240 protein-coding genes, 66 pseudogenes and 1 other annotated feature (1 of these 307 only partly in view) are annotated in these 220495 nt (G+C 69.3%); of the genes and pseudogenes, 72 read left to right on the plus strand and 234 right to left on the minus strand.

Annotation, left to right across the window (positions count from 1 at the left end; translation table 11 throughout):
- Window positions 1–699, plus strand: partial view of a sirohydrochlorin chelatase gene (locus LP418_RS27540; protein WP_257954441.1) — the 3' portion only. It extends 141 nt beyond the left edge of the window; 699 of the gene's 840 nt are visible here — the last part of the coding sequence; its start codon lies off the left edge, out of view; it ends in the stop codon at window positions 697–699.
- Here the strand turns inward: LP418_RS27540 and LP418_RS27545 are convergent.
- The 18 genes and pseudogenes from LP418_RS27545 to LP418_RS27630 all read right to left on the minus strand — a co-directional run bounded on the left by LP418_RS27545 (window position 663) and on the right by LP418_RS27630 (window position 12049).
- The gene (locus LP418_RS27545; RefSeq protein ID WP_257954442.1) at window positions 663–1043 is read right to left on the minus strand and encodes a DUF3037 domain-containing protein; all 381 of its coding nucleotides are present in this window, start codon (window positions 1041–1043) and stop codon (window positions 663–665) included. The genes LP418_RS27540 and LP418_RS27545 overlap by 37 nt on opposite strands.
- The gene (locus LP418_RS27550) at window positions 1040–1309 is read right to left on the minus strand and encodes a hypothetical protein (protein ID WP_257954443.1); all 270 of its coding nucleotides are present in this window, start codon (window positions 1307–1309) and stop codon (window positions 1040–1042) included. Before LP418_RS27550 ends, LP418_RS27545 begins: the two co-directional genes overlap by 4 nt.
- Window positions 1302–1673 carry a hypothetical protein gene (locus LP418_RS27555; protein ID WP_257954444.1) on the minus strand — a complete coding sequence of 124 codons (372 nt, stop codon included), beginning with the start codon at window positions 1671–1673 and terminating at the stop codon, window positions 1302–1304. The genes LP418_RS27550 and LP418_RS27555 overlap by 8 nt, the downstream gene beginning before the upstream one ends.
- A 156-nt stretch (window positions 1674–1829) precedes the next feature.
- Entirely contained in the window at window positions 1830–2681 is an 852-nt protein-coding gene (locus LP418_RS27560; protein ID WP_257954445.1) for a PPK2 family polyphosphate kinase, read from the minus strand.
- Between the two features lie 7 nt (window positions 2682–2688).
- The gene (locus LP418_RS27565; RefSeq protein WP_257954446.1) at window positions 2689–2961 is read right to left on the minus strand and encodes a hypothetical protein; all 273 of its coding nucleotides are present in this window, start codon (window positions 2959–2961) and stop codon (window positions 2689–2691) included.
- Window positions 2951–3301: an acetyltransferase gene (locus LP418_RS27570; protein WP_257954447.1), complete on the minus strand. Its 351-nt coding sequence runs from the start codon at window positions 3299–3301 to the stop codon at window positions 2951–2953. Before LP418_RS27570 ends, LP418_RS27565 begins: the two co-directional genes overlap by 11 nt.
- 151 nt (window positions 3302–3452) lie before the next feature.
- Window positions 3453–4157: a regulatory protein RecX gene (locus tag LP418_RS27575; protein WP_257954448.1), complete on the minus strand. Its 705-nt coding sequence runs from the start codon at window positions 4155–4157 to the stop codon at window positions 3453–3455.
- Between the two features lie 51 nt (window positions 4158–4208).
- A pseudogene (gene recA, locus LP418_RS27580) lies at window positions 4209–5263 on the minus strand (recombinase RecA).
- Window positions 5264–5443: 180 nt separating this feature from the next.
- Entirely contained in the window at window positions 5444–5875 is a 432-nt protein-coding gene (locus LP418_RS27585; RefSeq protein ID WP_257954449.1) for an MFS transporter, read from the minus strand.
- A complete protein-coding gene (locus LP418_RS27590; RefSeq protein WP_257954450.1) occupies window positions 5872–6180 on the minus strand; it encodes a hypothetical protein in 309 nt (102 codons plus the stop codon). The genes LP418_RS27585 and LP418_RS27590 overlap by 4 nt, the downstream gene beginning before the upstream one ends.
- On the minus strand, window positions 6162–6707 hold the full coding sequence (locus tag LP418_RS27595) for a hypothetical protein (protein WP_257954451.1): 546 nt from the start codon (window positions 6705–6707) through the stop codon (window positions 6162–6164). Before LP418_RS27595 ends, LP418_RS27590 begins: the two co-directional genes overlap by 19 nt.
- A 12-nt stretch (window positions 6708–6719) precedes the next feature.
- Complete coding sequence (locus LP418_RS27600; protein ID WP_257954452.1) at window positions 6720–7856, minus strand: sensor histidine kinase; 1137 nt, start codon at window positions 7854–7856, stop codon at window positions 6720–6722.
- Entirely contained in the window at window positions 7853–8533 is a 681-nt protein-coding gene (locus LP418_RS27605) for a response regulator transcription factor (protein WP_257954453.1), read from the minus strand. The genes LP418_RS27600 and LP418_RS27605 overlap by 4 nt, the downstream gene beginning before the upstream one ends.
- Window positions 8533–8943, minus strand: a complete 411-nt coding sequence (locus LP418_RS27610; protein ID WP_257954454.1) for a hypothetical protein — start codon at window positions 8941–8943, stop codon at window positions 8533–8535. The genes LP418_RS27605 and LP418_RS27610 overlap by 1 nt, the downstream gene beginning before the upstream one ends.
- The gene (locus tag LP418_RS27615) at window positions 8940–9791 is read right to left on the minus strand and encodes a molybdopterin-dependent oxidoreductase (protein ID WP_257954455.1); all 852 of its coding nucleotides are present in this window, start codon (window positions 9789–9791) and stop codon (window positions 8940–8942) included. The genes LP418_RS27610 and LP418_RS27615 overlap by 4 nt, the downstream gene beginning before the upstream one ends.
- A gap of 302 nt (window positions 9792–10093) precedes the next feature.
- Window positions 10094–10744 carry a class I SAM-dependent methyltransferase gene (locus LP418_RS27620; RefSeq protein ID WP_257954456.1) on the minus strand — a complete coding sequence of 217 codons (651 nt, stop codon included), beginning with the start codon at window positions 10742–10744 and terminating at the stop codon, window positions 10094–10096.
- Complete coding sequence (locus LP418_RS27625; RefSeq protein ID WP_257954457.1) at window positions 10741–11379, minus strand: TIGR04282 family arsenosugar biosynthesis glycosyltransferase; 639 nt, start codon at window positions 11377–11379, stop codon at window positions 10741–10743. Before LP418_RS27625 ends, LP418_RS27620 begins: the two co-directional genes overlap by 4 nt.
- A gap of 10 nt (window positions 11380–11389) precedes the next feature.
- Window positions 11390–12049 (minus strand): glycosyltransferase family 2 protein, encoded by a 660-nt coding sequence (locus tag LP418_RS27630; protein WP_257954458.1) that lies wholly within the window; start codon window positions 12047–12049, stop codon window positions 11390–11392.
- Between the two features lie 153 nt (window positions 12050–12202).
- Here LP418_RS27630 and LP418_RS27635 point away from each other — a divergent pair, with 153 nt between their 5' ends.
- Window positions 12203–13393: a hypothetical protein gene (locus LP418_RS27635; protein WP_257954459.1), complete on the plus strand. Its 1191-nt coding sequence runs from the start codon at window positions 12203–12205 to the stop codon at window positions 13391–13393.
- Between the two features lie 292 nt (window positions 13394–13685).
- Here LP418_RS27635 and LP418_RS34860 read toward each other — a convergent pair.
- The 9 genes and pseudogenes from LP418_RS34860 to LP418_RS31825 form a co-directional block, all read right to left on the minus strand.
- Window positions 13686–13775: pseudogene (locus LP418_RS34860) on the minus strand (hypothetical protein); the annotation flags it as partial.
- Between the two features lie 17 nt (window positions 13776–13792).
- Window positions 13793–13969 (minus strand): DUF6841 family protein, encoded by a 177-nt coding sequence (locus tag LP418_RS27640; protein ID WP_257954460.1) that lies wholly within the window; start codon window positions 13967–13969, stop codon window positions 13793–13795.
- 226 nt (window positions 13970–14195) lie between these two features.
- A complete protein-coding gene (locus LP418_RS27645) occupies window positions 14196–14534 on the minus strand; it encodes a hypothetical protein (protein ID WP_257954461.1) in 339 nt (112 codons plus the stop codon).
- A gap of 787 nt (window positions 14535–15321) precedes the next feature.
- Entirely contained in the window at window positions 15322–16116 is a 795-nt protein-coding gene (locus LP418_RS34865) for a hypothetical protein (RefSeq protein ID WP_442940045.1), read from the minus strand.
- Between the two features lie 315 nt (window positions 16117–16431).
- The gene (locus LP418_RS34870; RefSeq protein ID WP_442940046.1) at window positions 16432–16749 is read right to left on the minus strand and encodes a hypothetical protein; all 318 of its coding nucleotides are present in this window, start codon (window positions 16747–16749) and stop codon (window positions 16432–16434) included.
- A complete protein-coding gene (locus tag LP418_RS27655) occupies window positions 16703–17467 on the minus strand; it encodes an LD-carboxypeptidase (RefSeq protein WP_257954463.1) in 765 nt (254 codons plus the stop codon). The genes LP418_RS34870 and LP418_RS27655 overlap by 47 nt, the downstream gene beginning before the upstream one ends.
- Window positions 17468–17476: 9 nt before the next feature.
- Window positions 17477–17755, minus strand: coding sequence for an acyl-CoA dehydrogenase family protein (locus tag LP418_RS27660; RefSeq protein ID WP_257954464.1), 279 nt, complete (start codon window positions 17753–17755; stop codon window positions 17477–17479).
- Between the two features lie 286 nt (window positions 17756–18041).
- A pseudogene (locus LP418_RS27665) lies at window positions 18042–18131 on the minus strand (hypothetical protein); the annotation flags it as partial.
- A gap of 169 nt (window positions 18132–18300) precedes the next feature.
- Window positions 18301–19509, minus strand: a pseudogene (locus LP418_RS31825) (acyl-CoA dehydrogenase family protein); the annotation flags it as partial.
- 25 nt (window positions 19510–19534) lie between these two features.
- On the opposite strand from LP418_RS31825, the gene LP418_RS27675 reads away from it, so the two are divergent.
- A complete protein-coding gene (locus LP418_RS27675) occupies window positions 19535–20179 on the plus strand; it encodes a class I SAM-dependent methyltransferase (protein ID WP_257954465.1) in 645 nt (214 codons plus the stop codon).
- Here the strand turns inward: LP418_RS27675 and LP418_RS27680 are convergent.
- Genes LP418_RS27680 through LP418_RS27695 form a run of 4 tightly spaced genes read right to left on the minus strand, consistent with a single transcriptional unit; the run spans window position 20150 to window position 23288 of the window.
- A complete protein-coding gene (locus tag LP418_RS27680) occupies window positions 20150–21238 on the minus strand; it encodes a prenyltransferase (RefSeq protein ID WP_257954466.1) in 1089 nt (362 codons plus the stop codon). The two genes, LP418_RS27675 and LP418_RS27680, sit on opposite strands and share 30 nt — an antisense overlap.
- Complete coding sequence (locus LP418_RS27685) at window positions 21228–22007, minus strand: class I SAM-dependent methyltransferase (RefSeq protein WP_257954467.1); 780 nt, start codon at window positions 22005–22007, stop codon at window positions 21228–21230. The genes LP418_RS27680 and LP418_RS27685 overlap by 11 nt, the downstream gene beginning before the upstream one ends.
- Window positions 21994–22839 (minus strand): glycosyltransferase family 4 protein, encoded by an 846-nt coding sequence (locus LP418_RS27690; RefSeq protein WP_442940337.1) that lies wholly within the window; start codon window positions 22837–22839, stop codon window positions 21994–21996. Before LP418_RS27690 ends, LP418_RS27685 begins: the two co-directional genes overlap by 14 nt.
- Window positions 22731–23288, minus strand: a complete 558-nt coding sequence (locus tag LP418_RS27695) for a glycosyltransferase (RefSeq protein ID WP_442940047.1) — start codon at window positions 23286–23288, stop codon at window positions 22731–22733. Before LP418_RS27695 ends, LP418_RS27690 begins: the two co-directional genes overlap by 109 nt.
- A 282-nt stretch (window positions 23289–23570) precedes the next feature.
- Between LP418_RS27695 and LP418_RS27700 the strand changes: the two genes are divergently transcribed.
- The gene (locus tag LP418_RS27700) at window positions 23571–24047 is read left to right on the plus strand and encodes a TetR family transcriptional regulator (RefSeq protein ID WP_257954469.1); all 477 of its coding nucleotides are present in this window, start codon (window positions 23571–23573) and stop codon (window positions 24045–24047) included.
- A gap of 535 nt (window positions 24048–24582) precedes the next feature.
- On the opposite strand, the pseudogene LP418_RS34875 reads toward LP418_RS27700, so the two are convergent.
- From LP418_RS34875 to LP418_RS27755, 10 genes and pseudogenes are all read right to left on the minus strand, one after another.
- Window positions 24583–25337, minus strand: a pseudogene (locus tag LP418_RS34875) (glucose 1-dehydrogenase).
- A gap of 12 nt (window positions 25338–25349) precedes the next feature.
- A complete protein-coding gene (locus LP418_RS27715) occupies window positions 25350–26240 on the minus strand; it encodes a 3-oxoacyl-ACP reductase (RefSeq protein ID WP_257954472.1) in 891 nt (296 codons plus the stop codon).
- Window positions 26237–26443 (minus strand): ferredoxin, encoded by a 207-nt coding sequence (locus LP418_RS27720; protein WP_257954473.1) that lies wholly within the window; start codon window positions 26441–26443, stop codon window positions 26237–26239. Before LP418_RS27720 ends, LP418_RS27715 begins: the two co-directional genes overlap by 4 nt.
- Window positions 26444–26453: 10 nt before the next feature.
- On the minus strand, window positions 26454–27419 hold the full coding sequence (locus LP418_RS27725) for an NAD(P)/FAD-dependent oxidoreductase (protein WP_257954474.1): 966 nt from the start codon (window positions 27417–27419) through the stop codon (window positions 26454–26456).
- A gap of 59 nt (window positions 27420–27478) precedes the next feature.
- Complete coding sequence (locus LP418_RS27730; RefSeq protein WP_257954475.1) at window positions 27479–28444, minus strand: hypothetical protein; 966 nt, start codon at window positions 28442–28444, stop codon at window positions 27479–27481.
- Complete coding sequence (locus LP418_RS27735) at window positions 28404–28646, minus strand: hypothetical protein (protein WP_257954476.1); 243 nt, start codon at window positions 28644–28646, stop codon at window positions 28404–28406. Before LP418_RS27735 ends, LP418_RS27730 begins: the two co-directional genes overlap by 41 nt.
- On the minus strand, window positions 28646–30937 hold the full coding sequence (locus LP418_RS27740; RefSeq protein ID WP_257954477.1) for an MCE family protein: 2292 nt from the start codon (window positions 30935–30937) through the stop codon (window positions 28646–28648). The genes LP418_RS27735 and LP418_RS27740 overlap by 1 nt, the downstream gene beginning before the upstream one ends.
- An 11-nt stretch (window positions 30938–30948) precedes the next feature.
- Complete coding sequence (locus LP418_RS27745) at window positions 30949–31797, minus strand: MCE family protein (RefSeq protein ID WP_257954478.1); 849 nt, start codon at window positions 31795–31797, stop codon at window positions 30949–30951.
- 26 nt (window positions 31798–31823) lie between these two features.
- Window positions 31824–32060 (minus strand): MlaD family protein, encoded by a 237-nt coding sequence (locus LP418_RS27750; protein WP_257954479.1) that lies wholly within the window; start codon window positions 32058–32060, stop codon window positions 31824–31826.
- Between the two features lie 62 nt (window positions 32061–32122).
- Window positions 32123–32587 (minus strand): MCE family protein, encoded by a 465-nt coding sequence (locus LP418_RS27755; protein WP_257954480.1) that lies wholly within the window; start codon window positions 32585–32587, stop codon window positions 32123–32125.
- On the opposite strand from LP418_RS27755, the gene LP418_RS27760 reads away from it, so the two are divergent.
- Window positions 32571–32852, plus strand: coding sequence for a hypothetical protein (locus tag LP418_RS27760; protein ID WP_257954481.1), 282 nt, complete (start codon window positions 32571–32573; stop codon window positions 32850–32852). The genes LP418_RS27755 and LP418_RS27760 overlap by 17 nt on opposite strands.
- Here the strand turns inward: LP418_RS27760 and LP418_RS27765 are convergent.
- The 9 genes and pseudogenes from LP418_RS27765 to uvrB form a co-directional block, all read right to left on the minus strand.
- Window positions 32830–33099, minus strand: coding sequence for an MlaD family protein (locus tag LP418_RS27765; RefSeq protein WP_257954482.1), 270 nt, complete (start codon window positions 33097–33099; stop codon window positions 32830–32832). The two genes, LP418_RS27760 and LP418_RS27765, sit on opposite strands and share 23 nt — an antisense overlap.
- Window positions 33099–34031 carry an MCE family protein gene (locus LP418_RS27770; RefSeq protein WP_257957213.1) on the minus strand — a complete coding sequence of 311 codons (933 nt, stop codon included), beginning with the start codon at window positions 34029–34031 and terminating at the stop codon, window positions 33099–33101. The genes LP418_RS27765 and LP418_RS27770 overlap by 1 nt, the downstream gene beginning before the upstream one ends.
- Complete coding sequence (locus LP418_RS27775; RefSeq protein WP_257954483.1) at window positions 34012–34170, minus strand: hypothetical protein; 159 nt, start codon at window positions 34168–34170, stop codon at window positions 34012–34014. Before LP418_RS27775 ends, LP418_RS27770 begins: the two co-directional genes overlap by 20 nt.
- A complete protein-coding gene (locus tag LP418_RS27780) occupies window positions 34167–35108 on the minus strand; it encodes an MCE family protein (protein ID WP_257957214.1) in 942 nt (313 codons plus the stop codon). Before LP418_RS27780 ends, LP418_RS27775 begins: the two co-directional genes overlap by 4 nt.
- Window positions 35109–35312: 204 nt before the next feature.
- Window positions 35313–36110: an MlaE family ABC transporter permease gene (locus LP418_RS27785; RefSeq protein WP_442940048.1), complete on the minus strand. Its 798-nt coding sequence runs from the start codon at window positions 36108–36110 to the stop codon at window positions 35313–35315.
- Between the two features lie 13 nt (window positions 36111–36123).
- On the minus strand, window positions 36124–36282 hold the full coding sequence (locus LP418_RS34880; protein WP_442940338.1) for an ABC transporter permease: 159 nt from the start codon (window positions 36280–36282) through the stop codon (window positions 36124–36126).
- On the minus strand, window positions 36207–36899 hold the full coding sequence (locus LP418_RS27790) for an ABC transporter permease (RefSeq protein WP_442940049.1): 693 nt from the start codon (window positions 36897–36899) through the stop codon (window positions 36207–36209). Before LP418_RS27790 ends, LP418_RS34880 begins: the two co-directional genes overlap by 76 nt.
- Before the next feature lie 112 nt (window positions 36900–37011).
- Window positions 37012–37470 carry a hemerythrin domain-containing protein gene (locus tag LP418_RS27795; RefSeq protein ID WP_257954485.1) on the minus strand — a complete coding sequence of 153 codons (459 nt, stop codon included), beginning with the start codon at window positions 37468–37470 and terminating at the stop codon, window positions 37012–37014.
- 84 nt (window positions 37471–37554) lie between these two features.
- A pseudogene (gene uvrB, locus LP418_RS34885) lies at window positions 37555–39686 on the minus strand (excinuclease ABC subunit UvrB).
- Between the two features lie 59 nt (window positions 39687–39745).
- On the opposite strand from uvrB, the gene LP418_RS27810 reads away from it, so the two are divergent.
- Window positions 39746–41032 carry a phospholipase D-like domain-containing protein gene (locus LP418_RS27810; protein ID WP_257954486.1) on the plus strand — a complete coding sequence of 429 codons (1287 nt, stop codon included), beginning with the start codon at window positions 39746–39748 and terminating at the stop codon, window positions 41030–41032.
- On the opposite strand, the gene LP418_RS27815 is transcribed toward LP418_RS27810, so the two are convergent.
- Window positions 40988–41563 carry a DNA-3-methyladenine glycosylase family protein gene (locus LP418_RS27815; protein WP_257954487.1) on the minus strand — a complete coding sequence of 192 codons (576 nt, stop codon included), beginning with the start codon at window positions 41561–41563 and terminating at the stop codon, window positions 40988–40990. The two genes, LP418_RS27810 and LP418_RS27815, sit on opposite strands and share 45 nt — an antisense overlap.
- Complete coding sequence (locus LP418_RS27820; RefSeq protein WP_257954488.1) at window positions 41551–41919, minus strand: hypothetical protein; 369 nt, start codon at window positions 41917–41919, stop codon at window positions 41551–41553. The genes LP418_RS27815 and LP418_RS27820 overlap by 13 nt, the downstream gene beginning before the upstream one ends.
- A 22-nt stretch (window positions 41920–41941) precedes the next feature.
- Between LP418_RS27820 and LP418_RS27825 the strand changes: the two genes are divergently transcribed.
- The gene (locus LP418_RS27825; protein ID WP_257954489.1) at window positions 41942–42787 is read left to right on the plus strand and encodes a tryptophan 2,3-dioxygenase; all 846 of its coding nucleotides are present in this window, start codon (window positions 41942–41944) and stop codon (window positions 42785–42787) included.
- On the opposite strand, the gene LP418_RS27830 is transcribed toward LP418_RS27825, so the two are convergent.
- Complete coding sequence (locus LP418_RS27830) at window positions 42738–43715, minus strand: hypothetical protein (protein ID WP_257954490.1); 978 nt, start codon at window positions 43713–43715, stop codon at window positions 42738–42740. The genes LP418_RS27825 and LP418_RS27830 overlap by 50 nt on opposite strands.
- Window positions 43716–44021: 306 nt before the next feature.
- On the opposite strand from LP418_RS27830, the gene LP418_RS31835 reads away from it, so the two are divergent.
- The 3 genes from LP418_RS31835 to LP418_RS27840 are packed head-to-tail and all read left to right on the plus strand — an operon-like array spanning window position 44022 to window position 46303.
- Window positions 44022–44540: a hypothetical protein gene (locus tag LP418_RS31835; RefSeq protein WP_336275846.1), complete on the plus strand. Its 519-nt coding sequence runs from the start codon at window positions 44022–44024 to the stop codon at window positions 44538–44540.
- On the plus strand, window positions 44449–45588 hold the full coding sequence (locus tag LP418_RS27835) for an ATP-dependent DNA ligase (RefSeq protein WP_336275847.1): 1140 nt from the start codon (window positions 44449–44451) through the stop codon (window positions 45586–45588). The genes LP418_RS31835 and LP418_RS27835 overlap by 92 nt, the downstream gene beginning before the upstream one ends.
- A 10-nt stretch (window positions 45589–45598) precedes the next feature.
- Complete coding sequence (locus LP418_RS27840) at window positions 45599–46303, plus strand: TetR/AcrR family transcriptional regulator (RefSeq protein ID WP_257954491.1); 705 nt, start codon at window positions 45599–45601, stop codon at window positions 46301–46303.
- On the opposite strand, the gene LP418_RS27845 is transcribed toward LP418_RS27840, so the two are convergent.
- From LP418_RS27845 to LP418_RS27870, 6 genes and pseudogenes are all read right to left on the minus strand, one after another.
- The gene (locus tag LP418_RS27845) at window positions 46300–46641 is read right to left on the minus strand and encodes a hypothetical protein (RefSeq protein WP_257954492.1); all 342 of its coding nucleotides are present in this window, start codon (window positions 46639–46641) and stop codon (window positions 46300–46302) included. The genes LP418_RS27840 and LP418_RS27845 overlap by 4 nt on opposite strands.
- The gene (locus LP418_RS27850; protein ID WP_257954493.1) at window positions 46638–48485 is read right to left on the minus strand and encodes an FAD-dependent oxidoreductase; all 1848 of its coding nucleotides are present in this window, start codon (window positions 48483–48485) and stop codon (window positions 46638–46640) included. The genes LP418_RS27845 and LP418_RS27850 overlap by 4 nt, the downstream gene beginning before the upstream one ends.
- A gap of 25 nt (window positions 48486–48510) precedes the next feature.
- Window positions 48511–48918, minus strand: coding sequence for a transcription antitermination factor NusB (gene nusB / locus LP418_RS27855; protein ID WP_257954494.1), 408 nt, complete (start codon window positions 48916–48918; stop codon window positions 48511–48513).
- Between the two features lies 1 nt (window position 48919).
- Window positions 48920–49484: pseudogene (efp, locus tag LP418_RS27860) on the minus strand (elongation factor P).
- A gap of 38 nt (window positions 49485–49522) precedes the next feature.
- Window positions 49523–49672 (minus strand): hypothetical protein, encoded by a 150-nt coding sequence (locus tag LP418_RS27865; protein WP_257954495.1) that lies wholly within the window; start codon window positions 49670–49672, stop codon window positions 49523–49525.
- Window positions 49642–51822 carry an SCO7613 C-terminal domain-containing membrane protein gene (locus LP418_RS27870; RefSeq protein ID WP_257954496.1) on the minus strand — a complete coding sequence of 727 codons (2181 nt, stop codon included), beginning with the start codon at window positions 51820–51822 and terminating at the stop codon, window positions 49642–49644. The genes LP418_RS27865 and LP418_RS27870 overlap by 31 nt, the downstream gene beginning before the upstream one ends.
- Before the next feature lie 206 nt (window positions 51823–52028).
- Between LP418_RS27870 and LP418_RS27875 the strand changes: the two genes are divergently transcribed.
- Genes LP418_RS27875 through LP418_RS27885 form a run of 3 tightly spaced genes read left to right on the plus strand, consistent with a single transcriptional unit; the run spans window position 52029 to window position 53253 of the window.
- Entirely contained in the window at window positions 52029–52457 is a 429-nt protein-coding gene (locus tag LP418_RS27875) for a hypothetical protein (RefSeq protein ID WP_257954497.1), read from the plus strand.
- Window positions 52445–52747 carry a helix-turn-helix domain-containing protein gene (locus LP418_RS27880; RefSeq protein WP_257954498.1) on the plus strand — a complete coding sequence of 101 codons (303 nt, stop codon included), beginning with the start codon at window positions 52445–52447 and terminating at the stop codon, window positions 52745–52747. Before LP418_RS27875 ends, LP418_RS27880 begins: the two co-directional genes overlap by 13 nt.
- Window positions 52744–53253 carry an MmyB family transcriptional regulator gene (locus tag LP418_RS27885; RefSeq protein ID WP_257954499.1) on the plus strand — a complete coding sequence of 170 codons (510 nt, stop codon included), beginning with the start codon at window positions 52744–52746 and terminating at the stop codon, window positions 53251–53253. The genes LP418_RS27880 and LP418_RS27885 overlap by 4 nt, the downstream gene beginning before the upstream one ends.
- Here LP418_RS27885 and LP418_RS27890 read toward each other — a convergent pair.
- The 32 genes and pseudogenes from LP418_RS27890 to LP418_RS28025 all read right to left on the minus strand — a co-directional run.
- Window positions 53211–53645, minus strand: coding sequence for a type II 3-dehydroquinate dehydratase (locus LP418_RS27890; protein WP_257954500.1), 435 nt, complete (start codon window positions 53643–53645; stop codon window positions 53211–53213). The genes LP418_RS27885 and LP418_RS27890 overlap by 43 nt on opposite strands.
- Entirely contained in the window at window positions 53642–54754 is a 1113-nt protein-coding gene (gene aroB / locus LP418_RS27895) for a 3-dehydroquinate synthase (RefSeq protein ID WP_257954501.1), read from the minus strand. Before aroB ends, LP418_RS27890 begins: the two co-directional genes overlap by 4 nt.
- Window positions 54751–55143, minus strand: coding sequence for a shikimate kinase (locus LP418_RS27900; RefSeq protein ID WP_336276150.1), 393 nt, complete (start codon window positions 55141–55143; stop codon window positions 54751–54753). The genes aroB and LP418_RS27900 overlap by 4 nt, the downstream gene beginning before the upstream one ends.
- A gap of 105 nt (window positions 55144–55248) precedes the next feature.
- Window positions 55249–56427 (minus strand): chorismate synthase, encoded by a 1179-nt coding sequence (gene aroC / locus LP418_RS27905; RefSeq protein WP_257954502.1) that lies wholly within the window; start codon window positions 56425–56427, stop codon window positions 55249–55251.
- 43 nt (window positions 56428–56470) lie between these two features.
- On the minus strand, window positions 56471–56602 hold the full coding sequence (locus LP418_RS27910; protein WP_257954503.1) for a hypothetical protein: 132 nt from the start codon (window positions 56600–56602) through the stop codon (window positions 56471–56473).
- Window positions 56581–57171, minus strand: a complete 591-nt coding sequence (locus tag LP418_RS27915; protein ID WP_257957291.1) for a hypothetical protein — start codon at window positions 57169–57171, stop codon at window positions 56581–56583. The genes LP418_RS27910 and LP418_RS27915 overlap by 22 nt, the downstream gene beginning before the upstream one ends.
- Complete coding sequence (locus tag LP418_RS27920) at window positions 57168–57506, minus strand: hypothetical protein (RefSeq protein ID WP_257957292.1); 339 nt, start codon at window positions 57504–57506, stop codon at window positions 57168–57170. The genes LP418_RS27915 and LP418_RS27920 overlap by 4 nt, the downstream gene beginning before the upstream one ends.
- The gene (locus LP418_RS27925) at window positions 57470–57805 is read right to left on the minus strand and encodes a hypothetical protein (protein ID WP_257954504.1); all 336 of its coding nucleotides are present in this window, start codon (window positions 57803–57805) and stop codon (window positions 57470–57472) included. Before LP418_RS27925 ends, LP418_RS27920 begins: the two co-directional genes overlap by 37 nt.
- 76 nt (window positions 57806–57881) lie before the next feature.
- Window positions 57882–57974, minus strand: a pseudogene (locus tag LP418_RS27930) (shikimate dehydrogenase); the annotation flags it as partial.
- Window positions 57931–59154 (minus strand): endolytic transglycosylase MltG, encoded by a 1224-nt coding sequence (mltG, locus tag LP418_RS27935; protein ID WP_257954505.1) that lies wholly within the window; start codon window positions 59152–59154, stop codon window positions 57931–57933. The pseudogene LP418_RS27930 and the gene mltG, both read right to left, overlap by 44 nt.
- Window positions 59147–59507 (minus strand): annotated as a pseudogene (gene ruvX / locus LP418_RS27940) (Holliday junction resolvase RuvX). Before ruvX ends, mltG begins: the two are co-directional and overlap by 8 nt.
- A 99-nt stretch (window positions 59508–59606) precedes the next feature.
- Window positions 59607–60884, minus strand: coding sequence for a DHHA1 domain-containing protein (locus LP418_RS34890; protein ID WP_442940339.1), 1278 nt, complete (start codon window positions 60882–60884; stop codon window positions 59607–59609).
- The gene (locus LP418_RS34895; RefSeq protein ID WP_442940050.1) at window positions 60790–61563 is read right to left on the minus strand and encodes an alanine--tRNA ligase-related protein; all 774 of its coding nucleotides are present in this window, start codon (window positions 61561–61563) and stop codon (window positions 60790–60792) included. The genes LP418_RS34890 and LP418_RS34895 overlap by 95 nt, the downstream gene beginning before the upstream one ends.
- Window positions 61564–61639: 76 nt before the next feature.
- A pseudogene (locus LP418_RS34900) lies at window positions 61640–62277 on the minus strand (alanine--tRNA ligase-related protein); the annotation flags it as partial.
- Window positions 62264–62542, minus strand: a complete 279-nt coding sequence (locus LP418_RS27950) for a DUF6167 family protein (RefSeq protein WP_257954506.1) — start codon at window positions 62540–62542, stop codon at window positions 62264–62266. The pseudogene LP418_RS34900 and the gene LP418_RS27950, both read right to left, overlap by 14 nt.
- The gene (locus tag LP418_RS27955) at window positions 62542–63015 is read right to left on the minus strand and encodes a hypothetical protein (protein ID WP_257954507.1); all 474 of its coding nucleotides are present in this window, start codon (window positions 63013–63015) and stop codon (window positions 62542–62544) included. Before LP418_RS27955 ends, LP418_RS27950 begins: the two co-directional genes overlap by 1 nt.
- A gap of 31 nt (window positions 63016–63046) precedes the next feature.
- A complete protein-coding gene (locus tag LP418_RS27960) occupies window positions 63047–63619 on the minus strand; it encodes a class I SAM-dependent methyltransferase (RefSeq protein ID WP_257954508.1) in 573 nt (190 codons plus the stop codon).
- Between the two features lie 199 nt (window positions 63620–63818).
- Window positions 63819–64100 carry an HNH endonuclease signature motif containing protein gene (locus LP418_RS27965; protein WP_257954509.1) on the minus strand — a complete coding sequence of 94 codons (282 nt, stop codon included), beginning with the start codon at window positions 64098–64100 and terminating at the stop codon, window positions 63819–63821.
- 5 nt (window positions 64101–64105) lie between these two features.
- Window positions 64106–65092 carry a 13E12 repeat family protein gene (locus LP418_RS27970; RefSeq protein WP_257954510.1) on the minus strand — a complete coding sequence of 329 codons (987 nt, stop codon included), beginning with the start codon at window positions 65090–65092 and terminating at the stop codon, window positions 64106–64108.
- Window positions 65093–65166: 74 nt separating this feature from the next.
- Window positions 65167–65655: a GNAT family N-acetyltransferase gene (locus tag LP418_RS27975; protein ID WP_257954511.1), complete on the minus strand. Its 489-nt coding sequence runs from the start codon at window positions 65653–65655 to the stop codon at window positions 65167–65169.
- Window positions 65656–65783: 128 nt separating this feature from the next.
- Window positions 65784–66047 carry an NUDIX hydrolase gene (locus LP418_RS27980; RefSeq protein WP_257954512.1) on the minus strand — a complete coding sequence of 88 codons (264 nt, stop codon included), beginning with the start codon at window positions 66045–66047 and terminating at the stop codon, window positions 65784–65786.
- A 2-nt stretch (window positions 66048–66049) separates the two neighbouring features.
- Window positions 66050–67410 (minus strand): annotated as a pseudogene (locus LP418_RS27985) (replication-associated recombination protein A).
- Window positions 67411–68511: pseudogene (locus LP418_RS27990) on the minus strand (ABC transporter ATP-binding protein).
- A 152-nt stretch (window positions 68512–68663) separates the two neighbouring features.
- On the minus strand, window positions 68664–69362 hold the full coding sequence (locus LP418_RS27995) for an ABC transporter ATP-binding protein (protein ID WP_336275848.1): 699 nt from the start codon (window positions 69360–69362) through the stop codon (window positions 68664–68666).
- A 22-nt stretch (window positions 69363–69384) separates the two neighbouring features.
- Window positions 69385–69618, minus strand: coding sequence for an ATP-binding cassette domain-containing protein (locus LP418_RS31840; protein ID WP_336276151.1), 234 nt, complete (start codon window positions 69616–69618; stop codon window positions 69385–69387).
- Window positions 69590–69763 carry a hypothetical protein gene (locus LP418_RS31845; RefSeq protein ID WP_336275849.1) on the minus strand — a complete coding sequence of 58 codons (174 nt, stop codon included), beginning with the start codon at window positions 69761–69763 and terminating at the stop codon, window positions 69590–69592. Before LP418_RS31845 ends, LP418_RS31840 begins: the two co-directional genes overlap by 29 nt.
- Entirely contained in the window at window positions 69760–70770 is a 1011-nt protein-coding gene (locus LP418_RS28000) for an ABC transporter permease (protein WP_257954513.1), read from the minus strand. Before LP418_RS28000 ends, LP418_RS31845 begins: the two co-directional genes overlap by 4 nt.
- 168 nt (window positions 70771–70938) lie before the next feature.
- On the minus strand, window positions 70939–72297 hold the full coding sequence (locus LP418_RS28005; RefSeq protein ID WP_336276152.1) for an ABC transporter substrate-binding protein: 1359 nt from the start codon (window positions 72295–72297) through the stop codon (window positions 70939–70941).
- Between the two features lie 522 nt (window positions 72298–72819).
- Entirely contained in the window at window positions 72820–73764 is a 945-nt protein-coding gene (locus LP418_RS28010; protein ID WP_257954514.1) for an ABC transporter permease, read from the minus strand.
- A 200-nt stretch (window positions 73765–73964) separates the two neighbouring features.
- Window positions 73965–75744 (minus strand): annotated as a pseudogene (aspS, locus tag LP418_RS28015) (aspartate--tRNA ligase).
- A gap of 14 nt (window positions 75745–75758) precedes the next feature.
- On the minus strand, window positions 75759–77096 hold the full coding sequence (hisS, locus tag LP418_RS28020) for a histidine--tRNA ligase (RefSeq protein WP_257954515.1): 1338 nt from the start codon (window positions 77094–77096) through the stop codon (window positions 75759–75761).
- A gap of 161 nt (window positions 77097–77257) precedes the next feature.
- Window positions 77258–77809, minus strand: a pseudogene (locus tag LP418_RS28025) (MBL fold metallo-hydrolase); the annotation flags it as partial.
- A gap of 201 nt (window positions 77810–78010) precedes the next feature.
- Between LP418_RS28025 and LP418_RS28030 the strand changes: the two are divergent.
- Window positions 78011–79126, plus strand: coding sequence for a DUF349 domain-containing protein (locus tag LP418_RS28030; protein ID WP_336275850.1), 1116 nt, complete (start codon window positions 78011–78013; stop codon window positions 79124–79126).
- A 101-nt stretch (window positions 79127–79227) separates the two neighbouring features.
- On the opposite strand, the gene LP418_RS34905 is transcribed toward LP418_RS28030, so the two are convergent.
- From LP418_RS34905 to LP418_RS28125, 22 genes and pseudogenes are all read right to left on the minus strand, one after another.
- The gene (locus tag LP418_RS34905) at window positions 79228–79452 is read right to left on the minus strand and encodes an ACT domain-containing protein (RefSeq protein WP_442940340.1); all 225 of its coding nucleotides are present in this window, start codon (window positions 79450–79452) and stop codon (window positions 79228–79230) included.
- 48 nt (window positions 79453–79500) lie between these two features.
- On the minus strand, window positions 79501–80769 hold the full coding sequence (locus tag LP418_RS34910; RefSeq protein ID WP_442940051.1) for a RelA/SpoT family protein: 1269 nt from the start codon (window positions 80767–80769) through the stop codon (window positions 79501–79503).
- Window positions 80766–81380 (minus strand): HD domain-containing protein, encoded by a 615-nt coding sequence (locus tag LP418_RS34915; protein ID WP_442940052.1) that lies wholly within the window; start codon window positions 81378–81380, stop codon window positions 80766–80768. Before LP418_RS34915 ends, LP418_RS34910 begins: the two co-directional genes overlap by 4 nt.
- A gap of 172 nt (window positions 81381–81552) precedes the next feature.
- Entirely contained in the window at window positions 81553–82071 is a 519-nt protein-coding gene (locus LP418_RS28040) for an adenine phosphoribosyltransferase (protein WP_442940341.1), read from the minus strand.
- Between the two features lie 379 nt (window positions 82072–82450).
- A pseudogene (locus LP418_RS28045) lies at window positions 82451–82708 on the minus strand (protein translocase subunit SecF); the annotation flags it as partial.
- A 40-nt stretch (window positions 82709–82748) separates the two neighbouring features.
- A pseudogene (locus LP418_RS28050) lies at window positions 82749–82808 on the minus strand (hypothetical protein); the annotation flags it as partial.
- A 352-nt stretch (window positions 82809–83160) separates the two neighbouring features.
- Window positions 83161–83322, minus strand: a pseudogene (locus LP418_RS34920) (protein translocase subunit SecF); the annotation flags it as partial.
- Complete coding sequence (locus LP418_RS28060) at window positions 83322–83540, minus strand: hypothetical protein (protein ID WP_257954518.1); 219 nt, start codon at window positions 83538–83540, stop codon at window positions 83322–83324. The gene LP418_RS28060 and the pseudogene LP418_RS34920, both read right to left, overlap by 1 nt.
- Window positions 83541–83743: 203 nt before the next feature.
- Entirely contained in the window at window positions 83744–84763 is a 1020-nt protein-coding gene (locus LP418_RS28065) for a preprotein translocase subunit SecD (RefSeq protein WP_257954519.1), read from the minus strand.
- Window positions 84764–84982: 219 nt separating this feature from the next.
- The gene (yajC, locus tag LP418_RS28070; RefSeq protein ID WP_257954520.1) at window positions 84983–85291 is read right to left on the minus strand and encodes a preprotein translocase subunit YajC; all 309 of its coding nucleotides are present in this window, start codon (window positions 85289–85291) and stop codon (window positions 84983–84985) included.
- A gap of 4 nt (window positions 85292–85295) precedes the next feature.
- A complete protein-coding gene (locus LP418_RS28075) occupies window positions 85296–85847 on the minus strand; it encodes a Holliday junction DNA helicase RuvB C-terminal domain-containing protein (protein ID WP_257954521.1) in 552 nt (183 codons plus the stop codon).
- A gap of 166 nt (window positions 85848–86013) precedes the next feature.
- Window positions 86014–86073: pseudogene (locus tag LP418_RS31850) on the minus strand (hypothetical protein); the annotation flags it as partial.
- Window positions 86072–86476, minus strand: a pseudogene (locus tag LP418_RS28080) (AAA family ATPase); the annotation flags it as partial. The pseudogenes LP418_RS31850 and LP418_RS28080, both read right to left, overlap by 2 nt.
- Window positions 86477–86491: 15 nt before the next feature.
- Window positions 86492–87078 (minus strand): annotated as a pseudogene (ruvA, locus tag LP418_RS28085) (Holliday junction branch migration protein RuvA).
- Window positions 87075–87602 (minus strand): annotated as a pseudogene (gene ruvC, locus LP418_RS28090) (crossover junction endodeoxyribonuclease RuvC). Before ruvC ends, ruvA begins: the two co-directional pseudogenes overlap by 4 nt.
- A 275-nt stretch (window positions 87603–87877) precedes the next feature.
- Window positions 87878–88655, minus strand: a pseudogene (locus LP418_RS28095) (YebC/PmpR family DNA-binding transcriptional regulator).
- Window positions 88656–88844: 189 nt separating this feature from the next.
- Window positions 88845–89189 (minus strand): annotated as a pseudogene (gene pdxT / locus LP418_RS34925) (pyridoxal 5'-phosphate synthase glutaminase subunit PdxT); the annotation flags it as partial.
- A 103-nt stretch (window positions 89190–89292) separates the two neighbouring features.
- The gene (gene pdxS / locus LP418_RS28105) at window positions 89293–90198 is read right to left on the minus strand and encodes a pyridoxal 5'-phosphate synthase lyase subunit PdxS (RefSeq protein ID WP_257954522.1); all 906 of its coding nucleotides are present in this window, start codon (window positions 90196–90198) and stop codon (window positions 89293–89295) included.
- Between the two features lie 43 nt (window positions 90199–90241).
- A complete protein-coding gene (locus LP418_RS28110; RefSeq protein WP_257954523.1) occupies window positions 90242–90460 on the minus strand; it encodes a hypothetical protein in 219 nt (72 codons plus the stop codon).
- Window positions 90457–90897: a CDP-alcohol phosphatidyltransferase family protein gene (locus LP418_RS28115; protein WP_257954524.1), complete on the minus strand. Its 441-nt coding sequence runs from the start codon at window positions 90895–90897 to the stop codon at window positions 90457–90459. Before LP418_RS28115 ends, LP418_RS28110 begins: the two co-directional genes overlap by 4 nt.
- A gap of 9 nt (window positions 90898–90906) precedes the next feature.
- Window positions 90907–91443, minus strand: coding sequence for an inositol monophosphatase family protein (locus LP418_RS28120; protein ID WP_257954525.1), 537 nt, complete (start codon window positions 91441–91443; stop codon window positions 90907–90909).
- A gap of 64 nt (window positions 91444–91507) precedes the next feature.
- Window positions 91508–91603, minus strand: a pseudogene (locus LP418_RS28125) (inositol monophosphatase family protein); the annotation flags it as partial.
- A 167-nt stretch (window positions 91604–91770) separates the two neighbouring features.
- Here LP418_RS28125 and LP418_RS28130 point away from each other — a divergent pair.
- The gene (locus tag LP418_RS28130; protein ID WP_257954526.1) at window positions 91771–91902 is read left to right on the plus strand and encodes a hypothetical protein; all 132 of its coding nucleotides are present in this window, start codon (window positions 91771–91773) and stop codon (window positions 91900–91902) included.
- Window positions 91899–92225: pseudogene (locus LP418_RS34930) on the plus strand (alanine dehydrogenase); the annotation flags it as partial. The gene LP418_RS28130 and the pseudogene LP418_RS34930, both read left to right, overlap by 4 nt.
- Before the next feature lie 285 nt (window positions 92226–92510).
- Here the strand turns inward: LP418_RS34930 and LP418_RS28135 are convergent.
- The 5 genes and pseudogenes from LP418_RS28135 to thrS all read right to left on the minus strand — a co-directional run bounded on the left by LP418_RS28135 (window position 92511) and on the right by thrS (window position 98132).
- Window positions 92511–92768 (minus strand): hypothetical protein, encoded by a 258-nt coding sequence (locus tag LP418_RS28135; protein WP_257954527.1) that lies wholly within the window; start codon window positions 92766–92768, stop codon window positions 92511–92513.
- A 176-nt stretch (window positions 92769–92944) separates the two neighbouring features.
- A complete protein-coding gene (locus LP418_RS28140) occupies window positions 92945–93646 on the minus strand; it encodes a hypothetical protein (RefSeq protein ID WP_257954528.1) in 702 nt (233 codons plus the stop codon).
- A 175-nt stretch (window positions 93647–93821) separates the two neighbouring features.
- A complete protein-coding gene (locus LP418_RS30045; protein ID WP_272496298.1) occupies window positions 93822–95030 on the minus strand; it encodes an HIT domain-containing protein in 1209 nt (402 codons plus the stop codon).
- A 19-nt stretch (window positions 95031–95049) separates the two neighbouring features.
- Entirely contained in the window at window positions 95050–96060 is a 1011-nt protein-coding gene (locus tag LP418_RS28155) for an AurF N-oxygenase family protein (protein ID WP_257954529.1), read from the minus strand.
- Window positions 96061–96134: 74 nt separating this feature from the next.
- A pseudogene (gene thrS, locus LP418_RS28160) lies at window positions 96135–98132 on the minus strand (threonine--tRNA ligase).
- Between the two features lie 93 nt (window positions 98133–98225).
- Here thrS and LP418_RS28165 point away from each other — a divergent pair.
- The 3 genes from LP418_RS28165 (at window position 98226) to LP418_RS28175 (ending at window position 100078) form a co-directional block, all read left to right on the plus strand.
- On the plus strand, window positions 98226–98684 hold the full coding sequence (locus tag LP418_RS28165) for a SixA phosphatase family protein (protein ID WP_257954530.1): 459 nt from the start codon (window positions 98226–98228) through the stop codon (window positions 98682–98684).
- Between the two features lie 25 nt (window positions 98685–98709).
- Window positions 98710–99108 carry a ClpX C4-type zinc finger protein gene (locus LP418_RS28170; protein WP_257954531.1) on the plus strand — a complete coding sequence of 133 codons (399 nt, stop codon included), beginning with the start codon at window positions 98710–98712 and terminating at the stop codon, window positions 99106–99108.
- Between the two features lie 214 nt (window positions 99109–99322).
- Window positions 99323–100078: an SGNH/GDSL hydrolase family protein gene (locus LP418_RS28175; RefSeq protein WP_257954532.1), complete on the plus strand. Its 756-nt coding sequence runs from the start codon at window positions 99323–99325 to the stop codon at window positions 100076–100078.
- Window positions 100079–100481: 403 nt separating this feature from the next.
- Here the strand turns inward: LP418_RS28175 and LP418_RS28180 are convergent, their stop codons facing one another.
- The 7 genes and pseudogenes from LP418_RS28180 to LP418_RS28210 all read right to left on the minus strand — a co-directional run.
- Window positions 100482–100823, minus strand: coding sequence for an ATP-binding cassette domain-containing protein (locus LP418_RS28180; RefSeq protein ID WP_257957218.1), 342 nt, complete (start codon window positions 100821–100823; stop codon window positions 100482–100484).
- Window positions 100824–101005: 182 nt separating this feature from the next.
- Window positions 101006–101254, minus strand: a pseudogene (locus LP418_RS31855) (ATP-binding cassette domain-containing protein); the annotation flags it as partial.
- Between the two features lie 166 nt (window positions 101255–101420).
- Window positions 101421–102044 (minus strand): annotated as a pseudogene (locus LP418_RS28190) (ABC transporter transmembrane domain-containing protein); the annotation flags it as partial.
- A gap of 252 nt (window positions 102045–102296) precedes the next feature.
- Window positions 102297–103034: an SDR family oxidoreductase gene (locus LP418_RS28195; protein ID WP_257954533.1), complete on the minus strand. Its 738-nt coding sequence runs from the start codon at window positions 103032–103034 to the stop codon at window positions 102297–102299.
- 92 nt (window positions 103035–103126) lie between these two features.
- Window positions 103127–103192: pseudogene (locus LP418_RS28200) on the minus strand (hypothetical protein); the annotation flags it as partial.
- Between the two features lie 47 nt (window positions 103193–103239).
- Entirely contained in the window at window positions 103240–103746 is a 507-nt protein-coding gene (locus tag LP418_RS28205; protein WP_257954534.1) for an SDR family oxidoreductase, read from the minus strand.
- A pseudogene (locus LP418_RS28210) lies at window positions 103685–103876 on the minus strand (SDR family oxidoreductase); the annotation flags it as partial. The pseudogene LP418_RS28210 and the gene LP418_RS28205, both read right to left, overlap by 62 nt.
- A 225-nt stretch (window positions 103877–104101) precedes the next feature.
- On the opposite strand from LP418_RS28210, the pseudogene LP418_RS28215 reads away from it, so the two are divergent.
- From LP418_RS28215 to LP418_RS28245, 7 genes and pseudogenes are all read left to right on the plus strand, one after another.
- A pseudogene (locus tag LP418_RS28215) lies at window positions 104102–104461 on the plus strand (enoyl-CoA hydratase-related protein); the annotation flags it as partial.
- Between the two features lie 94 nt (window positions 104462–104555).
- Window positions 104556–104849: an enoyl-CoA hydratase-related protein gene (locus tag LP418_RS28220; RefSeq protein ID WP_257957219.1), complete on the plus strand. Its 294-nt coding sequence runs from the start codon at window positions 104556–104558 to the stop codon at window positions 104847–104849.
- A gap of 29 nt (window positions 104850–104878) precedes the next feature.
- A pseudogene (locus LP418_RS28225) lies at window positions 104879–105715 on the plus strand (CoA transferase subunit A); the annotation flags it as partial.
- Between the two features lie 138 nt (window positions 105716–105853).
- Window positions 105854–107542 (plus strand): nitronate monooxygenase, encoded by a 1689-nt coding sequence (locus LP418_RS28230; protein ID WP_257954535.1) that lies wholly within the window; start codon window positions 105854–105856, stop codon window positions 107540–107542.
- Between the two features lie 41 nt (window positions 107543–107583).
- Window positions 107584–109086: a right-handed parallel beta-helix repeat-containing protein gene (locus LP418_RS28235; protein WP_257954536.1), complete on the plus strand. Its 1503-nt coding sequence runs from the start codon at window positions 107584–107586 to the stop codon at window positions 109084–109086.
- A gap of 5 nt (window positions 109087–109091) precedes the next feature.
- Window positions 109092–109322 carry a hypothetical protein gene (locus LP418_RS28240; protein WP_257954537.1) on the plus strand — a complete coding sequence of 77 codons (231 nt, stop codon included), beginning with the start codon at window positions 109092–109094 and terminating at the stop codon, window positions 109320–109322.
- Window positions 109319–109843 (plus strand): hypothetical protein, encoded by a 525-nt coding sequence (locus LP418_RS28245; protein WP_257954538.1) that lies wholly within the window; start codon window positions 109319–109321, stop codon window positions 109841–109843. The genes LP418_RS28240 and LP418_RS28245 overlap by 4 nt, the downstream gene beginning before the upstream one ends.
- A 13-nt stretch (window positions 109844–109856) precedes the next feature.
- On the opposite strand, the gene LP418_RS28250 is transcribed toward LP418_RS28245, so the two are convergent.
- The 3 genes and pseudogenes from LP418_RS28250 to LP418_RS34935 form a co-directional block, all read right to left on the minus strand.
- Window positions 109857–110789, minus strand: a complete 933-nt coding sequence (locus LP418_RS28250; protein WP_336275851.1) for an acetyl-CoA C-acyltransferase — start codon at window positions 110787–110789, stop codon at window positions 109857–109859.
- Window positions 110790–110856: 67 nt separating this feature from the next.
- Window positions 110857–111024: pseudogene (locus LP418_RS31860) on the minus strand (hypothetical protein); the annotation flags it as partial.
- A pseudogene (locus LP418_RS34935) lies at window positions 111021–111909 on the minus strand (SDR family oxidoreductase). The pseudogenes LP418_RS31860 and LP418_RS34935, both read right to left, overlap by 4 nt.
- On the opposite strand from LP418_RS34935, the gene LP418_RS31875 reads away from it, so the two are divergent.
- The 8 genes and pseudogenes from LP418_RS31875 (at window position 111908) to LP418_RS28310 (ending at window position 116439) form a co-directional block, all read left to right on the plus strand.
- Window positions 111908–113293 (plus strand): AMP-binding protein, encoded by a 1386-nt coding sequence (locus LP418_RS31875; protein ID WP_442940054.1) that lies wholly within the window; start codon window positions 111908–111910, stop codon window positions 113291–113293. The pseudogene LP418_RS34935 and the gene LP418_RS31875 sit on opposite strands and share 2 nt — an antisense overlap.
- The gene (locus tag LP418_RS28280) at window positions 113286–113489 is read left to right on the plus strand and encodes an AMP-binding enzyme (protein WP_257957221.1); all 204 of its coding nucleotides are present in this window, start codon (window positions 113286–113288) and stop codon (window positions 113487–113489) included. The genes LP418_RS31875 and LP418_RS28280 overlap by 8 nt, the downstream gene beginning before the upstream one ends.
- Entirely contained in the window at window positions 113486–113905 is a 420-nt protein-coding gene (locus tag LP418_RS28285; RefSeq protein ID WP_257954541.1) for an enoyl-CoA hydratase-related protein, read from the plus strand. The genes LP418_RS28280 and LP418_RS28285 overlap by 4 nt, the downstream gene beginning before the upstream one ends.
- Before the next feature lie 49 nt (window positions 113906–113954).
- Window positions 113955–114158 (plus strand): annotated as a pseudogene (locus LP418_RS28290) (enoyl-CoA hydratase-related protein); the annotation flags it as partial.
- A 412-nt stretch (window positions 114159–114570) separates the two neighbouring features.
- Window positions 114571–114654, plus strand: a pseudogene (locus LP418_RS31880) (hypothetical protein); the annotation flags it as partial.
- A 114-nt stretch (window positions 114655–114768) separates the two neighbouring features.
- Complete coding sequence (locus tag LP418_RS31885) at window positions 114769–115314, plus strand: acyl-CoA dehydrogenase family protein (protein ID WP_336276155.1); 546 nt, start codon at window positions 114769–114771, stop codon at window positions 115312–115314.
- A complete protein-coding gene (locus LP418_RS31890; RefSeq protein ID WP_442940342.1) occupies window positions 115227–115973 on the plus strand; it encodes a hypothetical protein in 747 nt (248 codons plus the stop codon). Before LP418_RS31885 ends, LP418_RS31890 begins: the two co-directional genes overlap by 88 nt.
- The gene (locus tag LP418_RS28310) at window positions 115954–116439 is read left to right on the plus strand and encodes an acyl-CoA dehydrogenase family protein (RefSeq protein ID WP_257954542.1); all 486 of its coding nucleotides are present in this window, start codon (window positions 115954–115956) and stop codon (window positions 116437–116439) included. The genes LP418_RS31890 and LP418_RS28310 overlap by 20 nt, the downstream gene beginning before the upstream one ends.
- Here the strand turns inward: LP418_RS28310 and LP418_RS28315 are convergent.
- Window positions 116429–116914 carry a TSUP family transporter gene (locus LP418_RS28315; protein ID WP_257954543.1) on the minus strand — a complete coding sequence of 162 codons (486 nt, stop codon included), beginning with the start codon at window positions 116912–116914 and terminating at the stop codon, window positions 116429–116431. The genes LP418_RS28310 and LP418_RS28315 overlap by 11 nt on opposite strands.
- Between LP418_RS28315 and LP418_RS28320 the strand changes: the two genes are divergently transcribed.
- Window positions 116913–117188, plus strand: coding sequence for a hypothetical protein (locus LP418_RS28320; protein ID WP_257954544.1), 276 nt, complete (start codon window positions 116913–116915; stop codon window positions 117186–117188). The two genes, LP418_RS28315 and LP418_RS28320, sit on opposite strands and share 2 nt — an antisense overlap.
- Here the strand turns inward: LP418_RS28320 and LP418_RS28325 are convergent.
- The 15 genes and pseudogenes from LP418_RS28325 to LP418_RS28390 all read right to left on the minus strand — a co-directional run bounded on the left by LP418_RS28325 (window position 117157) and on the right by LP418_RS28390 (window position 125522).
- On the minus strand, window positions 117157–117936 hold the full coding sequence (locus tag LP418_RS28325; protein ID WP_257954545.1) for a MaoC/PaaZ C-terminal domain-containing protein: 780 nt from the start codon (window positions 117934–117936) through the stop codon (window positions 117157–117159). The genes LP418_RS28320 and LP418_RS28325 overlap by 32 nt on opposite strands.
- Complete coding sequence (locus tag LP418_RS28330) at window positions 117933–118343, minus strand: thiolase C-terminal domain-containing protein (RefSeq protein WP_257954546.1); 411 nt, start codon at window positions 118341–118343, stop codon at window positions 117933–117935. The genes LP418_RS28325 and LP418_RS28330 overlap by 4 nt, the downstream gene beginning before the upstream one ends.
- Entirely contained in the window at window positions 118340–119104 is a 765-nt protein-coding gene (locus LP418_RS28335) for a hypothetical protein (protein ID WP_257954547.1), read from the minus strand. The genes LP418_RS28330 and LP418_RS28335 overlap by 4 nt, the downstream gene beginning before the upstream one ends.
- Window positions 119101–119478, minus strand: coding sequence for a MaoC family dehydratase (locus LP418_RS28340; RefSeq protein WP_257954548.1), 378 nt, complete (start codon window positions 119476–119478; stop codon window positions 119101–119103). The genes LP418_RS28335 and LP418_RS28340 overlap by 4 nt, the downstream gene beginning before the upstream one ends.
- On the minus strand, window positions 119475–119876 hold the full coding sequence (locus tag LP418_RS28345) for an acyl-CoA dehydrogenase family protein (RefSeq protein WP_257954549.1): 402 nt from the start codon (window positions 119874–119876) through the stop codon (window positions 119475–119477). Before LP418_RS28345 ends, LP418_RS28340 begins: the two co-directional genes overlap by 4 nt.
- 410 nt (window positions 119877–120286) lie before the next feature.
- Window positions 120287–120355 (minus strand): annotated as a pseudogene (locus tag LP418_RS34940) (hypothetical protein); the annotation flags it as partial.
- A gap of 219 nt (window positions 120356–120574) precedes the next feature.
- The gene (locus tag LP418_RS28355) at window positions 120575–121465 is read right to left on the minus strand and encodes a bifunctional MaoC family dehydratase N-terminal/OB-fold nucleic acid binding domain-containing protein (RefSeq protein WP_257954551.1); all 891 of its coding nucleotides are present in this window, start codon (window positions 121463–121465) and stop codon (window positions 120575–120577) included.
- A complete protein-coding gene (locus LP418_RS28360) occupies window positions 121462–122007 on the minus strand; it encodes an acyl-CoA dehydrogenase family protein (RefSeq protein WP_257954552.1) in 546 nt (181 codons plus the stop codon). Before LP418_RS28360 ends, LP418_RS28355 begins: the two co-directional genes overlap by 4 nt.
- A gap of 79 nt (window positions 122008–122086) precedes the next feature.
- A pseudogene (locus LP418_RS31895) lies at window positions 122087–122197 on the minus strand (hypothetical protein); the annotation flags it as partial.
- Complete coding sequence (locus LP418_RS28365; RefSeq protein WP_257957223.1) at window positions 122170–122577, minus strand: acyl-CoA dehydrogenase family protein; 408 nt, start codon at window positions 122575–122577, stop codon at window positions 122170–122172. The gene LP418_RS28365 and the pseudogene LP418_RS31895, both read right to left, overlap by 28 nt.
- Window positions 122484–123392, minus strand: a complete 909-nt coding sequence (locus LP418_RS28370) for an AMP-binding enzyme (protein WP_257954553.1) — start codon at window positions 123390–123392, stop codon at window positions 122484–122486. The genes LP418_RS28365 and LP418_RS28370 overlap by 94 nt, the downstream gene beginning before the upstream one ends.
- Window positions 123389–123844 carry an AMP-binding protein gene (locus LP418_RS28375; protein ID WP_336276156.1) on the minus strand — a complete coding sequence of 152 codons (456 nt, stop codon included), beginning with the start codon at window positions 123842–123844 and terminating at the stop codon, window positions 123389–123391. The genes LP418_RS28370 and LP418_RS28375 overlap by 4 nt, the downstream gene beginning before the upstream one ends.
- Window positions 123726–124307 (minus strand): hypothetical protein, encoded by a 582-nt coding sequence (locus tag LP418_RS28380; RefSeq protein WP_257954554.1) that lies wholly within the window; start codon window positions 124305–124307, stop codon window positions 123726–123728. Before LP418_RS28380 ends, LP418_RS28375 begins: the two co-directional genes overlap by 119 nt.
- Window positions 124304–124918, minus strand: coding sequence for an oxidoreductase (locus tag LP418_RS28385; protein WP_257954555.1), 615 nt, complete (start codon window positions 124916–124918; stop codon window positions 124304–124306). The genes LP418_RS28380 and LP418_RS28385 overlap by 4 nt, the downstream gene beginning before the upstream one ends.
- Entirely contained in the window at window positions 124902–125522 is a 621-nt protein-coding gene (locus LP418_RS28390) for an oxidoreductase (RefSeq protein ID WP_257954556.1), read from the minus strand. The genes LP418_RS28385 and LP418_RS28390 overlap by 17 nt, the downstream gene beginning before the upstream one ends.
- A gap of 276 nt (window positions 125523–125798) precedes the next feature.
- Here LP418_RS28390 and LP418_RS28395 point away from each other — a divergent pair, with 276 nt between their 5' ends.
- Window positions 125799–127004 (plus strand): ABC transporter substrate-binding protein, encoded by a 1206-nt coding sequence (locus LP418_RS28395; RefSeq protein ID WP_257954557.1) that lies wholly within the window; start codon window positions 125799–125801, stop codon window positions 127002–127004.
- A 37-nt stretch (window positions 127005–127041) separates the two neighbouring features.
- Here LP418_RS28395 and LP418_RS28400 read toward each other — a convergent pair whose 3' ends face one another.
- From LP418_RS28400 to LP418_RS28485, 19 genes and pseudogenes are all read right to left on the minus strand, one after another.
- A complete protein-coding gene (locus LP418_RS28400) occupies window positions 127042–128757 on the minus strand; it encodes an amidase (RefSeq protein WP_336276157.1) in 1716 nt (571 codons plus the stop codon).
- Window positions 128758–128775: 18 nt separating this feature from the next.
- Complete coding sequence (locus LP418_RS34945; RefSeq protein WP_442940055.1) at window positions 128776–129012, minus strand: oligopeptide/dipeptide ABC transporter ATP-binding protein; 237 nt, start codon at window positions 129010–129012, stop codon at window positions 128776–128778.
- A gap of 253 nt (window positions 129013–129265) precedes the next feature.
- Window positions 129266–129646: pseudogene (locus LP418_RS34950) on the minus strand (ATP-binding cassette domain-containing protein); the annotation flags it as partial.
- Complete coding sequence (locus LP418_RS28410; protein ID WP_257954558.1) at window positions 129535–130329, minus strand: ABC transporter ATP-binding protein; 795 nt, start codon at window positions 130327–130329, stop codon at window positions 129535–129537. The pseudogene LP418_RS34950 and the gene LP418_RS28410, both read right to left, overlap by 112 nt.
- Window positions 130326–130754 (minus strand): ATP-binding cassette domain-containing protein, encoded by a 429-nt coding sequence (locus LP418_RS28415; RefSeq protein ID WP_257954559.1) that lies wholly within the window; start codon window positions 130752–130754, stop codon window positions 130326–130328. The genes LP418_RS28410 and LP418_RS28415 overlap by 4 nt, the downstream gene beginning before the upstream one ends.
- 11 nt (window positions 130755–130765) lie before the next feature.
- On the minus strand, window positions 130766–130915 hold the full coding sequence (locus LP418_RS28420; RefSeq protein WP_257954560.1) for a hypothetical protein: 150 nt from the start codon (window positions 130913–130915) through the stop codon (window positions 130766–130768).
- The gene (locus tag LP418_RS34955) at window positions 130899–131186 is read right to left on the minus strand and encodes an ABC transporter permease subunit (protein ID WP_442940056.1); all 288 of its coding nucleotides are present in this window, start codon (window positions 131184–131186) and stop codon (window positions 130899–130901) included. Before LP418_RS34955 ends, LP418_RS28420 begins: the two co-directional genes overlap by 17 nt.
- Window positions 131187–131497: 311 nt before the next feature.
- Window positions 131498–131800 (minus strand): hypothetical protein, encoded by a 303-nt coding sequence (locus tag LP418_RS28430; protein ID WP_257954562.1) that lies wholly within the window; start codon window positions 131798–131800, stop codon window positions 131498–131500.
- Window positions 131793–132743 (minus strand): ABC transporter permease, encoded by a 951-nt coding sequence (locus LP418_RS28435; protein ID WP_257954563.1) that lies wholly within the window; start codon window positions 132741–132743, stop codon window positions 131793–131795. Before LP418_RS28435 ends, LP418_RS28430 begins: the two co-directional genes overlap by 8 nt.
- Before the next feature lie 108 nt (window positions 132744–132851).
- Window positions 132852–133585: pseudogene (locus LP418_RS34960) on the minus strand (formylglycine-generating enzyme family protein).
- Window positions 133560–133667 (minus strand): annotated as a pseudogene (locus LP418_RS28450) (SUMF1/EgtB/PvdO family nonheme iron enzyme); the annotation flags it as partial. The pseudogenes LP418_RS34960 and LP418_RS28450, both read right to left, overlap by 26 nt.
- A gap of 156 nt (window positions 133668–133823) precedes the next feature.
- Window positions 133824–134186 carry a hypothetical protein gene (locus LP418_RS28455; RefSeq protein ID WP_257954564.1) on the minus strand — a complete coding sequence of 121 codons (363 nt, stop codon included), beginning with the start codon at window positions 134184–134186 and terminating at the stop codon, window positions 133824–133826.
- Window positions 134147–134827, minus strand: coding sequence for a hypothetical protein (locus tag LP418_RS28460; protein ID WP_257954565.1), 681 nt, complete (start codon window positions 134825–134827; stop codon window positions 134147–134149). Before LP418_RS28460 ends, LP418_RS28455 begins: the two co-directional genes overlap by 40 nt.
- A 243-nt stretch (window positions 134828–135070) precedes the next feature.
- Window positions 135071–135259, minus strand: a complete 189-nt coding sequence (locus tag LP418_RS28465; protein ID WP_257954566.1) for a sulfatase-like hydrolase/transferase — start codon at window positions 135257–135259, stop codon at window positions 135071–135073.
- Between the two features lie 17 nt (window positions 135260–135276).
- Window positions 135277–135717: a sulfatase-like hydrolase/transferase gene (locus tag LP418_RS28470; protein ID WP_442940057.1), complete on the minus strand. Its 441-nt coding sequence runs from the start codon at window positions 135715–135717 to the stop codon at window positions 135277–135279.
- Window positions 135666–136019: pseudogene (locus LP418_RS34965) on the minus strand (sulfatase-like hydrolase/transferase); the annotation flags it as partial. The pseudogene LP418_RS34965 and the gene LP418_RS28470, both read right to left, overlap by 52 nt.
- On the minus strand, window positions 135964–136170 hold the full coding sequence (locus LP418_RS28475; protein WP_257954568.1) for a hypothetical protein: 207 nt from the start codon (window positions 136168–136170) through the stop codon (window positions 135964–135966). The gene LP418_RS28475 and the pseudogene LP418_RS34965, both read right to left, overlap by 56 nt.
- 52 nt (window positions 136171–136222) lie before the next feature.
- Window positions 136223–136414: a hypothetical protein gene (locus tag LP418_RS28480; RefSeq protein WP_257954569.1), complete on the minus strand. Its 192-nt coding sequence runs from the start codon at window positions 136412–136414 to the stop codon at window positions 136223–136225.
- Window positions 136399–138360 (minus strand): arylsulfatase, encoded by a 1962-nt coding sequence (locus LP418_RS28485; RefSeq protein WP_257954570.1) that lies wholly within the window; start codon window positions 138358–138360, stop codon window positions 136399–136401. Before LP418_RS28485 ends, LP418_RS28480 begins: the two co-directional genes overlap by 16 nt.
- A gap of 131 nt (window positions 138361–138491) precedes the next feature.
- On the opposite strand from LP418_RS28485, the gene LP418_RS28490 reads away from it, so the two are divergent.
- Complete coding sequence (locus LP418_RS28490; protein WP_257954571.1) at window positions 138492–139049, plus strand: hypothetical protein; 558 nt, start codon at window positions 138492–138494, stop codon at window positions 139047–139049.
- 45 nt (window positions 139050–139094) lie between these two features.
- Here the strand turns inward: LP418_RS28490 and LP418_RS28495 are convergent, their stop codons facing one another.
- Window positions 139095–140081 (minus strand): SDR family oxidoreductase, encoded by a 987-nt coding sequence (locus tag LP418_RS28495; RefSeq protein ID WP_257954572.1) that lies wholly within the window; start codon window positions 140079–140081, stop codon window positions 139095–139097.
- A gap of 125 nt (window positions 140082–140206) precedes the next feature.
- Here LP418_RS28495 and LP418_RS28500 point away from each other — a divergent pair, with 125 nt between their 5' ends.
- The 5 genes and pseudogenes from LP418_RS28500 to LP418_RS28520 all read left to right on the plus strand — a co-directional run bounded on the left by LP418_RS28500 (window position 140207) and on the right by LP418_RS28520 (window position 143540).
- Window positions 140207–140482 carry a hypothetical protein gene (locus LP418_RS28500; protein ID WP_257954573.1) on the plus strand — a complete coding sequence of 92 codons (276 nt, stop codon included), beginning with the start codon at window positions 140207–140209 and terminating at the stop codon, window positions 140480–140482.
- Window positions 140382–141017: pseudogene (locus tag LP418_RS28505) on the plus strand (AMP-binding protein); the annotation flags it as partial. The gene LP418_RS28500 and the pseudogene LP418_RS28505, both read left to right, overlap by 101 nt.
- A gap of 97 nt (window positions 141018–141114) precedes the next feature.
- Window positions 141115–141834 carry a class I adenylate-forming enzyme family protein gene (locus LP418_RS28510; protein WP_257954574.1) on the plus strand — a complete coding sequence of 240 codons (720 nt, stop codon included), beginning with the start codon at window positions 141115–141117 and terminating at the stop codon, window positions 141832–141834.
- A 181-nt stretch (window positions 141835–142015) separates the two neighbouring features.
- Window positions 142016–142330: pseudogene (locus LP418_RS28515) on the plus strand (transposase); the annotation flags it as partial.
- Between the two features lie 637 nt (window positions 142331–142967).
- Window positions 142968–143540, plus strand: coding sequence for a transposase (locus tag LP418_RS28520; protein ID WP_257954575.1), 573 nt, complete (start codon window positions 142968–142970; stop codon window positions 143538–143540).
- A gap of 130 nt (window positions 143541–143670) precedes the next feature.
- On the opposite strand, the gene LP418_RS28525 is transcribed toward LP418_RS28520, so the two are convergent.
- The 9 genes and pseudogenes from LP418_RS28525 to LP418_RS34980 all read right to left on the minus strand — a co-directional run.
- A complete protein-coding gene (locus LP418_RS28525; RefSeq protein ID WP_257954576.1) occupies window positions 143671–143898 on the minus strand; it encodes a hypothetical protein in 228 nt (75 codons plus the stop codon).
- Window positions 143895–144122 carry a hypothetical protein gene (locus LP418_RS28530; protein WP_257954577.1) on the minus strand — a complete coding sequence of 76 codons (228 nt, stop codon included), beginning with the start codon at window positions 144120–144122 and terminating at the stop codon, window positions 143895–143897. Before LP418_RS28530 ends, LP418_RS28525 begins: the two co-directional genes overlap by 4 nt.
- A gap of 130 nt (window positions 144123–144252) precedes the next feature.
- Window positions 144253–144321, minus strand: a pseudogene (locus tag LP418_RS34970) (hypothetical protein); the annotation flags it as partial.
- A gap of 259 nt (window positions 144322–144580) precedes the next feature.
- Window positions 144581–145258: pseudogene (locus LP418_RS34975) on the minus strand (MaoC/PaaZ C-terminal domain-containing protein); the annotation flags it as partial.
- Window positions 145162–146415 (minus strand): acyl-CoA dehydrogenase family protein, encoded by a 1254-nt coding sequence (locus tag LP418_RS28540; RefSeq protein ID WP_336275853.1) that lies wholly within the window; start codon window positions 146413–146415, stop codon window positions 145162–145164. The gene LP418_RS28540 and the pseudogene LP418_RS34975, both read right to left, overlap by 97 nt.
- Before the next feature lie 40 nt (window positions 146416–146455).
- Window positions 146456–147193 (minus strand): annotated as a pseudogene (locus LP418_RS28545) (acyl-CoA dehydrogenase family protein); the annotation flags it as partial.
- 2 nt (window positions 147194–147195) lie between these two features.
- On the minus strand, window positions 147196–147600 hold the full coding sequence (locus LP418_RS28550) for a hypothetical protein (RefSeq protein WP_257954580.1): 405 nt from the start codon (window positions 147598–147600) through the stop codon (window positions 147196–147198).
- Window positions 147601–147648: 48 nt separating this feature from the next.
- Window positions 147649–147750, minus strand: a pseudogene (locus LP418_RS31900) (hypothetical protein); the annotation flags it as partial.
- 76 nt (window positions 147751–147826) lie between these two features.
- A pseudogene (locus tag LP418_RS34980) lies at window positions 147827–148412 on the minus strand (hypothetical protein); the annotation flags it as partial.
- Between the two features lie 3 nt (window positions 148413–148415).
- Between LP418_RS34980 and LP418_RS28570 the strand changes: the two are divergent.
- Complete coding sequence (locus tag LP418_RS28570) at window positions 148416–149339, plus strand: 3-oxoacyl-ACP reductase (RefSeq protein WP_257954581.1); 924 nt, start codon at window positions 148416–148418, stop codon at window positions 149337–149339.
- A 19-nt stretch (window positions 149340–149358) separates the two neighbouring features.
- On the opposite strand, the gene LP418_RS28575 is transcribed toward LP418_RS28570, so the two are convergent.
- From LP418_RS28575 to LP418_RS28625, 12 genes and pseudogenes are all read right to left on the minus strand, one after another.
- Window positions 149359–149589, minus strand: a complete 231-nt coding sequence (locus LP418_RS28575; RefSeq protein ID WP_257954582.1) for a hypothetical protein — start codon at window positions 149587–149589, stop codon at window positions 149359–149361.
- Window positions 149586–150224 (minus strand): hypothetical protein, encoded by a 639-nt coding sequence (locus LP418_RS28580; RefSeq protein WP_257954583.1) that lies wholly within the window; start codon window positions 150222–150224, stop codon window positions 149586–149588. Before LP418_RS28580 ends, LP418_RS28575 begins: the two co-directional genes overlap by 4 nt.
- Entirely contained in the window at window positions 150169–151416 is a 1248-nt protein-coding gene (locus LP418_RS28585) for a hypothetical protein (RefSeq protein WP_257954584.1), read from the minus strand. Before LP418_RS28585 ends, LP418_RS28580 begins: the two co-directional genes overlap by 56 nt.
- Window positions 151304–152374, minus strand: coding sequence for a hypothetical protein (locus LP418_RS28590; RefSeq protein WP_257954585.1), 1071 nt, complete (start codon window positions 152372–152374; stop codon window positions 151304–151306). Before LP418_RS28590 ends, LP418_RS28585 begins: the two co-directional genes overlap by 113 nt.
- Window positions 152375–152488: 114 nt before the next feature.
- Complete coding sequence (locus LP418_RS28595; protein WP_257954586.1) at window positions 152489–152743, minus strand: DUF3303 domain-containing protein; 255 nt, start codon at window positions 152741–152743, stop codon at window positions 152489–152491.
- A 51-nt stretch (window positions 152744–152794) separates the two neighbouring features.
- Window positions 152795–153109 carry a hypothetical protein gene (locus LP418_RS28600; protein ID WP_257954587.1) on the minus strand — a complete coding sequence of 105 codons (315 nt, stop codon included), beginning with the start codon at window positions 153107–153109 and terminating at the stop codon, window positions 152795–152797.
- A 181-nt stretch (window positions 153110–153290) separates the two neighbouring features.
- The gene (locus tag LP418_RS28605) at window positions 153291–153950 is read right to left on the minus strand and encodes an SDR family oxidoreductase (RefSeq protein WP_257954588.1); all 660 of its coding nucleotides are present in this window, start codon (window positions 153948–153950) and stop codon (window positions 153291–153293) included.
- Between the two features lie 98 nt (window positions 153951–154048).
- On the minus strand, window positions 154049–154774 hold the full coding sequence (locus LP418_RS28610; RefSeq protein ID WP_257954589.1) for an SDR family NAD(P)-dependent oxidoreductase: 726 nt from the start codon (window positions 154772–154774) through the stop codon (window positions 154049–154051).
- A 127-nt stretch (window positions 154775–154901) separates the two neighbouring features.
- Window positions 154902–155054: pseudogene (locus LP418_RS34985) on the minus strand (hypothetical protein); the annotation flags it as partial.
- A 3-nt stretch (window positions 155055–155057) separates the two neighbouring features.
- The gene (locus tag LP418_RS28615; protein ID WP_257954590.1) at window positions 155058–155369 is read right to left on the minus strand and encodes a TetR/AcrR family transcriptional regulator; all 312 of its coding nucleotides are present in this window, start codon (window positions 155367–155369) and stop codon (window positions 155058–155060) included.
- A 111-nt stretch (window positions 155370–155480) separates the two neighbouring features.
- Window positions 155481–155861 carry a hypothetical protein gene (locus tag LP418_RS28620; RefSeq protein WP_257954591.1) on the minus strand — a complete coding sequence of 127 codons (381 nt, stop codon included), beginning with the start codon at window positions 155859–155861 and terminating at the stop codon, window positions 155481–155483.
- A gap of 402 nt (window positions 155862–156263) precedes the next feature.
- Window positions 156264–156647, minus strand: coding sequence for an acyl-CoA dehydrogenase family protein (locus LP418_RS28625; RefSeq protein WP_257954592.1), 384 nt, complete (start codon window positions 156645–156647; stop codon window positions 156264–156266).
- Window positions 156648–156877: 230 nt separating this feature from the next.
- On the opposite strand from LP418_RS28625, the gene LP418_RS28630 reads away from it, so the two are divergent.
- Genes LP418_RS28630 through LP418_RS28640 form a run of 3 tightly spaced genes read left to right on the plus strand, consistent with a single transcriptional unit; the run spans window position 156878 to window position 159035 of the window.
- Complete coding sequence (locus tag LP418_RS28630) at window positions 156878–157912, plus strand: Rieske 2Fe-2S domain-containing protein (RefSeq protein ID WP_272496299.1); 1035 nt, start codon at window positions 156878–156880, stop codon at window positions 157910–157912.
- Complete coding sequence (locus LP418_RS28635; protein ID WP_257954593.1) at window positions 157909–158226, plus strand: hypothetical protein; 318 nt, start codon at window positions 157909–157911, stop codon at window positions 158224–158226. Before LP418_RS28630 ends, LP418_RS28635 begins: the two co-directional genes overlap by 4 nt.
- A complete protein-coding gene (locus LP418_RS28640; RefSeq protein ID WP_257954594.1) occupies window positions 158226–159035 on the plus strand; it encodes an SDR family NAD(P)-dependent oxidoreductase in 810 nt (269 codons plus the stop codon). The genes LP418_RS28635 and LP418_RS28640 overlap by 1 nt, the downstream gene beginning before the upstream one ends.
- On the opposite strand, the gene LP418_RS28645 is transcribed toward LP418_RS28640, so the two are convergent.
- Complete coding sequence (locus tag LP418_RS28645) at window positions 159020–159508, minus strand: Rieske (2Fe-2S) protein (RefSeq protein WP_336275854.1); 489 nt, start codon at window positions 159506–159508, stop codon at window positions 159020–159022. The genes LP418_RS28640 and LP418_RS28645 overlap by 16 nt on opposite strands.
- A gap of 59 nt (window positions 159509–159567) precedes the next feature.
- A pseudogene (locus tag LP418_RS28650) lies at window positions 159568–160856 on the minus strand (integrase core domain-containing protein).
- A 152-nt stretch (window positions 160857–161008) separates the two neighbouring features.
- Here LP418_RS28650 and LP418_RS28655 point away from each other — a divergent pair.
- From LP418_RS28655 to LP418_RS28665, 3 genes are all read left to right on the plus strand, one after another.
- Window positions 161009–162484, plus strand: coding sequence for a DUF222 domain-containing protein (locus LP418_RS28655; protein WP_257954596.1), 1476 nt, complete (start codon window positions 161009–161011; stop codon window positions 162482–162484).
- A 73-nt stretch (window positions 162485–162557) separates the two neighbouring features.
- Entirely contained in the window at window positions 162558–162824 is a 267-nt protein-coding gene (locus LP418_RS28660) for a hypothetical protein (protein ID WP_257954597.1), read from the plus strand.
- Window positions 162825–162837: 13 nt separating this feature from the next.
- Window positions 162838–163158, plus strand: coding sequence for a hypothetical protein (locus tag LP418_RS28665; RefSeq protein ID WP_257954598.1), 321 nt, complete (start codon window positions 162838–162840; stop codon window positions 163156–163158).
- Window positions 163159–163234: 76 nt separating this feature from the next.
- On the opposite strand, the gene LP418_RS28670 is transcribed toward LP418_RS28665, so the two are convergent.
- Both LP418_RS28670 and LP418_RS28675 read right to left on the minus strand, forming a co-directional pair.
- Complete coding sequence (locus LP418_RS28670; RefSeq protein WP_257957293.1) at window positions 163235–163423, minus strand: hypothetical protein; 189 nt, start codon at window positions 163421–163423, stop codon at window positions 163235–163237.
- Between the two features lie 280 nt (window positions 163424–163703).
- Window positions 163704–163826: pseudogene (locus tag LP418_RS28675) on the minus strand (TetR family transcriptional regulator); the annotation flags it as partial.
- A 55-nt stretch (window positions 163827–163881) separates the two neighbouring features.
- On the opposite strand from LP418_RS28675, the gene LP418_RS28680 reads away from it, so the two are divergent.
- The gene (locus tag LP418_RS28680; protein ID WP_257954599.1) at window positions 163882–164616 is read left to right on the plus strand and encodes a DMT family transporter; all 735 of its coding nucleotides are present in this window, start codon (window positions 163882–163884) and stop codon (window positions 164614–164616) included.
- Between the two features lie 173 nt (window positions 164617–164789).
- Here LP418_RS28680 and LP418_RS28685 read toward each other — a convergent pair.
- Window positions 164790–165201: pseudogene (locus LP418_RS28685) on the minus strand (MarR family winged helix-turn-helix transcriptional regulator); the annotation flags it as partial.
- 41 nt (window positions 165202–165242) lie between these two features.
- Between LP418_RS28685 and LP418_RS28690 the strand changes: the two are divergent.
- A pseudogene (locus tag LP418_RS28690) lies at window positions 165243–165666 on the plus strand (organic hydroperoxide resistance protein).
- A 50-nt stretch (window positions 165667–165716) separates the two neighbouring features.
- Here the strand turns inward: LP418_RS28690 and LP418_RS28695 are convergent.
- The 3 genes from LP418_RS28695 to LP418_RS28705 all read right to left on the minus strand — a co-directional run bounded on the left by LP418_RS28695 (window position 165717) and on the right by LP418_RS28705 (window position 167986).
- Window positions 165717–166136 carry a nuclear transport factor 2 family protein gene (locus LP418_RS28695; RefSeq protein WP_257954601.1) on the minus strand — a complete coding sequence of 140 codons (420 nt, stop codon included), beginning with the start codon at window positions 166134–166136 and terminating at the stop codon, window positions 165717–165719.
- Entirely contained in the window at window positions 166133–167431 is a 1299-nt protein-coding gene (locus LP418_RS28700; protein ID WP_257954602.1) for an FAD-binding protein, read from the minus strand. The genes LP418_RS28695 and LP418_RS28700 overlap by 4 nt, the downstream gene beginning before the upstream one ends.
- Window positions 167432–167527: 96 nt before the next feature.
- Window positions 167528–167986, minus strand: a complete 459-nt coding sequence (locus LP418_RS28705) for a VOC family protein (RefSeq protein ID WP_257954603.1) — start codon at window positions 167984–167986, stop codon at window positions 167528–167530.
- A gap of 21 nt (window positions 167987–168007) precedes the next feature.
- Here LP418_RS28705 and LP418_RS28710 point away from each other — a divergent pair, with 21 nt between their 5' ends.
- Window positions 168008–168181, plus strand: coding sequence for a hypothetical protein (locus LP418_RS28710; protein ID WP_257954604.1), 174 nt, complete (start codon window positions 168008–168010; stop codon window positions 168179–168181).
- A gap of 106 nt (window positions 168182–168287) precedes the next feature.
- Here the strand turns inward: LP418_RS28710 and LP418_RS34990 are convergent.
- From LP418_RS34990 to LP418_RS28730, 4 genes and pseudogenes are all read right to left on the minus strand, one after another.
- Window positions 168288–168446: pseudogene (locus tag LP418_RS34990) on the minus strand (2,3-dihydroxybiphenyl 1,2-dioxygenase); the annotation flags it as partial.
- Between the two features lie 9 nt (window positions 168447–168455).
- On the minus strand, window positions 168456–169637 hold the full coding sequence (locus tag LP418_RS28715; RefSeq protein WP_257954605.1) for an acyl-CoA dehydrogenase family protein: 1182 nt from the start codon (window positions 169635–169637) through the stop codon (window positions 168456–168458).
- Between the two features lie 64 nt (window positions 169638–169701).
- A complete protein-coding gene (locus LP418_RS28725) occupies window positions 169702–171753 on the minus strand; it encodes an FAD-binding protein (RefSeq protein WP_272496300.1) in 2052 nt (683 codons plus the stop codon).
- Between the two features lie 175 nt (window positions 171754–171928).
- Window positions 171929–173215 (minus strand): annotated as a pseudogene (locus LP418_RS28730) (alpha/beta fold hydrolase); the annotation flags it as partial.
- Window positions 173216–173385: 170 nt separating this feature from the next.
- On the opposite strand from LP418_RS28730, the gene LP418_RS34995 reads away from it, so the two are divergent.
- A complete protein-coding gene (locus tag LP418_RS34995) occupies window positions 173386–173883 on the plus strand; it encodes a flavin reductase family protein (RefSeq protein ID WP_257957229.1) in 498 nt (165 codons plus the stop codon).
- A gap of 166 nt (window positions 173884–174049) precedes the next feature.
- Here the strand turns inward: LP418_RS34995 and LP418_RS35000 are convergent.
- Window positions 174050–174790 (minus strand): annotated as a pseudogene (locus LP418_RS35000) (IclR family transcriptional regulator); the annotation flags it as partial.
- Between the two features lie 160 nt (window positions 174791–174950).
- On the opposite strand from LP418_RS35000, the pseudogene LP418_RS35005 reads away from it, so the two are divergent.
- From LP418_RS35005 to LP418_RS28755, 3 genes and pseudogenes are all read left to right on the plus strand, one after another.
- Window positions 174951–175238: pseudogene (locus LP418_RS35005) on the plus strand (LLM class flavin-dependent oxidoreductase); the annotation flags it as partial.
- Between the two features lie 67 nt (window positions 175239–175305).
- Entirely contained in the window at window positions 175306–175809 is a 504-nt protein-coding gene (locus LP418_RS28750; protein ID WP_257954607.1) for an LLM class flavin-dependent oxidoreductase, read from the plus strand.
- Window positions 175809–176267, plus strand: a complete 459-nt coding sequence (locus LP418_RS28755) for a nuclear transport factor 2 family protein (RefSeq protein WP_257954608.1) — start codon at window positions 175809–175811, stop codon at window positions 176265–176267. Before LP418_RS28750 ends, LP418_RS28755 begins: the two co-directional genes overlap by 1 nt.
- 3 nt (window positions 176268–176270) lie before the next feature.
- Here the strand turns inward: LP418_RS28755 and LP418_RS28760 are convergent, their stop codons facing one another.
- From LP418_RS28760 to LP418_RS28775, 4 genes are read right to left on the minus strand one after another with little or no spacing between them, the layout of a single operon-like run.
- Complete coding sequence (locus LP418_RS28760; protein WP_257954609.1) at window positions 176271–177260, minus strand: carboxyl transferase domain-containing protein; 990 nt, start codon at window positions 177258–177260, stop codon at window positions 176271–176273.
- On the minus strand, window positions 177260–179095 hold the full coding sequence (locus LP418_RS28765; protein WP_257954610.1) for a hypothetical protein: 1836 nt from the start codon (window positions 179093–179095) through the stop codon (window positions 177260–177262). The genes LP418_RS28760 and LP418_RS28765 overlap by 1 nt, the downstream gene beginning before the upstream one ends.
- A complete protein-coding gene (locus LP418_RS28770) occupies window positions 179073–179867 on the minus strand; it encodes a hypothetical protein (RefSeq protein WP_257954611.1) in 795 nt (264 codons plus the stop codon). The genes LP418_RS28765 and LP418_RS28770 overlap by 23 nt, the downstream gene beginning before the upstream one ends.
- 7 nt (window positions 179868–179874) lie before the next feature.
- On the minus strand, window positions 179875–181812 hold the full coding sequence (locus tag LP418_RS28775) for an acetyl/propionyl/methylcrotonyl-CoA carboxylase subunit alpha (RefSeq protein ID WP_257954612.1): 1938 nt from the start codon (window positions 181810–181812) through the stop codon (window positions 179875–179877).
- 119 nt (window positions 181813–181931) lie between these two features.
- On the opposite strand from LP418_RS28775, the gene LP418_RS28780 reads away from it, so the two are divergent.
- Window positions 181932–182279 (plus strand): DUF1905 domain-containing protein, encoded by a 348-nt coding sequence (locus tag LP418_RS28780; RefSeq protein WP_257954613.1) that lies wholly within the window; start codon window positions 181932–181934, stop codon window positions 182277–182279.
- Window positions 182280–182305: 26 nt separating this feature from the next.
- Window positions 182306–182395, plus strand: coding sequence for a YdeI/OmpD-associated family protein (locus tag LP418_RS28785; protein ID WP_257957230.1), 90 nt, complete (start codon window positions 182306–182308; stop codon window positions 182393–182395).
- Between the two features lie 3 nt (window positions 182396–182398).
- On the opposite strand, the gene LP418_RS28790 is transcribed toward LP418_RS28785, so the two are convergent.
- The 6 genes from LP418_RS28790 to LP418_RS28815 all read right to left on the minus strand — a co-directional run bounded on the left by LP418_RS28790 (window position 182399) and on the right by LP418_RS28815 (window position 185057).
- On the minus strand, window positions 182399–182944 hold the full coding sequence (locus tag LP418_RS28790; RefSeq protein WP_257954614.1) for a hypothetical protein: 546 nt from the start codon (window positions 182942–182944) through the stop codon (window positions 182399–182401).
- 81 nt (window positions 182945–183025) lie between these two features.
- Window positions 183026–183238 carry a DUF2075 domain-containing protein gene (locus LP418_RS28795; protein ID WP_257954615.1) on the minus strand — a complete coding sequence of 71 codons (213 nt, stop codon included), beginning with the start codon at window positions 183236–183238 and terminating at the stop codon, window positions 183026–183028.
- A 16-nt stretch (window positions 183239–183254) separates the two neighbouring features.
- Window positions 183255–184199: a DUF2075 domain-containing protein gene (locus LP418_RS28800; protein ID WP_257954616.1), complete on the minus strand. Its 945-nt coding sequence runs from the start codon at window positions 184197–184199 to the stop codon at window positions 183255–183257.
- Entirely contained in the window at window positions 184189–184392 is a 204-nt protein-coding gene (locus tag LP418_RS28805; protein WP_257954617.1) for a hypothetical protein, read from the minus strand. The genes LP418_RS28800 and LP418_RS28805 overlap by 11 nt, the downstream gene beginning before the upstream one ends.
- Complete coding sequence (locus LP418_RS28810; protein WP_257954618.1) at window positions 184361–184750, minus strand: GIY-YIG nuclease family protein; 390 nt, start codon at window positions 184748–184750, stop codon at window positions 184361–184363. The genes LP418_RS28805 and LP418_RS28810 overlap by 32 nt, the downstream gene beginning before the upstream one ends.
- The gene (locus tag LP418_RS28815) at window positions 184731–185057 is read right to left on the minus strand and encodes a nucleotide pyrophosphohydrolase (RefSeq protein ID WP_257954619.1); all 327 of its coding nucleotides are present in this window, start codon (window positions 185055–185057) and stop codon (window positions 184731–184733) included. The genes LP418_RS28810 and LP418_RS28815 overlap by 20 nt, the downstream gene beginning before the upstream one ends.
- Window positions 185058–185443: 386 nt before the next feature.
- Between LP418_RS28815 and LP418_RS28820 the strand changes: the two genes are divergently transcribed.
- Both LP418_RS28820 and LP418_RS28825 read left to right on the plus strand, forming a co-directional pair.
- Window positions 185444–185833 carry an AAA family ATPase gene (locus LP418_RS28820; protein ID WP_257954620.1) on the plus strand — a complete coding sequence of 130 codons (390 nt, stop codon included), beginning with the start codon at window positions 185444–185446 and terminating at the stop codon, window positions 185831–185833.
- Between the two features lie 140 nt (window positions 185834–185973).
- Entirely contained in the window at window positions 185974–186765 is a 792-nt protein-coding gene (locus tag LP418_RS28825) for an AAA family ATPase (RefSeq protein WP_442940058.1), read from the plus strand.
- Window positions 186766–186888: 123 nt separating this feature from the next.
- Here LP418_RS28825 and LP418_RS28830 read toward each other — a convergent pair.
- Window positions 186889–188293 (minus strand): annotated as a pseudogene (locus tag LP418_RS28830) (IS1380 family transposase).
- A gap of 80 nt (window positions 188294–188373) precedes the next feature.
- A complete protein-coding gene (locus LP418_RS28835) occupies window positions 188374–188556 on the minus strand; it encodes a hypothetical protein (protein WP_257954622.1) in 183 nt (60 codons plus the stop codon).
- Window positions 188557–189164: 608 nt separating this feature from the next.
- Here LP418_RS28835 and LP418_RS28840 point away from each other — a divergent pair.
- The 4 genes and pseudogenes from LP418_RS28840 to LP418_RS28855 all read left to right on the plus strand — a co-directional run bounded on the left by LP418_RS28840 (window position 189165) and on the right by LP418_RS28855 (window position 194433).
- Window positions 189165–190567 (plus strand): annotated as a pseudogene (locus tag LP418_RS28840) (IS1380 family transposase).
- A 284-nt stretch (window positions 190568–190851) separates the two neighbouring features.
- Window positions 190852–191349: a hypothetical protein gene (locus LP418_RS28845; protein ID WP_257954623.1), complete on the plus strand. Its 498-nt coding sequence runs from the start codon at window positions 190852–190854 to the stop codon at window positions 191347–191349.
- Window positions 191350–191865: 516 nt separating this feature from the next.
- Window positions 191866–193332 (plus strand): KAP family P-loop NTPase fold protein, encoded by a 1467-nt coding sequence (locus LP418_RS28850; RefSeq protein WP_257954624.1) that lies wholly within the window; start codon window positions 191866–191868, stop codon window positions 193330–193332.
- Window positions 193333–193560: 228 nt separating this feature from the next.
- Complete coding sequence (locus LP418_RS28855; protein ID WP_257954625.1) at window positions 193561–194433, plus strand: hypothetical protein; 873 nt, start codon at window positions 193561–193563, stop codon at window positions 194431–194433.
- A gap of 335 nt (window positions 194434–194768) precedes the next feature.
- Here LP418_RS28855 and LP418_RS28860 read toward each other — a convergent pair whose 3' ends face one another.
- The 7 genes and pseudogenes from LP418_RS28860 to LP418_RS28890 form a co-directional block, all read right to left on the minus strand.
- Complete coding sequence (locus tag LP418_RS28860; protein WP_257954626.1) at window positions 194769–195647, minus strand: hypothetical protein; 879 nt, start codon at window positions 195645–195647, stop codon at window positions 194769–194771.
- Window positions 195610–196614 carry a vWA domain-containing protein gene (locus tag LP418_RS28865; RefSeq protein ID WP_257954627.1) on the minus strand — a complete coding sequence of 335 codons (1005 nt, stop codon included), beginning with the start codon at window positions 196612–196614 and terminating at the stop codon, window positions 195610–195612. Before LP418_RS28865 ends, LP418_RS28860 begins: the two co-directional genes overlap by 38 nt.
- A gap of 72 nt (window positions 196615–196686) precedes the next feature.
- On the minus strand, window positions 196687–197634 hold the full coding sequence (locus LP418_RS28870) for a tyrosinase family protein (RefSeq protein WP_257954628.1): 948 nt from the start codon (window positions 197632–197634) through the stop codon (window positions 196687–196689).
- Window positions 197635–197790: 156 nt separating this feature from the next.
- Window positions 197791–198003 (minus strand): hypothetical protein, encoded by a 213-nt coding sequence (locus LP418_RS28875; protein WP_257954629.1) that lies wholly within the window; start codon window positions 198001–198003, stop codon window positions 197791–197793.
- 213 nt (window positions 198004–198216) lie between these two features.
- Entirely contained in the window at window positions 198217–198981 is a 765-nt protein-coding gene (locus tag LP418_RS28880; protein ID WP_257957231.1) for a DUF5677 domain-containing protein, read from the minus strand.
- A 434-nt stretch (window positions 198982–199415) separates the two neighbouring features.
- Window positions 199416–200819: pseudogene (locus LP418_RS28885) on the minus strand (IS1380 family transposase).
- Window positions 200820–200910: 91 nt separating this feature from the next.
- On the minus strand, window positions 200911–201066 hold the full coding sequence (locus LP418_RS28890) for a hypothetical protein (RefSeq protein WP_257954630.1): 156 nt from the start codon (window positions 201064–201066) through the stop codon (window positions 200911–200913).
- A gap of 625 nt (window positions 201067–201691) precedes the next feature.
- On the opposite strand from LP418_RS28890, the gene LP418_RS35010 reads away from it, so the two are divergent.
- Entirely contained in the window at window positions 201692–201895 is a 204-nt protein-coding gene (locus LP418_RS35010) for a hypothetical protein (protein WP_442940343.1), read from the plus strand.
- Between the two features lie 10 nt (window positions 201896–201905).
- The gene (locus LP418_RS28895) at window positions 201906–202355 is read left to right on the plus strand and encodes a hypothetical protein (protein WP_442940059.1); all 450 of its coding nucleotides are present in this window, start codon (window positions 201906–201908) and stop codon (window positions 202353–202355) included.
- Window positions 202356–202508: 153 nt separating this feature from the next.
- On the opposite strand, the gene LP418_RS28900 is transcribed toward LP418_RS28895, so the two are convergent.
- Window positions 202509–202667, minus strand: a complete 159-nt coding sequence (locus LP418_RS28900; protein ID WP_257954632.1) for a hypothetical protein — start codon at window positions 202665–202667, stop codon at window positions 202509–202511.
- Between the two features lie 217 nt (window positions 202668–202884).
- On the opposite strand from LP418_RS28900, the gene LP418_RS28905 reads away from it, so the two are divergent.
- Window positions 202885–203523: a hypothetical protein gene (locus tag LP418_RS28905; RefSeq protein ID WP_257954633.1), complete on the plus strand. Its 639-nt coding sequence runs from the start codon at window positions 202885–202887 to the stop codon at window positions 203521–203523.
- A gap of 53 nt (window positions 203524–203576) precedes the next feature.
- Here the strand turns inward: LP418_RS28905 and LP418_RS28910 are convergent.
- Window positions 203577–203783, minus strand: a pseudogene (locus LP418_RS28910) (potassium channel family protein); the annotation flags it as partial.
- A gap of 785 nt (window positions 203784–204568) precedes the next feature.
- Between LP418_RS28910 and LP418_RS28915 the strand changes: the two are divergent.
- From LP418_RS28915 to LP418_RS35020, 4 genes and pseudogenes are all read left to right on the plus strand, one after another.
- A complete protein-coding gene (locus LP418_RS28915) occupies window positions 204569–205168 on the plus strand; it encodes an N-terminal phage integrase SAM-like domain-containing protein (protein WP_257954634.1) in 600 nt (199 codons plus the stop codon).
- Entirely contained in the window at window positions 205104–205958 is an 855-nt protein-coding gene (locus tag LP418_RS35015; RefSeq protein WP_442940060.1) for a site-specific integrase, read from the plus strand. The genes LP418_RS28915 and LP418_RS35015 overlap by 65 nt, the downstream gene beginning before the upstream one ends.
- Window positions 205959–205998: 40 nt before the next feature.
- On the plus strand, window positions 205999–206145 hold the full coding sequence (locus tag LP418_RS28920) for a hypothetical protein (protein WP_257954635.1): 147 nt from the start codon (window positions 205999–206001) through the stop codon (window positions 206143–206145).
- Window positions 206129–207260 (plus strand): annotated as a pseudogene (locus tag LP418_RS35020) (relaxase domain-containing protein). The gene LP418_RS28920 and the pseudogene LP418_RS35020 overlap by 17 nt, the downstream one beginning before the upstream one ends.
- A 542-nt stretch (window positions 207261–207802) precedes the next feature.
- Here LP418_RS35020 and LP418_RS28935 read toward each other — a convergent pair.
- From LP418_RS28935 to LP418_RS28975, 10 genes and pseudogenes are all read right to left on the minus strand, one after another.
- Window positions 207803–209044: pseudogene (locus tag LP418_RS28935) on the minus strand (IS3 family transposase).
- Window positions 208633–208761 (minus strand) — a sequence feature (AL1L pseudoknot). It overlaps the preceding pseudogene by 129 nt.
- 202 nt (window positions 209045–209246) lie before the next feature.
- Window positions 209247–210389, minus strand: coding sequence for an XdhC family protein (locus tag LP418_RS28940; RefSeq protein WP_257954637.1), 1143 nt, complete (start codon window positions 210387–210389; stop codon window positions 209247–209249).
- The gene (locus LP418_RS28945) at window positions 210362–211066 is read right to left on the minus strand and encodes an SRPBCC family protein (RefSeq protein WP_257954638.1); all 705 of its coding nucleotides are present in this window, start codon (window positions 211064–211066) and stop codon (window positions 210362–210364) included. Before LP418_RS28945 ends, LP418_RS28940 begins: the two co-directional genes overlap by 28 nt.
- Before the next feature lie 101 nt (window positions 211067–211167).
- Window positions 211168–213513, minus strand: a complete 2346-nt coding sequence (locus LP418_RS28950; protein ID WP_336275856.1) for a xanthine dehydrogenase family protein molybdopterin-binding subunit — start codon at window positions 213511–213513, stop codon at window positions 211168–211170.
- A complete protein-coding gene (locus LP418_RS28955) occupies window positions 213444–214925 on the minus strand; it encodes an FAD binding domain-containing protein (protein ID WP_257957233.1) in 1482 nt (493 codons plus the stop codon). The genes LP418_RS28950 and LP418_RS28955 overlap by 70 nt, the downstream gene beginning before the upstream one ends.
- A 28-nt stretch (window positions 214926–214953) precedes the next feature.
- Window positions 214954–215619, minus strand: coding sequence for a nitroreductase family protein (locus tag LP418_RS28960; protein ID WP_257954639.1), 666 nt, complete (start codon window positions 215617–215619; stop codon window positions 214954–214956).
- Window positions 215620–215916: 297 nt separating this feature from the next.
- Window positions 215917–216138: pseudogene (locus LP418_RS35025) on the minus strand (SDR family NAD(P)-dependent oxidoreductase); the annotation flags it as partial.
- Window positions 216139–216480, minus strand: coding sequence for an SDR family NAD(P)-dependent oxidoreductase (locus tag LP418_RS28965; protein ID WP_257954640.1), 342 nt, complete (start codon window positions 216478–216480; stop codon window positions 216139–216141).
- Between the two features lie 25 nt (window positions 216481–216505).
- Window positions 216506–216907 (minus strand): hypothetical protein, encoded by a 402-nt coding sequence (locus tag LP418_RS28970; protein WP_257954641.1) that lies wholly within the window; start codon window positions 216905–216907, stop codon window positions 216506–216508.
- 61 nt (window positions 216908–216968) lie between these two features.
- Window positions 216969–217496: a maleate cis-trans isomerase family protein gene (locus LP418_RS28975; RefSeq protein WP_257954642.1), complete on the minus strand. Its 528-nt coding sequence runs from the start codon at window positions 217494–217496 to the stop codon at window positions 216969–216971.
- A gap of 248 nt (window positions 217497–217744) precedes the next feature.
- On the opposite strand from LP418_RS28975, the gene LP418_RS28980 reads away from it, so the two are divergent.
- Complete coding sequence (locus LP418_RS28980; RefSeq protein ID WP_257954643.1) at window positions 217745–217942, plus strand: hypothetical protein; 198 nt, start codon at window positions 217745–217747, stop codon at window positions 217940–217942.
- A 103-nt stretch (window positions 217943–218045) separates the two neighbouring features.
- On the opposite strand, the pseudogene LP418_RS35030 reads toward LP418_RS28980, so the two are convergent.
- The 5 genes and pseudogenes from LP418_RS35030 to LP418_RS29005 form a co-directional block, all read right to left on the minus strand.
- Window positions 218046–218468: pseudogene (locus LP418_RS35030) on the minus strand (GntR family transcriptional regulator); the annotation flags it as partial.
- Between the two features lie 318 nt (window positions 218469–218786).
- Entirely contained in the window at window positions 218787–219296 is a 510-nt protein-coding gene (locus LP418_RS28990; protein ID WP_257954645.1) for a nitrilase-related carbon-nitrogen hydrolase, read from the minus strand.
- Complete coding sequence (locus LP418_RS28995) at window positions 219250–219657, minus strand: carbon-nitrogen hydrolase family protein (protein WP_257954646.1); 408 nt, start codon at window positions 219655–219657, stop codon at window positions 219250–219252. Before LP418_RS28995 ends, LP418_RS28990 begins: the two co-directional genes overlap by 47 nt.
- Before the next feature lie 4 nt (window positions 219658–219661).
- The gene (locus tag LP418_RS29000; protein WP_257954647.1) at window positions 219662–220174 is read right to left on the minus strand and encodes a hypothetical protein; all 513 of its coding nucleotides are present in this window, start codon (window positions 220172–220174) and stop codon (window positions 219662–219664) included.
- Complete coding sequence (locus LP418_RS29005; RefSeq protein WP_257954648.1) at window positions 220096–220473, minus strand: hypothetical protein; 378 nt, start codon at window positions 220471–220473, stop codon at window positions 220096–220098. Before LP418_RS29005 ends, LP418_RS29000 begins: the two co-directional genes overlap by 79 nt.
- Window positions 220474–220495: the final 22 nt, after the last annotated feature.

Raw genomic sequence — 220495 nt, forward strand, 5'->3', positions numbered from 1 at the left:
CCGTCGTTCGACATGGTGGTGGACCGGCTGGTGAAGGCCGGCTTCGACGAGATCGTCGTCGTCCCGCTGCTGCTCACCGAGGCGTTCCACGCCCGGGTCGACGTCCCCAGGGCCATCGCGACCGCGACCGCGCGCCACGACGGTCTCAAGATCCGCGCGACCCGCGTGCTCGGGATGGAGGCCGCCTTCCTCGAGGTGCTCGACGTGCGCCTGCGCGAGGCGCTCAAGGAGGCCCGCGTGCGTGAGCTCGATGCGCTCGTGCTCGCCGCCGCCGGCTCCTCCGACCCGCTGGCCAACCGGGCCGTGGCGCGACTGGCACGCACTCGGGGCACCCGGCACAAGCTGCCGGTCACCGCCGCCTTCGCGTCGGCCGCTCCCCCGGCCGCCGGCGAGGCCGTGCGCGCCTTCCGGGGCGAGGGCCGGCGCCACATCGCGGTCGCGTCGTTCTTCCCGGCGCCCGGGACGCTGCCCGACCGGGCCGCCGAGCTGGCGCTCGAGGCCGGTGCGGTCGCCGTCTCCGAGCCGCTCGGCGCACACCCCGAGGTCGCGCGCGGATCCCGGCGCGATACGCCGTCGGCGCGGTGGAGCTCGTCCCCGTCTGATCCGGTGCAAGAGTCGCCCGGCCCGGTGTCACCGGGCCGGGCGGCTGCTCATTTCCGGGATCACCCCACCGGGCGCTCCAGCAGGTGCTCGAGCTGACGGGCGGGATCGGTGGTCATGCCACCGTGCACCGGGCCGGGCTGCAGCACCGTGCTCTTCGGCGCCTTGAGGAAGCCGAACCGCTGCCCCAGCGACTGCTGCGCCGCCACTCCACCACGCTCGTCCCCGCGGCAGACCCCCTCGACGAAGGCCAGCGCGGCGCACACCGAGTCGACGTCCGGGCGCGGGTCGAGGGCGACGAGGCGGTCGCGGTCGCACTGCCATGCCACGTCGAGGAAGTCGGCGGCCCGGCAGTAGAGCACGACCCCGACGTTGACGAACTCCTCGCGCTCGGGTCGAGGGACGCAGCGGAGAGTGACGTACTGGTAGGCGAGGCGGGTCATGACTCCGCCCCCGGCAGCCACGCGCGCGTCGCCAGTCGCGCGGTCAGGAACTCGACGTACGCCGCACGCAGCGCGTCCGGAGTCTCGGTGCCCGGCACCGGTTCGAGCCAGGCGTCGGGCACCTGCGCCGGGATCTCGGTGAAGACGGTCCGATCCAGCAACGGCGTGATCCGGGCGTCCGCGTCGGGCAGGGCTGCGACGCGCTTCTCCATCACGTGGGCGGTGATGTCCCGGGGCTGGCGGGCGAACCGTGCAGGGTCACTCACTCCCCCGGCCCAGCCGTGGTGGAAGTACAGCGAGGCACCGTGGTCGATCACCCAGAGGTCGCCGTGCCACACGAGCAGGTTGGGGTTCTTCCAGGGACCGGTCCACGTTGGCGGTGAACGCGTCGAGCCAGATCACGCGCGCGGCCTCTGCGTCCGAGGTGTCCATCTCACCGTCGTAGCCGAAGGAGCCGGGCAGGAAGTCGACGCCGAGGTTGAGCCCGACGCTCTTGGTCAGCAGCTCCTGGACCTCCTCGTCGGCCTCGTAGCGCGCGATCTCGGCGTCGAGGTCGAGAGCGACCATGCGCGGCGTGCGCAGTCCGATCCGCTTGGCGAGCTCGCTGACGATCACCTCGGCGACCAGCACCTTGAGGCCACGGCCGGCGCCGCGGAACTTGCAGACGTAGGTGCCCGTGGTCGTCGGCCTCGACGATCCCGGGCAGGCTGCCGCCCTCGCGCAGCGGGGTGACGTGAGCCGTGACAGCGACGACGGGCAGGCCGGTGACCGACTGCGAAGTCGGGTTCACGCGACCGGTGCCTCGTCGGCCAGCCGGCGTTTCTGCTCCTCGACGTCGAAGTCGGCGGTCGGCCACTGCAGGTCGAGGCTGCGCAGTGCGTCGAGCAGCAGCTGCGCCACGGCGAGGTTGCGGAACCACTTCTTGTCGGCCGGGATCACGTGCCGGGGGGCGGCCTCGGTGTGGGTGCGCTCGAGGGCGATCTCGTAGGCCTCGCGGTAGGCGGGCCACAGGGCCCGCTCGTCGAGGTCGCCGGGGTTGAACTTGTAGTGCTTCTCGGGGTTCTCGAGCCGCTCCTGCAGACGCGCCTTCTGCTCGTCGGGGCCGATGTGGAGCATGCACTTGATGATCGTGGTGCCCTCGGCGACCAGCTTCGCCTCGAAGTCGTTGATGGCGCCGTAGCGGCGCTCGATCTCGGCGGGCTCGGCGAACCCGCGCACCCCGGCGATCAGGACGTCCTCGTAGTGCGAGCGGTCGAAGACGCCGACGTAGCCGGCATCGGGAACGCCCTTCTCGATCCGCCAGAGGAAGTCGTGCGCCTTCTCCTCTTCCGTGGGCGCCTTGAAGCTGGTGATGCGCACGCCCTGCGGGTCGATCAGGCCGACCGCGTGGCGCAGCACGCCGCCCTTGCCGGAGGTGTCCATGCCCTGCAGCACCAGCAGCACGCGTCGCGCGGAGCCGGCTGTCCGCTCGGCCCACAGCCGCTCCTGCAGGTCGGCGAGATCGCCGGCCATGGCGGCGAGCGCGGCTTCCCCGTCGGCCTTCTTGCCGGTGAACCCGGGCGCGGCGTCGGTCTCGATGGTGCGCAGGTCAACGGGGCCGGGAGTGAGGCGGACGTGGTCGGCGATCGCGTCGGTCATGGGCACATCATGGCCCACGCCCCGCGCCCGTCAGGCCGGGACGCGGGCGACGTCGAGGGTGCAGCCCACCACCGTGACCACCGAGCCGTCCGCCTGCGGCTCGTCCGAACCAGACGCCCCGGGTGAAGCCGAGCTTGTCGAGGACGCGAAGGCTGGCGGCGTTGCGGTGGTCGGGGGCGGCGAAGTAGGTCTTCGCGTCGGGGAGCCGGTGTCGGGTCTTGAGCATCCGGGCCCACAGGATCGGCACCCCGAGCCCGCGACCGACCCACTCAGGGATCACCGATCGCGTAGTCGAGGCCGATCGCGTCCGGGTCGGGGGCGAGCAGGGCGTAGTCGGGGTAGTCGCCGACGCGGTAGTCCTGCACGAACGCCACCGAGCGGCCGTTGACCTCGGCCACCCAGATGCGGGTAGGACTGGTGCCGTCGATGTCGGCGGCATACTGCTCGGTGACCCGTTGCAGCGTCGGCTCGCCGTCGCCGGCCCACCACTGCAGGACGTGCGGCTGCTGGCGCCACTGGGCCACCTTGGGCAGGTCGCCGCGGGTCATCGAGCGAAGCGTGACCACCCGGTCGTGGTCGATGACGAACTTCTTCACCTCGCCCGACAGGTCCACCGCCACGGGGGTGCCGGTGAGCGAGCCGGCGGTGCGGGACCGCGGCCGCCCGCCGGGACTCCCCGTCGCGCACCACCCCCGACAGCTCGTGGCCCCTGTCGGCGATCGTCAGCCGCATGGTCATTGAAGCCGCCGCAGGTCTGGCATGTGCCAGACCCTAGGGGTCCTCGTCGTCGCCCGCATCCATCTCGGCGTCGCCGGCGAGCTTCAGCTCGTCCTTGACGATGGCGAAGGACATGCCGGCGCCGTAGCCCTTGCGGGCGAGCATGCCCACCAGTCGCCGAGTGGCCTTCTGCTGGTCGAGCCCGCTCACCGAGCGCAGCTTCCTGCGCACCAGCACCCGGGCCGCGGCCGCTTCGTCGTCGGGATCGATCTCGTCGAGCGCGTCACGGGCGATCTCGTCGTCGATGCCCTTGCGCCGCAGCTCGTGGGCCAGCGCGCGACGCGCCAGCCCCTTGCCCGGTTGACGCGACTCGATCCACGCCCGGGCGAAGGCCTCGTCGTCGATCAGGCCGACCTCGGCGAACCGGTCGAGCAGGCGCTCGGCCAGCTCGTCCGGCACGTCCTTCTTCGCGAGCTTGTCGGCCAGCTCCTTGCGAGAGCGAGCCTGCCCGGTCAGTGCATCGAGCAGGATCTTCCGGGCGACCGCCTCCGGGTCGGCGTCAGGCCCCTGCGCCACCTTGTCGGGGGCGGCGGGCCCGAGGAACGGTCGCGGGCCTGCGTCGCGCCACGCTCGCCGGAGCGTTGCCGCGCTCCGGTCTTCTTGCGCCGCGAGCGCCCGGTCGGCACCCGCTCGAACGGCTCGTCGGGCTCGTCGGACTCCGGGGAGCCCGACTTCGAGAGCCTCGCCGAACGGGTCCAAGCCTCGACCCCGTCGTGGACGTCACCCGCCCACGACGGCGCCGGACGGTTCTCAGAAATCAGCCACGCCGATCGGCTCGTCGGAGAGGTCGTCGCTGGGCTTGTCGACCTGCGGACCGACACCGAGCTTCTCCAGGGATCTTCTTCTCCAGCTCGTTGGCCGGGTCGGGGTTGTCCTTGAGGAAGGTGCGGGCGTTCTCCTTGCCCCGGCCGAGCTGGTCGCCCTCGTAGGTGTACCAAGCGCCGGCCTTGCGGACGAGACCCGCCTCGACACCGACGTCGATCAGGCCACCCTCACGGCTGATGCCCTTGCCGTACATGATGTCGAACTCGGCCTGCTTGAACGGCGGCGCGACCTTGTTCTTCACGACCTTGACCCGGGTGCGGTTCCCGACCATGTCGGTGCCGTCCTTGAGCGTCTCGATGCGACGCACGTCGAGGCGCACCGAGGAGTAGAACTTCAGCGCCTTGCCACCGGTGGTGGTCTCGGGCGAGCCGAACATGACGCCGATCTTCTCGCGCAGCTGGTTGATGAAGATCATCGTGGTCTTGGAGTTGTTGAGGGCACCGGTCATCTTGCGCAGCGCCCGGCTCATCAGCCGGGCCTCGGAGGCCGACGTGGCTGTCGCCCATCTCGCCCTCGATCTCGGCACGGGGCACGAGTGCGGCCACGGAGTCGATCACGATCAGCGACAGCGCGCCGGAGCGGATCAGCATGTCGGCGATCTCGAGCGCCTGCTCACCGGAGTCGGGCTGGGAGACCAGCAGCGCATCGGTGTCGACACCGAGCGCCTTGGCGTAGTCGGGGTCGAGGGCGTGCTCGGCGTCGATGAAGGCCACGATGCCGCCGGCACGCTGGGCGTTGGCCACCGCGTGCAGGGCGACCGTCGTCTTTCCGGAGGACTCCGGACCGTAGATCTCCACGACCCGGCCGCGCGGCAGACCGCCGAGGCCGAGCGCCACGTCGAGCGCGATGGAACCGGTCGGGATCACCTCCAGCGGTGCGCGGATCTCGTCGCCCGGGCGCATGACCGAGCCCTTGCCGAACGACTTCTCGATGTTGGCGAGCGCTGCATCCAGCGCCTTGTCACGATCTCCAGCAGCCATGTGCGTGTCCTCTTCTGTGTGTCGGATGTCAGGTACGTCTGCGACGCTAGAGCGAGCCACCGACATCCCCCGGTCAGGGAAGTCGTCGTTGTGGAGAACCTCGCACTGCGTCGTACCTGTGGACAGAATCTAACCCGAACGTCTGTTCGATGTGGAGCAGCGGGCCCGGCGTGTCGGAAGTCAGACCGCGCGCTTGTCCCGGGTCGCGAAGCCTGCCACGACCACGGCCGCGCCGAGCAGCGCGGCGAAGGCGGCCAGCGTCGGATAGCCGAACCCCTGCACGATCACGCCGGCCAGCGCTCCGCCTCCGGCGGCCGTCAGGGACATCGCCATGTCGGAGGTGCCCTGCACGTCGGTGCGCGCCGACAGCGGCGTACGGTCCGCGATGATCGTGGAAGCCGCCACCGTCGCGAAGGACCAGCCGAGTCCGAGCAGGAACAGGCCGGTGAAGATCTGCCACGAGCTGCCCTCGGGTGCCGCACCGCACAGCGCGAGCGACACCAGCAGGACCGCACCGCCCGCCATCAGCACGGGCGAACGACCCCAGCGGTCCGCCGCGGCGCCCACCAGCGGCGAGAACGCGAACATCCCCAGCACGTGCAGCGAGATCACGAATCCGATGATCTCCAGGTGCGCTCCCCGTGCTCCATGTGCAGCGGGGTCATGATCATCACCGTCACCATCGCCGCGTGCGCACACGCCATCCCGACGACGGCCGCACCGACGGCTGGCACGTCACGAACGGTCGCGGTGAAGCGCGACCACGAACGTCGCGGGGTGTCGGCCGGTGCGACGGGCGCGTTCGCCTGCGCGACGAGGAGCGGGTCCGGCCGCAGGCGCACGGCGAGCCAGCCGGCCGCCAGCACGAGGGCCACCGCACCGATCGCGAACCCACCGGTCAGCTCGGGGATGCCCACGGACCGGGCGAACGACGCACCGACTCCGGTGAGGTTGGGGCCGGCGACCGCTCCGATGGTCGTGGCCCAGACGACGACGGACAGGGCGCGGGCCCGGTGCTCCTCCTGCGCGAGGTCGGTGGCCGCGTAGCGGAGCCACTGTTGGCAGCGGTCGTCGCACCCGGGAGCACAGCGCCGAGGAGCAGCACGAGCATCGAGTCGACGACCCCGGCCACCACGGCAAGCAGCGCCCCCGCGGCACCGAGGAGGTAGCCCGTGACGAGGCCGATCCGGCGGCCGCGGGCGCGCATCAGGCGGGCGAGCAGGAACGCCGCGGCGGCCGTGCCGAGCACCCGGAAGGTCTGCGCGAGGCCGGCCATGCTCTCGCTGCCGGAGATGTCGCGAGCAAGGAGAGAGGCGGTCGCGACACCGATCGTGACGCCGACCGCCCCGACGGCCTGCGAGACGACGAGCGTGCGGATCGTCCGCGTCTGGACCGCCGCCGGGTCGATGCCCTCACTGTTGCCTGTCACTCGCGCGGTCGTCACGACGGCATCCTGTCAGGCAGGGCCCGCGGCGTGCGGAAGCAGCACCACGAACCGGCACCCCGGGTGCTGGTTGGCGACGGCGACCTCACCGCGGTGGGCCTCGACGATCCCCTTGACGATGGCCAGTCCGAGGCCCGCGTGGCCGAACTCCGACGGCTTCTCGCGATCGGGGGTGCGGGCCCGGCTGCCCTGCCAGCCCATGTCGAAGACTCGGTCGAGGTCGTCGGGGTCGAGTCCCCCGCAGCCGTCGGTCACGGTCAGCTCGACGCCGCGGGGCGAAGTGCGCCCCGGGATCTCGACAGTGCCGTCGGCAGGGGTATGGCGGATCGCGTTGGTGACCGGGTTGGACACGACCCGCGAGAGACCGGCCGCGTCGGCGCGCAGGACGAGGCCGGGCTCGACGTGCCCGCCCAGTGTGCACTGGCGCGAGCGGGCCACCGGGTCGGCGCTCGCAATGGCCTCGCTGACGACGTCGGCCACCGCCACCTCCTCCGGGGTCAGGCTCAGCACCCCGGCGTTGATCCGGGACAGCTCGAAGAGGTCGTCGACGAGCCGCACCATCCGGTCGACGTCGGCGCGGATGAGGCGCAGGTAGCGCGGCGGGTCGTCCACCATCCCGTCCTCCAGCGCCTCGGTCATCGCGCGCATGCCCGCGAGCGGCGTGCGCAGGTCGTGCGAGACCCACGAGACGAGCTCACGCCGCGACTCCTCGAGCCGCCGCTCGCGCTCGCGCGACTCGGCGAGCTTGCGGCTCGTGAGGGTGAGCTCGGCCGACACGTCGCGGAACTCGGCCGGCCCTGCGCCGTACGACTCGAGACGGCCGTCGTCGCCGAGCTGTCGCGCTTCTGCGGCAAGCGTGCGCGACCAGCGGGTGAGGGCGCTCCCCGGGACGAGCGCGACCGCGGCGGCCACGAGTCCGGCGACGAGGCAGACCATCATCACGACGGTGAAGTCGTGCTCGGAGAGGAACATCGCACGCGCGGTGCCGATGACCCCGGCCGGGACGGCGAGCACCGCCGTGATGGCGACCGCGACGACCTGCCAGCGCAACGACGCGGACCGCAGCAGCCGGGCGCCCACCGGGCCGGTGACCGCGACGCCTCCCGACCAGCCCAGCGCGATCAGCACCACGGCGACCTCGTCGCTCACGACGCCGCCTCCCAGCGGTAGCCGACGCCCCACACGGTGACGAGGCGCGTCGGGCGCGTCGGGTCCTTCTCGACCTTCTCGCGGAGCCGGCGTACGTGCACGGTGACCGTGGACTGGTCGCCGAACGACCAACCCCAGACGCGCTGGAGGAGCTCCTCGCGGGAGAAGGCGACGTCCGGGTTGGCGAGCAGGAATCGCAGCAGGTCGAACTCGCGAGAGGTCAGCGCGAGCACCTCGCCGGCGAGCGTCGCCTCGTGGCGGCCGGTGTGCACGACCGGGTCGCCGTCGACGAGCTCGACGGCAGGCGTGGCGCGCTCGACGGCGCGGCGCAGCAGACCGTCGACCCGGAGCACCAGTTCCCGCGGGCTGAACGGCTTGGTGACGTAGTCGTCGGCCCCACGCTGCAGGCCGACCACCCGGTCGGTCTCCGAACCCGGGGCGCTCAGCATGATCACCGGGACGTCGTCGCGCTCCGTCAGCTGGCGACACACCTCCAGCCCGTCGATGCCCGGGAGCATCAGGTCCAGCACGACGAGGTCGATGGCCCCGGCAGCCGCCTCGACCAACGCGGACTCGCCGTCGCCGACCTCGACGACGTCGTGGCCGGCTGCCCGCAGGTAGCTCACCACGACCTCGCGCACGGTCGTGTCGTCGTCAACGACCGGGATCCGCGCCATCACCCCTCCTCGTCGCCCGGATGCGTTGCACCGGGACGTGACCAGCCACGGCCAGCAACCCTAGTGCGACCAAGGCCGAACCAGCCTGCGACGTAGTTCCGGTCCAGCAGGCTCGGGTTGTCCGGCCGTGCTCCGAACCTGCCCAGCACCGGGATCGCAACCAGCGTGGTGGAGCCGAGCACGAGGCCCGCCACCACGAGCGGCGAACGCCATGACGGGGGCAGCCACCGGCGCAGCGCCAGCGCCCCCAGCAGCACGACGGGCGCCAGCACGAAGTCGTGCAGCACGACTCCCCCGGCCAGCCACAGCCCGGCGTCCGGGAGGTCGCGCGGGGCCTCTCCGAGCAGGCTCCGGGCGCCGTACGCCGAAGCGAGGACGCCACAGGCGACCGGGACGATGCGCAGCCTCATGCCGAGACCTCCAGCCGCGTGACCCACTTCGTCTGCAGCACGCCCGGGCGGTTGGGCGCGATCAGGCGGCACGGGTAGCCGTGGTCGATGTCGAGCGGCTCGCCGTTGAGACGCAGCGCCAGCAGCGTGAGGTCGTCGGCGGCGAAGTTGCCGGGCAGGATGGTCGCCTTGAAGGGGCCGTGCTCCTGCAACGACGTCACCTGCACGGGTACGCCGACGGGTGCGCCGACCGGGTCGAGCAGGGCTCGCACCCTGATCCCCGTCCACGTCGCGCTCGCACTCCACCCCTCCACGCAGGCGATCGGCAGGTCGGCGGTCGTCTGTGGCATCGCCTCGAGATCGGACCTCGTCAAGGACACGGTGGTGCCACCGTGAGCGAGGACGAGCCGGAAGCCCGGGCTGACCGCGGACTCGAGCACCCCGGCCGCGCGGGCGGACTTGTTGACCGGCACGCCCTGCGGCCCCTCGCCCGAGCGGACGCCGAGCACCGACACGCGACGCAGGGCGGGCACGGTGCTGCCGGCGGTGGCCACCACGACCAGCCCGGCGGCGACCGGGGCGCTCCGCACCAGCCCCCGGCGGGACAGTCCGCTGCTCCCCGACATCGTGGGCCGATCGAGCATCTCGTCGTCGATGTCGCTGCCCAGCGCGGCGCGGATCGGTGTCAGCTTGACGGCGACGTGGATGACGAGGGCACCGATGGCGACCCAGCCGATCGCGTAGTGGGTGGCGCGGAAGGAGAACGCCCGGGGGTACCACTGCGCGGAGTTGGCGATGCCGGTGACCAGCTGGAAGACGGCCGCGGCCACGAGCACGCCGACCGAGGCGCGCTCGAGGCCGTGCAGCACCAGCGCGGCGGCGGTCCCGAGGGGGCCGGGTGAACAGGTGCGGGTAGACCGACCAGAGCTTCACCAGCAGCAGCGGGACGGCCGCGACGCCGGCCGTCACGTGCAGGCCCCGGGTGAGGCGGTAGAACCACGACGGGCGCGTCGGCAGCGGGAGCCACGGATCCGGCAGCTGCGCGACATGGCTGTAGACGCCGGTCAGGAAGCAGGCGGCGAAGGCGATCCCCAGCCACGCGCCGACACGGGCCGCGACGGCCGGGCTGCGCAGCCGGGACGTGAAGTGTTCGGGTGCGGGCGGTCGCACGTCAGCTCTCCCGGTGCAGGATCGACCACCAGCGGCCACCGCGCTCGTGCGTGCTGACGACGGTGAGCCCGGCACGAGCAGCCACCGCAGCGACTGCATCCGCCCCCACGAGCGCCCACGGGAACGAGTCGCTCACGCGGTCGCCGACTCTCAGGGCGACCGAGCTGCGGCGGAGGCCTTCGCCGTACGCCGCCAGCTCGACCACCACGATGCCCGTGGGGCACACGAGCTCGCGGACCCGCTCCAGCAACCGCACGGGATCGCCGCCGATGCCGATGTTGCCGTCGGCGAGCAGTGCGGTCTGCCAGCTCCCCACCCCGGGAACGCGTCCGAAGACGTCACGGCGCAGGGCGTTGACGCCGCGCGCGCGGGTCTGGGTGATCGCCTCCGGCGCCACGTCGATGCCGAGCGTGACGTGGCCGTCGAGCATCAGCTGCGCACTCATCCGGCCGGGACCGCAGCCGATGTCGATCGTCGGACCGGCGCAGGAGGCGAGCATGGATCGGTCGGTGCCGTCGGCTACCTGCACCCAGCCCGCGACCGGCAACGTGCCTGTCGTGCCGTCCGCCCAGATCACGTCACAGGGCACTCCGCGGAGGGCCTCCGCGAAGATGCCGGCGACCGGCAGTGATTCCCGCGTCAGGGTGCTCATGCCGACCTCTGCGCGACGGTCCGCCAAGCGGTCGCGAACCCGGTCCACGGCGCCTGCTCTGCGACCAGTGCTGCGTCCTCGACGGTGTCGACGTCGCGTAGCACCGGGCCGGTCGCGACGCTCAGGCCGCCGGCGCGGAGGGCCTCGACGGTGTCGTCCCCGGTGGTCGCCGTCGACATGGGTACGGCGACGAGCCGGCCGGCATCGGCACCGCGGGTCAGCGCCAGCGCCCACCAGCCCCCGTCGGTGGCGGGCGCCGGGACGGCGTCGTGGGTGCCGAGGCCCGCCAGCACGGCCTGCAACAGCGCCGGCGTCACCTGCGGGGTGTCCATCCCGATCTGCACCCGCGGCAGGTCCGGCGCATCGGCATGCGCGAAGGCGAGCCGCTCCCCCAGCTCACCTCCGCGCTGACCGAGGACGTGCCAGCCGCGCAGGGCCTCGGTGATCTCGTCACCGCGCGCGGAACTTGCGAGGGCACCCTCCGGGGCGAGGCTGCAGTGATCAGCACCGACTGCCTCGACGCACGCATCGATGGTGTCGAGCAGCGCTGCCGCGGCCGGGTCTGCGGCGCGCGCCATCCCGATGTCTCGGCCGAGCCCGGTCTTGGCGCGTCCGAGGATCGGTGCCTTCGCCACCACCGGCAGCTCATCGGACCACCGCCCAGAAGTCGCGAGTCGTGCGGATCGAGCCGCGCACGGACCCCGACACCTTCGACTTCGTGCCGGCGGCGCGAGGGTGGTAGCTGACGTCGTGCTCGGTGACCCGTGCGCCGGCGATGGTGGCACGGTGCAGCAGCTCCAGCGGATAGCCGAAGCGGCGGTCGGTGACGCCGAGGTCGAGCAGCCACTCGCGACGGCACACGCGCATCGGCCCGATGTCGCGGACTGCGAGGCCGATCCGTCGGCGCAGCAGCCAGACCACCGCGGCGTTGCCGGCGCGGGCGTGCCACGGCCAGACCCCTCGCGCCACCGGGCGGCGCCGGCCGACGGCGAGGTCGGCGCGCCCCTCGGCGACGTCTGCCGGGAGCAGGTCGAGCTCCGCGGGGTCGAAGGACCCGTCCCCGTCCATCACTGCGATGAGCTCGGCGGTGGCCGCCTCTACTCCGGCGTGCACGGCGGCGCCGTACCCCGCTCGCTCCTCGTGCACGACTGTCGCGCCCAGCTGGCGGGCGACGCGAGCCGTGTCGTCGCTGGATCCGTTGTCCACGACGATCACGCGGAAGTGCTCGGGGACGCGGGGCAACAGGGTGCGCAGCGCGGGTGCCTCGTCGCGGCACGGGAGGATCAGGTCGCAGGTCTTGTCCACGTCCTCGAACGTAGGACGGTGCCGCCGCGGACGGGGGCCGGAACTCTTACGAAGCCCTGACGTCCGCCTCATACCTCTCGGTGGTACCCGTCCTCCGCACCTAGCATGCGAGCGTGGCCACGACCTCCTCCTCCGGCGCGCGTCGGCCTCTTCGTGGCCCTCGCCCTGATGCTGCTCGCACCGGCCGTGCCCCTGATCACCGGCTGGGACGTGCGCGCACGCACGCATCCCGCGGGGACGTTCCCGCCGCTCAACGCGCTGTGGGAGCCGCACATCGGGTTCACGAGCGTGCCGGCCGTGCTGCTCGCGATGCTGGGCTGGCGCTACGCCTTCACCCTCGCCGCCGCGCTCGAGTGGCGACGCCTCCTGCTCGTGTCGTACGGCGCCGCGCTGGCCCGGATGCTGGCGCTGGCTCGGATCGGGCCGATCGGGATCGGCGACGTGCTCGGGCACCGGATCGAGATCCTTCCGGTCGCCCGCGAGGTCTCCGCGGCCGGGGACGTCACCGCGGTGCTGCGCGGGTTCGTCGACCGGATCCCCTACTCCGCGGCACCGGACAACTGGCCGACCCACGTCGCCGGGCACCCGCCGGGCGCGCTGCTGCTCCACGTCGGGCTGGTGCGGCTCGGGCTCGGGGGCGACCCGGCCGCCGGTCTCGTCGTGACCGCGATCGGCGCGACGACCGTCGTCGCCGTGCTCGTGACGCTGCGCGCGCTCGGGGCCGAGGCTGCGGGTCGTGGCGCGGCGCCCTTCCCCGGTCCTCGGTCCGATGGCGCTCTTCATGGGGGTGTCCAACGATGCGATGTTCGCAGCGGTGGCCGCCCGGGGGTTGGCGCTTCTTGCCCTTGCGGCCACACGCGTGGGCCTTTCTCGAGTTCTTCTGGCGGTGCTCGCCGGGCTGCTGCTCGGCTGGCTGGTGATGCTGTCCTACGGGCTGCCGCTCGTGGGGCTGGTCGCCGTCGCCGTGCTCCTCGTCGCACGTTCGTGGTGGCCGCTGCCGATCGCGGCCTCTGCGGCGCTGCTGGTCGTGCTGGCCTTCGTCCCGTTCGGGTTCGTGTGGTGGGAGGCGCTGCCGGTGCTGCGCGAGCGCTACTACGACGGCGTCGCCGGGATCCGGCCGGCGTCCTACTGGGTGTGGGGCAACTTTGGCTGCACTGTGCTTCAGCGCGGGGCCTCTCATCGGCGCCGGTCTCGGTCGGCTGGCCGTGCTGCGGACATCTGCCGATCGCGTGGTTGCCCTGCTCGCGGCCAGCGCCCTCACTGCCGTCGTCGTCGCCGACCTGTCTTTCATGTCCAAGGCAGAGGTCGAGCGGATCTGGCTGCCCTTCGCTCCCCGGTTGCTGATCTCCGTCGGGCTGCTGCCCGAGCGCTGGCGAAAATGGGGGCTGGCCCTGCAGCTGCTCGTGGCGCTGCTCGTGCAGCACCTGCTGAACACGCGGTGGTGAGATCGACGTCGAGATGACCGGCGCCAAATTTGTCTTGCAGTACGTCCGGACATGCTTGATGAGCGCTCACGCGCGCGGGCATCAGGCTGCGTGTAGGACCAATGCACAGATGCGGAAGCCATTAGTCCCGCAGTGACGACATACGTGACTGTCAGTTCGTTGATCTCTTCCCCGTCCGCACTACGTCGGGAGAACGCCACCCGATGAATTGCTGTGTTGTGGTTCAAGATCGTGGTGTCACTGGACAGCGTCTTGCTGTGGTCGTACTGCGCCGCAAGCATGCGCTCTACCCGGGTCTTCAGCCGGAAACAACCTCGTCGGACGTGTGGAGCCAGAGCACCGGGTCGTCAGTCGTCACGAGAAGCGGGGCGGAGTAGAAGCCCACAATGTCGGCGGGCTGACGCTCCCCTCGACCGGACGCCGCGAAGGCGGACAGGTACTCCTCGAACCACCCACTGACTTCATCCTCATCCACGATTCGAACTCTAAGGTGCGCACTGCCAGCTGAACCCCGAACGACCAGATCTGCCGCAATGTGCGCGGATATGCCGATGACAAGGCCCTACAGCCCGGCCTCCTGCAGAATTGCGCCTCTGCATCAGGTCAACGCCGAAGGGACTCTCATGGGCAACGAGGACTGGTACCGCGGACCCGACTGGGACGCCCAGACCCGAGCCGAATTTGGGAGCCGCCTAGCTCGTTCACGCGGCCAGAAGGCTCAGTACATGTTGATTAAGGGCATGGGCCTCGCCGATGCCCTGCAAGCAGATGTCCGAGAGGCTGGGCGCGACCTCATGCGGCGAACGTTCGCCGAAGAGTCCGCTTCCGCCGTGGACATCATTCGGGCACATCAAGCCCTCGGGGCCGCCTACAGCCGCGATGGCTTCTTCGTTCAGGCGGCCGAGCATCTTGTCGAAGTCCAGAGAATGCAGGACGCCGGCCTGACCGTAGATACCGGAGCAGACCTTGAGTTGGCGGAACTGATCGTCACCGCCGGATGGTCGGATCGCTACGTTGAAGCGCTCCGTTGGTTGGACCACTTTTGTGCAGCCGAATCGCCGTTTCCGTCCACGAAGTTTCGAGCGCTCCGGCCGACGCGCAGATCGCCGACCAGACGGGTCAGCGCGACCGCGCGCAGGAACGAGCCGAGCAGGCGCTCGGCATGTGTTGAAGGAGAACAAGGCGCCCTTCTCGCGCCACCCAGGGAAATGGGCTGATCAAGACCGATCGCAAGACGGTCCGCGAACTCGAGCGCTTGGCCCGCTGATCCGCGCGGATCTGCCGCACTCCGCGCTGTCGTGCCGGAATTGGAAACCCGATTGCCGCCCACTGGTGAGGGGTCCGAGTCCTACGTTGTCGGTGGTCGACTCTAGGGTGGGCGCACCGAGGTCGAGTCGGAGCGGGGACCGCTGCGCAAATGCTTCGCAGGCCTCTGACCTGCACAAACAATGCATCCAACTCTTGAATCCGATCACGCGTTCGAGATAGAATCGGGCCATGAACACCGCCCACATCGACGACTCGGACGCCGAGGCCACCCCGGCCCTCGCCGAGTCATCGACGCGCACGGCGGTTCGCCGAGGTCGAGGACCTCCTCGTCGTCGCGCACTGGGCCGACCTCCACACCGACCTCCCCGTGCACGACCCCAACCTGCCCCGGCACGCCCGGGAGAAGATGATCCAGCCCGGCGGCGACGGCACCCCCACCGATGCGCGAATTCGCCGTCGCCGAGCTGGCCTTCGCCCGCCAGACCCACCACGCCACCACCCGCGCCGCGATCGCCGACATCCTCGACCTGCGCCACCGACTCCCCGCCACCTTCGCCGTCATGCTCGCCCTCGCCTGCGAACCCCGGGGTCGCCCGCAAGGTCGCCGTCACCTCCCGCCACCCGGACGCCGACACCGTGGGCATCGTCGACCGCGCGATCGCCACTGCTGTCGCCACAGAGTCCCCCGCCACCGTCCTCGAGCTCGCCCGCGCCAAGACCATCGAGGCCGACCCCGACCACGAGGCCGCCCGCCTCGCATTCGAAGCTCACCGCCGCTACGTCGCCCTGTCCCGCTCCGACGACACCGGCTACCGCACCGTCATCGCCCGCGTCCTCGACGGCGACGCCATCTGGGTCGACGCCCTGACCGACCGCGTCGCCGACATCCTCGCCCCCACCCACGGCCACGACCACAACCGCAACGAGCTCCGCGCCCTCGCCTTCGGCTGGCTCGCCCGACCGGCCGACCTGCTCCAGCTGCTGCTCGAGCACACCGAGGTCGAGGAAGAATCGGAGCCGGCATCCGACGAAAGGTCCGACGGAGAGTCCGAGGACGACCGCCGCCCGGTGTGGGCGCCGAGTCATCTGGCCGACACACTCGCCGGGTTCGCGGCTCTCACCTGCCGCCAGCTCGCATCCTTGCGGCCGAAGGCCGTCGTGCACGTCCACCTCACCGACACCGCGCTCCGCGGCCAAGACGGCGTGGCACGCGTCGAGGACCTCGGCCCGACGCTCGTCCAACGCCTCGCCGACCTCCTCGGCCACGCCGACGTCAGCCTCCAACCCGTGCGCGACCTCAATGGCCGGATCAGGATCAACGAGTACGAGCACCCCGACCGTCTCAAGGACCACAGCTGGCAACTAGCCGGCGGCGACGTGTTCCCCTACGCGCCGTCCGGGACCCGGCTCAGCGTTGACTACGACCACCCCACGCCCTACGACAAGCACGGGCCACCGTGCCAAACCGGCACCCACAACTCCGGGCCCCTCCGCCGCACCCACCACCGTTGGAAGACCTTCGGCGGCTACCAGTGCCGACAATCCGGGCCCGGGCGATACCTCTGGCGAACACCCCGCGGCCGCTACTACCTCCGCGACCACACCGGCACCCATCCCCTCGACCCCGACCGGGCCGAGATGATCATGCGCGCCCAGCGGCGTAGATCTCTACCCCGTGAAGTGAGCCGTGATCTCGCGCCGCTCGCCGTCGACGGTCACGCGCCCGCCGTACGGCAACAACAGCTGCGGGGACGTGTGCCCGAAGTCCACGTCGAGCACGACGACGAGCGAGGGGTTGTAGTCCGCGACGGCTCGCAGCACTGCCTCGCGGCGCTCGGCGCGCTGGTCCGCGACCTCCGCCTCCGACCGCACCACCTCGCGCGAGGTCACGGGCGGGCGGCCCCACAGCAGCGCGGACGCTGCGCCGAGGATGCCTCGCTCACCGAGGTTGCGGAGCATCCGGAGGCAGTGGTCGGGTGACGGCATCTCCTCGGACGCTTCCCGGGGCCACCACGCATCCCTCGTATGCCGACACGGGATGCACCCAGCGACCGACCGCGAGCGTCATCTCCACGCTCTCGAGGCACCCTCCCCACACCGTGCCCGTCACCGCGCGAGACGGCCCGGACCACTGCCACGGCGAGGCCGGCAGGTCGGGCGCCGCCTCCACGAGCACCGAAGGCGATGCCCACTCGACCCCGAAGTCGCGGGTGCGCGCGGGCTCCGTCAGCACGAGGTCCCCGCCGAAGAGCGCGGCCTTGAGGGAGTCCGGGTGGAGCGGATCGACCCGTGGGCCGGGGCCGAGGTGGACGGCCGTCGATCCGCCGTACACTCCGCCGATGCCGTGGAACCACAGCCAGTTCGAGAGGTTCGTGTTGTCGCTGTAGCCCGGGAACCGCTTGGGATGCGCGAGCATCCGCGCCGGGTCGAGGTGCTTGAGCACGGTGATCTGGTCGCTGCCGCCGACGGTCGCCATCACCGCCTTGATCGACTCGTCCTCGAAGGCGCTCATCAGGTCGGACGCCCGCTGTTCCGGCGTGCCCCGGACCCGCGTGAACGGGTACTCGACCGGCTCCAGCCCGAGCTCCCGGATCCGATCGAGCGCCTGCTCGTGGATCGCCGGGAAGTGCTCCGGCGCGCACCACGACGGGGAGACGACGGCGACGCGATCGCCGGGACGGACAGGAGACGGAAGCGTGACCATGCCGGCACGCTAGCGGGGCAACCCCAAGATCCGCTCCGCGGCCACGTTGCGCAGGATCTGCGTCGTCCCGCCCGCGATCGACAGGCAGCGCGTCACCAGCATCTCGTGCACGGCGGCCTCCGCCTCGGGGCCGCCCAGCAGCACCGACGGACCGAGCAGCTCGAGCAGGAGCGACGAGGCCTCCTGCCGATTGCGTACGCCGAGGAGCTTCGCAACGCTCGACTCGGCCCCCGGCGACGTCCCGGCGAGAGCCTTGAGCGTCGAACGGACGCCCAGCAGCGAGCACACCGTGGCCAGCGCGACTCCGGTGACCGACGCGGGCGCGGTCGAGCGGATCGGGACCCACCGCGGCCACGCAGCCTTCGATGCTGACGCCCAACCGGTGGCCCGCCATCGCGACCCGCTCGTTGGAGAGCGTCGTGCGCGCCAGCTTCCAGCCGTCGCCGGGCTCCCCCACCACGAGCGAGTCCGGCACGAACACCTCGTCCGGGAACACCTCGTTGAAGAGCGCGTCGCCGGTCAGCTCACGCAACGGCCGGATGTCGATGCCCGCGCTGGACATGTCGACCGGGAAGTAGCTGATCCCGCGATGCTGCGGCGCGTCCGGATCGGTGCGGGCCGGGCAGATCGCCCACTCGGCGTCCTGCGCCAACGACGTCCACACCTTCTGCCCGGTCAGGCGCCAGCCGTCGCCGTCTCGGACCGCGCGTGCGAAGCGACGCGAGGTCGGAGCCCGCGCCCGGCTCGGAGAACAGCTGGCACCGGGTGATCTCGCCCAGCAGCGACGGCCGCACGAAGCGCTCCTGCTGCTCCGGCGTCCCGTGCGACAGGATCGTCGGCACCGCCCAGCCTGCGATCTTGAGGTCCGGTCGCTCGATCCCCGCGGCCGCCAGCTCCTCGTCGACCACGAGCTGGGTCACCGCGTCCGCGTCCATCCCGTACGGCGAAGGCCAGTGCGGCATCAGCAGGCCGGTCGACACCGGGCCCGCCCGTGGGTCGGCCCGGTCAAGGGAAGCCACCAAGGAGGCGATGCCCGGCCGGACAGGAGCGTCGCGGCCCTCCGGGTCGACCTTCAGCTGCCGGCGCGAGCCCGAGACGGCACGAGCGGCCAGCGACGCGGCCGCGGAGGACGACGTCCCGGCCAGCGATCGCAGGGACAGCGCTCGGCGGAGGTAGAGGTGCGCGTCGTGCTCGAACGTGTAGCCGATCCCGCCCAGCACCCGGATGCAGTCTCGGGCCACGCGGACGGCGCCGTCGAACGCCACCTCGGCCGCCACGTCGCATGAGAACGCCCACTGGTCCGTGAAGGCCGCGGACGCGACGTCCCACGCCACCGCCTCGATGGCCGTGACCGTCTCCAGCATCTCCGCGCAGAGGTGCTTGATCGCCCGGAACGAGCCGATCTTGGCACCGAACTGCTCGCGCACCTTCGCGTGCTCGACCGCAGTGTCGAGGCACCAGCGCGCGACGCCCGCTGCCTCGGCCGCTGCGAAGGTGACGAACATGCGGTGGACGACGTCTGCGGTGAGGTCCAGGGGCGCACCGTCGACAGAAGACACGGTTCCGATGCGGCGGCTCAGGTCGAGGAGCGGTGAAGAACACGTCACCGAGGCCGTGGAAGCCACCACGTAGCCTGACGACGAGGGCAGCAGGAACAGGTCGGCCCCCGGCGCATCGAGCACCACGTCACCGACACCAACTGCCACGCGCGCCCCCGACACCAGCGACGCGGCGTGGGACGGCGGGAGCAGCGCCGACGCGATCGCCGTACTCAGCAAGGGGCCGGGGACGAGTGCGTAGGCACACGCCTCGAGCGCCACCGCGACATCGAGCGCCGATCCCCCGCCGCCGCCCACTGACTCGGGCAGGCCGATCGTCGGCACGGACATCGAGGTCAGTGCCGACCGGGAGGAGGGAAAGGTTGCGCCGGGATCGTCCTCGGCTGCCCGGACCTCGGACAACGGCGAGATGGAGGCCGCCCACGACCGCAGGCTCGCGCCCAGCTCGGCGTGCTCCTCGGAGATCCCCAGCGAGTAGAACATGTTCTACATACTAGTGTCTCGCCCCGTGACCGACTGGCTGGACCATGCCCTGAACGCAAAGGGCTTCATGCCCGAGGACGAGGGGCTGCTGCTGCACCGCTACGCCCGGCAGCAGGCCGAGAAGGGCCCGCTGCTCGAGGTCGGCACCTACTGCGGCAAGTCCGCGGTCTACCTCGGGGCGGCCGCGCGTGAGGCAGGTGGCACGGTCTTCACGGTGGACCACCACCACGGCTCGGAGGAGAACCGGGCCGGGTGGGAGCACCACGACACCAGCGTCGTCGACCCACGCACCGGCCGGATGGACACGCTGCCGCACTTCCGCCGCACCATCGAGGACGCCGGTCTCGAGGAGCAGGTCATTGCCGTCATCGGCACCTCGACAGCGGTCGCGAAGCACTGGCGTACGCCGCTCGCGTTGCTGTTCATCGACGGCGGGCACGGCGCCGAGCCGGCCCGTGCCGACTTCGAGGGCTGGGTGCGGTGGGTGCAACGAGGCGGACTGCTCGTGATCCACGACGTCTTCCCCGACCCTGCGGACGGCGGGCGACCGCCGTACGAGCAGATCTATCTGCCGGCGCTCGCGAGCGGCGCCTTCACCGAGGTGGAGGCGCTGGGCTCGATGCGGGTGCTGGAGCGGACGTCAGGAGAGGCTGGAGACCCGGTCGCCTGACGGGCAGCCGCACTCGAGCGCGATCTCCGCGAAGTCGGCGGCCAGTGTGGTGCCGCGCATGATGTCGGCGCCCGCGCTGGTGTGGGTGAGCGCGTCGACGGCCGGGATCACGGCCGCCGCGGTGTAGGTCGTGTGCTCGGCGGGCCAGTTCACGTCGTCGGGGAAGACGTAGCCGGTCCAGTACTTCCCCTGCTCCGCGCGCAGGTGCTGCATGTCTGCCAGCAGCTGTACGGCGCGCTGCCGGTCACCGATGGCGTCGAGCGCCATCACCAGCTCGCACGTCTCCGCGCCGGTCACCCATGGATTCCTCGAGACGCAACGGATGCCGAGGCCCGCCTCGACGAACGTGTCCCAGCGCGAGTCGATCAGCTCGCGCGCAGCAGGTCGCCACGGACGGCTCCGCCGAGGACCGGGTAGTACCAGTCCATCGAGAACTCGGACTTGTCCGGGAACAGGTCGCGGTGCTCGCGCAGCGCGTGGCCGAGCCGGCCACCGGTGAGCTCCCACTCCGGCTGCAGGGTCGTCCATCAGATCGGCGAGCGCGACGCCCGCGCGCAGGCTCTGGTAGATGCTCGACGAGCCGGCCAGCAGCGCGTCGGCGTTGACCTTCGCGGGCGAACCAGCGGCCCACTCCTGCGACCACGCGATGCCACCGAAGGGCAGCTGCATGCTGACGACCCAGTCGAGGCCGCGGCGCACGGTCGTCCACAGGCGGCGTACGAACTCCTCGTCGCGACGGATCAGCCAGTGGTGCCAGACCCCGACGGCGAGGTAGGCCGACATGTTGGTCTCGCCCGAGTGGTCCTCGATCTCGCCGGCGACGATCTTCATCGGCCACGAGCCGTCGGCACGCTGCATCGAGACGGCCCAGTCGTAGGCGCGCCCGGCGGCCTCGACTCGGCCGCCGACGAGCAGCGCCATGGCCGACTCGACGTGGTTCCAGATGTCGGTGTGCTCGCCGATCGTCCACGGGATCGCCCCGGAGGGCTCCTGCATGGCCGCGATCGACGCCGCCGTCTCCTCGACCCGGGCAGCGGTCAGGATGACGTCAGGCCGCATCGGTCGAGGCAGCAGCTGCGGCAGCGGTCTCCGGCTTGCGGAAGTAGAGCACCATCGACTTGCCGATCATCGGGTCGAGCACCTTGCCGGCCAGCTGCAGCGCCTTGGGGTTCTTCATGATCTCCCACACCAGCAGCTTGTGGTAGGCCTTCGCGAGCGGGTGGTCCTCGTTGTTGACACCCACGGCGCACTTGATCCACCAGTACGGCGCGTGCAGCCCGTGCGCATAGCCCTTGCCCTCGAAGACCATCGCGTCGCCGGGCGTGCCGTCGTTGAACTTGCCGGCCTTGGTGACCTTGTCGACCAGCTCGTGGTCGGTGTAGATCCGGATGTGGCCGCCCTCGGCGTTGTGGTAGTCGTCGGAGAGCTTCCAGTTGATGACCTCGGGCAGCCAGCGCGGCACGGAGATCGCCAGCGTGCCGCCGGGGCGCAGCACCCGGACCAGCTCCTTGATCGCGTCGACGTCGGCGTGGATGTGCTCGAGCACCTCGGCGGCGACGATGCGGTCGAACTCGCCGTCGGCGAAGGGCAGCGCGAGCGCGTCGCCCTCCTTGACGTCGGCCTCGGCACCTGCCGGCACCTCGCCGGCCTCCTTCATCGCGCCGAACCACTCACGAACAGTCGCGAGCTCGTCGGCGTCCCGGTCGAAGGCGACGACGTCGGCGCCCCGCTTGTACATCTCGAAGGCGTGACGACCCGCGCCACAGCCCATGTCGAGCACCCGGTCGCCGGGGCGCAGGCCCGAGCGGTCGAAATCAACGGTCAGCACTGGTGTTCTCCTTGCTCGCGCCTCGGGCGCCATTGATGCCGTCGTGCTCGGCACGATAGTCCCGGATCGTTCGTTCGTACGCCGCGGCGGTGGCCGCGGCCACGGCCCGCCAGCTGAACAGGCGCTGCACCCGCTCGCGGCCTGCCTTGCCCATGCGGGCGCGGCGCTCGGGGTCGTCGATGAGCTCCGGGAGCGCCAGCTCCAGCTCGCCGACGTCGCCGGGCGTCACCATGATGGCGCACTCGCCGTCGGGGCCGACCACCTCGGGGATCGCACCGGCGCGGGAGACGACCAGCGGCGTCTCGCACGCCATCAGCTCTGCCGTGGGCAGCGAGAAGCCCTCGTAGAGCGAGGGCACGCAGGCGAGCTCGGCCGAGCCCATCACCGCAACGAGCTCGTCCCGGGAGACGCCGTTGACGAAGGTGACGTGCTCGCCGATGCCGAGGCTGTCGATCAGCCTCTCCGTGCGACCGCCCGGCTCGGGCTTGGTGACGAGCAGCAGCTCCACGTCGCGCTCGGTGCGAAGCTTGGCGAAGGCCTCGAGCAGGGTGGCGATGCCCTTCATCGGGGCGTCGGCACTGGCCATGGCCAGGATCCGGCCGGGCACGCGCGCCACGGTCGGCGGCACGAACGCGTCGTCGACACCGAGCAGCACGGTCTCCATGCGGGCCGGGTCGACGCCGAAGTCGGTGGCGATGTCGCGCGCCGAGGTGTCCGACGGCGTCAGGATCGTGCGCGCCCGGCGGGCGACCTTGGCCTGCATGCGCAAGAAGCCGTACCACCGGCGCAGCGAGAGCTTCTTGCGCCGTGCCGGCGGGGCCGCGAGGTCGATGCGACGGTCGAAGCTGATCGGGTGGTGGATCGTGGTGAGGAGCGGCAGCCCCATCTTCTCGATCTCGAGCATGCCGTAGCCCAGGGACACCGGTTGTCGTGGGCGATGTCGAAGTCGTCGACCCGGTCCTTGAGCAGCCGCGCGACTCGCGAGCTGAACGTCTTCGGCTCCGGGAAGCCGGCGGTCCACATCGTCAGGACCTCCTCGACGTCGATCAGGTCGCGGAACTCGCTCGGCTTCGGCGTACGGAAGGGGTCGGGCTCGCGGTAGAGGTCGAGGCTGGGCACCTCCGTCAGCACGACGCCCTCGTCGAGCTCGGGATAGGGCTGGCCGGAGAACACCTCGACCTCGTGGCCCAAGTTGACCAGCTCCCGGCTGAGGTGCCGGATGTAGATCCCCCGGCCGCCGCAGTGTGGCTTGCTCCGATAGGACAGCAATGCAATGCGCACGCGCCGCGACCTTTCTAGAAGTGAAACGTGTTCCTATTATGTCTCACCCGTTGGTAACCTCTTCGCGGTGTTCAACTGGGCAGGACCAGGGGACTGTTCCACCGAGCCCTGTGCCCCCTGTCACAGACAGTTACACATGAAGACGAACCGGAGGCAAAGGGTGAGCAGCACCAACGCGGTGGCGAGCGACGAGCTCGGCTCCAACGCGCAGCGGGAGCGCCGCGAGCGCATCCTCGACGCGACGATCGCGCTGGCCTCCCGGGCGGCTTCGACGCCGTCCAGATGCGCGCCGTCGCGGAGCAGGCCGAGGTCGCCCTCGGCACGCTGTACCGCTACTTCCCCTCCAAGATCCACCTGCTCGTCACCGCGCTCGCGCGTGAGTTCGAGCGCGCCGAGAAGGTGCTGGCCACCAAGGCCATCTCCGGCGACACGCCCGCCGACCGGGTGATCACCGTGCTTCGCCGTACGACCCGAGGACTGCAGGGCGACCCGCACCTGACCGACGCGCTGACCCGGGCGTTCATGTTCGCCGACAAGTCGGCCGCGCAGGAGATTCACGCCGTCGGCATGCTGCTGACGCGCATGCTGACCCGGGCCATGCACCCGGACAGCGACGACATCAGCGACGACGACATCGCCATCGCCCGGGTCATCGGCGACGTCTGGCTCTCCGCGCTCGTCGCGTGGGTGACCGGTCGCAGCACCGCCGAGGAGACCGCGGCCCACATGGAGCGCGCGGTCCGGCTCATCCTGCGCTGAGCGGTCAGCGCGTCTCCCGGCCCGGTGGGGTCATGTCTTCGCCCGGGCGGACCCGCCGGGCTTGGAGCACGCCCTGACTGAGCAGGCCGTCGATGAAGTCCTCCGACCCTCCGAAGCAACGCCGGGTGTCGTCCCACAGCCACGACATCAGCCAGGGAGCGATCCTCGGGGAAGACGAGGTCGGGGCCCGGAGCGCGCCACGAGCTCGGGTCCCGGCGCCACTGCTGCGCCTGCTCCGGAGTCGCGTTGACGACCACGTAGTCCCAGCCTGAGTACAGGCGAGTGCGCACGGCCTCGGGAAACACGACGTCGTCCGCTCCTGTGTCCGGGTAGCCGACCCACCACAGACCGTCCTTCGGCGTGTGCTCCCGCAGGACCTCCATGATCGCCGAGACGCTCTCGGCCCGCCCGTCTTGCGGGTCGAGCACAGTGGCGTAGGCCCGGAACACCGGCGGGATCGCGGACGCGATCGTGGTCCCGAGCGGAGTGGCCTCGCGGATCCACGCCACATCCTTTTGCGTGGCGAATCGGTGCGTCATCCGCCGAAGGCGTGGGTCGCGGTGACCCCACCGTCGACGGCGATCTCGGCACCGGTGATGTAGCTGCTCTCGTCACTGGCCGGGAAGACGTAGGTCGGAGCGATGTCGGCAGGCGTCCCGACCCGTCGCATCGGCACCTTGGTGGCGCCGTACTCCATCGCTGCGGCACCGCCGTGCTCCTGCGTCATCGGGGTGTCGATCATGCCCGGGTGCACGGAGTTGACCCGGATCCGGCGCCGCGCGAGCTCGTGGCTGGCGGCCTTGGTCATGCCGCGGATGGCCCACTTGGAGCCGCAGTAGGCCACCAGCGAGCCCATCCCGCCCGGGCCCTCGACGGACGAGGCGTTGATGATCGAGCCGCCGCCGTTCTTCTTCATCGTCGGCGTGACCGCCTGCATGCCCGGGAAGCAACCCTGCTGGTTGACCCCCACACGAGTTGCGCCTCGGCGAGCGGCATCGTGTCGATGTCACCGAAGCGCAGGATGCCGGCGTTGTTGGCGAGCACGTTGACCGGGCCGAAGCGCTCGTTGGTGTCGGCCACCAGCGCCTCCCACGACGCCGGGTCTGACACGTCGTGCCGGGTGAAGTGCGCGCGCTCCCCGAGCTCGTCGGCCAGTGCCTGCCCGCCCACCTCGTTGATGTCCGCGATCGCGACCGACGCGCCCTCGGCGACGAAGGCCCGCACGATGGCCTCGCCCTGTCCCTGTGCTCCGCCGGTGACGATGGCGACCTTGCCGTCCAGACGACTCATCAAACGTGCCTCTCAGATCTTCAGCTGCATGACGGAATCGGCCGCGAAGCCGACAGATGGGTCCCGGTCGGCGAAGTAGCCACCGAGCTGGGTCTCGAGGTCGGCCTGCGTCCACGCGGTGTCCGTCGCGTCGAAGCGCTGCTCGACGACCGGCGCTGCGAGGAGGGCGACCATGCCGCCGTAGACGACGAAGACCCGGCCGGTGATGCGCTCGGCGGCCGGTGAGGCGAGGTAGGCGACGAACGGCGCGACGTGGTCGGGTGAATAGGGGTCGACCGCCGGGCCCGACGTGTCCTCACCGAAGACCGACTCGGTCATGGCCGTGCGGGCGCGCGGGCAGATGGCGTTGGCGGTGACGCCGATCCGACCGAGGCCGCGGGCGGCCGAGAGGGTCAGCGCGGTGATGCCGGCCTTGGCCGCGGCGTAGTTGGCCTGCCCCGGCGACCCGGACAGGAACGCCTCGGACGCGGTGTTGACGATGCGGCCGTAGACCTGACCGTCGGTCTCCTTCGAGAGGGCCCGCCAGTGCGCGGCGGCGTTGCGGGTCAGCAGGAAGTGGCCGCGCAGGTGCACCCTGAGGACGAGGTCCCACTCCTCGTCGCTGAGGTTGAAGAGCATCTTGTCCCGGGTGATCCCCGCGTTGTTGACCACGATGTCGAGCGATCCGAACTCGCCGATCGCGGTGTTCACCATCGCGTCGGCGGTGCTGCGCTCCCCCACGTCGCCGGTGACGATGCGCACCTCGACGCCACGAGACCTGATCTCCTCCGCCGCCCCGTCGGCGGCACCGGGCAGGTCGTTGAGGACGATCCGCGCTCCCCGGTCGGCGAGGGCGAGCGCTTCGGCGCGGCCGAGACCGGCGCCGGCGCCGGTGACGACGGCGACCTTTCCTTCGAGGCTCATCCTTCGCTGACGGCTTCCTCGAGCGAGATCGCCGCGCGGGGGCACGAGGCCACGGCGCGGCGCACGGACTCGAGGTCGTCGGGACCGACGTCCTCCTTCTTCACGACGAGGTAGTCGTCGTCGTCCAGCTCGAACACGTCGGGCGCCAGTGCCTCGCACATGGCGTTTGACTCGCAGAGGTCGAAGTCGACCTTCACCTTCATCAAGAGCTCCTCATCCTTCGCTGGAGTGGCCGGGGAAGACGTGGGCGGACGGATCGATCGCGACCGCCGCGTTGTTGACGGCGGTCGCGGCCTCGCCGAAGCCGACGGCGATCAGCCGGACCTTGCCGGGATATTCGGTGATGTCCCCGGCGGCGAACACCCGATCGAGGTTGGTCCGCATCGACGAGTCGACAACGACGTGCCGCTTCTCGGTGGCGATGCCCCAGCCCTGCAGGGCGCCGAGGTCGGCGATGAAGCCGAGGGCGGCGACGACCGCCTGCGCCGGCCGCACGATCGGCTCCCGGCCGTCGACGAGGATCTCGACCTCCTCGACGGCATTGTCGCCTCGCACGGCGGTCACCCGGGCCTTGGTGATGATCTCGACCGAGGACTCGCGGACGGCCGCGACGGTGCGCTCGTGCGCGCGGAAAGCGTCGCGGCGGTGCACGAGCGTCACCGACTTCGCCATCGGCTCGAGGTGCTGGGCCCAGTCGAAGGCACTGTCGCCGCCGCCGACGATCACGACGTCCTTGCCGTGGTACGGCGCGAAGCTGGGCACGAAGAACTCGAGCCCTCGCCCCACCCAGCCGTCACCGGCGGGCAGTGCACGTGGACTGAACTTGCCGATGCCGGCGGTGATCAGGACCGCGCCGGCGTCGATGAGGGTGCCGTCGTCGAGGCCGACCACGACGCGGTCGCCCCGGTGGGTCAGCGTCTCTGCCGTGCGGTCGAGGAAGTATTCCGGCTTGGCGGTGTCGGCCCGGGCGACCAGCCCGGCCACGAGGTCCCGCCCCTTGACCGTGGGGAAGCCGGCGACGTCGAGGATCGCCTTCTCGGGATACATCGCGGTGATCTGGCCACCGAGCTCGGGCAGCGAGTCGACGACGGCCACGGACAGCCCGCGAAAGCCCGCGTAGTAGGCGGAGAAGAGACCCGTCGGGCCCGCGCCGACGATGAGCAGATCAACCTGCGGCACGACGTTTTCTCCCTCACTGTTAGAACACGTTCTACCTTAGCCGAGTGCGTTGACTCCCGCTATCGCCCAGTCGCCGTCCTCGCGGACGAGATCGACGACGAGCCGGTTGCGGACCAGCTGGTTGGCCTTCGTCCTCGCCGACGACGTCTCCCCGGTTGATGAAGACCAGCACCTGCGCCTTCTCGGCCGTGGCCGAGATGATGGCCGAGGAGACGGCGGTGGCTTCCCCGGGAGATCTTGTTCTTCTCCGTGTTGGCCCGCACCTGCTCCATGGCCGAGTCGTACTCCTCGCGGAAGGCCGGCGTCAACCGGGCCGCCGCCACCTCGAGGTCCCGGTCGAAGGTGTCGTGGTGGTAGGTGAGCACTCGCTGGCTCAGGTCGGCGGCAGCCACGAGCACGCCGGTGCGGGCGTCCTCGTCGGTGATCTGGCCACTCTCCGGCGCCGCTCCCTGCGGCGGGTTCAGCTCGTCGTAAACGGTGAAGCCGGTGAAGACGGCCAGCCCGACCACGATCGCCGTGAGCAGGGCGGCCAGCCGTGCACTGCCGACGAGGCCCGGCTTCGGCTTCGCTTGCGGCTCTTCCTCAGGCCGCGCTTCCGGCTCGACGACGGGCTCCTCCGCCTCCGGCGGCAGGTCGGATCCGCAGTAGCGGCACTTGATCGCCGCGGCCTTGATGGTCTCGGCGCAGAAGGGACAGGCGCGCTCGTCTGATCTCATCGCTCTCAACCCACGAACTGGAGTCCGGAGGTGAGCCAGCGCCCATCCACCTTCTCCATGTCGAGCTGGATCCGCCCGGGGAACGGTCTTGGTCTCACCCTTCGTGGCCTTGCTGGTGACCCGGGTGTTGGCGGCGACGAAGACGGTCGCCGTCGAGGTGTCGACGGCGCTGATCCCGACCTCGAGCACGCTCGGCACGGCCGTGGACTCCTGCTCGCGCGCCGACTCCTTGATGTTGTCCACCTCGGCTGCGTACTGCTCCTTGAAGTCACCGGTGGCGCCGTCCAGGGACCGCCTGCGCCTGCGCATCGACGTTGTCGTGGTCGACGCCCGGGAAGGCCTGCACCTGCGCGGTGGCTGCCCGGCTCACGTCGACGTAGAGCTGGCTGCGCTGCTCCGCCGCGGTCTGGCCGGGCAGCGCCTCGCTGCCGCGGGTGAGGAGCACGGCCGGGGTGGCGCCGAGGGCGAGCCCGAGGACGAGCAGGACGAGGTTGAGACGGCGCAGGTTCATCAGTTGGCCCCGGTCAGGACGTCGATCGTGCGCGGCGGAGGTGCGTACTTCATGCCACGCATATTGACAGGCGCACCGCTGCGACACTCGGCCGGGAAGAACTCGACGAAAGAAGTCTCATTGGGTGAGCGTCGCTGGGAGGGCGGCAGGTAGCCGTCGGTGCACGGCGGCGGGTCCCGGTTGAGGTTGAGGTTGACCCGGCCGTACTTCTGTCCGTCGAGGTCAGCCAGCGCCGTCGGGCCGGCCGCCAGCAGCCGCGGGAAGGTCACCAGCAGCTGCTCGAGGCCGTCGCGTCGCTCGGCCAGCACGCGGGTCACCCGGATGGTGTTGATCAGGAACGGCGGCAGCACGACGCGCAGGTCCTCGACGAGCGCCTGCACCTCGGTGGCCGTCGCCGGCGCCTGCGTCAGCACGGTGCGCACGTCCTTGTCCGAGGCCGCCAGCGTGTCGGTGAGCAGCGCCAGGTCGCGCGCGAAGGAACGGATGTTCTCCTTGTTGGCGGCCTGCGTCTCCAGCACGGGCTGGGCCGCGTCGAGCAGCCGGATGGTGGCGTCCCGGTTGGCGCGGGCGTCGAGGATGAAGGCCCGGCCGTTGTCGACGATCGAGCGCAGCGGCGTCGCGTTGTCGCGGAACATGTCACCCAGCTCGTCCACGACGATGCCGAGGTTGTCCTTGTCGACCGACCCGATCAGGGAGCTGAGGTGGCGCAGGAGCACGTCCTCGCCGATGGGCAGCGACCCGGCGTCACCGGTCAACCGGTCGCCGTCCCGCACGAACGGGCCCTGCGTGGCGGGCGGCTCGAAGTCGAGGTACTGCTCACCCACCGCCGACAGGTTGTGCACGTACATCGGCGAGTTGACCGGCAGCCTCGTCTCCTCGTCGAGCGCGAGGTCGACGTTGAGGCCCTCGCCGGTCACCGTCATGTCGGAGACCTTGCCGATCTTGACGCCGCGGTAGGTCACCTCCGAGCCGATGAACAGGCCACCGGAGGTCGGCAGCGTCGCGTGCGCCTCGATGCCGCGGCCCGGGACGCGGTCGACCAGCCCGAGGTAGCTGCTGGAGACGTAGAGGATCCCGATCGCGCTGGTCACGATGAAGGCGATCAGCCGGATGCGTACGCCGCGGGTCACCGGGCACTCCTCACGGCGGCCGGCACCCGGGCCAGCGTGGCCGGGCGGCACAGCGGCAGGCCGGGCGCACCCGCGCACAGCTGGTCGAGCGCAGTGTCGCTCTGGGTGCAGACCGGCGCCAGCGGGGTGCTGAGGCACACCTGCTGGAGCTCGTCCAGCGTGGACGGGATGAGCCCGCCCTCGGACACGGGGGTGAGCTTGATCTGCATCAGGAACGCCACGTTGGCGTAGTCGCCCTTGATCACGTCGGCGGCCTCGAGGGGGAACGGATAGCTGGCCAGCGACACCAGACCGGGCACGAGGTTCTCGTCGGTGTCGGCGAGCTTGCGCAGCACCGGCTCGAGGTGGCGCAGCTGCGAGACCAGGTTGTCCTTGGTCGCGTTGATGACCCGGGTCCCGACGACCCCGAGCTCGTCCAGCTCGGTCAGCATCCGCACCCGGGGCGTCGTGCTGCTCGTTGAGCACGGCGAGCGCCGGACCCATCGAGTCGAGCGCGTCGGCGATCACCTGCTTCTCGTCCACCGGGGTCTTGCTCAGCTCGTTGACCGAGTCGAAGGCGGCAATCAGGTCGGTCTTCTGCCCGTTCAACGCGGTGACCAGCGACTCGACTCGGCCGAGGACGTCGCGGAGCTCGTCGGAGCGCCCGTTCATCATCGCGTTGAGCTCCCGGCTGATCGTCTTGATCTGCGCGACGCCGCCACCGCTGAGCAGGAAGGACAGCGCTCCCAGCACCTCCTCGACCTCCGGGTTGCGGCCGGTCTGGGCGAGCGGGATGTGGTCGCCCTCCGACAGCTGCCGCGTCGCCGCCGCGGGGAGCGCATCGCGAGCGGGCTCCACCAGCGCGATGTACTTCTCCCCCAGCAGGCTGGTCTGGCGGACCTCGGCGATCACGGAACCCGGGAGCACGACGTCCTTGCGCACGCGCATCGTCACCTCGGCGTGCCAGCCGGAGCGCTCGACCTCGAGCACTCGGCCGACCGGCACGTCGTCGACCATCACCGGCGTGCGCGGCACGACGTTGAGGACGTCGGTGAAGTCGGCGGTGACCTCGAACCCGTCCTCCTCCGCCACGGTGTTGGGCCCGCCGGGCAGCGGCAGGTCCTCGGCGCCGTCGAACTTGCAGCCGGTGGCGAGCACGAGGAGCGTCAGGAGGACCGTCACGATTCGGATCTTCACTGGCCACCCCCGATCAGGGCGCCGATGTCGCCGACGGGTGCCATCGGTTGGCTCGTGGGGCCGGCCGTCCGGCCGTTCGCGCCGCCGCCCTGCGACGTGCCGAGGACCGGGGCGAGCACGTCGGTGAGCAGCTGGCAGACCTCGCCCGGCTGCTTGATCGCGGCGTTGTTCTTGAGCGTGTCGCACAGGAACTGCGTCGGGTCCTCGAAGGCGGGGGCGGCGTTGACGCGCGAGCCGAAGGTGCCGGTGACCGGGTCGAACGCGATCGCAAGGTTGCCCATCGCGAGCGGGCCCTTCTGCGCGACCAGCGCGAGCGCGTCCTTCTCCTTCTCCACCGTGCCGAGCACGGAGCCGAGCAGCTCGATGTCCTTGGCCAGCTTGCCGCGGTTCTCCTTGACGAAGCCGCGGACGGTGCCGAGCACTCTGGCCGGGGCGGCGAGCACCTTGCGCAGCTCTGCCCGCTCCCCGCGAGCTGGGACGAGACACCGGCGAGGTTGCCGATGAAGCGGTTGACGAGGCGCGTCGTTGCCCGCCAGCTCCTCGCTGAGCGAGGCCAGCGACCGGACGTTCTCGAAGAGCGGGCCGCGGTTGTCACTGAACGTCTCGACGGCGGCCGACAGGTTGCGGATGGCCTCCCCGCCGAGCTCGCCGTTGCCCTCCAGCGCCTTCGCGCCCGCGGTGATGACGTTGTTGAGCGGCCCGGACTGCTCGCCCGGCTCGGGGCCGAGTGCCAACGACACGTCGTCGAGCGCCTTGTACATGCGGTCCAGCTCGATGGGGGTGTTGGTGCGCTCGAGCGGGATGTCGCCGCCGTCCTCGAGCGCGGGCTCGCCCTCGACGTACACGGGGAAGACCCGGACGAAGCGGTCGGCTACGAGGGTGGGGGTGACGATGGCGGCCTCGGCCTCGGCGGGCAGCGTGTAGCGCGGTCGTAGGTGACGTCGAGGCGCACCGAGTTGCCCTCGGGCACGACAGCGTCCACCCGGCCGATCTTGACGCCCATCACGCGCAGCTCGGAGCCGGGATAGATCGCGACCGTGCGGGAGAAGTGCAGGGTCGCGGTGCGGGTGTCCCGGCCGGGCAGGAACGAGACGACCGCAGCCACCACCGGGGAGCAGGACGAGACCGATCCCGAGAGCCTTCGGACTGATGCGTTCTGAACATGTCAGGTCACCTCTTTCCCGGGACGAACTCGCCGCTGAAGACGCCGGTGATGTTGGGGAGATAGGCGTCGAACCACGGGCCGGTGCCGATGATGTTGCCGAGGATGTTCACGTAGGGGCCGTAGTTGTGGAGCAGCGTCTGCAGCTTGTCCTCGCGGGCCTTCAGGAAGGTGAGCACCTCGTCGAGCCGGTCGAGCGTCGGCCGGAGCTGTTCCCGGTTGTCCTCGACCACGCCCTCGAGGTCGTCGGCGAGCTGGCGGACGTGGACCAGCAGGTCGTGGATCGCCTGCTTGCGCTTGCGCAGCTCGGCGAAGACTAGGTCGGCGTTCTCCATCAGCTGGACGAGGTCGCCCTTGCGCTCGTCGAGCAGGCTGGTGACCTCCGCCGAGCTCTCCAGCAGGTCGCCGATCTCCTCGTCGCGCGACGCGATCGTCTGCGACAGCCGCGAGATGCCGGTGAAGCTGCTCCTCACCTCCGGGGCGGCCTCGGTCGATCACTTCCGCGAGCGTGTTCAGGGCCTCGGAGAGCGACTTCTTCTGGGTCTCCTCGGTCTGCGTGGTGAGCTGGCCGAGGGTGCCGACGATGTCGAAGGTGACGTCGGTGCGGTCGACCGGGATGGTGCCGCCGTCGTCGAGCCGTTCGCTGCCGATCGTGGTCAGGTGCAGGAACTTCTCACCGAGCAGGTTCTGCACCTGCACCTCGGCCCGGGACTCGTCACCCGGGGGTGGCGTCCTTGACCTCGAAGTCGACGACCACCTTGTCCTGCTGGATCCGGATGTCCTGCACGCGACCGACGCGGATGCCCGCGACCCGGACCTCGCTGCCGACGTGCAGCCCGCTCGCGTCGATGAACTCCGCGTGGTAGGTCGTGCCGCGGAACCCGGGGAACTTCTGCAGGTTGAAGGACGCGGCCATCACGACGAGCAGCCCCACCGGGGTGATGGCGCCCGGGCGCAGGATCTTGCGGTCGGAGTGGCGGGCCATCAGCGCTTGCACCTGTCGACGGTCGAGTGCATGGTGAACTGCGCGATCTGCTTGACCACGTCGGGCGGCAGCGTGTCGGCCAGCTCGGCGGGGAGCACGATGCCGCCGGTGAACTCGCAGAGGTAGTAGTTGTACCAGGAGCCGTAGACGCCGATCCGGGTCTGCCGCGACAGCATCGTCGGCAGCGTCTCGAGGGCCTCGTCGAGCATCGCCTTGTTCTCGGGGCGGGCCAGCACGGTGAAGAGCCGGCGCAGCTGCGCGACGTCCTGCTTGAGCAGCGGACGTGTCTCGGTCAGCAGGTCGGAGAGCGTCACGGAGAGCGTGGAGATGTTCTCCAGCGACTTGCCGATCGTGAACCGGTCGCGCGCGACGTTGCCGGTCCACTTCTCGAGGTTGGTGATGAGGTCGCCGAGCTGCTGGTGGTTGCCGTCGACGGTCTGCATCAGCGTCGTCAGGTTGACGATCACCTCGCCGATCAGCTGGTCACGGTCGGCCAGCGAGTTGGTGAGCTCGCCGGTCTGCTGGAGCAGGCCGGTGATCGTGCCGCCCTCGCCCTGCAGCACTCGGATCAGGTTCATCGAGAGCTGGTTGACGTCCTCGGGGTTGAGGGCCGCGAAGAGCGGCTGGAAGCCGTTGAACAGCGCGGTCAGGTTGAGAGCCGGGCGCGTCTGGCTGACCGGCAGGGTCGCCCCGTCGCTCAGCCGCTCGGCCTGCGGGTCGCCCTGCTCGAGCGCGAGGTAGCGGTCGCCGACGAGATTGAGGAAGCGGATGCTGGCCCGCGAGTCCGTGGTCATCGGGACCTCGCTCTTGACAGTGAACGAGATCATCGCTTGGTTGGCGCCGTGGATCTCCACGTCGGTCACCTCACCGACCGAGACGCCGGCGACCCGGACGTCGTCGCCCTTCTTGAGCTCACTGGCACTCGAGAAGATGCCCCTGAACTCCGTGTGCTCGCCCGAGGCCGATGCCGCCCATGATCACGGCCAGCGTCGTGGTGAAGACGATCGAGACCACCGTGAAGATGCCGAGCTTGATGCCGGCACTGACGGTCCCGGCGTTGCGTGCGTTCACTCCAGCCCACCTCCGGGCTCGTCGTCGGTGGTGCCGTCCTTGAGGGGCAGGAAGGGAGCCGGGTTCTGGTAGTTCGCCGGCAGGCCCGGGCACCACGGGCCGTGGCCGACCTCCCCGTAGACCGGTGCGTCGGCGGCGGTGTAGGACTTGCGCTGCGGCGCCCCCAGCTCGAGCGTCTGGTGGATGATCCCGTCCCGGAAGACGTTCTGGGTGTTGGCCTTCTGGCGCACGATCCCGTCCGGGACACAGGGCAGCTCGGGCGAGTAGGTGTCCGGGAGCGACAGCAGCGGGACGCCGTACGCGCCCTGCTGGATGAGGGCCTGCTCGTTGGCCGACAGCGTGTTGCGGGCGCTGACGGAGAGCCCGGTGACGGCGCGCAGGGTCTGGCCGAACTCGTCCTTCTTCTGGGCGAGCGTGCGGGCCGAGACGGTTGCGTTGCGCAGCAGTCGCAGCAGGTCGGGCGCCGCCAGCTCGTAGGTCTCGGACACGTCGGCGAGCAGCCGCAGATCGGTCTGGAGCTGCGGGAGGTGGTCGTTGATCTCGAGGAGGTAGGCGTCGAGCTCCTCGAGCGTCTCGCCTGTGTCGTCGCCCTTGCCGGTCAGTGCGTGCGAGAGGGCGTAGAGGGTGGCGTTGAGATCGGCCGGCTTCACCGCTCGCAGCAGCGGGAACAGGTTGGCCAGGATCGTCTGGATCTCGACGTTGGTGCGCACCCGGCTGGCCGGGATCACCGCGTTGTCCGCGAGCATCGTCGTCGAGGCCCCGGTCTTCGGCAGCACCAGCGAGACGTACTTCTGCCCGAACAGGGTCGTCGGCAAGATCTCCACGGAGATGTTCTCCGGGATCGTCCGCGCCGCCTCCGGGCGCAGCGCCAGCGTGATGACGGCCTGCTCGCCGTCCTGCTCGATGGTGCGTACGTCGCCGACGAGCGCCCCATGCATGCGCACGTCGCCGAACTTCGCGAGCTGGAGGCCGGCGCGGTCCGCTTCGGACCCGGATCGTCGTGACGTCGGTGAACTTCTTCTGGTAGATCGCGATGGACAGCGCGATCAGCAGGGCCATCGCCGTCAGGTAGGCGATCCCGGCGACGAGCAACCGGACGTGCTCGGCCCTCGTGTCGTGGCGAATGTTGACGAGCACGGCCGCTACCCCGTGATCCGCACAGTGGTGGTGGAGCCCCAGATGGCGAAGCTGAGGAAGAAGTCGGCGACCACGACGGTCACGATCGAGGTGCGGATCGCGCGTCCGACGGCCACGCCCACGCCGGCTGGACCACCGCTGGCGGTGTAGCCGTAGTAGCAGTGGATCAGGATGATCATGACCGCGAGGATGATCAGCTTGAGGAACGACCAGAACATGTCGATCGGCGGCAGGAACTGGATGAAGTAGTGGTCGTAGGTGCCCGCCGACTGCTTGTAGATCAGCGTCGTGATCAGCCGGGGCGAGAGGTAGGACGCCAGCAGCGCGATGATGTAGAGCGGGATCACCGCGATGAAGGCGGCGATCATCCGGGTCGTCACCGGGAACGGCAGGCTCGGGATGCCCATCACCTCGAGGGCGTCGATCTCCTCGGAGATCCGCATGGCGCCGAGCCGAGCGGTGTAGCCACAACCGACCGTGGCCGCGAGCGCGATCGAGGAGACGAGCGGTGCCACCTCGCGGGTGTTGAAGTAGGCCGAGATGAAGGCCGTGAACTTGGCGACGCCGATCTGGCTGAGCGACGCGTAGCCCCGGATGCCGACCTCGGTGCCGGCGAAGAACGCCGGGAACGCGATCACGCCCGCCGTGCCGGCGATCAGCGTCAGCCCACCGGCGCCGAACGCCACCTCGGCCAGCGTGTTGTAGATCTCGCGGCGGTAGCTGCGCAGGGCACGCGGGGTCCACGCCAGCGCCTTGGCGTAGAAGAGCAGCTGGTCGCCGTACTCCTCGAGGCGGTTGCTCAATGGGTTCATCGGATCAGAGCCCCGGCTGCGGCACGAGCTGGAAGTACAGCGCCGTGATGATCGCGTTGAGGAAGAACAGCAGCATGAAGGCCGGGATCACGCTCTCGTTGACCGCGCGCCCGACGCCGCTGGGGCCACCGCCGGCGTTGAGGCCCTTGTACGCGCCGACGATGGCGGCCGGGGAAGCCGAAGAGTGCGGCCTTGACCATCGCGACATACAGGTCGGTGATGGACGCGAGCGCGGTGAAGCTGGAGAGGAACGCGCCGGCCGAACCGCCCCTGGACGATGACAGTGAAGAAGTAGCCGCCGCCGATGCCGGCGGAGATCACGATGCCGATGATCATCAGGCTGACGAAGACGGTGGCCGGGGCGCGCGGGACGACCGGGCGCGCGATCGGGTCCACGCCGAGGACCTCCATGGCGTCGATCTCCTCGCGGATCTTGCGCGCGCCCATGTCGGAGCAGATGGCCGAGCCGGCGGCTCCACGATGATCAGCGCCGCGGCGATCGGGGCGGCCTCGCGGACTGTCGCGAGCACCGCGGTGGCACCGGCGAACGACTGAGCGCCCAGCTGGCTGGTCAGGTTGCCGACACGGAGCGAGATCACCGCACCGAACGGGATCGAGACCCGGGATCGTCGGCATCAGCGTGACGCTGGTGATGAACCACGCCTGCTCGATGAACTCACGGAACTGGAAGCGGGTGGTGAAGGTCAGCTTCGTGACGTCGATGACCATCGCGGCGAGCTCGCCCGGTCCACGGACCACGGAGAGCGCGGAGAAACCCATACACCAACCCTCCCTGACCGGACCGACGAAGAATAGAACACGTTCTCGTTTTGGACAACGAAGCATCGGTGATTCGGTGACGGTCAGGTCAACGACCGGGTCGGGACCCGGGTTATGCGTCGTCCAGCAGGCCCTCGCGCTCGGCGGCCTTCACGATGGCCCGCACTCGGGCGAGCGATCCGCACCCCCGGGCGATCAGCTCGTTGCGACGCTTGGCAAATGCCTCGCCGAGCTCGGCGCGGACCTTCGGCCCGACCTCCTCGCGCGCCGGATTGAGGATGGTGAGCTCCTCCTCGGCCGGGTGGTGGTTCACCGCCTTGCACAGCTCCTCGACGGCATCGTCGAAGGCCTGCGTGTCGGTGCCCTTGAGCTCGAGGACCTTGAGCAGCGCCTCGTTGCCCTCTGCGTGCTCCTCCTCGCCGTGCTCCTGCTCGTGCCCGGTGATCGCCTGCTTGCGGCGCAGCTTCGGGTAGACGATCTCCTCCTCGGCCGTCGCGTGCGCGACATGCAGCTCGGAGAAGGCATGGCGTACGGCGTCGCGGTCGCTGCTGGAGTCACGCAGCTGGCGCATGAGGGACTCAGAAACGGACGTGATCGGCCGGGATCAGGTCGATGACGTCGCCCGAGACGAGGTGTCCGAGGTCGATCGCTGAATTCACTTGGTTGCCTCCATCATCTGTCGTAGTTCCTTCTTGAGCTCGTTGACCTCGTCGCGGATGCGGGCTGCGACCTCGAACTGCAGCTCGGCGGCGGCCGCGCGCATCTGGTCGGTCAGCTGCTGGATCAGCTCGGCCGGGTCGCTGGACGGAAGCCCCGCAGCGTCGGGCAGGGTGTTCTTGATCTTCGAGAGCGCGGGGGTCGGGGACTTGCCGGCCTTGACTCCCCCGGCCCGGCCCTTGACCCCGACGTCGGCCCGGGTCTGCAGCAGCTCCCGGGTGTTCTCGTCCTCGCGAGCCAGCATCTCGGTGATGTCGGCGATCTTCTTGCGCAGCGGCTGCGGGTCGATGCCGCGCTCGGTGTTGTAGGCAACCCTGGATGGCGCGACGGCGGTTGGTCTCGTCGATGGCCATCTCCATCGACGGCGTGATCTTGTCGGCATACATGTGCACTGGCCGGACACGTTGCGGGCCGCGCGACCGATCGTCTGGATCAGCGACTTGTCGGAGCGCAGGAAGCCCTCCTTGTCGGCGTCGAGGATCGACACCAGCGACACCTCCGGCAGGTCGAGGCCCTCTCGGAGGAGGTTGATACCGACCCGGGACGTCGTACTCCCCCATCCGCAGCTCCTTGAGCAGCTCGATGCGCCGGAGCGTGTCGACCTCTGAGTGGAGGTAGCGGGTGCGGATGCCGGCGTCGAGGAGGTAGTCGGTGAGGTCCTCGGACATCTTCTTGGTCAGCGTCGTCACCAGCACGCGCTCGCTCTTGTCGGAGCGGGTGCGGATCTCGTGGATCAGGTCGTCGATCTGACCCTTCGTCGGCTTGATCACGACCTCGGGGTCGATCAGGCCGGTCGGACGGATGATCTGCTCGACGGTGTTCTCCTTGCCGCCGACCTTGTCCAGCTCGTAGTTGCCGGGGGTCGCGGAGAGGTAGATCGTCTGCCCGATCCGGTCGAGGAACTCCTCGAACTTCAACGGCCGGTTGTCCATCGCGCTCGGCAGCCGGAAGCCGTGGTCGACGAGGTTGCGCTTGCGCGACATGTCACCCTCATACATCCCGCCGACCTGCGGCACCGCCACGTGCGACTCGTCCACCACGAGCACGAAGTCCTCGGGGAAGTAGTCGAGCAGCGTGTTGGGCGCACTCCCGCGGGTGCGGCCGTCCATGTGCATCGAGTAGTTCTCGATGCCCGAGCACGAGCCGACTCGGCGCATCATCTCGACGTCGTAGGTCGTGCGCATCCGCAGCCGCTGGGCCTCGAGCAGCTTGCCCTGCCGCTCGAAGGTGGCGAGCTGCTCCTCGAGCTCCTCCTCGATGCCCTTGATCGCACGCTCCATGCGCTCCGGCCCGGCGACGTAGTGGGTCGCGGGGAAGACGTGCAGCTCCCGGTCCTCGGTGATGATCTCGCCGGTGATCGGGTGCAGCGTCATCAGCCGCTCGATCTCGTCGCCGAAGAACTCGATGCGCACCGCCAGCTCCTCGTAGACCGGGAAGATCTCGAGGGTGTCTCCACGCACGCGGAACGTGCCGCAGGGTGAAGGTCATGTCGTTGCGGGTGTACTGGATCTCGACGAGCCGCCGCAGGATCGAGTCCCGGTCGTGCTCCTCGCCCACCCGGAGCCGGAGCATCCGGTCGACGTACTCTCGGGGAGTGCCGAGGCCGTAGATGCAGGACACCGTGCTGACCACGATCACGTCGCGTCGGGTCAGCAGCGAGTTGGTCGCGCTGTGGCGCAGCCGCTCGACCTCCTCGTTGATCGAGGAGTCCTTCTCGATGTAGGTGTCCGTCTGCGGGACGTAGGCCTCGGGCTGGTAGTAGTCGTAGTAGCTGACGAAGTATTCGACCGCGTTGTCCGGGAAGAGCATCCGCAGCTCGTTGGCGAACTGCGCGGCCAGCGTCTTGTTGGGCTGGAGCACCAGCATCGGGCGCTGCAGCTGCTCCGCCACCCACGCCACCGTCGCGGTCTTGCCCGTGCCGGTCGCGCCGAGCAGCACGACGTCCTTCTCGCCGCCGGCGATGCGTTCGGTGATCTCCGCGATCGCCGTCGGCTGGTCGCCGGACGGGGTGTAGTCGGAGACGACTTTGAACGGGGCCACGCGGCGCTCGAGATCTGTCACTGGACGCATGAGTCGAGCCTACGGGCGACCACCGACATCGGTGCCCAGAGCGTCGCTAGATTGTCCCCGTGACCCTCGCCCGCGTCCTGACGCCCGTACGCCGGACCCTGATGGCGGTCTTCGGGTTCCGGGTCGCGCTGGCCATCGCGCTCTCGCTGGTGGACTCCTACCGCCGGCGCGGCAAGAAGCCCAAGCCCTTCCCGGTCACGCCTCCGCGCACCGTCGAGATCGGCGAGGGGACGCTGACGACGTACACGTTCGGGATGGACCTCTACGACGACATGCTCGCCGCCATCGACGGGGCGAAGAAGCAGATCCTCTTCGAGACCTACATCTGGAAGGGCGACGACATCGGCGAGCGGTTCAAGACCGCGCTGATCCGGGCCGCCGAGCGCGGCGTCGAGGTCTACTGCATCTACGACGGCTTCGCGAACACCGTCGTCTCGGCCCGGTTCCGGCGCTTCCCGTCCTCGATCAAGGTCATCCGTTATCCGATCTGGTCGGCCGGCTGGCGGTTCTGGGACCTGCGCCGCTACGGCCGCGACCACCGCAAGATCCCGGTCGTCGACGAGGAGGTCGGGTTCGTCGGGGGCTACAACATCGGTTCGCCGTACGCCACGGAATGGCGCGACACGCACGTCCGCATCACGGGTCCGGGCGTGTGGGACCTCAAGCGGACCTTCGCCGACTTCTGGAACCTCAACCGGCGCAAGCGCATCGGTCGCAGCGAGCGGCCCCTGCTGCTGGAGACGGCGTCGGTGTGGGAGCCGCGGATCCGGTTCGCGCGCAACGTGCCGCGGCTGTGGATGTTCCCGATCCGGTCGATGTACCTCGAGGCCATCGCCCGCGCCACCGACAACATCTGGATGACGCACGCCTACTTCATCCCGGACCGGGACTTCGTCGACGCGCTCAAGGACGCTTCCGCCCGCGGCGTCGACGTGCGGCTGTTGCTTCCGCTGAAGTCCAACCACATCGTGGCCGACTGGATCTCGCGCGGCTACTTCTCCCAGCTGCTCAGCTCTGGGGTGCGGATCTTCCGCTTCAAGGACGCGATGGTGCACGCGAAGACGTCGACCATCGACGGCAACTGGTCGACGGTCGGTACGGCGAACGTCGACCGCCTCAGCCTCCGGGGGCAACTACGAGATCAACGTCGAGGTGATCGACGAGTCCATGGCCGCCGTGCTCGAGGAGATCTTCGTCCGCGACGAGTCCAACTCGCTCGAGCTGTCCAGCCGGGAGTGGGAGGCGCGCGACCTGCACCGCAAGTTCACGGAGTACGTCCTGTGGCCGCTGCGCCCGCTGCTCTAACGACTGCCGGGAGTGCGTCCGGGCAGGTGCGTGCGCGGTGACATCCGCGGGCCACGACGTGGCCGGCCGCCGGCGAAGCCATGGATCAGCATCACTGCCCGGTTGCGCTGGGGCCGCCACGGCTCGAGGTAGGCCTCGAGCTCGGCGTCGGTGAACGGAGTGCCCGTCATGGCCCAGCCGATGTCCTTGGCGACGTGGTAGTCGCCGAAGCTCACCGCGTCGGGGTCGCCCGGGGCATGTGCACGCACCTCGGCGCTGGTCCACACCCCGATGCCGGGCAGGCTCCGCAGCCGTCGGTCGAGGTCCTCGGGCCCGTCGTGCCGCTCGAGGGCTTCGGCGACCCGTGCGGCGGTGACGATGGCCCGCGACCGGGCCCGGTCGATGTGCATCTCCAGCCACGCCCAGCTCGGGATCATCCGGACGGTGGCCGCATCGGGCGGCACCCAGAGCTTGAGCTCGTCGGTGGGGCCGGGTGCGCGTTCGCCGTACCGCAGCACGAGCGAGCGGTAGCCGGCGAAGGCCTCCCGGCCGGTCACCTTCTGCTCGATGATGCTCGGGATCAGCGTCTGCACGACCGAGGCCGCTCCGCCCGAACCGGCTGTGCGGTCGCCGGCGCCGAGCCTCGGCCACGAGCGGGTGGATCGGGTCGGATCCGCTCACGTCGTCGAGTGCCCCGAGGAGCCCCGGGACGGACTCGAGCACCCACTCGGCGCCCTCTCCCCCGGGCGCTCGCATGCACCTCGCCGGTCGGGGCTTGGGTGATCTTCAGGGTCGCCGGACCGTCCGGCGTGCGTGCTACGCCTCGCCAGTGCGCACCGGCCGCGTCGATGCGATAGCTCGGGTCCGAGCTGCCGCGGCGTTGCTGGCGCAGGATCGAGCCGGCCGGGCACGGCCACGCCGGTCGCCACTCCCGGGTCCGCTCCTGCATGCGGGAACCGTACGCTGCCTGCATGGGAGAGCAACGCGAGATCGAGCCCGGCATCGAACAGGACTTCACGCGACAGATGTCGTACGGCGACTACCTGCGCCTCGACCTGCTGATGGCCGCCCAGCAACCGCAGAGCGATCCCCCGCAGCACGACGAGCTGCTCTTCATCATCCAGCACCAGACGTCCGAGCTGTGGCTCAAGCTGATGGTGCACGAGCTCCGGTCCGCGCGGGCCCTGCTGGCCTCCGACGACCTGTCGCCGGCCCTGAAGCGGCTCGCCCGGGTCAAGCACATCCAGCGGGTACTCACTGACCAGTGGTCCGTGCTCGCCACGCTCACGCCGAGCGAGTACGCCGAGATCCGCCCCTTCCTCGCGACCTCCTCGGGCTTCCAGTCGGCGCAGTACCGCGAGGTCGAGTTCCTGCTCGGCAACAAGGACGCCGACATGGTGAAGGTCTTCAAGCACGACCCGGTCGCGCAGGAGTCGCTCTCGACCCTGCTCTCCGAGCCTTCCCTGTACGACGAGTTCTCGGCCTTTCTCGCCCGCCGGGGCTACGACGTGCCGGCCGAGGTGCTCACCCGCGACGTGACCCGCCGCCACCCCTCCTCCCCCGGTCTCGTCGAGGTCTTCGCGCAGGTCTACGCCGCACCCGCCGAGCACTGGGGTGTCTACGAGACGTGCGAGGAGCTGGTCGACGTGGAGGACAACTTCCAGCAGTGGCGCTTCCGGCACCTCCGGGTCGTCCAGCGCACCATCGGCCACAAGGTCGGCACCGGCGGCTCCTCCGGCGTCGACTTCCTGCGCCGCGCCCTCGACCTCACGTTCTTCCCAGAGCTGTTCGAGGTGCGCACGCGCATCGGCGGCTGACGCCGTACCGGACGTCTGTGCTGCAGATCCGCGTCGGAAACAGCACAAACGTCCGGTAGGTCAGCCGGTCGCCCGGTCCACGCCTCTCAAGATCGCCCGCTCCTCGATCCGGTCGTGCAAGGTGTCCTCCGGCGGGCGAGCCACCCAGCGCCGGTCGGCCGCGGCCTCGAACTTCGCGCGGTCGCGCCCGGCGCGAATCCGCGCCGCAACCGGGCCTTGGTCGTCGACCTCGCTGCCGGTCACCCGGACCACCTCCAGGGCCGACCCGTCGGAGCGCATCCTCCTTGACCACATCCCGAGTGTGCCGCGCTGCCTCACGGTGGTCGGCGCCGTCGAACTCCACGACAAGACCCGCCTCGAGATCGATCAGGTCGGCGATCCCGAGAAGCCGTCCCGACACGTCGTAGACGGGCACGTTCACCAGCCAGCGAACGCCGGGTAGGGCGAAGCGGCACTGGAGCCGGCACCGCACCTCGTTGGGGGATCGGGAGTGCTCACTCGCCTCGTCAAGAACGCCCGGCGCAAACCACAGCCCGCTCTTGCGCAGCTGCCGGATCGAGACGACCTCGGCCGCGCACATCATGTCGATGACCACGACTGCCTCGACCGGGCTTCCCGCCAGCCGAGCGGCGTCCGCGGTTGCCCACACCTCGTCCACGGTCGCGAGTCCGTGCCGGACGGCGTGATGTTGTGCCGGCACGGGCCAGTGGACGACCCTCAATCCGGCTCGGTGACGTATGCGACCGCGAGCACCGATCGCCACTGGGATCGCGAGCCCGGTTCGCCCGTCGCGACCGAGCCCGTCGAAGAAGTTGGCCCCATGGAGTCGGCAGGCTGCCCAACCCGTGATCCGACCGCCCGGAGGCAACCGGACCGATGCCTCGGCGATCCACTGCTCCGGCACATCCACCGGAGTGTCGGCCGGCACGTGAAACCCGTAGGAGGTGGTGCGCCAGCGGGGACCGCGGACCTGAGCGGCGGTCGGACCCGTCCCACCTTCGCGGTCGGTGCGCACCGGGAGTACGAGCCTCCCCGGGTGGGGCGCCTTGGGATCCCAGCGGTGTGCCATGGCTCGATGCTCCCCACGATCGCCGGAATCCGCGAACGGTTCTCCACAGGCCCGACGTACCGAACGTCTGTGCTGCAAATCCACGCCGGCAACAGCACAAACGTCCGGTATGCCGATCCGAATGCTCCGCAGACCAATGTCGGTGCCCCCGGGCAGACTGACCCCATGCTCCTCGCCGAGATCGTGGCCACCTCGACCGCCGTGGCCGCGACCAGATCACGCAAGGCCAAGGTCGCCGCGCTCGCCGACCCGCTCCGGCACGCCGTGGCTGAGGGCCCGGAGGAGCTCGAGACGGTCGTGAGCTACCTCGGCGGCACGCTCCGGCAACGACGGACCGGCCTCGGCTGGCGCGGCATGTCCGACCTCCCCGACCCGGCGACCGAGCCCGCGCTGAGCGTCACCGAGGTCCACGAGGCCTTCGAAGAGCTGTCCGCGATCGCCGGCGCGGGCTCCCAGAACAAGCGCAAGGACGCCGTCAACGCCCTGTTCGCACGAGCCACCGACACAGAACAGGCCCGGCTGCGCGGCCCGGTCACCGGCGAGGTCCGCCGGGGGCGCGCTCGACGCGCTCGTCCGGGAGGCGGTCGCCCGGGTGGCGGACGTCCCGCTCCTCGCCGTACGCCGCAGCGCGATGCTCTCCGGGAGCACGCTGGCCGCCGCCGTGGCGGCCTTCCGCGGTGGTGAGGCCGCGCTGGCGGAGTTCGGGCTCGAGGTGGGGCGCCCGGTGCTCCCCATGCTCGCCTCCAGCGCCCCCGACATCGAGGCGGCCATGGCCAAGGCGGTCAAGGAGGGGCCGGTCGCGATCGACGCCAAGCTCGACGGCATCCGCATCCAGGCCCACCGTCGCGGCGACGAGATCCTGCTCGTCACCCGCAGCCTCGACGACATCACGGCCCGGCTGCCCGAGGTCGTGGAGGTCGTGCGCAACCTGCCCGGCGGCGACCTCGTGCTCGACGGCGAGGCACTGATGCTCGGCCCCGACAACAGACCGCGGCCGTTCCAGGAGACCGCCTCGCGCACGGCGCAGTCCACGGGCGCGGCCGTCGTGCCCTACTTCTTCGACCTCCTGCACCTCGACGGCCGCGACCTCCTCGACTCCCCCGGGACCGAGCGGATGGCCGCCCTCGACGCCCCGGTGCCCGAGACCCATCGCGTACGCCGGTTGGTCACCGACGACGTCACTGCAGCCGCCGAGTTCGTGGCCGAGACGCTGGCCAGCGGTCACGAGGGCGTGATCGTGAAGGACCCCGAGGCCGCCTACGGCGCGGGCCGACGCGGCTCGGCGTGGGTGAAGGTCAAGCCGGTCCACACCCTCGACCTCGTGGTGCTCGCGGTGGAGCGCGGCAGCGGTCGGCGTACGGGCCTGTTGTCCAACATCCACCTCGGCGCCCGCGACCCGGACACCGGCGGCTTCGTGATGTTGGGCAAGACCTTCAAGGGCATGACGGACGCGATGCTGGCCCGGCAGACCGAGCGCTTCACCCAGCTGATGACCGAGGACACCGGCTGGGTGGTGCACGTGCGGCCCGAGCAGGTGGTCGAGATCGCGATCGACGGAGTGCAGCGGTCCACGCGCTATCCCGGCGGCGTCGCGCTGCGCTTCGCACGGGTCGTTCGCTACCGCGACGACAAGCGACCGGACGAAGCGGACACCCTCGCCGACGTGCTCGCGCTCAAGACTCGGGTGAAACACTCGTCACAAGTGTGTAACTCCCCGTTGCACTTCGCCTAGACTCGAGACCATGACCAGCGCCTCGACCGCCGACATCGCTCCCCGCACGGACGGTCGACGCTCCGCTGCGGCCGCCCGCCGCCGCGAGCGCGAGCGCGAGATCCTCGAGGCGACCCGCGCACTCTTCGACGAGCGTGGCGTCCGCGATGCCCAGATCGAGGACATCGCCCGGGCCGTCGGGATCAACCGCGCGATCGTCTATCGCCACTTCACCGGCAAGGAGGAGCTGTTCGCGCTCACCCTCGTCGGCTACCTCGACGAGCTCCGCGTCGCGCTGGAGAAGAGCGTCGACCGGGTCACCGACAGCGACGACCGGCTGCGGGCCACGATCAGTGCGTTCGTCGACTACGGGCTCGACCACCCGGCGTTCGTGGACTGCGCGCAGGCGCTCATGCGCCGCACCGGCCCCGAGCTGCTCGACGAGATCAGCGAGGGCGCGATGTTCCGCCCGGGACGCGCCATCTCCAGCTGCCTCTCCGTGGTCTCCGTGATCCTCGACGACGGCGTCAGCAACGGCGACTTCAAGGTGGAGGACACCACCCTGCTGGCCAACCAGCTCTATGCCAGCGGTCTCGGCGCCCTCCAGCTCGCCCGGGTCGGGATGCTGGTCAGCGAGGCCGCCCCCGGCATCCCGGCGATCCACCGCGTCGGCGGCGAGCAGGTCAAGACCTTCCTCGTCACCGCGGCGATCGCGCTCGCGCACGTGGGCGTCTAGGACTCCAGCTCCTCCAGCGCCACCGCGATCGCGCGGTGGAAGGTCGGGTAGGCGAAGTGCATCCGGCGGATCGTCGCCACGGGCACCTCGGCGTGCACGGCCAGCGCCAGCAGGCCCGGGATCTCCCCGCCAGCCGGTCCCGCGGCCGTGGCGCCGACGAGCACCCCGCGTGAGGCGTCCGCGACCAGCTTGATCAGTCCCTCGTTGCCGAGCTGGTGGATGAAGCCCCGAGACGACTCCGGCAGCTGGGCATGGCCGACCCGCACGGACAACCCCGCCGCACGCGCCTGCGCCTCCGTCATCCCCACCGAACCCACCTCCGGGTCGGTGAACGTCACCCGCGGACGGCGCGGTAGTCCGCCTCGATCGGCGGTGTGCCCGGGATGTCGGCCACGGCAACCTCGCCCCGGTACATCGACACGTGCGTGAAGGCGCCGTGCCCGGTGATGTCCCCGACGGCCCACAACCGCTCCCCCGCCCGCATGCGCTCGTCGGTGGACACGGATCGGGCGCTCGGGTCGAGACCGACGGTCTCCAGCCCGATGTCGCGGATGTTGTTGCTGCGTCCCGCCGCCACCAGCAGCTGCGCGGCCCGTACGTCGGTGCCGTCGACGCGCACGACGAACGACCCGTCCACGTGGTCGACCCGCTCGATCTTCACTCCGGTCCGTACGGCGATGCCCTCGCGCTCGAAGATCCCCGTGATCAGCTCCGAGGTCTCCGGCTCCTCGACCGCCAGCATCCGGTCGGCCACCTCGAGCACCGTCACCTCGGAGCCGAAGCGCGCGAACACCTGCGCCAGCTCACAGCCGATGGGTCCGCCGCCGATGACCACCAACGACGGTGGGAGGTCGGCTACCTTCATGGCCTCACGGTTCGTCCAGTACGGCGTCGCCTCGAGTCCGTCGATCGGGAGCTTCGCCGGGGCCGTCCCGGTGTTGAGGACCACGCCCCGCGCGGCGACGTACTCGTCGTCCCCGACCAGCACGCGACCCGGACCGGCCAGCCGCCCGTCCCCGCGGACGATCCGGACGCCCGCCTCGCTGAGTCGCTTCACGTGCGACTCGTCGTTCCAGTCGTTGGTCGCCTGCCTGCGGATCCGCTCGGACACCCTCGACCACTCGGGCGTCAAGGACGCCGGACCGGCCAGCTCGTCAGCATGCGCGACCTCGGCGACGAGGTCGGCGGCGCGAATCATGATCTTGGACGGGATGCAGCCGTAGAACGGGCACTCCCCGCCGACCGGGTCGCGCTCGACCCCGACCACGTCGAGGCCTGCCTCGGCGAGCTTCTGGGCTGCGAACTCGCCACCCGGGCCGAGGCCGAGGACGATCACGTCGCAGGACAGGGATGAGGTCATGGCAGGTCCTTTCAGCGGGACAGGTGTCGGGCGCGGGCGAAGCAGAACAATCCGTAGCAGGCCGGGCCAAGGGCCATCGCGATCAGCAGCACTCGGGCCGAACGGCTGCTCCAGCACGGTCTGCAGGGCCCGGTCGAGGCCGCCGGACTTCTTGGCCTCGTGGGTGATCGCGGCGTAGCCGAAGAGCCCGCCGACGATGCCGATCGCGAGCCCCTTGGCGATGTAGCCGACCTTGCCGAAGAGGACGTAGGCGGACCCGTCGTTGCCCGACAGGCCCCGGGCGTCGAGGTGCTCGGTGAACTTCTCGGTCCAGCCGCGGAAGACCAGCAGTGCGGCGTACGCGATGACGGCCAGCGCGACAGCGCCGACGAGGAGCTGGCCGGCAGGCAGGTCCATGATCTTCGCCGTCGTCGAGTCGGTGCCGCCGGAGGACCCGTTGCCGACCGCGGTCTTCACTGCGCTGACACCGAGGGCGCCATAGAGCACGCCCTTGCCGAGCGACGCGAGCCGCTTGCGCCAGCGCTTCGTGGTGTCCGCGATCTCGCGGTAGCCGAAACCGAACTCCAGCACGCGCCACACGACGAGCAGGAGCATCCCGACGGCGACCAGCCAGATGAGGACGCCGCCCAGTGGCTGTTCGGCGATCGCGTGCAGGGCGCCGGCGTTGGACGCGCTCTGCGACGTCTCGCCCGGGGCGAGCTGACCGGCCAGCCACGCCACCATCAGGTGGACGATGCCGTAGGCGACGAGCCCGACGCGGACTGCGTGGTCGAGCCAGTCGCTGTCGTGTGCCTGTTGCGCCTGCTCGGCCGCCACTCCCATGACGCCACCCTAGGCGTCGCTGGGATCAGACGGTGGAGGGCTTGTTCTTCTCGATCGCGCCGAGGACGCCGTTGACGAACGTCGGCGACTCGTCGGTCGACAGGTCGCGCACCGGGCTGATGGCCTCGCTCACGGCGACTGCGTCGGGCACGTCATCGACGTACAGGAGCTCGAAGACGCCGAGGCGCAGCACGTTGCGGTCGACGGCAGGCATCCGCGACAGCGTCCAGCCCCGGCTGTACTCCGTCAGCAGCTCGTCGATGCGGGCCCGGTTGTCGACCACGCCGCGGACGAGGAGCCCGGTGTAGTCGTTGGTCGGGCCCTCGCCGGCCTCGATGGCCCGGTCGAGTGCGACGACCGGGCTCTCGGAGCGCATCTCCGAGGCGTAGAGCAGGTCGAGAGCGCGCTTGCGGGCCTTGCCGCGAGCCGACACGTCAGCTCTTGACGCGGCCGAGGTAGGACGAGTCGCGGGTGTCGACCTTGACCTTCTCGCCGGTGGTGATGAAGAGCGGCACCCGGATCTCGTGGCCGGTCTCGAGGGTGGCGGGCTTGGTGCCACCGGTGGAGCGGTCACCCTGCAGGCCGGGGTCGGTGTGGCTGATCAGCAGCTCGACCGAGGCGGGCAGCTCGACGAAGAGCACGCGGCCCTCGTTGGTCGCGACGATGGCGTCCCCGGTTCTCGAGCATGAAGTTCTTGGCGTCGCCGACGATCTCAGGCGCGACCTCGAGCTGGTCATAGGTCGAGGTGTCCATGAAGACGTAGGACGTGCCGTCGTTGTAGAGGTACTGCATCGTCCGCTTGTCGACGTTGGCCGTCTCGACCTTGGTGCCGGCGTTGAAGGTCTTGTCCACGGTCTTGTTGGACTCGACGTTCTTCAGCTTGGTGCGCACGAACGCCGGACCCTTGCCGGGCTTGACGTGCTGGAACTCGATGACTGCCCACAGCTGACCCTCGATGTTGAGGACCATGCCGTTCTTGAGGTCGTTGGTTGATGCCATGGCGCGAAGTCTAGAGGGCAGGTGCGGACTGTCCTGAATCAGCGCAGTCCACGGACGTACGCCGACACCTTCCTGAACTCCCGGAGGCGCTGTTCCCACGTGACCCCGACGATGGTGAGCGCGACACCGACCAGACCGATCAGCATCCACTGCGGGATCACCCGGGCGAAGGATGCCCGGCGCAGCACGACGAGCGCGCCGACGAAGGCCCCGGCCAGAGGGGTGCCGCCCAGCCGCGGGCGAGCCCGATCGCGACGAGCACGATGCACGCGAGGCCGAGCACGACCGCGCGCAGGCCGACCGGGTCGACGAGCACCAGCAGCAGGCTCGGCACGAGCGCCAGTCCGAGCCCCGGCGACAGTGTGGCCATGCTGGAGTCGTTGCCACGCAGGAGCGCGATGGTGCCGACCACGAGCAGGACCACGGCGAGCGGCAGTGTGTAGGCCTCGACCGTGTCGACACCCACCTGCTCGAGGCGGACCCACTGGGCAAGCGTCAGCAGGACCGAGGCCCGCCCACGCGAGGGCTCGACGGTCACGGTGCAGCAGCGAAGAGACGGTGCAGATGACCCCGGCGAGAGTGAGGTAGATCGCCAGCCGGGTCTGCTCGAACGTTCCGGTCCCGAGCACCGACCCGGCGCCCGCCGAAGGCCGCGGCACCGGCCGCCACCTCGCGCTCGACCTCGGGCCGGGCGACGATCGCGATGCCGAGCACCACCAGCACGGGCAGGGCCCGCCAGACGGTGTCCAGCTCGGCCGGGTGGCCGATCGTCCAGATCAGGGCTGCGCCGGTCAGGGGTGCGAGGAAGGCACCGGCCACGGCCTGCCTGCCACGTGCTTCGGCGACGATCGCTGCCGCGGTGATCACGGCGAGCACGCCGGCCGTGGCCCAGTCGCTGGCGAGGCCGCCCGGGAGGGCGAGCACGGTCATGACGGCCGCTGACACCCCGAGGTCGACCCGTTGCAGCCTGCTGGCCGCGACGGCGAGCGCGCCCGCCGCGGCGAGCACGGCACCGACGGCGGCGGCCAGCGGGGCGCCGTACAGCGTGGGCAGGAGGAGGAACGAAGTGACGGTGGCAGCCGTGCCGGGCACGATCGTCCAGCGAGCCAGTCGACCGTCGCAGTGCATCAGGGTCGCCACGGTGACGCTGATCCCGATGACTCCGGCGGGCAGCAGCAGCGGCCGGGTCCGGGGGACGTCGGGTGCGTCGACCCGGTCGAGCAGCCCGCGGCTCCACGGCTCGTTGAGCACCGGGTCGCCCACCGCGACGACGGCCAGCCGGACCACGCTCACGCTCAGCCCCAGCGCGGCGATCACCGACGGAGCCGCGCACACCCACTTCCACAGGCCGGGCAGACGCGTCGCGCAGCGCGGCGGCGTACGCCGCAACGACGGCCAGCTCCACGAGCGCGATACGCGTCGGCGACTCGTCGAAGACGGCCACGACCGGGACAAGGGTGCCGAGCAGGACGGCCGTCGACGCAGCTGCGACCCGCACCTCGGCGGGCAGCCGGCGCGGCAGCGCAACGGCCGCGACCGGGACGGCGGCCACGACGAGCGGCCACACCTCGAGATCTCCCCAGAGGCGGGCGAGCGACAGCTCGCCGTCGAGGCGCAGGACGCCGATGAACACCGGGGCCAACCAGGCGACGGCCGCACCGATCAGCGATCCGATGGCGAGGATGCGGAGCTCGAGACGCAGGCCCGCGACGACCCCGATCGTGAACAGCGAGAGTGCGGCGAGCGAGGCAACGGCGTCGCCCGCGTCGAGGGTGCCCGGGATGCCCGGGGCGGCCGCTACCGGGCCCAGCACCGCGATCACTTCCCCGCTGACCGGGACGCCGACGGGTGTCGACGCCGCCCATCGCGCGGACGCCACCCCCGCGACGGCGACGGTCAGGCCGGCCACCACCGGGAAGGGCTCCTCGCCGATCGCGCCGAGCCAGCCCGAGCGCCACGCGCCGTTGACCACGAGGGCGAAGATGCCGAGCGTGACGGCCGCGAGCGACTCGGCGCCCGCTCGCAGGTCGCGGCGGGCCACGACGACGGTCAGCGCACCTGCGACGGCCGTGAAGGCGGCGAGGACCACGGTCCGACCCTCGACGCCCAGCAGCGACCGGGCGACGGCCGGGAAGACGACGGCGGCGACGAGCAGGCAGAGCGCGCCGAGGCCGAGCAGGATCTTCGGCACGGTGGCGGAGCTCATCGCGGGCCGGTGGACGGGGGCAGGCGCCACCGTCGAAGGTGGTTGCTGCGGCGGCACGGTGACCCGAGCGCGGTCGGCTGCGGCGTACATGCCGGCGACGACCTCGTCGACCTGCTCCAGGAGCCCGAACACCCGTCCCGCATCGGGACCGCTGAGAGCGAGCCCGCACAAGCGGCACGACGGGGTGGCGGGGGCGAGGGGGGCCCGACATCCGGGGCAGACCTGCGCGTCGGCATAGGTGAACATGGTTGAGGGTCCCGCATCGCGAGTCGTTCGTGCGTGAGTACATGACCTCAGACGTCATGGTCTTTCCGCGCGCCCGGGCACACGCTGGAGCCATGACCACGACAACGAACACCCCTCCCGTCACCGATGTCATCACCCACCCACGGGTCCGCCCGTTCCTGCTCACCGACGCGACCCTGACCGCCGGCAACGGCCCGGCCTACCTCGTCGCCGCGCCCCGGCTCGCCGATCTCTTCGGCGCCTCGACCGCCCTGCTCGTCGGACTCGGCGTCTTCCCCGGTCGCAGTCGGCGCGGGCGTCGGCTGGCTCGCGACCCGACGACCGGTGCCGCGCGCCCTCGTCCTCGAGCTGGCCGCCTTCAACGGCGTCTGGGTCGCGGCCAGCCTCGCCTACGCCGTCCTCGGCGACCTGACGACGACCGGTCGGGTCTGGGACGTGCTCCGTGGCCGTGCTGGTCGCCGCGTTCCGCGGCCGGCCGGGCGTGGTTCCGCCCGGCGCGGCTGACACCATGGCAACCATGACGACCGAGGCCGATCTGCAGCAGGACCACGTCGGTTCGCTGGTACGCCGATGGCGCGAGCGCCGCAGGCTGTCCCAGCAGGCCCTGAGCGACCGTTGTGGGGTCTCGACACGCCACCTGTCCTACATCGAGACCGGCAAGTCGGTGCCGAGCCCGACCATGATCAGCCAGCTCGGCGACGCGCTCGAGGTGCCGCTACGGGGTGCAGCGACGGATGTTCACCGCGGCGGGCTTCGTCCCGAGCGCCTCCGACCTGCCGCTCGACTCCCCCAAGCTCGCGCAGGTCAATGAGGCCCCGGAGCTCATCCCGGCCGGGCACGAGCCCCTACCCCGCGCTCGTCATCGACGGCGGGTGGGACCCGGTGGCGGCCAACGATGCGGCGTACAGGCTGCTCGCGGACGTCCCGCCCGACCTGCTCGAGCCGCCGGTCAACGTCGTGCGGCTGACGCTCGATCCCCGTGGCCCGGCCCCGCGGATCGACAACCTCGACGAGTGGCGTGCGGGCATCCTGAGCCGGATCCAGCACGAGTTCGACGCGTCCGGAGATGCCCGCCTCGGGGCGCTGCTCGCCGACCATCCGGCGCCGGCGCACCACCTGCCACCGGACATCGTGCTCACGGTGCGGTTCAGGTCGGGCGACGACGTGCTGTCGTTCCTGACCACCACGACCGTCTTCGGCACACCGCGCGACGTGACGGTGGCCGAGCTGGCGATCGAGGCGCTCTACCCCGCCGCCGACGCGGCGACCCGCGATCAGCTGGTGGCGCTGGCGACCGCCGACAACGCGTCGCGGTAGCCCTCGATCCCGCGGCCGGCGATCGTCTCGATCGCGTGCGGCTCGACGACCGACGTGTGCCGGAACTCCTCGGGCCGCTGCTTCGGGTCGGAGATGTGCACCTCGACCAGCGGTGCGGTGAGCTGGGCGCAGGCGTCCCAGAGGGCCAGCGAGTAGTGCGTCCACGCGCCGGCGTTGAGGACCACCGGGGTCGCGGCGTCGGCGGCTGCGTTGAGCCAGTCGAGCAGCTCGCCCTCGTGGTTGGTCTGGCGGACCTCGACGTCGAGGCCGAGGTCGGCACCCCGGGCGATGCACTGGTCGGCGAGCTCGTCGTGGGTCGTGGTGCCGTAGATCTCCGGCTGCCGGCGACCCGGGCGTCCGAGGTTGGGGCCGTTGAGGACGAGGACCTTCATCGGATCGCCCCATTGATCGCTGAGTACGCCGCGCGCAGGTCGTCCTCGGACGGGCCGGCCAGCACCCGTGGCTTGCCGACGTCGTCGAGCACCACGAAGCGCAGCTGGTTGCCGCGGGCCTTCTTGTCGATCTTCATCGCGTCGTGCAGGTCCTCGAAGGACGCGTCGGCGTAGGTGGTGGGGAGCCCGACGCGGCCGAAGGCGGCGCGGTGCCGCTCGACCAGCGCGGGGTCGAGGGTGCCGGCGCGGGCGGCCAGCTCGGCGACGTAGACCGAGCCGATCGCGACCGCCTCGCCGTGCCGGACGGCGTAGCCGCTGGTGCGCTCGATCGCGTGCGCGAGGGTGTGGCCGTAGTTGAGGACCTCCCTGCCAATCGAGGAGCCGGGGTGTCGCTCAGATCCGCCCGTCTCGCGAAGGTCGTCGACCACGACGTCGATCTTGACCCGGATCGCGCGCTCGATGAGCTCGCGGGTGACGGCGGAGTCGGCGGTCAGGGTCGCGGGGTCGTTGGCCTCGATCAGGTCGAGGATCACCGGATCGGCAATGAAGCCGCACTTGACGACCTCCCCCGGGCCGGCGACGAACTCGTCGCGCGGCAGCGTCGACAGCAGCGACAGGTCGCAGAGCACGCCGGCGGGCTCGTGGAAGGAGCCGACGAGGTTCTTGCCGGCGCCGGTGTTGATGCCGGTCTTGCCGCCGACGGCGGCGTCGACCATCGCCAGCACCGTGGTCGGCACGTGCACGACGCGGACCCCGCGCAGCCGGGTCGCGGCGACGAAGCCACCGAGGTCGGTGGTGGCGCCACCGCCGAACGTGACGACGGCGTCGGAGCGGGTGAAGCCGCCCTCGCCCAGCGCCTCCCAGCAGTCCGAGGCGACGGGCGCGGTCTTGGCGCGCTCGCCGTCGGGCAGGCCGAGGGCGAGCACGTCGTAGTGCTGGACCAGCAGGTCGACGAGCGGCTGGACCTGCTCGGCCAGCTCGCCGGCGTACAACACCGCGACCCGCTCGACGCTCTCGCCGAGGATCGCGGGCAGCCGGTCGGCCGGGTCGTGACCGATGACGACGTCGTACGGCGAGGCGCCGCCCACGTGCAGGGTGGTGTCACTCATGCCAACTGCTCCTGGATCTCCGCCGCCACCTCGTCGGGGGTGCGGCCGTCGGTGTCGACCGCGAGCGTGGCCGCGGCTTCGTAGATGGGGGTGCGCTCGTCGAGCAGTGCCTTGATCCGGGACCGGACGTTGCCCAGCAGCATCGGGCGACCGACGCCCGAGCCGACACGCTTGACGGCCTCGGACAGTCCCACGCGCAGGAAGACGACGGTGTGCCCTTGGAGAAGAGCACGCGTGGCCGGATCGAGCACCGCTCCCCACCCAGCGACAGCACGCCGTCGTGGGTGGCCAACGCCTCGGCGACGGCCCGGGCCTCGACCGCGCGGGAAGTGCGCCTCGCCGGAGTCGACGAAGATCTCGGAGATCTCGCGGCCCTCGGTGCGCTCGATGTCGGCATCGGTGTCGCGCGCGGCGACGCCCCCGTGCGTCGGCGAGCAGCTGCGCGACGGTGCTCTTGCCGGCGCCCATGGGGCCGATCAGGACGACCCTCGGTGTCATCGGAAGCGCAGCGTGTCGAGGTAGGACTCGGCGTTGCGGCGCGTCTCGCGCACCGAGTCGCCACCGAACTTCTCGATCACGGCGTCGGCCAGCACCAGCGCGACCATGGCCTCGGCCACGATGCCGGCGGCGGGTACGGCGCAGACGTCCGAGCGCTGGTGGTGCGCGACGGCCTCCTCGCCGGTGGCGACGTCGACCGTGCGCAGGGCGCGCGGCACGGTGGCGATCGGCTTCATGGCGGCGCGGACCCGGAGGATCTCGCCGGTGGTCATACCGCCCTCGGTGCCGCCCGAGCGACCCGACGTACGCCGAAGACCCTCGGAGGTGGGGACGATCTCGTCGTGGGCCAGCGACCCCGGGGTGGCCGCGGTGAGGAAGCCGTCGCCGACCTCGACGCCCTTGATGGCCCGGATGCCCATCAGCGCGCCGGCCGGGCGCGCGTCGAGGCGACGGTCCCAGTGCGTGAAGGAGCCGAGGCCCGGCGGCAGGCCGTGGACGACGACCTCGACGACGCCACCGAGGGTGTCGCCGTCCTTGTGCGCTCGGTCGATGCGCTCGACCATCCCGGCGCTGGTGTCAGGGTCGAGGCAGCGCACGGGGTCGGCGTCGAGGCGCTCGAGATCGGAGGGCTCCGGGACTCGGCCGGCCGGGGCGCGGACGCCGCCGAGCTCGATCACGTGGCTGACGATCTCGGCACCGACGGCCCGGTAGAGGAAGTGGGCGGCGACGCGACCCGGGGCGACGCGGGCCGCGGTCTCGCGGGCGGAGGCGCGCTCCGGGATCGGGCGGGCCTCGTCGAAGTCGTACTTCTGCATGCCGGCCGAGTCGGCGTGACCGGGGCGCGGGCGGGTCAGGGCGGCGTTGCGGGCCAGCACGTCGAGCTCGGCGGGGTCGACGGGGTCGGCCGCCATCACCTTCTCCCACTTGGGCCACTCGGTGTTGCCGACCCGGATCGCGACCGGTCCGCCCATCGTCTCGCCGTGGCGGACGCCGCCGGTGATGGTGACCTCGTCGGCCTCGAACTTCATCCGGGCGCCGCGGCCGTAGCCCAGGCGCCGGCGCGCGAGCGCGTCGTCGATGTCGGCGGTCGTGATCCGGACGTGGGCGGGCAGGCCCTCGAGGATGGCGACCGGGGAGGGGCCATGGGACTCGCCCGCAGTGAGCCAACGCAACATGCGCGCAGTCTTTCACGCGGCTACCTGTGTCACCGCGCCGCTGTCAGGCGGCGAGATCGCCCCACATCCACACGGTGAAGGCCGGCCCGGCGACGATGCCGATGAGCGCCCCGATCAGCATCCACGGCCCGAACGGGTTGTGCCGGCGGTCGATCACCTTGAGGGCCACCAGCACGACACCCCCGAGCCCGCCGAGCAGGAAGGCGGACCGGGCGCCGAGGGCGAGCTCGCCCACGCCGAGGTAGCCGAGGACGATGCCGAGGATGCCGCTGAGCCGCACGTCGCCGTACCCCATCCCGGCGGGGTAGATGAGCCACAGCAGGACGTAGAGGCCCCCATCAGCGCCCAGCCGATGGCCGCGCGGATCAGGAGTGTGGGCTCGCCGCTCGCGAGCGCGGCGATGACGACGAGCGGGACGAGGAGGACGTACGTCGGCGCGATGATGCGCGTCGGCAGGAGGCGCGTGCGCCAGTCGATGAGCGCGAGGGCCGCACCGACAGGAACGAGCGGGACCGGGAAGAGCAACGGCCACTCGACGCCGATCGCACCGCCGATCAACGCCCCGATGACGGCGCAGATCAGCGCGGACTTCCACCACAGTCCGGGTCGGGCGGCGATGACGCTGTAGGGCTCCTTGTCGTCCGCGGGCTCGGCCGGCTCGGGCACCGACGCGATCAGGCGCGGCACGAGGATCGCGAGGCCGCCGCACAGGACGGCGCCGACGGCCACTCCTTCGACGCTCATGACAGGGTCCCGGCGATCAGGGCCCGCTCCCCGGCCGCGCGCATCGCGGCGAGCGGTGCGGCCTCGCCGGTGAAGAGCTCGAACTGGACCGCCGCCCGGTGCAGCAACAGGTCGAATCCGCTGACGAGCACGCGGTCGCCGACCGACGCCGCGAGCGGGGTCGGCCACGGGTGGTAGACGATCTCGAAGAGGGTGGGTACGGCGACGCACGCGCGCACCGGGCGCTCGTCCTGCGCGTCCGCGGGGATGGTGGAGGCGACCGGGTCGACGTCGAAGACCGTCACCTCGTCGAGCCCGCTCACGACCACGTCGGGGCGACCGGGGTGCGCACGCACCGTCTCGCACGTCTCGAGGGCGCGCTCGGGGTTGCGCACGACGATCTCGAGGTGCCGGACGCCGAGGTCGGCCAGCGCGAGGCCGATCGAGGTCGCGGTCGCTCCCCGCCGACGATCACCGCGGAGGCCAGCGGGGCGGACGTGCGCTCCCGGATCGCGGCGATCGCGCCCGGGATGTCGGTGTTGTCGCCCCGTCGCCGTCCGTCCTCGTCGAGGAGGATGGTGTTGGCCGCGCCCGCGAGTCGCGCGCGCTCGGTGAGCTCGTCGACGAGCGCCACCGCCTCGCGCTTGAGCGGCATCGTGAGCGAGAGGCCCCGCCAGTCGCCGTCCGGGCTCGCCAGCCTGTGCATATTTTTCCAAGAAGGCGGGCAGGCCTCCGGAGGCGACCCGGTGTGCGGCGTAGGACCAGTCAAGACCGAGCGCGTCATAGCCCGCGCTGTGCAGGACGGGTGACAGGGAGTGCTCGATCGGGTCGCCGAGCACCCCACAGCGGCGGCCCATCAGCAGGCGTCGGACGTGGTGCAGTATTCGGTGAGCTCGGCCTTGTAGCCCGGAACTCGTCGTAGGTCTCCGCGAACTTGGTCTCGCCGGTCGACAGGTCGACGGTGACGTAGTAGTACCAGTCGCCCTCGGCCGGGTTCGCCGCAGCAGCGATCGCCGCGTCACCGGGCGCCTCGATGGGCGTCGGCGGCAGGCCGGTCCGCGTGTACGTGTTGTACGGCGTGTCCCGGTCCAGCTGCTCGGTCGTGAGCGCGACGCCGAGCTCCCGGTCGAGTCCGTAGTTGACGCTCGCGTCGATCTGGAGGTAGCCATTGGTGCCGGCCTTGTCGCCCGGACCGTCGAGCCGGTTGTAGATGACCCGCGCGATCTTCGCCATGTCGTCGCCGCGGCCCTCGGCCTCGACGAGCGAGGCGATGATCATCATCTCGGCGGGCGTCTTGCCCAGCGCGGCTGCTCTCTCCTCGAGACCCGCCTCGTCGGCGGCCCGGCGCCAACGGGCGACCATCGCGGCGAGGATGTCCTTGGGCTTGTCGTCGGGCCCGATCTCGTAGGTGGCGGGGAAGAGGTAGCCCTCGGGGTTGCCCTCGGCGTAGTCGGGCAGGCCGATCGCCTCGTCATCCGCCAGCGCGGCGTTCCACTTGGCCGGGCCCCACTCGGTCTGCTCGGAGAGCTGCACCATCACGTCCTCGACGCGCAGGCCCTCAGGCACCGTGACGGTGCTCTTGACCCAGTTGGCGGGATCGAGAAGCACCTCGAGCGCGTCCTCGGCCGCCATCTTCTCCTTCATCGAGTAGAAGCCGACCCGGATGCCGGTCGAGTCGGGATCGGCGGCAGCGGCGTCGAGGAAGGCCTGCACGGAGGCGACGACGCCCTCGGCCTTGAGGTTGCGGCCGATCTCGGCCGTCGCGTCGCCCTCGCTGACCTCGAAGGTCACCTCGCCCTCGCCGGGGCCGGGGTAGTCCTCGGCACTGGAGAACTGGTCGCCGACCCATTCGACGCCCAAGGTGGCGACGAAGTAGAAGCCGCCGACGATCACGGCCAGCGCGACCAGCACGGCCGGGCAGCCGGAGAACCCGCGCTTCTTCTTCGCGCGCCGGGCTCCGCCCTCGTAGTAGCTGTCGTCCTCGATGGGGGTCTCGTCACTCACTGCCGACCTCGACGATCTCTCCGGGCGCGTTGCCGCTCGCGCGTTCTGTGTCCAATGCGTTCTGCAGGATGAGTACGGCGGCGGCCATGTCGACCACGGACCTCCGATCCTGTCCCTTGCGACCGCGTGCGCGCAGCATCGACTCCGCCGACACCGTGGTCAGGCGTTCATCACACAGCCTGACGGGCACGGGATCAATCTGCCGCGCCAGCGAGTGCGAACTCGCGCACCTTGAGCGCCGACGGTCCCTCGCCACCGGACAGCGACCGGGGCAGCCCCACGACCACCTCGACCGCCTCTGTCTCCTCGACCAGTCGGCGTACGCGGGACAGGTCACCCCGGCCCCGGCGCACGGTCTCGACCGGCGTCGCCGAGGAAGCCCGTCGGGTCGCTGCGGGCGACGCCGATGCGGGCGTCTCCCGGGTCCGGGCCGAGGCGGGTGCCGTGTCGCATCAGGCGCCGGTCACCCGGGCGATCTCGGTGCTGACCGGGTCCAGCGCCTCGTCGAGGCGGCTGGAGTCGCTGCCGCCGCCCTGCGCGACGTCGGCCTTGCCGCCGCCCTTGCCACCGATCAGGGAGCCGACCGCACGGACGAGGTCGTTGGCGCTGACGCCGCGCTGCTGCGCCGCGTCGTTGACGGCCGCGACGACGGCGATCTTGCCGTCCTGCACGCCCGCGATCACCACGGCACCGGCCCGGTCGAGCTTGCTGCGCACGTCGAGGGCCGGGGTGCGGACGTCACCGCCGCCGGCTCCGTCGACGCGGTGGGCCACGACGGCGACACCGTTGACGTCGGCGGCCCGGGCCGCGAGGGCGCCGCCACCGGCGAGCAGCTGCGTCACGCGCGCCTTCTCGACCTCCTTCTCGACCGACTTGAGCCGGTCGACGAGGTCGCTCACGCGGCCGACGAGGTCGTCGGGCTGGGTCTTGAGCAGGGTGGTCAGCTGGCCGACGACGTCGCGCTCGCGGGCGAGGTAGTCGAAGCCCTCGACGCCGGTGAACGCCTCGATCCGGCGGCTGCCGGACCCGACGCTCGCCTCGCCGGTCACCACGATGGTGCCGATCTGCGACGAGTGCTCGACGTGCGTGCCGCCGCAGAGCTCGCGCGACCGGGGGCCGCCGATCTCGATCGTGCGCACCTTCGTGTTGTCGTAGGTCTCGCCGAAGAGGGCGATCGCGCCCCAGTCACGAGCCTGTTCGAGCGTCATGTACTCCGCCGCCACGGCCGGGTCGGCACGCAGCGCCTGCTGCGAGACGTGCTCGATCTCGCGCACCTGCTCGGGGCTGAGCGCCCGGGTCCAGCCGAAGTCGAGGCGGAGGTAGCCGGGACGGTTGAACGAGCCGGACTGCAGCGCGCTCGGGCCGAGCACTGGCGCAGCGCGGCGTGCACGACGTGGGTGCCGGAGTGGGCCCGGCGGGCGCCGATGCGCCAGCCGGGGTCGACCTTGGCGAGGAGGTTCTGCGCGTCGACGGTCAGCTCGCCCTCGGTGACGCGCACCCGGTGCACGACGAGCCCCTTGATCGGGCGCTGGACGTCGAGCACCTCGAGGCCGGCCGCCGTCGAAGTCGATGACGCCCGCGTCCGCGGCCCGGCCGCCGGACTCGGCATAGAACGGGGTGCGATCGAGGACGAGCTCACCGATCTCGCCCTCGCCGAGGGTCTTCGCCACGCCGCCGGCCGACAGCAGCGCCAGCGGCCGGGACTCGGTCTCGAGGGTCTCGTAGGCCAGCCACTCGGTCGGGCCATGGGCGTCGAGGATGCCGCGGTAGACGGTGGTGTCGGCGTGCTGGCCCTTCTTCGACCCGGGCGTCGGCCTTGGCGCGGTCGCGCTGCTCGGCCATCAGGGCCCGGAAGCCGGGCTCGTCGACGACGAGGCCCTGCTCGGCCGCCATCTCCGGGGTCAGGTCGATCGGGAAGCCGTAGGTGTCGTGCAGCGCGAAGGCCTGCTCTCCGGCCGGGGTCGTCGCCCCGGCCGCCTTCGTGTCGCTCGCCGCCGGGTCGAAGATCTGGGTGCCGGCCTGCAGTGTCTTGCGGAAGGCGTCTTCCTCTGCGAAGGCCACCGCGGAGATGCGCGGCCAATCGGCGATGAGGTTGTCGTAGGTCTCCCCCATCTTGTCGCGGGAGATCGGCATCAGCTCGGGCAGCGCGCGGTCCTCGTAGCCGAGGAGCCGCATGGAGCGCACGGCGCGGCGAAGGAGTCGCCTCAGGACGTAGCCGCGGCCCTCGTTGCCGGGCGTGACGCCGTCGCCGATCAGCATCATCGAGCTGCGGACGTGGTCGGCCACGACCCGGAAGCGGACGTCGTCCTCGTGGTTGGCGCCGTACGTGCGGCCGCTCAGCTCCATGGCGCGCTCGATGACGGGGAACATCACGTCGATCTCGTACATGTTCTCGACGCCCCGGGTCATGAAGGCGACGCGTTCCGAGCCCCATGCCGGTGTCGATGTTCTTCTTCGGCAGCGAGCCGGCGATGTCGAAGTCCTCCTTGGACCGCACCGCGGAGAGCTCGTCCTGCATGAAGACGAGGTTCCAGAACTCGAGGTAGCGGTCCTCGGCGGAGAAGTCACCGTCGGCGCCGTACGCACGACCGCGGTCGATCAGGATCTCCGAGCAGGGACCACCGGGGCCGGGAACGCCCATCGACCAGTAGTTCTCGGACTTGCCGAGCCGCGCGATCCGCTCGTCGGGCAGGCCGGTGATCTTCTTCCAGAGCTCGACGGCCTCGTGGTCGTCGACGAAGACGCTCGGGTAGAGCAGGGCCTCGTCGAAGCCCCAGCCGCCGTCGGCCCGGGACTTGGTGACGAGGTCCCGTGCGAGGCGGATGGCCTCTTCCTTGAAGTAGTCGCCGAAGGAGAAGTTGCCGCACATCTCGAAGAAGGTGCCGTGGCGCGTGGTCTTGCCGACGTCCTCGATGTCGGGCGTGCGCACGCACTTCTGGACGCTGACGGCGCGGGTGTACGGCGGCGTCTCCCGCCGAGGAAGTAGGGCTTGAAGGGCACCATGCCGGCGGGCACGAAGAGCAGGTTGGGGTCGTTGGCCAGCACGCTCGCCGAGGGAACGTGCGTGTGACCGGCGGCTTCGAAGTGCGCTACGAAGCGGCGGCGGATCTCACTGGTGTCCATCGGTTCCCTCTGTCTGTCGTGCTGTCTGTCGTGTGGTCAGCTCCGGGACTCCATGGGGCACCAGCCCCATCCGCTCCCGCAACTCGGTTTCCTTCTCGGCCCGGCCGGCCGCCACCTCGTCGCGGAACAGTCTCACGCCGACGCCGAGACCGTTCACGCGATCCCGCAGACCGTCGGCCGTCAGGGACTCGGCCGCCCTCCGGGCGCGGGACATCACGTAGACACCCGCCCCCGCTCCGGCCACGAACCAAAGCGATCTGGCCATCAGGCGGCGTCCTCCCTGATCTGTCGCATCGCTGCCTTGAGGTGTGCTCGTCGCTGCTTGCGTGAGCGCTTGACCTCGCGCTTCATCTCGAACCGGATCCGGTTGCGGTTCTCGGCCGACAGGGCCCGGCGCAGCCCGTGCGCCAGCCCGGCGGCCTTGACCACGCTCTCGCGGGCCACGATGTCGGCGAAGAGCCTGCCGTCGATGCGTGCGGGGACGGCCTGCACGGTCTCCGCTTCGACATCGGCTTCAGCGTCGTGCAGCCCTGTGATGACGTACGTCGCACTCTCGACCCGCTCCATCGTGGCGGTCGCTTCCGTGCCGGCCTCGCGCGTCGCCGTACGGGCCTCGAGGTCGGCCGGGCGTGCGGCCAGTCGTCGGCTGTTGCGCCAGAGCAGGGCGCAGGCGAGCAGCAGGACCAGCGCCACTGCGCCTCCCGCGGCCGCCATCAGCCAGACCTGCTCACCGTTCACCTGCGAAACCCTATAACCCGGTTGATGTGGCTCACATCCGGCTGACCAGCAGGTAGCGCTCGTCCTCGATGTCCTTGCCCCAGTAGACGGACTCGGACAGGTGCCCGGTGGTGGCATCGCTGCGAACCGTGCGCACGATCGCCTCGGCCTCGACGGCCGTCAACCCGGCGCCCGTCATCCAGCTGCCCTCGACCGGGACGAGCCGTCCCGTCTCCTTGAGGAGGTCGACCCAGTGCTCCATCGCGGCCGCGGGATCGGGCATCGCCCAGAGGACGTGCCGGCTGAGCACCACGTCGTAGGCACCTGCCTCGAACGGCGGGGTGGACGCGTCGGCGACGACGAACTCGGCCTCCGGCACCTTGGTCCGGGCGCGGCTGATCATCTCCGGGGAGAAGTCGAGACCGTCGACGGTGTAGCCCTCGTCGACCAGCAGCCTCGTCAGGGTCCCGGTGCCACAGCCGAGATCGGCGATGCGCGCGGGCGCCGATGGGAGTACGCCGAGCAGCAGCTCGCGCCACGCCGCGCGGGTGTCGGCGTCCGCGAGCCCGTGGTCGGGCTCGTCGTCGAAGGTCTCCGCCTCGAGGTCCCAGAGCTCGTGAGTCACCCGGACACCCTACGAACCGATAGCCGACTGGCCTCCAGGGCACACCGATGGCCCCGCTGCCTCACCCTAGATCTTGATTGGGTGAAGTGGCGGGGTCCGGGGGCGCGGTCAATGTCGCTGGTCGGCCTCTGCACCGATCTCGACCCGGGTGGTACCGGTCCGGTCGCGTCGGTAGCTGTGCCCGTGCGGACTGGTCCACTCAGAACACTCCATGGGAGGGCTGGCTGACTCGCCATCGGCCACTGGTCTTCAATCGATGATGTCGGCGGCAGAGCGCGCCCAGATTGGACGTGATCGTCGGTCCCGGTTGAGGTCGTCCTTCAGCCGCCGCGGCGTGGTCGAACGGGATCGTGTGGTCGAGGTCGCAACGTCGTGCGGGCTGGCTGCACCACGGGAAGACACAGGTGCGATCGCGCAAGGCGATCTGCTCGCGCTGCCGGTCGGTCGGCGTGTAGCCGGGGGCCGAGATGTCGGTGTTCAAGTCGATCACGGCTTGACGGTGACCTTGGTGTGCGAGTCGCCGCACCATGACTTCACCAGATCGAGCAGCAAGAGCCGCTGCCCCTCGTCCATCCTCCCGAGGTGGTCGACGACGAGCCCACCGGTGGCAGCGTCGGCCGGGCTGGCCTTGAAGTGGAGGTGCAGCTCGAGTGCCCGGGCCGCCGGCAGCGACACGGTCCCTTCCGAGCCCGTAGCCGCCTCGGTGGTCGTCAGCCCGCTGCCGGTGGCGAGGTCGAGCGCTAGCTGGTGGCGGGCGAGGTGTCCCAGCGCCATGGAGCGTCGCGCGTCGAGGGACGCCTCCGAACCGAGCGCCTTGAGCTCCGCGGCCCCGGCGCTCAGCACGTGGTCGAGGTCGAGGCGGTCGACCGGGTCGACCTCGGCGCTGACCTGCAGGGTGCCGGCGTAGCCGACCTGACCGCCGTCGACGGTGACGTGGCGCGTGTCCGGGCACTCAGGGTGCGGATCGTCCGGATCGACCGGCTCGGTGGGGTGCTGGCGCTGAATCGCCTCCGCGACCAGCCGATCGAGCTGGGCTGGGCCGACCTTCGCCGCGAAGGGCGTGACCCGGCGGTCGATCCAACCGACGGAGTCGGGAGTGAGCGACGGTGTCGCGTGGATGGTGGCCTCGGCGACGAGCCGGGCCCGCCATGGCGGCACCTGACCCGCATGCACGGCGGACCACAACCGAGGGAGCCGGTGCCGCAGCTCCAGCGCGTGGCCGATCAGGCGCTTCGCCGCAACCGTGGAGATCCCGAGGACCGTCCCGAACTCGGCGATGCAGAACTCCGCCACGGCAGGGCAGCCCTGCCCGGCGATCGCTTCCTCGTGCTCGATCCCCGCCGGGGAGTAGGACGCCGCGTTGTGCAGCGACTCGGCCGCTTGCTGCGAACAGGCAAGATCCAGCACCTCGCGAGCCGACAGATCGTCGGTCGGCTCGGCCACTGCAGTGGCCGTCGGCTGGGTCGAGTTCATGTCTTCGACGCTTAGAAGCCCACCGACAACGCAGCCCGGAAAGGGCCCTATATCGAGAGGTGTGGAGACCTCTTTCAGAAACTTTTGGGGCCAGCGAGGTCGAGGCTGAGCGACACCACACCTTCGACAGTTCTGAATCCAAGCCTGCGATAGAGGCTGAGCGCGGCTTGGTTCTCCGGCTCCATGGCGAGGGACAGTCGTGTTGCGCCTGCTGCTGATGCCGCCTCGCGGACTGCACCCACCAGAGCGGCTGCCGCTCCTTGACGACGCGACCCGGGGAGCACGTACAGGTCACGCAGCTGCCAGAACCGCCCCATGGTCAGAGATGCCGGGACCGCGTGGCCGGTTGCCAAACCGATCGGAGTCGCGTCCGCCTGCGAGTGGACGAACGCCGTGTAGACCGTGAGCAGATTCGACGTAACCATGTCTGTGAGCCAGCCGAGGGTGCGCTCGTCCGCCTCCGGCGGCTCGCCGTAGTGGTGCCGGTACTGGTTGAAGAGGTCGCTCGCCGCCGCGAGGGTCTCGTCGGTGTCGCAGGTCGTGACCCTCACGGTGTTCTTCACCGAATCACTTCTCTCACGATGTCCTCCCGGCACATGGGGTGCGCAAGCGTCAGGTCCGCCAGCTCTGCAGCCGCGAACCATCTCAGGTCGTCGTGCTCCCCGGGCGCTGCGTTCACCGGCTCACCCTCTCACCGTCGTACGACGAATGCGTGCATCTCGATCGCCGGATCGGTGAGGTTCAGAGCCATGGGTAGCGGGTCGAGGATGCGGACGCCCAGCTCCTCGCCGCACTCACGGATCACGGCCTGCTCGGGCGTCTCTCCGGCTTCCACGTGACCACCGACGAGATCCCAGCAGTCGGGGTAGATCCGCCGTCGCGGGTGGCGGTGACCCAACAGCACGCGTCCGTCCCGGACCAGCGCGGCCACGGCAATGACGATGGGGGCGGGCACCGTTACTTCCCGCGGATGAGCTTGCGGACCCGCTCCCAGCGGTCCTTGATCGCGGCCTCGGCACCCAGCGAGGTGGGTTGGTAGTAGGCCGCGTCCTCGATCACGTCGGGGGCGTACTGCTGCTCGGCGATCCCGAACGGCTCGTCGTGGCTGTACTTGTAGGTGTTGCCGTGGCCGATCTTCTTCGAACCGGCGTAGTGCGCGTCGCGCAGGTGCGGCGGCACGTTGCCGATCTTGCCCGCGCGGACGTCGGCGCTCGCTGCGTCGATGGCCATGATCACAGCATTGGACTTCGGCGCGATGGCCAGCGCGATGGTCGCCTGCGCGAGGTTGAGCCGAGCCTCGGGCATACCGATCAGCTGGACGGCTCGGGCCGCCGCGACCGCGGTGGTGAGCGCCGTAGGGTCGGCGAGGCCGACGTCCTCGCTGGCCGGGATCACCAGCCTGCGCGCGATGAACCGCGGGTCCTCACCGGCCTCCATCATCCGCGCGAGGTAGTGCAGGGCAGCGTCGACGTCGGAGCCACGCACCGACTTGATGAAGGCACTGATCACGTCGTAGTGCTGGTCGCCCTGCCGGTCGTAGCGCACGGCCGCCCGGGTCCACGGCGGTCTCGGCCGTGGCGAGATCGATGAGCGCGCTCCCACCGGGAGCGAGCCGCGCCGGCCGCCGCCTCCGGGTAGGTCAGGACCCGACGGGCGTCCCCGCCCGCGAGCCGCACGAGGTGCGCCTGCGCGTCGTCGTCGATCTCGAACGCGCCAGCCGGGCCGCGTTCGTCCACCAGCGCCTGCTCGGCCACGGCCACGATGTCGTCGTCGGTCAGCGACTCGAGCCGCAGCAGCAGGCTCCTCGACAGCAGTGGCGAGATCACCGAGAAGAACGGATTCTCCGTCGTCGCGGCGACCAGCGTCACCCACCGGTTCTCGACCCCCGGCAGCAACGCGTCCTGCTGGGCCTTGGTGAACCGGTGCACCTCGTCCACGAAGAGCACCGTCTCGTTGCCGCCCCCGGCCAGCTCGTTGCGCGCGGCATCGATCGCGGCGCGCACTTCCTTGACCCCGGCCGCGACGGCCGAGACCTCGACGAACCGGCGCTGCGTCTGCTGGCTGACGATCGAGGCGATCGTCGTCTTGCCGGTGCCGGGCGGACCCCACAACAGCAACGACATCGACTGGTCACCCTCGATCAGCTGCCGCAGCGGCGACCCCGCCGCCCGCAGCTGCGCCTGCCCGACCAGCTCGTCGAGCGTGCGTGGGCGCATGCGTACGGCGAGGGGCGCCGACGCATGCGTGTTGGCGCCGAGCGATCCACCCCCGGGCACGCCTGTGGAGGCGTGCTCGGGGATGTCGAAGAGTGAGTCCACTCAGGCTGAGGTGAGCTGCTTGGACTTGAGGTCGAACCACTCGTCCTCATAGCCCGGGCCCGTGATCAGCGGCGTCGTGGGGTTGCCCGTCGGGCTGCCCCGGTCGTCGACACCGAGCAGTCCCGTCGTCACCGGAGCGGCCGGGTGTGCCCCGAGCTCGCCCGCGAAGTGGCACGCCACCTTGTGCCGCTTGCCGATCTGCAGCAGCGGCGGCTCGACCTTCGCGCAGATCTCCTGCGCGTATTCGCAGCGCGTGCGGAAGCGACAACCCGACGGCGGGTTGATCGGGCTCGGCACGTCACCTTCGAGGCGGATGCGCTCGCGCCGTCCACCCACCGCCGCCTGCTTCACGTCTGGCACCGCCGAGAGCAGCGCCCGGGTGTAGGGGTGGTGCGCGTGGCTGTAGATCGTGTCGCGGTCGGCGATCTCGACGATCTTGCCGAGGTACATCACCGCGACCTCGGGGCAGAAGTGCCGCACGATCGCGAGGTCGTGGGCGATGAAGAGGAACGCGATGTCGAATTCCTTCTGCAGGTCCTGCAGGAGGTTGATGACCTGCGCCTCGGATGGACACGTCGAGCGCCGAGACGGGCTCGTCGGCCACCAGCAGCTTGGGGTTGAGCGTCAGCGCGCGGGCGATCCCGATGCGCTGGCGCTGGCCGCCGGAGAACTCGTTGGGGTAGCGGTTGTAGTGCTCGGGGTTGAGACCGACGACCTCGAGCAGCTCCCGGACGCGCGGCAGGATCTGCTTCTTGGGCACGATGTTGTGCACCGCAAGCGGCGCCCCCACGATCGTGCCGACCGTGTGCCGCGGGTTGAGCGAGGTGTAGGGGTCCCGGAAGATCATCTGCACGTCTCGGCGCAGCGGCTTCATCTCGCTGTTGGAGAGCTTCGCGAGGTCGTGCCCCTCGAACTGCATCGATCCACCGGTGGGCTTGTAGAGCCGCGTGATGAGTCGCCCGGTGGTGGACTTGCCACAACCCGACTCGCCCACCGGGCCCAGCGATCCGCCCTTCGGCACTGGAACGAGATCCCGTCAACGGCTCGGACGTGGCCGATCGTACGGCGCACGAGGCCGCTCGACTTGATCGGGAAGTACATCTTGAGGTCCTCGACCGAGAGCACCGCCGGCGCGTCCGGGTCGAGTCGGCTGGCGACATGGCCCTCGGTGTCGCTCGGCAGGGCAACCTCGTGGTCGAGGTAGCCGTCCTGCTCGTCCGGGCTGGTGTCGAGGCTGGCGTTGGATTCGTCGGTCATCGGTTGTCCTTCACCAGGTCGGGGGCGATCTCCGGCAGCACATCGGCCCGGTAGATCGCATCGGGATCGGGCAGGTGACAACGCTTCACGTGGGCTGCGTTGCCCTTGGCCGCGGAGAGCTCGGGCAGCTCGGTGAAGCACAGGTCACCGGGCACCTTCTCCCGGTGTGCGCACCGGGGGTGGAAGGCACACCCGGTCGGCGGGTTCAGCAGGCTCGGCGGCGTTCCCGGGATCGGAATGAGGCGGGCGTCCGTGCTGGCCGTCACGTCGGGCACGCTGGACAGGAGTCCCCACGTGTAGGGCATCTCGGGGTGCGTCAGGATCTCCTTGGCGGTGCCGTACTCGACGCACCGACCGGCATACATGACCAGCACGTCGTCAGCCATCTCGGCGATGACGCCGAGGTCGTGGGTGATGATGATGACCGCGGAGTTGAACTCACGCTGGAGCTCCCGGAGCAGGTCGAGGATCTGCGCCTGCACCGTCACGTCGAGCGCGGTCGTCGGCTCGTCGGCGATCAGCAGCGACGGGTCGTTGATCAGGCCCATCGCGATCATGGCGCGCTGGCGCATGCCGCCGGAGAACTGGTGCGGGAAGTCGTTGATCCGCTGGTCGGGCTGCGGGATGCCGACCCGGTCGAGCATCTCGATCGACTTCCGCTTCGCGTCGCGATTGCTGGCGCTCGAGTGGTGCACCTGATAGGCCTCGGCCAGCTGGTCACCGACCTTGTAGAACGGGTGCAGCGCGGCGAGCGTCCCGGAAGATCATCGCGACCTCGGAGCCGCGGAGCTTGCGCATCTGGGCCTCCTGAAGTCCGACGACCTCGCGGCCGCGGATGCGGATGGACCCGGAGATCTTGGCGCTGCGCTCGTCGTGGAGACCGAGGACGGCCATGCTCGAGACGGACTTGCCGGAACCGGACTCACCAACGATGCCGAGGGTCTTGCCCAGCTCGACCGAGTAGGAGAGGTTCTGGACGGCAGCGACCTCCCCGTCCCGGGTCGGGGAAGCGGACCGTGAGGTCCTCGACGACCAGCAGGGGCTCGTCGTGGTCGATGTCGGAGCTGGTGCCGGGGCGCAGTGGTGCGTTGGTCACGAGAGCCTCACTCGGGGGTCGAGGACGCTGTAGACCACGTCGACGAGAATGTTGGAAATGATCAGCACGGTGGCACCGAAGAGCGCGGTGGCGGCAACCACGGGCAGGTCACGCTGGAAGACCGCCTGCAGGCTCCACAGACCGATCCCCTCGATGTCGAAGATCCGCTCCGTGAAGATGGTGCCTGCCAGCAGGGTGCCGAAGTCGATGCCGAAGATGGTGACCACCGGGACGAGCGCGGCTCGCAGCCCGTGCTTGTACACGACCTTGTTGGCACCGAGGCCCTTGGCCTTGGCGGTTCGGATGTAGTCCTCGCTCAGGACTTCCACCATCGAGCCGCGTGTGTATCTGGTGTATTGGGTGCAGCCGAACGCACCCGGGGCGCACCACGCCAACAGCATCCCGCTGAACCACTTGGCGGGGTTCTGTGTCACCGGGAAGTAGCCGGTGTCAGCGAAGAACAGTATCTCCCAGCTGATCGTGAGGTAGAGCCACGTCAGCAGGGCGAACAGGTAGTAAGGAATGGAGGAGACCACCGGGAAGCCCGACACCGGGGCCTTGTCGGCCAGCGTGCCTCTCCGTCGCGCGGCGGCGACACCGATCGGCACACCCAGCGCGAGGTAGAGGAAGCCGCCGCCGATGGCCACCGAGAAGGTCGCGGGCATGCGGGTCTTCATCTCCTCGAAGACCGGAGCCTTCGTGCGGTAGGAGTAGCCGAGGCAGGGGGCGTTGCAGTCGAACTTGGTGGTGCTGCCGAACTGGATGTCGCGACCGACCGCGACACCCTTCATGAAGGTGCCGTACTCCTCGTACCACGCGTTGTTGAACCCGAGGTTCTCGCGGAAGACTTCAAGCCTCGCGGGTGTGCATCGGTTCTGGGTGTCGTTGTCGCAGATCGTCTGCGCCGGCTCCGAGGGGCCGAACCAGAAGAGCAGGAAGACGCTCATGGAGATCAGGAACAGCACCACCACGCCCGACAGCAGGCGCTTGATGACATAAGCGAACACGAGAAGTTCCTCCGGGGTCAGGAGATGATGCCGACTCTAGCGGCACGGTGGTGTGGGGCCCCGGGTTCCGAGGCCCCACACCGTGATGGAGATCGAGTCGACGTCAGCCGACTCCGGGATCACTGAATGACGTAGAGATCCTTGTAGTTCGGCGCACCGAACGCACCGTCACCCGTCGGGTTCCCGATCTTCTCGCCGAAGGCGAAGAGGTCGTTGCAGGAACGCGGTCGGGATGATCGGGTAGTACTCGGTCGCGATCTGCTCGTCGAGGTCGCCCCGGGCATCGGGCTGGTCCTCGAGCGGCAGGGTGCCGATCTCGTCCATGCGGGCGTCGATCGCCGGCTCGTCGAAGAACGCGGTGTTGTACGTCGCGCCCTTGCGGAGCAGGGCCGGGATCATCGTCGAGCCAGCCGCCGGCCAGTCGGAGCACCAGTTGACGCCACGCAGGTTGAGCTTCTTGTTGATCTTGTTGTCGGGGTCGGTCCAGATGACGTAGAGCGACGTCTCGATCGGCACCGGGTAGGACTTGACCTTGAAGCCGGAGTCGGTCAGACCCTTCTCGATCTGCTCCTGAGCGGCCTCGGTGGTCGGCGAGCCCGTGGCGTAGGCCATGTGGATCTCGTAGCCCTCGGCGCCGGCCTCGGCCAGCAGCTCCTTGGCCTTCTCCGGGTTGAACTTGATCTGCTCACCGTCGACCCGGTAGTCGGACTTGCCGGCCATACCGGGGGGCATGACCGAGTTGGCGGGAACGCGGGTCACGCCCGGCACCTCGCCCGACGCGCTCCAGACACTCTCGTACGGGTAGGCGTACGCGAGGGCCTTGCGGATGTTGATGTCGGTGATCTTCGTGTAGTCCGGCGCCCAGAAGCTGGTGCACTGCGCGGACTGCTGCACCATGCGCTCGTTCAGCGTCTGGGACATCTCGGTGTAGTTCTCCGCGGAGACCGCAGCCGAGATCGAGGTCTGCGACTCGGTGTTTCCGCTGAGCATCAGCTCATCGGTCTGCGTCGGGTCGGCAGTGAACTTGAAGACCCACTTGTCGGCGTACTGGTGACGAGCCGGGTCGGACTCGGGAATCCGGGCGTCGTTCTTGACGAGGACGAGCTCCTCGCTCGGGCGGAACGACTCGACCTTGTAGGGGCCGTTGGACAGCGGGTTGCGGCCGTACTCCGGCGGGTCGGAGACCTTGCCGAGAGGCGCCGGGCCCATGGCCATGAAGGTGCCCCAGTAGTCCATGTCGGGGAAAGGCATCGACATCTTGATGGTGACGCTGTTCGCGGCCTCATCGAAGGTGACGGCGTCGTACTTCTTGCCCTTGTCGGTGTAGGGACCCTTGTACTTGTCCGCGTCCGCGAAGAAGTGCGTGGAGTACTCCGTGCCGGGGCCCGACGGGAACGCCTCGGAGTCCATCGAGCGGGTGATGCCCCGGGCGACCTCCTCGGCCGTGATGGTCTTGCCGTCCTCCCACGTCGCGTCGTCGCGCAGCGTGAACGTCCACTCGGTGAAGTCCTCGTTGGGCGTGCCCAGGGTCGACGGCGAGGTCGGGGACCAGCTGCATCAGGCCCGTCTCCGGGTCGCGGGCGTACTGCGTCAGCGCGCGGTGCGTGAGCGCCTGCTGGATCGAGTTTCCGGTGACCGACCAGCCGTTGGTCGGGTCCGAGGTCCTCGGGGCCCGGGTCGTCGGGGAGGTGGACAGTGATGGTGCCACCCTCCGTCGCGCCTTCGATGGGCGCGGCGGGAGCCTGACGCTCCGCGTCCTTCGCGATGGTCTCGGCAGCTTCGTCGAAGCCACCGTCTCCACTGTTACCGCCCTCTTCGGGATCAGACCCGCCGCCACACGCGGCGAGGCTCACGAGGACAGCACTGGTAGCGAACGTAGCGATCGCCTTAGTCCGTCTCATTGTCCAGCCTTTCTCTTTCTGGGTCGCACTCCCGGTAGCCCGGGGTGACATCTGGGGGACTCGCCTCAGCGGCGGGTCTTGGGGTCGAACGCGTCACGCACCGCGTCGCCCAGCAGGTTGAGCGAGAGCACGAGGCCCACCACGCCGATCAGGGGGCCCAGAGGTAGAGGGAGTAGTTGCTCCAGTAGGGCACGGCCTTGGAGATCGTCTGTCCCCACGACGCGCTGCCCGTCACTCCGATGCCGAGGAACGCGAAACCGGCTTCCGCGGCGACGAATGCCGGCAGCATCAACGAGATGCTGATGACGATCGGTGCCATCAGGTTGGGCAGGAGCTCGCGGAACAGGATCCGGCGGGTCGGCATGCCCGGGACCCGCGCCGCGTGCACGAACTCGCGCTCGCGCAACGACATGACCTCGCCACGGATCAGGCGAGCCACCGTCATCCAGCCGAACATCGACAGCACGCCGATCAGCGAGAGCAGCTGGATCGTCTGGTAGCTGTCGCTGGTGCCGAACCGGTCGATGATGATCGGCGCGATGATCAGTGCCGCCAGCAGGAACGGGATCGTCATGAAGAAGTCGATGACGAAGGAGAGCACCTTGTCGACGGTGCCCCCGAGGAAACCGGCGATGAGCCCGATGACGATGCCGGTCACCGAGGCGAACAAGGTCGCGGTCGCGGCGATGATCAGCGAGGTGCGGGCACCGTAGATCCAGTGCGCCGGGTTGTCGGCACCACTCTTCGGCGCGATGCCGAGCGGGTGCGAGGAGTCGAAGGCGTGGTAGGGCGGGCCGGTCTTGGGATAGCCGACACCCGACGAGGCGAAGTTGCACTCGAGCACGTCGCAAGCCGTGACCGTGTCGAGGCTGACCCCGAAGATCTTGGCAATGACGTCGGCCGGGATCGCGACCGGGATGAAGAACATCACCGGGATGAAGCAGGACACGGCGATCTTGTCGCGCCGCAGGCGCCCGAAGGCGATCTGCAGGGGTGACTTGCCGGTGATCTCCTTGGCCGTCTTGCTGTTGGGATCGACGGGCGTCTCGTCCGTCAACGAGCCCAAGGTCTCCGGTGCAGTCGACTGCGACATGCTCTCCCTTTAACTGGTCCGGGGTTGCTGGTCCGTGGTGCGGGGGTGCACCGGGAGGTGTCTCCCGGTGGACTGCTCCGGACCGGGTTCCGGGCCAGCGCCGAACGGGACTCTATGTGACGCGGACCTCACAGACGATCACCGACGCGTAACGATCCGGACACGACCGTCCGCCCCGCGACCGCAGATCTGGGGACCCTTCAGCCCTCTTGCGGGAGATCCTCCGCCACCGATGCATCGACACCGGCTTCCTTCCGCTGTTCGGCGGAGATCGGCGCCGGCGCCGCTGTCAAGGGGTCGAACCCGCCGCCGGACTTGGGGAACGCGATGACGTCGCGGATGGAGTCGGTGCCGGCGAGCAGCGCGACGATCCGGTCCCAGCCGAACGCGATGCCGCCGTGCGGCGGGGCGCCGTACTTGAACGCCTCGAGCAGGAAGCCGAACTTCTCCTGTGCCTCGGCCTCGTCGAGACCCATCATCGCGAAGACGCGCTTCTGGATGTCCTCGCGGTGGATCCGGATCGAGCCGCCGCCGATCTCGTTGCCGTTGCAGACGATGTCGTAGGCCCGGGCCAGCGCGTTGCCCGGGTCGGAGTCGAAGCTGTCGAGGTCCTTGGGCGACGTGAACGCGTGGTGCACGGCCGTCCAGGCGCCGCTGCCGACGGCGACGTCGCCGGCGGCGGTGGCGTCACCAGCGGGCTCGAACAGGGGCGCGTCCACGACCCACAGGAAGTTCCGGGCGCTCTCGTCGATCAGCTCACCACGGCGACCGATCTCGAGGCGCGCGGCACCGAGCAGGGCCCGGCTGCTCTTGACCGGTCCGGCGGCGAAGAAAATGCAGTCGCCCGGTACGGCGCCAACATGGGCGGCCGGGCCTGCCTTCTCGGTGTCGCTGAGGTTCTTGGCGACCGGTCCCCCGAGCTCGCCGTCCTCGCCGACCGGGACGTACGCCGGGCCCTTGGCCCCGCGCTGCTTGGCCCACTCCTGCCGGGCGTCGAGCTTCTTGCGCGGCTGGCTCGCGCCGCCGGGCATGACCACGGCGCCGACGTAGTCGGCCGGGAACACCCGGAAGGTGGTGTCCTTGAAGTAGTCGGTGCACTCGACGAGCTCCCCGGCCCATCCGCAGGTCTGGCTTGTCGCTGCCGAAGCGGGCCATCGCCTCGGCGTACGTCATCCGCGGCAGCGGGGTGGGGATGTCGTAGCCGATCAGCTTCCAGAGGGCGACCAGGGATCTCCTCGGCGACGGCCGGGACGTCGTCCTGCTCGACGAAGCTCATCTCGATGTCGAGCTGGGTGAACTCGGGCTGGCGGTCGGCGCGGAAATCCTCGTCGCGGTAGCAGCGCGGATCTGGAAGTAGCGCTCCATGCCGGCGACCATCAGCAGCTGCTTGAACAGCTGCGGGCTCTGGGGCAGGGCATACCAGCTGCCGGGCTGCAGGCGCGCCGGGACGAGGAAGTCGCGCGCGCCCTCGGGCGTGCTGCGGGTCAGTGTCGGGGTCTCGATCTCGACGAAGTCGTGACGGTCGAGGACGTCGCGGGCGGCCTTGTTGACCTTGCTGCGCAGGCGCAGGGCGTTGTTGGGGCCGGTGCGGCGCAGGTCGAGGTAGCGGTGCTTGAGGCGTGCCTCCTCCCCCACGTCCCCGCCCTTGGCGGTGTCGTCGATCTGGAAGGGCAGCGGCGCACTGGCCGAGAGCACCTCGACGTCGGTCGCCACGACCTCGATGGCGCCGGTCGGCAGGTTGGGGTTCTCGTTGCCGGGCTTGCGCTCGACGACCTCACCGGTGACCTTGAGGCAGAACTCGCTGCGCAGGCTGTGCGCGACCGACTCGTCGCGCACCACGACCTGCACCACGCCGCTGGCCTCACGCAGGTCGAGGAACGCGACCCCACCGTGGTCACGGCGGCGCGCGACCCATCCGGCGAGGACGACGGTCTGTCCTATGTGCTCGGCGCGCAGGGTGCCGGCACTGTGCGTCCTCATACGGGGGGTGCGGATCACTGGTTCTCCTTCTTGATGACCTGCGGTCGCAGGTCTGCTGCAGGTGGCGTCCGGGTCGAGGGGTCTGCCTCGACCTGCTCACCGGAACGGATGTCCTTGACTCGGTGGCTGCCGTCGGCCCGGGTGAACCAGACGAACGGGATGCCGCGGCGTTCGGCCGCGCGGATCTGCTTGCCGAACTTGGCCGCGTCGGCTGAGAGCTCGCAGGCCACACCGCTCTTGCGGAGGGCGGTGGCGACCGCCGTACTGGCGTCGCGGTCGGCTTCGTCGGTGACGGCCACGAGGACGGCGCTCGGCACCTTGCGGCTGCCGTCGAGGACGCCGTCGGCGATGAGCGGGATGAGGGTGCGCGAGACGCCGAAGGAGACACCGACGCCGGGGTAGGTCGTCTTCCCGTCGCTGGCGAGGGCGTCGTAGCGACCGCCGCCACCGACGGACTTGAGCCGCTCGTAGCCGGCCATGAAGACCTCCAGCACCGTGCCGGTGTAGTAGTCGAGGCCGCGGGCGATGCGGAGGTTGGCCTCGACGGTGACGCGCGCGGAGGTGGCGCTCGCGCAGCCGGCGATCACGGCCGCGAGCTCTTCCGGGCCGGTGTCGAGGACCTCGTCCTCGACACCGAGGGCGCGCACCTTCTCGACGAAGGAGGTGTCGGCGACCCGGATCGTGGCGAGGCGAAGGCACTGCTCGGCCTGCTCGGGCGTCGCGCCAGCCTGCTCGACGAGCTGCGCGGCCACCGTCTCGGCGGGCAGCTTGTCGAGCTTGTCGATGACCTTGATCGCGGTCGTGACGTCGGCGATGCCGAGGCCGCGGTAGAAGCCCCGGATCAGCTTGCGGTTGTTGACCCGGAACGACAGCGGCGGCAGCGGCAGCGCGCCCAGCGCCTCGACCATGACCCGCACGACCTCGACGTCGTGGTGGAAGCCGAGGGTGTCGCGCCCGACGATGTCGATGTCGGCCTGCGTGAACTGGCGGTAGCGGCCCTCCTGCGGGCGCTCGCCGCGCCACGCGGGCTGGATCTGGAAGCGCCGGAAGGGGAACTCGAGCTTGCCGGCGTGCTCCGGGGACGTAGCGCGGAACGGCACGGTGAGGTCGAAGTGCATGCCCAGCTCGGCCTTCGAGTCCGCATCGGCTGCGAGGCGCTGGAGGACGTAGATCTCCTTGTCGATCTCGCCGCCCTTGGCGAGCCGGTCGATCGGCTCGACCACGCGGGTCTCGATGTTGGCGAAGCCGTGCAGCTCGAAGGTGCGCGAGAGCGACGCGATGATCTCGCGCTCGACGACGCGCTGCTCGGGCAGCAGCTCGGGGAATCCGCTGAGCGGAGCGATCTTGGCCATGTCAGAGTCCTCGCGTCACGCGGCCCGCGTCGCCGCGGTCGACCGTGTCGAGCAGATAGGGGGTTGGTCGCGCGCTCGCGACCGATGGAGGTCTGCTCGCCGTGGCCGGGCAGCACCACGATGTCGTCGGCGAGCGGCAGCACCTTGCCGGCCGGGCTCGTCAGCATCGTCGCGTGGTCGCCACCGGGCAGGTCCGTGCGACCGATCGAACCCGCGAACAGCAGGTCGCCGGAGAACATGACCTCGCTGATGTCCTGTTCGGCGTACGGCGTGCGGAAGGTGACCGAGCCCTCGGTGTGTCCGGGCGTGTGGTCGACGACGAAGCGCAGCCCCGCGAGCTCGAGCTCCTGCAGGTCGGCGAGCTCACGCACGTCGTCGGGCTCGGCCCACTCGTAGTTGCCGCCGAGCAGCATCTGCGTGGTCTCGCGACTCATGCCCGCCATCGGGTCCGTGAGCAGGTGACGGTCGCTGGGGTGGATCCGGGCGGTCGCGTCGTAGGTGCCGGCGACGGGCGCGACACACCACATGTGGTCGACGTGACCGTGGGTGACCAGCACCGAGACGGGCTTGAGCTTGTGCTCGCGCACGACGTCGTCGACACCACTGGCGGCGTCCTTGCCGGGGTCGACGATGACGCACTCGCTGCCGGGCCCGGTGGCGATGACGTAGCAGTTGGTGCCCCGGGGTCCAGCGGGGAAGCCGGCAATGAACACGAGTGGGAAGTCCTAGTCGGTTGGCAGGGGCGGGACGGGCGTCAGCCTACCGAGAGGGCTCGTGACTACGATGGGCGACCATGAGCGCCGACAAGCAGTCCGACTGGGGCCGAGTGGCCGAGGACGGCACCGTCTATGTCAAGACCCCTGACGGGGAACGCACCGTGGGGCAGTACCCCCGAGGGGTCGCCCGAGGAGGCCTTGAAGTTCTACACAGACCGCTTCGACGCGCTCGCCTTCGAGGTGCACCTCCTCGAGCAGCGGATCGCTGCCGGCAAGCTCAGCCCGGAGGAAGCCACCACCACCGTGAAGGCGCTGCGGGAGCAGGTCTCGACGGCCAACGCCGTGGGCGACCTCACCGGACTGGCCGCTCGTCTCGATGCGACGGCCCCGGTGATCGCCATCCAGCGCGAGGCCAAGCGCGTCGAGAAGGCGCAGCGCACCGCCGAGTCGAAGGTCGAGAAGGACAAGATCGTCGCCGAGGCCGAGAAGCTCGCCCGGGGCAATGACTGGCGCAACGGCGCCAACCGCCTGCGCGACCTGCTCGACCAGTGGAAGGTGCTGCCGCGGCTCGACCGCACCACCGACGACGTCCTGTGGAAGCGCTTCAGCAGTGCGCGCACGACGTACACCCGGCGCCGCAAGGCGCACTTCGCCGAGGAGCACGAGAAGCGTGACGGCGCCCGGGTCATCAAGGAGCGGCTCGCCGCCGAGGCCGAGTCGCTGTCCACCTCCACCGAGTGGGGCCCGACCGCCGGCCGCTACCGCGACCTGATGCGCGACTGGAAGGCCGCTGGCCCGGCGCCGCGCGACATCGACGACGAGCTGTGGAAGCGCTTCCGCGGCGCGCAGGACGCCTTCTTCGGCGCCCGCGACGCGGCCAACGCCGAGCTCGACCGGGAGTTCGCCGCCAATGCCGTGGTCAAGGAGGAGATCCCGGTCGAGGCCGAGAAGCTGGTGCCCGTCACCGACCTCGACGCCGCGAAGAAGACCTTCCGCGACCTCGCCGACCGCTGGGACGCCGCGGGCAAGGTCCCGCGCGACCGGATGAAGGACCTCGAGGCCCGCATCCGCAAGGTCGAGCAGGCCATCCGCTCCGTCGAGGACGACCAGTGGAAACGCAGCGACCCGGAGAAGTCCGCCCGCGCCGACGACATCGTCTCCAAGCTCGAGGCCGGCATCGCCGACGAGCAGGCCAAGCTCGACAAGGCGACGGCCGCCGGAGACGCCAAGCGGGTCAAGCAGCTCGAGGAGTCGCTCGCCAACAAGCAGGCGTTCCTCGAGATGGCGCGCAAGGCGGCCGAGGACTTCAGCTGAGGCTGCTCGCTTCACCCTCCTGCCAGCGGTGCGTGAGCGCCGCCGGAATGTGGCTCACTCACCGCCACGGAGGAGTTCGTACGGCGCCGCGCTGGCCTTCGTCAGTTGGTGACGCGGTAGGCGTCGAAGACGCCGGGGACGTTGCGCACGGCGCGGAGCACGTTGTCGAGGTGGGACGCGTCGGCCATCTCGAAGGTGAAGCGGCTCTTCGCGACCCGGTCGCGGCTCGTCGAGAGGGTGGCGCTGAGGATGTTCACGTGGGCGTCCGAGAGCGAGATCGTGATGTCGGAGAGCAGCCGCGCGCGGTCGAGGGCCTCGACACGGATGTTGACCGAGGAAGGTCGACTGGGAGCTGGGCGCCCACTCGACCTCGATCAGCCGCTCGGGCTGGTTCTCCGAGCTGGCAGCGTTGGTGCAGCTGCGTCGGTGGACCGACACTCCCCGCCCTTGGTGACGAAGCCCGGGATCGGGTCGGGCGGGACCGGGGTGCAGCACTTGGCGAGCTTGACCCAGACGTCGTCGACGCCCTTGATGATCACGCCGGAGTCGGTGCTGCTGGCCGTGGCCCGCGAGCGGCGGGTGATGGTGACGCCCTCGGCGAGGTCCTCGGCGGCGCCGTCGTCACCGCCGTGCAGGTCGATGACGCGGCGGACGACGGCCTGCGCGCTGAGGTTGTTCTCCCCCACTGCGGCGTAGAGCGCGGAGACGTCGGCGTGGTTGAAGTGCGACGCCGCCTGCATCAACGACTCGTGCGTCATCAGCCGCTTGAGGGGCAGGCCCTCCTTGCGCATCAGCTTGGCGATCTGCTCCTTGCCGCGCTCGATGGCCTCCTCGCGACGCTCCTTGGTGAACCACTGGCGGATCTTGGAGCGGGCTCGCGGTGACTTGACGAAGTTGAGCCAGTCGCGCGACGGGCCGGCGTTGGCGGACTTGGAGGTGAAGACCTCCACGACGTCGCCGTTGTCGAGCGACGACTCGAGGGGCACGAGGCGGCCGTTGACCCGGGCGCCGATGGTGTGGTGGCCGACCTCGGTGTGCACGGCATAGGCGAAGTCGACCGGGGTCGCGTCGACCGGGAGCGGGACGACGTCACCGCGTGGGGTGAAGACGTAGACCTGTGCCCGGTTCATCTCGAAGCGCAGCGACTCCGGGAACTCGCCCGGGTCCTCGACCTCCTGCTGCCAGTCGAGGAGCTGCTGGAGCCACGACATGTCGTCGACGTCACCGCGGCGGTCGGTGTCGACCCCCGCCTTGGTGTCCTCCTTGTACTTCCAGTGCGCCGCGACGCCGTACTCCGCCCGACGGTGCATGGCGAACGTGCGGATCTGGAGCTCCACCGGCTTGCCCTGCGGCCCGATGACGGTGGTGTGCAGCGACTGGTACATGTTGAACTTCGGCATCGCGACGTAGTCCTTGAACCGCCCGAGCACGGGGTTCCAGCGCGAGTGCAGCACGCCGAGGACGGAGTAGCAGTCGCGGTCCTCGTCGACGAGGATCCGGATGCCGACCGAGTCGTAGATGTCGGAGAACTCGCGGCCGCCGACGATCATCTTCTGGTAGATCGAGTAGTAGTGCTTCGGTCGGCCGGTGACCTTGGCCTTGATCTTCGCCTCGCGCAGGTCGGTCTCGACGCCGTCGATCACCTCGGCCAGAGAACTGGTCGCGCGACAGGCGCGCGGTCGGCGACGAGGCGGACGATCTCGTCGTACATCTTCGGGTGCAGGGTCGCGAACGCGAGGTCCTCGAGCTCCCACTTGAGGGTGTTCATGCCGAGGCGGTGCGCGAGCGGCGCGTAGATGTCGAGCGTCTCGCGCGCCTTGCGCTCCTGCGTCTCGGCCTTGAGGTAGCGCAGCGTGCGCATGTTGTGGAGGCGGTCGGCCAGCTTGATGACGAGGACGCGGATGTCGCGAGACATCGCCACGATCATCTTGCGGATCGTCTCGGCCTGCGCCGAGTCGCCGTACTGCACCTTGTCCAGCTTGGTCACGCCGTCAACGAGGATGGCGACCTCGTCACCGAAGTCCTTGCGGAGCTCCTCGAGGGTGTACGGCGTGTCCTCCACCGTGTCGTGGAGCAGCGCCGCCACCGGGGTCGGCTCGGTCATGCCGATGTCGGCAAGGATCGTGGTCACCGCGAGCGGGTGGGTGATGTAACGGTCACCGCTCTTGCGCATCTGGGTGCCGTGCATCTTCTCGGCGACCGGGTAGGCCCGCTCCAGCAGCGCCGGGTCGGCCTTGGGGTGGTTGGCTCGCACGGAACGGAACAACGGCTCCAGGGACCGGGTTGCCGGTCGGCGCCTTGGCACCGATCCGCGCCAGCCGCGATCGCATGCTCCGGGCGGAAACGGGCACCTCGGAGGCACGCTCCTGCGTCACAGGGGTGCTGATCTCCTCGGCCATCGCGCCAGTCTAGTGAGACGGATGAAGTCAGACGGTCGTGATCGCGCTGATCGGCAGGTCGCCGACGGTGGCGCGGCCGGGGAGGAAGCTCAGCTCCATGAGGACGGCGACGCCCACGCACGTCCCGCCGCACGCCTCGACCAGCTTCCCGGTGGCCGCGACGGTCCCTCCGGTGGCGAGCACGTCGTCGATCAGCAGGACGCGCTCGCCCGGTGCGATCGCGTCGCGGTGGACCTCGAGCGTCGCTTCGCCGTACTCCAGTGAGTAGGAGACGGCGTGGGTGGCGCGCGGCAGCTTGCCGGCCTTGCGGACCGGCACGAAGCCGACGCCGAGGGCGAGCGCGACGGGCGCGGCGAGGATGAACCCGCGGGCCTCCATGCCGACGACCTTGTCGACGAGCACCGCACCTTCGTCACTTCGGGCCACGTCGGCCAGCGCCTCGATGACGGCAGTGAATCCGGTGTGGTCGGCGAGCAGCGGCGTGATGTCCTTGAACATCACGCCGGGCAACGGATAGTCGGGTACGTCGAGGACCAGCCGTGACATGGCGTCCTGCGCCGGGTTCACTTCTTGCCCCGCTTGGACCGCGGCTTGCGCGTGGGCTGGACGCGACCGGCCGAGCCACTGGGCTGGACCGGCCCGTGGGCCTTGGGCGCGACCCGGCCCTTGTTGACGGCTTCCGCCTGCCGCGGCGGCGCCTTGACGGGCCGCGTGGCCACCGTGCCGTCTTCTCGCACTGGCGCGGGTCCGGCGGCGGGGTGGCGTTGCGGTCGGCCGCGGAGACACGGGAGTAGGGGTCGGCCGCGGCCTCCCGGCGGCGGGCGGCCGCACGGCGCTCGTCGTAGTGGACGTCCTTCTCGTTGGCCTTGAGCTGCACGAGCAGCGGCGTTGCGATGAAGATCGATGAGTAGGCGCCGACGGCCATGCCCACGAACAGGGCGAGGGCAAGGTCCTTGAGCGAGCCCGACCCGAGCTGCACGACGCCGACGTAGAGGATCGCGGCGACCGGGATGAGTGCCACGATCGAGGTGTTGATCGAGCGCACGAGCGTCTGGTTGACGGCGAGGTTGGCCGCTTCGGCGTACGACAGGCGCGACTTCTTGAGCTCGTGGGTGTTCTCGCGCACCTTGTCGAAGACCACGACGGTGTCGTAGAGCGAGAAGCCCAGGGATCGTGAGCACACCCGTGACCGTGGCCGGCGACACCTCGAAGCCGGAGAGGGCGTAGATGCCGACCGTGATGAGCACGTCGTGGGCCAGCGCGACCAGCGCCGCGACGGACATCTTCCACTCGCGGAAGTAGGCCCAGATGAAGAGGACGACGAGAACCCGGGAAGACGACCGGGCCGATCAGGGACCGTTCGGCGACCTCCTTGCCCCAGCTCGGGCCGATCTCCGTCTGGGAGATGTCGGCCTCCGATGCACCCGTCATCTCAAGGATCGTGGTGACGAGCTCGGCGCTCTCGTCGTCGTCGACCGGCTCGGTCTGGACGATGATCGCCTCGCTGCCCGAGGTCGTGACGACGGGCGCGGCCGCGCTCTCGATCCCCGTGCCCGCGACCGCGGACCGGAGCTCGTCGGCGGTGTCCCGGGTGACCTTGTCGACCGGCAGGGTCACGCGGTATTCGGCGCCGCCGGTGAACTCGATGCCCATGTTGAGGCCCTTGGACACCGGGCCGAAGGCCGCCATCGCGAGGATGACCGCCGAGACGGCGTACCAGACCCACTTGCGCCCGACGAAGTCGATCGAGCGCCGTCCGGCGTAGAGGTCGTTGCCCAGTCGTGAGAACGCGCCCATCAGGCCTTGCCTCCAGCGGTCGAGACGGAGTCCGGGCCGAGCGTGTCGGCACTGAGCCCGGACAGCGCGTGGCCGCGGTTGAAGAACGGGAACCGCGCGAGCCACGACACCATCGGGTGGGTGAACCAGAAGAAGACCGCGAGGTCGATCAACGTGGACAGGCCGAGCGCGAACGCGAAGCCCTTCACCACGCCGGCCGCGAAGATGTAGAGCACCACGGCCGCGAGCAGCGAGATGGAGTCGGCCGCCGGGCAGGTGTTGCGCGCGCACCCAGCCCGCCTCGACCGCGATCCGCATCGACTTGCCGTCGCGCATCTCGTCTCGTATTCGTTCGAAGAAGACGATGAACGAGTCGGCGGTGATGCCGACGGCGACGATCAGTCCCGCGATGCCGGGCAACGACAGCGTGAACCCGGCGAGCTCACTGAGGAGCACCACGAGGGAGTAGGTCAGCGCCGCCGCCGTCAGCAGCGACGCGATGACGACGAGACCCGGAGCCGCGGTAGTAGAAGAGGCAGTAGAGCATCACCAGCAGCAGCCCGGCGAGACCGGCCTGGATGCCAGCAGAGAGCTGGTTGCCGGCGAGCGACGGGCCGACCAGCTCGACCGGCGGGTCCTTCTCGAAGGATATCGGCAGTGCGCCGTACTTGAGGCTGGTCGCCGGGCTGCGCGCCTCCGCCTCGGTGAACTGGCCGGTGATCTGGGCGTTGCCGTCGTTGATCAGCCCCTCCATCGTCGGCGCCGAGATCACCCGGCCGTCGAGCACGATGGCGAACTGCTTCTGGGTGTTGACCGGGGCCCGGGAGATGCGGGCGAACTCGACGGTGCCGGCGCGGTTGAAGTTGAGGTCGACGCCCCACTCGACGCTCTGCTGGCTCGGCGGCAGGGTGTCGGCGGAACTGAGGTCGGTGCCCTCGATCAGGGTCTTCGACAGCAGCATCTTCTGCCCGAGCTCGTCGCACGTGATGAGCGGCTTGTCGGGGTCGTCCTCGACCGTCGGCGGCTCGCCCGACGCGGGGCAGCTGAACTCGTTGAAGGCGGCGACGGACTTGGCGTCCGGGTTGTCCATCCAGACCAGCGGGTCCTCGTCGCCCGCGGGCTCCTCGGGGGACCGGCGACTCCGACGGGGTCGGGGTCGAGCGACTTCGTCGCGTTCTTCTTGTCCTTCTCGTCGGCCCAGGGCGTACGGCGCCCTGTTGTTGCCACCAGTGTTGCCACCCGGCGCCCGGCTCGTCGGCGGCGCGGTCGGGACGGTGGTGTTGCCAGTGCTCGGGACGGTGTTGGTGGCACCGGCCACGCCGTTGGCGACGGCCGCGACCACGCGGAAGCGGAGCTGGGCCCGGCGCTTGACCGTCTCGACGAGGTCGCGGCGGCTCTCGCCGGGGATCTCGACGACGATGTACTTGTTGCCCCGGGTGGAGACCTCCCGCCTCGGCGACACCCGAGCCGTTGACGCGGTCCTCGATGATGCCGCGCGCCTCGGCCGGGCTGTCGCTGGAGACGTCGCCCTTGGCGACCAGCGTGATCCCGGTGCCGCCCCGGAGGTCGAGCCCGAGCTTGGGCTTCCAGACGCCCGCGAGCGCCACCAGCCCGTAGGTCAGGGCGGTGACCGGGAAGAAGACGACCGGGGGTGCGGCCGGGATTGGGCCTGCGCGCCATCTCAGCCCTCGTCGGGTGCGTCGACCGGGTCCGTCGGCCCCGTGGAATCCGCCGGGCTGTCCACGACGCTGATCGCGGCGCGGGCGACCTCGATCTCCGTGCCGGGCGCGATCTCGACCCCGGCCCGGTCGTCGGCCGGGGACCTGACGGTGCCGTAGATCCCGGACGACAGCATCACGCGCTGCCCGGGCTGGAGGTCCGCCCGGAGCTTGGCGATGGCCTTCTGGCGACGGGATGCGGGACGCACCACCATCACCCAGAAGAGCAGCGCGATGGCCACCGGGGGCAGGAAGGAGGCGAGCTCGCCCACGGGATTACCTCAAGAGTTTCGGTTGGCTTGACGTCGACATGGGAGCGCGGGAACGAGCCCGAGCGACCAACGCTGGAGTGTACGGGGTCAGGCGTCGTCGAACAGCGTGGAGTCGACCCCGGACGGCGGCGCGGGTGGCGTCATGCCGAGGTGGTGCCGGGCGGCCGCGGTGGCGATCCGGCCGCGCGGGGTGCGCGCCGGGGAGGCCGAGGCGGACGAGGAACGGCTCGGCCACCTCCTCGACGGTCTCGCGCTCCTCGCCGACTGCGACCGCGAGGGTCGAGACCCCGACGGGGCCGCCGCCGAAGCGCCGGCAGAGGGCATCGAGCACGCCGCGGTCGAGCCGGTCGAGCCCGGACTCGTCGACCTCGTAGAGCTCGAGGGCGGCCCTCGCCACCTCCAGCGTCACCACCCCGTCGGCGCGGACCTGCGCGTAGTCGCGCACCCGGCGAAGCAGCCGGTTGGCGATGCGCGGGGTGCCGCGCGAGCGGCCGGCGATCTCGGCCGACCCCTCGTCGGTCAGCTCGACGCCGAGCAGGCCGGCGGAGCGGTGCACGATCTGGTCGAGCTCGTGCGGCTCGTAGAACTCGAGGTGGGCGGTGAAGCCGAAGCGGTCGCGCAGTGGACCCGGCAGCAGGCCGGCCCGCGTGGTGGCGCCGACCGGGGGTGAAGGGCGGGATCTCCAGCGGGATGGCCGTGGCGCCCGGCCCCTTGCCGATGACGACGTCGACCCGGAAGTCCTCCATCGCCATGTAGAGCAGCTCTTCGGCGGGACGTGACATCCGGGTGGATCTCGTCGACGAAGAGCACGTCGCTCTCGTTGAGCCCGGACAGGATCGCCGCGAGGTCGCCCGCGTGGGTGATCGCGGGCCCGCTGGTCAGGCGCAACGGCGAGGACATCTCGCCGGCGATGATCATGGCGAGGGTGGTCTTGCCCAGTCCGGGCGGCCCGGAGAGCAGGACGTGGTCGGGGGCTCTCCCCCGTCGTCGGGCCGCCTCGAGGACGAGTCCGAGCTGGTCGCGCACGCGCACCTGCCCGACGACCTCGTCGAGGCTGCGGGGACGCAGTGCCGCCTCGACCGCGCGCTCGTCGCCGTCGGCATCGGCCTCCGCCGAGGTCAGCCGTCGGAAGTGCGCGGCCTCGGCCTCGGTCAGCTCGTCGTCGGTGTCGGCGTCCCAGTTCATGTCGTCACGCCTTGCTCAGCGCGCGAGGGCGGCGCGGAGCAGGGAGGGTACGTCCGGGCTGGCGCCGGCGTCGGGCGCGACGATGTCGACCGCCTGCTCTGCTTCCTTGGCCGACCAGCCGAGGCCCACCGTGCCCCGGTGCACTGGTCGCGCCGGGGCGCGCCGGGAGTCGGTGACTGTCCGGCGAGCCGGGCGCCGGTGGGCGCGCCGATGCGGTCCTTGAGCTCGAGGATGATCCGCTGCGCGCCCTTCTGACCGATGCCGGGCACCCGCGTCAGCGTCTTGACGTCCTCCCCCGCGACCGCCGCGCGCAGGTCGTCGGGCGAGAGCACCGCGACCATGGCCCGGGCGACCTTGGGGCCGACACCCGAGGCGGTCTGGACGAGCTCGAAGATCTGCTTCTCGTCCTCGTCGAGGAAGCCGAAGACGGTCAGCGAGTCCTCCCGGACCACCATGCTGGTGGGCAGGCTGGCCGTCGAGCCGACGCGCAGGGTGGCGAGGGTGCCGGGCGTGCACATCAGCTCGAGGCCGACACCGCCGACGTCGAGGACGGCACTGGTCAGGGTGAGCGCGGCGACGTCGCCGCGCACGAATGCGATCACGGTCTGCTCCTGTTGGCGGCGGCCAGCACGGCCGCCTCGATCCGGGGCCTGCGCGCCACCGCGCCAGATGTGGGTGATGGCCAGCGCGAGGGCATCGGCGGCGTCGGCCGGCTTGGGCGGCGCGTCGAGCCGCAGGATGCGCGTCACCATCGCCCCCACCTGCGCCTTGTTGGCGCGCCCGCTGCCGGACACGGCCGCCTTGACCTCGCTCGGCGTGTGCAGCGCGATCGGCAGGCCGCGCCTCGCCGCGACGACCGGGGCGATGCCGCTGGCCCGGGCGGTGCCCATGATGGTGCTGGAGTCGGAGCGGGCGAAGACCCGCTCGACGGCCACCGCGTCGGGCTGGAACTCATCGAGCCACGCGTCCAGCCCGCGCTCGATGGTCACCGGGCGTGCGCGATCGGCTCGGTGTGGCTGGTGCGGATCACGTTGACGTCGACCAGCGTGAGCGGTCGGCCCACGGAGCCCTCGACCACGCCGACGCCACAACGCGTCAGGCCGGGATCGATCCCGAGCACCCGCATGAGTCAGCCTTCCGTCCGAACGTCTGTTCGGGCACCACGCTAACCTGCGCCGCCGACGCGGCGGCGTACGACACGCGCGAGCCGTTGCCCTTTGGCGCCCCGGTGGCGGTGCGTGAGCCACCTTTCGGCTCGGAAAATGTGGCTGGCTCACCGCAGGTTGGCGTGTCACGGCCGACTCGCGCGGGAGCGGTGCCGAACCCACATTCTCAGGGTGCGGAATGTGGCCCACTCACCGCTGGTTCGAGGCGATGCAACGCCGTGCCGCCCGCGGAGCCTCAGTCCTCGTCGTCCTCGTCGAGCTGCGCCGCCACGTCGGCGGGGATGTCGACGTTGGTGAAGACGTTCTGCACGTCGTCGAGGTCCTCGAGGGCGTCGGCGAGCTTGAGCACCTTGATGGCCGCGTCCTTGTCGACGGGGATCTCCATGCTCGGCACGAACTCGACGTCGGCCGAGTCGTAGTCGATCGCCGCGGTCTGCAGCGCAGTGCGCACGGCGACCATGTCGGTCGCCTCGGAGATGACCCGGAAGGCCTCGGCCCGGTCGCTGACGTCCTCGGCACCGGCGTCGAGGGTCGCCTCGAGGACGTCGTCCTCGGTGACCTCGCGGCCCTCTTGGGAGGTCGGGACCACGATGACGCCCTTGCGGGTGAAGAGGCGCGAGACCGAGCCGGGGTCGGCGAGCGTGCCGCCGTTGCGGGTGACGGCGGTGCGCACCTCCATCGCGGCGCGGTTCTTGTTGTCGGTGAGGCACTCCACGAGGAAGGCGACACCGGCGGGTCCGTAGACCTCGTACATGATCGTCTCGTAGTTGACCCCGGTGCCCTCGAGGCCTCCGCCACGCTTGACCGCGGAGTCGATGTTCTTGTTGGGGACCGACTGCTTCTTGGCCTTCTGCACCGCGTCGAACAGCGTGGGGTTGCCCGTGAGGTCAGGGGCCACCCATCTTCGCCGCGATCTCGATGTTCTTGATCAGCTTCGCGAACAGCTTGCCGCGCTTGGCGTCGATCGCGGCCTTCTTGTGCTTCGTGGTCGCCCACTTGGAGTGGCCAGACATCAGTCCCTCTTCGTCTCGTCGGTACGTTCGGCGCGGGCCCGGCGCACCGGGTCGACGAACAGCTCGTGGACCCGCGCGTCGCCGCCGACCTCCGGATGGAAGGAGGTCGCCATCAGCGAACCCCCGGCGAACGGCAACGATCCTACCGGCGGCCGCTCCCAGCTCGGGATCGGCCGGCACGCGCGCCAGCACCTCGACGCCGTCACCAACCTCCTCCACCCACGGCGCACGGATGAAGATCCCGTGCACCGGGGCCTCGAGGCCGGTCAGCGAGACGTCGCCCTCGAAGCTGTCGACCTGCCGGCCGAAGGCGTTGCGCCGCACGGTGACGTCGAGCCCGCCGAGGGTCTCTCGGCCGGGCGCGCCGTCCTCGATCCGGTCGGCCAGCAGGATCATCCCGGCGCAGGTCCCGAACGTCGGCAGCCCGTCACGGATCCGTGCCCGCAGCGGCTCGTAGAGCTCAAAGATCCCGGCCAGCTTGATCATCGTGGTCGACTCACCGCCCGGAATGATCAGGCCATCGACCGCGGCCAGCTCCGACGGGCGGCGTACGGCGACTGCCTGCTCGCCCCAGGCGCGAGCACCGCAAGGTGTTCACGGACGTCGCCCCGGAGGGCGAGGACTCCGATCGGCTGCGTCACCAACCGCGCTCGGACAAGCGGTGCGGCTGCGGGATCTCGTCGACGTTGATGCCGACCATCGCCTCACCCAGCCCACGGGACACCTTCGCCACCACGTCCGGGTCGTCGAAGAACGTCGTCGCCTTCACGATCGCCTCGGCGCGCTGCTGCGGGTTGCCGGACTTGAAGATCCCCGAACCCACGAACACGCCCTCGGCACCGAGCTGCATCATCATCGCGGCATCCGCCGGAGTCGCGATGCCGCCGGCGGTGAACAGCACCACCGGCAGCTTGCCCGCCGCCGCGACCTCCTTGACCGGGTCGTACGGCGCCTGCAGCTCCTTCGCAGCGACATACAGCTCGTCCTCGGAGAGACCGTGGAGCCGGCGCAGCTCGGCACGGATCGTGCGCATGTGAGTCACCGCATTCGACACGTCACCGGTGCCGGCCTCGCCCTTGGAACGGATCATCGCCGCCCCCTCGGTGATACGACGCAGCGCCTCACCCAGATTCGTAGCACCACACACGAACGGAACCGTGAAGTTCCACTTGTCGATGTGGTTGGCGTAGTCGGCCGGAGTCAGGACCTCGGACTCGTCGATGTAGTCCACACCCAGCGACTGCAGGATCTGCGCCTCGGCGAAGTGACCGATGCGGGCCTTGGCCATCACCGGGATCGACACCGTCTCGATGATCGAGTCGATCATGTCCGGGTCGCTCATGCGGCTGACGCCACCCCGGGCGCGGATGTCGGCGGGGACCCGCTCGAGAGCCATCACGGCGACAGCGCCGGCGTCCTCTGCGATCTTCGCCTGCTCGGCGGTGACGACGTCCATGATGACGCCGCCCTTGAGCATCTCGGCCATCCCGCGCTTCACGCGCGAGGTGCCGGTTTCGGTCGGGGTTGCGGGGGTTTCAGCCATGTGCCAATCCTACGGCGCGTCGCGGCTCTCGCCGACTCGGGGATCAGCCCTCCGGCTGGACCTCGGCGAGCGCCTGTCGCCGTACGAGCAGAATGCGCTGGAGCACGGTCACCGTGCTGGCGATCGCGAGCAGCCACAGGGTGACTTCGTAGAGGATCGGCAGGTCCGGGACGTCGCCGAAGAAGGTGAGCACCAAGATCGCCACGAGGCGGTCGGCGCGCTCGGCGATGCCGGTCTTGGCGTTGAAGCCCAGGGCCTTCACCGCGGCAGCGGGCATAGGACGTCACCGAGCCCATCACCGGGCAGACCAGCGCGAGGCAGAGGTAGAGCCTGTCCTCGGCGACCCAGGGCGAAGTAGAGCGCGAGCCCGCCGAAGATCGCGCCGTCCGCGACCCTGTCTAGCGTCGAGTCGAGGAAGGCGCCGAACTTGTCCTTGCGCCCGATCGTGCGCGCCATCTGGCCGTCGATCAGGTCGCTGAAGACGAAGGCGGTGATGAACAGCACGCCCTGCCACAGCATCCCCCGGGGGAAGAAGATCAGCGCGCCCGCGGAGACTCCGATCGTGCCGACGAGCGTGACCGCGTCGGGGCTGATGCCGAGCTTGATGAACAGCTTGATGAACGGCTGCAGCACCACGCCCTGCCAGAAGCCCTTGAAGCGGTCGAGGACGGAGCTGGACAGCAGATTTCCCTCAGGCACGGGCGCAGGCTATCGCTCGGTGAGCCGGGCACAGATGTCGGCAACCGCACTCGGGACGCCGGCCACGTGCCAGTCGACTCCGGCGGCGCTCACGACACGGGACTCGCCACCGACACCGCGGATCAGCGCCGCCCCCGGCAGCCGGTCCCAGTCGGGCACGGAGTGCTGGAACAGCACATCGCCGTGTCCCCGGGCGATCGCCATCGCGTCCATCGTCCCCGAGCCCATCATCCGCAGCGTCGCGACACCGCTGACCGCACGTCCGAACGCGGCGCCGATCTCGCCGTCGTAGAACGGCGGGTGGAGGTAGGTCGTGGCGCAGGACTCGCGGAGCGGACGGTCCACGAGCGGTGCCAGCGGGGTCCCGTTCAGGGTGCTCGGCAGCGCGGGCCCGCCGACGTACAGCTCGTCGCGGAACGGGTTGTAGACCGCACCGAGGTCGGGTTCCTCGCCGTCGATGAGCGCGATCGCGCTGCACCACCAGTCGAATCCGCGGTGGAAGTTGTAGGTCCCGTCGACCGGGTCGATCACCCAGAGTGCGACCACTGGTGCCGACGTGGTTGGCGCCCTCCTCCCCCACGATCGAGTCGTCGGGGCGCTCGCGCCGCAGCATGGCCACGATCTGGGCCTCGGCAGCGTGATCAGCGGCGGTGACGACGTCGGAGAGGTTGGTCTTGGTCTCGGCGTCGAGACCGCCCGCCCGCATGGTGGCCGCGAGCGTGCCGGCCTCCCGGACGAGCAGTGCGGCGAGCTGGGCGTCATCCACGGCGGGCACGCTACCGGCGCGCGGCCTCCGGGTGGTGAAGGGCGGGTGGAATTGCGGCGTACTGTGGCAAGACGGAGCAATCTTGCTCCGCCAACCGGGGAGCCCCGATGAGCGACAAGTCGCCACGGCAAGGCATGACCAAGAAGTCCAAGTCCATCAAGGAGAAGCGGGCCGACAAGGCCGCCAAGGCAGCCGGTGGCAGCTCTGCCGTGGAGAGCCCGGGCAGCAAGAAGAAGTGAGCCTTCTCAGTCTCGGCATCGTCGGCACGTCGACCAAGGAGAACGAGCACCGCCTCCCCCTCCACCCCGACCACACGGCCGGCCTCGAGCCCGGCATCGCGGCCGGGACCACCCTCGAGCACGGGTACGGCGAACGCTTCGGCCGCAGTGATGCGGAGCTCGCGCAATTCGTGGCCGGGTTCGCGACCCGCGAGGAGATCATCACCGGCTCCGACGTGGTGGTGCTGCCCAAGCCGCAGCACGAGGACGTCGCGGCCATGCACGCAGGCCGGGTCCTCTGGGGCTGGCCGCACTGCGTGCAGGACCCGACCATGACTCAGCTCGCGATCGACCGCGAGCTGACGTTGATCGCCTTCGAGGCGATGAACCACTGGACCCGCGACGGTTCGGTGGGGCTGCACGTGTTCCACAAGAACAACGAGCTGGCGGGCTACTGCTCGGTGCTGCAGGCGATGGAGCTCGTCGGCATCACCGGCGACTACGGCCGTCGGCTCAGCGCCGTGGTGATCGGCTTCGGGGCCACCGCGCGTGGTGCCGTGACCGCCCTCAAGGCGCACGGGGTGAGCGACGTCGCGGTGCTCACGACCCGGGGGGTGGCGGCGGTCGGCTCACCGATCCACTCCGTGCGGATCCGCCAGTTCGACCACGACCCCGACGACCCGGCCAACAGCCGGGTCATCACCGATCGTGGACGCGTCCCGCTGGCGCCGTACCTCGCGGAGAACGACATCGTCGTCAACTGCACCCTGCAGGACACGGACGCGCCGCTGACCTACCTGCGCACCGAGGATCTCGCGGAGTTCAGGCAGGGCTCGCTGATCGTCGACGTGTCCTGCGACGAGGCGATGGGCTTCACCTCGGGCCACGCCGACGACGTTCGACGACCCGATGTTCACCGTCGGCGACCGCGTGCACTACTACGCCGTCGACCACAGCCCGTCCTACCTGTGGAACTCCGCGACCCGGGAGAACAGCGAAGCGCTGATGCCCTTCATGGAGGCGGTGCTGTCCGGACCCACTGCGTGGGCGGCCGACGAGACCATCAGCCGGGCCATAGAGATCCGGGACGGCCGGATCCGGAACCCGGCCATCCTGTCGTTCCAGGGGGCGCGCCGAGGTGCACCCACACCTCGTGTCCTAGGGCGCCCGCCGAGCCGCCGGTCGGGTCGATGCCCGATCGGCGGCACTCGTCAGCTCCTTTCAGACCAGCTCGGGCACCCTGCAGGTGCGCGATCGCCAGCTCGCACTCGTCGATGTCGATGAACTGCACACCGCCCCTGCGGCTGCGCTCGTCGCGAAGCTCGCCGGCCATCTCGCGCGTGGCCTCCGGGTCCGCCCGGGTGTCGAACCTGATCGTGCCGCAGCACTCGCCCGTCATCCGATTGACCATGAAGCTGGCGCTGCAGAACCCGTCTGAGCCCTCCATCCGGACCATGACGGAGTCGCGGAAGAAGTCGATCGTCGACTCCATCTCCGAGGGTTCGCAGCGAAGCCGGGTGACCCGGCACCATGATCCCTCCCGGGCAGCGTGCTCACGATGCATGACGGCGATCTCCCACTCGTCTACCGTCGCCTCGCCGGCCATGAGCTCGGTCGCGTGCTCGCGCAACGGGCTCACCGTGCCGTCGGTGGCCTGCATGGCTTCCTCGGACATCCACGACGTGGTCGCGATGCAGCGGCCGGTCTCGCGGTTGGCCAGCAGCGAGAGGCCCAGACAGCCGTCCATCGCTGTCACTGCCGGCATGACGTCGTCTCGCACATATCGAATGCACGCGTCGACTGGCTGGAATCGCCCACGATCGACGTGGAGCGTGCATGCATCACAGCGCACCTCCTGTCTCGGGGTGGCACCCCGGCGGCACCACCGCTCGGAGTCCAATGTCCTCCCGGTGGCGGGCCGGCACAAGGCCGGGTGTCCGCTACGACGCGGCCGGGGAGGGCCGGGCGTCCGCGAGCAGGGCGCGGGTGTCCTCGAGCAGCTGTGGCAGCACCTTGGTGTTGCCGATGACGGTGATGAAGTTGGCGTCGCCGGACCAGCGCGGGACGACGTGCTGGTGCAGGTGGTCGGCGAGCGATCCGCCGGCCGGGCCGCCGAGGTTGAGCCCGACGTTGAACCCGTGCGGCGTGCTGACCGTGCGGATGACCTTGATCGCCTGCTGCGTCATGGACATCAGCTCGGCCGACTCCTCGGTGGTGAGGTCCTCGAGCTCGGCGACGTGGCGGTAGGGCAGCACCATCAGGTGCCCCGGGTTGTAGGGGTGGAGATTGAGGACGGCGTAGGTCGACTCCCCCCGCGCGATGACGAGGTTGGTCGCGTCGTCACCGTGGGGGATCTGGCAGAACGGGCAGCCGTCGGCGGTCATGTCGGAGCGGACATACGCCATGCGGTACGGCGTCCAGAGCCGTTCGAGGTCGTTCACTCGACGGCCTCGGGGCGGATGCCGGCGAGCAGCTCCTCGATGGGCTGGTCGACTCGCAGCTCGAGTCCGAGGGCGAGCGCGTGGCCGTGGAGCTGGAACCAGACGGACGCCGTGGTCAGGGTGGCCAGCACCTCGGCGCTGGGCTCGCGGACCGGCCCGGCCAGCCAGCGGCGGACGACCCCGAAGACGGCGCCCACGAAACCGTGGACGAGCGGGTCGATCGCCGCCCTCTCGTCGACGCTGAGCTCGAGCGGGATGATGTCGACCGCCGTCTCGATCAGCTCGACCACCCGGCCGGCGATGACAGCCACGCCCTCGTCGAGGGGGTTGCCGCCGCCCGGGGCGGTCGTGACCGCGACATGGTGCAGCGCGGGGTGCGCGCTCGCCCAGCCGAAGTAGGCGGTGACGGTCCCGCTCGATGATCTGCGGGATCGTGCCTTCGAGCGTCAGCACGGGCAGGAGGTGGGACCACACGTCATCGAGGACGGTGGCGCGGATGGCCCGGTCGAGCTCGGCGCGGTCGGTGAAGTGCCGGTAGATGACGGTGCGACCTACGCCGGCCCTCTTGGCGATGTCGGCGACGTTGATCTCGTCGCCCGGCGGCGTGGCCTCGATGACCTCGATCGCGGCGGCCGGGATGGCGGCCCGGCGCTCGAGGTTGTGCCGCTCCCAGCGGAGCTGGCGGCCATCTGTGGGCCCGACGCTCATCGCCCCTCCGCACCTTCGGCTACACGGTCTCGCGGAGCCTACTCGCCGCGGCCAGCGGCAGGGCCAGCGGCTCAGGCGGCCGCGGAGGCGGGTTCCCCCGGAAGCGGGCGGGACGGCCGTCGATCCCGAGCAGCCGCCAGACGCGGCGCGAGACCGGGTTCATCAGGCCGATGTCCTCGGTCAGCATCCGGACGTCGGCGAAGAGGTCGCGCAGCACCTTCTCGGACTTCGGTTGCGACCAGTAGACCTCCTTGAACACGTCGTCCGGGAGGCCGATGTCTCGGCGAGCCCGCTTGCTGGGCTTGATGATCTCGTCGCACAGCCAGCGCATGACCACCGGCGTGAGGATCGCGACCAGCTGACGCTCGATCGGTCCGAGCCCGGGCGCGTTGAACGTCAGGAACTGGTGGGCGAAGCCGATGTGGCGGGCCTCCTCGGCGACGTGGATCTGCATGATCCGCTGCAGCAGTGGGTGCATGTCGTCGCCAGCACGCAGCACGGCCTTCTGCATGTGGTCGATCGGCTCCTCCCCGGCGAGCACGCCCATGAAGAACCCGAACGGGACGAGGTTCGCGGCCAGCGGGAGGATCGGCGCCACGCCCCGGAAGAACGCCGAGCCACCGGCGACGTCGGCGCCCGAGCGATTGACGAACTCCCGGAACATCTGCGTGTGGTGACACTCCTCGGTCGCCTCATGGGTGGCGTAGCGGAACACCGCGGAGCCGTTGGGCAGCTTGGCGCAGTAGTTCATGATCCCGCTGATCAGCACCTGCTCGAACTGCAGGCCGACCTTGGTGACGTTGGCTCGGAGGTAGAGCCCGACCCGGATCTGCTCCTCCTCGGGCAGCCCGAGGTACCACTCGTGGGAGCCGAGCACGTGCTCCTTGGGCAGCTTCCAGCGTGGGTCGGTGGGGTCGACCTCGTAGTCGGGGTGGTCCCAGTCGATGTCGGTGAACGCGTCGAAGTGCTGCTCGACCGAAGCCTCCGACAGCGTGCGGAGGGTCTCGTGGAACTCCCGGTGCGTGGTCATGCCTCGAAGTTAGCGTGACGCCATGTCCGTGTAAATGGATACACGCGACATGGCGTCACACTTATTTTCGGGTCTCAGACCTGTTCGCGGGTTGCGACGGCCCGCTGGACCCGCTCGATCGCCTCGGCCACCGGCACGCCGTTGTCCCGGCGGCCGTCGTGGTAGCGGGAAGCTCACCGCACCCGCCTCGACGTCGTCCGCCCCCGCGATCAGCATGAACGGCACCTTCTGCAGCTGGGCGTTGCGGATCTTCTTCTGCATCCGGTCGTCGGAGTCGTCGACCTCGACTCGCAGCCCGACCGCCTTCATCTGCCCGGCGACGTCGTAGAGGTAGTCCGAGAACGTGTCGGCGACCGGGATCGCCTGCACTCGGACCGGCGCGAGCCACGGAGGGAAGGCGCCGGCGTAGTGCTCGACGAGCACGCCGTAGAACCGCTCGAGCGAGCCGAACTTGGCGGAGTGGATCATCACCGGTTGGTGCTTCTGGCCGTCGGCCCCGTTGTACTCGAGCTCGAAGCCGGCTGGCTGGTTGAAGTCGTACTGGATCGTCGACATCTGCCGGGTGCGACCGATCGCGTCGCGGCACTGGACCGAGATCTTCGGGCCGTAGAAGGCCGCGCCACCCGGGTCGGGAACGAGCTCGAGGCCGGTCTCGGTGGCGGCGTCCTCGAGCACCTTGGTCGCGACGGCCCACTGCTCGTCGGAGCCCATGAACTTGTCCTTGGCCGCGTCGCGGGTGGACAGCTCGAGGTAGAAGTCGTCGAGGCCGAAGTCGCGGAGCAGGCCGAGCACGAAGTTGAGGAGGTGCTTGATCTCGTCGGGCGCCTGCTCGGGGGGTGCAGTAGGAGTGGCTGTCGTCCCGGGTCAGGCCGCGCACGCGGGTGAGGCCGTGGATGACGCCGGACTTCTCGTAGCGGTAGACGGTGCCGAACTCGAAGAGCCGCAGGGGCAGCTCGCAGTAGGAACGCCCGCGCGACCTGAAGATCAGGTTGTGCATCGGGGCAGTTCATGGCCTTGAGGTAGTAGTTGGCGCCTTCCATCTCCATCGGCGGGAACATCGTGTCCGCGAAGTAGGGCAGGTGGCCGCTGGTGTGGAAGAGGCCTTCCTTGGTGATGTGCGGGGTGCCGACGTAGTCGAATCCCTCCTCGATGTGGCGCTGGCGGACGTAGTCCTCCATCACCCGCTTGATCACGCCACCCTTGGGGTGGAAGACGACCAGCCCGCTGCCGATCTCGTCGGGGAAGCTGAACAGGTCGAGCTCGCGGCCGAGCTTGCGGTGGTCGCGACGCTCGGCCTCCTCGATCCTGTGGAGGTGCTCGTCGAGCGCCTCCTTCGACTCCCACGCGGTGCCGTACAGGCGCTGGAGCATCTTGTTCTTCTCGTCGCCGCGCCAGTACGCCGCGGCGGACCGCATCAGCTTGAAGGCGGGGATCCGCTTGGTGGTCGGGATGTGCGGGCCCCGGCACAGGTCGGACCACTTGGCCTCGCCGCTGCGACCGATGTTGTCGTAGATGGTGAGCTCGGCTCCCCCGACCTCGACGTTGGCGCCCTCGGTGTCGTCGGCGCCGGCGCCGCCCTTGAGGCCGATCAGCTCGAGCTTGTAGGGCTCCGCCCGGAGCTCGTTGATGGCGTCGGCATCGGTGGTGACCCGGCGCTCGAAGCGCTGGTTCTCCTTGATGATCTTGCGCATCGCGGACTCGATCTTGACGAGGTCCTCGGGGACGAACGGGGTCTCGACGTCGAAGTCGTAGTAGAAGCCGTTCTCCACCGGCGGGCCGATGCCGAGCTTGGCGTCGGGGAAGAGCTGCTGCACGGCCTGTGCCATCACGTGCGCGGTCGAGTGGCGCAGGATGTCGCGCCCATCCTTGGTGGCGATGTGCACGCCCTCGACCTCGTCGCCGTCCTGCAGCTCGTAGGCGAGGTCCTTGAGGTCGCCTCCGACCCGGGCGGCGATGATCTCGCTGTCGTCCTTGAAGAGCTCCCGGGCCTTGGTGCCCGTCGTGACCGTCTGCTCCGCCCGCGCTTCAGCGGTGGCGACGACGATCTTGATCTCGGACACGGGAACTCCTATGGCTGGACTGTCTGGGTGGAACGGACGGGGTCGATGCTATCGGCCGCTCCGTCTGGAATTCTTCCGGTTATGCCGAAGCGCACCCCGGTCCTGATGCGGCACGCCAAGTCCGACTGGTCGGGCGACGAGCCCGACCTCCTGCGCCCGATCGGGGCGCGAGGTCGCCGGCAGGCGGCGGAGGCCGGCCGGTGGCTCTCGTCTCACCTCCCTGCGCTGGACGTCGTCGTCACGTCGCCCGCGAAGCGCGCCCGCTCGACGTGGAAGGTGGCGGGTGCGGCGTACTCCGGGAAGCCGGTCGTCGACACCGACGAGCGCATCTACACGATGGACGACGCCGACCTGCTCGCCGTCCTCCGCGAGATCGACGACGACATCTCGTCCACGCTCATGGTCGGCCACAACCCCGGCCTCGACGAGCTGGTCGCGCGACTGACCGGTGAGCAGGTCGACATGGTGACCTCGTCGCTCGCGGTGATGCGCTTGCGCGGTCGGTGGCGAGACCTCGCCAAGGGGTCGTGCGTGCTCGAGAACTTCGGCCGCCCGCCGGGCTGATCGCTGTGCCATGCTGGCGTGCGAGATGGACACCAATCCCGCCCACAAGACCTGCTCGTTCTGCGGACTGCAGGGCACGGCCGACACCCTGTTCGCGGGTGGGCTCGGCGCGATGATGTGCTCGGACTGCGTGTCCGCCTTCCACATGGAGTTCAGCTCGGAGGAGGGCCGGCAGTCGATCTCGCTTCGCTCGAGGCCCCGGATGCCTTGGGACGAGATGTCGGACACCGAGCTCCTGTCCAAGCTGCCGAAGATCGCCGCGACGGCGACGCAGGTCAGCTCGTTCCTCGGCGAATGGGTGCAGCTCGCACGCGAACGCGGACTCTCGTGGACCGAGATCGGACAGGCCCCGGGTGTGTCCCGCCGGGCCGCCCGGGAACGATTCACCAAGACCAAGCCACCCGAGGCCAACGCGTCGGCGTGAACCGGCAGGGAGTGTGCGTCAGGCCCACCCCCGTGAAACCTGACGCACAGTCCCCCATGCCGTGTTGGCGGGCACAGCGTACGTCAAGGGTGCCCTGACAGCCACCGACACGCGTCGATCGAGGTCGTCTCAGTTCCAACCGTCACCCCTCGACACTGTGTGACCTCCACCACCATGCTCCGCGGACCTACTACACATGGAGGACACACCCCCGATGCGTCACAGTCCCCTGCGTCACACCCCCGCAGTGCTCGTGGCCGGTGCCACGGCACTCGTCGCGTTCACCACTCCGGGCGCCCGGGCCGCCGGGCCCGCCGCCCAGACCGCCGACCACTACGTCGCCCTCGGCGACTCGTATTCCGCCGGCAACGGCGCCTTCTCGACCAACCTCGACGTCGGCTGCAACAGGAACACCTATGCCTACCCCTACCTCGTCTCTCAGCAGCGCCCCAACACGGCTCTGACCTTTGTCGCGTGCGGCGGTGCCACCACGACCGACGTGAACAACAACCAGCTCAGTGCGCTGACCTCGTCGACCAAGTTCGTCACCATCACCATCGGCGGCAACGACATCGGCTTCGTCAACCTGCTGGTGAGCTGCTGGTCCTACAACGACGACGCCATGTGCCAGTCCGCCGCCGACACGGCCAACGGCAAGATCGCCAACCAGCTGGGAGCCGCACTGGACGGCACCTACGCCCGGATCAAGGCGGCGTCACCGACCGCGACCGTCGTCGTCCTCGGCTACCCCAACCCCCCGGGCAGCAACCTGACGTGCGCAGCGGCCGACGGCATCAGCACCGCCAACCGCACGTCCATCGGCTCCGTGGTCAACAACCCGGAGTCCAAGATCGGCGACCGAGCCGCCGCCGCCGGGTTCACCTACAAGTCGGCGATCGCCCCCGTTCAGCGGCCACGACGTGTGCGCCACCGACCCGTGGGTCAACGGCAAGTCTCGGTCGCTGGCTGACGCCTACCACCCCTCGCGCAACGGCTACGCCAACGGTTACACCCCGCTCGTGCGCTCCGTGATCGGCTGATCGAGACCGCTCATCCGGGCTGGAACCGTCGCCGGGTCGTCGGACGTTGCGCGGGACGTCCGACGATCCGGTCGCCGTACGACGGCGCTGACTCATCGCCGTACGCCCTGATGAAGTTCCACTCCTACGAGTGGAAATGCAGGAGGGCCTCGGCCCGGCCACGCTCAGGCCGTGCTGAACTTCCACTCGTCGGAGTGGAAGTTCAGCGGGTACGGCGCCGCGTTCGCCGCCCCGGCTCGAGGGCGTCGCTCCTCGTCGGACGTTGCGCGGGACGTCCGACGATCCGGTCGCCCCGGCAGCCACCTCGTCGGACGTCCCGGTGAGACGTCGTGCTCAGCGAGGCACGAGCTCGCCGGTCTGCACCCGCCACAGTGCGGCGTAAACGCCGTCGAGCGCGAGCAGGTCGTCGTGGGTGCCACCCTCGATGACCCGGCCGGCGTCGAGCACCCAGATCCGGTGGGCGTGCCGGACGGTCGAGAGCCGGTGGGCGACGACGAGCGCGGTGCACTGGGCGGTGGCCCGTCGCAGTGAGCGCTGGATCGCGGCCTCGGTCTCGTTGTCGACGGCACTGGTCGCCTCGTCGAGCACGAGGACGGCCGGGTCGCGGAGCAGCGCGCGGGCGAGGGCGAGCCGCTGGCGCTGGCCGCCGGAGAGGGTGACGCCTCGCTCCCCCACCCACGCGTCGAGGCCGTCGGGCAGGGCGTCGATGAACTCCAGTGCGGCCGCAGCTTCGGCCGCCGCGGTGATCTGCGAGCGAGTCGCGTCCGGGCCGGCCGTAGGCGATGTTGTCGGCGATCGAGCCGGCGAACATGAAGACGTCCCCGGGCGACGTAGCCCATCGACCCGCGCAGCGAGTCCCAGTCGAGGTCGCGGACGTCCTGCCCGTCGAAGAGGACCTGTCCCGACCGCGGGTCGTCGAAGCGCAGCACTAGGCGGAGCAGCGAGGACTTGCCCGAGCCTGTGGCGCCGACGATCGCGTGCGTCTCGCCGGCGGGGACGACCAGTGTCGATGTCGTGGAGCACGTCCGGCCCGTCGCCGTACCCCGAGCGCACCCCGCGAAGCTCGATCCGGCCCGCGACCGGTCGCGACAGGGCGGTGACGCCAGCGGGGACGGTGACGGGCTCCTCGAGGAGTCCGAGGATGCGGCTCGCGGAGGCGCGGCCGCGCTGGTAGAGGTCGAGCACCTCGGCCACGTCGGTCAGCGGCCAGAGCAGGCGTTGGGTCATGAAGACGAGCACGGAGTAGAGGCCGACCTCCAGCTCGCCGCGCAGCGTCGCCCAGCCGCCGAGCAGCAGCGTGCAGGTGAAGCCGGCGAGGATCGCCATCCGCACCAGCGGCACGAAGGCGGCCGACGATCGGATGGCCGCGGTGTTGGCGTCGCGATAGGCCTGCGACACGGCCGACACCCGGTCGCGCTCACGGTTCTCCGCGGTGAAGGCCTTGATCGTGGCGATGCCCGCGAGGTTGGCGCTGAGGGTGCCGGACAGGTCGGCGACGGCTCCGCGCACACGGACGTAGAGCGGCTCGAGCCGCTTCTGGAAGACCAGCGACCCGATGACGATGAGCGGGATCGGCAGGAACGCCAGCACCAGCAGCTGCCCGGACGCGACCGCGAAGACGCCGCCGACGAGCAGCACGTTGAGCGCCGTCTGCAGGATCGCGGGGGCGCCGATGTCGAGGAACCGCTCGAGCTGGTTCACGTCGTCGTTCAGCGTGGCCAGCGTCGAGCCGGCCGGTCGCGCCTCGTGCCAGCCCGGGTCGAGGTGCTGGACGTGGTCGTAGGCCTCGACCCGCAGGTCGTGCTCGACGCCCTGCGCCGGGCCTCGCCACAACACGCTGGCGACATACTCCGAACCGGACTCGATGATCCAGATGACGACGTTGATGGCCGCGATCCAGCCGAGCTGGGCATAGCGCGACTCGACGCCGAGGAGCTCGCCGACGAACGAGGCGTCGCCGCGGCACGACGACGTCGACCGCCGCTCCGATCAGCAGCTCGGGCGCGACGTCGGCGACCTTGTTGACCGTCGAGGCGACCACGGCGCCGATGAAGCGGGCGCGGTAGGTGCGGTAGCGCTGCCAGAGGGCGCGCAGTGGTTGATCGGCGTCGTGCGGAGTGCTCACCGGAGAACCGTAGGTCGCGACACCTACGTCCCGTAGACCGGCTCCGGCTCGGTCGCCTCGTCGATCAGGGCGCGGATCGCGGAGCCGACGTTGCCGGCGTCCCAGCGCCGACCGGCGTCGTTGTGGGGCCCGTGCCGCCAGCCGTCCTCGAGACAGATGCGCCCGCCCTCGATCTCGATCACGCGACCGGTCACGTCGGCGGCGTCCGTGGAGGCGAGCCACGCCACGATCGGTGAGTTGTTGGCCGGGTCCATCGCGTCGAAGGAGTCCGCGGAGCCCGCCATCATGTCGGGGAACGCGTCCACGGTCATCCGGGTGCGGGCCACCGGCGCGATGGCGTTGACCGTGGCGCCGTACCTCCCGAGCTCGGCGGCGGCGACGAGCGTCAGACCGGCGATGCCGGCCTTCGCCGCGGAGTAGGTCGCCCGGCCGATGCTGCCCCGGAGGCCGGCGCCCGACGACGTGTTGATCACGCGGGCCCGGCGCTGACGGCCCTCCTTGGCCTCGGTCCGCCAGTATGCGGCCGCGTGCCGCATCGGGGCGAAGTGGCCCTTGAGGTGGACGCGGATCACCGCGTCCCACTCCTCCTCGCTGGTGTTGACCAGCATCCGGTCGCGCACGAAGCCGGCGTTGTTGACGAGGATGTCGAGCCCGCCGAAGGTGTCGATCGCCTGCTGCACCATGGCCGCGGCCTGCTCGAAGTCGGCCACGTCGGCGCCGTTGGCGACGGCCTCGCCGCCCATCGCGACAATCTCCGCCACGACCTCGTCGGCCGGGGAGTCCTGCTTCTCCCCGCCAGCGAGACACCGAAGTCGTTGACGACGACCTTGGCGCCCTGACGGGCCAGCTCAAGAGCATGCTCGCGGCCGATGCCACGACCCGCTCCGGTGACGATGGCGATGCGATTGTGGAGAAGCATGTTGTTCCTTTCGGTCCTTGGTTTCGACACGGCGCTGGCGCGCCTGCTCAACCGGCGGACTTCATGACGTGGGTGAAGATCGGGGGTTCGCCGCCGCCGTGGCAGGCCACGGTGGCGCCGGAGACGTAGGACGCGAGGTCCGAGCCGAGGAAGAGCGCCGGGCTGCCGACCTCGTCCGGTCGCGCCATCCGGCCGAGCGGGATGGTGCGCTCGATCGCGGCGACGGACTCGTCGTCGCCGTAGTGCTCGCCGGTGAGCTCGGTCCGGCACAGGCCGACGTTGATCGCGTTGACGCGCACCTTGGGCGCCCACTCCATCGCGAGGGAGGTGGTGAGCGAGTCGAGGCCGGCCTTCGCGGCGCCGTACACCGCGGTGCCGGGCGACGGGCGCAGGGCGCTGATGGAGGAGATGTTGACGATCGCGCCGCCGTGCTCCCGGGCCCTGCATGACGGCGTTGGCCGCCTGCATGGCCACGAGCGGACCCGTGAGGTTGAGGCCGAGGATCTTGTCGTGGAAGCGCGGGGACGCGTCCGCGGCCGGGGCGCACGGCGCACCGCCGGCGTTGTTCACGAGGACGTCGAGTCGCCCGTGCTCGGCGACCACGGCGTCGACGGTCGAGTGGACCGACTCGGGATCGCGCACGTCGCACTGCAGGTGGGACGTCCCGGGCTCGAGCACCTCCACCGCGGAGCGGGGCGACCGTCACGACGTGCGCGCCGGCTGCGACGTAGGCGCGGGTGATGCCGAGCCCGATGCCCCGTGAGCCACCGGTGACGAGCACGACGCGACCGGAGAGGTCGATCGACACAGACATGGGAGTCCTTCCAGGACGAGATCCGCGGAGCGCTTGAACCAAGCAAGTGCTAGGCTACCAAGCAAATGCTTGGTTTGTAACCCGGAAGGCTCCTCATGGGCATCTCGTCACACCTCAGCACCGACGGCATCCACGTCATCACCGTCGACTGTCCCCCGGTCAATGCGCTCACCGTGCAGGGCTGGTTCGAGCTCGCCGATTCACTCGACGAGGCAAGCGCAGATCCCGCGACGAAGGTGGTGATCCTGCGAGCCGAAGGCCGGGGCTGGAACGCCGGCGTCGACATCAAGGAGATGCAGAACACCGAGGGCTTCGACGCCCTGATCGGCGCCAACAAGGGCTGCTTCGCCGCGTTCAAGGCGGTCTACGAGTGCTCGGTGCCCGTGATCGCCGCGGTGCACGGCTTCTGCCTCGGCGGCGGCGTCGGCCCGGTCGGCAACGCGGACATCGTGGTCGCCAGCGACGACGCCTACTTCGGCGTGCCGGAGGTCAAGCAGGGCGCGCTCGGCGCGGCCACGCACCTCGCGCGCCCGGGTCCCCCAGCACCTGATGCGCACGCTCTACTTCACGGCCCGCACGATCAAGGCCAGCGACCCGGTGCAGCACGGCTCGGTCTACGAGGTGGTCCCCCGCGACCGGCTCGACGACGCAGCTCTCGCGCTCGCGGCCGACATTGCCGACAAGGACACCCGCGTCATCCGGGCCGCCAAGGAGGCGCTCAACGGGATCGACCCGATCGACGTCAACAAGAGCTATCGCTTCGAGCAGGGCTTCACGATGGAGCTGAACCTGATGGGCGTGAGCGACGAACTGCGAGACCGGTTCGTAGGGGGCAAGGCATGAAGCCACGCGACAAGCAGATGACCATCGACGAGGTCGTCGGCCGCCTCAGGAGCGGCATGACCATCGGCATCGGCGGCTGGGGCCCGCGGCGCAAGCCGATGGCACTGGTGCGGGCGATCCTGCGCTCCGACCTGACCGACCTGACGATCGTGTCGTGGGGCGGCGCCGACGTCGGCCTGCTCGCCGACGCCGGCAAGATCAAGCGCCTCGTCTACGCCTTCGTCTCCCTCGACTCGATCCCCATCGAGCCGCTCTTCGCGAAGGCCCGCCGAGATGCGACCATCCCGGAGATCTGCGAGTGGGACGAGGGGATGTTCTTCACCGGCCTGAAGGCCGCGTCCGAGCGGCTCCCGTTCCTGCCGATGCGCGCCGGGCTGGGGTCTGACGTGCTCGTCAACAACCCGTCGATCAGGACGATCCGGAGTCCGTACGCCGATGGCGGCACCTTCGTCGCCGTACCAGCCTTGAAGCTGGATGCCGCGCTCGTGCACCTGAACAGGGCAGACGTGCACGGCAACGCGACCTACCTCGGACCGGACCCGTTCTTCGACGACCTCTTCGCGATGGCCGCCGACGAGGTCTTCGTGTCCTGCGAGCAGATCGTGGACACGGCCGGGCTCACCGTCGACACCCCGGTGCAACGGCTGCTGCTCAGCCGGATGATGGTGACCGGCGTGGTCGAGACGCCGAACGGCGCGCACTTCACGAACTGCACGCCCGACTACGAGCGGGACGAGAAGTTCCAGAGGCACTACGCCACGAGCGCGGCCGATCCGGACGCGTGGACCGGCTTCAAGGAGCGGTTCCTGTCCGGCGACGAGGCCGCCTACCAAGCCGCGGTCGCGGCCTTCGGGGAGGAAGCATGACGTTCACGCGTGCAGAGGTCTGCGCGGCCGCGGTGGCCGACGCGTTCAAGGACGACGGCGAGGTCTTCGGCTCCCCCATGGGCATCATGCCGATGCTCGGTGTGCGGCTGGCCAAGCTGACCTCCAACCCCGACCTCGGTGATCTCCGACGGCGAGTCGCTCTTCCTCGCCGGCGTCCCGCCACTGTTCGCCAAGGCAGACGTCGTCGAGGGCTGGATCCCGTTCCGCCGCGTCTTCGACGTGGTCGCCCACGGCAAGCGGCACGTGATGATGGGCGCCACCCAGATCGACCGGCACGGCAACCAGAACATCTCCGCGATCGGCGACTTCGCCCAGCCGAAGCGCCAGCTGCTCGGCAGCCGCGGCGCCCCCGGCAACACCGTGAACAACCGCACGTCCTACTGGGTGCCCAAGCACTCACCGCGGGTCTTCGTCGAGCACGTCGACGTCGTCACCGGTGTCGGGCCCAAGCGGGCTCGCGAGGCCGGCGCCGCGGCGTACAACGACATCCACCGGATCGTCACCAACCTCGGCGTCTTCGACGTCGGCGGGCCCGATGACACGGTGCGACTGCTGTCCGTCCACCCCGGCGTGAGCGTCGAGGGAGATCCGGGCAGCGAGCGGCTTCGAGGTCGCTGTGTTGGATTCAGGGGCGGGCGACGGCGAGGTCGCGACCACCCGCGAGCCCTCCCCCGGCGAGCTCATGCTGATCCGCGAGATGCTCGACCCGCGCGGCCTCCGCGACAAGGAGGTGCCCGCGTGATCGCGCAGGTGCTGAAGACCCCGCTCACCGAGCTCACCGGCGTGCGTCACCCGGTCGTGCAGACCGGCATGGGCTGGGTCGCCGGACCCCGGCTCGTCAGCGGCACCGCCAACGCCGGCGGTCTCGGCATCCTCGCCAGCGCGACCATGACGATCGCCCAGCTCGAGGCCGCGATCATCGAGGTCAAGGGCCGCACGGACGCGCCGTTCGGCGTCAACCTGCGCGCCGACGCAGCCGATGCTCCGGCCCGTTGCGACCTGCTCATCTCGTACGGCGTGAAGGTGGCCAGCTTCGCGCTGGCCCCCAAGCCCGGGCTGATCGCAAAGCTCAAGGAGCATGACATCGTCGTCATCCCGAGCGTCGGGCTGCCCAAGCACGCGGTCAAGGTCGCGAGCTGGGGCGCCGACGCGGTGATGATCCGGGGCGGCGAGGGCGGCGGCCACACCGGCAGCGTGCCCACGTCCCTGCTGCTGCCGACCGTGCTCGACGCCGTGGACATCCCGGTGATCGCGGCGGGCGGCTACTACGACGGTCGCGGGCTCGCTGCTGCACTGGCGTACAGCGCCGCCGGCATCGGGATGGGCACGCGGTTCCTGCTCACGGCGGACAGCGCCGTACCCGAGGCAGTGAAGCGCCTCTATCTCGAGCACGACCTCAACGGCACCGTCGTGACCGACAAGGTCGACGGCATGCCGCACCGGATGCTGCGGACGGCGCTGGTCGAGGAGATTGAGGAGTCGTCGCGACTCAAGCGGCTAACCCCGACGTTCAGGCGCACGCTGGAGTTCAAGCGCGACTCCGGGATGTCGTGGCGCGAGCTCGCCGTCGACGGCCGCGCGATGCGCAAGGCACAGGGCCGATCACTGGCACAGATGACGCTGGCCGCCAACACCCCGACGATGCTGAAGGCCGGACTGGTCGACGGCGACACCGGCGCGGGCGTGCTCGCGGCCGGTCAGGTCGTGGGTGTGCTGGACGACCTGCCGACCTGCGAGGAGCTCATCGAGAGGATCGTCCTCGGTGCCGCGGCTGCACTGAGGTCTGCCGGGTCCGCGCTGGTGTGAGCCGGCCATAACCTCGGAGCCGGGTCGAGCGTTGCTCACCCATGCGCTCGATCATCGGCATCCTTGCCCTTCTCGTCCTGACGATCTGGCCCTCGAGCGCGGCGTTCGCCCATGAGGAGCGCGAGTCACAGTTCCCTCCCGGCCACGGCAGCGTGCCCGTGCATCGCACGGTCAAGCAGGCCGCCGACGTCATCGTCGTGTGCAAGGGCGACTCCGATGAGCGCATCGCGAAGATCGGCAAGGCGAAGGTCCGCCGCTTCAACGAGCGCCTGCTGAAGCAGTGCGACCACCGCAATCTCCGGGCGGCCGTCGATGCCGTGAAGGTCGAGAGGACCAACATCTACGTGCTGCCGGGGCGCTACCGCGAGCGCCCGTCCCGGAACGCGGCGTGCACCGAGGGCTACGACGGCGGCGTCGTCGAGTACGACCTGATCGTGTCCTGCGGCGAGGTCGTCAACCTCGTCACCATCGCCGGTGACGATCCCGAGGATCCCGACATCGTCTGCGACAACCAGCTCTGCAACCTGCAGATCACCGGCACCGGCACGAAGCCCTCGGCGGTCCGGTTCACGGGTGGCTTCAACGCGCAGGGCGACTGGGTCAAGCACAACGGCATCAAGGCCGACCGGGCCGACGGGTTCTACCTCGCCAACATGACCGTGGACCTGTTCCGGGAGAACGCCGTCTACGTGCACGAGACCGACGGCTACGTCCTCGATCGCCCGGTGACGAAGAACAACGACCTCTACGGCGTGCTCACGTTCGCCTCCGACCACGGACTGATCCAGCGCTGCGACGCCAGCCACAACGGCGACTCGGGGATCTACCCGGGCTCGGCGGCCGACGTCAACGCGCAGAGCAAGGACACCGGTCCGCTGACCCGTTGGGCCGTGGAGGTGCGCAACTGCAACATGCACCACAACACGCTCGGGTTCTCGGGTACGGCGGGCAACTCGGTCTACGTCCACGACAACCGGATCCACCACAACGGCATCGGCTATGTCGTGGAGTCGATCCCGGCTGGTCACCCCGGCATGCCCCAGGGACCACGGCTGGTTCACCGGCAACGAGATCTACTCCAACAACGTCAACTACTACGGCAACGTCCGTGGCGACGACGCTCCCTGTCACGCGGACAAGCCCGTGGATCGTGGTCACCAGCGCGGCGTGGTCTGCCCGGCCTTCGGCCTGCCGGTCGGCACCGGCGGGATGATGATCGGCAACCACAACTTCGTCAGCGGCAACCACTACTACGACAACTGGCGCTCAGGCGTGATGCTCTACTGGGTCCCGCCGGCGGCGCCATGGCGACTACGACCCGGCGCACCAGACCGACAACTCCAACTTCAATGCCTTCACCAAGAACGAGATGGGCTACAGCCCCGACGGCCGCGTGCTGCCCAACGGCCTCGACTTCTGGTGGGACGACGCGGGCATCGGCAACTGCTGGCAGGACAACCTCGCCGCGCAAGGGAAGGCCATCACGCACAACGCCACAGCCGGCACCCTGCCCGACTGTGGTCACGGCTCGCAGGTCCCGCTGAGCAACGTGGTCAAGACTGTGTCGCTGCTCCCGTGCGCCGAGTACGACCGCTACTCCAACCCCGAGCCGCCGCTCTGCGACTGGATCATCACGCCGCCCAAGCCCACCAAGGCCTCGATCGCCGCCGCGATGGCCCGGCCGTCTGACAGCCCGGTCGGACCGGCGCTGCTCATCGGTGGCGTCGGCCTCGGCGTGGCGGCCGCGATCCGGTTCGCCGCTCGCCGCCGTCGCACGTGAGGCGCCTGCTCGGCGTCGGCTTGCTCCTGCTCACGCTGGTCGCGGTGTACGCCGCCCTGCCGCTCGCGGTCAGGGTCCAGACACCTGTCGAGCCCGAGCTGCCGATCGACGCCGGACTCGACGTGCCGCAGTTCGGCAGCTCGGGGACGCGCTTCTTGCACTACGTGCACCACAAGACCATCGCGATGACCGTCCCCGTGCACAACTCCTCGCTCTTCTCGATCACCATCACGGCCGCCTCCATCGGTGCGAACAAGTACTCACTCCTCGAGCCGACCGAAGTGTCCGGCCTGCCGCTCCGCCTCGGACCCTCGCAGGACGGGGAGATCACCGTCGGACTGCGGTTCGGCAACTGCCGCTACTACCACGAGCGGGCCATCACCTCACTGGCCGGCGTCACGCTCGAGGGTGACTCCCCGGGGACGGGACTTCGACCGGTTCGTCGCCTTCGACGAGCCGTTGGCAGTGCACGGCCGGGTGATCACGGGCTGCCCGGACCGCACCTTGGTGCGTGGGGATGACGTCCGCGAGTAGCTACAGGCGTTCGATGATCGTGACGTTGGCTCGGCCGCCGCCCTCGCACATCGTCTGCAGGCCGTAACGCCCACCGGTGCGCTCGAGCTCGTTGAGCAGGGTGGTCATCAACCGGGTGCCCGTCGCGCCGATCGGGTGACCCGGGGGGATGCCGCCGCCGTTGACGTTGACCTTCTCGTGCGGTGCGCCGGTCTCCTTCATCCACGCGAGGACGACGGAGGCGAAGGCCTCGTTGCACTCGAAGAGGTCGATGTCGTCGATGGTCATGCCGGCCTTGGCCAACGCGTATTCGGTGGCGCGGATCGGTCCGGTGAGCATCCAGATCGGGTCGTCGCCTCGCACCGAGAGGTGGTGGATGCGCCCCCGCGGGGTGAGCTTGTGAGCGGCGACCGCCGACTCGGAGGCGATCAGCATCGCACTGGCGGCGTCACAGATCTGCGAGGCGACGGCTGCGGTGATCCGGCCACCCGGAGCGAGCGGCTGCAGCCCCGCCATCTTCTCCAGCGATGTGTCGCGGGGGCACTCGTCGGTGGTGAAGTCGCCGACGGGCACGATCTCGTTGGCGAAGCGACCCTCGGCGATGGCGGTGCGTGCCCGCGTGTGCGAGGCCAGCGCGAAGGCCTCCATCTCCTCGCGGCTGATGTCCCACTTCTCGGCGATCATCTCGGCGGAGTTGAACTGCGAGACCTCGACATCGCCGTACCGCGCGGCCCAACCCGGCGACTGGGCGAACGGCGTGGTGAAACCGTACTGGTCAGCCACCAGCATCGCTGCCGAGATCGGAATCGACGACATGTTCTGCAGGCCGCCCGCGACGACGAAGTCCCGGGTCCCCGACATCACCCCCCGGGCGGCGAAGTGCACGGCCTGCTGGGACGAACCGCACTGGCGGTCGATGGTCACCCCGGGCACGTGGTCCGGGAGTCCGGCCACCAGCCGGGGCGGTGCGAGCGACGTCGCCGGCCTGCGAACCGATGGTGTCGCAGCAGCCCATGATCACGTCGTCGATGAGCCCCGGGTCGACGCCCGCGCGGGTAACGAGCGCGCTGATCGCGTGCGCGCCCAGATCGGCGGAGTGCATGGCAGCGAGTGACCCGCCGCGCTTGCCGACCGGGGTGCGGACGGCGTCGATGATGTAGGCCTCGGGCATGTGGTGCTCCTTCTTCATGCGTGTTGGCTGCTCACGGAGACGGTCTCGCCCGTCATGTAGGACGCGTAGTCGCTGGCCGGGAAGACCATCACGTTGGCGATCTCCCACGGCTCGGCGGCGCGACCGAAGGCCTCGCGGCCCTTGAGCTCGGCGAGCAGCTCGTCGCTGGTGACCTTGGCGAGGAACGGGTGCATCGCCGGGCTGGGCGAGACCGCGTTGACCCGGATGCCATGGGGGGCGAGGTCGAGGGCGGAACAGCGCGTCAGCGCCATCACGCCGGCCTTGGCCGCGGCGTAGTGCGCCTGCCCTTCCCGGGCGCGCCACCCGATGACCGAGGCGTTGTTCACGATCACGCCGCCCCTGCCGGCATCACGCATCCGGGTGCCGGCAGCGCGCACGCAGCGGAAGGTGCCGGTCAGGGTGATGTCGATGACGCGTAGCCACTCCTCGTCGGTCATGTCGAGGATGTCGGCGGTGCCGCCGAGGCCGGCATTGTTGATCATCACGTCGACGCCACCCGTGTCGTCGGCCGTGGTCGAGGAGTGCTCCGACCTGTGCCTCGACGGTGACGTCGCAGGCCACCGACCGGACGCGGTCGCTTCCGAACTCGTCGGCGAGCGCCCGGTGGGCCTCGCTCAGGCGGCGCTCGTGGGTGTCGCCGATGACCACCGCTCGCGCCCCCTCCTCGAGGACGCGTCGTGCGACGGCCGCGCCGATGCCGGCGCCCGCCGCCGCGGTGACGACGACAACCTTCTCGTCGAGGAGGCCGTGGCCGGGAACGTAGGCCGGCGTGGGCTGCTCGGCTCGGGTGATGCTCACTGGGATGCCTCTTCCGCTCGCGTGGATCGTCGACCTAGAGTAACCTACCAAGCACTTGCTTGGTAGGTAGACTGGAGAGACCATGACCGACCCCCGCCCGACGACGCTCCCGCAGGCGCTGCTGCGCGCAGCCGAGCGCCACGGTGACCGACCGGCGGTCGTCGACGGTGTCCGGTCGCGGTCGTGGGCGGGGCTGCGCGATGACGTACGGCGCACCGCGGCGGCGTACGTCCGACTCGGTCTGGCACCGGGCGACCGGGTGGCGATCTGGGCCCCCAACAGCCCGGGAGTGGGTGGTCGCGGCTCTCGCCGTGAGTCACGCCGGAGGCGCGCTCGTCCCGGTCAACACCCGCTACAAGGGTCACGAGGTCGTGGACCTGCTGCGCCGGACCGGGGCGACCCTCGCGGTCGTGGCCGACGGTTTCTGGGCCGTTCCCAGCTCGATGAGCTGACCTCGGCCGCGGGTGATGCCGGAGTGCCCGACCTGCGGGTCGTCGTCCGGATCGGTCCCGGAGCTGCGGCCGAGGCTGTGGTCGCCTTCGACGACCTCGCGAACCTCGCCGACGACTCCTCCCTTGTCGAGGCGGACCGGCGAGCCGCCGACATCGGTGCCGACGACGTCGCCGACATCCTCTTCACGTCCGGCACCACCGGCCGCTCCAAGGGCGTGGTCTCCGCGCACCGGCAGACCGTGTCAGCCGCCCGCCTGTGGGGCGAGACCTGCGGCGTGACCGCGGAGGACCGCTACCCGGTGGTCAACCCGTTCTTCCACTCGTTCGGCTACAAGGCCGGGATCGTGGTGGCCCTGCTCAGCGGCTGCAGCCTCTACCCGCAGGCCACGTTCGATGTCGACGAGACGCTGCGGCTGATCGACGAGGAGGGCATCACCGTGCTGCCCGGGGCGCCGACGATCTTCACGTCGCTGTTCGCGTCCCCCGGGCTCACCTCCATCGACCGCTCGTCGCTGCGGATCGCGGTGACGGGAGCCGCAGTGGTCCCCGTGGCGCTGGTGGAGCGCATGCAGGCCGAGCTCGGCTTCGACCACGTCCTGACCGCCTTCGGCATGACCGAGTGCGTGGTCGCCACCATGTGTCGCCCCGGCGATCCCGACGCGCTGGTGGCGAGCACCTGCGGCGCGCCGGTGCCGGGTGTCGAGGTGCGGATCGTCGACCCGGAGACCGGCAACGTCGTGCCGGCGGGCGACGAGGGCGAGGTGCAGTTCCGCGGCGACCCGGGTGATGGTGGGCTACCTCGACGACGAGGAGGCGACCGCGCAGGCGATCGACCGGGACGGCTGGCTGCACACGGGCGACGTGGGCAAGGTGGACGAGCAGGACCACCTGACGGTCACCGACCGGCTCAAGGACATGTACATCTCCGGCGGCTTCAACGTCTATCCCGCCGAGGTCGAGCAGGCGCTCGCGCGGCTCGACGGCGTGGTCGAGTCGGCCGTCGTCGGCATGCCTGACGAGAGGATGGGCGAGGTCGGCCGGGCCTTCGTCGTACGAACCACCGAGGACGCCCTGTCCGTCGCAGACGTCACGGACTTCCTGCGCGAGCGGGTCGCAAACTTCAAGATGCCACGCGACGTGGTGTTCATCGATCAGCTGCCGCGCAACGCGGCAGGCAAGGTGCTGAAGGACGAGCTGAGGAGCAAGCCATGAGCAACGAACCAGTCGTCACCTACGAGGTGACCGGAGCCGTGGCGCGGATCAGGCTGAACCGCCCGGAATACCGCAACGCGCAGAACTCGGCGATGACCTATGCGCTGGACGAGGCCTTCCAGAAGGCGACCGACGACGACACCGTCGCGGTGATCGTGCTGTCGGGCAACGGCGACCACTTCTCGGCAGGGCACGACATCGGTACGCCCGGGCGCGACGTCGACGTCGAGTTCGAGCGGAAGGCCGTCATCCACTGGACGCACGTCGGCAAGGAGGGTGGCGACCTGCGCTACGCCCGCGAGGCCGAGGTCTACATGGGGATGTGCCGCCGCTGGCGCGAGGTGCCCAAGCCGGTGATCGCGATGGTGCACGGGGCGTGCATCGCGGGCGGGCTGATGCTCGCCCTGGACCTGTGACTTCATCGTCGCCTCCGACGACGCGTTCTTCTCCGACCCAGTGGTCCGGATGGGCATCCCGGGCGTGGAGTACTTCGCCCACCCGTGGGTGATGAACCCGCGCGCCGCGAAGGAGTTCCTCTTCACCGGCGACCGCTTCACCGCCACCCGGGCGCAGGAGCTGGGCATGGTCAACCGTGTCGTGCCTCGCGACGAGCTCGAGGCGACCGTCCTCGCGATGGCCGGGCGGATCGCCCAGATGCCGCGCTTCGGGCTGGCCCTGACCAAGAAGGCTGTCAACCGGGCCGAGGACCTGCAGGGCCTGCGTGCCGGCATGGACTCCGTCTTCGGGCTGCACCACTTCGCGCACGCCCACAACGCGGGAGGTCTCCAGCGACTCGCTGGGTGGACTGGACGCGAAGGGCATGGCCGCGAAGAACAAGGCGGCACAGGACAAGGCCGGGGCCTGATGGACCTCACTCTGTCGGAATCCGAGGCTGCCTTCCGCGACGAGGCGCGGACCCGGCTGGCCGAGAACGTCCCGACCACTCCCCTGCCGTCGATGGACACGGCCGAAGGCTTCGTCGCGCACCAGTCGTGGGAGGCGCGGCTGAGTGAAGCGCGCTGGTCGGTGGTCGCGTGGCCGTCGCGGTTCCGGTGGCCGCGACGCCTCGCTCGTGGAATGGGTGCTCTTCGAGGAGGAGTACTACCGCGCCGGTGCGCCCGGTCGTGTCTCGCAGAACGGGATCTTCCTGCTCGCGCCGATCCTCTTCGACCACGGCACTCCCGACCAGCAGGAGAGGCTCTTGCCGTCGATGGCGAGCGGCGAGACGGTGTGGGCTCAGGCGTGGTCCGAGCCCGAGGCGGGTTCCGACCTTGCGTCGTTGCGCTCGATCGCCGTACGCGATGACGACCGCGGTGGCTGGGTGCTGTCCGGACAGAAGACCCGGTCCTCGCGGGCGGCCTACGCGCACTGGGGCTTCGGGCTCTTCCGCTCCGATCCCGCGGCCGAGCGGCACCGCGGCCTGACCTACTTCCTGTTCCCGCTGGACGCCGACGGGGTCACGGTGCGTCCGATCGCCCAGCTCGATGGCGAGGCCGGCTTCGCCGAGATCTTCTTCGACGACGTCTTCGTCCCGGACAGTGACGTCCCGGGCGCGCCCGGCGACGGCTGGCACGTCGCGATGAGCACCGCCGGCAACGAGCGCGGCCTGTCCCTGCGCTCCCCGGGCGGTTCTGCGCGGCCGCGGATCGACTCGTCTCGCTGTACGGCGACCTTGGTTTCGACACGCTCGCTGGCGCTCGCTGCTCAACCAGCGGACGAGACGTCGTCGATGCCCGGATCAAGGCGCAGTCCTACCGCCTCTACACATGGGGCACGGTCACCCGGCTCGCCGACGGAGGCGAGATGGGCGCGGCCGGCTCGGTGAACAAGGTCTTCTGGTCCGAGCTCGACGTCGCGCTCCACGAGACCGCGCTGGACCTGCTCGGCCCGGAGTCCGAGGTGGAGTCGGCCCTGGACCGACGGCTACCTCTTCTCGCTCTCCGGCCCGATCTACGCCGGCACCAACGAGATCCAGCGCAACATCGTCGCCGAGCGGATCCTCGGACTCCCGAAGGAGCCCCGCCGATGAAATTCATTCACGACAATGAACAACGCGACTTCGCCGCGACGCTCGACAAGCTCCTCACCGCCAGCGACACGGTGGCGATCGCCCGCGCGTGGGCCGCGGGCGACACCGCCCCGGGACTTGCCCTGTGGCAGACGCTCGCGGAGCAGGGCGTGACGCAGCTGGCCACCGAGGCCACGCCCGTCGACGTCTGCATCGCGTTCGAGGCACTCGGCCGGCACGCGGTCGCGGGCCCCCGGGTCGAGTCGGCGGCCTACCTCCCCGTCGCCCTCGGCCATGAGGTCGAGAGCGTGGCCACCGTGGCCGTGCCTCCGCACGTTCCCTACGCGCTCGACGCCGACGTCGCCGAGCAGGTCTTCCTCGTCGACGGCGACGCCCCCGGTGGATGCGACGGTCGGAGAGGTGAGGACGTCGATCGATCGGACCCGACGGCTCGCCGTGGTCACCGCGGAGGTTGAGGAGGAACGAAGGCCCGTCACGAAGCCCGCGCTCGACGCCGCCTTCGACCCGGCCGTCCCGGCGACGGCGGCGCAGCTGCTCGGCGCGGGCGAGCGGATCCCGGCCGACTCGGTCACCTACGTGAAGCAGCGCAAGCAGTTCGGTCGCGAGATCGGGTCCTACCAGTGGATCAAGCACCAGCTTGCCGACGTCCGGATCGCGCTCGACTTCGCCCGGCCACTGATCGACGGAGCGGCCGTCATGCTCGAGGGACCGGATCGCGCACGTGATGTCTCGGCGGCCAAGGTCGCGGCCGGCGACGCGGCCTACCTCGCCTCGCGCGTGGGGCTGCAGGTGCACGGCGCGATCGGCTACACCGCCGAGTTCGACCTGTCGCTGTGGCTGCTCAAGGTCCGCGCGCTGGTCAACGCCCGGGGCACTCCCGACTTCCACCGCGGTCGCGTGCTGGAGTCGCTCACCCGCTGATGGCCACGTTGCCGAGGGCGACCAACGCGGTGAGCAGCAGCCCGCCGAGCACGATGGATCGGAACCTCTCGGGAGAGAGTCGCTCGAAGATCCGGTCGCCGATGGCCCAGCCGAGCGGCAGGCCGACGACGCCTCCGATGGCGGCCGCCCAGATGACCGCGTGCAGCTGACCGAGTACGGCGAAGGCGGCGACGGCCACGGCGTCCCGGCTGCAGAAGACGGCTTGCAAGGTCGCGCGGAACCGCTGGGCCGGAAGGCGCGCGCCGTGCAGTGACAGCACGAGCGGCGGACCGTTCATCCCGGTCGACGTGAGCAGGACGCCGCTCGTCACGCCGGCGGCCCAGACGGATGGTCGGCCGGCGGGCAGGGCAAGGTCTCGCCACAACATCAGCACCGCGAGCAGCAACGCCAACGCCACGAGGGCGGTCAGGGAGTGCTCGTCGAACGACATCAGCGCGACGACGCCCACGGGCATGCCCATCACCCCGGTGAGGGTGAGAGCCCGGGCGAGGGGTACGTCGACGTGCGCGTTCGCGCCGCCGGGCGCCCGCCGAGAGCAGCAGGCTGACCATGGTGGCCGCGACGACCGCGGTGGTGGGGCTGACGGCGAGGGCCAGCAACGGCACCGCGACCAGCGAGGAACCGAAGCCGCTCACCGCCCGGGCGACGGCGGCGAGCAGGAAGATGACGGCACCGATGCCGGCGATGGTGAGGAGTTCAGCCACCGAAGGCGACGTGTCCGGCCGTGACCGCGGGGCGACCATCGACGGTCACCCCGAACGAGGACCCCCATGCCTGCACCTGCAGCGTGTCTCCCGGGAAGACCGGCGCGGCGAACCTGCCGGAGAGCGCCTTCAGGGAGGCAGGGTGGACGCCACGTGCGTCAGCGAGGGCGACGACCGCCATCCCGATCGTGCACAGGCCGTGCATGAAGGGGCGCGGCATGCCCGCAGCCGCCGCGGCGGCGGGATCGACGTGCATCGCGTGCCGGTCGCCGAGCAGCCGGTAGAGCGCGGGCTGCTGGGCGGACGTCGCCACGTCCACGCTCAGGTCGGCGTCGCCGTCGGGGCCGCCGGCCGACGAGGGTCCTCGCTCGCCACCGAAGCCACCGAAGCCGGGGGCGAAGATCGACCGAGTCGCGACGAAGTAGTCGGACGTCACCTCGATGTCGTAGACCGCGGCTGCTCCCTTGTCCCAGACGTTGCTGACGCGGGCGGTCATCGTGACCTCGCCGGCTCGGGGCATGGGTGCCGGGACGCGGAGGGCTTGGGCGCCGTGGACCGCCGTCGAGGTGTCGAACGCCCCGGCGGAGCCGAGCGCGTCCGGCGCCCACTGGGCCGGGGTCAGCCCGAAGGTGGGCAGCACGCGCAGCTGGTCCTCGAAGACGAGGTCGAGGCGCGACGGGGAGACTCCGAGCGCGAGCGCGTAGAGGATCGGGTCGCGGTCGCCGTACGACACCGTGCGGGTGCCGAGGTCACGGCCGATCCAGGTGCTCATGCCGCCCCCGGGGCCGGGCCGGAGGTGGGCACGCCGGTGCCGGCGGTGACGACCACGTTGCGGACGTTGCCGGGCTGGTTGACCGAGGTGCCGCGAACCAGCCGGACCGCCTCGGCGATGCCGTTCATGCCGTGCAGGTAGGCCTCGCCGAGCTGGCCGCCGTGGGTGTTGAGAGGCAGCGATCCGTCGAGCTCCGTGTGGCCGTCCCGGATGAAGTCCGCGGCCTCGCCGCGGCCACAGAAGCCGAGCTCTTCGAGCTGGGGCAGCACGAACGGCGTGAAGTGGTCGTAGAGCACGGCCGCCCGGATGTCGCTCGGGCGGAGTCCGGATTGTGCCCAGAGCTGGTTGCCGACGAGGCCCATCTCGGGGATGCCCGAGATCGACGGACGGTAGTAGGAGGTCATCATGTGCTGGTCGGCGCCCGAACCCCCGGGCCGCACCGACGACGAGCACCGGGACGTGCGGCAGGTCGCGAGCGCGCTCCGCCGAGACGACGACGAGTGCCCGGCCGCCGTCGGTCTCCCGGCAGCAGTCGAGCAGGTGCAACGGTTCTGCGATCCAGCGCGACGCCCGGTGCTCCTCGAGCGTGATCGGCCGCCCGTAGAAGTGCGCCTTCGGGTTGGTCGCCGCGCGCCCGGTCGATGACCGAGATGCGCCCGAAGTCCTCCGACGTGGCGCCGTACTCATGCATGTAGCGGCGGGCGAACATGCCCACCCACTGCGCGGGGGTCGAGAGCCCGAAGGGCGTCATCCGTGCGTACGCCGCACGGTCGGCGTTCGTGTCCATCGGACGGTCCGCCCGGCCGAGGCCGTAGCGCTCCCCCGACCTCTCGTTGAAGGCGCGCCAGCAGACGACGACGTCGGCGAGGCCCGCGTGGATGGCGGCGGCCGCGTGCGCGACGGTGCCGGCGGCCGCGCCACCGCCGTGCGGGACGCGGGAGAAGAAGGACAGGTCGCCGATGCCGACGTTGCGGGCGACATGGATCTCGGCGCTCGTCTCGGCAGTGAAGGTGACCATGCCGTCGACGTCGCTGGGCCGCAGCCCAGAGTCGGCGATGGCGGCGGTCACGGCCTCGCAGGCGAGCTGCAGCTCGCTGCGGCCTGACTCCTTGGAGAACTCGGTGGCGCCGATGCCGGCGATCGCGGTCGCGCCCGAGAAGCCGCTCACAGCTGCACCTCGACGAGACCCGAGACGTGCACGCCGATCTGGTTGGCGCCGACGACGTCGACCGTCACGCGGTCGCCGTCGATGCCTGAGACCGACCCCGTGAGAGTCATGGTGTCGCCCGGGTAGTTGGGCGCTCCGAGCCGGATCCTGATCCGCTTCACGACGGCGGTCGGTCCGACCCACGACGTGACGAACCGGTCGACGAGGCCGTTGGTGGTCAGGATGTTCATGAAGATGTCCTGCGAGCCGCGCTCCTGAGCGAGGGCCGGGTCGTGGTGCACGTCCCGGTAGTCGCGGCTGGCGATCGCGGTGGCCACGATCAGGCTGCGGGTCAGTGGAATCTCCAGTGGGGGCAGGGTTTCGCCGATCCTCACGAGGCCACCTCCTCACGCGCGAGCACGGCGCCGAGGTCGGCGAGAGCGGCCGCCGACCCGCCGAGCGTGCTGGCGATCTGCTTGCCCCAGAGGAAGTTGCGGTGCACGGGGTAGTCGACGTCGACACCGATGCCGCCGTGCAGGTGCTGCACGCGGTGCACGACGTCGAGGCCGGCCCGGTCGCACCACCACTTCGCCACCAGCACGACGCGGGCCGCGTCGGGCTCATGGAGGGAGGCCGGGGCCTGCCACAGCGTGACGCGCATGGCGTCGATGTCGATCCAGCAGTCGGCCAGCTGGTGCTGGGCCGACTGGAACGTCGCGAGCGGTCGTCCGAACTGCTCCCGTGTCGAGAGGTACGTCGCAGCGAGCCGCAGCGCCCCGTCGGCGACGCCCACTGGACGGCCGCGAGGGCGAGCGCGGCGAGGCGGAGGACGGCGGCCAGCGACTCGTCGTCACCGACCTGCTCGGCGACAGCGTCGGTCAGGGTGAGGTGGCCGGCCGGGTCGTGGCTCGTGGTCTCGGTCTGCTCCCGGGCGATCCCGTCGCCGTCGGTCTGGACCGGGAACAGCGCCGGACCATCGCCGCCGGTGGCGGACACCAGCACGTGCGAGGCACCGAAAGGCGAGGGCACGACGGCCTTCGTCCCGGTGAGGCGCCAGCCATCCCCGGATCGGGTGGCGGCACATCGCGGCGTCGCGGGGGCCGCGCCGTCGAACTCCTCGAGGGCGAGCGTGATCCGCAGCGACCCGTCGGCGGCACCGGCGAGCAGCGCGTCGTGCTGGGCAGGGGTGCCGAAGGAGGCGACCGCGAGCGAGGCGACACCCGCCGACCACAAGGGCACCGGTGCGACGGTCCGACCCTGCTCCTCCGGGACGACGCAGAGCGCGGCGACGTCGAGCCCGGCTCCGCCGTACGACTCCGGAAGGGCGAGGCCCGGGGAGGCCGGCGCTGGCGAGGTGCGCCCAGAGCTCCTCGTCGAGGTGGGTGACGGATCCTTCGACCTCGCGCACCCGGTCGGTGGTGGCGCGGTCGGTGAAGATCTCGCGAGCCGGGTCGCGGACGGCGACGAGGTCCTCGTCGTGGGTGAAGTCCATCAGTTCTCCCGGGAGACGAGGGGCCGGAAGACCGGCAGGGTCAGCTCGGGATCGGCGTCGAGCCACTCGACCTCGAGCGGCATGCCGATGGTGAGGTCGTCGGCCGTGACGCCCGTGAGGTTGGTGATCAGGCGCGTGCCCTCCTCGAGCTCGACGACCGCGATCAGCAGCGGGTAGTCGAAGGCCGGGTGGCGCGGGTGGTGCGCCACGACGAAGGAGTAGAGGGTGCCGCGACCGCGCGCCTCGACCGTGTCCCAGTCGAAGGACTGGCACTCCGGGCATGCAGGACCGGGCGGGTGCCGCAGCGTCTTGCAGCCGAGGCAGCGCTGCACGACGAGCCGGTGCTCGCGCGCGGCCTCGAACCAGAACGCGTTGTCGAGATTGATCGCGGGGCGGGGTCGGGGCTCGAGCGCCGGGGATGGCCTGAAGCGCAACGTCCGCCAACGCTGGGTGGCGACGACCTCGCCGGCCGCGTCGCGGTAGGTCTTCAGGGTGGTCACGAACCGCCCGACACCCGAGCCGGTCGTCTTCTCCGGCGAGATCGACTCGACGACCTCCTCGACACTGAGGTGGTCACCGGGCACGACCTCTCGCACGAGCTCGAGGTCCGAGTCGGTGGCGACGACGGACGTGTAGCCGCCCTCGGCCAGCAGCGCGACCAGCTCGTCGAACCCGCCAGCCGTGACGGTGGCACCGAAGCCGCGCATCGTCCGGGCCTGCATCATCGACGCCGGCGCGACGCCGTCACCCGCGAGGTAGCGCGGGTTGGAGTCCCCCATCGCCTCGACCCAGTGCCGGATCATCGGCACGTTCACCGGGTCGGCAGCCGGGCGCAGCGCGACGAGCGAGCGGCCCACGAAGGCGGCCAGCGCATCGTCGTACGCACTCATCGCTTCGCCCTCGGCAGTCCGAGTCCCCGGGTCGCGACCATGTCGCGCAAGATGTCGTTGACTCCCCCGCCGAACGTGTTGACGATGCCCCGGCGCGACAGCTGCTCGACCTGTCCGTGGAGTACGGCGCCGGGCGACTCGGGACGGATCCGGCCCGCCGCACCGAGGACCTGCGTCAGGGTGCGTTGCACGTCGATGTGGGTCTCGGTGCCGTAGGTCTTGGCGGCGCCGGCAGTCGCGCCGGTGAGGTCGCCGGAGGCGACGGCGGTCGTCATCTTCCAGTTCATCAACCGCATCGCCTCGAGCTTGGCGTAGGTGCGCGCCATCTCGGACTGGACCCACGGCTGCTCGATCACGCCGGTGTCCTTGGCCCGAGCCAGCACGTTCTCCCAGAGCTGGATCATCCGGCCGCCGAGGGCAGCGAGGCCGATCCGCTCGTGGTTGAGCTGGGCGGTGATCAGCGACCAGCCGGCGTTGACCTCGCCGACGACATCGCCGGCCGGGACGCGGATGTCGGTGTAGTAGGTCGCGGTCACGACCATGCCACCAACGGCCCGGATCGGGCTCCGTGGTGAAGCCGGGGTCGGTGGTCGGCACGATCAGGATCGAGATGCCCTTGTGCTTCGGGGCGTCGAGGTCCGTGCGCACGGCCAGCCAGACGAAGTCGGCAGTGTTGGCACCGGACGTGAAGATCTTCTGGCCGTTCACCACGAAGTCCTCGCCGTCGCGCACCGCCCGGGTGGCGAGGGAGGCCAGTCGGTGCCGGCCGACGGCTCGGTGTAGCCGATCGCGAACACGATGTCGCCGGCCGGGATGCCGGGCAGGTAGGCCTGCTTCTGCTCCTCGGTGCCGTACTGCATGAGGGTCGGGCCGACCGTGTTGACGGTGACGAACGGGAACGGCAGCCCGGCGCGCTGGACCTCGTCGAAGAAGACGTACTGCTCCTCGATCGAACGTCCCCGGCCGCCGTACTCGACCGGCCAGCCGATCCCGAGCCAGCCGTCGCGGCCGAGCATCTTCACGACCTCGCGGAAACGCAAGCCACCGACGCCTTCCTCGCCGACACGTCGCCGTACGTCGTCAGGAAGCAGCGCGGCGAAGTAGGCGCGCAGCTCCTTGCGGAGCTGTTGCTGGGCGGGGGTCTCGCGCAGGTCCATGGGGGTCCTCGGTGTTGTCTGGGGCCCGTCAGGGCAGGGAAGCGGAGTCGGCCGGCGGCCTCGAACTCCGCGCGCAGGGCGGCCTTGTCGGCATCGGCCATCGGGACGTAGGACGGAGCGCCGCGGCCCTCCCAGCGGTGGACGGGATCGGTGGTCCGCCAGCCCTCGAGCTGGATCGCCTTCTTCTGCAGCTTGTTGGAGCCGGTGGTCGGCAGCGCGTGCGAGAACCGGACGAAGCGCGGCGCGCCCTTGGTGCCCGTGTCCGCCTGCGCTGCCGGGAATCCGGGCAGGTCCAGCGAATCGAAGGTGACTCCTTCGGGGACCTCGAGAGCGGCCATCACCCGGTCGCCGGACGTCGGGTCGGGTACGGCGAACACGCCGGCCGCCACGATCGCGGGGTGCCGCTTGAGGATGCGCTCGATCAGCAGGGCGGACGTGTTCTCGCCGTCGACCCGGATCCAGTCCCCCGAGCGGCCGGCGAAGTAGAGGAAGCCCTGCTCGTCGGCGTAGCCGAGGTCACCGGTCCAGTACCAACCGTGGCGAACGCGCTCAGCGTCGGCCTCGGGGTTCTTCCAGTAGCCCTCGAAGCTCTTGGCTCCCTCGGTGTTGACCAGCTCGCCGATCGCTTCCTCGGCGTTGAGCACGCGACCGTGCTCGTCGAGGAGTGCCGGCGGGCAGGTCTCGCGGGTCTCGGGGTTCACGACACGGACTCCGGCGTGGGCGGGCCGTCCGAGGGTGGCGACCGGCCCGTCCGGCGCGAGGGTGATCATCCCGGCCCCCTCGCTGGACCCGTAGGCCTCGAGCAGGGTGGCACCGAAGCGTCCGGTGGAACTCCGCCCTGGTCCTCGGGCGAGGCCTCGGTGCCGAAGCCGTGGGTCAGCGTCGAGTCGCCGTCCGTCTCGGCAGGAGGCGTCGCCAGCACGTAGCTGATCGCCTTGCCGACGTAGGTGAAGTAGGTCGCGCCGAAGCGGCGGACGTCGTCCATGAAGCGGGATGCCGAGAACTTCGGGGTCAGCGCGACGGTGGCGCCGGCGACCAGCGACGGCGCCCACAGACCCATCAGCGCATTGCCGTGGAACAGCGGCATGCAGCAGTAGGACACGTCATCGCGCTGCACGTCGTACTTCGCGGCGTTCATCCGGCCGAGCCCCGGGAGTCGTCCCCGGCTGCAGCGGACCGCCTTGGAGGCGCCGGTGGTGCCGGAGGTGAAGAGCAGCAGCAGCTGCGTGGTCGCATCGATCGTGGGGTCCCCGGGTCGGTTCGCAGGCGTGCTTGGCCACCCGGTCGCCGTACGCCGGATCGTCGACGAGGAGGAACCTGTCCCGCGAGAGCCCGATGTCCAGACCGTCGAGCAGGGCCAGACCAGCCGTGTCGGTGATGACCAGCTGGAGCTCGGTGTTGCGCACCTCCTCCTCGAGGTGGGCGCCGCTGCGAGTGTTGTTGATGCCGACGATCGAGGCGCCGGCCAGCGCCGCGCCGCCGAGCCAGAGGATGAACTCGGGGACGTTCTCGAGCAGCACCCCGATGTGGAACGGGCCGTCGACTCGCAGCGCGCGGGCCAGCTCGGCGCGGGCCGCGCTCTCGTGGACCACCTCGTCCCGGGTCCGGGACCGGTCGCGGGAGAGCAGGCCCGGGTGGTCGTCCCCGAGCCGGTCGAGCAGGAGCCCGGCGATCGTCTCGCTCACGAGGCGTAGCCCTCCGGCTTGCCCCGTGTGGCCGTCCGCGTGGTGCTGCGCTGGACGAGGACGCACCGCGTGCCGGTGAAGTTGGTGGGCATGCACTTGTTGCAGTGGTTGCACAGCGACGGGGTGGAGGCGTCCTTCTGGATCCGGTTGATCAGGTCAGGCTCGCGGAGCAGCGCGCGGGCCATCGCGACGAACTCGAAGCCCTCGTCCATCGCGAGGTCCATGACCGACTTCGTGGTGATGCCGCCGAGCAGGATCATCGGCAGCTTCACCGCGGCCCGGATCTGGCGCGAGTCCTCGAGGAGGTAGGCGTCGGTGTACGGGTAGGCCTTGAGCTTGCGCTTGCCGACCAGCTTCACGCCGAGCTTGATCGGCTGCGGCATGACGTCCGCGAACTCCTTGAGCGGAGCGTCGCCCTTGAAGAGGTACATCGGGTTCAGCAGCGACGAGCCGGCGGTCATCTCCAGCGTCGCAGCGAGGCCGTCGGCCTCGAGCCACTGGGCGACCGGGATCGCCTCGTCCAGCCAGAAACCGCCGGGCACACCGTCGTCCATGTTCATCTTGGCGATGATCGCGATCCGGTCGCCCACCGCGTCACGGACGGCGCGCATGATCTCGCGTGCGAAGCGGGCACGGTTCTCCAGGGCTGCCGCCGTAGCCGTCGGTACGGTGGTTGATCTTGGGCGACAGGAACGAGCTCGCCGGGTAGTTGTGGCCGAGGTGCACCTCGACGGCGTCGAAACCGGCGTCGATCGCGCGGCGGGCCGCCTCGGCGTGCGCCTCGGTGATCCCGGTCAGGTCGGCAACGCTCGCCTCCCGCGCCCAGCTCAGCGACGTGGCGTGGAAGTGCTTCGTCGGGGAGAGCGCGGGCAGGCCGTTGCCCTTGGGGCTGGCGACCGGTCCGCCGTGGCCGATCTGTGCGGAGACCGCGGCGCCGTGGGCGTGCACCGCCTCGGTCAGCCTGCGCAGCCCGGGCATGGCCTCGTCGGTCCACAGGATCTGGTGCCTGTCCGTGCGTCCCTCCCGGGCCACCGCGCAGTAGGCCACCGTCGTCATTCCGACCCCGCCGGCGGCGTACCCGACGTGGAAGTCGATCAGGTCCTGCGTGACGCGCGCCTTGTGGCTGAGCCCCTCGTACGTCGCCGCCTTGATCACGCGATTGCGGAGTGTGAGCGGCCCCAGCTTGGCAGGCGCGAGTACGTCGGGAGAGGTCATGCTGTGCACGCTAGGAAGCCTCAGCCCGACTTCAGGTCGTTCCTTCCACTGAGTGGGATGTGGACGGAGCCCCGTGTCACGCGACACCGACTCTGTGACGGCAGACACAACCGGTGACTCGGACCACCAGTCCAAACCCCCAGTGGAGGAACAGTGAAGACACGCATCCCGACTCGTGCCCGATGGGCGGTCCTGCTCTCAGCAAGCGCCCTCGTGGTCACAGGCTGTGCGGACACAGCGGCCGAAGACGGCGCTGACAAGGACGCTTCGGGGAAGGTGGACTACGCCACCCGGCTGATGAACGTCGAGGAAGCCTCCGGCGACCCCGTCCGTGGTGGCACCCTGCGCGTCTCTGAGTACTCCGAGGCACGCACCCTCAACCCGACCCAGACGTTCCCGACCGGCACGACCGGCGGCAACATCATGGCCGCGGTCTACGACACGCTCGTGAGCTACGACCCCGTCACGGACGAGTACGAGGGCCAGCTGGCCGAGTCGCTCGAGAGCGACGACTTCACGACTCGGACGCTCAAGCTGCGCGACGGCGTGACGTTCCATGACGGGACCCCGTTCAGCGCCAAGGCCGTGATTGCCAGCCTCGAGTACTACGACTCGTCGTACGGCATGAACGCCACCCTGCTCAAGCAGGAGATCAAGTCCCTGACCGCCGTGGACGACCTGACGGTCGAGATCAAGCTGGCCAACCCCCGGGCCAAGTTCCCCAACATGCTGGCCAGCGGCGCAGGCATGATCCTCGCCCCCGCGGCGTACAAGGATCCGGCTGCCTTCAAGCCGATCGGTGCCGGACCGTTCACGTTCACGAGCTACGCGCCGGCCGAGAAGACCGTGGTCACCGCAAACCCCGACTACTGGAACGGCCGCCCGGCTCTCGACTCGATCGAGTTCGTGCTGCTCGGCACCGACTCGACGGCGTACGAATCGCTGCAGTCCGGCGGTGTCGACGTAGCCACTCTGCGTGGCGCAGCCGTCATCGACGAGGCGATCGCGGACGGCACTGCCGGCATGGTGAACCGAGCCTCGCTGGCGAACAACTTCTGGATCAACAACCGTGAGGGTTTCCCCGGCGAGGACAAGCGGGTTCGCCAAGCGATCGCTCTCGCCATCGACCCGGTCGTCTTCTGCGATCGTGCGTCCGGCGGCCACGGCGACCCGACGAAGCTGCTGATCAGCGGCGACTCCCGCTGGGCCCCGGGCGTCGAGCCGATGCCGACCGACGTGGATGCGGCCAAGGCGCTCCTCGAGGAGGCCACGGCCGACGGTTACGACGGGAAGATCAGCTTCACCGCCCGCACCGACCGGGCCTCACAGGCTGGGGCGCTGGCCGTGAAGGCAATGCTCGAGGCTGCCGGCTTCGAGGTGAAGCTCGACCTGCTCCCGGAACGTGGCCGACCGGGTCCAGAAGGTCTACATCGACCACAGCTTCGACATCGCCGTCGTGGCCTCGAGCATCCCCGAGGGTGACCTCTTCACCCGCGTGGTCTCGTCGATGGGCAGCACGTCAGGCTTGAACGTCTCGGGCTACGCCAGCCCCGAGATGGACGAGCTCTCCGCGCAGCTCCGGGCCGTGGAAGACCCCGCCGACGCCGCGGAGATCATGACCAAGATCGAGGCCCTGTGGGCCGACGACGCACCCGGTGTCGGCATCTCGTCGGGCGCCATGATCAATGCCCGGAGCGACGACGTCCACGGCATCGAGCCGAGCGCGGAGACGATGATCCTCTTCGCCGACGCATGGCTCGCTCAGTGAGCTGACAGCTACAACAAAACGCCCGGTCCCTCCTCGGAGGGGCCGGGCGCTTGCTATTTCAGAGGCAGTTGCAACAGACGCTGCGGGTCTCAGATGCTGCGGATCCGGGGAGCAGCGGCCTCGAGCTGTCCGGCCGGGGAGAGCAGGAGGCCCTCCTGCCCGAGGTCTGCAGCAAATTGCACGCCGATCGGCAGACCGTCCCGGTCGGTGCCGAGGGGCACGGACATGGCTGGCATGCCGGTGGCGTTGAACACGCTGGTCCACGCCGAGTAGATCGCGGCGTGCTCGTAGATCGACTCCGGTCGGGTCGTGTCGAGCAATCCGAGCAGGGGGCACCCTGCAGGCGAGGGCCGGCGTCAGCAGGACGTCGTACTCCTCGAAGGTCGCGCCCACCTGCCAGCCGACGCGCTGAGCGGCGCTGAGCGCTCGCGACAAGGCGGTGGCGGGCATGGTGACGTAGTGGTCGAACAGGATGCGGGTGAACGGCTCGAGGTCGTCATCGCGAAGATCGCGGCCGAGCTCGGCCAGTCTGTCCCGGACAGCCGTGGTGAAGGCGATGCCCATCAACGGCGCGGTCGCGGCGGACACGTCTCCGGGCACCCACTGCGCCTTGACGGGGACGACCGTGTGCCCCAGCGAAGCGCACAGCTGTGCTGCGTCCTCGACCGCCGCCACGACGTCCGGATCCGTCTCGGGGCCGTCGATGAAAGAAGTGGTGAGCCCGATCCGTAGCCGCCCGGGCGGCCGCGCGGCCGGGGCAGCGAACGACTCAGCAGGAGCCGGTACGCCGATGACGGTGCCGGCCACCCGCACGGAGCTGATGTCGAGCAGCAGAGCACTGTCGCGGACCGTCGTCGTCACGGCGTGGTGCACCGATGCCGGTGCGCTCAGGGTCGAGGGAGCGGGTGCCGTCGTGACCCGGCCACGGCTGGGCTTGAGCCCGAAGAGGCCGTTCATCGACGCCGGGATCCGGATGGAGCCCCCGCCGTCGCTGGCGTGGGCCACCGGCACCGGGCCGGCAGCGACGGCCGCCGCCGCACCACCGCTCGACCCTCCCGTCGAACGGGTGAGGTCCCGCGGGTTCCTCGTCGGTCCGTGCAGCAGTGGCTCCGTGCTTGCGTTCAGGCCGAACTCGGGGCTGTTGGTGGTGCCGAGCACGACCATGCCGGCCCGCTTGTAGCGCGCCACCAGCTCGGAGTCGTGGTCGGGGATGTCGTCGGCGAAGAGCCGGCTGCCGCGACTGCTGGGCAGTCCCGCGACGGACATGTTGAGGTCCTTGATCAGCACCGGCACGCCGCGCAGCGGCCCGTCCGGGAGCCCGGTATCGACCTCGGCCAGCGCTTCCTCGAAGCGCGTGGCAATCACGGCGTTGAGGGAAGGATTCTGCTTCTCGATCCGCGCGATCGCGTCCTCGACAGCCTCGCGTGGGCTGATGTCGCCATTGCGGATCAGCTCCGCGAGGTGGATGGCATCCGGGTGGCAGCATCAGGTGGCCACGTTGTGGCAGGCGATGTAGTGGCCGTCCCCGACCCGGCGCAGCTGGGGTTCTTCAGCAGCGCACTGTTCCGTCGCCAGCGGGCAGCGGGTCCGGAACCGGCAGCCCGACGGCGGGTTCAGCGGCGAGGGCAGCTCGGTGGCGGCCGCCGACAGCGAGATGCTCACGGGTGCGACCTTCTCGCCGCCGGGGATCGAGGCGATCAGCGTGCGGGTGTACGGGTGCACGGCCGCCGTCTCCCGGGCCGGTCGAGGGCAGCACCTCGCAGGTCTTGCCGAGGTAGAGCACCATCACCCGGTCGCTGATGTTCTTCACGACGGAGACGTCATGAGCGATGAAGATCATCGAGAAGTCGAACTTCTCCTTGGTCTTCTCCAGCAGGTTGAGGATCTGGGCCCGGACGGAGACGTCGAGAGCGGAGACCGGCTCGTCGCAGATCAACACCTCTGGGTTCATCATGAGCGCCCGGGCGATGCACACCCGCTGGCACTGACCACCGGACAGCTCGTGCGGGCGTCGATCCCAGACCACGTCCGGGTCGAGGCCGACAGCGATGAGGGTCTCGCGGATCGCGGCATCCAAGTCATCGCCGTCGAAGCCCCAGATGGAGAGCCCTTCGGCGACCGGGTCGCGCACCTTGCGACGGGGGTTCAGCGAGGAGACCGGGTCCTGCATGATCATCTGCATCCGCGACCGGGCCCGCCGCAGCTCGCGGGTCTTCAGCCCGGTCAGCTCGGTGGCGCCCGGGCTCACCGAGCCGGACGTCGGCGGCGGCTCCTGCATGACCGCCCGGCCGGCGCTCGACTTGCCGCAGCCGGACTCGCCGAGGATGCCCAGCGTCTCTCCGGGCAGCAGGTCGATGTTGAGCCCGGACACGGCGTGCACGACCTGATGCCTGCCCACCGGGAACTCCACGACCATCTGGTCGACCGAGAGGACCGGCAGGGCCTCGGGGCGCATGTGCGCAGTTCCACTGCCGGCCATGTCAGCTCACTTCCCCGGTGTACGGCGAGCAGCGGGAAGTGGCACGCACCCAGTGGGGCAGTGCCCCCATCCGTCAGCTCGCGCAGCTCGGGCTGCTCCTCGTGGCACCGGTCGGTGGCAAGGCGACACCGCGGCGCGAAGCTGCATCCCGTGGGCAGCGTGAGCATGTTGGGGGGTGCGCCCTCGATGGCCCGCAGCACCGTGTGCGGAGCGTCGTCGATGCGTGGGATCGAGGCGAGCAACGCCTCGGCGTACGGATGCACAGGGTTCGCGAAGACCCGCGAGGTCGCGGACGTCTCGACGATGCGACCGCCGTACATCACCGCGACTCGATCGGTGCGGCCCTCGACGGCGCCGAGGTCGTGACTGATCAGGATCGTGGCCATGTCGCGCTCGGAGGCGAGCGAGGCGAGCAGGTCGAGGATCTGCCGCTGCACGGTGACATCGAGGGCCGTGGTGGGCTCGTCGGCAATCAGCAGCTTGGGGTCGCAGGCCAGTGCCATCGCGATGACGACGCGCTGACGCATTCCGCCCGAGAGCTCGTGGGGATACTGCCTCATCCGTCGCTTCGGCTCGGGGATGAAGACTGGCGCAGGAGGTCGACCGCTCGTTCGTACGCGTCCTTGCGGCCGAGCCCGAGGTGCAATCGGAGCGCTTCGGTGATGTGCGTGCCGACCCGCTTGACGGGGTTGAGGGAGGTCATCGGGTCCCGGAACACCATCGAAACCTCGGGACCCCACAGCTGACGACGTGCCCGCGCCTTCAGGGCGTGGATGTCGTGGCCGCCGATGCGCACGGAGCCGGCAATCGACGTCGTCGCGTTGTCGGCGATCAGGCCCATGATCGTCCGCCCGAGCACGGACTTGCCCGAGCCTGACTCGCCCACGATGCCGAGGGTCTCCCCTGCCCGCAGGGACAGCGAGACCCCGTCGACCGCGCGCATGACGCCGTGAGGCGTGGTGAAGACGGTGTGGAGATCGTCCACTTCGAGAATGTTCACAGCTTGGCACTCCCGGTGTCCCAGCGCTTCTGGGCCTTCTCGCCCAGCAGGTTGAAGGAGAAGACGGTCAGGAACAGGAAGGCGCCGGGCACCAGCACGATGTGCGGGAAGTCCTCCATGGCACCGCCCTCACCCTCCGAGATCATGTTGCCCCACGTGGGGTCGGGCTGCTGGATGCCCGGAGCCGAGGAAGCTCAGCGAGGCCTCGGCCACGATGAGCGCCGAGATCATCACGACCGCCATCGAGAAGACGGGCAGGATCACGTTCGGCACCAGCTCGCGGAGCATCACCCGGAAGCGGCTCGCCCCCATCAACCGGGCCGCCATGACGAACTCCCGCTGGGCGAAGGCGATGGTGTTGGCACGCGCCAGTCGGACCATGCTGGGGATCGTCAGCAGGGACAGTGCCAGCGCCATGTTGCGCAGGCTCGGGTCCGAGGACCGTGCTCAGCGCGATCAGCAGGATCAGCGGCGGCACCGCGAGCAGCGCGTTGGTGAGGATGCCGACAACGCTGTCGACTCCGTGCCGGAGGTAGCCGGCGACCACGCCGATCGAGCCGCCGACGATCGTGCCGATCGTGACGGCCATCAGCGAGATCAACAGCGAGGTCCTTGCTCCGTGCAACGAACGGGACAACAGGTCGAGGCCCTGCCCGTTGGTGCCGAGCGGGTGGTCGGTCAGCAGCCGCGGCGGCATGTTGGCCGGCTCCAGCAGGGTCTTCGCGACGTCACTGTGCTCTCCGAGCGGGGAGCAGCGGAGCCATCAGGGCGAGCAGGAGGAGTCCGATCAGCCGGGCAACGCTGAGCATGAGGGTGAGGTCGACAGAGCGACCGAGGAGCACTCGTAGGAGGCGCGACAGGCCTTGGTGGACCAGCGCGAGGCCGACAAGGACCAGCACCGCCTTGCCGCCCAGCGTCAGCAACGAGGTGCTCCAGCCATAGCCGGTGAGGCCGAGACCCGCCGCCGCCATGACGGCGCCGACAACCCCTGCCCGGGTGCGGTGCGGCGTACGCCGCTTTCCACTAGACATGAACACGGCGGGTCCTCGGGTCCGGGTATCCGTACGAAAGGTCGATGAAGGTGTTGATGACGACGTAGGCGAGGGCGATGACGAGCACGGCACCCCTGGACCGGGCGGAAGTCACCCGGCCGGAGGCAGCAACGATCATCGAACCCATGCCCGGTAGGGCGAAGAGGTATTCAACGATCACGGTGCTCCCGATCAGCCGCCCCGGGCTGATGCCCATGAGGGTCACGAGCGAGAACGACGAGGGGCGCAGTGCGTCGCCTACCGGGATCCGCCGGGGCGGCATGCCCTTGGCGCGGGCCGCGAGGATGTAGTCCTCGTTGAGCGTGATGATCAGGTCGTTCCGCAGGATCCGCGTGAACAACGCCAGCTCCATCAGGGCGATCACGATCGCCGGCAGCAGGGCGTGGTGCAGGTTGCCCGGCAGGCCGTCACTGATGCGCACCCACTGGGCTCGCGGGAACCACCCGAGACCGTTGGAGAACACCATGATGAGCAGCAGCCCGGCCGGGAAGGAGGGCACCGAGAGGACCGCGAACATGGCGGCGCTGATGATCCGGTCGACCGTGCCACCGGCGTGGGCGGCCGACCACATGGCCAGCGGGATGGCCGGGACCAGCGCGATGAGCAGCCCCATCACGGCCAGCTGGACGCTGACGGGGAGAGCACCGAGGATGCGCTGCGAGACCTCCGTCTGCGGGGGCACGAGGGACCGCCCAAGGTCACCGGTGACCGCAGACGACAGCCAGTCCCAATACCTCGTGAGCAGCGGGTCGTAGAGACCGAGCTCCTGTCGGAGCGCCTCGTAGTCGGCACGGGGATGGCCCTCGCCGAGGATGGCCACCGCCGGATCGCCGGGCATCAGGGTGACGAGCATGAAGACGCCGAAGCTGACGATGAACAGCACGCCCAACAGCTCTCCGGCGCGCAACGCGATCCTGCGCATCAGCTGTGGTCCCTTCGGTTGGTTCGTTCCCGGATGGACGGGATGAGTCAGGCTAGATCGCGTGACCGCCGACACATCGGAGGCGATCCCACTGACCGGAAACGGTGATCAGGCCGCGTCGTTGCCACAGCGGAATCCGATGTTGCCGCTGGCTGATTCCGGCGTGTTGCTCGACCGTGCGGCGACGCGATAGCGATGGCAGTAGGAGTCGTGGCACAGGTAGGACCCGCCACGCATGACGCGTGCCTCACCGGTGTCCGGACCACGAGGGGCCTCGACCGGGCTGTTCGCGTAGTAGCCGGCGTCGAACCAGTCCGCGCACCACTCCCAGACGTTGCCAGCCATCTGCCACAGGCCGTGCCCGTTGGGGCGATACGTCTTGACGGGTGCGGTCGTGACGTGGCCGTCGTCCTCTGTATTGGCCCGCGGGAAGTCGCCCTGCCAGATGTTGCACTGCCAGCGTCCACGCGGCACGAGCTCGTCCCCCGGGCGAATCGGCTGCCCCGGAGTCCACCACGCGCCGCGAACTCCCACTCGGCCTCGGTCGGCAATCGCTTGCCGGCCCACGCGCAATAGGCCCGGGCGTCGTGCCAAGTGACATGCACGACCGGGTGGTTCTGGCGGCCCCGGATGCTCGATGCCGGGCCGCCGGGGTGTCGCCACGACGCACCCTTGACTGCCCACCACCACGGCGCTTGCGCGACTTCGTGGAGCACGTCCGCGCGATCCCCCCCGGAAGGCGAGGTGGAACACGGCCGAAACGCCGAGATTCTCCGCCTCGGTGACGTAGCCGGTGTCCTTGCAGAACGCTGCGAACGCGGCGTTGGTGACCGCCGTGGCATCCATCCAGAACGACGGGAGCCGCACCTCGTGCACGGGAGTCTCGCCGTCCGTCTCATAGCCCTCGCCGAACCCGTCGCCCATCTCGAACGAGCCGGCCGGGATCAGCACCTGCCCACGGGTGCTCCGGGCAGTCCTGACCGACGATGACCTGACGGCGTACGACGGGGGCGGCGCTCCCCCGCAGCGGGTGCACAACACGGCGAGGCACCCTGTTGGTTCACGGCGTCGACCCGGGCATCAATGGGTGATCATCACGGTGCGGCGCCGTTGCTCGGGCGTCGGCCCGTCGAGGCGCTCGGCCAGATCGATGCGGACCTGCTTGAGCCCACCGCGGTAGGCGTTGTCCGCTGGAAGTGCGGCGTACTCCTCGGTCACCGGAGTCCCCCGGTCGCGCCCGACGTCCATGGTCTCGTCCATGGAGAACTGGAAGCCCACCGTGCGCTCGAGGCGGCCGGCACCACAGGCGGCGCCATCGATGGAGAGTGCAACTTCGCCGCCCTTCCCCACGCCACCTCCGTCGTAGCTGAACGCCAGCTCCACCACGTGGTCACCGGCCGGGATCACCTGCTCACCACGGATCCGGGTGCGGGCACCGGCCATGTTGTGACAGTAGACCGGCCGACCGTCCTTGACATAGAAGGACCAGCCGCCGAACCTGCCGCCCCCGGGCGATCAGGACGCCGTCCGCACCATTCTCGGGCACGGTCACCTCCGCCGTGATCGCGAAGGAGGTGTTCTTGACGTCGGGCGCGATCCCCTCGCGTATCCCGCGCATGGCCGGCCGCAAGGTGATCGAGCGGCGCTCCCCCATCAGGTCCGGCCGCAGCGCCGCCGCCGGGGTCGAAGCGCTCCTGCATCCGATCATCGAGGGGCAGCACCTGATGGCGAGCAGCCTCGACGAGGAACTTCGCCTTGAGCTCCGCCAGCTTCTCGGGGAACTTCTCGGCGACGTCCTCGGCCCGGGTCCAGTCGGAGGTCGTGTCGTAGAGCTCCCAGACATCGTCCGCGAAGGGAGGCGCCGGATGGAAGGGCCGACTCCAGAAAATGGGCATGTGACGAGTCACCGCCGTCCATCCGTGGTCGTAGATTCCGCGGCTCCCGTGGACCTCGAAGTACTGCGTGGTGTGCCGCTCCTCGGCGTCGGGGTCGGCAAAGGTGTCCGCGAACGACGTACCCTCCATCGGTGCCTGCGGCACCCCGGCGACGACGTCCGGCGCCGGGATCCCGACGGCTTCGAGCACGGTCGGCGTGAGGTCGACGCAGTGCTGCCACTGGTGGCGTACCCCGGCCCTGGGTGATCTTCTCCGGCCAGTGCACGATCATCCCGTTGCGGGTGCCGCCGTAGTGCGAGGCGTACTTCTTCGACTGTTGGTAGGGCGTGTTCATCGCCAGCGCCCAGCCCACCGGGTAGTGCGGGTAGGTCATGGGGCCACCCAGCTCGTCGAGCTGCGCCAGGATGTCTGCCACAGAGAACGGCACGCGGTTCATGTTGCACACGAGGTTCGCCGAGCCGTGGATGCCCCCTCGGCGGCCGCGCCGTTGTCGCCGAGCATGTAGACGACCAGCGTGTTCTCGAGCTGCCCGAGCGCGTCGATCGTGTCGATCAACCGACCGATCTGGGTGTCCATGTGCTCGGCGAACTCGGCATAGAGCTCCATCAGTCGCTCGCTCACGGTGCGCTCGTCGTCGCTCAGGCTCTCCCATTCCGGCACGTCCGGGTCGAACGCCGCAAGCACCGCGTCCCGTGGCGCCGAGGCCGAGATCCTTCTGCCCGGCCGGGGTCTCCTCGCGTTGGGCGGTCCACCCTCGGGGAGAACTCCCCGCGGTAGCGACCGCGCCACGACTCGGGCACGTGCAGCGGGTCGTGACAGGCACCGAAGCTGAGGTAGGTGAACCACGGCCGGTCGGGCTCCAGCGCACTGACGGTCTCGATCCACGTGCCCGCTTGGTCAACAAGGTCCTCGGAGAGGTGGTAGCCCTCCTCGGGAGTGCGGGGGGCTCGATCGGGGTGAAACCGTCGATCAGTGCGGGGGTGAACTGGTTGGTCTCCGCGCCGATGAAGCCGTAGAACTTGTCGAACCCCTCGTTGAGCGGCCACCGGTCGAACGGGCCGGTCTCGCCGACCTCCCACATCGGGGTCTGGTGCATCTTGCCGAAGGCGCCGGTCAGATAGCCGTTGCCCGACAGGATCTGCGGCAGCGTCGCCATCGAGTCGGGGCGGATGCAGTCATAGCCGGGGGACGAGGTCGCCATCTCCGGGACGGTCCCCATCCCCGCACTGTGGTGGTTGCGGCCGGTGAGCAACGAGACCCTCGTCGGCGCGCAGATGGCGGTGGTGTGGAACCGGGTGTAGCTCAGCCCACCGGCCGCCAGTCGCTCAGCCGTCGGCATCCGACAGGGACCGCCGTACGCCGACGACGCACCGAAGCCCATGTCGTCGACGAGCACGACGAGCACGTTCCGGCGCGCCCGTGGGGGGCTTGATCCGCTCCCGCACGGGATAGCCGGGGTTCTGGTGCGCCCTGTCGACCGAGGGAGCGATCGTCGGTCGTGGTTGCGGAACGGGCAGGATCTTGCGGTTCATCGTGACTCCAACATGTCGAGGGCAGCGAGGTGGGCGAAGGCCAAACGAGTCGTCATCCGTCCAGCTCGATGTCCACGCCCTCGATGGTCCCGCCGACGAAGGGGTACGACGCCGGAAAGGCGCCGACCGGCGACCCGGAGTTGACTCCGATGTCGAAGGTCTCGTCGATCGAGAACACGCTCGGCGGCGTGACGTCGATCCGTCCGCTGTCGAGCACCTCGCCGTCCTTCACGAGGCTGAGCACGGCGCCACGCCCGCGCCCACCCCCGTCGTACGCGAAGACCACCTCGAGCAACTGCCTCCCTCTGTCCAACGGTGAGCCCCGAAGCTCCAGCCGGGCCCGCTCGAAGGTTCGGAAGGTGAGCACCGGGCAGCCCCCGGATCCAGCCAGAGCGCCCAGCCGGCCGCCTCACCGCCCATGCTGGCGATGACGCCTTCAGGCTTGTCGGTGAGGTCGAGCCGTGCCCGCAGGTGCCACGACCGGCCGAGCATGCGCGGGGCCCGGCTCTCGGGGACGCCGACGTCGCGCGGCCCGTACGTGAAGCTGGTCCGGTCCTCGGTCAGGGAGGGCATGCGGGTGCGCGAGACCCGGGCGTCCCTGAGCGGCAGGATGCCGACGCGCTCGGCTTGCTCGAGGAAGATCACCTTCAGCTCGGCGAGACGCTCCGGCTCCTTCTCCGCGAGGTCCTCGGACTGGCTGAAGTCGGTGCTCAGGTCGTAGAGCTCCCAGACGTCCTCGTCGAAGTCGCGCGGCTTGCCGGGCAGGCCGACCGTCCGGGGCACTCCCCCGTGGTGGGCCGAGGCCATCCAACCCCGGTGGTAGATCGACCGGTGTCCGTTGACCTCGAAGTACTGGGTCTGGTGCCTTTCCGGGGCGTCGCCGTCCGCGAACGAGTAGACGAGGCTGGTGCCGTCCATGGGCAGCTGCTCGACTCCGTCGACGACCTCGGGCATCTGTACGCCAGCAACCTCGAGGATCGTCGGAGCAAGGTCGTTGACGTGGGAGAACTGGCTGCGGACCCCGCCCCCGTGCGCGACCCCCTCGGGCCACGAGAGCACCATCGCGTTGCGGGTCCCGCCGAGGTGCGAGGCGACCTGCTTCATCCACTGGAACGGAGCCGTCATGGCCCGGGCCCAGCCGGCTGGGTATTGCGCGTAGGACTCCGGGCCGCCCATACGGTCGAGTCCCGCGATCTGCTCGGCGTTGCTCTCCTGCAGACCCCGGAGGGCACCCATGTAGTTGAGGCTGCCGGGAAGGCCGCCCTCGGCGCTGCTGCCGTTGTCGCCGACGACGTAGCAGAACAGGGTGTTCTCGAACTGGCCACTCTGCTTGAGCTCGGCAACCGGGCGTCCGAGGTGGACGTCCGTGTGCTCGAGGAAGCCTGCATAGACCTCCATGAGCCGAGCCGCCACCACGCGCTCGTCGTCGGTGAGCCTGTCCCACGACGGGATCTCCTCTGGCCGCGGCGTGAGCGACGTTTCCGGCGGGAGGATCCCGAGCTCCTTCTGGCGACGCAGGGTCGCCTCGCGCATCGCGTCCCAGCCGGCATCGAAGCGGCCGGCGTACTTCCTGCTCCACGTCCCGGGCACGTGCAGCGGTGCGTGTGTGGCTCCGGGCGCGAGGTAGAGGAAGAACGGCTCGTCCTGAGCCCGGATCCACTCGATCGACTGGTCGACCGGGTCCTCGGTGAGGTGGTAGTCCGGTCTGCTCGGAGGCTCGACCGGCGCGGTGCCTGCGTAGAGGGTCGGGTGGAACTGATGGGTCTCGCCGCCGAGGAATCCGTAGAAGTGGTCGAATCCCTGTCCCGTCGGCCAGCGGTCGAACGGCCCCGTCTGCGCCGACTCCCGGGCCGGCGCAAGGTGCCACTTCCCAATGCAGGCGGTGCGGTAGCCACTGTCGCGCAGCATTCGGGCCACGGAGGCTGTCTCGGGCCGGAGCACACCCTTGTATGCCGGGTGGTCGAAGGCCGAGTTGAGCACGGTGCCGACTCCCGTGACGTGCGCGTCGCGCCCGGTCAGCAGCGATGCGCGCGTCGGGGAGCAGATCGCCGTGGTGTGGAACCGGTTGTAGCGCAGACCGTCCGCGGACAGCTCGTCGAGGGTGGGCGTCTCCACCGGGCCGCCGAAGGAGCCCGGCGCTCCGAAGCCGACGTCGTCGAGCAGGACTACGACCACGTTGGGTCGACTCATGGGGCGTCTCCTTGATTAAGTCACTTGTCTTATTGCGACCTTAAGACAGATGTCTTACGATGGTCAAGTGACTACCAGCAGCGCTCTCGCTGACACCCGGGCGCGACTCGTCGACGTGGCCGAGGAGTTGTTTGCCACCCGAGGGATCGGGGCCGTGTCTCTGCGCTCGGTCGGCCGGGGAGGCCGGCCAGAAGAACAACTCCGCCGCGCAGTACCACTTCGGTTCGAAGCTCGGTCTGGTCAACGCGATCCTCGACGCGCGATCCGCGTCGGTCCAGCAGCGACGGAAGGAACTCGTCGCCTCGCTGGACGAGTCCGACCTGCGCGCCGTCGTGACGGCAGAGATCGCACCGCTGGCCGAATCCATCTCGGATCCGGGCCACAGCCGGTTCTATCTCCGCTTCCCGGCAACCGCGGTGAACGACCCGGCACTCCGCGCTGCGTGGTCGCAGGACCCGCGGCCCCAGCAGGCTGAAGTGCGACGGCTCCATCGCAACGTCGCCGCCCTGCTCCCGGACATCCCACGGCGAGTGGTGCAGCGACGCCTCGAGTGGGCAGCACGGGTCACCTTGCCCCTGCTCGCCGAGCACGAAGAGCTGCGCCACAGCGGCAAGGGCGCCGCCGACACCGCGCTGGTCGTGCGCGAACTGGTCGACATGCAAGTGGCGCTGCTCAGCTGCCCGATCTGACCGGGATCTCACTCCGGCCACTGGAAGCCGCACAACCGGAACAGTTCAAGGCCTGCCAAGGCGGCCGTGGCGAGGGCGAACAGGATCAGAGCGACCCCTGCCAGCAGCACGACGGGGTCGAGCCCGGGGAACTGCGTTCGGCCGACGACCGCGACCAGCCCGAGCACGATCAGCGGTGCGGACCCGGGCCAGCAGGGTGCGTTCGTTGGCGAGGCTGACCCGAGCGTCGGGCTCGTCCCCGACGCCGTACACGCGGTTCGGCCAGCGCGTCCCCATCAGCCGAAGAACGCCTGTCCCCCGTCGAGGCGGGATCGTGGCGCCGGTGAGATAGCCGAGATCAGGGCCGAGGAGCGCCACCACCGCGCGGCCGATGTCGGCCTCGGGGTCGCCGATCCGACGCATCGGGATGCTCGCGACGAACGCCTCGGCCTCCTCGGGACGGGCCTTCGCCCAGCCCGCGAGCGCCGGCGACAACGCGTGCGGCGCGATCGAGTTGGCCCGGATCCCGTCGGGGGCCCACTCCACCGCCACGGTCCCGGTGAGCGAGCGCAGCGCACTCTTGGCGGCCGCGTAGGCGCCGTACGTCGTGGGATCCCAGCGCACCATGGCGGACGTGACGAGGTTGACGATCGAGCCACCACCCCTGAGGTGCGGGTGGCAGGCCTTCATCAGGGTGAAGGCGGCGAACGGTGCCGAGTCGAAGCCCTTGCGGAAGTCGTCGTCGCTCATGTCGAGCAGCGGCCCGTAGGAACCGGCGTAGGCGTTGTTGACCGGGATGTCGAGGCGACCGAAGTCCTCGACGATCTTCTCCACGAGGCCGGGCAGGGAGGTCGTGTCCGAGACGTCGATCTCGTACGGCGCAGCGCGCACGCCGCGCGCCCGGAGCGCCTCGCAGGTCGACTCGAGCTTGGCCAGCGTGCGCCCCACGACGGCCACATCGACGCCCTCGGTGGCGAGCGCGAGCGCAATGCCCTCGCCCACTCCCTGACCCGCGCCGGTGATCAGTGCGACCTTGCCCTTGAGTCCATTCATGCCGCCATCCTCTGGGCGCTCGATCCTCGATCGGCTCGGACGTCCCGGTGACCGGAAGTGGACCTTCACCCGGCGGTGGTCTGCGGCGAGAGTGGGTCCAGAATCGACCCGGGAGGCGCTACCGCATGACTACCGGCCAGACCACGAACAGCACCGACCCACGCGCGATGGCGCGTGTCGTCGTGGACCAGCTCACCGGTCCGGGCGGCCCGTTCGAGCTGTCCGAGGAGGAGGTGCTCGGCACGAGGCTCCCGGTCTTCACCCACCGCCGCCGCGCTGCACGAGCTGCTGGCCGAGTCAGTGGAGCACGGCGACCGCGACTACATCGTCACCGCGACGTCCCGGCTGACCTTCCGCGAGCACGCCGCCCGGGTGGCGTCGCTGGCGCGGGCGCTGCGTGAGGACTTCGGCGTCCGACCGGGCGACCGGGTCGCGATCGCGGCGGCCAACTCCCCGGAGTGGATCGTCACCTTCTGGGCGACCGTCTCGATCGGTGCCGTCTCCGTCGGCTACAACGCCCGGTGGTCGAAGCGCGAGCTGGCCTACGGCGTCTCGCACGCCACCCCGACGGTGATCGTGGCGGACGCCAAGCGCGCCCTGCTGCTCGAGGACTGCGGCGTACCCCTGCTGTCGATCGAGACCGATGTGCCGCGCCTGTGCGCCCTCTACCCGGACTCTCCCCTGCCGACCAGCGACGTCGCCGAGGACGACCCTGCGATCATCCTCTACACGTCCGGCACCTCCGGCCGCCCGAAGGGCGCGACCCACTCGCACCGCAACGTCACCTCGGTCGCGGAGTACCACCGCATGAACGACGCCCCGGCCGCCGCGTTCGGCGACCCGATCGACCCGCGCGATCGCGCCTACCTGCTGGTGATGCCGCTGTTCCACATCGCCAGCCTGCACAACCCGGCCGTGCCGCGGCTCGCCAACGGCAGCAAGATCGCGCTGCACACCGGCGCCTTCGACGTCGACCGGGTGCTGACGCTGGTCCAGGGACGAGAAGGTGACCAACTGGGGCGCAGTGCCCACGATGGCGAACCGGCTCTCGGAGCACGGCGACCTGTCGGCGTACGACCTGTCGTCCCTGACCGCCTTCTCGCTGGCCTCCGCGCCCTCGTCGCCGGCCTTCCAGAAGCGCCTGCGCGACGGATTGCCGTTCGCCACCAATGCCCTCGTCGACAGCTATGGCCTGACCGAGTCGTGTACGGCGATCTCGGTGGCGACGACGCCGGACCTCGCGGCGGACCCGGGCACGCTGGGCTACCCGATCGTCGGCGTGCAGCTCGAGATCCGCGACACGCTCGGGAACGTCGTCCCGGACGGCGTCGAGGGTGAGATCTGCGTCCGCAGCGCCTACACGATGCTGGGCTACTGGAACGACCCCTCCGCCACGGCCGCCTCGATCGACGAGGATCGCTGGTTGCGGACGGGCGACATCGGCGAGCTGCGGAACGGGCGGGTCCGGCTCAGCAGCCGCCGCTCCGACCTGATCATCCGCGGCGGTGAGAACGTCTACCCGGCCGAGGTCGAGGGCGTGCTCCCGGAGCACCCGTCCGTCCGCGAGTGCATCGTGCTGGGCGTGCCGCACGACGACCTTGGCCAGGAAGTGGCCGCGGTGATCGTGTCCGACGAGCCGCTCGACGCTGCGGAGCTGTGCGCGTTCGCAGGAGAGCGGCTCGGGCACTTCAAGGTGCCGACGCACTGGCGCTTCACCGACCGCCCGCTCCCCGCAACGCGACCGGCAAGGTGATCCGGCGCGAGGTCACGGTGTGACGCGTTTTCATGTAACCGGCGTTTACCTCGACCACCCGGCCGTTGCAGAGGCTGTTGCTAAATCGCCGGTCCGGGTACGTGACCTCTGAGCGCTGTGCCGAAATACTGGGGCCATGGCTCGTTCGTATCGTCCGGTTGATCGTGATCAGCAGTTTCTGATGCCTCCCTCGTTGCGTGAGTGGTTGCCGGAGGATCACCCGGTGTGGTTCGTGTTGGGGGTCGTGGAGGAGCTCGACACAAGCGGTTTCCATGCCCGGCACCCGAAGGTCGGTCCGGGGCGCCGCGCGTTCGATCCGGACCTGCTGCTGGGAGTGCTGGTCTATGCCTACGCGGTCGGGGAACGTTCCTCGCGACGGATCGAGACGCTGTGCGGTGAGCACGTGGCGTTCCGGGTGTTGTGCGGGCGCGATGTGCCCGACCATACGGTGATCTCCCGGTTCCGCGCGACCCATGAGGACCGGTTCGCTGAGGTGTTCGCGCAGGTGCTGGTGCTGTGCGGGCAGGCCGGGATGGGCAGACTCGGCACGGTCGCGATCGATGGCACCAAGATCGCCGCGAACGCCTCGATCTTCGCCAACCGGGCCGAGGACTCACTGCGCGCTCAGGCCGACCGGATCGCCCGCCAGATCGCCGCCGAGGCTGCCGCGGCCGACGCGGCCGAGGACGAGCTGTACGGCGACAAGCACGGTGATGAGCTGGCCCCCGAGTTCGCCAACCCGGCCACCCGCGCGGCCGCGATCAAGGCCGCGCTGGCCGAGATCGAGAAGGAGAAGACCAAGCAGGCCGAGGAAGCCGCCGATGAGGCCGAGCGACGCGCACAAACCCGGCAGGTCCGGGCCGCGGCCCTGCGTGAGGAACTTGCCGCGGCCGAGCGGGAGGCCGCGGCACGGGTCGCGGCCCGGGAGGGCGTCCAGGAAGCGGCTCGCACCCACGGCACGCGCCGCCCCAGCGGGCAACGGCCACAGTTGGTGTCATGGAAGGTCCGCCGGCTGCGCGAGCGGCTGGCAGCCCTTGAGCGTCCGCGCGGCCACCGCGGCTCCCCACCCCCGCAAGAGCATGGGCCGTGCGAGCACCCGGAAGGCGAACTTGACCGACCCGCAGAGCCGGGTCATGAACACGCGTACGGGCTGGGTGCAGGGCTACAACGCCCAGCTCGCGGTCACCGCCGACCACCTGATCCCGGCGCTGATGCTGACCCGGGCGCCCACCGACATGGACTGCCTGCAACCGATGATGAACGCAGCCCAGAGCGCCGCGAGGACCATCGCCCACACACGAGCCGACGACGGCGGTGACGATGAGATCGGGCTGGTCCCGGCCGATGCCGGCTACTGCTCGATGGACAACCTCACCGCCCCCGGACCCAACCGGCTCATCGCCACCGGCAAGGACCGACGACTCGCCGACGAGGCCGCCGACGACCCGCGGACCGGCCCACCACCGCCCGACGCGAGCCCGCTCGAACGCATGCGGCACCAGATGAAGACACCCGAAGGACTCGCCGCCTACGCCCACCGCGGCGCAACCGTGGAACCAGTCAACGCACACCTCAAAGACCAGACCGGACTACGCCGCTTCAGCCGCCGAGGACTCGCCGCGGCCACCAGCGAACTCAACCTCGCCGCCGCAGTCGTGAACCTGCTCAAGCTCCACCGCCACACCACCGCAGCACTGGCCACCTGACGAGATCGGCCGGGCGCGCGCCCGGCCGACGACCCTCAACACCGCCATCGCCGCCATCCCCACGCGCCGACGTACCGAAATCAAACAGCAACAGCCTCTGCAACGGCCGTTCGGTGCAGGTCAACGCCGGTTACATGAGCGGGTACGTCGAAGCGCCGGCCGGCGCCGTCAGCTCGGGCGCGGCAGGTGCCCCCGGATGAACAACCCGTCGGCCGAGACACAGACCTCTCCGCCGGCGGTGATCGTGCCGACGGTGCGGATCTTGCGGCCGTCGACCGACTCCCCGGCGACCGCTGATGACGAGCTCCTCGAACAGCGGGGTCGGCCGGTGGTAGCGCAGCGTGAGGGTGCCGGTCATGCCGGACTCCCCGCCCAGTGGTTGGCGACGCCGAGCGTGTGGTCGAGCAGCAGCGCCGAGATTCCGCCGTGCACGCAGCCGGGCGGGCCCCGGTAGGCCAGCCCGAGAGTGACCCGCGCTGCGATGGAGCCGTCGTCCAGACCGACCGGGTGCAGGGGCGGGGCGATCGCGTTCTCCGGACCGGTCACCGGGTCGTGGCGCGACACGCCCTCGCCGCCCCACATGTCGACCGGGCGTTGCTGCACGGTCGGCGCGTGGTCCTCGAGGTGGTCGGCGACGGCGTTGAGCCGGTCGGCGACCTCCGCTCATCTCGGCGGCACTGTTGTCGCCGGCGTGCAGCAGCGTCTCGATGACGCGTCGCGCAGCGGCGACGGCGGCGTCGACGCCCTTGTTGTTCGGTACGGCGGTGAGCTCGAGCGTCATGGGGGTGACCTCCGCGAAGGCGTGGCTGAGGACGGGCGCGTCGTCGCGCTCGGGGCAGGTCGCGGCGAGCGTGAGGTGGTTGCCCTCGCGCCATACCGACGTCCGGATCGTCTCCCCCGGGAAGAGCGTGCCGGCAAAGCGGACGTCGAGGCCGACGAGACGTGCAGGATCTCCGTCGAGGACGCCGTCGACCGGGGGACTTCGCGACGATGCCGTAGGACGCGAGCCCGTGCAGGATCGGCCGTTCGAAGCCGACCTGCTGGGCGAACTCCGGGTCGACGTGCAGCGGGTTCAGGTCGCCGTTGAGCCGGTAGAGGAGGGCCCGGTCGGACGCGGTCGGCGAGTCGAGGACGAAGTCGGGGTCGCGATCGGGCGCGGCCCGGGCCTCCGCCGGACCGGGCGAGCCACCGAACCCGCCCTCGCCACGCGCCCAGATCTGCATCCGGCTCGTCCACAACGGACCGTCGTCATCGGCGGCCGAGGTCTCCAGCACCACCACGGCGGCCTTGCCCTTGTCCCAGACCTCGGCGACGTGGGAGGTGACGGTCGCGGTTCCGCACGCCGGGATGGGGCGGGAAACGGACAGCGCCCGGCCCGAGTGCAGGATCTTGCGCAGGTCGATCTCGATGCCGGGGAGGTCGAGACCCCGTGCGGGCCGGTCGCCGGCGGACATGCCCTGCCCGGCGACCATCGCGAAGGTCGGCAGCACGCGCAGCCCGCGTTCGTAGGTGGACGACAGGTCGGATGCCCCGAGCGACAGCTGGTAGAGCAGCACGTCACGGGTCGTCCAGCTGATCTGGTGGGTCGACGGCTCCGCGGCGCCCACAGCGACGGGATCAATCACGCGGGAGTCCCGGGGATGCGCTCGCCGATGATGTTCAGCTGCACGTCGGTGGTGCCGCCGGCGATCGAGAGGCAGCGGCTGTTCAGGAACCACCGAGTCGCGCCGCGCTCGTCGGGATCGGAGATCAGGGCGGACGGGCCCTGCCACTCCATGCAGGTCTCCCAGACCTGCTGGATGTTCTCGACACCGACCAGCTTGGCGATGCTCGACTCGGCGCCGGGCTGCTGACCGGCCGGGGAGCGGATCGTCTGACGGAGTCCGAGCAGGCCGCCCGACTGCGCGTCGCAGAGGATCTGCCCGAGCCGGGCCAGCTGCTCGCCGTCGGTCCGGTCGACCGGGCTCAGCAGCTTCTCGCCCGAGCCGATCGCGGAGTCGTGGGACAGCGCGACGCGCTCGTTGGCGAGCGTCGTGCGAGCGAGCTTCCAGCCGTCACCGGGCTGCGCGATGAGCATGCTGTCCGGGATGAACACGTCGTCGAGGAAGACCTCGTTGAAGTGCGCGTCGCCGTTCAGCGAGCGCAACGGGCGGATGTCGATCCCGGGGGCCGACATGTCGAGCACGAAGTAGGAGATGCCCTTGTGCTTCGGCACCTCGGCATCGGTCCCGGCCAGAAGCACCCCGAAGTGCGCCTCGCGGGCGCCGGAGGTCCACACCTTCTGGCCGTTGATCTTCCAGCCGCCGTCGACCTTCTCCGCGCGCTGCTCAGGCCGGCCGTGGTCGGAGCCGGCACCCGGCTCGCTGAACAGCTGGCACCACACGATCTCGCCGCTGAGACTGGGCGGGATGAAGCGTTCCTGCTGTACGGCGTTGCCGTGCTCGATCAGGGTCGGCACCACCCAGTTGCCGATGATCATGTCGACCGGCTCGAGGTCAGCAGCCCGGAGCTCCTCCGCGATCACCAGCTGCGTGACCGCGTCGGCGCCCTTGCCCCACGGTGCGGGCAGGTGCGGTGCGGTGTAGCCGAGCTCGGGCGCGGCGCCCAAGGACGCCAGCTCGGCCCGGACCCGACGCCGGACCGACTCGGCCTCGGGCGGCAGGTCCACAGCCAGCGTTCGCCGGGAGCCATCGAGGCTGAGCCGAGCGACCCGCTGCTGCCAGTGGCCGGTCGAGCCGAGCAGCAACCGAAGGGTCTGGGCGCGCCGGAGGTAGAGGCTGGCGTCGTGCTCCCACGTGAAGCCGATGCCGCCGAGAGTGTTGATGCAGTCCTTCGCGGTGGAGAAGCCTGCCTCGACGGACACGGCGGCCGCCACCGCGGCGGCCGGGGGTGGCTTCGGGGCCGTGCGCCCGGGCGGCGTCCCATGCGCAGGCGCGCGCCTGTTCGGTGCGGGCCAGCATCCGGGCGCATCGGTGCTTCACGCCCCGGAACTGGCCGATCGGGCGCCCGAACTGCTCGCGCACCTTGGCATAGTCGGAGGCGGTCATCGTGTTCCAGTCGGCGATCCCGGTCGCCTCGGCGGCGAACAGCACGGCGGCGAGGTCGTACGGCGCCTGCCGATCGATCTCGAGCAGCACTGACGCGCCGGTGAGCTCGACGTTCGCGAGGCGACGGGTCAGGTCATGGCTCTCGAGCGGGGTGACCGTGACGGCGTCGCGCTCGGCGAGCACCCACCCGTCGCCGACCGGCAGGACGAAGAAGTCGGCGGTCTGTCCGCCCGGGACCGGGCCTCCCTCGCCGAGGCCGACCGCGCCCGTCGCCGTACCGTCGACAAGGCCGGGGACGTGGTGGCCGGCGGCGTCGAGCACGGCGCTTGCCAGCACCGTCGGGAGGAACGGTCCGGGCGCCATCGAGCGACCGAGCTCCTCGACGACGACGGCGAGCTCGAGGAGCCCGGCGCCGGAGCCGCCGCGCTCCTCGGGCAGGTGCAGGCCGAGGAGGCCCCGGTCGGCGAGCGCCTGCCAGAACGGCGGCAGCTCCTCGGTCTTGGCGTCGACCGCGTTGCGGATGACAGTGTCAGTGACGTGCCGGGTCGCGAAGGCGCGCACCGAGTCCCGCAGGTCGAGGTGCTCCCGGTCGAGTCCGAGGGTCATGCTCAGATCCGTTCGATGATCGTGGCAGTCGCGTGCGCGCCACCGGCGCACATCGTGATCAGCGCGGTGGACTTGTCGGTGCGCTCGAGCTCGTTGACGGCCCGGGTGATCAGGCGGGCGCCGGTCGAGCCGACCGCGTGGCCGAGCGCGATCGCACCACCGTTGACGTTGACCTTGTCCATGTCGGCATCGTGCACCTGCGCCCAGCTGAGCACGACCGAGGCGAAGGCCTCGTTGATCTCGACGAGGTCGAGGTCGCCCATCTTCATGCCGGACTGCTCGAGCACGTGCGCGGTGGCGTCGACGGGGCCGTCGAGGTGGAAGTAAGGGTCGGAGCCGACCAGCCCGCTGGCCACGATCCGGGCGCGCGGCTCGAGCCCTTCGGCGGCGGCGCGTTCGCGGCTCATCAGGAGCACGGCGGCGGCACCGTCGCTGATCTGCGAGGAGTTGCCCGCGGTGTGGATGCCGTCGGGGACGACGGCCTTGAGACCGGCCAGCGCCTCGGCGGTGGTGTCGCGCAGGCCCCGGTCGCGGATGACGTCGCCGACCGGGATGATCTGCGAGTCGAAGCGGCCCTCGGCCCCGGGCGCGGGCGGCGTTCTGCTGCGAGTGGAAGCCGAGCTCGTCGGCCATCTCGCGGGTGATGCCCCGCTTGGTGGCGATGCGCTCGGCGGCGGTGAACTGGTCGGGCAGGTCGACGGACCAGCTCTCCGGGATCGGCATGCCGCCCGCGGCCAGCGCGAAGCCGAGCGGCACCCGGCTCATGGCCTCGACCCCGCAGGCGATGCCGGCCTCGATGGAGCCGCTCGCGATCAGCCCGGCGATGAGGTGCACGGCCTGCTGCGACGAACCGCACGCACAGTCGATCGACGTGCAGGCGGTCGTGTAGGGCAGACCGGCGTGCAGCCGGGCGTTGCGCGTGACGTTGTTGGACTGCTCGCCGGCCCTGGGTCACGCAGCCGCCGATGACCTGCTTGACCACGGCGGGATCGAGACCCGACCGGTCCAGCAGGCCCTTCTGGGCGGCCCCGAGCAGCTCGGCCGGGTGCAGGTGGGACAACACGCCGTTGCGGCGACCCACAGGGGTGCGCGCGGCGTCGACGATGACGGCTTCAGTGTTCACGCTCGCAGGCTCGCAAACGCAGCGCCCACCCGGCCGAGGTCGTCCCACTGAGCGGGGCTTCTCCCCCGAGGTCGGCAGGACCGCTCCTAACTTCACCCCATGAGCACAACGAACCTTGCCGGCCGGACCGCCATCGTCACCGGAGCCGGTTCCGGCCTCGGCCGCGCCGAAGCCATCGCCCTCGCGCAGGCCGGAGCCAACGTCGTCGTCAACGACATCGGTGCCGCCGCGGACGCCGTGGTCGCCGAGATCCGGGCCCTCGGAACGGGGGCCGTCGCCGTCAAGGGCGACGTCGGCAGCTGGGCGCTGGGCGACGAGATGGTCGCTGCCGCCGTCGACTCCTTCGGCTCGCTCGACATCGTCGTCAACAACGCCGGCGTCCTGCGCGACACGATGATCTTCAACCTCACCGAGCAGGCCCGGGACGACGTGCTCCGGGTCCACCTCAAGGGGCACGCGTCCCTCTCCCGCGCCGCCGCCGTCCACTGGCGTGCCGCGTCGAAGGCGGCCGGCGGGCCGGTCTACGGCCGGCTGATCAACACCTCTTCCGAGGCGTTCCTCTTCGGTGCCGCCGGACAGCCCAACTACTCCGCCGCCAAGGCTGGCATCACCGCCCTCACGCTCTCGGCGTCCCGGGGCCTGTCGCGCTACGGCGTCACCGCCAACGTCATCTGCCCGCGCGCCCGCACCGAGATGACCGCCCACGTCTTCGCAGAGGACACCCGCACCGACCAGCTCGACATCCTCGCGCCCGAGCGCGTCGGCACCTTCGTGTCCTACCTCGCCTCCCCCGCGTCGGCGGACATCAACGGCCGTGTCTTCGTCGTGTACGGCGACATGGTGGCGCTGATGGACTCGCCCAAGGTCGAGCAGAAGTTCACCGCCGCGGCCGGCACCTTCTCGCTCGACGAGCTGGACGCCCAGCTGTCGCCGTACTTCACCGGCCGTTCGCCGTACCAGAACTATGCGGCGTACAGCGTGGCCGAGCTCGACACGACGGGCATCGAACACATCGCGAGCTGAGCACCGACCCGGTTCGGGGTCACGCGTCCTCGTCGACCCAGCCCGCGGCGACGAACGCCGTGTGCGCGCTCGCGTAGCCGAGCCCGCGGTATGCCTCGAACTCGAGATCGCCGAACTTCTGGCGCAGCGTGGACGAGCGCGGGAAGTGGGCGTTGACGAGCCCGAAGGACTGGACGTTCGGCGGCAGCACCGACCACCAGTCGGTCTCTTTCGCATCCTCGGCGGGCGGGCCGGTCCGGACCGCCTTCACCACCACGACGTCGAGTCCGTGGCCTTCGTAGCGGCGCATCCACGGCGGCTGGCCGTCGTACTTGACCCGGCGGAGGTCGATGTTGAGGTCGGCACGCACCACGGCAATGGCGTCGCCGACCGCAGACCAGTGTCGATCGGGTCGTTGCTGGCATCCGGGACCAGCACCCGGCCGCCGGTGTTCTGCTCGACGCAGTGCCGCACGCACTCGACGAGGCCGGTGTTGTCGAGGTGTCCACCGTCGCTGACGTAGATCCAGCGGAAGTTGGCCGACGTGTTCCCGACGCCCTCCAGCGCCACCTGCCAGAGCCCCGGCTTCGCGGTCATCCAGAGGAAGTTGGGCGCTTGAGGAGGGTTCTGCGGTTGGTCGGTGGTGTGCATCGGGTTGCGCACCCACGCCCCCACGCGTGCGTTGAAGAGTGCGAGGAGGAAGCGGTACGGCGCCATCTGGGCGGCGTAGCGGCCCATGAGCGGCGAGACGGCGGCGCCGCTGATGGCCACCGAGGCCATGACGGAGACCCGGCCCGGGCCGGCGAAGTTCTCGTACTGCGCCGTGGGCACGCTGAGCCTGCGTCCCTCCTCACGGTGCACCTCGACCGTGGACTGGCTGAGGACGACCGGGAACCCACCGCGCATCGACGGCGCCTCGTTGGCGGCGCGCGAGTTGAGGGTTGCGACGACATGCAGCCGCGGGCCCGGGTGCAGCTCCACTGGCGAGGCGGCCGGCGGCCGGAACGCCGAGAACCGGTAGACCGCGCCCGGCGCGAGCTCCCCGGCGCGACCGCTCCCTGCTGGTGTCTCGTCGTCGACGCCCACCGCGAAGGCGTTGCTGAGACGAGACCGGTAGAAGCCGTGCAAGGACGTCGCGTTGGCATCGACCGGGGCGCCCGGGATGCAGGCGAACACGGTGAGGCCGACCGTCCAGACCCGGTGCGTGCCGCTCATCCCGACCCGAGAAGCCATAGGTCCACACCAGCACCGGGTAGGTGGCGACGAGCACGACGATGAGCAGCGGCAGCCGGGTGAGCAGAACGCGGCGTACTCGGGTCCACCGGCTCGCTGCTGCTGGTGCGTCAGGACTCGGCCCGACCCGGAGCAGGGCAGCCACGAGTGCGAGCAAGGCACTGATCCCCACCACCTGACCGGGCAGCGAGTCGTCCCCCGCGACGCTGCTCAACGTCTCGGAGTCGGCGCCGACGATGGTGAGGGTGGCCGGGTCAGCCGTGCGGGTCAGCGTCACCTCCCCGCCGCAGGCGCCGGCGGTGACCTCCTGCTTGGTGCCGGGGCTCAGCAGTGCGAGCTTGTCGGCGTCCTCGACCGCGGCTGCGAGGTCTGCCTCGAAGGCGCTGGCGCACCGCTCTTCCGTCGCGAAGCCCGCGGCCGAGATCGTCGCGGCCCCCGGGGTCGTCGGCTCGTTCTCGGTGGCGAGGTGGGTCAGGCCGGACACGGCGGCCGGCAGGCCGCAGGCGAGGAGCAACCAGCCGAGGCCGCCGACCACCAGCACGGTCCGCCAGCGGGCGGTCATCTCCATCCGCTTCAACGCTCCGCTGTGCACGTTCTGCGCCTCCGCGACCTCGGCGGGTGCATCGAAGGCCGCCGTCGCCCGCCAGCCGAGCAGCGTGAGCACCGCGACTCCGACCGGGCAGACAACCGGGAGCCCGAGCACGGGCCACCAGTCCCACCAGCGGTCCCACGTCGGCGCGAGGTCGAGCAGCTCATCGCCGGTGCCGGTCGAGCGGTCTTCGCCCAGCAGTCCGACGGACACAGCGACCTGCGAGGCGAGCCGGGCGACGAACCGGAGCACGAGCCCGAGCAGCAGCAAGTGCACGAGGGCACCCATCAGCAGTGAGACCAGTCCGTCGCGCGTGCGCCGGGTTGGTTCTGAACAGGTAGCGCGTATGACGGCGCAACCGTTCGAGCTCGGGCGATCCGGTGCTGTAGGCGGTGCGCCAGTCGCTCGCCGTGTCGCGGCGGCTGCCGTCGATGCGGAACGTGCGCCTGAGGGCGAGCGCGGCCGCGACGTAGCTGCCGCCGCTGACTGCGAAGACATGTGGCTCGTGCTTTGCGTCATCGACGCGGAGAGCGCCCGCCCTGTCCCGGACGGATTGGTAGCCACCGAGCACGAACGCAGCAGCACGGATCCCGCCACCCGAAGCGCCGATCGCCAACAGCCGCGGTCCCTTCTCGGGAATGGGGAGGGCCCCCTTCCGCGATGACGGTGCCGGTGCCGCTGGCTCGTCGGGCTCGGGGGGCGCCGACCTCGGTCGCCCGGACAGGAGGAGCAGCAGGACCACCCCCTCGAGGAGAACAGCGACGACGGCCACGACGTCCCAGCCCCATTCGCCGCGCGCCGCCACGAAGACCGCCCCCACGACGGCTGCGACCACCGCCGTACGCAGGACCCACAGCTGACCGAGCGTGGGCCGGTCAGGAGTGTTCATGGCACGGTGCTCGGCCGCGAGCACCGTGCACACGAGCTGGGTGGCGACCAGCAGGAGGATGAGGCACAGCGAGCTGCGGATCCACACGGCGGGTGAGTCGAGCTCGTTCACGACCGTGATCGCGCCGCCGGAGTTGAGGACCGCCACCGGGATCAGCAGGCAGGCAGGCCCCACGGCGGCCAGACCAACCCTGTACGCGACGCGCGACTCGCCCTCGGCGGCGGACGACCACTTCGGGCCGGACTCGTCGATGTGCTCGATGCGGACCGTCGGCGCCGTCGCCGTCGCCTCGTTGCTCCCAGCGGGGACGCTCTGCTGCGGAGTCTTCGAGCCAGAGGAGTCCATGCCGTCCCCCTTCGCCGAGGTGGCCCACCGATGACCACGCTGCGCCCGATGGTGCAGCCGCCGGAGACCGTCACGGGGCTGACGCGAGACTTTTCACCAAAAGGGGTGATCGGCTCACGGCTTCGGGACGGGGACCTCACTGACGGGGGTGACCGTGCTGGTGCAGCGCGTGAACCCCGGCCACAGGAACTTGTGGACCGCATCCACGTCGTCGGCCTCGACGACCGGGAACAGCGTGTGCTGGGCGTTGGCGCCGTACCGACCGATCAGCGTGACGCCGTCGACGCTCGCGTCGAAGAGCGAGTTGGAGCCGCCCTCGTCGCGTGGGCAGAGCTCGGGGCTGTGGACCTGCGTGATGTGGAAGAGCATCGCCTCACCATCCACCCGAGCCGCACGCGCGAGGGCTGGACGAGCCGTCAATCACCCAGATTCGGGGACGCTGCGAAACGGTCCAGGGGCTCCCACCCACATGCGGGCGATCAGCCGGTTCATGGGGAAGCGCTGAATCATCGGCAGCATGATCTTGTCGCGGGTGCGGGTGATGTCGGTGTAGGTCCACTCGACACCGAGTCGACTGCCGCCGTCGCCACTCGGTGCGATCCGCACCGAGCCCGTGCCGTGCCCGCCGTAGCTGCTCTCCACGATCGTCCACCGGACCACCGTCGGGTCGGACCAGTCGTAGCGGAGACGACCCAGTACGGCGAGCCGGGAGTGCTCTCCCGCGCGACCGCCCACGTGTCCCCGAGCTCGCGCAGCTCGTAGGTCTTCGGGTCGAGGGTCTTGTTCCAGATCTGCAGGCGACGGTCCGTGAAGTCGGTCAATGCCAGCAACACCTGCTCGGGCGACGCCTTGCTGGTCCCGTCGAATCGCACTCACCAATTTCAGCACCCGGGCGACGCGTCGTCCAGCAGTTTGATCAGCGCAGGGTGACCTCGGCGCCGCCGTCGACGTAGATGACCCGGCCGGTGATGTGGCTGTTCTCCGGCGACACCGGGAACGCCAGCACCTGCGCCACGTCCTCGGCCCGGAGGTAGCCGTTCAGCGGCATCGGCACGGCCGCGTCCATGACCTCCTTCATCGCGGGGTCGGCCATGAGGTCCTCGGTCATCGGCGTGAGCACCACGCCCGGTGCGACCACGTTGAGCGGGATGCCGGCCGAGGCCCAGCCCGGCTCGATCGCCGTACGGCGTGCCCACCGGGCCAGCGCGAACTTCGACGACGGATAGAGCTGCTGCGCCCGGCGATCGGCGATGGCGTCCTCGGCCGCTCGTACGGCGACGGCCTCGTCGCCCTCGAGGCAGGCCGAGACCACGGCCTCGTCGGTCGGGTGGGTCCCGGAGATGGAGCCGACCACCGCGACGCGCGGAGCCGACGACGCGGCCAGCGCAGGCTGCAGGGCGGCCACGAGCTCGGTGGTGCCGAAGAAGTTGACGTGCACCATCAGGACGCCCGGCACGGACGTACCAGCACAGGTGACGACCCCGTCGAGCACGCCACCGGCGGCCGCGGTCACCGCCGCGGCGGCGGCGGCCGCGGCCCTCGTGGCTCGAGAGATCTGCGACCACGTCGGCGTCACGGAGGTCGACGCCGATCACGCGATCCCCCTGCTTCTGCAGGAGATTCGTCAGGGCGGCGCCGATGCCGGACGCGGAACCAGTGACGGCGATGGTGCGTTCAGACATGTGATCCTCCGTCGGCGCGGATCTCCGCGCCGGTGATGTAGGCGGCGTCGGGTGACGCCGCGAAGGCGATGACCCCGGCGATCTGTTCGGGCGTGGCCGGTCCCATCAGGGAACGAATCCGGGCGTAGTAGCTCATGTCGAGATCGGCGGGAATGCCCTCGATGAGCGGCGTGGCTGTCGTCCCCGGCGAGACGGGCACGACGCGGATGCCGCGGTGCACGACCTCGGCCGCGAGAGCGAGGGAGAAGGCGAGCAGGGCACCCTTCGAGGCGGAGTACGCCGTCATGTAGGGATTGCCGTGCGCCGCCGAGGACGACGTCACATTGACGATCACGCCGGTGCCATCCGGCAGGTGGCGCAGGGCCTCGCGACAGAAGATGGCGGGGCCGACGGTGTTGACGGCGAAGAGCCGTGTCAGGTCGTCGACGGAGAGCGTCTCGATCGGCGTGGTGCGGTGAATGCCCGCGACGTTGATCAGGACATCGATGCCACCGAGCGTCTCCACCGCGGCCGCGACGGCGGTCACCACGGCTTCCTCCGAGCTGACGTCCGCGACGTGGGTGTGGACGCCCTCCAGCGAAGCGAGCCCCTCGACATCGAGGTCGACGGCGAAGACCAGCGCCCCCTCGGAGACGAGTCTCTGCACGGTCGCCCGGCCGATCCCGGAGGCTCCACCGGTGACCGGGACCTTTGTCCCGTCGAAGCGGCTCGCGCTCACGTCGGCGCGTTCCGAGCGGTCGACCAGCAGCAGCTTGCAGGCCAGCCGGATGTCGGTCTCGATCTCGTCGAGCTCGGTGCCGCTGCTGAGGCTCTGGGTCAGGACGCCGTACCAGGGTCTGCTCGAGCAGCCGCACGAGACGCAGGTCGTGGTCCGTCGGGTCGGACAGCTGCAGGGTGCGCACGATCAGGTCGAGGAACACGGCATCGGTGCGGACGGCGTCGGCGACCGTGTCGCCGTGCGCGGCGTTGTTGGACTGCATCATCGCCAGCGCGAGCAACGGTCAGCGCAGCAGCTGCTGGCTGGCGTTGATCAAAAGGTCGGCCACCGCCTCGACGGGGTCCCCGCCCGCCTCCGGCAGGACGGCGGTCTCCTCCAGACGCCCCACCTGCTGGGCCAGGAGGGCCGCGAAGAGGTGCGTCTTGGACGGGAAGTAGCGATAGAGCGTGGCGATGGCGACGCCCGCTTCCTTGGCCACGTCGTGCATCTGGACGCGCTCGAGCCCGTTGGCTGCACCGTGCTTGGCGGCGGCGCGAAGGATCCGCTGGTAGCGCGCCTTCTGGCCCGGGGAGCTCGGCTCCGCGGACGGTCTCACTTCGGCGATCCCGGGGCATGTCTCCCCCTGTGACGTCTGGTTCTGCTGAAGATAGTCGCGAAGAACCCGACTTCCCGGGACCTGCGATACCGATGAGTGGGACCGCTGCCCTCAGACGAGGTTGTCCTCGACCGGGATCCCGAAGGCGCCCTTGCCGTACATCGCCAGCGCTCGCTCGACGTCGTTGGCGACGTGCACGCTGCCGGCGTGGGCGTCGCGCCACGCGCGCTCGATCGGGTTGCCGCGCTTGAGCGAGTTGCCGCCGGCGGTCTTGAAGAGGATGTCGACCGCCATCAGGGCGCGCTCGGTGGCGCGCACCCGGTCACGACGGGTGCGCAGCCGCAGCTCCATCGGGATCTCTTCGTCGGCAACGGCGCAGTCGAGCAGGGCGCTGATGTTGCGGTCGAGCTGCAGGATCGCGGCGTCGGTCTCGGAGGCGGCCCGCGCGACGGCGACCCGGGCGAAGGGGTCCTCGGCAGAAGCGGCCGCCACCGAGGCTCAGCCGGTGCCGGTCCCCCATCATCGCGACGTACGCCGCCGGGCAACCGTCGACGACGCCGACGATCGGGGCGGTGATCGCGGTGGTGAAGATCGCGCCGAAGGGCAGCCGGTAGAGCGGCCCGGTGTTGACCTTCTGGCCGGGGCCGCGCAGCTGCGAGTGCTCGTAGTTGCGCAGGATGCGGTGGGCCGGAACGAACGCCTTCTCGACGATCAAGTCGTTGCTGCCCGTGCCGCGCAGGCCGATCACGTCCCACACGTCGTCGATCTCGTAGTCGGCACGAGGGACCAGCACGGTCAGGAAGTCGACAGCCTTGCCCTTCTCCCCCATCACCAACGCACCGACCAGCGCCCACTCGGCGTGGTCGCAGCCGCTGGAGAAGCTCCAGCGGCCGGTCAGCTCGAAGCCGCCGTCGACCTCGGTGAGACGACCGACCGGCGCGTACGACGAGCACACCAGCGTGTCCGGGTTCTGGCCCCAGACGTCGCGCTGCGCCTCGTCGGGGAAGAGCGCCAGCTGCCGGGGTGTACGCCGATGACCGACGTCACCCAGCCCGTGGACGCGCAGGCGTCGGAGACCGCGCGGACCACCTCGTAGAAGTCGACCGGGTCGGCCTCGATGCCGCCGTAGCGCGTGGGCTGGAGCATGCGGAAGACGCCGGCGGCCGTGAGCTCCTTGACCGTCTCGACCGGCACGCGCCGGTCGTCGTCGGTGGTGCGGGCGCGCTGGGCGATGCCGGGGAGGAGCGGCCGGACTGCCGCGAGGACGTCGTTGCTCATGGCGTCAGGATGCGCGCGGACGACCCGCCCTCCGGCGGCGGCTACCGCTCAGTGGGACTTCGGCCGTCCCGCGCCGGACGCGCGGCACAGACTCGCCGTACGCCATCCGGAAGTCCAGGAATCGGAGAAGAACATGACCGCAGTCGACGAGGTCCGCCGCATCGAGTCGGACGCCGCTCCCACGCGTTTTGCGCGCGGCTGGCACTGCCCGGGACTGGCCCGGGACTTCCGTGACGGCAAGCCGCACCGTGTCAAGGCCTTCGGCCGAGGAGCTGGTCGTCTTCTCCGGCGAGGACGGCAAGCTCAACGTGCTCGACGCCTTCTGCCGGCACATGGGCGGCAACCTGTCGCAGGGCACGATCAAGGGCAACGAGATCGCCTGCCCCTTCCACGACTGGCGCTGGGGCGGCGACGGCAAGTGCAAGGCCATTCCGTACGCGCGGCGAGTCCCGCTCCGTGCGCGGACGGCGTCGTGGCCGACGCTCGAGCAGGACAACCTGCTCTTCGTCTGGAACGACCCGCAGGGCAACCCGCCGCCCGAGGACGTGACCATCCCCGTCATCGAGGGCGCGACGCGCGACGACTGGACCGACTGGGTCTGGTACACCACCGTCATCGAGGGTGCGCAGTGTCGCGAGATCGTCGACAACGTGGTGGACATGGCGCACTTCTTCTACGTGCACTACTCGTTCCCGACGTACTTCAAGAACGTCTTCGAGGGGCACACGGCGACCCAGTGGCAGAAGGGTGTCGGCCGTGAGGACGCGCGTCCGCAGGCTTCGCAGAGCGGGGTCGCCAAGATGATCGGCAACACGAGCGTCGCGGCCTACCACGGCCCGTCGTTCATGATCGACGACCTGACGTACCACTACGAGGACGGCGACGTCGACAGCGTCCTGATCAACTGCCACTACCCGATCTCCGAAAACTCCTTCGTGCTGCAGTACGGGATCATCGTGCAGAAGGCCGAGCACCTCCCCGATCCCGAGGAGATGGCCCGCAAGATGGGCGACTTCATCAAGATCGGCTTCGAGCAGGACGTCACGATCTGGAAGAGCAAGGCCCGCATCGACAACCCCTTGCTGTGCGAGGAGGACGGCCCGGTCTACCAGCTGCGCCGTTGGTACGAGCAGTTCTACGTCGACGTCGACGACGTCACCGAGGAGATGACCGAGCGCTTCGAGTTCGAGATCGACACGACGAAGCCCAACGAGGCCCGGCGGGCAGAGGTCGCCGCGAACATCGCGGCCCGCGCCTCGTCATGACCACCCACCGTCCCGCTCCGCGCCCCGACGTTCGGCTGGACGACGGGGCGCTGGAGCGAGTCACGTGCACCACCTGTGCGGCCGGGGTCGAGGTCCGCAAGAGCAGCTGGGAGCAGACCAGCATCCAGTGGCACACCGACGCGCTGGGCGCGTGCCCGGAGCGGCGTGCTTCGTCACCCGGCGCCGGCCCCAACGCGACCTTTGCTGGTTGTACGGCGCTGGGTGACGCGATCCGCGAGGCCGCGGTCCGAGGTTCGTTGTCTGTTCAGTCGGGCGAAGCCCTCCCCGCCAATCCCGAAGGGACGTCCCACTGATGCTCGAGAAGTACGGCCCCCGGGCAGTCATCGCCGGCGGCTCCGAGGGCGTGGGCGCCTCCTTCGCGCACCAGCTCGCGGACCGTGGCTTCAACCCGGTGCTGATCGCCCGCAAGCCCGGCCCCCTCGAGTCAACCGCTGCTGACGTACGCCAACGTGGCGTCGAGGTCCGCACGCTCGCGCTCGACCTGCTGGATCCCGCGTCGGTGCCTCTCATCGTCGCCGCCACCTCCGACGTGTCGGTCGGGCTGCTGATCTTCAACGCCGGAGCGAACAGCTACGGCCACGACTTCATCGACGGCGCCCTCGTCGGGCATGCCGGCGTGATCGGGCTCAACATCACCGCCCAGCTCGCGCTCACCCACCACTTCGGCGGACTCATGAAGTCACGCGGTCGGGGGCGGGATCATGCTCGTCGGCTCCCTCGCCGGCTACACGGGTTCTGCACGCCAGAGCGTGTACGGCGCCGTGAAGGCCTTCAGCCGCGTGTTCGCGGAAGGCCTCTGGCTCGAGCTCCGCGATCACGACGTCGACGTGCTCGAGCTCGTGCTCGGCGTGACGCGGACTCCGGCCATGGAGCGGGCCGGCCTGAACTTCGACATCCCGGGTCTCAACGTGGGCGAGCCCGACGACATCGCTCGCGAGGGGCTGGCCCACCCGGCCGACGGCCCGGTGTGGGTTGCCGGTGGGAACGCCTCTGCCGCCGCAAAGCGGAACGGGGCGGACCGTGCGAAGCTCGTCTTGGGTGCGCACGAGGCGATGAGTCGACTGCTGCCGACTTCGCCCTGAGCTGTCAGAGCTCGACGTAGACGTCGTCGCCGTCGACGGTGACCTCGTAGGTCGTCAAGGGCGACGGCTGCCTGCCCAGCGCGATCATCTTGCGCGACCAGCGGGGCATGTCCCTCCCGGCGAAACCGGGCGCCCAGTCGAGGTTCTCGCCCGATGCCGAGTCGAAGCGGGAGTTGTGCCACGGACAGACGACCCGGCCGTCGGCGTACCTCAGACCGCCCGGCCCCTTGGTGAGGGAGAAACCCGGGTGGGGACAGCGATTTCGCGCCGCGCACAAGGATTCGCCGGCAAGGCCGACAACGACGGAGGTGCCCGCGGCGTCCACGGGATGCAGCTGACCGTCGGCGAAGTCAGCCACGCTGCCCACTCTTACCCGACCCGACATGTCACGTCTCCTCGTCCCGAGTGCCTCCCTCCGTTGTACCAGCGCCCCGCCGCTTGCGTCACCCGTCCAGCGTCCGGCGTCAGGACGGCGGCAGCGAGATACCGTCATGTGATGTCTCAGGACATCGGTAACGAAAGTGCATCAGGACATCGGTGACAGTTGGTGTCTCAGGACTTTGGTGACGGTTCTGGGTTCTTCGGCTGCGGCCCCGGTGGTCGGCCGTTGCCGACGTACCTCACCCCGGGTGTTGGGCGAGTGTGCTCGGCAAGGATTTCGCCGTCCGGGTTGGCGATGGTGAGGGCATCGCCGGCGGTGACGACCAAGACGTGTTGGAGTCCGTATTGGCCTCCAACCAGATAGGTGACGGAGTCCAAGCGGAAGGTGCCCGCAGTGGTGAGTCTCTTCAGGATGGTGCCCTCAGGAAGGTCCGCGGGCGCCTGTACTCGAGGTCGTCGGAACGCAGGTGCCACCGGCGGTGGAAGACGTGGCCGGTCGGGTTTGGGGCGAGGAGCCTCGGTCTTCTCCGTGGCCGCCCAGGCCGTCTGCAGGGGTGACGCGGCCGGGTAGCCCTTGGTGGGGGCGCTCGGTGTTGTAGATGTGGTCGAATGCGTCGACTGGGGCCTGCAGTGCGGACAAGCTGTCGGCGAGAGCGGCTGCTTGTCGAGGTAGCGGAACAAGGTCTGGTGAAACCGTTCGTTCTTGCCCTGCGTGGTCGGCTTGTACGGCTTGCCGGTGATCGCTTCGGTGCCCGGGCTCGACCTGTGTTCCACGAGCTGGCCCGGGAATCCGCGCCGCGAGGGGTTGAGCGCGGCGCCGTTGTCGGACAGGAGTCGTTGGGGCACCCCGTGCGCTTGCACGGCCTTGTCGAAAACGATGATCGCGTCCTCGGCGGGTCTCGCCCCACGCGACGTGGGGAGGCAACCGCGTAGCGGGAATGGTCATCGATGAGCTGGAAGATCACGCACTTGCGCCCGCCACTGAGCACGTACTCGGTGGCGTCCAACTGCCAGCAAGCGTTCGGGGCCGGATAGACGAACCGCCGCCATGCCGAGCGCGGCTTCTTCTTCGGCTCGAGACGAGCGACGCCGGCTTGCCGGAAGATCCGGGCCAGCGACGCGATCGAGGGCACCGGATCCAGCCCCATCGTGTGCATCTTGTCGTGCACGCTGATCGGCCCGTGGTCCAGCCCGGAGGCCTCTAACGCCGCTCGCACCTGCACCGCCTGCTCCTTGACCTCGTCAGTGAGCTTCGACGGGCTCGACATTGGGCGCCGGGACCCGGGCTCGAGCACCGCTGCTGGCCCGTCGGCCTCGGCGCGATTGCGCAGCTCGTAGAAGGACTTGCGCGAGATGCCGTGCTCGGCGCAGAAGGTCGAGACCGCGCCACGTGGCGCGTCGTCTGGCCACTGTGCGATCGCGAGACGGACACGGGGATCGATGGGTTCATTGGCAGCCACCGCCCGACCCTCGCGGCCGAAGTGTCACCACCAAGAACAACCAAAGTGTCACCGATGTCCTGATGCAGAACTGTCACCGATGTCTTGGGAGATGACAAAGATACCTTCACAAAACCTGTTGACTCGAACACCTGTTCGAGAGACAATGGGACATGGCCACCGTTCCGCCCCTCCAGACCGCCTCCCCGGCGGCGCTGACGGACGCGGACCCGGCTCGCGATGAACTCTCTGACCGGGCCTTCCTCGAGGCCGCAGGAGCGGATCTTCTCGTACGCCGCCACGCTGAGGTCGCCGAGCTGGTCCGCGCCGCGGCGTGGGCAGCCCGGGCGGGTCACCCGCGCGACGAACGCGACCCGATGACCACCCCGGGCGGCGACGGCACCCCCTCGGTGCGCGAGTACGCCATCCCCGAGCTCGCCATGGCCCGCGAGACCCACCCCGCCACCACCCGCGCGCTGATGGCCGACGCACTCGACCTCCAGCACCGACTCCCCCGCACCCGGGCCGTCGTGGTCGCTGGCGAGTGCGAGCCCCGGGTGGCGCGCAAGGTCGCGGTCATCTCCCGCGGCCTGCTGGCCGATGTTGTCGGCATCGTGGACCGCGCCGTGGCTTGGGCAATCGCCGGCCACTCACCGTCCACCGTGTTCGAGATCGCCCGGGCCAAGGTGATCGAGGCCGACCCCGAGACCCACGCCGGCGAGCGGGAGCGGTCGCGACACCAGCGCTACGTCTCGCTCTCGCGATCGGACGAGTTTGGCTATATGTGCATCATCACCCGGACCACCGCGGGTGACGCCGTCATGATCGACGCGGTGGTCGACCGGGTCGCCGATATCCTTGCGCTCACCCACGGGCACGACCACAACCGCGACGAGCTCCGCTCGATGGCGATGGGCTGGCTCGCCCGTCCGGTCGACCTGCTCAAGCTGCTGCTCGACCACACCGAGACCGACGCCGACCCCAACTCGGAATCGGACGAGCAGCCGGCCTGGGCACCCGACCACATGCGCGACACCGTCGAGCGGCTCTGCTCGCTCACCTCCAAGAAGCTCGCCACAATCCGTGGCCGTGGTCAGCTGTTCGTCCACCTCAGCGATGCCGCCCTCCGTTCGGGTCGCGGCGTCGCCCGGATCGAGGGCGTCGGCCCGATCGACGTGGCCCAGCTCCACGAGGTCCCGGGCCACTGCGATGTCACCGTCACACCAGTCCTCGACCTGTCGGATCGCCCGCGGGCCGATGCCTACGAGCACCCCGAGGTCATGAAGGACCACGTGTGGGCTCTCACGGGCGGCGATGTCTTCCCCCTCTCCCCGCGCACCGCCACCCGGTCCGGCGTCGACTTCGACCACACATCGCCGTACGACCCGACGGGGCCACCGGGCCAGACGGGGCCGCACAACTCGGGCCCGCTTCGAAGACGACACCACCGCTGGAAGACCCGCGGCGGCTACAACTGCCGAGTCGCCGGCCCCGGCCGCCACCTCTGGCAGACACCGAACAACCTGACCTACCTCGTCGATGCATCCGGCACGAGGCGACTCAGCGACGACGACGCCGAGATCATGCTCACCGCGCCCGAAGGCGTGGAGATCTACCTCAGCGACGTCGAGCTGTCGGTCGAGGACTGAGCGGCAACGAGCGCACGGGCGTGAGGGCAGAGGACGTAGTCGACCTCGCCGGGGGCGATCCACGACCGGGGGCTTGACGCTCGGCGGAGTCTTCACCCACGGCGGGCACTCCTACGCCGGGCGCGACCGGGTCGCGGCCGCCTCGAACGACGAGGTCACAGCGATTGAGCGCGCCGTCGAGGTTCTTGTGGCAGCCGGGTTCGCCGTACCGATCCGAAGTGTTGGGTCGACACCGACAGCGATCGAATCCGCCAAGGGACCCGGTCAACGAGATCCGGCCCGGGACGTACGTCTACAACGACCGGCTGCAGCTCCAGCTCGGCTCGTGCGAGCCGACTGACCTCGCGCTCCCGGTGGCGACGACGGTGGTCAGCCACTCGGGCGGGCGGTTCGTGCTGGACGCGGGCGCCAAGACGCTGACCAAGGACGTGCCGGCGGTACTCACCGGATTCGGCGCACTCCCCCACTATCCGCAGGCTGCGATCGAGCGGGTCTACGACCACCACGCCATCGTCAATCCGGGTGGCGGCGGACGACCGGCGATCGGAGAGATCGTTGCCGTCGTCCCCAACCACGTGTGCCCGGTGGTCGATCTTGCTGCGACGACGGTGATCGTGAAGGACGGCGAGATCGTTGACCGGTGGCGGGTCGACGCGCACAACCGTTCGGGCTGAATCTCGAGGACCTTGGTTTCCGACACGCTCGTTCCTCGCTGCTCAACCAGCGGTCCAATGCGGGCGGCCTCGCTGCTCAACCAGCGGTCAGGGCCGGTCCGGGGAGGCGGGCCATGGCGGCCCGCGCTTCGCCGTACGCATCCTCGAAACCACCGGCGGTCTTCGCGACGATGGCACCTTCGTAGAGCAGGTGCGCGTGCGCGCCCACGGCCTCGGCGTCGGGGATCCCGGCCTCGTCGACGAGGCGCACGAAGAGGGCTCGCATGTAGCGCTTGTCCTCGCGGATGACGGCGTTGCCCGGGTGGTCGGTGCCGCCGAGCTCGGCGTACGCATTGACGAAGGCGCAGCCACGGTCCTGCTCGCGCGCATGCAGCCGCGAGCGCGTCCATCACGGCCGGGACGCGCTCTGGGCTCGGCTCCGGAGCATGGCGCTCGAGGTGGTCGGACAGGAAGTCGATCCATCGGGCCGCCCGCCGGGTGAGGTAGGCGGCGACCAGCTCGTCCTTCGAACCGAACCTGTCGTAGAGGGTCTTCTTGGTCGTCGCGGCCTCGTCGGCGATCAGGTCGACGCCGACGGCCCGGATGCCGCGCTCGTAGAAGAGCGCGCTCGCGGTGTCGAGGATGCGCACCCCCGCCGGGGTGTTCGCGTTGCGAATCGTCGTGGTCATTTCCTACCTCCCAAGGACACTGCGAGTATACAGACCGGTATGGTTATGTCGAGGCATGAACCGCTTCGCCCCCATTGCCCCGGTCGTCCTCTGGAGCTCCGGCTTCGTCGGCGCCACCCTCGCCGCCCAGTCAGCGCCCGCGGAGACGACGCTCCTGTGGCGCTACATCGTCGCGGTCGTGCCGCTGCTCGGGTGGGCGCTGTGGAGCAGACGGCGGTACGGCGCCCGGTTCCTCGTCCGAGAGGGCGCGATCGGGATCCTCGCCCGGGGTGGCTACTGCCCGGGCGTCTATCGGGCCGCCGATCTCGGCGTGCTGCCCGGAACGTCGGCGCTCGTGGCCTCGCTGCAGCCACCGTTGGTGGCGGCCGTGCTGTGGGCCGGATCGGGAGGCCGGACCGACCGGCGCCGGGCGCTGGGGCTGGTGACCGGACTCGCCGGAGTGCTGCTCGTTGTCGGCGGTGACATCGGCGGCGCGGGCGGCACCGCCGGGCTCACGGCGGTCGGGCTCGGCACCCTCAGCCTGACTGTGGCGACCCTCGTCGCGAGCCGCTGGCCCGAGCCGCCGAGGGAACGGCGTGATGGACTCGCTCGCCGTCCAGTCGGTCGTCGCGCTCGGCTTCTTCGCGGCCGTCGCCCTCGCGACCGGGACCGCCGCGCCACCGCGGGACGGCGACTTCTGGTTGGCCATCGCGTGGCTCGTGCTGCTGCCGGTCCTCGGTGGCTACGGCACCTACTACTACGTGCTGCGGACCTCCGGGCCGGTGGCCGTGAGCGCCCGGGCTCTACCTGACTCCCGCGGTCGCAGCCCTCTGGGCGTGGCCGATGTTCGGAGAGCCGTTGACTGTCCGCGCCGCCGTCGGATTCCTGATCGCAGCGGCGGGCGTGGCGGCCGTCGTACGCCCGAGACAGCCCGTCAGCCGGTCGTCGACGCGGGGAGGTCAGCGTCGAGGCGGTCCGGGAGGCTGCCCGGAGCCGGCGCAGCTGCCGGGACTCGGTCACGTTCAGGCCCAGAGACTCCACCAGACGGGTGGGAACGTCGGAGACCCGATCCTGCAGGTCCTGCCCGGCGGCGGTGACCGCGACCAGCACCCGCCGTTCGTCGTCCTCGTCGCGTCGGCGGGTGACGAAGCCGGCCTGCTCGAGCCGCTTGAGGAGCGGGAGTGAGGGTGCCGGAGTCGAGCCGGAGTCGGCTCCCCAGCTCGCCGACGGTCATCGGTTCACCCTCGTCCCAGAGGGCGAGGAGCGCGAGGTACTGCGGATAGGTGAGTCCGTGGTCCTGCAGGAGCGGGCCATAGGCGCGCGTGACGGCCCGGCTGGCGGCGTAGAGCGGAAAGCAGAGCTGGGCATCGAGGTCGAGCTGGGGGTGACGGGACACACAGTGATCATATCTTGCTCAATTTGATTGTGCACAATTAGATTGTGGACATGAAGACTCTCTACACGACCACCGCCATCGCCACCGGAGACGGCCGCAACGGCCACGTCCAGACCACCGACGGCCTCCTCGCCGCCGACGTCCGCATGCCCGCCGAGCTCGGCGGCCCGGGCGGCGCGACCAACCCCGAGCAGCTCTTCGCCGCCGGCTACGCCGCGTGCTTCCACTCGGCACTCAAGCTGGTGGCCGGCGCGGATGGTGTCGACGCGACCGACAGCGAGGTCGTCGCGGACGTGTCGTTGGGTGCGCTCGAGAACGGCGCCTTCGCTGTCCGTCGCGCTCGAGGTGACCATCCCGGGCGCCGAGCGTGAGGTGGCCGAGAAGGTCGTCGCGCGCGCCCACGAGGTGTGCCCGTACTCCAACGCCACCCGCGGCAACATCGAGGTCGTGCTCACCGTCGCGTGACGCTGGGTGACCTTGGTTTCGACACGCTCGGCCGCGGGCGGCCTCGCTGCTCAACCGGCGGATTCGGCTGGTCTCAGGACCGCGAAATCGCCCAGCCCGATCCTGATCTCGAACACCCGGTGGGCGATCAGCCAGCCGGAAGGTCCGCGGACCCGGGAGTCGTCGTACTCCCCCGGGCACTCGTAGAACGATCCCGCCATCGGCCCGGCGCCGACGTGGTGCACGCGGGCGTAGGTGAAGGACCGGGCGGTGTCGCCGACGACCGTGACCCGGTGGTTGCCCAGCAGGTGCTGCGTCGGGCCGACGCCGCCGAGGTGGGCCTGCATCTGGGCCACGATGGCGTCCGGGCCGGAGCGGCTGTAGGCGAACGCGTCCGGGGTCAGCAGCGAGCGGATCGTGGGCCAGACACGAGCGTCGGTCGCCGAGGCGAAGGACGCCAACGCCTCGACGATCTCGGAGCGATCGCTCATGACGCGGCGGCCGTCCGTCCCGCACGGCGGCCGAAGAACGTGCCGTCCCCGAGCGAGGTGCCGCTGATGTATCGCTCGCCGTGCATCCCGGAGGAGGCACGCCCGGCGGCGTACAGACCCGGAATCCTCTCGCCGGTCATGGACAGGACGTGGCCGTCGGGGGTGGTGTGCAGTCCGCCGAGCGTGAAGCCGGAGAAGCCCGTCCCGGGCACGGTCGTGGAAGTCGGGAAGAAGCCGAGCCGCGGGTCGAAGGCCGCGAGCCCACCGGTGAGCGGGCGCAGCCAGCGGGAGTCCTTGTGGAACATCGGGTCCTGCCCGTTGACGGCATCGCGGTTGTACGACGCCACCGTCGCCGCGAAGGCACTCGCAGGAATCGAGAGGTCGGCCGCGAGCTCCTCGGGCGTCTCAGCAGCGAACGAGGGGTGGATGCCCCAGTGTCCGTGATCGCCTCGAGACCGTCCTCGTCGATGATCACCCAGCAGGGGCCGGGCTGGGCGAGTGCCGCGTGGCTGAAGTGTCCGGGATAGACGTCTTCGTTGATGAAGCGATGGCCCGGGGAGTTGACCAGCATCCCTCGGCAGACCATCTCGGGCAGCGCGGTGTAGGCCGCTTCGATCATCGACATCCGGCGGGTGGCGGCGCCGACGGCCCTGGGCCATCAGGATGCCGCTGCCGTCGTCGAGACCGTCGCTGACCTTGCCGTGCCCGAGCAGTGACGGCGCGTGGTCGGCGAGCATCTGCTCGTTGTCGACGAAGCCGCCGGTGGTGAGCACGACGGAGTCGGCGCGGAAGGACTCGTCCGCGCCGTAGCGGCGGGCGTTCACCCCCACCACGCGGCCGTCCTCGACGATCAGTGAGGTGGCGCGGGTGTCGACCTCGACACTGACGCCCGGGGAAGAAGCGTGGGCGACCAACGTGTCCATCAGCAACTGCCCGGTCGACATCGGCACCGGGCCACGGTGCCCGCGCGGTGCGGGCTTCGCGATCTCGTTGTAGGGCCGGGCGTTCTCGCCGAGCCACTTCAGGCCGTCGGTGGTGGCCGGCATCCGGGCCCGGCCCTCGAACATGGTCGGCTGGATCACGACGCCGCAGGAGACGAGCCACTCGTAGTGGTCGACCGAGCCGTAGCAGTAGAGGCGCACCTTCTCGAGGTCCGCGTGCGGGCCGAGGGCGGTCGACAAGAAGTCGAACATGTCGTCCGCCGTGTCGCTGAAGCCGCAGGCCTGCTGGATCGCCGTGCCGCCGCCGAGGTAGAGCTCGCCACCCGACAGGGCCGACGACCCCGCCCGGTCCACTCGCGCGCTCGAGCACCCGGACCGAGGCCCCGGCGGAAGCCGCAGAGATCGCAGCAGCCGCACCGGCCGCGCCGAAGCCGACGACCGGGACGTCGGTCACGAGAACGCCGCCAGCGGCTCCGAACCCGACCAGTCGTGACCCCAGTAGGAGTCGGCGGTGATCTCCTCGGCGGTGTAGTAGGTCTCGTCGACGGTCATGCCCTCGACGCCGTACTCCAGGTCCCAGCCGCCGGGGGCACGGACGTAGAACGAGACCATGTGGTCGTTGGTGTGGCGACCGAGCGTGGACGAGATCGAGAAGCCGGCGCGGTTGACCTTGTCGAGCGCGCGCCCGACGGCGTCGAGCGAGTCGACCTCGACCATCAGGTGCACCAGCCCGGGCGGGTCGCCGTGCGGCGCGGGCACGACGGCCGGGCTGTGGTGGCGCTGGTTGACGCCCATGAAGCGCACGCGCCGCGGCGTACCGACAGCGGCGACGCCCTTGTCCCCCAGCCGGATCGCTCCGCGCGGCAGGAAGCCGAGCACCTCGGTGTAGAACTCGACGGTGTCGTCCATGGCGGTGGTCGGCAGGACGACGTGGCCCGTGCCCCGGTCGCCGGTGATGAACTTCTGCGCCAGCCCTGTCAGCAGCGGGCTGTGGTCGAGCCGCGGGCCGAAGAAGACCTCGACGGGCGTACCCGCCGGGTCGTCGAAGGCGATGGCCGCCTCGACGCCGCGCTCGTCGCACTCCGGCCCGGCCGAGCTCCTTGACGACGTAGCCCGCTGCCTCGACCGAACGCCCGATCTCGGCGAGAGCGAACTGGTCGCGCACCTCCCAGCCGACGGCGAGCACGGTGTCGGACTGGCCGGGCAGCACGATCAGCCGCGACTCCCGCTCGTCGACGCGCAGGTAGAGACCTCCCTCCACGGGACCGGTCGTCTCCTGCATGCCGAGGCAGTCGACGGTCAGCTCGCGCCAGCGCGCGACGTCCCGGGACTGCACCTTGAGGTAGCCGAGGCCACGGATCTGTGTCATGTGATCTCCTCAGATCATCGAGAGCATCGGGCCGGGCGGCGGCACGATGTCGAGGTCGGTCAGCGCGGTCGCGTGGAACACCGAGCCGGGCACGTGGATCGCGTGCGCCGGGCCCATGTGGCCGTCACGCCAGAACCGCTGGATCGGGTTGTCCATCCGCAGGCCGTTGCCGCCGGACCGGGCGACGACCTCGTCCATCGCGCGCACGGCACGCCGGGCGGCGGCGACCTGCGTACGGCGACTGGCGGCGCGCTCGTTGAAGCTGATCTGCTCCCCCGCGGCGACCTTGTCGTAGATCGAGGTCACGTTGGACAGCAGGGCAGTGCGCGAGGCCTTGATCTCCTCGGCAGCAGCGGAGATCGCGAACAGCACGTAGGGGTCGTCGGAGATCCCGGTGCCGGTCACCTGCACGCGCGTGCGCTGGTAGGCCATGTGGTGGGCCAGCGCGCCCTCGGCGATGCCGATCACGGCGCTGGTGATGCCGAGCGGGAAGATCGTCGTGAACGGCACGGCATAGGTCGGGTTGGTGCGGCCCGAGGCCGCCAGCGCCGAGCCGTCCATCATCGTGCTGAACGCGACGGCACGCTCGGACGGGATGAACGCGTCCTTGACGATGACGTCCTTGGAGCCGGTGCCACGCAGGCCCACGACGTCCCACGAGTCCTCGACGATCGTGTAGTCGGACCGCGGCAGGATCACGTGATAGCTCTGCGGCGGCATCAGCCGCTCGCCGTTCTCGTCGCCGAGGAAGGCGCCGAGGAAGATCCACTGGCAGTGGTCGGTCCCCGACGAGAACTGCCAGCGCCCGTTGAAGACATATCCGCCGTCGACCGGCTTCAGGATCCCCATCGGTGCGTACGGCGACGCGATCCAGGTCTCGTCATCGGACCCCCAGATCTGCTCCTGCACGCCGGAGTCGCACAGGGCCATCTCCCATGGGTGCACCCCGACGATGCCGGCGACCCAGCCGGTCGCGCCGTCGAGGGAGGCGATCCGCATGACGGTCTCGGCGAAGTCGCGCGGGTGCGCCTCGGCGCCGCCGTGCTCCGCTGGCTGCAGCATCTTGATGACGCCGGTGTCGCGCAGGATCTTGGCCGTGGAGTCGTCGAGCTTGCCGAGCTTCTCGTTGGACTCGCCGAGGGCGGCGAGCTCGTCGGCTCGTTCCTCGACTGCTTGCAGGGCGGTGTTCATGAACAGACGTTCGCAGCGTTTAGGCCGACCCGTCGCCCGATCTCCCGTTGAGCGGGACGTGCCATCAGGCGTCGTAGGTGACCTTGAGCCGCTCGCTGCGAGCGGTCGCCCGGCAGGCCGGGATCAGGCCGTCCGCGAGGTCGGTGGCGTCCGGGACCTCGTTGTTCTCCGGGTCGACCTCACCCTCGAGCAGCACGCAGGCGCAGGCACTGCAGGCGCCCTCGCGGCAGGAGAACGGCGCCTCGATCCCGGCCGCGAGCAGCACGTCGAGCAGCCGGTTGCCCTCTGGCCACGGCACGCTGCGGGTGTCGCCGTCGAGGGTCACCTCGACCTCGCTGGAAGCCGCGCCGTCGTCGATGACGACGGCCGCTTCGTGGAAGGGGTCGTTGTGCAACGAGGTGAAGCGCTCGACGTGGACGTGGTCCCTCGGAACCCCGGCGTCTGCCAACGCTGACGACACGAGGTCCATGAACGGGCCGGGTCCGCAGATGAAGGACTGGCGGTTCGGATAGGCGGCGACGACTCCTGCGACGCCCGCCGCGCTCGGCAGCCCGTCGACGGATTGCAGCCAGTGGACGACGGTCAGGCGATCGCCGTACGACTCGGAGAGGGCAGCGAGCTCGTCGCGGAAGATGATCGAGTCGGGATCGCGGTTCGCGTAGACGAGCGTGACCGCACCCGTCCCGGAGTGCAGCGCGGTCTTGAGGATCGAGAGCACCGGCGTGATCCCGGAGCCGCCGGCGAAGAGCAGGAAGTCGTCATCGAGGTGCTTGGGCGTGAACGTGCCCGACGGCTTCAGCACGTCGAGGACGGTGCCGGCGACGACGTTGTCGCAGATCCAGTTGGACGCGTAGCCGTCGACCGTCCGTTTGACCGTGACCTTGGCCTTCTCGTCGAGGGCCGGCGAGCTGCACAGGGAGTAGCAGCGGGCCGCTCCCCCGTCACGATCGGTCGGGATGCTCAGCGTGAGGAACTGACCGGGCCGGTAGGACAGCGTGCTGCCGTCCACCGGCTCGAGCACCAGCGAGTGGGCATCCGCGGTCTCGCGGACCACCTCGACCACGCGCACCCGGAGGGTCATGACAAGGCGCCTGCCGCGTGCTTGACGGCGACGTAGCCGAAGACGATCGAGGGGCCGATGGTGGCGCCCGGGCCGGCATACTCCGTGCCCATCACCGACGCCGACGCGTTGCCGGTGACGTAGAGGCCGTCGATGACCGAGCCGTCCTCGCGCAGCACGCGGGCGTGCTCGTCGCAGACCAGCCCGCCCTTGGTGCCGAGGTCGCCGACGTCGAGCCGGACGGCGTAGTAGGGCCCGGTGTCGATCGTGTCGAGGTTGGGGTTCTTCAGCGTCGGGTCGCCGTAGTAGCGGTCGTAGGCGCTGTTGCCGCGGGCCGAACTCGAGGTCGATGCCGGTGCGGGCGAAGTCGTTGAAGGTCGCCACGGTCGCGGTCAGACCCTTCAGCCCGACCGTGTCCGCGAGCTCGTCCGGGGTCTCAGCCCTCACGACGAGGCCCGCGTCGTAGAACGACTTCGGGAACGGCTGTCCGGGCAGGATCTGCGCGAACGGGTAGCGACGACGCGCCTTCGCGTCCATCACGAACCACGCCGGCACGTGCTTGCCGTCCAGCTGGTCGTGGACGAAGTTCGTGTACGGCGACGACTCGTTCGTGAAGCGCCTGCCGTCCGACGAGACGATGACCGAGCCGGGGATGCAGCGCTCGGAGACCAGCGGGATGCTGGCGCCGCTGGGGTGCGTCACCGACGGCATCCACCATGCGTCGTCCATCAGGTCGACCGCGGCACCGAGACCGATGCCGGCGGTGATGCCGTCGCCGACGTTCTCGCGGGCGCCGAGGCTCAGGTCCTCACGGCCGCCCTCTGGCAGCCACGCGTTGCGCATCTCCCGGTTGTGCTCGAAGCCGCCGCTGGCGATGAGGACGCCCTTGCGGGCGTGGATCCTCTTCGTCTCTCCGTCCTTCGTCACGGAGACACCGACCACGCGGCCGTCCTCGACGACCAGCGAAGTCATCGGGGTCTCGAGCCAGAGCGGGACACCGGCGTCCTTGAGCGCCATCCTCAGCCGGGCCACCAACGCGCGACCGCCCGTCGACATGTGGCGTCGGCGGATCACGTTGGACGCGACCCGCCGGGCGGCGACGAAGGCTGGCGCGACGGCCGCCCCACGTGCGCTTGACCATGGCCGGGTTCTTGTAGTCCTTCGCCGTGATCCACAGGCCCAGCGGGCCCTTCATCGAGTTGGGACGCTGGAACTTCTCGTCCTCCCCGAGCTTGCGGGTGTCGAACGGCACGGCCTCGATCGACCGGCCGAGCGGCTTCCCTCCGGAAAGCTCGGGGTGGTAGTCGGAATAGCCCTTGGTCCAGAAGAACTTCACCCACCTGCTCTGCTCGAGCAGCGCCATGGCGGCGGGTCCGTGGTCGACGTACGCATCGAGGCGCTTCGGCTCAGCGCGCTCGCCGATCAGCTCGTCGAGATAGGTCCGGATCGACTCGCGGCTGTCGTCGTGACCGGCGCGGCGCAGGGTCGGGTTGTTGGGCACCCAGATGCCGCCGCCAGAGATGCCGGTGGTGCCGCCGTAGAGCTTGGCCTTCTCGACGATGACGCAGCTGAGGCCGACGTCGTGCGCGGTCAGTGCCGCGGCCATCCCGCCGCCGCCGCTGCCGACGATGACGAGGTCGAACTCGTCGTCCCATTCTTCGTGCACAGCGCTCATTCGGCACCTCGCAGCAGGAAGGCCAGCACGGTCGCTTCCCGAGGCAGTCTTCTGCTCGATCATCACCCAGTGTCCGCAGTTGGGGAACACGTGAACCTCCACGTCGGGGATCGTCCGCATCGGCAGGAGCGCCATGTCCACGGGACTGACCCGGTCGTCCCGGCCCCACGTGATGAGGGTCCGGGCCTTGATCTTGTGCAACATCGCCCAGTACGGCGCCGCGTCGCTCTCCGCAGCGGAGGCGGCGCGGGCGGCCATGGCCGCACTGCCGTACATCCGCCGCGAGAAGTCGAGGGTCTCGGGCTGGGTGGCCTGCTCCCAGCGGGTCTCGACCATCTCGTCGGTGACCATCGACTGGTCGAAGACCATCGACTTCAGCCACTGGACGAGGCGCTCGCGCGTCGGGTCGTCGGTGAACTCCATCAGCAGGTTGATGCCCTCACCGGGGAACGGGCTGAAGATGTTCTTGCCCATCCCACCGATGGTGACCGGGCTGCGCACCCGGTCGGGGTGGTTGATCGCGAGCTGGGCGGCGACGATGCCGCCCATCGAGTTGCCGATGACGTCGACCCGGTCGAGGCCGAGGCCGTCGAGGAAGCCGATGACCGACGCCGGCGCCGCCAGCATCGGGTGCTGGTCGGTCGGATCGCTCACGCCGAAGCCGGGGAACTCGAGCACCGTGCAGCGGAAGTGCTGCGACAGCGCGGGCAGGTTGCCCTCGTAGTTGCGCCATCCCGTCACCCCGGGGCCGGAGCCGTGGAGCAGCAGGAGCGGCGGGCCGTCTCCCACGTCGTAGTACCTCAGCACACCGCTATCGGTGGCCAGCTCCTTCAGCATCAGCATCCTCTTCCCCGGTCGGTCCACCGACCGTAGGCATTCACGCTTGCGACACGCCCCGAGGCTCCCGGTCACCGAGACCTCGACAGGGGCGTTCGCCGTACGGACCTAACGTCGGCCTCATGAGCACTCACGACGTGGTCGAAGCCCCGACGCCCGACGAGCTGCGTCGCGCGATGGGCGCCTTCGCGTCCGGGGTCACGGTCGTGACCGGACTCGAGTCGGACGAGCCGATCGGTTTCGCCTGCCAGTCCTTCGCGTCGGTGTCGCTGGACCCGCCGCTGGTGCTCTTCTGTGCGGACCATCGCGGCCGCGCCCGGCCGCGGATCCGGACCGCCGGGCGCTTCACCGTGAACGTGCTGGGTTCGGACCAGCAGGACGTGTGTTCACGCTTCGGGTCGAGCCGCGGACTGAAGTTCGACGGACTCGAATGGGACGTCTCGCGCTGGGGCACGCCGTCGCTCCGTGACGTGCTGCTGCGAGTGCACTGCGAGGTCTTCGACGTGCACGTCGCCGGCGACCACGACGTGGTGCTGGGCCGGGTGCTGGAGGTCGAGCTGCTCGAGGACGAGCCGCCGATGATCTTCCACCGCGGTGGCTTCGGCGTGCAGACGACGCCCGCCTCATCACTCGACGAGCCGGCCCTGTGGGGCTGGGGCGACCACTGGGGCTGAGCCCCCGGGCGGGTCCTAGAACCAGCTGCCGGTCTGGCCGGCAACGACCGAGCGCTCCGGGGTGGCGGCGGGAGTAGTTGTGCTCCCCGGTCGGCGACATGCGACGAGCGGTACGCGGCTCGCTGACGCGCGGGAAGAGCTCGAGCGACACGCGGTGGGCGGCGTCGGCGACCAGCGGGGCCACCTTCTCCATCGGCGCGCGGGTGTCGCCCACGAGCGAGATCGCGGCGATCGGGCCCTCGGGGCTGCGGATCGCGGCAGCCACGCAGGAGATCTGCGAGAAGCACTCGCCCTTCTCGAAGGCGACGCCGCGGCGGGCGCGGATGCGGTTGAGCTCCCGGTGCAGCAGGCCGACCTCGCCGATGGTGAGGTGCGTCTGGCGCTCGAGGTTGGCCTCGGGGTTGGAGGAGAGCCGCTCCTCGACCTCCTCCGGCTGCAGCCGGGCGAGCATCGCCTTGCCGAGCGCGGTGCAGTGGGCAGGGGCGTGACCGCCGACGCGGGAGGGTACGGCGGCGGCGAACCGGCCGCCGACCTTGTCGAGGTAGAGCACCTCGGCCTCTTCGAGGACGGCGAGGTGGACGACGAGTCCCGTCTGCACGCTGAGCTGGTGCAGCAGCGGCGCGGCCGCTTGGCGCACCTCGGCGTGGTCGTCGCCGCCTCCCCCGAGGCTGAGCGAGCGCTTGCCGAGGCAGTAGCCGAACGTCGTGTGGTCGAGCCAGCGCAGCTTCACCAGCTGGTCGAGGATCCGGTGGGCCGTGGAGCGCGGCAGGTGCGTGCGGCGGGCCACCTCCTCGAGCGTGAGGCGCGTCGAGCGGGCACCGAACTCATCGAGGATCAGCGTCATCCGCTCCACCATGCTCGGCGGGAGTGCCGGGCGGCTTTCGAGCTCCACGGTTGCGACGGACATGATGGCCTCCACGACTCAAAACTAGAATGAATTCTTGTTTTGGACTGTAGCAAGCGTCACACCCGGGCGCCAGCCAAAACTAGAAGGAAGTTCAGAAATCTTTCCCGGCCACCGGGAACCGCAGTCCGCGGCCGAGCGATCACGCGGTAGACACCCGTCCATGCGCATTGGAATCGCAAGCCCGATCGTCACCGCCGTGCTCGGCGCGCACTCCCCATGGGAGACCACGGCCGGGATCGCCGAGCTTGCGCAGATCGCCGAGGCCGCCGACCGGCTCGGCTTCCACCACCTCACGTGCAGTGAGCACGTCGCCGTACCGGAAGAGATTGCGGAGGAGCGCGGCGGCACCTACTGGGATCCGCTCGCGACCTTCGGGTATGTCGCCGCGCGCACGACGCAGATCAAGCTCGCCACGCAGGTGCTGGTCCTCGGCTACCACCACCCCCTCGAGATCGCGAAGCGCTACGGCACCCTCGACCGGGTCAGCGGGGGCCGGCTGGTCCCGGGCCCTGGGTGTGGGCAGCCTCGAGGAGGAGTTCTCCTTGCTCGGCGCGTCCTTCGCGGATCGCGGCGCGCGGGCCGACGAGGCGATCAGTGCCCTGCGCGGTTCCCTCTCCCAACGCGTTCCGTCATTTCATGGCGAGCACTACGACTACGACGGCCTCGTCGTCTCGCCGGCGGCCAGCCGGGAACGAGTCCCGCTGTGGATCGGCGGCCGCACCCTCCGGTCGCTGCGCCGCGCCACGTCGTACGGCGATGGCTGGGTCCCCTTCGGCCTCAACCCCGAGCAGCTGCGCGACCTGCTCGGCAAGGTGGAGCTGCCCGACGGGTTCAACGTCGTGCTCAGTGCGGGACGCCAGCTCGACCCGATCGGCGACCCGTCGCGAGCGGAGCGCGTGCTGGCCGGCCTGCGCGACGCGGGCGCCACGATCGCCGGCGTCGCCCTCGCGGCGGAGTCGGTCGACCACTACTGCGAGCAGCTCGCCGCCCTCGCCGTCCTCGGCGACAAGGTCGAATGATGAGTGACTTCGAGGCCCGGCTCCAGAGGCTCGAGGACGAGGCTGCGATCGCCAGACTGATCGCGTCCTACGGTCCGCTCGTCGACGCGGGCTCCGCGTCCGAGGTCGCCGATCTCTGGGAACCCGACGGCGTCTACGACGTCGACGAGCTGGTGATGAACGGCCGCGACGAGATCGTGGCCATGGTCCAGTCCCCCAACCACCAGCGCTGGATCGCCGGCGGCTGCGCCCACTTCATCGGCCCCCCGGTCGTGACCGTGACCGGCGACGAAGCCCTCGCGGTCTGCCACTCCCTGATGATCGTCAACCGGGACGGGCAGTTCGTCGTACGGCGAGCCACCGCCAACCACTGGCGACTCCGTCGCGGCGAGGACGGCTGGCAGGTCGCCGTACGGACGAATCGGGTGCTGGACGGGCGCCCGGAGGCCCCCGCGTTGTTCAGCGAGGCAGGCGGCTAGCTCTCAGTCGCCGAGCCCCTGCCTGATCGCCTCGATCACCCGCGGCCGCAGCCCGGCGACCGACACGACCTCGTCCACCGAGCCGACCCGTACGGCTCGGTGGATGTCGTGCACGCCGTCGAACTCGGCCGCGACCTCGCCGATCTTCTCCGCGCGCACGGCTGTCCTCAGGTCGGCGAGCTCGACCACGAGCCGGCTCCGGTCCGGTCCGTTGACCTCAGCGATCCGGTCCTCGACCTCACGCAGGCGGGCGTCGCCCGACGTGCGCTTCTCGACCTCGCCGGCGAACACGACGGCTGCCGCCGGAGCGCCACCGATGACCGAGGCGTAGGACCCATCGAGGGCCAGCACCGTCATGTTCGGGTTCAGGGCCTTGGAGAAGACCACGAACGCGCCGCCGTGGTAGCGCGAGATGACGCAGAAGACGATCGGCCCGTCGAAGTTGACGATGGCGCGACCGATCTCGGCGCCGTACTCCAGCTGGAGGTTGCGCATCGAGTCGGGCGAGCCGTCGAAGCCGGACAGGTTGGCCAGCACGACGAGCGGCCGGTTGCCGCTGGCCGCGTTGATCGCCCGCGCCGCCTTCTTCGACGAGCGCGGGAAGAGCGTGCCGGCGGTGTAGATGTCGGGCCCGTCGGTGGGCGGGAAGCCGCGCCGCGGCACCGGTCGCGACTCGATCCCCAGCAGGCACACGGGATAGCCGCCGAGGTGCGCGTCCCGGACCACGGCTGTGTCCGCGTCGGCCATGCCGGCCCAGCGCTCCAGCGTCGGGTGGTCCTGATCGGCCGGGGCCTGCATCACCGTGCGGATGTCGAAGGCCTTCTTGCGGTCCGGGTTGGTGGCCGCGCCGAAGATCTCGCCGACCGTCGTGAAGTCGCTCTCCGCCGACACGTGTGGGTACGGCGAGATGTCGCGATCGGAGGGGTCGCTCGTCGCGGCCCGTCGCGGACGAGACTCTCCCGGCACGACGTAGGTGTGGTCGTAGTGGGCCATCAGCACCGCGAAGGCGCCGGCCGGTCAGGCGCCCAGTACTGCGCCTGCCCGTTGGGGCCCATCACCCGGTCGTAGCCGCCGATGCCGAAGTTGTCCTCGGCGGAGACGCCGCCGGAGAAGTCGAGCGACTGCTTGCCGGTCAGCACCATCGCACTGTCGGGCGTCATCACCGGGATGCCCTTGGTGTGCATCAGCATCGTGGCCTCGGCGTTCCAGTAGGGCTGCGCCCCGACGTTGATGCCTGCCACCACGACGTTGATCTCGCCGCCGGCCCGGGTGAACTCAATGATCCGCTTCAGCCCGGCCGCAACCCAGTCCATGTTCTCGGTGCCGGAGTCCATCGAGATCCGTGCGCCGGCGGACAGCGCGAACCACTCCAACGGCACCTGCATCTGCTCGGCGAGGTCGATGGCCGCGATGATCCGCGAGCACTCCGGCTCCGACACCGCGCCCAGCGCCTTGGTCGGGTCGCCGCAGAGCACGACCCGGGTGACGCCCTCCGGGTGGAGCGCGGTCGGGGTCGTCACGACCGCGGCCAGGATGCCGGCCTTGTTGAGGCCGGGAGGCCGGTTGACGGGCGACAGGGCACCGGTGTCGTCGAGGTCGTACTCGACGAAGCCGCCGTCGGGACCGGTGAGCACCCCGGCGAGCTCGTAGGGGTAGACGAGTCCACGGCGGCGGGCCCGGGCGACGTTGCCCGTGTATTCGTCGAGGGGCTGGAGCGGTTCGGTCGGCGGTGCCTCGAGCGACGCCGTGACGCCGGCACCGGGCCGGGCGTGGAACCTGATGGCGATCGGCGTCGCCGTACCGTCGGAGCCGACGACGCGGCCCTGCGCGACGACCTCGGCGATGCCCGCCCCGTCGGTGAGCGGGGTGATCTTGCCCTGCAGCGCGGTCAGCTGCTCGGGGTCGGCATCGACGTCGGGCCAGACCTGCACCCACACGTGGTTGGAGTCGAGCTTGCTGCCGGCCGCGCCACGCGACGTACGGACCCGACGGATCGCCTCGAGGCAGTTCTCCACGGCGCGTTCGGCGTGGGGTACGCCGATGACGTTGCCCTCGTCGTCGCGGACGACGACCAGCTGGCGCACCTGCGCGAGGGCGACCAGACGGCGGTCGGCGGGGTTCTCCCGGGCGACGCACTCGTAGAGCAGCACGTCCTCGGGGGCGTCGATCCGGCTGACGACGAAGTTGCGGAGCCGCCACAGGTCGAGCCGGCGGCCCACCATCGGGTGCACGCCGCGGACCGGGTCGTCCTCGACGACGCCGCCGTCGGCGAGGGGCCGGTAGGTGAAGTAGGTGACCGGCCGGTCCTCGCCGGGGCAGACCGCGACGGCGATCCGGCGGACGTCGGAGGCGAAGGGCAGGGCGCCGACGATGCGGGCGAGCTCCTCGGTGGCGGCGGCCGGCGACTCCGGCGCCTCGGGCCAGTGCACGTAGAGGTCGACCACGGCGTCGTCACCGGCATCTCGGGCCGCGACCTCGTCGCCGACGGCCCCGGTGAGCTCGCTGCCGAGGTCGGACAGCTCGGCCATGGTGGCGAGCGTCGAGACAAGCCGGGTGGGCCGGTCGTCGAGCGTGTAGTCGGCCACGACGAAGGTGCGGCCGGCCCACGACTGCGCCGCCAGCGCGTGCAGGTCGTGCTCGCGGTAGTGGCGGCGCACGAGCACCTCGAGCATCGGCTCCTGCTCGGGCACGCCGGTCTCGAGGCGCTCGGCCGAGAACCGGACGATCTGCTCCGGGATGAGCGCCAGCGCCTCCATCCGAGCGGCGCGGTCGGGCGCGTCAGGATCGCCCGCGAGGGCCGCGACCTCATCGCGGACACCGGCCAGCACGCTGGAGCGCTCGGCGTCGACCAGCGGCTGGTCGAACCAGCGGAAGCGAGTGCTGCGGGCGAGGTCGCCGACGACCGGGAAGCGCAGCTGGGTGGACCGGACGAGGCGCTCGAGGATGCTGCGGGCGGGGCCGGCGAGCTCCCCGGGTCGGCGGAGGCTCGGCGATCCAGCGCTGCAGGACCTCGGTGGCGAGCAGGACGTCGGGGGCCGAGCGCTGCTGCGAGAGGAAGATCCGGAAGACCGCCTCCTCCAGCTCGGGCGTCCGGTCAGTGCCGGTGATGCCGTAGTGCGCGAGCACCCGGGCCAGCCGGTCGCGGAACTGGTCGGGCAGGCCGCCGCGCTCGACGTCCGGGCTCTGCAGGAACGCGTGGAAGTGCTCCACGGAGGAGTGCACACGCAGCTCGGTGTGCAGGTCCTCGCCGGCCGGCCGGTTGCGGCTGAGCTCGGCCGGGTCGGCGAAGAGGCCGAGCAGCTCGATCTCGTCGCACACGACGTCGCCACCGGCAGCGACGAGCTCGTCGCGGGCAGCGAGGTAGCCGAGGATGTGGGCACTCTCGTCGCTCGGATCTACGTCGTAGCCCATCAGGATTGCGGACACGTCCGCCCCGGTCTGCGCGGCATGTTCCTGCGGCGAGGCCGCGACCGCGGGCTCCGGCAGGTCGAGGGCCGGCGCCGTCTCGTCAGCGGCCGCCTGCTCGTCGCCGCCGCCGTCCTCGACCGGCTCGAGGCGCACCAGCGGCGCACCGGTCTCGACCCGGCTGCCGGTGCTCACCAGCAGCTCACGGACGCGGGCCGCGAACGGCGCGCACGGCCGTCTCCATCTTCATGCTCTCGAGCACCAGCACCGGGGCGCCGGCGGCGACCGTGTCACCGACTGCGACGGGCGAAGCGACGACCAGCGCGGGAGCGGGCGAGCGCAGCACGCCGCCCTCGTCGCGGGTGACCCGGTGGGCCACCCCGTTGACCTCGATCATGTGCACGGGGCCATGGGTGGCGTTGACCGGGCGGTAGAGCTCACCACCGACGGTCATCCGGGTGTGGAACTCGCCCAGCCGCTCGACGTCCGCGACCACGACGTGCTCGGCTCCCCCGGCCTCGACGCCGACCCGGAAACGATGGGGGCCGATCTGCAGGACGGTGACCTTGTACGCCGTACCGCGGAGCTTGAAGTCCACGGCACGTCCGACCTTGTGCTGCACCTGTGGCCGGCCGCCGTGCGCGCTCTCGAGGAGGCGGGTGATCTCGACCTGCGCCTCGTCCTCGTAGGCCTCGATGCCGGCGGCGACGACGGCGATGCCGGAGTGCTCGTGGACGACGAGTCGGCCCTCGTCGCGGACTCGGTCGATCCAACTGGTGTCGGCCCAGCCGGCCTTGCCGTCGATGACCTCGGACTGGTCGAGGAGGTCGAGGATGAAGCTCTTGTTGGTGGCGCCGCCCTCGATCACGACGGTGGTCTCGAACATCGCCCTGCGGAGGCGGGCGAGCGCCTCGTCGCGGGTGCGGCCGTAGGCGATGATCTTGGCGATCATCGAGTCGAAGTCGGCGGGGATCGTGTCGCCCTCACCGACGCCGGTGTCGACCCGGATGCCGGGACCCGAGGGAAGCTCGAGCAGCGCGATCCGGCCGGGCGACGGAGCGAAGTCGCGATCCGGGTCCTCGGCGTTGAGGCGCGCCTCGACGGCGTGACCCTTCTCGGCCGGCTTCGTGCCTTCGAGGCGACCGCCGGCAGCGACGTGGAGCTGTGCCTTGACCGGGTCGAGGTCGGTGGTCACCTCGGTGATCGGGTGCTCCACCCGGAGCCGGGTGTTGACCTCGAGGAACGCAAACGTGCGCTCGCCCGGGTGGTAGAGGAACTCGACGGTCCCGGCGCCGACGTAGCCGACCGCAACAGCGAGCCGCTCGGCGGCCGCCTTGACCTCGTCGGTCTGCTCGGGGGTCAGGAGCGGAGAAGCCGACTCCTCGATCACCTTCTGGTTGCGGCGCTGGATGGTGCAGTCGCGCACGCCGACGGCCCGGGCGGTGCCGTGGCTGTCGGCGATGAGCTGGACCTCGATGTGCCGGGCACCGGTGACGAGCCGCTCAAGGAACACGACTCCACTGCCGAACGCGCGCTCCGCCTCGTCGCGGGTGAGCTGGTAGGCGGCCTCGAGGTCGGCGGCCGTGTCGACCTTGCGGATGCCCCGGCCGCCGCCGCCGGCGGTCGCCTTGAGCATCAGCGGGTAGCCGACCCGGGCGGCCGAGGCGAGCGCTGCCTCGAGGGTGTCGACGCCTCCCCTGCTCCACGGAGCGACGGGCACGCCCACCTCCTCGGCGATCAGCTTGGAGCCGATCTTGTCCCCGAGCTTGCGCATCGCTTCGGCGCTCGGGCCGATGAAGGTGATGCCCGGGCGAGAGCACAGGTCTGCGAACGCGGGATCCTCCGCGACGAATCCCCAGCCCACCCAGACAGCGTCGGCCCGGCACGCCACCAGAGCACGCTCGAGTACGGCGAGGTCGATGTAGGGCCGGGCGGAAGCGGGGCCGAGGGCGTGGGCCTCGTCTGCCTCGCGCGCGAACATCGCCGTACGTTCTTCGTCGGTGTGGAGCGCGATCGTCCGGATCTGCTCCCCACCCTCGGCGTTGAGATCACGCACGGCATGGATCAGCCGCATCGCGGCTTCGCCGCGGTTGACGATCGCAACTCGAGTGAACACCAACCGCTGTGCCGGGGCCGTCATGTCGGCGACATTACTGCGGCGACTCGCCCGTCGCGTCGCCGGAGGGATTACGCCTGAGTAGGTGATTCGCACGGCGCTCGTGTGCTTGGCTGGTGCTCCGTCCGGCGGAGGGAACCTCGATGCGCGAGAAGACGATCCGACTCACGGCGGAGCTCCAGTCGACGGGCAGGACCGCGGCCGGCTTCGAGGTGCCGGACTCCGTGGTCTCGGAGCTCGGCGGTGGCGGCCACCCGAAGGTCGTGGTCACCGTCAACGGCTACACGTTCCGCACGTCCATCGCCGGGATGGGCGACCGCTACCTCCTCGGCGTGAGCGGCGAACGGAGGCGCGAGGCGGGCATCGCCGCCGGTGACGTGCTGGACCTCGAGATCAGCCTCGACACCGCGCCCCGCGAGATCGAGGTGCCCGACGACTCGGCCGCTGCGCTCGCCGGCGACCCGGCGGCGCAGGCCTTTGGGAGACCCTGAGCTACAGCAAGCAGTCCCGGCACGTCCTGCAGGTCACCGGTGCCAAGAAGGCCGAGACTCGGACAGCGCGGGTGGAGAAGTCGGTGGCGATGCTGAGCGAGGGCCGAGCCCGCTGAGGGTCACGCCCGCCGATCCCTCGGGCGTCGAGCCAACGGAGCGAGCGCCGCCGGGTGCGCGACGGCGGCCAGCGGCAGGAGATCGAGGTCGACGATGATCAGCGCGAATCCCACGAGCGCGAGCGGGGCCGAGTAGCGCGGCGCCGTACCGGCCCTTGCTGCGAGGTGGAGGGCGGCCACGAAGCCGAGGACCAGCAGCGGCGGCCCGACGTTCATCAACAGGTCAGGCAGCCCGGCGGCCTCCTTGAAGCCGGGAAACAGGTCGCCGATCGTGACCCACACGAACAGGGACGCGCCCAGCAGCGTGGAGACCACCGCGGCGTACGTCGAGCGCCGGGGTGTGGCGAGGGCGATCGCGACCGCCATCGTGGCGAACGAGACGAGCGACATCAGGAACGCGCCATGGCCGAGGTCCCACGCAAGCCCCGGGCCGTGGGTCCCGTCGCGGCCGTCGACCCAGCGCAGCGCGCCGTAGGCGAACAGGCCGACCGGTGCCATGACCGCGGCGGCGCGGACGATCCCGGACTGCATGGTGGAAGGGCTGGACATCTGTCCACTGTCGCTGCGTCTCGTCGCCGCCGGTATCGGGAAGCTCCCCGGCGTTGCCCTGCGTCGCTGCCCGGGGTTGCGTCAGGGCAGTCGCGACGCGAAGTAGGGGCGCAGGTGCTCCCGCAACGGCTCGTCACAGACGTAGACGTAGGTGCCGCGCATGCCGCGCGTCAGCAGCACCGCATAGATGTTGCGCACGAGGCCGAGGATCTCCTGATCGGTGAACCGGAGTCCCCTGCGCGGCATGTTGTTGGCCGCCGTCGGATCGAAGTAGTTCTTCCGGTCGAAGTACATCCGGCCGGCCGCTTTGTCATAGCGGGAGGTCCTTGCCGATGATCACGCCGGCGTAGTTGAGGTCGTAGCCCTGAATCGTGTGGATCACCCCGACCTCGTTGATCGAGGTCTTCGAGCTGACCCAGTCGAGGTCCGTCTGGTTCCACCGGATCCGGACGTCGTCGATCTCGATGTCGTACGCCGCCTTGTCCCTGCGGCTGATCCATGGCCACGCGAATCCGGCGACCAGCCGCGCGAGTCCGACCTCGGCGTCGCGCTCCGGGAGCTCGTCGCGCATGAGGGTGAGGTCGTCGAAGAACCGCAGGTCGTAGTCCGCGAACTCACGTCGCTCGGGTGGCAGGTCGGAGAGGACCTCGCGCACGTAGCCGACGTAGTCCTCCCCCGCCCGCACGCGCATCTGCGAGGAGAGCCGGTAGCTCCGTCGCTGGTCCCCGGCATTGGTCATGAGGTCGTCGAGCATCCGTCGCGGCACGTCGGCCGTGTGGATGCTCTGGGCCGAGTCCAGCAGGAAGACCCGGTGGGAGCTCTTCCTCTTGATCCAGTCGAGCTGGGTGAGTGCGGGATCGTCGACGCCGAAGAGCTTCACGTTGATGTCGGAGAACATCTTGTAGAGCGGTCCGGCCGGCTGGTTGCCGCTCTGCCGGAGCCGATGCGTCTCGTCGACCAGCAACAGGTCGAACTGCTCCTCGCGGTTCCCGACCTCGAACGGCGACAGCACCATCGCGGGGTGCAGTCCGGGCGTTCGTTTGAAGACCCGTTGGATCGTCTTGCGCAGCGACATCTGCGGGACGACGAAGCCCATGCGGAAGTCGCGGAGGAGCTCGGGATAGCCCTCCTCGAAGTACTCCGCCATGACCGAGTCGCTCTCGAGCTGGCTGCCGTCCCACGCCTTGATGTCGCTGAGCAGCTTCATCAGGTAGACAGCGACGACCGTCTTGCCCGTGCCGGGCTCACCCCGCACGACGATCTGGCTCTCGCGCTTGCCGTCGAGGTCGGCGAACAGGCCGTCGAGGATGTCCGCGACGACCGCCTCCCCGGTCCTTCGTCAGCGCCTTGAAGGGCGAGAGCTTGAAGAGGTCGGAGTTCTCGATCTCCTTGATCGTGCCCTCGAAGAGCCCGTCGTCACGCAGCGCATCGAAGATGTCGGTGAACACCTTCTGGTAGTCCTCGCGCGTAGTAGTCAGCGTTGGTCTGGCTCTCGTTGCGGTTGAGCACCGTCAGCCGACCGTCGCCGGCCAACAGCCGGATCAGGTAGGACTCGAGGTCCGGGCAGACGGACTTGTTGAACGTCTCGTCCAGTACGACGCGGGCGCCGCGCAGGTCACGCTTGTTGACCGTCGCCGGGTGCTGGCGCAGCCGGGCGATGGCATTGCGGGACTCCCCCACGTAGACGTGACCGTCTCCGTCGAGCGTGTAGACCACCGGCCAGTTCCTGAACCGCGCGTCACCGCTTCCCCGGGCCTCGAGCTGTGCGCCGACGAACGGGCCGCTCTCAATCCGGAAGTTGGTCATACTTCTCGCTGCGTCCACGCGCCTTGTCCGCTGGATACTTCGCCCTCGTGACCTCGAGCTTGTCGAGCACGATCTCGTCCGGGTCGAGGCCGAGCTTGTCGGCCAGCAGGTGGCAGTAGGTCACGACGTCCGCGAGCTCGCCAGCGATCTTCGCGGCGTCCGCATCCGAGTTCCACTGGAAGCATTCGAGCAGCTCCGCGGACTCGATCACGACGCTCTTGGCGAGGTTCTCCGGCGTGTGGAACTGAGCCCAGTCACGCTCCGCGACGAAGGAACGTAGTGCTTCTTGGACCTCCGGGCTCGCCATGCCGCGAGCCTAACTGGGGAGATTGCAAGGCGGGGGCGAACGAGCCGCCTCCTCACCTTCGATTCCAGCGGGCACCACCTTGGATCGGATCATCGGCGCGACTTTGACGGGCGGCGATGTGTTACGCGGCCAGTCTCAAGGCGCCTGTTGACGCGGCACCAGCCCTGCGTCGCTTCGCCCACTATGAGAGTGTGCCACGCCGTGATGGTCGCGCGACGGGACAGTCACCGCGTCTAATTGCCCAGCCTGCGGAGAGCCTGTTCGACGTACTTGTTCTGGCTTCGCGGAGCAGTATCAGCACACTCCGTTGCCGTTCAACCAGACACCACACACTTGCTCATGACAGGGTACGGATCCCCCGTAGCTTCCGTTAGGACGAACCACACATGCACCTCAAGAGTCTTCGCTTCGTCAACTTCAAGAGATTTACCGAGCTCACAGTCGATGCTCTGCCGAACTCTGCACGGCTGATCGTGTTGGCCGGGCCAAATGGCTCTGGCAAATCGTCGATGTTCGATGGTCTTAAGACTTGGCACTGGGCGAACGGGGGCGCTGGAAACGGCTGGGATGAGAGTTACGGCACGAAGGCCGGGACTGACTCCATCGGTTGGACTGAGCACGTGCAGGTCGAATTTCATGAGCCCATTCCTGCTGGACCCGACGACCGCAAGAAACTTGTCTACGTCCGGAGCGCCTTTCGAAACGAGGCTGACTTCAATATCGCCGGGATCAACCGGATGGCATCCCCCTCGATCAACCCCGTGTCACACGACTGATTGACACTGATGCAAGTGTCTCGGACAACTACCAGCGATTAATCCTGCAAACGCTTGAGGGGGTGTATAGCGATAGCCTTCCGGACGGGATGACCCGATTGGAACTGAGAGATCGAATCATTGGGAAGGTCCGTTCGGCCATGGCCAAGGTGTTCCCAGATCTGCAACTCGATGGCGTCGGAGGCGTGGCTGGTGCGGCCGACTCGGTAGGGACATTCTACTTCTCGAAAGGCTCCTCTCGTCGCTTCCTATATAAGAACCTGTCCGCTGGCGAGAAGGCGACGTTCGACCTAATCCCGGACGCTGTGGTCAAGAGTGAGTATTTCGACAACTCGATCTGGTGCATCGACGAGCCGGAGACGCATCTCAACACCCGAATCCAAGGCGCTTTGCTCGAGACGCTCGTCGAGTTGCTGCCGCCTGAATCCCAAATGATTCTGGCAAGCCACAGCATTGGATTCATGAGGAAGGGGTGGGAAATAGCGAAAGCGGCGCCGGGAAGCGTGTGCTTCGTCGACCTCCAAGGCGTCGATTTCGACTCGCCCGCGGTGGTGCGACCAGTCCGCCCCTCAAGGGAATTCTGGGCTAGAACGCTTGATGTTGCCTTGGGGGACCTTGCGCATCTGATGGCACCCGAACGCATCGTCCTGTGCGAGGGACGGCCGCCCAAGCATGACAATGACAAGCGTGCAGAATTCGACGCCAGCTGTTATCGACAAATTTTTGCAGAAGAATTTCCGGACACCGATTTTCTTTCGGTGGGCAGTAGCAACGATGTTCGAGATGGCACTCTCGAAGCGGGTAAGGCAATACAAACGATCGCGTCAGGTACCACGATCATTCGGGTGGTGGATCGCGACCTGTTGAACACTGACGAGGTCTCGGCGCAGGAGGAAGCTGGCATCCGGGTGCTTAGCCCCGGTGATTCATGACGGCAGTGACGACGTCGCCGCGGTCTGAGGTGAGCCGGTGGTCGTCTGCGGGTACGACGCTGAGCCGGCTGGCGCTGCCGGGCTGCGGGTCTCCGGGTCGTGATCTCGTGGCGGACGGGCGGGTCAGGCTGGTGGTGGAATCGCTGCGATGTTCGCGAAGATCGCGACGATCACGGTCGCCCACGGCCAGGACTTGGGAACCCGGAGCCGTCTTCGGCGGGCGCCGTGGGTGAGTCGGGCCGGGACGTGGAGGAAGCGGTAGCGCAACGCTTTGGGTTCACAGCCTGCGAGGATCTCGGCGTCGCCGACAAGGGCGAGCATGCGGGTCCACGCGACGAGGTCGGCGGCGATCATCACCGCGGTCAGCCGGGCCCGGTTGATCTTGAACTCCCTCGACGGGAACCGCCCCGGGCCGGTGTCCTTGGCGTGCCGGATCCGGTCCTCGACTCGAGCGTGAGCACGATGCCGGGCTTCGAGGAACGCCAGCTGCACGCCGGGCTGGACGGGGGTGTTGGTGGCGATCGTCTGGTAGCGCCAGCCGTCACGCTCTTCGAACAACGAGAGTTGGGCGCCGGGGTGGGGGCGTTCGCGGCGCACGATGATCCGCATCCCCGCGGGCCAACTGGACAGGTCGAGCAGCCCGGTCAGTTCCGCGACGTCGCCGCCCTCACGGACGCCGCCGTCGGCATCGGACGCGGCCGTCCAGACGTCCTTGGGGACGAGCTTGATGGCGTCGTGGATCTTCTCGGTGACCGCGAACCCCACGGAGTACTCAACCCGGCGGCCACGGATCTTGCCTTGTTCGGTCAGCCAGTCCAGGAGCTTGTGGGAGGAACCTGCACCGTCGGCGCGGATCAGCAGGTCTTTGCGATACGCGACCGGGATCTGGGCGATCGCGTCGGTGAGGACCGTGATGTGGTCGGCGGCGGTGTTCAGAACCGGCCTTCCCGGTCCGCAGTTGCGCGGCCAGGGAACTCTTGGCTGTTGTCGCACCACACGCCGAGCGGGTGGAAGCCGAAGGTCTTCTTGAACGTGGGCGAAGCGTTCTCTTTCTCGGAGTGTGCGACCACGATGGTGGCGTCGATGTCGAGCACGACCGTCGCGCCGAGGTCGGTCCCGGCAACTCGGGGACGCGGGCAACCCGCCGGGCAGCTGTGCCCAAACGTGGCGCCGGGCGCGGGCACGCGCGGTGGCGATCTTCTTCAACCGGCCCGGCGTGACCTCGTCCGGGGGTCCGCCACACCGTCGGGGGCGACGCGACCGGGCCGAGAACTGGAGCCCGGTGGCGCAGCACGTCGATATCAGCGATCGCCTCACCACCATCGGCAAGCATCACCGCGACATCGACCGGGACCCGACCGCGGTCGTGGACCGGGGAGAACGAGCGCCGCACCATCGCCTTCGACAACTCGGTCGTGAGGCCGGTCCGATCGGCCAGAAGACGGAGCCCGACACTGCCCGCGTGAGCCACCACGCCGACACCATCGGCAGATACGGACAAGCCAGCAGACCACGAAGTACGCTTCACCTACGGAGTGCCTTCCACGTTGGAGATCTTGAGTCGTCGTAAACCCAAGTTTCCCCTGCTGGGTAGGCACTTCCGTGTTTCTACGCGCCGATCAGGCCGCTGCCTCGTGAACGATCCGGGTTAGTCGGCGCAACCTTGAGGCGTACTTGCTGGATGACGAAATCTTGGCTGCACTTTGCATCAGCCTTGAACGCCCGGACGAGATTGACGCTGTGAAGGCGATCAAAGCCGCCGCCTTGAGTGCCAGCGTCGCCCGAGGTCATGACCCGGACGATCTAAAGCCTGCAGGCGGAGAGACTTACAACGGCATTCGTAAGCTGTTCTCTTTGGCAGGGGCTGGGAGTGACTGGACGGCTTTTGCTAAAGCGACGCTCGCCCCCCTCTTCAGGACCGAGATGATCGTCTATGGCGAGTTGCGACGAGACATCTTTGGGGAAGCGCTTAGGGCGTCAAGCCCTTAGAGATTTAGGTGGAAGTGCAGGTCCTTCTCTGATGGCGACGGCGTTGGCGTTGGCGTTGGCCAGTACGGAACCTTGGCGACGAGTGCGCTTCACACCGGAGCCACGGACGCGATCGCCTTCGAGAGAGATTACGGGAGGGCTCGACCCGGCGCGTCATAGCCGCGATCCGTGTTGCGAGTACCGCGCTCAAGCCGCCATTCGGTGGCGCGGCTAGAGGACGTAAGTCCTGTCCTGCGGCTTGTGACTGGTGACCGTCGCAGATCTACGTATTCAGGCATCTTCTGTCTAACCCGGATCGTTCACGAGGCAGCGGCCTGATCGGCGCGTAGAAACACGGAAGATGCCTACCCAGCAGGGGAAACTTGGGTTTACGACGACTCAAGATCTCCAACGTGGAAGGCACTCCGTAGGTGAAGCGTACTTCGTGGTCTGCTGGCTTGTCCGTATCTGCCGATGGTGTCGGCGTGGTGGCTCACGCGGGCAGTGTCGGGCTCCGTCTTCTGGCCGATCGGACCGGCCTCACGACCGAGTTGTCGAAGGCGATGGTGCGGCGCTCGTTCTCCCCGGTCCACGACCGCGGTCGGGTCCCGGTCGATGTCGCGGTGATGCTTGCCGATGGTGGTGAGGCGATCGCTGATATCGACGTGCTGCGCCACCGGGCTCCAGTTCTCGGCCCGGTCGCGTCGCCCCCGACGGTGTGGCGGACCCCGGACGAGGTCACGCCGGGCCGGTTGAAGAAGATCGCCACCGCGCGTGCCCGCGCCCGGCGCCACGTTTGGGCACAGCTGCCCGGCGGGTTGCCCGCGTCCCAGGTTGCCGGGACCGACCTCGGCGCGACGGTCGTGCTCGACATCGACGCCACCATCGTGGTCGCACACTCCGAGAAAGAGAACGCTTCGCCCACGTTCAAGAAGACCTTCGGCTTCCACCCGCTCGGCGTGTGGTGCGACAACAGCCAAGAGTTCCCGGCCGCGCAACTGCGGACCGGGAAGGCCGGTTCGAACACCGCCGCCGACCACATCACGGTCCTCACCGACGCGATCGCCCAGATCCCGGTCGCGTATCGCAAAGACCTGCTGATCCGCGCCGACGGTGCAGGTTCCTCCCACAAGCTCCCGGACTGGCTGACCGAACAAGGCAAGATCCGTGGCCGCCGGGTTGAGTACTCCGTGGGGTTCGCGGTCACCGAGAAGATCCAGCGACGCCATCAAGCTCGTCCCCAAGGACGTCTGGACGGCCGCGTCCGATGCCGACGGCGGCGTCCGTGAGGGCGGCGACGTCGCGGAACTGACCGGGCTGCTCGACCTGTCCAGTTGGCCCGCGGGGATGCGGATCATCGTGCGCCGCGAACGCCCCCACCCCGGCGCCCAACTCTCGTTGTTCGAAGAGCGTGACGGCTGGCGCTACCAGACGATCGCCACCAACACCCCCGTCCAGCCCGGCGTGCAGCTGGCGTTCCTCGAAGCCCGGCATCGTGCTCACGCTCGAGTCGAGGACCGGATCCGGCACGCCAAGGACACCGGCCCGGGGGCGGTTCCCGTCGAGGGAGTTCAAGATCAACCGGGCCCGGCTGACCGCGGTGATGATCGCCGCCGACCTCGTCGCGTGGACCCGCATGCTCGCCCTTGTCGGCGACGCCGAGATCCTCGCAGGCTGTGAACCCAAAGCGTTGCGCTACCGCTTCCTCCACGTCCCGGCCCGACTCACCCACGGCGCCCGCCGAAGACGGCTCCGGGTTCCCAAGTCTCGGCCGTGGGCGACCGTGATCGTCGCGATCTTCGCGAACATCGCAGCGATTCCACCACCAGCCTGACCCGCCCGTCCGCCACGAGATCACGACCCGGAGACCCGCAGCCCGGCAGCGCCAGCCGGCTCAGCGTCGTACCCGCAGACGACCACCGGCTCACCTCAGACCGCGGCGACGTCGTCACTGCCGTCATGAATCACCGGGGCTAACGGTCCGGGCCAAGAGGTGGGGTGGGTTGGGCAGTCGTTGCGGCGCGGTCGCGCCTCGGCGGTCCTACTGTCAGGCGGAGGCGACGGGTCTCGGTCGTCCGTTCTCCAGCGAGCGGGGGTGGTCGCGGCTACGGTCCGGACATGGGAGTTCTGGTGGTGACCGGTGTGATAGGCCTTTTGGGGATCTTGGTGAAGGCTTCGATCGACAGCGGAAGCAGGGCGACTCGGTGGCGCCGTGCTATCAGCGAAGACCTCGAATTGCTGGCCAAGTACCGTGTGGCGATGCCGGATGCATCAGCGACGTGGGACCTCGAGGAGCGCATTGACCGCGAGATGATTCTGTACGCTTGGCTCGGGGAGCCTGCTCCCAGCAAGCGCGAGAGCGAAAGCGGAGAGTCAGCGAAGGGAAGCATATTCGCGGGAATTGCGGAAAGGCTCGCGCTGGTTTTGGCTGTCGGAGGAGCTGGCTTCTCAGTGGCCGCTCTTCTCGAATCCGCGCGTTTCGATCCCGTTGCCGTCAGACTGGACGAGCGTGTTGATCGGGATAGCCACGCTGACCGCCGGCATCACTACGGGGATCCTCGTCTCCTCGGCCTTCGACAACAGGCTCGCGCTAGGTCGCCGAGCTGCGAGTCTTGAGGAGCGAGGCCATCCGGTCACGCAAGCTCCCCGTGACTGATCTGCGCGGGCACGACACGTTGCCACAGAGTTGTCACCGGCGGAGAGAGCGTTGCTGCGTCGCGTCAGTAGCCCGCCCCATTCTGCCGCTTGGCGGACCGTCCGGTTCGAGCGTTCTCCCACGAGCGCGGGCTGGGGGTGCACGTCCGTGAGCACGCTGTCGTGCATGATTGCGCCCCTGCGCAACGCGGACGCAAGGTCGTTGTACGAAAGACGGGGCGGAACCATTCCTACTTCAATGCTTCCAGAAGAGGCATGGACGCCATGGCGTCGCCTGCATCGTTTCCTGACCAATGCGGGGGCCACTGTGAGGCGGCGGTGCATAGACACCGATTCGACCCGATGAGCGACCCGGTGAGTCAAGAAACCTCTGCCGTCCTTCTGTTCGCAACCTCTGTTGTCTTTCTTACCAAGTCACTTACGGCCCCAAGGCGACGACTGCGCTGGCGGCTAGGACGCATCAAGTGGCTACGACGAGTGATTGAAGGACTGGGCTTGGAGGGCCCACCGCTGCTGTTGCGAGAGCGAGTCCTTCTCTGGGGCGCAGTCATCGCTGTGGCGCTGCTAGTCCTTCTGCCGTTCTACCTGCCATGGGACGGGACGTGGGCTGATGCTGGGCCCGAGGCGGCATTCAGCTCGGCCTTCGTTGCATCCCTTGGCGTCGCTCAGGCTATGGCCCTGTCGGCGATGGGAAGGCAGCCCGTCGTCATGCGGAACGTCGTCCGCTACGTCGTGGCTGGCATCGTCGTTGCCTTGATTTGGTTCCTATACCGTGCAGTGGCCAATCCCGATGCTCTCAACGCATTCGCCGCGATCCTCGCCGCTGGGGCGGCTATGTGCGCCGGCGTGATTGACCATGTGGCAGCTGCGCTGACGACTAAGGTGCGAGAACTTGGATCGCTTGTGAACGGGGGAAACGTGGCTGAGGCTTTGCCGTTTGGGGACCACCCCATTGACGACGTGTCGATGGATGTGCTGAACAGATCACCTCTTGCGGTGGCTCTGGCGGAAGAACTCGAGAGCGTGGACGCGAGCAAGGGACTCGTCGCTGCTATCACCGGCCGGTGGGGATCCGGCAAGACCTCCCTCATGAATCTGACCGCCGTTCGACTCCGGGCGAATGAGAGTGTCCGGGTCGTTGAGTTCAATCCGTGGTTGTTCTCAGGGGTAGACGAGCTGGCCACCATCTTCTTGTCCGAGCTTGCCGCGCAGCTGGAAGACGTTGAATCGCGCGGGGCGCAGGCTCGCAGGATGGGCGCAGAGGTGGCTCAGGCAGTAGCTGACTACTCCGGTGCGCTCAGCCTCGCCGGGTTTCGTGCCCGGCGTGGCTGGCGTACAGGACTCAGTTCGGGAATCAGCGAGTGCTGCCGCGCGCCCCGGGGCGACACGAGTTTGCACGCGCGCCGTGCAACCGCCATGAAAGCCCTCGCACAGTTGGATGGGCGCGTAGTAGTCCCGGTGGACGACATAGACCGGCTCAATCCGACTGAGATTCGACACCTGTTCCGCACGGTCAGGTTGACCGCCTCCTTCCCGAACGTGGTCTATCTCCTGTGCCTCGACCGCCAAGTTGTGGAGTCCGCGCTAAGCGAGGAGGGATTCTCGGGCAGGGCTTATCTCGACAAGATCCTGACCATCACCGTTGACGTCCCGAACCCTCACCCCGGACCGTTCCGCCGAGCATTCCTCCATTCTTTGCAAGGCGTCGCGGACAGTCATGTGACGGGTCCATTTGACCCCGACCACTTCGCAAGGTTGCTGAGAGAGTTGCTCGACCCTCTGATGGTGACGATGCGAGACGCGAAGCGCGTGTTGGCATCCCTTCCGGTCACGCTCAGACTGATCGAGGATGAACTCGCCCTGACTGATGTGATTGGGCTCGAGGCGCTACGAACGTTGGCGCCCGAACTGCATGCTCTGTTGGACAGCTGCGCCCCAGTCTGACCACTCCACCCCCAGCTACGGCGGCTCGGTCGAACGACCCGAGCTCGCGGCGCAGGTAGCGAAGTTCGTGGAGGCTGATTCGCGAGGCGGTGATGTAGCGCGGGCCGCAATAGGCGTGCTATTCCCAGCGGGAGAGCGTCATCTCGGCGGCACCAGTTGGGCCGCCTCGGAGGCAACGAGATGGCGGAGTGAGGGAAGGTCGCGGCAGCGCCCAACTTGCGCTTCTACTTGAGCCGCTATCTGCCCGACGACGTTGCGCCAGCTCGCCATCTCCACGCAGTCATCGATGCCCTAGGAGACCTCGACCGCGCGCGTGCCGCGTTTGCCCGGGTGAGCGACGAGGCTCTTGAAGACCTACTTGAGCGGCTGTTGCCCGTCTCTGAGACCGCCGACCCATCCGTGGCGCCTTCGGCAGTTGAGGTCCTCATCGAGCAGTTCCCGCGCCTGCGCGTCGGTCGTGGTCGCGGGATGGACGACTTCGGGGCGGAGTTCGCGGTGACTCGGCCGGTTCTGCGACTGCTGCGACGCATGGCCCCGGACGACGTGATGGCGCTGACTCAGCGCCTGATCGATATGACCCCCACCCTCTACGGGGCATTTGAGCTCGCGACGATCGTCGGACACCGCGAGAACGCCGGATCTAAGATCGTCCCAGCCGAGGACGCAATCGCCATTGAGGAACAACTGAAACGACGACTTCGCGCAACTGGCCCAGCTGAACTCGCCAGTGAACGCAGTCTCGTGCGGCTTTTGTTCCACACGTTGCTGCCACCCGAGGATGCTGACTCTTTGTGCCTGCCCGCGCTGGCCGACGCGCGTGTGACGGCAGCCCTGTTGCGCGACGCCGTGGCTGAGGCGCACAGTTCCGCCCTCGATGGCACGGGATCCACCAAGGTGGCCTATTCCTTGCACTGGGACGTGCTCGTGCGGATGTACGGGAGCGAGGCCGCGGTCTACGCAAACGCAGCCGATGTCCGGGGCATCGACGACGCCAAGATACGCGAGGATCCACGACTCCAGTTGGCGCTGTCGCTTGTCGAGAAGTACCGGGGTGGTTGGCGCCCCGGCGAGTTCGGCGGACTGCTCGACGATTGGCGATAGCCGGCGATCGCGCTCGCATACCGGCTTCGCCGGAGGCAGAGGGTCGGAATTCTGCTCGATTCCGGACGCGAGGCCACCCCCGCCACGAGCCGCAGTGCGGTTGCGACATCCAACGCGGACGCGGACTGCTTCTCTACCCGGGGACGACCGGATCTACCGCCTTCCGCGCAGTCGCAAAGGTGACCCATTCCGCAGCGTGTGCCCGATACGGACACAACCACGGGACCTCTGAACCCCAGTGGCAGAGTGCACTACGCGCTCAAGATGTCGCGATCGTCAGCCCACGAAACCACAGGTCGCTTGCGCGGGGGCGCGCACCTTCGGTCGGAGGCCGTCTACGAGCCGGCGCCGTCCCTTTCTTGAGCAGGTTCACTCGTCGGCACAGACCTCCTTGAGGCACTCGCGCAGGGAGTCGATGTCGAACCCCTGCTCGCGCCAGCGCTCCTGCAGCTCCGGGGAGAACGCGTCCTTCTCCAGCGCACAACGCAGCAATCGGCACCAGTCCCCCCGTCGTGCCCTGACCCACCTGCGGGGTCAGGGTGGGGCTGGTCGCCGGTCGGCCACACCGCGGCGGTCAGCAAAGCCTCGCGTGTGAACGGCACGCCGCGGAACGTCCCGCCCCAGGCACGCACGATGATCCGGTAGACCCCAGCGACGGTCGTCGGAAGCGTGAGGTTGAAGCCGCCGCCACCAGTTTCCACCACGTCGAGCGTGGTCTGCGAGCCGTCGGGGTAAGTGACCTGCGCCTCCACCCGTGCCCGGCCCTCGACCGGGACACCGTACTCAGTGAGGACCGCTCGCAGCTCAAGCATCGAGCCCGGCGTGAAGCCGCTCTGCGTCAGGCCGGTCCGCATCCGCAGGTTGCTAAGTGCGTGCACGCTGACGCAGTACGCCGCGCCGTTGGCACGCAGGTCCCGGATCCTAGCGTCGTCCCGGTCCCGGGAGATCCACTTCTTGTACGCGCGCTTGTCGATGTCTAGGACGGCGTACCAGTGCCCCCGTGCGCCGGGCCCGACGGAGCCGGCATCGGAAGGCTCAGTCCCACGGTCGTCACCTCGGCGGCCTGTTCTGAATTCGGCGCCCGGGACGCCGCTGGAAGCGTCGAAGACGTCACCAGCCGGCGTCTCGACGGCGACCCGCAGGACGGGAAGCGATGGCAGCACGATGACCCGGGCGTTAATGTCGGCCTCGTTGACGCTGAACGGGATTCGCACCTTCGCACCGGGCAGCACGTGGCCGACCGGGTCCACGATGATGTCGTTGCAGGGTGACTCCCGCCGGGATCTGGAGGAAGAACTTTCGGACCCGGAACTGGTCGTCCGGGCTCGAGGACAGCACCCCCGAGAGTAGGAGCGCGCCGCCCGTCGAACCGGCCAGCTGCGTCAGCGCGGCCGTGTTGACCTGCGTCTCGTTCCCGAGGCCCACCGCGTAGGTCCGGTCGTCGATGGAGGAGGCGACGTCCGCGATTGACTGCGGCCGGTTCTGGATCCCGTCGGTGAACACGACGATCGCCTTGTCCGTGTATGCCCCCGCCGGCAGGGCGGACAGCTCGGAGCGGGCCATCGCCAAGCCGTCGCCAACCGAGGTCGCCCCATGGGCCCCGTGCCCCCCGATCGCGGTCAGGGCCTGCCCGCGCACGGGGTCGCCGAATCCATTGCTGGTGATCTTGGAAATGGGCAGGCCGCCGTACGTCGGGTGGTTTGGTGGGTAGGCGTCGTCGTCGAACCGGATCAGCCCGATGCCGTTGTCCTTCTGGATCAGGTTCGCGAACAGCGCGGCCGAGTCCTTGAGCACGTCGAGGCGCTGGGCCCCGCTGGTACCCGCGGGGTCCGCCATCGAGCCGGACTGGTCGAGGGCCAGTTCGACGGCGACGGTGGGCCGCGGGATCGTGCTGGCCACCAGCTCGAGGTCGAAGTCCCGGTTCCCGACGGTCACCGTCGTATTCACAGGCCCGAGCGACTGCGGCGCTGTACCGACGGCACCGGCGGTGAACTCGAACCACACCCGCGCCTCCCGGTATTGGGTAGGCCCGGCCTTGGAGAGGACCTGCGGGGTGGAGACCCCGAACGGGGTCGCCGGAGACGTCCCAGCCTTCACCTGCAGGTGGACGTCGCCGCAGGTGCGGATCCGGAAGGTCGCCGATCGCCAAGTGGTCTCGAGCTCCGGTACGTCGTTGAACACCACCCGGTAGCGGAGGTGGAGGCGTTGTAATGGTTCTGCGCCTCGACGACTCGGAAATCGCTGCTATTGGTGTCATAGCAGGGCGGCGAGAGTACGGACAGGTCGAGATAGTTGATGACCGCAGCCTTGGTCGGGTCCGATGCCCACGGCTCCAGCCCGGTACCGCCGGCCCGGGGGCTCGACGTGCTCGGTGACAAGGGCGTTGACCTGCGCGGCGTTCAATCCGGCGTACGCCGTGGTGGACCCGAGGCGCTCGGGATGCGCCGGGTCTGTCTGCCACTTCGCCCAGATCCGGTCGAGGTTGGAGTGGAGGAGGAACACGAACGGGTCGTGGAAGGAGTAGTGCGGGTTGCTGATGGTCCCGCCGATGTAGCTGTGCGCGACGCTGTCGTGCGCGGCCTTCAGCGCGGTAGCGAAGGTCGCGAAGTCCGAGTTGCCCGGGATCGACGCGTCCGTGGCGATGGCCGGGGTCCCGTCCGGGTCGGCGGCGACCGACCCGACGTCTCGCCAGATCTTGGTGTGCCCGTTGCCGGTCTCGGCGTCCTCTGTCGACTCGAAGTCGTTGAGCAGGTGACTCACGTTTCCGGAGGCGTTGTCCATGAACTGGGGTGTGAACAGGGCTGCTCGTGGGCCGGAGGCCACGCGCGGGTCGGTGGTCCAGTCCCAGTAGTGGAGCGACAGCTCAGGGTCGACCTCGCGCAACAGCGCCTCGAGGCGGTTGACGATCACCCTGTGCCACGGGATGAAGGCCGGACCCCCGTGGACGTCGACGCCGTTGAAGTGAGCGTTCTTGTGGATCTGCTCCTGTTTGTCCCAGTACGAAACCCCGTCCGGGAAGAACTTGGTGGTGTCCAGCTTGCGGACCGCCTCGATGAAGCGGTCCCGCTCAAGGGCACTGACCGTGCTGATGTCGCGTCGGATGCCGTCTCCTAGAGCCATGGTGCTCTCCTCCTCGGTGGCCACCGAGCAGTGGCCCTTTGATGTAAAGAGGAACCTCAGCCGTAGGAGATACGAGGTCACCACCGCACGATTTCCCGTCCGCAGCACGGCTGCTGCCCGGGCTCCAAATTGGTGCGAGGGGCGTGCATCCGGCGCTGCCACCACCGCTACGCAATCATGTCGATTCACTTGCGGACAGGCGCGTCAAACCGCCGCCTTCGCGCCGCCAAGTGGCTGTCATCGACTCCAACTCGCGTCGTTGCTGTACTGCGACCACGCGTCGTCCATCTGCACCGTATCCGCGCGCTTGTCCGGCTCGACAGCAAAGTCAAACGGTGTGGTCCGCATGACCATCCACACGGCGTTGGCCAAGTCGATGTACTGCTCCGCAGTCATCTCTTCGCCGGTGATCTCATGCTCGTTGATGTGGATAGTGATTCGTCTGGTCATTGGGTGAGTGTGCGACACCTACGTGTCAGCCGCCATCTACGTTCTCGAGAACGACATGCGGGCGCGAGGCGGCGGGGGTTTCCCGCCGCAATCCAGCTCAAGCTCTGCGACGACGTGAAGCGTGTCTCGCCGTTCCACATCAGAACGACGACGTAACTGCAGAGCTCGCCGTGAAGCTATCGAGCCGCGACTTAGCCGGCAGCGGGCTCTTGACTAGTCGCCGGTCAGGGCTCCGGAATCCAGTGGCACCTCACCAAGAGCAACGTCGAATCTCATGCCTCGCTCGGCCAGCTCAGCCTGGAACCGCTCCTCGGCCTCACGGACCGCGAACTCGGCGTCGACGTAGATCTGGCAGGCCTTGTCGAGCATCTCCTGAAGGCTCTTGCACAGCAACATGTCGTAGAACGCGAATGGATGCGCCGAGGTGACCATTGAGATGAAGACTCGGAAGACCCCAATGAGAGTGTTCTGACCGGGGTCGGCGAGCTGCGCGTTCGTCGCGTTCGTCAACACCGCATGATTCCCACCCCGCTCCACCAAACTGATGCGCATCGCCTTGGCGTCGGCATGAACGTAGTGGCTCGACCAGTTGTAGATGCTTCGGAAGTGGTCGAGCTCAGCGAGCCTCTCCAGTGCTCGAAGGTTGGCCTCTTCAGGGAACGGAAGCCCGGGGAGGCCAGCAGCCCACCCGTAGGGTGAACCGAACGCCGGCCCAAACCGTCCGATGACTTCGTCGTGCTCCTTCTTCAGCTCCACGATCGTGTCCTCTCTGAACGGCTCATGACGCAGCCGCTCAGCGTTCTCCTGATACGTCAACGCATCCCTGTAGTTGACGACCTTGTCGTGCAGAACGAACCGCTCCGCAAGATCCAGGTGCGGTTCCTCCTTCCCGAACTTCGCCAGCACTCCGGCGCGGACAGCGATCTCGTGCACCGTTCGCGATAGCGCATGCGCCCCGAGCGGAAACCCAGCCGACAGGAGCGCATGAACCTCTCAGGGAAGCCCTGATCGCCTGACCGTTGAGGTGAATGAGCACGTTTAGGATCCGCTCCCGCTCACCGGGCCGCCGTGCATTGCGCTTCATGAAGATCCGTCCGCCCTCTTCGACAGCCGAGGTGATCTTCTCGTGCAGATCCAGAGACGGACCCCAATGGACACGAAGCCGCTCAGCGAACTCCACGCGGTAGACGGACGAGTCGTCGACGTACTCCTGACCATGCTCCTCCGGGGAAGCGGCATGATCGGCTGCAAAGCTATCGATCGTGGAACTAAGCCTCGATCCACCGATGAGCAGGGGCTGACTGGTCGGGGTCGCTGACGACGGGTCATCGGGTGTGTGGGCGTGGCCATCCGTCTGGCCTCGCTGCCGAGTTGTTCCGGGTTGGTCTTCGTGCCGGTCTCGGCTGGGGTGGTCAGGCCGTCGGTGTTGGTGGTGGGCGTCCGCAGGCCCGGGTGAACAGGTCGCTCCAATCTGTCTCCCGGGGCCAGTGCGCCGGGAGGTGCAAGGTCACCCGGCGTGCGGAGGACGCGACCCGGGCCGGCACCGTGATGACTTTGCGACGGATCGTCGCGGTCGTGGCCTTGGCCAGCCCGGGGCTGGTCAGGGTCGCGGCGGCTCGGGTCAGGTTGAACGCCATCACGGCCAGCACGAGCCGGGCTGCGTTGGCGGCGAACTTGCCCGAAGGCAGGTGCGCCAGCGCGGAGTGCTTCAGATCGGCGTGGACCTGCTCGATGATCGCGTGACCACGGTGGGTCTTGTCCGCGGCCACGGTGTCGGCCACGGCCGGGTCGGTGGTGGTGAAGAACGCGTGGAAGCGCCGGTGTCGAACAACGTCTCCTGCCCTGCGTTCTTGCCCGGGTTGAGGTCCGGGATCCGGCGCACCACGAGCCGTCCGGGGACCTGCTCGGCCTTCTTCTTCGAAGTGAACGCGGTGAACCCAATCTCGGAGACCTCGGCGCGAGAGACCCGTGTCTGGGTCTGCTCGTCGAAGACCGCGTCGGTGTACTCGATGGGAGTCCACGCATCGTCACCGATGCTGGCGATCGCCGCCTTGACCTTGGGATCCATCCGGACGGTTACCGACACATCGGCGCCGCCGCGGATCGTGGCACCAACGGTGGCGTGGCCGTAGAACGCGCTGTCGGCACGCACCAACACCTTGGCCGAGGACAACGAGGCGACCGTCTTCAACGCGTCCGCGACCAGCTCCGGCCGCGCCCCTGGCGAACCACACGAGCCCTTCCGCAGTCGCTGAGCCACGATCACCGGTGCGGACTGGGTTGTGGTCGCCGTGGCGAGGAGTGCGTTGAGTCCGCGGACGCCGGAGTAGCCGTAGCCCGAACCCTGCTTGGCGTAGCCGTGGACCTCGATGATGGTGTCGTCGATGTCGAGCATCACCCGCTCAGCGGTGCCAGCCGAGGAGACGACCAGCGGGGTCCGGGCTGCCAGCCGGCCCAGGGAACCGGGAGGCCACGGCGTCGAGCTGACGGACGTGACCGAAGGTGAACGACCGCAAGAACGAACCCAGCGTTGAGGGTGCGTAGGCGTTGGTGAAGACCCGGCCCATCCCGCCGTGACGCAACAGCGCCATGTCGTCGATGGAGTCGGCGCCAGCGACCATCCCGGCGACCAGCGAGGTGACCTTCAAGCCGGCGTTGGCGCCCTTGTCGGTCGGCACGCTCAGATGCGTGTGAGCGAGTTCTCGGAGCCCGGCGGACCGGGCGAGAGTCAGGACCGGGACCAACCCGGCGGACGACACGAGATTCGGATCGTCGAACACCGCTGAGGTCGCGGCCGACGTGTGGCAAAGTTGCATCTACGAGATGCCCTTCGTACTTGGTGGAATTGGGACCCTGAAGAAGTCCGATTTTCCCAGCACGTAAGGGCATTCTCACTTCACGACGCGCTCACAACCCCAAGTTCATCGGTGGATCGAGGCTAAGAACCTCCCACGCCTTCAGCGCGGCTTCCTCACGATCGACACCCTCCCTCCGCATGCGGTCGACGGCCTTTCCGTACATGTCCAGAAAGAAGTCGTTCGGGTCCTCGAAGTCAGACGGCATCGACGGAGTACCTTCAGTTGGGGAGTCATCCACGAACGAGACGGTACGTCGGCGGTCCGACAGGGCCGCCCAATCGCCTCCGATGATGTCGCCCGAAACGGTCCCAGCGCGCTTCCCGGTCGACAAATGCTGCGATCGACTTTCATGCGCCGCCAGCTCGGCAGACCGATGGCCCGGGGGATAAGCGGGAGTTTGTAGCGACGAGGGAGTCGTTCAGCCGCGATCGAGTCTGGACTTGGACACGGGCCCGGCTTCACCAACTCGGCCGGCCAATGAACCGGTGGGAACCAGGTCCGGCTGCGCAGCGCAGCGGACGGGTCTGCTGCACGAACGGGTGACGCCGCGTACATTCTCGCCCGCGCGGGCGGCCACGTCCGCGACCAACTCTCCATCCGGGCTGGGGCGATGCGTCGAGCGAAGAGGCCCCTCCGCAGACTCAGACCTCTGTTGCACCCCTAGAATCACCTCCGAGCCATGCGCATCAGGAGAAACGTCGAATCAGGTCTGCGGAAGGACACGAGTGGAAGGTCTCCACGAGTTCTTTCGCGTCGGGCGTCTGATCCCAGACGACCGGGAGGTTGTATGCGTCCCGCCCGGGACCCGGGTGCGTGACGCACTGGACGTGATGCGGCATGGCGGATACGACCAAGTTCCTGTTGTCACGGCCGGACATGTCGTGGGCGTCTTCAGCTACCGCTCACTTGCGCAAGGACTTGCCCTCATGCGTCCTCAGGACAATCCGCTCGACGCGCCTGTCGACGATCTTGTCGAAGATCTTCCATTTGTCAGAGTTACCGACGAAGTCAGTTCCATCCCTGGACAGCCTTGAATCGTACGGAGTGGTACTCGTCGGAGACGAGACGAACCTGCTGGCCGTTGCAACAGCAACGGATGTCAACGTCTTCCTGTGGAATGCCACCCGACCATTTGTACTTCTGCAAGATGTCGAACTCGCCATCAGAGACTTGATGCGCTCATGCACCGACGGGGCAGGTCTAGGGGCAGCTATCGCCGCAGCACATGTGGAAGGGGCGAAGCGGCTAGAGGACCTGACGCTCGGAGAACTGATGAGCGTGCTCCTGAACGAAGCCAGCTACGGCGACCTGTTTCGACACGCCTTCGGTTCCCGTCGCGATCTCGTCACAGCAACCCTTGAACCTGTGCGCGAGATCCGGAACAAGGTGTTCCACTTTCGCGATGACGTCTCGGTCGGGGAGCTCGAGACTCTGGTAGCAGCCGTCGGGTGGCTGCGACGGAAGATTCTGATTCGAAGGGGCCAGACGGCATGAGGTCAACCGACGCGATGGTGGCGGAACTGGGCAGTCCGACTGGACCCCGACGTGCTGTCATCCGAACCATTCCCCGGGGCCGGGATCCGGTCCGCTCTGGAAGCGTTCATTGGCGAGACGTCCATGAAAGGTCTCGTGCTGATTCTGGTCCCGTCACAGGCCCTTGCCGAACAGTGGGCACTTCGCCTCGACCGCCGAGGGGTCGATGTCGAGATTCTGCGCTCGGCTTCTGATGCCCTCCTGTTGCGAAGCGTCGCGCAAGTCGCTCGCCCCCGTGGCGTCATCGTCGCTACGTTCGCCCGCGCCCGGCACGGTCAGGCACGGACGGCCCTAGCAAACTACCGCTTTGATCTACTCCTCTACGACGGGGTAACAGGCGCCCCCCCTGAATCTCTGGATCAGGGCGGATTCTTAAGCGCGGCGAAAGAGATTGCACTCGTGACAGGGACGAGCCCGTTCTGAGTGGGATGGCGCGCAGACCTTCTTCGAGGTCACAGAGCAGGACTTCGATGTGGCGACGCGCCGTGTCGTGCTCACCACGATCAACTACGAGGATTCCGCGCTAGACGTCCGGACGCTTGACCGGGCCCGACAGTTCCTCGCTCGCTTCGCCGAGTCCGACCTCGACGAGACCGACTCCTCTACCGGTGCATCGCTTCACGAGATGCTGCTTAAGGTCGCCACCGGCGCGGTCTCATCGATCCGGTCCACGCCAGAAGATAAAACTCACGCCCGGCGTCTCGCCGACAAGATTGAGAGCGCCGACGCAGCGGACGCGAGATTGAACGCCCTTGACTACCTGCTTCATGAACGCTCGGACATCGGTAGGTGGATCGTCTCCGTGCTGCGTCGAGCTGATGCCTACTACGTGCGCGACCATCTGAGAGCGCAGCAGATCAAGGTTGCAGTTCTCACGGGTGATTCTCCACAATCCGAGCGTCTAGAGGTTCTGAAATCAGGAACCTCGGTGATCATCGTTACCACGGCCGTTCTGACATCGCTGACTCAGTGGCCTCATGGATACGGCGCCGTTTGGTGGAGCCCGCCGGGCACGCGATGGGACTACGAAGCGCGCATGTCGCTCCTTGCTACGGCCGGCGATGCGCGGTCTTCCAACTACTTCGTCGGTAGCCGCTCTTCAAGTCGCTACGGTGACGGGGCGGCTTGATGCTCGAGATCGTGCCGCTCCGAGCACCCGCGAACGAGCGTCCTTCCGGCGCGTCACGGGCCATCCCCCTTGACCTCATCCGCCCGTGCGTCAGCTTCGACCTGCGCCACCAGCCGGGCAGCCACTCCAGCTGTGATGGCACCGATGCAGGCGATGCCGACGAGCATGAGCGCAACGGCTACGAGCCGTCCGGTGGTCGTCACGGGGAACCGGTCCCCGTATCCGACAGTGGTGACGGTGGTAGCCGACCACCACAGCGTCGCCGAAGGTCGTGATGTTTGCTCCCGATGCGTCCTGCTCCGCGTCCAACACTGCTATTGCGCCGAGGCCAAGTGCCATTACAGCGGTCCCTGCGACGTAGGTGGACACCTTGCCGACCAAGGTTCCCGCCGCCGAGCGGTTGAGCACACGCGCGAACGCCGGGATGCGAAGGAGCCGCAGAGGTCGCAGCATGGGCAGCAAGATCAGCGCGACGTCGTACCAGTGTAAGAGGGCGTACCGCCCTCGTTCGTCTGCCAGATACAAGCGCATCGCAAAGTCGAGGCCGAATGCCACCCAGACCGTCCAGCTCGCTACCTCGAGCACAGTCCGTAGGTCTGGATCGAGTCGTGGGTCCAGGACTGGCCACGCGTAGGCGATCAAGAAGGCGAGGGCGAGCAAGAGAAGTGGGATCTCTGAGCGCTTCTCCCAGCGTTGGACCCGTGTCATGGCCGAACCCTAGGTCGCGTCCGCCCGGTGGTCCGGGGTTCTACAAATTGCGTCGATCTCTCGCGTCTTGCTGCCAAATCACAACCGCCCCCTGACTGATTCATCAGTCCGGGGGCGGTTCATGTTGGTGGGCGATACTGGGTTCGAATCTTATTCCGGCCCGCCCGGCGATACTGGACAGAAGGTGACAATACTGTTCTGACCTGCGAAAACAGGTTCTGTATCGCCGGGTAGGGATGGACACGACCAGCCAGATTCTGCCATCCTTGTTGCACGTTGTTGCACGATCTGGGGAGTGGGCATGGCACGCAGGCGAGGCTTCAGGGCGATCAGGAAGTTGCCAAGCAAGAGGTATCAGGCCTCCTACATCGGTCCGGACACGATCCGCCACACGGCGTCGGTCACCTTCGAGGCGGCCGAGGACGCCGAGGCGTGGCTCACCGATCGCCGCCGCGAGATCAAGAACGAGGACTGGGCACCGCCGACGACGAAGAAGCCGTTGACGTTCGGGGAGCACGCCGAGCGCTGGCTCACCAACCGTCAGTTGAAGCCACGCACCCGCTACCACTATCGCGGCATCCTCGACGCGAAGATCCTCCCGACCTTCGGCAACGTCGCCTTGAAGCACGTCACGGCCGGCCTGATCGACGACTGGCACTACCAGATGGGCGAGGCGACCCCCGACTGCGAAGGCGCACGCCTACGGCCTCATGAGAACGATCCCGGGGGACGCCGTTCAACGTCGTCTGATCGACTTCAACCCATGCCACATTCGGGGAGCTGGCAACACGAAACGCGTCAAGCAGATCGGCCCCGCCACCCTGCCCGAGCTCGAGGCGCTGACGAAGGCGATGCCCGAGCGTTACCGCCTCATGGTGCTCCCGGCCGCGTGGTGTGGACTCCGGTTCGGGGAGATCACCGAGCTACGCCGCCATGACTTCGACCTGACCAACGGCGTCGTCAAGATCCGCCGAGCCGTCGTCCGTGTCAACGGGGAGTTCATCATCGGCACCCCGAAGTCAGATGCGGGCACCCGCGACGTCAGCATTCCGCCGCACCTTTTCCCCGTCGTGAAGGCGCACTCGGGCGACAACATCACCGGAGGACGCGACGGTCTCCTGTTCCCTGCCGCTGGCGACCCGACGAAGCACCTTGCACCCGCCACGCTCTACAAGGTCTTCTACAAGGCACGCGAGGAAGCCGGAAGGCCCGACCTCCGGTTCCACGACCTTCGCCACACCGGAGCAGTCCCGGCCGCAAGCACCGGCGCCACCCCCGGCCGAACTGATGGCCCGCCTCGGACACTCCACCGCCGGCGCAGCACTGCGTTACCAACACGCGGCCAAAAACCGCGACAAAGTCATAGCCGAAGCCCTGTCGAACCCGGCGACGAAAGACCTCTAACCAAGCGCCAAGGAAGACCAGTCGCATCAGTGGACGCCCTCCCTGCCGCGTCTGGCCCCGGAGAGCGCCAATGTGAGACCGGACCGTTGTGTTCCCGTGGTGAGCCGTCGGGTCGTGGTTCCGCTCGAGCCACCGAGCAAACCCCGAATCGTCGCCAAGTCGCGCTGCATCTCGACAGCGATTGCCGATCAGTGACGACTCGAAAACCCAATCGCCTGATCGGTCCGTTGAGACCCACCCAACGAGCGGCGCGCATGCTACGAAGGTCCGTAGATTGGTCCGCCCCTCGGGGGTGGACCGAGCGTCATTTCAAGGCTAGGTGACGAGTGTTGACGGGCGGTGACGAGGCTGATGCACGGTGGGGTGAAGTTCTTTCGGGGGTCCGCGGCTGCAGCGGACTCCTACGTCGAGGCTGACCACTCCCGCGCCGACGACTACTACCTCGGCCGAAGGCACCGGTCTGGCCGAGCACTGCCTCGCAACCCCGGGCACGGTGCAGCGAGTAGATGATCTCGACGGGCCCGCGTATGAGCGGTGGGTCGCCGGCTACGACGTACTGACCGGCGCAGCGAAGGGCCGGCTGCGCGACGACGCACGCGCTTTGCGGTTCGTCGAGGTCGTAGTGAACGGGCCGAAGTCCCGGTCGCTCGCCGCCGCACTCCATCCCCACATCGCGATCGCGTACGACGCGGCGATGGACCGGGCGGCTGGTGAGGTGATCGGTTGGGTGGCCAAGCACGCCACCACCCGGGTCGGGCCCCGTGGCCGACAGGTGCAGGTCCCGGTGGAGAAGCTCGAGGCGGCCGTCGTGCAGCACTACACCTCACGCGCCGGCGACCCGCACCGCCACCTCCACGTCCAGATCAACGCCCGCGTCTTCGCGCGCGGGGCATGGCGCGGACTCCACTCCGTCGGCGTCGTCGACAGCATCGAGGCGCTTAACGGCATCGGACACGCGGCCGTGATGTGCGACCCCGAGTTCCGGGCCGCCCTTGCCGCGCGGGGGCTACACGCTCCACGACGACGGGGAGATCCCTCAGCTCGCGCCGTACACGGCCGGGTTCAGCCAGCGCGCTGCACAGCTCAACCGCAACGTCGACCGATACGAAGCCGACTGGCAGACCGAGCACCCCGGCCACGAGCCCGGACCGCGACTGCGCCAAACCCGGAACCGACGCCACTGGGCGGACGCAAGGCCCGACAAGGTCATGCCACGCAGCGGCGCCGACCTCGTCGCCGCATGGACCAACGAACTTCACGACCTCGGCTTCACCCATCCGACCCTACCGACCAACCCGGCGACCGAGCCGGGCCTGCAGATCGGTCGGCTCAACCGCGACGTCGCCGCCGACCTCGTGCTCACCTGGCTCGGCGCCAAGCGGTCGGCATGGAACGCAGCCGACATCCGCGGCGAGGCCGAACGACTGATTGCCTCCGTCGGCGTGGTCGCCGCGCCATCGGTCCGGCACGAGCTGGTCGGAAACATCGCTGACCGTGCCCGGACACGGTGCGCGCCGTTACTGGACCGAGGCGACGTCCCCGAACACATCCGCAACCTGACGTCCGAACGCGTCCTCGCCGTCGACGCCAACCTCATCGACGCCCTCGCCGCACGTGCCTTCTAAGCGAAGGTCGCAAGTTCGACTCTTGCCGGGGGCACCGACGCCGAATGCCGTGTCACTATCCTGCGGGTTCTCGACTCGATGTCGACGGGCCCCAAGCCGTCGATTCCTCCGACCGATCGTCGCGGCACTGCAGCGCTCCTCCCCCGGTGGAGCTTCCCCCCGGTCGTCACAGCTGTACCACGCTCCCTCGACGTTGCCCTGTTGGCAAAGCCCCGCACTTGAGAGGGCCGGATTGGGCTGGAGCTGGGGTTGTGCTGGCGCTGGGGTTATATGAACCAACAACCCTCCGCTGCCGCTCCGAGCACGCTGAGCGGTTGACACCCGTTGACAGTTTCTGCCGGTGGATGGCACCTGACCTGCACAAATGCTGGAATCTCGTGCTGTCGCGCTGGCGATGATTGACAGCCCTTGACAGAGTTTCTGGCCTGTTTATGGACACCTTCGAGTCGATGAGGAAGCTCGCCAGTTCCCTGCTGAGTTGCTGCGTGGGCGACCGTCCAGTCTGAACCGCCCCGGAGATTCCGGAGTCTGAATTTGGTGGCTCAGCCGGTCGGTTTGAGCTCGTTTCTTGAAGCGTAGTGAAGTTCCTCGGCGGCCATCGGGGTCAGGTCGGCGAGTGCTTCGTGAGGCCTTTCGGTGTTGAAGAAGTCGACCCAGTTCAAGGTCTCGAGCTCGACGTGCTCGACACCTCGCCACGGCCCTTCGGGGGCGGATGAGCTCGGCCTTGTAGAGCCCGATCTGAGACTCAGCCAAGGCGTTGTCATAGGCATCACCCACCGACCCCACGGACGGGTCGACCCCCTCGTCAATGAGCCGCTGGGTAAAGGCAAAACTGACATATCGAGACCCGGCATCGGTGTGATGGATCAGGCCGGACAGGTCCGTGATGCCAGCTCGGCGACGGGTCCAGATCGCGTGCTCGAGGGTGTCGAGCACCGTGTCGGTCGTCATCCTTGTCGCGGCACGCCACCCGACGATGCGGCGGCTGAAGACGTCGAAGACGAACGCGACGTAGACCGTCCCGGACCAGGTCGCGACGTACGTGAAGTCCGCCACCCACAGCTGGTTCGGCCGCGAAGCCCAGAACTGCCGATCGACCGTGTCCTCGGGTCGGCTCGTGCCATCGGAAGGCAGCGCGACAAGCCGGCGTTGGCGCAGGGCGCCGACCCAGCCCTGCTGGCGGTAGAGCCGCTCAACGGTGCAGCGGGCGACGTCATGACCTCGGCCACGCAGGTGGATCCACATCTTCCCCGGCACCGAACCGCTTGAGGAGCTTCTGTCGTGCGCGTTCGGCTTCGATCAACGCAACCAGCTCGGCATCGCGCAGCGCCCGCTTCGACGGGCGGCGACGGCGTGCGTCGTAGTAGGTGGAAGGGGCGATCTTGACTCCGTGCTCGCTGAGCACGCGGCAGATCGGCTCGACCCCGAACACCTGCTTGTGGTTGTCGATGAAGTCGATCAATACCTGTTGGGGCGGTCGAGCTCCGCCGCGAAGAAAGCCGAGGCCGCCTTCAAGATCTCGTTGGCCCCGACGCAACTCGGTGACCTCCTTGCGCAGCGCCTTGATCTCAGCGATCTCCTCGCTGGTCTTGCCAGTGCGGACACCGCCGTCGACCTCGGCCCTGGCGTACCCACTTACGCAGGGACTCCAAGGACGTGATGCCGAGCTTCGCGGCCACCGACCGCATCGCCGCTGTTTCGGTGTCGTAGTCCGCTTTGGACTCGATCACCATCCGTGCCGCGCGCTCGCGCAGCTCGGTCGGGTACTTCGAGGGACGTGCCATGAGAGTGATCCTTCCAACGAATCAGCTCTCCGGACATGCCGGGGCGGTTCAGTCCTCGTCCCCTCGCCTACCGCCGTCTCGAGTACCCGGAGGTGGCGCGGGCCGAGTACCAGTGCAGCGCACCGACTCCTGATCCGTCGAAGTTGGGCGCGTCTCCGAACGGGGATTCCTTGAGGCCGGCGTCCGACAAAAGACCGAGTGCTCAGCTTGCGGGAACGACCTCGTGGTGGCTGCCGTGGATCGGCCCGTCGACCGTTGTCAGGCTCCGTCCGCTCCCGTTCCAGCGGCGAGCAATGATCTCGCCCGCGATGCTGATCGCGGTCTCTTCAGGCGTCCGGGATCCGAGGTCGAGTCCGATCGGGCTCGCCAGTCGCGCTAGCTGGCCCTCGCCGACGCCGCGCTCCCGAAGGCGTGCTGCCCGATCCTCATGAGTTCGACGTGACCCCATCGCCCCCACGTACACATCCTCGGGTAAGCGGAGCGCAACCTCAAGGAGAGGTACGTCGAACTTGGGGTCATGGGTGAGCACGCAGATCGCCGTACGGCGGTCGACGCGTCCGGCCGCGATCTCCTCCGCGAGATAGCGGTGAGGCCACTTCACAACGACTTCGCGAACAGACGGGAAGCGGGAGTGGGTCGCGAAGACCGGTCGCGCATCGCAAACGGTGACGTCGTAGCCGAGGAAGGACCCGACGTGTGCCATCGACGCAGCGAAGTCGATCGCTCCAAAGACGATGAGCCGCGGCTTCGGCACGAAACTGACGACCAGGGACCATCGCGTCCTCCCCCGGCGCTCGCCAGCGGCGCTGTACCGCAAAGCACTCGTTGCCCCGGCCTCGAGCAGGCCGCGCGCGTCGGCCGCTACCGCGTCGTCCATCCGACGCCTCCCGAGCGACCCTTCCAAGGCGTCTGGTCGGACGACGACGTGCGCCCCGACGCGCGCAGGATCTGGATGCGCGACGAGGGTGGCGATCGCCACTGGCCGTCCGCACTCGACGTCTTCGGCGACCGCCGCAAGCTCAGGGAATCCGTACCGGTCGATCCTCTGGACGAACACGTCCAGGATCCCGCCACACGTCAGCCCCACAGCGAACGCACCTTCATCACTGACCCCGAACCGATGAAGGGATGCGAGACCAGAGTCGATGACCGTCGTGCCGATGTCGTAGACAGCGCCCTCCACGCACCCGCCCGACACGGATCCGACCACCTCGCCGCTCGGACCCACGATCATGCAGGATCCGGGCTGACGTGGCGCCGATCCGAAGGTTTCGACCACCGTGGCGAGCGCGACCGGTGCACCAGCACGCCACCATCTCAGCAGGTCGATGAGTACGTCCCGCATCGGCGTTCGATCAGCCGCGCAGGCCGCGCACCAGCAGAACTGCAGAACACGACGCTCGCGACCGCAGCGGCACCGGCGACGGCCCGCTTCGCAACTGCTGCTCCGGCGACGCTCATGAGGTCGAGTGGCTCCGCTTCGGGCAGCGGAACTGCCTTCACTGCAGGCGTGGCCATGGCACCCGCCGGCGACCCTGAATGGGTCTCAGCGGTGACCGACTCCGAGACGACCGGGGCGGGCGCTTCCAGCGCGCTGCTGATGTTGGCGGCGAACTGGTCAATGATCTTCGAGCTCACGTCACTGAGCAGACCACGGCCGAACTGGGCCGGGCGACCAGTGAGGGCGAGGTCTGTTGTGACATCGACCCGGGTGGCCGCTTCCAGTTCGGTGAGCTTGCACGCGATGGTCGCCGCAACGGTGCCGGCACCCTTCGTATCCTTGCCCTCCGCCGCCATCACCAGCTGTCGTGCCTCTTCGTCGCGCTCGGTGAACTTGCCCTGACCCTTGTAGGCCATCTGGATCGCGCCGATCTTCACCTTCACCTGACCAGTGAAGGAATCGCCCTCGAAGCTGTTGAGGGAGGCGCCGGGCAGGGCCGGGACGATCCGCTCGACGTCTAGGAGCAGCTCCCGTGCTTCGTTGATCGGAACAGGAACCGTGAACGCGTGCTGCAATTGCATGGATTGATCTCTCTGGGGTTTGTTGGTGGTTTCAGCGGGTGAGGCCGGCAGCGTCGAGCATCGTCCACACGCGGGTGGGGCTCAGCGGTATCGCGACGACGTCACCGGCGATCTGGTACCGCCGCAGCGATCGCGTTTGCGATCGCCGCCGGCGGCGGGATGGTGCCGCTCTCTCCGAGGCCCTTGAAGCCGCCCGGGGTCAGCTCGCTGGGCGTCACGATGTGGTCGAGCACGAGGTCGGGTACGTCCTCCGAGAGCGGCAGGACGTAGTCGAGGTAGGTGGTCGCGGTCGGCTGCCCATCCGCCGTGAAGGTCGCCTCCTCCAGAAGCGCGGACCCGATGCCCATAGCGACGCCGCCGATGGTCTGTCCGTCGCCGATCAGCGGGTTGACGACGACACCGGAGTCGTGGACGACCCAGTAGTCCTCCACGCAGACCTTTCCGGTGTCGAGGTCGACGGCCACCTGTGCGGCATGAGTGGCGTAGCCGAAGGTGATGCTCGCCGGGTCGTACTCGAACGTCTCCTCGAGACGAATCGGATCTTCGGCACGTCGACGCCAGCCCATCCAGCCGCGGTGGGCGACCTCGCGCCACGCAATGGCGGCTCCGGTCTCGGCACGGAACTCGCCGTCGGCGTACTGGACCTCCTCCGGCGCTGCTTCGAGATAGGCCGAGGCAAGGGCGTGCATTCGCTCCCGCAGCGCCTCAGCCGCGTTCCACAGGGCGCCACCGGCGAGAGGCAGCCCGCGGCTGGCCTGCGATGCCATGTTCGAGTAGCCCGAGGTGAGCGTGTCTCCCAGCTGGACATGAACCCACGACAGCGGGACACCGAGCCGCTCCGCAGCGATCTGTGCCAGCGAGGTCTCAATGCCTTGCCCGACCGACGTGACACCGGAGTGAACCGTGATCGTGCCGTCCTCGTTGACCCTGACCGTGCTCGACTCCCAACCGCTCCAATGAATGTTGTACATCTCGAGCAGCGCGCTTGGTGCGAACCCGGTGATCTCCACCATCGAGGAGTAGCCGATCCCCCGGCGGACTCGTTCCGTGCCCGGTCGGGCTCCTGCCCGGGCGAGGGCGGCGGCGCGCGCCAGCACCTGCGGGTAGTCACCGTTGTCGTACGGAAGCTGGGTGTTGGTGACGTGTGGGAGCTCGTCTGCGGTGATCATGTTCCGTTGGCGCAGCTCGACCGGGTCCAGCCCGAGCTCGCGTGCCGCCTCGTCGACGAGGCGCTCACGAATGAAGGTGGCCTCTTGCATGCCGTAGCCGCGGAAGGCGCCCGTGGGGACAGCGTTGGTGTACCGGGCGGTCACGGTGGAGGCGCCGGCATCGAACTTGTAGGGACCCTCGATCATGAGTCCGGAGACTTGGAACGGGCCCGTGCCACCTGTACCGGTGCTGGTGAACGCCCCCACGTCTCCGTGGATGTCAGCATGGATCACCGTGAACCGGCCGTCGGCGTCCATGCCGAGCCGGGCACGGGTAACCCGGCCTCGGCCCTGATAACTGGACGAGAGGCTCTCGACCCGGTCCTCGATCCACTTGACCCGACGACCGAGCAACGTGGCCGCGAGGCACACCATCGTCTCGTCGGGGAACAGGGAGGTCTTCTGGCCGAACGCGCCACCGACATCGTTGGCCACGACGCGCACTCGGTCCTGACGCAGTCGGAGCGCCCGGGCCACGTCCCGGCGGACGATGTGCGGCACCTGAGTGCTGCTGTGCACTGTGAGCTGAAGCGTCGTGGGGAGCCATTCCGCGACAAGGCCGCGCGGCTCGAGCGGGCTGTGGCTGATCCTCGGGATGGTGAAGGTCCGATCGATGACGTGGGCCGAGGCGGCGAAAACCTGCTCAAGCACCTCCCGGGGTGGCCCGAACTGGAATGACCCGACCTGATTGCTCTCCAGCTGCGGGTAGACCGGGGGCGCACCTTCGATACGCGCCATCTCAACGCCGACGACCGCCGGTCGGTCCTCGAAATCAACGTCCAACAGTTCGAGGGCGTCCTCGGCTACCGCCCGCGAGGACGCGACCACAATCCCGATGGGCTGACCCACGTAGCGAATCGACCGGTCGACGATCGGAACATCGATGAGCTGTTGGCCCCAGAGCAGCCAGCTCGACGGAACGGGATCGGTAAGCGCCGCAATCTGGTCGGGCCCCAACACGAGCGCGACACCGTCGAGGGCCTCGGCTGCGGCCCCATCAAAGGCGGTGACTTCTCCGGCTGCGATGGGACTCCGGAAGATGGCTGCGTGGAGGACGCCAATGTCTGCGATGTCATCCACATATTGACCGCGACCCCGCACCATCCGGTCGTCCCGGACGCGCGGGACACGCGCGCCGATGAGGCTGTCGGAGGAGTGATCCGTCGTGCTCATCGCACGGTTCCCTTCTCTTCCCAGTGCTGGCGGATCGCCGCGCGGATCCCGTTGTAGCCGGTGCATCGGCAGACATGGCCGCCCAGAATCTCGCCCTCGACATCTTCGATCGGGCATCCCTTGCGCGCGGCTCCGGTCACACTCATCAGGATCCCGGGGGTGCAGAAACCACACTGCAGACCGTGCTGCTCGATCATCGCGGCCCGGAAGCCGTTGAGCTCGTCGCCCGAGGCGAGGGATTCCACTGTCTCGACCGTCCGGCCGTCCGCCCGGACTGCGAGCATCAGACAGGACCGCATGGCCTCGCCGTCGACCAGCACGGTGCACGCACCGCATACACCCTGTTCGCAACCCACGTGGGTGCCGGTGAGCCCGCACCCTTGCCGGAGGTGGTCACTCAACAGAGTCCGCACGGGCACGTCGGCTTCGCGGTCCACCCCGTTCACCGTGATTCGCACGGCCCTTGTCTGTTCGGTCATGCCACTGCCTCCCTGAACTCTTCGGAAAGCCGTCGTACGAGACCCCGCAGGACCCCGCGGCGGAACTCCGCTGAACCGTGTTGGTCGTCGGACGGAGTGGCCTCTGCCGACGCTGCATGTGCTGCGGCCTCGACCGCCTCGGCGACCGAGTGGCCGATGAACGCCCGCTCCAGCCCCTCGAGCCGGAGCGGCTTGTCGGCCACGCCTGCGGCTGCGGCGCTGGCCGCCGTTACAGACACCACCGTCGACGGCGAGCCCGATGCAGAGGCCTACGAACGGGAAGTCGCCGTGCCTGCGTGCGACCTCGTCGTAGCGATACGTCATCCCGGGCAGGCGTGGAAACTCCACCGCCACCAGAAGCTCGTCCGAACGCTTGGTGGTCATGAACACGGAATCGAAGAAGTCGCCCGCGTCTATCGCACGGTCTCCCGACTCCGATCGGAGGTGCATCCGGGCACCCGTCGCGACTGCGACGCAGGGGAGTTCCGCTGAGGGGTCGGCATGGCAGAGCGTCCCACCGATCGTTGTGCGGCTGCGGATCTGGGGATGCGCGACGAATGATGCGGCGCGGGCGAGCACGGGCAGGATGGCTGCCAGCTCAGGGTCGCGCTCGAGCTGCGCGAGGCGTACCCCGGCACCGACGACCACTGTCTTCTGCGTCACCTCGATGGTGTCGAGGCCCGTCACATGTCCGAGATCGATCACGACTTCCGGCCGTGCGAACCGCATGTTGAGCAGCGGCAGCAGGCTCTGCCCGCCGGCGAGCAAGGACGCGTCGTCCCCGTGGGCGGCCAGAAGCCTGAGCACTTCACCGATGGTCGTCGGGCGCTCGTAGTCAAACCGTGGTGGCTTCATCACCGGCTCCTTCTTGTGGTCGGGCGGGTCAACTTGCAGGTTCCAAAGTGTCTGCACTTTTGCATACACTCTCTCAGATAGCAATGGTCTGAACTGAAACTGCTGCGATTCCAAGGTGCGGCATTTCTGCTTGCTCCAGACCATCACCAAGCGCTTGATGTCGGCATGCGGATCAGACTCCGAAGCGCTCCCCGTCCCAGCGTTCGCGGCGGGCCAGCTCAGAGACCGCGACCCTCGTCAGTCTCGTGACCTGTTTGACAGGCTTGCCCAAGGGCACGACGCACGCAACGGCATACGCCTCCGGTATCCCCAGCAGTCTCTTGATCCGGGGTTCCTCTGCCACGGCCATGGTGGTGATCGTTCCGCCGAAGCCCTCGTTACGGGCCGCGAGCAGGATGTTCCAGACCGGGGGATACACCGACGCACCGCTGATCACGCCGATCCGGTCGAGTTCCCGGTCGAGCGATGCAACCAACCGTAGATCGACGCAGACGACCGGGACGACCGACGCGTTCAGCAGCGGTGCCGTCATGCTGTCGGGTACGTCTGTCGAAGCGATCTCCGCGGCCGTCAGAGACGTCGGTTCGACCGAGTTCCAAGGACCTTCGCCGGCCTGCCGCTGCGCCATGTAGCGGCGTGCGCCGGGCAGGGTCAGTTCGACGAGTGCCTCCCGTGTTGCGCGCTCGCGTACGACGACGATCTCGGTACCTTGGCGGTTGCCGCCGCTGGGCGCGAACCGAGCGTTGTCGAGGATCGTGTGCAGAACTTCGTCGCTCAGTGGATCACCGGTGAAGTCCCGGACCGCGGCGGTGGTCCGCATCACGTCGTACAGCTCCATGGTGTCCTCCGTCCCTTCTTGGCCGACCGCACCTTGCGGTGAGGTCGTTCGCCTCAATCTGGGCGTCGGTGCCCAACCCGACCGCCGGGCTTGGCGATCCCGCGAATGCCCAACCCGCTGTCGACCGTCACCATGGAACCCGTCATCGCACTTGCGTCCCCTGACGCGAGCAGGGTGAAGACGCCGGCATAGGCGCTGACGTCGGGGACTTCCCCGGAGTGGCAGGGCGAGCTCGGTGCCGTCGAGCACGGACTCAGTGATGCCCCGGCCGAGCGTGGTGAGGCCGCGAAGTCGGGTGGCAGCAACGCCCGGGGCCACACCGTTGACTCGTACGTCGGGGGCCAGTTCGTAGGCAAGCTGGCGGACCGGGCCGAGAACGGCATGCTTCGATGCGGTGTAGAGGACCCCGCCGCCAGCAGCGTTCGAGCTGGCGAAGGAGCCCGTGAGGATGACCGAGCCGCGCGTTGCGATCAGGTCGTCCAGGGGCAGCGCGGACACCCAAGGTGGGAGCGAGCACATTCACTGCGAAGAGTTCGTCGAAGGCTTTGCCGAGTGCCGCGCCCGGGATCGTCTCGAGGGCGACCATGGCGTCGGTGATCCCAGCATTGCCGACGAAGACGTCGATCCTGCCCCGTATCGCGGGCGGCGTCGCACGCCGTCACGTTGCCTTCCCGTGGTGGTGATGTCAGCCTGCACCGGAATCACGGCGTCGCCGTGCTCCTGAGTGAGCTCGAGAACCTTGGGCGATATGTCGACGGCGACAACTTTCGCGCCCTCGGTGATGTAGCGGGCCACGACGGCGCGGCCGATGCCTGCGCCGGCGCCCGTGAACACGACAACCTTGCCGTCGAGTGCTCCCATGGTGATGTCTCCGATGCGTCGTAGGTCAGCTGGCCGAGGCGGCCAGCTGATCGGGAAAGGTCTGGTTGAGGTGGTGTCGCAGCTCCATGCCCGAGCCGGAAAGGACTGTGTGCAGACCACTCACGTCGGTGATCAGGACCGGGAGCGCGACGGCGGGCAGTTCGGATACGAGCACGAGCTCGGTCCTGTCGCCAAGGGCCCGGGAACGCAGTCGCGTGAAGAGGGCGCTCAGACTCCAAGCTTCGTGCTCGCGGAACGCCGCGATGATCATCACCGGGGTTTCGCTGCCACGCTCCCCCAGCCAGTTCCGTGCGGTTCGTGCGTCTGAGCAGGTGACCACCGTGACTGGCTCGGACCTCTCGTCGATGGTCTCGGTGAGGACGTCGTGGCAGAGACGGTCAAGGCCGACCGCGAGCACGACCGACATGGTCACTGTCCCTTGAGGAGGTTGCCCGCGCCGGGGGCGACAGGGTCGAGACCGAGGGACGTCAGGATCTGCCAGGGGCGGTTGCAACGGAGGCTGAGAGCACGGGGATGTCGAACTGGTCCTGCACTTGCTGGAGCACCGGCAGCGACGGCATCTGGACGCACGCGCTCAGCACGAGGGCGTCGGCTTGCGAGGTGTCGACGCGCTGTGCGAGCTCGATCAGCTGTTGGGGATCGAGCCTGCCGACGGCCGGGTTGTCGGGAACCTCGAGGCTGATCGAGTCGACTACCCGGTAGCCCTCGTGCTCGATGTAGCCGCAGACCGTGTCCGTCAGAGGCTTCATGTAGGGCGTGATCACGGCAACCCGCTTGGCACCGAGGTAGTTGAGCGCCTCCACGAGCGCCCCGGCCGAGGTCACGATCGGAACCTGCATGCCGACCTCCGACTCGAGGATCTTGCCGAGTTCTTCCTCGGACGCGCGGTGGTGTCCGACCCCCTGCGACATGGTTGCCACGAGGCAGGCCAGAGCCACCACGTCGACGCGAGCGTCGGCAAGTTGGAGTGCCGCCGTACCTGCGTCCCGGTCCATTTTGTCAGCTCTTCCTTGTTCACGTGCTTCATGCGCACGCGGGCGGAGTGGAAGGTGAACGTGTCGGGGCGGACTTGCGCGTAGGACTGCAGGATGGCTGGTACTTCGGTCTCCATCGTGGTGTTGGAGCTGGGCACGATCAGGCCCACACGGTAAGCAGTCATGACGATGGTTCCTTCGGATCAGGTGGTTGAAGCGACGGTCAGATTTGAGGTCTTGAGGTCTTGCGGGAGCTCGTCGGGAACGTCTTGGCGCCACTGAAGCTGCAAAGGACGAGTTACCCGGCCGTTGCCGAGTTCTGGCACGGTCATGCCGAGACCATGGAGGGAGACCGCGAGCGCCTCGAAGTGGTATCCGGGATCGACCTCGAGCACCGGGCCCACGGCCGCATCGAGGAGATGGAACTCGAGCAGGTGACGCGCGAGCTGACCCTTTCTGCGCCTTGACGGCATCCGGGAAGATTCGGTCCAGCCACAAGAAGTCCGCAACCGCAGGCGGTCGGGAAAAGTACAGGCGCTGCTGACGGTAGATGCGGGTATGCAGCGAGTGGATGAGGTCGGCTGCATACGGCGGATAGCGCTTGAGCATGACCTCGTGGTAGTCGGCGTGCGTCCGCTGGAAGTCGCGGGTCGTGACCCCCACCTGCTCCATGACGGCGAGCGCTGCCTCCATGGCGGCGATGTCTTCGTCGGTGACGTCTTCGACGATCGCGGCCACGGTGGCAGGCTCGACGAGAAGGCGTAACGCGTACGCATCCTCGACGTCGCTCAGAGGCGCTGGTGCAACGACCATCCCTCGATTGGCCTGACCGACCACGAGGCCCTCGGTCGCCAGCCTCTGAAAGGCCTCGCGTAGCGGTGTCCGGGAGACCTCGAGATCCTCCGCGAGCTGCTGTTGGGAGAGGCGGACACCGGGAGCAAGCTCGCCCGAGACGATCCGCTCCCGGAGGGTTTCGACGAGATCGTCGACCACGGTCCCCGGGACGCTTGAGGGAAGTCACTTCGTCGTCCATCCTTCTTGTCCGCCGAGCATGTCCCCGGACCCGAGCTTGCGAGCGAGACAGCGAGCTGAACTCGCTGGCGTCCCGGGCGGCGACGATCTCGAGCTGCATGGCATCGAGCAGGATCGTGTATTGGCGGGCCGGCACCCACAGCTGCAGGCGTTCGCCGTTGCGTGTCCACACCTTCCGAACCTGTACGCCGGTGAATTCGTTGCCGATCCCGAACCACTCGCCCGCCTTGGCAACGCCTTCAAGGTCGTCGGGGTCCGTGTGCTTCGGAGTCTGGCCGCTCATTGCTTCTCCTCGCTGTTGGTGACACTGATCAGACGCGGTTCGGTGGCGTACACCGCCGGGGCAGTGCCTTTCAGCACTGGCAGCGTGGCTCTGGCCTTCTCCACTGCTTCGAGGTCCAGCTCGATCACCTTGACTGCAGGGGCATCTTCTCCGAGATCGGCCAAGATCTCGCCCCACGGCGACACCACGAGCGCGTGTCCGTAGGTCTCGAACGCATCGTCCGAGTCCGGACCGCCACGGATGGTGGCGGGTGCGACTACGTAGCAACCGTTCTCGATGGCACGCGCGGCCAGCAGGGTGTGCCAGTGCGCCTTGCCCGTCGAATGGATGAACGCGGCGGGGACCAGCAATACTTCTGCGCCGGCCAGCGCCAGCGCCCGGTAGAGCTCGGGAAAGCGAACGTCGTAGCAGATCGTCAGACCAGCGATCGTGCTGCCGAGATCGAGCAGCACTGGTCGGCTACCAGAGCTCTCGACCGTGCTCGCCTCGAAGGACTGCCCGTTCACCCGTGCATCGAAGAGATGGATCTTGTCGTAGCGACCCGCAAGGGTGCCGTCGGGGGCGGATCACCAGTGCCGAGTTGAACACACCCTCGGCCGTGGCGTTCTTCATCCCGCCCAGCACGACCACGACTCCGTGCTCGGCCGCGGCCGCGCGCAACGAGCCGATCTCTGGACCCGATTCCAGCAGGGCCCGCTCGCGCATGGCCGTGTTGGTCCCGAGCATCAGGCCGTTCTCGGGCAGCACGACGAGTTCCGCACCGGCCGAGGCGGCCTGCCGGACCAGATCCACAGCGGTGGCCAAATTGGCCTCGACGTCGCCGGTGGCATGCCATTGGGTGAGCCCGACTCGCAGTGTTCTCGACATCGGATCAGCCTGCCGTCGCGGCGGCACGTTCGCCGAGGTCGAGTCCGGCCGCTGCCGTGTCCATGCCGACGACCGCCCAGCCTCCACCAGATGCCTCCATCGGCTCGTAGGAGTAGACCGTTCCCTTCACGCCCGGACCGACGATGCCGAGCATGATCAGCCAGTTCATGAACTCGTACTGGCCGTGGTCGAGCAGCGGGTAGGGCTCCAGCGACCCGAGGTCCGGGCCCCGGCCGGCCTTCAGCATGTCCAGGACATAGGTGTCGAACTCCTCGTCCACCTGACCGAACTTCCCGGGGTCCAGGAAGTGCGACAGGCCGCCCGTCGCGAGCATCGCGACACGAAGACCGGACTCCTCGATCGCCGCACGCAGGGCGGCGCCTGTGGCACGCGCGTTGTACGGCGAGAAGCTGCGCGCCGGCTGCGTGATGATCGGGATCACGGGCAGATCGGGCCGGGGCAACATGAGCCGCAGCGGGACGATGAGCCCGTGGTCGAGGTCGACGCGGGGCGCCACCTCGACCTCGAGGCCTCCGGCCCGCGCGGCGTCGGCCGGGCGCGCGCGAAGTCCGGCTTGCCGGTCAGGTGCAGGTCCGGGTCGGGCCGCTTGAAGAACTCCATCGAACCCGCGTGGGAGTCGGCGTCGCCGATCACGAAGTGCCCGGTCTCGAAGCTCTGGAAGTGGCAGTCGGCGGTCACCGGGATCACGTCCGGATCGGCAGCGGCGAGGTCGGCCGCAAGCTTGGCGTACCCGGACAGCAGGCGTTCGACTGCCTCCGCCGGGTCGATCTCCGGGCGAGCCAGAACGTCTGGCACGTGTGAGCAGCCTCCCGCGAAC

Source organism: Nocardioides sp. B-3, assembly GCF_024703895.1.
Lineage (GTDB): Bacteria > Actinomycetota > Actinomycetes > Propionibacteriales > Nocardioidaceae > Nocardioides.

Bases quoted from the DNA above. Each gene is read 5' to 3' on its own strand.
- LP418_RS27545 (WP_257954442.1), bottom strand. From the start codon at position 1,043: ATGACCCGCCTCGCCTACCAGTACGTCACTCTCCGCTGCGTCCCTCGA.
- LP418_RS27560 (WP_257954445.1), bottom strand. From the start codon at position 2,681: ATGACCGACGCGATCGCCGACCACGTCCGCCTCACTCCCGGCCCCGTT.
- LP418_RS27605 (WP_257954453.1), bottom strand. From the start codon at position 8,533: ATGGCGCGGATCCCGGTCGTTGACGACGACACGACCGTGCGCGAGGTC.
- LP418_RS27610 (WP_257954454.1), bottom strand. From the start codon at position 8,943: ATGAGGCTGCGCATCGTCCCGGTCGCCTGTGGCGTCCTCGCTTCGGCG.
- LP418_RS27620 (WP_257954456.1), bottom strand. From the start codon at position 10,744: ATGAGCACCCTGACGCGGGAATCACTGCCGGTCGCCGGCATCTTCGCG.
- LP418_RS34870 (WP_442940046.1), bottom strand. From the start codon at position 16,749: ATGCCGTCACCCGACCACTGCCTCCGGATGCTCCGCAACCTCGGTGAG.
- LP418_RS27655 (WP_257954463.1), bottom strand. From the start codon at position 17,467: ATGGTCACGCTTCCGTCTCCTGTCCGTCCCGGCGATCGCGTCGCCGTC.
- LP418_RS27680 (WP_257954466.1), bottom strand. From the start codon at position 21,238: ATGCGGCCTGACGTCATCCTGACCGCTGCCCGGGTCGAGGAGACGGCG.
- LP418_RS27700 (WP_257954469.1), top strand. From the start codon at position 23,571: ATGCGCGCCGTCGCGGAGCAGGCCGAGGTCGCCCTCGGCACGCTGTAC.
- LP418_RS27715 (WP_257954472.1), bottom strand. From the start codon at position 26,240: ATGAGCCTCGAAGGAAAGGTCGCCGTCGTCACCGGCGCCGGCGCCGGT.
- LP418_RS27720 (WP_257954473.1), bottom strand. From the start codon at position 26,443: ATGAAGGTGAAGGTCGACTTCGACCTCTGCGAGTCAAACGCCATGTGC.
- LP418_RS27730 (WP_257954475.1), bottom strand. From the start codon at position 28,444: ATGCGCAGGCGCAGGCGGTCCCTGGACGGCGCCACCGGTGACTTCAAG.
- LP418_RS27735 (WP_257954476.1), bottom strand. From the start codon at position 28,646: ATGAACCTGCGCCGTCTCAACCTCGTCCTGCTCGTCCTCGGGCTCGCC.
- LP418_RS27765 (WP_257954482.1), bottom strand. From the start codon at position 33,099: ATGGCCCGCCACTCCGACCGCAAGATCCTGCGCCCGGGCGCCATCACC.
- LP418_RS27780 (WP_257957214.1), bottom strand. From the start codon at position 35,108: ATGCATGGGGCGCTCGTCGGCGACGTACGCACCATCGAGCAGGACGGC.
- LP418_RS27790 (WP_442940049.1), bottom strand. From the start codon at position 36,899: ATGGGTTTCTCCGCGCTCTCCGTGGTCCGTGGACCGGGCGAGCTCGCC.
- LP418_RS27795 (WP_257954485.1), bottom strand. From the start codon at position 37,470: ATGCGCCAGCTGCGTGACTCCAGCAGCGACCGCGACGCCGTACGCCAT.
- LP418_RS27820 (WP_257954488.1), bottom strand. From the start codon at position 41,919: ATGCAGGAGCGGACCCGGGAGTGGCGACCGGCGTGGCCGTGCCCGGCC.
- LP418_RS27825 (WP_257954489.1), top strand. From the start codon at position 41,942: ATGGGAGAGCAACGCGAGATCGAGCCCGGCATCGAACAGGACTTCACG.
- LP418_RS31835 (WP_336275846.1), top strand. From the start codon at position 44,022: ATGCTCCTCGCCGAGATCGTGGCCACCTCGACCGCCGTGGCCGCGACC.
- LP418_RS27840 (WP_257954491.1), top strand. From the start codon at position 45,599: ATGACCAGCGCCTCGACCGCCGACATCGCTCCCCGCACGGACGGTCGA.
- LP418_RS27850 (WP_257954493.1), bottom strand. From the start codon at position 48,485: ATGGGAGTGGCGGCCGAGCAGGCGCAACAGGCACACGACAGCGACTGG.
- LP418_RS27875 (WP_257954497.1), top strand. From the start codon at position 52,029: ATGACCACGACAACGAACACCCCTCCCGTCACCGATGTCATCACCCAC.
- LP418_RS27880 (WP_257954498.1), top strand. From the start codon at position 52,445: ATGGCAACCATGACGACCGAGGCCGATCTGCAGCAGGACCACGTCGGT.
- LP418_RS27885 (WP_257954499.1), top strand. From the start codon at position 52,744: ATGAGGCCCCGGAGCTCATCCCGGCCGGGCACGAGCCCCTACCCCGCG.
- LP418_RS27890 (WP_257954500.1), bottom strand. From the start codon at position 53,645: ATGAAGGTCCTCGTCCTCAACGGCCCCAACCTCGGACGCCCGGGTCGC.
- aroB (WP_257954501.1), bottom strand. From the start codon at position 54,754: ATGAGTGACACCACCCTGCACGTGGGCGGCGCCTCGCCGTACGACGTC.
- aroC (WP_257954502.1), bottom strand. From the start codon at position 56,427: ATGTTGCGTTGGCTCACTGCGGGCGAGTCCCATGGCCCCTCCCCGGTC.
- LP418_RS27915 (WP_257957291.1), bottom strand. From the start codon at position 57,171: ATGAGCGTCGAAGGAGTGGCCGTCGGCGCCGTCCTGTGCGGCGGCCTC.
- LP418_RS27925 (WP_257954504.1), bottom strand. From the start codon at position 57,805: ATGCCGCTCAAGCGCGAGGCGGTGGCGCTCGTCGACGAGCTCACCGAG.
- LP418_RS34895 (WP_442940050.1), bottom strand. From the start codon at position 61,563: ATGACCCGGGGCGTCGAGAACATGTACGAGATCGACGTGATGTTCCCC.
- LP418_RS27950 (WP_257954506.1), bottom strand. From the start codon at position 62,542: ATGGCCAGATCGCTTTGGTTCGTGGCCGGAGCGGGGGCGGGTGTCTAC.
- LP418_RS27970 (WP_257954510.1), bottom strand. From the start codon at position 65,092: ATGAACTCGACCCAGCCGACGGCCACTGCAGTGGCCGAGCCGACCGAC.
- LP418_RS28010 (WP_257954514.1), bottom strand. From the start codon at position 73,764: ATGTCGCAGTCGACTGCACCGGAGACCTTGGGCTCGTTGACGGACGAG.
- hisS (WP_257954515.1), bottom strand. From the start codon at position 77,096: ATGGCCAAGATCGCTCCGCTCAGCGGATTCCCCGAGCTGCTGCCCGAG.
- LP418_RS28040 (WP_442940341.1), bottom strand. From the start codon at position 82,071: ATGTCACGGCTGGTCCTCGACGTACCCGACTATCCGTTGCCCGGCGTG.
- pdxS (WP_257954522.1), bottom strand. From the start codon at position 90,198: ATGGCTGAAACCCCCGCAACCCCGACCGAAACCGGCACCTCGCGCGTG.
- LP418_RS28130 (WP_257954526.1), top strand. From the start codon at position 91,771: ATGAGCGACAAGTCGCCACGGCAAGGCATGACCAAGAAGTCCAAGTCC.
- LP418_RS28140 (WP_257954528.1), bottom strand. From the start codon at position 93,646: ATGCCGGCAGTGACAGCGATGGACGGCTGTCTGGGCCTCTCGCTGCTG.
- LP418_RS30045 (WP_272496298.1), bottom strand. From the start codon at position 95,030: ATGAGCGTCGGGCCCACAGATGGCCGCCAGCTCCGCTGGGAGCGGCAC.
- LP418_RS28155 (WP_257954529.1), bottom strand. From the start codon at position 96,060: ATGACCACGCACCGGGAGTTCCACGAGACCCTCCGCACGCTGTCGGAG.
- LP418_RS28165 (WP_257954530.1), top strand. From the start codon at position 98,226: ATGCGGCACGCCAAGTCCGACTGGTCGGGCGACGAGCCCGACCTCCTG.
- LP418_RS28170 (WP_257954531.1), top strand. From the start codon at position 98,710: ATGGACACCAATCCCGCCCACAAGACCTGCTCGTTCTGCGGACTGCAG.
- LP418_RS28175 (WP_257954532.1), top strand. From the start codon at position 99,323: ATGCGTCACAGTCCCCTGCGTCACACCCCCGCAGTGCTCGTGGCCGGT.
- LP418_RS28220 (WP_257957219.1), top strand. From the start codon at position 104,556: ATGCGCACGCTCTACTTCACGGCCCGCACGATCAAGGCCAGCGACCCG.
- LP418_RS28235 (WP_257954536.1), top strand. From the start codon at position 107,584: ATGCGCTCGATCATCGGCATCCTTGCCCTTCTCGTCCTGACGATCTGG.
- LP418_RS31875 (WP_442940054.1), top strand. From the start codon at position 111,908: ATGACCGACCCCCGCCCGACGACGCTCCCGCAGGCGCTGCTGCGCGCA.
- LP418_RS28280 (WP_257957221.1), top strand. From the start codon at position 113,286: ATGCCTGACGAGAGGATGGGCGAGGTCGGCCGGGCCTTCGTCGTACGA.
- LP418_RS28285 (WP_257954541.1), top strand. From the start codon at position 113,486: ATGAGCAACGAACCAGTCGTCACCTACGAGGTGACCGGAGCCGTGGCG.
- LP418_RS28320 (WP_257954544.1), top strand. From the start codon at position 116,913: ATGCCCATCACCCCGGTGAGGGTGAGAGCCCGGGCGAGGGGTACGTCG.
- LP418_RS28315 (WP_257954543.1), bottom strand. From the start codon at position 116,914: ATGCCCGTGGGCGTCGTCGCGCTGATGTCGTTCGACGAGCACTCCCTG.
- LP418_RS28325 (WP_257954545.1), bottom strand. From the start codon at position 117,936: ATGAGCACCTGGATCGGCCGTGACCTCGGCACCCGCACGGTGTCGTAC.
- LP418_RS28330 (WP_257954546.1), bottom strand. From the start codon at position 118,343: ATGATGACCTCCTACTACCGTCCGTCGATCTCGGGCATCCCCGAGATG.
- LP418_RS28355 (WP_257954551.1), bottom strand. From the start codon at position 121,465: ATGAGTGCGTACGACGATGCGCTGGCCGCCTTCGTGGGCCGCTCGCTC.
- LP418_RS28360 (WP_257954552.1), bottom strand. From the start codon at position 122,007: ATGGTCGTGACCGCGACCTACTACACCGACATCCGCGTCCCGGCCGGC.
- LP418_RS28370 (WP_257954553.1), bottom strand. From the start codon at position 123,392: ATGATCACCCTCGCGCCGGACGGGCCGGTCGCCACCCTCGGACGGCCC.
- LP418_RS28385 (WP_257954555.1), bottom strand. From the start codon at position 124,918: ATGCGCGCCGTCCGTGACGCGGTGGGCGACCGGATCGCGATCATCGCC.
- LP418_RS28390 (WP_257954556.1), bottom strand. From the start codon at position 125,522: ATGACCTCTCCCGACGTACTCGCGCCTGCCAAGCTGGGGCCGCTCACA.
- LP418_RS28410 (WP_257954558.1), bottom strand. From the start codon at position 130,329: ATGAGGCAGTATCCCCACGAGCTCTCGGGCGGAATGCGTCAGCGCGTC.
- LP418_RS28420 (WP_257954560.1), bottom strand. From the start codon at position 130,915: ATGATCTCGGAGGGTGAGGGCGGTGCCATGGAGGACTTCCCGCACATC.
- LP418_RS34955 (WP_442940056.1), bottom strand. From the start codon at position 131,186: ATGGCGCTGGCACTGTCCCTGCTGACGATCCCCAGCATGGTCCGACTG.
- LP418_RS28430 (WP_257954562.1), bottom strand. From the start codon at position 131,800: ATGTCTAGTGGAAAGCGGCGTACGCCGCACCGCACCCGGGCAGGGGTT.
- LP418_RS28435 (WP_257954563.1), bottom strand. From the start codon at position 132,743: ATGCGCAGGATCGCGTTGCGCGCCGGAGAGCTGTTGGGCGTGCTGTTC.
- LP418_RS28455 (WP_257954564.1), bottom strand. From the start codon at position 134,186: ATGGCCGGTGCCCGCACCCGGATCCGTGGTGAGCAGGTGATCCCGGCC.
- LP418_RS28475 (WP_257954568.1), bottom strand. From the start codon at position 136,170: ATGAACCGCAAGATCCTGCCCGTTCCGCAACCACGACCGACGATCGCT.
- LP418_RS28485 (WP_257954570.1), bottom strand. From the start codon at position 138,360: ATGAGTCGACCCAACGTGGTCGTAGTCCTGCTCGACGACGTCGGCTTC.
- LP418_RS28495 (WP_257954572.1), bottom strand. From the start codon at position 140,081: ATGAATGGACTCAAGGGCAAGGTCGCACTGATCACCGGCGCGGGTCAG.
- LP418_RS28500 (WP_257954573.1), top strand. From the start codon at position 140,207: ATGACTACCGGCCAGACCACGAACAGCACCGACCCACGCGCGATGGCG.
- LP418_RS28510 (WP_257954574.1), top strand. From the start codon at position 141,115: ATGGCGAACCGGCTCTCGGAGCACGGCGACCTGTCGGCGTACGACCTG.
- LP418_RS28520 (WP_257954575.1), top strand. From the start codon at position 142,968: ATGAACACGCGTACGGGCTGGGTGCAGGGCTACAACGCCCAGCTCGCG.
- LP418_RS28525 (WP_257954576.1), bottom strand. From the start codon at position 143,898: ATGACCGGCACCCTCACGCTGCGCTACCACCGGCCGACCCCGCTGTTC.
- LP418_RS28530 (WP_257954577.1), bottom strand. From the start codon at position 144,122: ATGTGGGGCGGCGAGGGCGTGTCGCGCCACGACCCGGTGACCGGTCCG.
- LP418_RS28550 (WP_257954580.1), bottom strand. From the start codon at position 147,600: ATGAGCCGCGAACGCGCCGCCGCCGAAGGGCTCGAGCCGCGCGCCCGG.
- LP418_RS28570 (WP_257954581.1), top strand. From the start codon at position 148,416: ATGAGCACAACGAACCTTGCCGGCCGGACCGCCATCGTCACCGGAGCC.
- LP418_RS28580 (WP_257954583.1), bottom strand. From the start codon at position 150,224: ATGCGCGGTGGGTTCCCGGTCGTCCTCAGCCAGTCCACGGTCGAGGTG.
- LP418_RS28590 (WP_257954585.1), bottom strand. From the start codon at position 152,374: ATGGACTCCTCTGGCTCGAAGACTCCGCAGCAGAGCGTCCCCGCTGGG.
- LP418_RS28595 (WP_257954586.1), bottom strand. From the start codon at position 152,743: ATGCTCTTCCACATCACGCAGGTCCACAGCCCCGAGCTCTGCCCACGC.
- LP418_RS28625 (WP_257954592.1), bottom strand. From the start codon at position 156,647: ATGAGCAACGACGTCCTCGCGGCAGTCCGGCCGCTCCTCCCCGGCATC.
- LP418_RS28635 (WP_257954593.1), top strand. From the start codon at position 157,909: ATGACCACCCACCGTCCCGCTCCGCGCCCCGACGTTCGGCTGGACGAC.
- LP418_RS28640 (WP_257954594.1), top strand. From the start codon at position 158,226: ATGCTCGAGAAGTACGGCCCCCGGGCAGTCATCGCCGGCGGCTCCGAG.
- LP418_RS28645 (WP_336275854.1), bottom strand. From the start codon at position 159,508: ATGACGGTATCTCGCTGCCGCCGTCCTGACGCCGGACGCTGGACGGGT.
- LP418_RS28655 (WP_257954596.1), top strand. From the start codon at position 161,009: ATGGCCACCGTTCCGCCCCTCCAGACCGCCTCCCCGGCGGCGCTGACG.
- LP418_RS28670 (WP_257957293.1), bottom strand. From the start codon at position 163,423: ATGCGAGCCCTCTTCGTGCGCCTCGTCGACGAGGCCGGGATCCCCGAC.
- LP418_RS28680 (WP_257954599.1), top strand. From the start codon at position 163,882: ATGAACCGCTTCGCCCCCATTGCCCCGGTCGTCCTCTGGAGCTCCGGC.
- LP418_RS28695 (WP_257954601.1), bottom strand. From the start codon at position 166,136: ATGAGCGATCGCTCCGAGATCGTCGAGGCGTTGGCGTCCTTCGCCTCG.
- LP418_RS28705 (WP_257954603.1), bottom strand. From the start codon at position 167,986: ATGGACGACACCGTCGAGTTCTACACCGAGGTGCTCGGCTTCCTGCCG.
- LP418_RS28715 (WP_257954605.1), bottom strand. From the start codon at position 169,637: ATGAACACCGCCCTGCAAGCAGTCGAGGAACGAGCCGACGAGCTCGCC.
- LP418_RS28725 (WP_272496300.1), bottom strand. From the start codon at position 171,753: ATGTCGACGGGCGGTCGCGCGTTGGTGGCCCGGCTGAGGATGGCGCTC.
- LP418_RS34995 (WP_257957229.1), top strand. From the start codon at position 173,386: ATGGGCGCCTTCGCGTCCGGGGTCACGGTCGTGACCGGACTCGAGTCG.
- LP418_RS28755 (WP_257954608.1), top strand. From the start codon at position 175,809: ATGAGTGACTTCGAGGCCCGGCTCCAGAGGCTCGAGGACGAGGCTGCG.
- LP418_RS28760 (WP_257954609.1), bottom strand. From the start codon at position 177,260: ATGGCCCACTACGACCACACCTACGTCGTGCCGGGAGAGTCTCGTCCG.
- LP418_RS28775 (WP_257954612.1), bottom strand. From the start codon at position 181,812: ATGACGGCCCCGGCACAGCGGTTGGTGTTCACTCGAGTTGCGATCGTC.
- LP418_RS28780 (WP_257954613.1), top strand. From the start codon at position 181,932: ATGCGCGAGAAGACGATCCGACTCACGGCGGAGCTCCAGTCGACGGGC.
- LP418_RS28790 (WP_257954614.1), bottom strand. From the start codon at position 182,944: ATGTCCAGCCCTTCCACCATGCAGTCCGGGATCGTCCGCGCCGCCGCG.
- LP418_RS28795 (WP_257954615.1), bottom strand. From the start codon at position 183,238: ATGTACTTCGACCGGAAGAACTACTTCGATCCGACGGCGGCCAACAAC.
- LP418_RS28810 (WP_257954618.1), bottom strand. From the start codon at position 184,750: ATGACCAACTTCCGGATTGAGAGCGGCCCGTTCGTCGGCGCACAGCTC.
- LP418_RS28815 (WP_257954619.1), bottom strand. From the start codon at position 185,057: ATGGCGAGCCCGGAGGTCCAAGAAGCACTACGTTCCTTCGTCGCGGAG.
- LP418_RS28820 (WP_257954620.1), top strand. From the start codon at position 185,444: ATGCACCTCAAGAGTCTTCGCTTCGTCAACTTCAAGAGATTTACCGAG.
- LP418_RS28825 (WP_442940058.1), top strand. From the start codon at position 185,974: ATGGCCAAGGTGTTCCCAGATCTGCAACTCGATGGCGTCGGAGGCGTG.
- LP418_RS28835 (WP_257954622.1), bottom strand. From the start codon at position 188,556: ATGACCTCGGGCGACGCTGGCACTCAAGGCGGCGGCTTTGATCGCCTT.
- LP418_RS28845 (WP_257954623.1), top strand. From the start codon at position 190,852: ATGGGAGTTCTGGTGGTGACCGGTGTGATAGGCCTTTTGGGGATCTTG.
- LP418_RS28875 (WP_257954629.1), bottom strand. From the start codon at position 198,003: ATGACCAGACGAATCACTATCCACATCAACGAGCATGAGATCACCGGC.
- LP418_RS28890 (WP_257954630.1), bottom strand. From the start codon at position 201,066: ATGCCGTCTGACTTCGAGGACCCGAACGACTTCTTTCTGGACATGTAC.
- LP418_RS35010 (WP_442940343.1), top strand. From the start codon at position 201,692: ATGCGGCATGGCGGATACGACCAAGTTCCTGTTGTCACGGCCGGACAT.
- LP418_RS35015 (WP_442940060.1), top strand. From the start codon at position 205,104: ATGGTGCTCCCGGCCGCGTGGTGTGGACTCCGGTTCGGGGAGATCACC.
- LP418_RS28940 (WP_257954637.1), bottom strand. From the start codon at position 210,389: ATGCGGGACGTACTCATCGACCTGCTGAGATGGTGGCGTGCTGGTGCA.
- LP418_RS28945 (WP_257954638.1), bottom strand. From the start codon at position 211,066: ATGCAATTGCAGCACGCGTTCACGGTTCCTGTTCCGATCAACGAAGCA.
- LP418_RS28950 (WP_336275856.1), bottom strand. From the start codon at position 213,513: ATGCACCGGCTACAACGGGATCCGCGCGGCGATCCGCCAGCACTGGGA.
- LP418_RS28955 (WP_257957233.1), bottom strand. From the start codon at position 214,925: ATGGTCTGGAGCAAGCAGAAATGCCGCACCTTGGAATCGCAGCAGTTT.
- LP418_RS28960 (WP_257954639.1), bottom strand. From the start codon at position 215,619: ATGGAGCTGTACGACGTGATGCGGACCACCGCCGCGGTCCGGGACTTC.
- LP418_RS28965 (WP_257954640.1), bottom strand. From the start codon at position 216,480: ATGGGAGCACTCGACGGCAAGGTTGTCGTGTTCACGGGCGCCGGCGCA.
- LP418_RS28970 (WP_257954641.1), bottom strand. From the start codon at position 216,907: ATGTCGGTCGTGCTCGCGGTCGGCCTTGACCGTCTCTGCCACGACGTC.
- LP418_RS28975 (WP_257954642.1), bottom strand. From the start codon at position 217,496: ATGGACCGGGACGCAGGTACGGCGGCACTCCAACTTGCCGACGCTCGC.
- LP418_RS28995 (WP_257954646.1), bottom strand. From the start codon at position 219,657: ATGTCGAGAACACTGCGAGTCGGGCTCACCCAATGGCATGCCACCGGC.